Source organism: Streptomyces sp. GL_148, assembly GCF_057834205.1.
Genome location: NZ_CM174396.1, coordinates 1,814,325 through 2,040,464, shown reverse-complemented (window position 1 = coordinate 2,040,464; position 226,140 = coordinate 1,814,325). Strand labels below are relative to the sequence as shown.

200 protein-coding genes, 3 rRNA genes, 3 pseudogenes and 1 riboswitch (2 of these 207 running past the window's edge) are annotated in these 226,140 nt (G+C 71.7%); of the genes and pseudogenes, 132 read left to right on the top strand and 74 right to left on the bottom strand.

Annotated features, from left to right (window positions below; genetic code table 11):
- The 3 genes from AC3IYI_RS09345 to AC3IYI_RS09335 all read right to left on the bottom strand — a co-directional run.
- Positions 1-837: the 5' portion of an MFS transporter gene (locus AC3IYI_RS09345; RefSeq protein ID WP_489411483.1), read on the bottom strand. It extends 480 nt beyond the left edge of the window; 837 of the gene's 1,317 nt are visible here — the first part of the coding sequence; its start codon is at positions 835-837; the stop codon falls past the left edge of the window.
- Positions 838-1,040: 203 nt separating this feature from the next.
- Complete coding sequence (locus tag AC3IYI_RS09340; RefSeq protein WP_489409729.1) at positions 1,041-1,697, bottom strand: MBL fold metallo-hydrolase; 657 nt, start codon at positions 1,695-1,697, stop codon at positions 1,041-1,043.
- Between the two features lie 281 nt (positions 1,698-1,978).
- A complete protein-coding gene (locus AC3IYI_RS09335; protein WP_489409728.1) occupies positions 1,979-2,668 on the bottom strand; it encodes a maleylpyruvate isomerase family mycothiol-dependent enzyme in 690 nt (229 codons plus the stop codon).
- A 187-nt stretch (positions 2,669-2,855) separates the two neighbouring features.
- Here AC3IYI_RS09335 and uvrA point away from each other — a divergent pair, with 187 nt between their 5' ends.
- Positions 2,856-5,831 (top strand): excinuclease ABC subunit UvrA, encoded by a 2,976-nt coding sequence (gene uvrA / locus AC3IYI_RS09330; RefSeq protein ID WP_489409727.1) that lies wholly within the window; start codon positions 2,856-2,858, stop codon positions 5,829-5,831.
- 139 nt (positions 5,832-5,970) lie between these two features.
- On the opposite strand, the gene AC3IYI_RS09325 is transcribed toward uvrA, so the two are convergent.
- The gene (locus tag AC3IYI_RS09325; RefSeq protein WP_489409726.1) at positions 5,971-6,621 is read right to left on the bottom strand and encodes an NAD(P)-dependent oxidoreductase; all 651 of its coding nucleotides are present in this window, start codon (positions 6,619-6,621) and stop codon (positions 5,971-5,973) included.
- A gap of 115 nt (positions 6,622-6,736) precedes the next feature.
- On the opposite strand from AC3IYI_RS09325, the gene AC3IYI_RS09320 reads away from it, so the two are divergent.
- A complete protein-coding gene (locus AC3IYI_RS09320; RefSeq protein WP_489409725.1) occupies positions 6,737-7,342 on the top strand; it encodes a TetR/AcrR family transcriptional regulator in 606 nt (201 codons plus the stop codon).
- On the opposite strand, the gene AC3IYI_RS09315 is transcribed toward AC3IYI_RS09320, so the two are convergent.
- Positions 7,317-8,216, bottom strand: coding sequence for a carbohydrate kinase family protein (locus AC3IYI_RS09315; protein WP_489409724.1), 900 nt, complete (start codon positions 8,214-8,216; stop codon positions 7,317-7,319). The genes AC3IYI_RS09320 and AC3IYI_RS09315 overlap by 26 nt on opposite strands.
- Positions 8,217-8,331: 115 nt before the next feature.
- On the opposite strand from AC3IYI_RS09315, the gene AC3IYI_RS09310 reads away from it, so the two are divergent.
- Complete coding sequence (locus AC3IYI_RS09310) at positions 8,332-8,763, top strand: Rieske (2Fe-2S) protein (RefSeq protein WP_489409723.1); 432 nt, start codon at positions 8,332-8,334, stop codon at positions 8,761-8,763.
- 30 nt (positions 8,764-8,793) lie between these two features.
- Here the strand turns inward: AC3IYI_RS09310 and AC3IYI_RS09305 are convergent, their stop codons facing one another.
- Positions 8,794-9,747 (bottom strand): hypothetical protein, encoded by a 954-nt coding sequence (locus AC3IYI_RS09305; RefSeq protein ID WP_489409722.1) that lies wholly within the window; start codon positions 9,745-9,747, stop codon positions 8,794-8,796.
- Positions 9,748-9,986: 239 nt separating this feature from the next.
- Here AC3IYI_RS09305 and AC3IYI_RS09300 point away from each other — a divergent pair, with 239 nt between their 5' ends.
- From AC3IYI_RS09300 to pgi, 13 genes are all read left to right on the top strand, one after another.
- Positions 9,987-10,628, top strand: coding sequence for a papain-like cysteine protease family protein (locus AC3IYI_RS09300; protein ID WP_489409721.1), 642 nt, complete (start codon positions 9,987-9,989; stop codon positions 10,626-10,628).
- A 4-nt stretch (positions 10,629-10,632) separates the two neighbouring features.
- A complete protein-coding gene (locus AC3IYI_RS09295) occupies positions 10,633-11,451 on the top strand; it encodes a hypothetical protein (RefSeq protein ID WP_489409720.1) in 819 nt (272 codons plus the stop codon).
- Between the two features lie 94 nt (positions 11,452-11,545).
- On the top strand, positions 11,546-13,579 hold the full coding sequence (gene uvrC / locus AC3IYI_RS09290) for an excinuclease ABC subunit UvrC (RefSeq protein ID WP_489409719.1): 2,034 nt from the start codon (positions 11,546-11,548) through the stop codon (positions 13,577-13,579).
- Complete coding sequence (rapZ, locus tag AC3IYI_RS09285) at positions 13,576-14,571, top strand: RNase adapter RapZ (protein WP_489409718.1); 996 nt, start codon at positions 13,576-13,578, stop codon at positions 14,569-14,571. The genes uvrC and rapZ overlap by 4 nt, the downstream gene beginning before the upstream one ends.
- Positions 14,568-15,638: a gluconeogenesis factor YvcK family protein gene (locus AC3IYI_RS09280; RefSeq protein ID WP_489409717.1), complete on the top strand. Its 1,071-nt coding sequence runs from the start codon at positions 14,568-14,570 to the stop codon at positions 15,636-15,638. The genes rapZ and AC3IYI_RS09280 overlap by 4 nt, the downstream gene beginning before the upstream one ends.
- Positions 15,629-16,630, top strand: a complete 1,002-nt coding sequence (gene whiA / locus AC3IYI_RS09275) for a DNA-binding protein WhiA (protein ID WP_112449750.1) — start codon at positions 15,629-15,631, stop codon at positions 16,628-16,630. The genes AC3IYI_RS09280 and whiA overlap by 10 nt, the downstream gene beginning before the upstream one ends.
- A gap of 165 nt (positions 16,631-16,795) precedes the next feature.
- Positions 16,796-19,753 (top strand): M14 family metallopeptidase, encoded by a 2,958-nt coding sequence (locus AC3IYI_RS09270; RefSeq protein ID WP_489409716.1) that lies wholly within the window; start codon positions 16,796-16,798, stop codon positions 19,751-19,753.
- 208 nt (positions 19,754-19,961) lie between these two features.
- Positions 19,962-20,966 (top strand): type I glyceraldehyde-3-phosphate dehydrogenase, encoded by a 1,005-nt coding sequence (gene gap, locus AC3IYI_RS09265; RefSeq protein ID WP_243338363.1) that lies wholly within the window; start codon positions 19,962-19,964, stop codon positions 20,964-20,966.
- 140 nt (positions 20,967-21,106) lie between these two features.
- On the top strand, positions 21,107-22,318 hold the full coding sequence (locus tag AC3IYI_RS09260) for a phosphoglycerate kinase (RefSeq protein WP_489409715.1): 1,212 nt from the start codon (positions 21,107-21,109) through the stop codon (positions 22,316-22,318).
- A gap of 6 nt (positions 22,319-22,324) precedes the next feature.
- The gene (gene tpiA / locus AC3IYI_RS09255) at positions 22,325-23,113 is read left to right on the top strand and encodes a triose-phosphate isomerase (RefSeq protein WP_489409714.1); all 789 of its coding nucleotides are present in this window, start codon (positions 22,325-22,327) and stop codon (positions 23,111-23,113) included.
- Positions 23,114-23,262: 149 nt separating this feature from the next.
- A complete protein-coding gene (secG, locus tag AC3IYI_RS09250) occupies positions 23,263-23,493 on the top strand; it encodes a preprotein translocase subunit SecG (protein ID WP_327309495.1) in 231 nt (76 codons plus the stop codon).
- Positions 23,494-23,718: 225 nt separating this feature from the next.
- A complete protein-coding gene (locus tag AC3IYI_RS09245) occupies positions 23,719-24,006 on the top strand; it encodes an RNA polymerase-binding protein RbpA (protein WP_030197743.1) in 288 nt (95 codons plus the stop codon).
- Positions 24,007-24,161: 155 nt separating this feature from the next.
- Entirely contained in the window at positions 24,162-25,814 is a 1,653-nt protein-coding gene (gene pgi / locus AC3IYI_RS09240; protein WP_489411482.1) for a glucose-6-phosphate isomerase, read from the top strand.
- A gap of 77 nt (positions 25,815-25,891) precedes the next feature.
- Here the strand turns inward: pgi and pgl are convergent, their stop codons facing one another.
- The 5 genes from pgl to tkt all read right to left on the bottom strand — a co-directional run bounded on the left by pgl (position 25,892) and on the right by tkt (position 32,774).
- The gene (pgl, locus tag AC3IYI_RS09235; protein ID WP_489409713.1) at positions 25,892-26,674 is read right to left on the bottom strand and encodes a 6-phosphogluconolactonase; all 783 of its coding nucleotides are present in this window, start codon (positions 26,672-26,674) and stop codon (positions 25,892-25,894) included.
- A gap of 286 nt (positions 26,675-26,960) precedes the next feature.
- Positions 26,961-28,004 (bottom strand): glucose-6-phosphate dehydrogenase assembly protein OpcA, encoded by a 1,044-nt coding sequence (gene opcA, locus AC3IYI_RS09230; protein ID WP_489409712.1) that lies wholly within the window; start codon positions 28,002-28,004, stop codon positions 26,961-26,963.
- Positions 28,001-29,527 carry a glucose-6-phosphate dehydrogenase gene (zwf, locus tag AC3IYI_RS09225; protein WP_243338381.1) on the bottom strand — a complete coding sequence of 509 codons (1,527 nt, stop codon included), beginning with the start codon at positions 29,525-29,527 and terminating at the stop codon, positions 28,001-28,003. Before zwf ends, opcA begins: the two co-directional genes overlap by 4 nt.
- A gap of 5 nt (positions 29,528-29,532) precedes the next feature.
- A complete protein-coding gene (gene tal, locus AC3IYI_RS09220; protein WP_489409711.1) occupies positions 29,533-30,651 on the bottom strand; it encodes a transaldolase in 1,119 nt (372 codons plus the stop codon).
- Positions 30,652-30,686: 35 nt separating this feature from the next.
- Positions 30,687-32,774: a transketolase gene (gene tkt / locus AC3IYI_RS09215; protein ID WP_489409710.1), complete on the bottom strand. Its 2,088-nt coding sequence runs from the start codon at positions 32,772-32,774 to the stop codon at positions 30,687-30,689.
- Between the two features lie 238 nt (positions 32,775-33,012).
- Between tkt and AC3IYI_RS09210 the strand changes: the two genes are divergently transcribed.
- The 3 genes from AC3IYI_RS09210 to AC3IYI_RS09200 all read left to right on the top strand — a co-directional run bounded on the left by AC3IYI_RS09210 (position 33,013) and on the right by AC3IYI_RS09200 (position 35,682).
- Positions 33,013-33,960 (top strand): heme o synthase, encoded by a 948-nt coding sequence (locus AC3IYI_RS09210; RefSeq protein ID WP_489409709.1) that lies wholly within the window; start codon positions 33,013-33,015, stop codon positions 33,958-33,960.
- An 84-nt stretch (positions 33,961-34,044) separates the two neighbouring features.
- Positions 34,045-34,395 (top strand): hypothetical protein, encoded by a 351-nt coding sequence (locus AC3IYI_RS09205; protein ID WP_489409708.1) that lies wholly within the window; start codon positions 34,045-34,047, stop codon positions 34,393-34,395.
- Between the two features lie 141 nt (positions 34,396-34,536).
- On the top strand, positions 34,537-35,682 hold the full coding sequence (locus AC3IYI_RS09200) for an amidohydrolase family protein (protein ID WP_489409707.1): 1,146 nt from the start codon (positions 34,537-34,539) through the stop codon (positions 35,680-35,682).
- Positions 35,683-35,730: 48 nt separating this feature from the next.
- Here the strand turns inward: AC3IYI_RS09200 and AC3IYI_RS09195 are convergent, their stop codons facing one another.
- The 4 genes from AC3IYI_RS09195 to AC3IYI_RS09180 form a co-directional block, all read right to left on the bottom strand.
- Positions 35,731-36,723 (bottom strand): COX15/CtaA family protein, encoded by a 993-nt coding sequence (locus tag AC3IYI_RS09195; protein WP_489409706.1) that lies wholly within the window; start codon positions 36,721-36,723, stop codon positions 35,731-35,733.
- A gap of 4 nt (positions 36,724-36,727) precedes the next feature.
- Entirely contained in the window at positions 36,728-37,864 is a 1,137-nt protein-coding gene (locus AC3IYI_RS09190; RefSeq protein WP_489409705.1) for a hypothetical protein, read from the bottom strand.
- A 226-nt stretch (positions 37,865-38,090) separates the two neighbouring features.
- Entirely contained in the window at positions 38,091-38,858 is a 768-nt protein-coding gene (locus tag AC3IYI_RS09185) for an ABC transporter permease (RefSeq protein ID WP_489409704.1), read from the bottom strand.
- Positions 38,859-38,946: 88 nt separating this feature from the next.
- Positions 38,947-39,873 carry an ABC transporter ATP-binding protein gene (locus AC3IYI_RS09180; RefSeq protein WP_489409703.1) on the bottom strand — a complete coding sequence of 309 codons (927 nt, stop codon included), beginning with the start codon at positions 39,871-39,873 and terminating at the stop codon, positions 38,947-38,949.
- A 133-nt stretch (positions 39,874-40,006) separates the two neighbouring features.
- Between AC3IYI_RS09180 and AC3IYI_RS09175 the strand changes: the two genes are divergently transcribed.
- The 11 genes from AC3IYI_RS09175 (at position 40,007) to AC3IYI_RS09125 (ending at position 50,502) form a co-directional block, all read left to right on the top strand.
- Positions 40,007-40,798 carry a formate/nitrite transporter family protein gene (locus tag AC3IYI_RS09175; RefSeq protein ID WP_489409702.1) on the top strand — a complete coding sequence of 264 codons (792 nt, stop codon included), beginning with the start codon at positions 40,007-40,009 and terminating at the stop codon, positions 40,796-40,798.
- Between the two features lie 101 nt (positions 40,799-40,899).
- On the top strand, positions 40,900-41,679 hold the full coding sequence (locus AC3IYI_RS09170) for a helix-turn-helix transcriptional regulator (RefSeq protein WP_489409701.1): 780 nt from the start codon (positions 40,900-40,902) through the stop codon (positions 41,677-41,679).
- On the top strand, positions 41,676-43,091 hold the full coding sequence (gene sufB / locus AC3IYI_RS09165; RefSeq protein ID WP_243338403.1) for a Fe-S cluster assembly protein SufB: 1,416 nt from the start codon (positions 41,676-41,678) through the stop codon (positions 43,089-43,091). The genes AC3IYI_RS09170 and sufB overlap by 4 nt, the downstream gene beginning before the upstream one ends.
- Positions 43,092-43,150: 59 nt before the next feature.
- Positions 43,151-44,329, top strand: coding sequence for a Fe-S cluster assembly protein SufD (gene sufD, locus AC3IYI_RS09160; RefSeq protein WP_489409700.1), 1,179 nt, complete (start codon positions 43,151-43,153; stop codon positions 44,327-44,329).
- Positions 44,329-44,646 (top strand): bifunctional 3-phenylpropionate/cinnamic acid dioxygenase ferredoxin subunit, encoded by a 318-nt coding sequence (locus AC3IYI_RS09155; protein WP_243338406.1) that lies wholly within the window; start codon positions 44,329-44,331, stop codon positions 44,644-44,646. The genes sufD and AC3IYI_RS09155 overlap by 1 nt, the downstream gene beginning before the upstream one ends.
- 7 nt (positions 44,647-44,653) lie before the next feature.
- On the top strand, positions 44,654-45,421 hold the full coding sequence (sufC, locus tag AC3IYI_RS09150) for a Fe-S cluster assembly ATPase SufC (protein ID WP_489409699.1): 768 nt from the start codon (positions 44,654-44,656) through the stop codon (positions 45,419-45,421).
- Entirely contained in the window at positions 45,418-46,674 is a 1,257-nt protein-coding gene (locus AC3IYI_RS09145) for a cysteine desulfurase (protein WP_327252118.1), read from the top strand. The genes sufC and AC3IYI_RS09145 overlap by 4 nt, the downstream gene beginning before the upstream one ends.
- A gap of 29 nt (positions 46,675-46,703) precedes the next feature.
- Positions 46,704-47,165, top strand: coding sequence for a Fe-S cluster assembly sulfur transfer protein SufU (gene sufU, locus AC3IYI_RS09140; RefSeq protein ID WP_243338411.1), 462 nt, complete (start codon positions 46,704-46,706; stop codon positions 47,163-47,165).
- Complete coding sequence (locus AC3IYI_RS09135) at positions 47,162-47,506, top strand: metal-sulfur cluster assembly factor (RefSeq protein WP_073913993.1); 345 nt, start codon at positions 47,162-47,164, stop codon at positions 47,504-47,506. The genes sufU and AC3IYI_RS09135 overlap by 4 nt, the downstream gene beginning before the upstream one ends.
- A 183-nt stretch (positions 47,507-47,689) precedes the next feature.
- Positions 47,690-49,114, top strand: a complete 1,425-nt coding sequence (locus tag AC3IYI_RS09130) for a hypothetical protein (protein WP_489409698.1) — start codon at positions 47,690-47,692, stop codon at positions 49,112-49,114.
- Positions 49,111-50,502 (top strand): DUF3616 domain-containing protein, encoded by a 1,392-nt coding sequence (locus AC3IYI_RS09125; protein ID WP_489409697.1) that lies wholly within the window; start codon positions 49,111-49,113, stop codon positions 50,500-50,502. Before AC3IYI_RS09130 ends, AC3IYI_RS09125 begins: the two co-directional genes overlap by 4 nt.
- On the opposite strand, the gene AC3IYI_RS09120 is transcribed toward AC3IYI_RS09125, so the two are convergent.
- Positions 50,489-51,442 carry a hypothetical protein gene (locus tag AC3IYI_RS09120; RefSeq protein ID WP_489409696.1) on the bottom strand — a complete coding sequence of 318 codons (954 nt, stop codon included), beginning with the start codon at positions 51,440-51,442 and terminating at the stop codon, positions 50,489-50,491. The genes AC3IYI_RS09125 and AC3IYI_RS09120 overlap by 14 nt on opposite strands.
- A 130-nt stretch (positions 51,443-51,572) precedes the next feature.
- On the opposite strand from AC3IYI_RS09120, the gene AC3IYI_RS09115 reads away from it, so the two are divergent.
- Entirely contained in the window at positions 51,573-51,896 is a 324-nt protein-coding gene (locus AC3IYI_RS09115) for a DMT family transporter (RefSeq protein WP_489409695.1), read from the top strand.
- 169 nt (positions 51,897-52,065) lie between these two features.
- Complete coding sequence (locus AC3IYI_RS09110) at positions 52,066-52,614, top strand: TetR/AcrR family transcriptional regulator (protein WP_489409694.1); 549 nt, start codon at positions 52,066-52,068, stop codon at positions 52,612-52,614.
- 126 nt (positions 52,615-52,740) lie between these two features.
- Here the strand turns inward: AC3IYI_RS09110 and AC3IYI_RS09105 are convergent, their stop codons facing one another.
- The gene (locus AC3IYI_RS09105; protein ID WP_489409693.1) at positions 52,741-53,613 is read right to left on the bottom strand and encodes a winged helix-turn-helix transcriptional regulator; all 873 of its coding nucleotides are present in this window, start codon (positions 53,611-53,613) and stop codon (positions 52,741-52,743) included.
- Between the two features lie 70 nt (positions 53,614-53,683).
- Between AC3IYI_RS09105 and AC3IYI_RS09100 the strand changes: the two genes are divergently transcribed.
- Positions 53,684-54,946 carry an MFS transporter gene (locus tag AC3IYI_RS09100; protein WP_489409692.1) on the top strand — a complete coding sequence of 421 codons (1,263 nt, stop codon included), beginning with the start codon at positions 53,684-53,686 and terminating at the stop codon, positions 54,944-54,946.
- A 9-nt stretch (positions 54,947-54,955) separates the two neighbouring features.
- Positions 54,956-55,936, top strand: a complete 981-nt coding sequence (dapD, locus tag AC3IYI_RS09095) for a 2,3,4,5-tetrahydropyridine-2,6-dicarboxylate N-succinyltransferase (RefSeq protein ID WP_243338420.1) — start codon at positions 54,956-54,958, stop codon at positions 55,934-55,936.
- A 117-nt stretch (positions 55,937-56,053) separates the two neighbouring features.
- On the opposite strand, the gene AC3IYI_RS09090 is transcribed toward dapD, so the two are convergent.
- From AC3IYI_RS09090 to AC3IYI_RS09080, 3 genes are all read right to left on the bottom strand, one after another.
- Positions 56,054-56,308, bottom strand: coding sequence for a hypothetical protein (locus AC3IYI_RS09090; RefSeq protein WP_489409691.1), 255 nt, complete (start codon positions 56,306-56,308; stop codon positions 56,054-56,056).
- Positions 56,309-56,496: 188 nt separating this feature from the next.
- Positions 56,497-56,964 (bottom strand): GNAT family N-acetyltransferase, encoded by a 468-nt coding sequence (locus AC3IYI_RS09085; RefSeq protein WP_489409690.1) that lies wholly within the window; start codon positions 56,962-56,964, stop codon positions 56,497-56,499.
- Between the two features lie 59 nt (positions 56,965-57,023).
- Positions 57,024-58,868 carry a DUF8508 domain-containing protein gene (locus AC3IYI_RS09080; protein WP_489409689.1) on the bottom strand — a complete coding sequence of 615 codons (1,845 nt, stop codon included), beginning with the start codon at positions 58,866-58,868 and terminating at the stop codon, positions 57,024-57,026.
- Between the two features lie 216 nt (positions 58,869-59,084).
- Between AC3IYI_RS09080 and AC3IYI_RS09075 the strand changes: the two genes are divergently transcribed.
- Both AC3IYI_RS09075 and AC3IYI_RS09070 read left to right on the top strand, forming a co-directional pair.
- Positions 59,085-60,653 (top strand): hypothetical protein, encoded by a 1,569-nt coding sequence (locus tag AC3IYI_RS09075; RefSeq protein ID WP_489409688.1) that lies wholly within the window; start codon positions 59,085-59,087, stop codon positions 60,651-60,653.
- A gap of 166 nt (positions 60,654-60,819) precedes the next feature.
- The gene (locus tag AC3IYI_RS09070) at positions 60,820-62,283 is read left to right on the top strand and encodes an alkaline phosphatase PhoX (protein ID WP_489409687.1); all 1,464 of its coding nucleotides are present in this window, start codon (positions 60,820-60,822) and stop codon (positions 62,281-62,283) included.
- Positions 62,284-62,388: 105 nt separating this feature from the next.
- Here AC3IYI_RS09070 and AC3IYI_RS09065 read toward each other — a convergent pair whose 3' ends face one another.
- The 3 genes from AC3IYI_RS09065 to AC3IYI_RS09055 form a co-directional block, all read right to left on the bottom strand.
- Positions 62,389-62,556, bottom strand: coding sequence for a hypothetical protein (locus tag AC3IYI_RS09065; RefSeq protein ID WP_243338429.1), 168 nt, complete (start codon positions 62,554-62,556; stop codon positions 62,389-62,391).
- A gap of 102 nt (positions 62,557-62,658) precedes the next feature.
- Positions 62,659-63,927 carry a TerD family protein gene (locus AC3IYI_RS09060; RefSeq protein WP_489411481.1) on the bottom strand — a complete coding sequence of 423 codons (1,269 nt, stop codon included), beginning with the start codon at positions 63,925-63,927 and terminating at the stop codon, positions 62,659-62,661.
- Positions 63,928-64,020: 93 nt separating this feature from the next.
- Complete coding sequence (locus tag AC3IYI_RS09055) at positions 64,021-64,248, bottom strand: hypothetical protein (RefSeq protein ID WP_489409686.1); 228 nt, start codon at positions 64,246-64,248, stop codon at positions 64,021-64,023.
- 130 nt (positions 64,249-64,378) lie between these two features.
- Here AC3IYI_RS09055 and AC3IYI_RS09050 point away from each other — a divergent pair, with 130 nt between their 5' ends.
- A complete protein-coding gene (locus AC3IYI_RS09050; RefSeq protein WP_489409685.1) occupies positions 64,379-64,825 on the top strand; it encodes a DUF6325 family protein in 447 nt (148 codons plus the stop codon).
- Positions 64,826-64,837: 12 nt separating this feature from the next.
- Positions 64,838-65,194: an SHOCT domain-containing protein gene (locus AC3IYI_RS09045; RefSeq protein WP_489409684.1), complete on the top strand. Its 357-nt coding sequence runs from the start codon at positions 64,838-64,840 to the stop codon at positions 65,192-65,194.
- Positions 65,195-65,233: 39 nt separating this feature from the next.
- On the opposite strand, the gene AC3IYI_RS09040 is transcribed toward AC3IYI_RS09045, so the two are convergent.
- Positions 65,234-66,757 carry an aldehyde dehydrogenase (NADP(+)) gene (locus AC3IYI_RS09040; protein ID WP_489409683.1) on the bottom strand — a complete coding sequence of 508 codons (1,524 nt, stop codon included), beginning with the start codon at positions 66,755-66,757 and terminating at the stop codon, positions 65,234-65,236.
- Between the two features lie 156 nt (positions 66,758-66,913).
- Here AC3IYI_RS09040 and AC3IYI_RS09035 point away from each other — a divergent pair, with 156 nt between their 5' ends.
- The 8 genes from AC3IYI_RS09035 (at position 66,914) to AC3IYI_RS09000 (ending at position 75,007) form a co-directional block, all read left to right on the top strand.
- Positions 66,914-67,699 (top strand): IclR family transcriptional regulator, encoded by a 786-nt coding sequence (locus tag AC3IYI_RS09035; protein WP_489409682.1) that lies wholly within the window; start codon positions 66,914-66,916, stop codon positions 67,697-67,699.
- A gap of 103 nt (positions 67,700-67,802) precedes the next feature.
- Entirely contained in the window at positions 67,803-68,792 is a 990-nt protein-coding gene (locus AC3IYI_RS09030; protein WP_489409681.1) for a hypothetical protein, read from the top strand.
- A 101-nt stretch (positions 68,793-68,893) separates the two neighbouring features.
- Positions 68,894-70,207, top strand: coding sequence for a sensor histidine kinase (locus AC3IYI_RS09025; RefSeq protein WP_489409680.1), 1,314 nt, complete (start codon positions 68,894-68,896; stop codon positions 70,205-70,207).
- Positions 70,208-70,341: 134 nt separating this feature from the next.
- Entirely contained in the window at positions 70,342-70,965 is a 624-nt protein-coding gene (locus AC3IYI_RS09020) for a response regulator (RefSeq protein ID WP_489411480.1), read from the top strand.
- A 62-nt stretch (positions 70,966-71,027) separates the two neighbouring features.
- Positions 71,028-72,482: a peptidoglycan D,D-transpeptidase FtsI family protein gene (locus tag AC3IYI_RS09015; RefSeq protein ID WP_489409679.1), complete on the top strand. Its 1,455-nt coding sequence runs from the start codon at positions 71,028-71,030 to the stop codon at positions 72,480-72,482.
- Positions 72,483-72,544: 62 nt separating this feature from the next.
- Positions 72,545-73,096, top strand: coding sequence for a GNAT family N-acetyltransferase (locus AC3IYI_RS09010; protein ID WP_489409678.1), 552 nt, complete (start codon positions 72,545-72,547; stop codon positions 73,094-73,096).
- A 58-nt stretch (positions 73,097-73,154) separates the two neighbouring features.
- Entirely contained in the window at positions 73,155-73,865 is a 711-nt protein-coding gene (locus tag AC3IYI_RS09005) for a DsbA family oxidoreductase (protein ID WP_489409677.1), read from the top strand.
- 83 nt (positions 73,866-73,948) lie between these two features.
- Positions 73,949-75,007, top strand: a complete 1,059-nt coding sequence (locus AC3IYI_RS09000; protein WP_489409676.1) for an aminotransferase class V-fold PLP-dependent enzyme — start codon at positions 73,949-73,951, stop codon at positions 75,005-75,007.
- A gap of 5 nt (positions 75,008-75,012) precedes the next feature.
- Here AC3IYI_RS09000 and AC3IYI_RS08995 read toward each other — a convergent pair whose 3' ends face one another.
- Positions 75,013-76,104 carry a pyridoxal-phosphate-dependent aminotransferase family protein gene (locus AC3IYI_RS08995; RefSeq protein ID WP_489409675.1) on the bottom strand — a complete coding sequence of 364 codons (1,092 nt, stop codon included), beginning with the start codon at positions 76,102-76,104 and terminating at the stop codon, positions 75,013-75,015.
- Between the two features lie 135 nt (positions 76,105-76,239).
- Here AC3IYI_RS08995 and AC3IYI_RS08990 point away from each other — a divergent pair, with 135 nt between their 5' ends.
- Both AC3IYI_RS08990 and AC3IYI_RS08985 read left to right on the top strand, forming a co-directional pair.
- On the top strand, positions 76,240-77,376 hold the full coding sequence (locus tag AC3IYI_RS08990) for an amidohydrolase family protein (protein ID WP_489409674.1): 1,137 nt from the start codon (positions 76,240-76,242) through the stop codon (positions 77,374-77,376).
- Positions 77,377-77,703: 327 nt separating this feature from the next.
- On the top strand, positions 77,704-78,630 hold the full coding sequence (locus AC3IYI_RS08985) for an SCO1860 family LAETG-anchored protein (protein ID WP_489409673.1): 927 nt from the start codon (positions 77,704-77,706) through the stop codon (positions 78,628-78,630).
- Positions 78,631-78,684: 54 nt separating this feature from the next.
- Here the strand turns inward: AC3IYI_RS08985 and AC3IYI_RS08980 are convergent, their stop codons facing one another.
- Both AC3IYI_RS08980 and cobC read right to left on the bottom strand, forming a co-directional pair.
- Positions 78,685-79,941, bottom strand: a complete 1,257-nt coding sequence (locus AC3IYI_RS08980; RefSeq protein ID WP_489409672.1) for a CapA family protein — start codon at positions 79,939-79,941, stop codon at positions 78,685-78,687.
- 144 nt (positions 79,942-80,085) lie between these two features.
- Positions 80,086-81,522 (bottom strand): Rv2231c family histidinol phosphate aminotransferase CobC, encoded by a 1,437-nt coding sequence (cobC, locus tag AC3IYI_RS08975; RefSeq protein WP_489409671.1) that lies wholly within the window; start codon positions 81,520-81,522, stop codon positions 80,086-80,088.
- A gap of 33 nt (positions 81,523-81,555) precedes the next feature.
- Here cobC and AC3IYI_RS08970 point away from each other — a divergent pair, with 33 nt between their 5' ends.
- The gene (locus AC3IYI_RS08970; RefSeq protein WP_489409670.1) at positions 81,556-81,744 is read left to right on the top strand and encodes a hypothetical protein; all 189 of its coding nucleotides are present in this window, start codon (positions 81,556-81,558) and stop codon (positions 81,742-81,744) included.
- Complete coding sequence (locus AC3IYI_RS08965; protein WP_489409669.1) at positions 81,735-82,481, top strand: ZIP family metal transporter; 747 nt, start codon at positions 81,735-81,737, stop codon at positions 82,479-82,481. The genes AC3IYI_RS08970 and AC3IYI_RS08965 overlap by 10 nt, the downstream gene beginning before the upstream one ends.
- Before the next feature lie 26 nt (positions 82,482-82,507).
- On the opposite strand, the gene AC3IYI_RS08960 is transcribed toward AC3IYI_RS08965, so the two are convergent.
- The 7 genes and pseudogenes from AC3IYI_RS08960 to AC3IYI_RS08930 all read right to left on the bottom strand — a co-directional run bounded on the left by AC3IYI_RS08960 (position 82,508) and on the right by AC3IYI_RS08930 (position 91,382).
- Positions 82,508-83,983, bottom strand: coding sequence for a cobyrinic acid a,c-diamide synthase CobB (locus AC3IYI_RS08960; protein ID WP_489409668.1), 1,476 nt, complete (start codon positions 83,981-83,983; stop codon positions 82,508-82,510).
- A complete protein-coding gene (gene cobO / locus AC3IYI_RS08955) occupies positions 83,977-84,576 on the bottom strand; it encodes a cob(I)yrinic acid a,c-diamide adenosyltransferase (RefSeq protein ID WP_030829610.1) in 600 nt (199 codons plus the stop codon). The genes AC3IYI_RS08960 and cobO overlap by 7 nt, the downstream gene beginning before the upstream one ends.
- Positions 84,576-86,711, bottom strand: coding sequence for a putative cobaltochelatase (locus AC3IYI_RS08950; RefSeq protein ID WP_489409667.1), 2,136 nt, complete (start codon positions 86,709-86,711; stop codon positions 84,576-84,578). The genes cobO and AC3IYI_RS08950 overlap by 1 nt, the downstream gene beginning before the upstream one ends.
- A 218-nt stretch (positions 86,712-86,929) precedes the next feature.
- Positions 86,930-88,548: pseudogene (locus AC3IYI_RS08945) on the bottom strand (cobyric acid synthase); the annotation flags it as partial.
- On the bottom strand, positions 88,545-89,531 hold the full coding sequence (locus AC3IYI_RS08940) for a cobalamin biosynthesis protein (protein WP_489409666.1): 987 nt from the start codon (positions 89,529-89,531) through the stop codon (positions 88,545-88,547). The gene AC3IYI_RS08940 and the pseudogene AC3IYI_RS08945, both read right to left, overlap by 4 nt.
- A gap of 58 nt (positions 89,532-89,589) precedes the next feature.
- Positions 89,590-89,679: riboswitch (cobalamin riboswitch) on the bottom strand.
- A gap of 163 nt (positions 89,680-89,842) precedes the next feature.
- Positions 89,843-90,064 carry a hypothetical protein gene (locus tag AC3IYI_RS08935; protein WP_243338472.1) on the bottom strand — a complete coding sequence of 74 codons (222 nt, stop codon included), beginning with the start codon at positions 90,062-90,064 and terminating at the stop codon, positions 89,843-89,845.
- Positions 90,065-90,092: 28 nt separating this feature from the next.
- A complete protein-coding gene (locus AC3IYI_RS08930; RefSeq protein ID WP_489409665.1) occupies positions 90,093-91,382 on the bottom strand; it encodes an inorganic phosphate transporter in 1,290 nt (429 codons plus the stop codon).
- A gap of 322 nt (positions 91,383-91,704) precedes the next feature.
- Between AC3IYI_RS08930 and AC3IYI_RS08925 the strand changes: the two genes are divergently transcribed.
- Both AC3IYI_RS08925 and AC3IYI_RS08920 read left to right on the top strand, forming a co-directional pair.
- Complete coding sequence (locus tag AC3IYI_RS08925) at positions 91,705-92,856, top strand: alpha/beta hydrolase family protein (protein ID WP_489409664.1); 1,152 nt, start codon at positions 91,705-91,707, stop codon at positions 92,854-92,856.
- A 153-nt stretch (positions 92,857-93,009) separates the two neighbouring features.
- Positions 93,010-94,437: a hypothetical protein gene (locus AC3IYI_RS08920; RefSeq protein WP_489409663.1), complete on the top strand. Its 1,428-nt coding sequence runs from the start codon at positions 93,010-93,012 to the stop codon at positions 94,435-94,437.
- A 34-nt stretch (positions 94,438-94,471) separates the two neighbouring features.
- Here the strand turns inward: AC3IYI_RS08920 and AC3IYI_RS08915 are convergent, their stop codons facing one another.
- A complete protein-coding gene (locus tag AC3IYI_RS08915; RefSeq protein WP_489409662.1) occupies positions 94,472-94,867 on the bottom strand; it encodes a VOC family protein in 396 nt (131 codons plus the stop codon).
- Positions 94,868-94,952: 85 nt separating this feature from the next.
- The gene (gene ypfJ, locus AC3IYI_RS08910; RefSeq protein WP_489409661.1) at positions 94,953-95,843 is read right to left on the bottom strand and encodes a KPN_02809 family neutral zinc metallopeptidase; all 891 of its coding nucleotides are present in this window, start codon (positions 95,841-95,843) and stop codon (positions 94,953-94,955) included.
- Positions 95,844-96,130: 287 nt separating this feature from the next.
- Here ypfJ and AC3IYI_RS08905 point away from each other — a divergent pair, with 287 nt between their 5' ends.
- The 8 genes from AC3IYI_RS08905 to AC3IYI_RS08870 all read left to right on the top strand — a co-directional run bounded on the left by AC3IYI_RS08905 (position 96,131) and on the right by AC3IYI_RS08870 (position 101,592).
- Positions 96,131-97,729, top strand: coding sequence for an ABC-F family ATP-binding cassette domain-containing protein (locus AC3IYI_RS08905; protein ID WP_243338481.1), 1,599 nt, complete (start codon positions 96,131-96,133; stop codon positions 97,727-97,729).
- 354 nt (positions 97,730-98,083) lie between these two features.
- Positions 98,084-98,305 (top strand): helix-turn-helix domain-containing protein, encoded by a 222-nt coding sequence (locus AC3IYI_RS08900; RefSeq protein WP_204357858.1) that lies wholly within the window; start codon positions 98,084-98,086, stop codon positions 98,303-98,305.
- Between the two features lie 170 nt (positions 98,306-98,475).
- Positions 98,476-99,255 (top strand): enoyl-CoA hydratase/isomerase family protein, encoded by a 780-nt coding sequence (locus AC3IYI_RS08895; protein ID WP_489409660.1) that lies wholly within the window; start codon positions 98,476-98,478, stop codon positions 99,253-99,255.
- A gap of 233 nt (positions 99,256-99,488) precedes the next feature.
- Positions 99,489-99,929: an Asp23/Gls24 family envelope stress response protein gene (locus tag AC3IYI_RS08890; RefSeq protein ID WP_489409659.1), complete on the top strand. Its 441-nt coding sequence runs from the start codon at positions 99,489-99,491 to the stop codon at positions 99,927-99,929.
- Between the two features lie 10 nt (positions 99,930-99,939).
- Positions 99,940-100,161 (top strand): hypothetical protein, encoded by a 222-nt coding sequence (locus AC3IYI_RS08885; protein WP_489409658.1) that lies wholly within the window; start codon positions 99,940-99,942, stop codon positions 100,159-100,161.
- Positions 100,158-100,520 carry an Asp23/Gls24 family envelope stress response protein gene (locus AC3IYI_RS08880; RefSeq protein ID WP_489409657.1) on the top strand — a complete coding sequence of 121 codons (363 nt, stop codon included), beginning with the start codon at positions 100,158-100,160 and terminating at the stop codon, positions 100,518-100,520. The genes AC3IYI_RS08885 and AC3IYI_RS08880 overlap by 4 nt, the downstream gene beginning before the upstream one ends.
- Positions 100,517-101,047, top strand: a complete 531-nt coding sequence (locus AC3IYI_RS08875; protein WP_489409656.1) for a DUF6286 domain-containing protein — start codon at positions 100,517-100,519, stop codon at positions 101,045-101,047. Before AC3IYI_RS08880 ends, AC3IYI_RS08875 begins: the two co-directional genes overlap by 4 nt.
- Positions 101,044-101,592 carry an alkaline shock response membrane anchor protein AmaP gene (locus AC3IYI_RS08870; protein WP_489409655.1) on the top strand — a complete coding sequence of 183 codons (549 nt, stop codon included), beginning with the start codon at positions 101,044-101,046 and terminating at the stop codon, positions 101,590-101,592. Before AC3IYI_RS08875 ends, AC3IYI_RS08870 begins: the two co-directional genes overlap by 4 nt.
- A gap of 11 nt (positions 101,593-101,603) precedes the next feature.
- On the opposite strand, the gene AC3IYI_RS08865 is transcribed toward AC3IYI_RS08870, so the two are convergent.
- The 6 genes from AC3IYI_RS08865 to AC3IYI_RS08840 form a co-directional block, all read right to left on the bottom strand.
- The gene (locus tag AC3IYI_RS08865) at positions 101,604-102,359 is read right to left on the bottom strand and encodes an SDR family oxidoreductase (protein ID WP_489409654.1); all 756 of its coding nucleotides are present in this window, start codon (positions 102,357-102,359) and stop codon (positions 101,604-101,606) included.
- Positions 102,360-102,369: 10 nt separating this feature from the next.
- Entirely contained in the window at positions 102,370-103,167 is a 798-nt protein-coding gene (locus AC3IYI_RS08860; RefSeq protein WP_489409653.1) for an SURF1 family cytochrome oxidase biogenesis protein, read from the bottom strand.
- 130 nt (positions 103,168-103,297) lie between these two features.
- A complete protein-coding gene (locus AC3IYI_RS08855; protein WP_112453882.1) occupies positions 103,298-103,531 on the bottom strand; it encodes a hypothetical protein in 234 nt (77 codons plus the stop codon).
- A 190-nt stretch (positions 103,532-103,721) separates the two neighbouring features.
- Positions 103,722-104,711, bottom strand: a complete 990-nt coding sequence (locus AC3IYI_RS08850; RefSeq protein ID WP_489409652.1) for a DEDDh family exonuclease — start codon at positions 104,709-104,711, stop codon at positions 103,722-103,724.
- Between the two features lie 49 nt (positions 104,712-104,760).
- Positions 104,761-107,469, bottom strand: a complete 2,709-nt coding sequence (locus AC3IYI_RS08845) for an MXAN_6230/SCO0854 family RING domain-containing protein (RefSeq protein ID WP_489409651.1) — start codon at positions 107,467-107,469, stop codon at positions 104,761-104,763.
- Positions 107,470-107,609: 140 nt separating this feature from the next.
- Positions 107,610-108,236 carry a TetR/AcrR family transcriptional regulator gene (locus tag AC3IYI_RS08840; RefSeq protein ID WP_489409650.1) on the bottom strand — a complete coding sequence of 209 codons (627 nt, stop codon included), beginning with the start codon at positions 108,234-108,236 and terminating at the stop codon, positions 107,610-107,612.
- A gap of 141 nt (positions 108,237-108,377) precedes the next feature.
- Here AC3IYI_RS08840 and AC3IYI_RS08835 point away from each other — a divergent pair, with 141 nt between their 5' ends.
- From AC3IYI_RS08835 to AC3IYI_RS08820, 4 genes are read left to right on the top strand one after another with little or no spacing between them, the layout of a single operon-like run.
- A complete protein-coding gene (locus AC3IYI_RS08835) occupies positions 108,378-109,175 on the top strand; it encodes an acetoacetate decarboxylase family protein (protein WP_489409649.1) in 798 nt (265 codons plus the stop codon).
- On the top strand, positions 109,175-110,059 hold the full coding sequence (locus tag AC3IYI_RS08830) for an SDR family NAD(P)-dependent oxidoreductase (protein WP_489409648.1): 885 nt from the start codon (positions 109,175-109,177) through the stop codon (positions 110,057-110,059). The genes AC3IYI_RS08835 and AC3IYI_RS08830 overlap by 1 nt, the downstream gene beginning before the upstream one ends.
- Positions 110,060-110,071: 12 nt before the next feature.
- Positions 110,072-111,358 carry an amidohydrolase family protein gene (locus tag AC3IYI_RS08825; protein WP_489409647.1) on the top strand — a complete coding sequence of 429 codons (1,287 nt, stop codon included), beginning with the start codon at positions 110,072-110,074 and terminating at the stop codon, positions 111,356-111,358.
- Positions 111,355-112,578, top strand: coding sequence for an amidohydrolase family protein (locus AC3IYI_RS08820; protein ID WP_489409646.1), 1,224 nt, complete (start codon positions 111,355-111,357; stop codon positions 112,576-112,578). The genes AC3IYI_RS08825 and AC3IYI_RS08820 overlap by 4 nt, the downstream gene beginning before the upstream one ends.
- A 90-nt stretch (positions 112,579-112,668) precedes the next feature.
- Here AC3IYI_RS08820 and AC3IYI_RS08815 read toward each other — a convergent pair whose 3' ends face one another.
- Positions 112,669-115,755, bottom strand: a complete 3,087-nt coding sequence (locus AC3IYI_RS08815) for an NACHT domain-containing protein (protein ID WP_489409645.1) — start codon at positions 115,753-115,755, stop codon at positions 112,669-112,671.
- Positions 115,756-115,882: 127 nt separating this feature from the next.
- Here AC3IYI_RS08815 and AC3IYI_RS08810 point away from each other — a divergent pair, with 127 nt between their 5' ends.
- The 3 genes from AC3IYI_RS08810 to AC3IYI_RS08800 are packed head-to-tail and all read left to right on the top strand — an operon-like array spanning position 115,883 to position 118,602.
- A complete protein-coding gene (locus AC3IYI_RS08810) occupies positions 115,883-116,797 on the top strand; it encodes a sterol desaturase family protein (RefSeq protein WP_489409644.1) in 915 nt (304 codons plus the stop codon).
- Entirely contained in the window at positions 116,794-117,540 is a 747-nt protein-coding gene (locus tag AC3IYI_RS08805; protein ID WP_489409643.1) for a lysoplasmalogenase, read from the top strand. The genes AC3IYI_RS08810 and AC3IYI_RS08805 overlap by 4 nt, the downstream gene beginning before the upstream one ends.
- Before the next feature lie 18 nt (positions 117,541-117,558).
- The gene (locus AC3IYI_RS08800) at positions 117,559-118,602 is read left to right on the top strand and encodes a zinc-dependent alcohol dehydrogenase family protein (protein WP_489409642.1); all 1,044 of its coding nucleotides are present in this window, start codon (positions 117,559-117,561) and stop codon (positions 118,600-118,602) included.
- 81 nt (positions 118,603-118,683) lie between these two features.
- On the opposite strand, the gene AC3IYI_RS08795 is transcribed toward AC3IYI_RS08800, so the two are convergent.
- A complete protein-coding gene (locus AC3IYI_RS08795; protein ID WP_489409641.1) occupies positions 118,684-120,228 on the bottom strand; it encodes a S8 family serine peptidase in 1,545 nt (514 codons plus the stop codon).
- A 255-nt stretch (positions 120,229-120,483) separates the two neighbouring features.
- On the opposite strand from AC3IYI_RS08795, the gene AC3IYI_RS08790 reads away from it, so the two are divergent.
- From AC3IYI_RS08790 to moaA, 3 genes are all read left to right on the top strand, one after another.
- The gene (locus tag AC3IYI_RS08790; protein ID WP_489409640.1) at positions 120,484-120,855 is read left to right on the top strand and encodes a DUF485 domain-containing protein; all 372 of its coding nucleotides are present in this window, start codon (positions 120,484-120,486) and stop codon (positions 120,853-120,855) included.
- Positions 120,852-122,507 (top strand): solute symporter family protein, encoded by a 1,656-nt coding sequence (locus AC3IYI_RS08785; RefSeq protein WP_489409639.1) that lies wholly within the window; start codon positions 120,852-120,854, stop codon positions 122,505-122,507. The genes AC3IYI_RS08790 and AC3IYI_RS08785 overlap by 4 nt, the downstream gene beginning before the upstream one ends.
- A 211-nt stretch (positions 122,508-122,718) precedes the next feature.
- On the top strand, positions 122,719-123,708 hold the full coding sequence (moaA, locus tag AC3IYI_RS08780) for a GTP 3',8-cyclase MoaA (RefSeq protein WP_489409638.1): 990 nt from the start codon (positions 122,719-122,721) through the stop codon (positions 123,706-123,708).
- A gap of 49 nt (positions 123,709-123,757) precedes the next feature.
- Here moaA and AC3IYI_RS08775 read toward each other — a convergent pair whose 3' ends face one another.
- Both AC3IYI_RS08775 and AC3IYI_RS08770 read right to left on the bottom strand, forming a co-directional pair.
- Positions 123,758-124,012, bottom strand: a complete 255-nt coding sequence (locus AC3IYI_RS08775; protein WP_489411479.1) for a hypothetical protein — start codon at positions 124,010-124,012, stop codon at positions 123,758-123,760.
- 157 nt (positions 124,013-124,169) lie between these two features.
- Entirely contained in the window at positions 124,170-124,448 is a 279-nt protein-coding gene (locus AC3IYI_RS08770; protein WP_489409637.1) for a DUF3099 domain-containing protein, read from the bottom strand.
- A 232-nt stretch (positions 124,449-124,680) separates the two neighbouring features.
- Between AC3IYI_RS08770 and AC3IYI_RS08765 the strand changes: the two genes are divergently transcribed.
- Complete coding sequence (locus AC3IYI_RS08765; RefSeq protein WP_489409636.1) at positions 124,681-124,959, top strand: GlsB/YeaQ/YmgE family stress response membrane protein; 279 nt, start codon at positions 124,681-124,683, stop codon at positions 124,957-124,959.
- 95 nt (positions 124,960-125,054) lie between these two features.
- On the opposite strand, the gene tyrS is transcribed toward AC3IYI_RS08765, so the two are convergent.
- The 3 genes from tyrS to AC3IYI_RS08750 form a co-directional block, all read right to left on the bottom strand.
- Positions 125,055-126,320 (bottom strand): tyrosine--tRNA ligase, encoded by a 1,266-nt coding sequence (gene tyrS, locus AC3IYI_RS08760; protein WP_489409635.1) that lies wholly within the window; start codon positions 126,318-126,320, stop codon positions 125,055-125,057.
- Positions 126,321-126,442: 122 nt separating this feature from the next.
- Positions 126,443-127,843 carry a metallopeptidase TldD-related protein gene (locus AC3IYI_RS08755; RefSeq protein ID WP_489409634.1) on the bottom strand — a complete coding sequence of 467 codons (1,401 nt, stop codon included), beginning with the start codon at positions 127,841-127,843 and terminating at the stop codon, positions 126,443-126,445.
- Positions 127,840-129,402 carry a TldD/PmbA family protein gene (locus tag AC3IYI_RS08750; protein ID WP_489409633.1) on the bottom strand — a complete coding sequence of 521 codons (1,563 nt, stop codon included), beginning with the start codon at positions 129,400-129,402 and terminating at the stop codon, positions 127,840-127,842. Before AC3IYI_RS08750 ends, AC3IYI_RS08755 begins: the two co-directional genes overlap by 4 nt.
- Before the next feature lie 146 nt (positions 129,403-129,548).
- Here AC3IYI_RS08750 and fabG point away from each other — a divergent pair, with 146 nt between their 5' ends.
- The 3 genes from fabG (at position 129,549) to AC3IYI_RS08735 (ending at position 131,706) form a co-directional block, all read left to right on the top strand.
- Entirely contained in the window at positions 129,549-130,268 is a 720-nt protein-coding gene (fabG, locus tag AC3IYI_RS08745; RefSeq protein WP_243338548.1) for a 3-oxoacyl-[acyl-carrier-protein] reductase, read from the top strand.
- 5 nt (positions 130,269-130,273) lie between these two features.
- Positions 130,274-131,047 (top strand): enoyl-ACP reductase FabI, encoded by a 774-nt coding sequence (gene fabI / locus AC3IYI_RS08740; RefSeq protein ID WP_489409632.1) that lies wholly within the window; start codon positions 130,274-130,276, stop codon positions 131,045-131,047.
- A 224-nt stretch (positions 131,048-131,271) separates the two neighbouring features.
- A complete protein-coding gene (locus AC3IYI_RS08735; RefSeq protein ID WP_489409631.1) occupies positions 131,272-131,706 on the top strand; it encodes a hypothetical protein in 435 nt (144 codons plus the stop codon).
- Here AC3IYI_RS08735 and AC3IYI_RS08730 read toward each other — a convergent pair.
- Positions 131,687-132,391 (bottom strand): FadR/GntR family transcriptional regulator, encoded by a 705-nt coding sequence (locus tag AC3IYI_RS08730; protein WP_489409630.1) that lies wholly within the window; start codon positions 132,389-132,391, stop codon positions 131,687-131,689. The two genes, AC3IYI_RS08735 and AC3IYI_RS08730, sit on opposite strands and share 20 nt — an antisense overlap.
- Before the next feature lie 99 nt (positions 132,392-132,490).
- On the opposite strand from AC3IYI_RS08730, the gene AC3IYI_RS08725 reads away from it, so the two are divergent.
- The 4 genes from AC3IYI_RS08725 to AC3IYI_RS08710 all read left to right on the top strand — a co-directional run bounded on the left by AC3IYI_RS08725 (position 132,491) and on the right by AC3IYI_RS08710 (position 134,922).
- Positions 132,491-133,792, top strand: coding sequence for a CynX/NimT family MFS transporter (locus AC3IYI_RS08725; RefSeq protein ID WP_489409629.1), 1,302 nt, complete (start codon positions 132,491-132,493; stop codon positions 133,790-133,792).
- A 5-nt stretch (positions 133,793-133,797) separates the two neighbouring features.
- Positions 133,798-133,917 carry an SGM_5486 family transporter-associated protein gene (locus AC3IYI_RS08720; protein WP_266876817.1) on the top strand — a complete coding sequence of 40 codons (120 nt, stop codon included), beginning with the start codon at positions 133,798-133,800 and terminating at the stop codon, positions 133,915-133,917.
- Between the two features lie 139 nt (positions 133,918-134,056).
- The gene (locus AC3IYI_RS08715) at positions 134,057-134,272 is read left to right on the top strand and encodes a hypothetical protein (protein ID WP_489409628.1); all 216 of its coding nucleotides are present in this window, start codon (positions 134,057-134,059) and stop codon (positions 134,270-134,272) included.
- A gap of 131 nt (positions 134,273-134,403) precedes the next feature.
- Positions 134,404-134,922, top strand: a complete 519-nt coding sequence (locus tag AC3IYI_RS08710; protein WP_489409627.1) for a SixA phosphatase family protein — start codon at positions 134,404-134,406, stop codon at positions 134,920-134,922.
- A 103-nt stretch (positions 134,923-135,025) separates the two neighbouring features.
- Here AC3IYI_RS08710 and serB read toward each other — a convergent pair whose 3' ends face one another.
- The gene (gene serB, locus AC3IYI_RS08705) at positions 135,026-136,225 is read right to left on the bottom strand and encodes a phosphoserine phosphatase SerB (RefSeq protein ID WP_489409626.1); all 1,200 of its coding nucleotides are present in this window, start codon (positions 136,223-136,225) and stop codon (positions 135,026-135,028) included.
- A gap of 453 nt (positions 136,226-136,678) precedes the next feature.
- Here serB and AC3IYI_RS08700 point away from each other — a divergent pair, with 453 nt between their 5' ends.
- A complete protein-coding gene (locus AC3IYI_RS08700; protein WP_489409625.1) occupies positions 136,679-139,246 on the top strand; it encodes an ABC transporter ATP-binding protein/permease in 2,568 nt (855 codons plus the stop codon).
- Positions 139,247-139,365: 119 nt separating this feature from the next.
- On the opposite strand, the gene AC3IYI_RS08695 is transcribed toward AC3IYI_RS08700, so the two are convergent.
- Positions 139,366-140,067, bottom strand: coding sequence for a transglycosylase SLT domain-containing protein (locus tag AC3IYI_RS08695; protein ID WP_489409624.1), 702 nt, complete (start codon positions 140,065-140,067; stop codon positions 139,366-139,368).
- 586 nt (positions 140,068-140,653) lie between these two features.
- On the opposite strand from AC3IYI_RS08695, the gene AC3IYI_RS08690 reads away from it, so the two are divergent.
- The 3 genes from AC3IYI_RS08690 to AC3IYI_RS08680 all read left to right on the top strand — a co-directional run bounded on the left by AC3IYI_RS08690 (position 140,654) and on the right by AC3IYI_RS08680 (position 142,843).
- The gene (locus AC3IYI_RS08690; RefSeq protein ID WP_489409623.1) at positions 140,654-141,817 is read left to right on the top strand and encodes a GAF domain-containing sensor histidine kinase; all 1,164 of its coding nucleotides are present in this window, start codon (positions 140,654-140,656) and stop codon (positions 141,815-141,817) included.
- Positions 141,810-142,469 carry a response regulator gene (locus AC3IYI_RS08685; RefSeq protein ID WP_489409622.1) on the top strand — a complete coding sequence of 220 codons (660 nt, stop codon included), beginning with the start codon at positions 141,810-141,812 and terminating at the stop codon, positions 142,467-142,469. Before AC3IYI_RS08690 ends, AC3IYI_RS08685 begins: the two co-directional genes overlap by 8 nt.
- 128 nt (positions 142,470-142,597) lie before the next feature.
- Positions 142,598-142,843 (top strand): chaplin, encoded by a 246-nt coding sequence (locus AC3IYI_RS08680; protein WP_243338617.1) that lies wholly within the window; start codon positions 142,598-142,600, stop codon positions 142,841-142,843.
- A gap of 382 nt (positions 142,844-143,225) precedes the next feature.
- Here the strand turns inward: AC3IYI_RS08680 and AC3IYI_RS08675 are convergent, their stop codons facing one another.
- Positions 143,226-144,005 carry a hypothetical protein gene (locus tag AC3IYI_RS08675; protein WP_489409621.1) on the bottom strand — a complete coding sequence of 260 codons (780 nt, stop codon included), beginning with the start codon at positions 144,003-144,005 and terminating at the stop codon, positions 143,226-143,228.
- A 142-nt stretch (positions 144,006-144,147) separates the two neighbouring features.
- Here AC3IYI_RS08675 and AC3IYI_RS08670 point away from each other — a divergent pair, with 142 nt between their 5' ends.
- The 4 genes from AC3IYI_RS08670 to AC3IYI_RS08655 all read left to right on the top strand — a co-directional run bounded on the left by AC3IYI_RS08670 (position 144,148) and on the right by AC3IYI_RS08655 (position 147,468).
- Positions 144,148-144,942: an ABC transporter ATP-binding protein gene (locus tag AC3IYI_RS08670; protein ID WP_489409620.1), complete on the top strand. Its 795-nt coding sequence runs from the start codon at positions 144,148-144,150 to the stop codon at positions 144,940-144,942.
- A gap of 61 nt (positions 144,943-145,003) precedes the next feature.
- Complete coding sequence (locus AC3IYI_RS08665) at positions 145,004-145,435, top strand: NfeD family protein (protein ID WP_489409619.1); 432 nt, start codon at positions 145,004-145,006, stop codon at positions 145,433-145,435.
- Positions 145,436-145,565: 130 nt separating this feature from the next.
- A complete protein-coding gene (locus AC3IYI_RS08660) occupies positions 145,566-146,561 on the top strand; it encodes an SPFH domain-containing protein (protein WP_489409618.1) in 996 nt (331 codons plus the stop codon).
- A gap of 136 nt (positions 146,562-146,697) precedes the next feature.
- Positions 146,698-147,468, top strand: a complete 771-nt coding sequence (locus AC3IYI_RS08655) for a sulfite exporter TauE/SafE family protein (RefSeq protein WP_489409617.1) — start codon at positions 146,698-146,700, stop codon at positions 147,466-147,468.
- A gap of 90 nt (positions 147,469-147,558) precedes the next feature.
- Here the strand turns inward: AC3IYI_RS08655 and AC3IYI_RS08650 are convergent, their stop codons facing one another.
- The 3 genes from AC3IYI_RS08650 to AC3IYI_RS08640 form a co-directional block, all read right to left on the bottom strand.
- The gene (locus tag AC3IYI_RS08650; RefSeq protein ID WP_254387938.1) at positions 147,559-148,062 is read right to left on the bottom strand and encodes an HNH endonuclease; all 504 of its coding nucleotides are present in this window, start codon (positions 148,060-148,062) and stop codon (positions 147,559-147,561) included.
- A gap of 162 nt (positions 148,063-148,224) precedes the next feature.
- Entirely contained in the window at positions 148,225-148,758 is a 534-nt protein-coding gene (locus AC3IYI_RS08645; protein ID WP_489409616.1) for a YbhB/YbcL family Raf kinase inhibitor-like protein, read from the bottom strand.
- 92 nt (positions 148,759-148,850) lie between these two features.
- Complete coding sequence (locus AC3IYI_RS08640; RefSeq protein WP_243338578.1) at positions 148,851-149,633, bottom strand: sporulation protein; 783 nt, start codon at positions 149,631-149,633, stop codon at positions 148,851-148,853.
- Positions 149,634-149,780: 147 nt separating this feature from the next.
- On the opposite strand from AC3IYI_RS08640, the gene AC3IYI_RS08635 reads away from it, so the two are divergent.
- The 6 genes and pseudogenes from AC3IYI_RS08635 (at position 149,781) to AC3IYI_RS08610 (ending at position 158,887) form a co-directional block, all read left to right on the top strand.
- Complete coding sequence (locus AC3IYI_RS08635; protein ID WP_489409615.1) at positions 149,781-150,422, top strand: DNA-3-methyladenine glycosylase; 642 nt, start codon at positions 149,781-149,783, stop codon at positions 150,420-150,422.
- A 552-nt stretch (positions 150,423-150,974) separates the two neighbouring features.
- A 16S ribosomal RNA gene (locus tag AC3IYI_RS08630) occupies positions 150,975-152,499 on the top strand.
- Positions 152,500-152,785: 286 nt separating this feature from the next.
- Positions 152,786-155,909: ribosomal RNA gene (locus AC3IYI_RS08625) — 23S ribosomal RNA — on the top strand.
- A 107-nt stretch (positions 155,910-156,016) separates the two neighbouring features.
- A 5S ribosomal RNA gene (gene rrf, locus AC3IYI_RS08620) occupies positions 156,017-156,133 on the top strand.
- The 16S, 23S and 5S rRNA genes sit together here, the layout of an rRNA operon.
- 105 nt (positions 156,134-156,238) lie before the next feature.
- A pseudogene (locus AC3IYI_RS08615) lies at positions 156,239-157,900 on the top strand (hypothetical protein); the annotation flags it as partial.
- A 105-nt stretch (positions 157,901-158,005) separates the two neighbouring features.
- Positions 158,006-158,887 carry a tetratricopeptide repeat protein gene (locus tag AC3IYI_RS08610; protein ID WP_489411478.1) on the top strand — a complete coding sequence of 294 codons (882 nt, stop codon included), beginning with the start codon at positions 158,006-158,008 and terminating at the stop codon, positions 158,885-158,887.
- 64 nt (positions 158,888-158,951) lie between these two features.
- Here AC3IYI_RS08610 and AC3IYI_RS08605 read toward each other — a convergent pair whose 3' ends face one another.
- Entirely contained in the window at positions 158,952-160,223 is a 1,272-nt protein-coding gene (locus tag AC3IYI_RS08605; RefSeq protein ID WP_489409614.1) for a DUF1015 family protein, read from the bottom strand.
- A gap of 114 nt (positions 160,224-160,337) precedes the next feature.
- Here AC3IYI_RS08605 and AC3IYI_RS08600 point away from each other — a divergent pair, with 114 nt between their 5' ends.
- The 4 genes from AC3IYI_RS08600 (at position 160,338) to AC3IYI_RS08585 (ending at position 164,527) form a co-directional block, all read left to right on the top strand.
- A complete protein-coding gene (locus tag AC3IYI_RS08600) occupies positions 160,338-161,381 on the top strand; it encodes an HAD-IIA family hydrolase (RefSeq protein ID WP_489409613.1) in 1,044 nt (347 codons plus the stop codon).
- A 178-nt stretch (positions 161,382-161,559) separates the two neighbouring features.
- Positions 161,560-162,603 carry a FecCD family ABC transporter permease gene (locus AC3IYI_RS08595; RefSeq protein ID WP_489411477.1) on the top strand — a complete coding sequence of 348 codons (1,044 nt, stop codon included), beginning with the start codon at positions 161,560-161,562 and terminating at the stop codon, positions 162,601-162,603.
- On the top strand, positions 162,600-163,676 hold the full coding sequence (locus AC3IYI_RS08590) for a FecCD family ABC transporter permease (RefSeq protein WP_489409612.1): 1,077 nt from the start codon (positions 162,600-162,602) through the stop codon (positions 163,674-163,676). Before AC3IYI_RS08595 ends, AC3IYI_RS08590 begins: the two co-directional genes overlap by 4 nt.
- Positions 163,673-164,527: an ABC transporter ATP-binding protein gene (locus tag AC3IYI_RS08585; protein WP_489409611.1), complete on the top strand. Its 855-nt coding sequence runs from the start codon at positions 163,673-163,675 to the stop codon at positions 164,525-164,527. Before AC3IYI_RS08590 ends, AC3IYI_RS08585 begins: the two co-directional genes overlap by 4 nt.
- A 143-nt stretch (positions 164,528-164,670) precedes the next feature.
- On the opposite strand, the gene AC3IYI_RS08580 is transcribed toward AC3IYI_RS08585, so the two are convergent.
- A complete protein-coding gene (locus AC3IYI_RS08580) occupies positions 164,671-165,018 on the bottom strand; it encodes an SCP2 sterol-binding domain-containing protein (protein WP_489409610.1) in 348 nt (115 codons plus the stop codon).
- 66 nt (positions 165,019-165,084) lie between these two features.
- Between AC3IYI_RS08580 and AC3IYI_RS08575 the strand changes: the two genes are divergently transcribed.
- The 5 genes from AC3IYI_RS08575 to AC3IYI_RS08555 all read left to right on the top strand — a co-directional run bounded on the left by AC3IYI_RS08575 (position 165,085) and on the right by AC3IYI_RS08555 (position 170,355).
- The gene (locus AC3IYI_RS08575; RefSeq protein WP_489409609.1) at positions 165,085-165,345 is read left to right on the top strand and encodes a hypothetical protein; all 261 of its coding nucleotides are present in this window, start codon (positions 165,085-165,087) and stop codon (positions 165,343-165,345) included.
- A 7-nt stretch (positions 165,346-165,352) separates the two neighbouring features.
- The gene (locus tag AC3IYI_RS08570) at positions 165,353-166,168 is read left to right on the top strand and encodes a TlyA family RNA methyltransferase (RefSeq protein WP_489409608.1); all 816 of its coding nucleotides are present in this window, start codon (positions 165,353-165,355) and stop codon (positions 166,166-166,168) included.
- 92 nt (positions 166,169-166,260) lie between these two features.
- Entirely contained in the window at positions 166,261-167,142 is an 882-nt protein-coding gene (locus AC3IYI_RS08565; protein WP_489411476.1) for an NAD kinase, read from the top strand.
- 206 nt (positions 167,143-167,348) lie between these two features.
- Positions 167,349-169,076, top strand: a complete 1,728-nt coding sequence (recN, locus tag AC3IYI_RS08560; protein ID WP_489411475.1) for a DNA repair protein RecN — start codon at positions 167,349-167,351, stop codon at positions 169,074-169,076.
- 196 nt (positions 169,077-169,272) lie between these two features.
- The gene (locus AC3IYI_RS08555; protein ID WP_489409607.1) at positions 169,273-170,355 is read left to right on the top strand and encodes a glycosyltransferase family 4 protein; all 1,083 of its coding nucleotides are present in this window, start codon (positions 169,273-169,275) and stop codon (positions 170,353-170,355) included.
- Positions 170,356-170,990: 635 nt separating this feature from the next.
- Here AC3IYI_RS08555 and AC3IYI_RS08550 read toward each other — a convergent pair.
- Positions 170,991-172,613, bottom strand: a complete 1,623-nt coding sequence (locus AC3IYI_RS08550; RefSeq protein WP_489409606.1) for a PucR family transcriptional regulator — start codon at positions 172,611-172,613, stop codon at positions 170,991-170,993.
- 181 nt (positions 172,614-172,794) lie between these two features.
- Here AC3IYI_RS08550 and AC3IYI_RS08545 point away from each other — a divergent pair, with 181 nt between their 5' ends.
- Positions 172,795-174,327, top strand: a complete 1,533-nt coding sequence (locus tag AC3IYI_RS08545; RefSeq protein ID WP_489409605.1) for an APC family permease — start codon at positions 172,795-172,797, stop codon at positions 174,325-174,327.
- A gap of 15 nt (positions 174,328-174,342) precedes the next feature.
- The gene (locus AC3IYI_RS08540; protein WP_489409604.1) at positions 174,343-175,977 is read left to right on the top strand and encodes a flavin monoamine oxidase family protein; all 1,635 of its coding nucleotides are present in this window, start codon (positions 174,343-174,345) and stop codon (positions 175,975-175,977) included.
- Between the two features lie 3 nt (positions 175,978-175,980).
- Here the strand turns inward: AC3IYI_RS08540 and AC3IYI_RS08535 are convergent, their stop codons facing one another.
- Positions 175,981-177,363 (bottom strand): FAD-binding protein, encoded by a 1,383-nt coding sequence (locus AC3IYI_RS08535; protein WP_489409603.1) that lies wholly within the window; start codon positions 177,361-177,363, stop codon positions 175,981-175,983.
- 60 nt (positions 177,364-177,423) lie between these two features.
- Positions 177,424-179,229: a glycoside hydrolase family 15 protein gene (locus tag AC3IYI_RS08530; protein ID WP_489409602.1), complete on the bottom strand. Its 1,806-nt coding sequence runs from the start codon at positions 179,227-179,229 to the stop codon at positions 177,424-177,426.
- A gap of 211 nt (positions 179,230-179,440) precedes the next feature.
- Here AC3IYI_RS08530 and AC3IYI_RS08525 point away from each other — a divergent pair, with 211 nt between their 5' ends.
- From AC3IYI_RS08525 to AC3IYI_RS08460, 14 genes are all read left to right on the top strand, one after another.
- Complete coding sequence (locus AC3IYI_RS08525) at positions 179,441-179,575, top strand: hypothetical protein (RefSeq protein WP_489409601.1); 135 nt, start codon at positions 179,441-179,443, stop codon at positions 179,573-179,575.
- A 149-nt stretch (positions 179,576-179,724) separates the two neighbouring features.
- On the top strand, positions 179,725-181,377 hold the full coding sequence (gene pyrG, locus AC3IYI_RS08520; protein WP_489409600.1) for a CTP synthase: 1,653 nt from the start codon (positions 179,725-179,727) through the stop codon (positions 181,375-181,377).
- 79 nt (positions 181,378-181,456) lie between these two features.
- Positions 181,457-182,089, top strand: a complete 633-nt coding sequence (locus AC3IYI_RS08515; protein ID WP_489409599.1) for an NUDIX domain-containing protein — start codon at positions 181,457-181,459, stop codon at positions 182,087-182,089.
- Between the two features lie 673 nt (positions 182,090-182,762).
- A complete protein-coding gene (locus AC3IYI_RS08510) occupies positions 182,763-184,763 on the top strand; it encodes an AAA family ATPase (RefSeq protein WP_489409598.1) in 2,001 nt (666 codons plus the stop codon).
- A 152-nt stretch (positions 184,764-184,915) separates the two neighbouring features.
- Positions 184,916-186,031 carry an alanine dehydrogenase gene (gene ald / locus AC3IYI_RS08505; protein ID WP_243340997.1) on the top strand — a complete coding sequence of 372 codons (1,116 nt, stop codon included), beginning with the start codon at positions 184,916-184,918 and terminating at the stop codon, positions 186,029-186,031.
- A 449-nt stretch (positions 186,032-186,480) separates the two neighbouring features.
- Complete coding sequence (locus AC3IYI_RS08500) at positions 186,481-187,518, top strand: ParA family protein (protein ID WP_243340996.1); 1,038 nt, start codon at positions 186,481-186,483, stop codon at positions 187,516-187,518.
- The gene (locus AC3IYI_RS08495; RefSeq protein ID WP_489409597.1) at positions 187,503-187,994 is read left to right on the top strand and encodes a hypothetical protein; all 492 of its coding nucleotides are present in this window, start codon (positions 187,503-187,505) and stop codon (positions 187,992-187,994) included. The genes AC3IYI_RS08500 and AC3IYI_RS08495 overlap by 16 nt, the downstream gene beginning before the upstream one ends.
- 388 nt (positions 187,995-188,382) lie before the next feature.
- Positions 188,383-189,570 carry a segregation and condensation protein A gene (locus AC3IYI_RS08490; RefSeq protein ID WP_489409596.1) on the top strand — a complete coding sequence of 396 codons (1,188 nt, stop codon included), beginning with the start codon at positions 188,383-188,385 and terminating at the stop codon, positions 189,568-189,570.
- Positions 189,567-190,199 (top strand): SMC-Scp complex subunit ScpB, encoded by a 633-nt coding sequence (gene scpB / locus AC3IYI_RS08485; protein WP_489409595.1) that lies wholly within the window; start codon positions 189,567-189,569, stop codon positions 190,197-190,199. The genes AC3IYI_RS08490 and scpB overlap by 4 nt, the downstream gene beginning before the upstream one ends.
- Positions 190,199-191,773: a pseudouridine synthase gene (locus AC3IYI_RS08480; RefSeq protein ID WP_489409594.1), complete on the top strand. Its 1,575-nt coding sequence runs from the start codon at positions 190,199-190,201 to the stop codon at positions 191,771-191,773. Before scpB ends, AC3IYI_RS08480 begins: the two co-directional genes overlap by 1 nt.
- Before the next feature lie 123 nt (positions 191,774-191,896).
- Positions 191,897-192,517 carry a nicotinamide riboside transporter PnuC gene (gene pnuC / locus AC3IYI_RS08475; protein ID WP_489409593.1) on the top strand — a complete coding sequence of 207 codons (621 nt, stop codon included), beginning with the start codon at positions 191,897-191,899 and terminating at the stop codon, positions 192,515-192,517.
- On the top strand, positions 192,514-193,632 hold the full coding sequence (locus tag AC3IYI_RS08470) for an AAA family ATPase (RefSeq protein ID WP_489409592.1): 1,119 nt from the start codon (positions 192,514-192,516) through the stop codon (positions 193,630-193,632). The genes pnuC and AC3IYI_RS08470 overlap by 4 nt, the downstream gene beginning before the upstream one ends.
- Positions 193,629-194,417 (top strand): NUDIX hydrolase, encoded by a 789-nt coding sequence (locus AC3IYI_RS08465; protein WP_489409591.1) that lies wholly within the window; start codon positions 193,629-193,631, stop codon positions 194,415-194,417. Before AC3IYI_RS08470 ends, AC3IYI_RS08465 begins: the two co-directional genes overlap by 4 nt.
- 5 nt (positions 194,418-194,422) lie before the next feature.
- Positions 194,423-195,445 carry an ADP-ribosylglycohydrolase family protein gene (locus tag AC3IYI_RS08460; protein WP_489411474.1) on the top strand — a complete coding sequence of 341 codons (1,023 nt, stop codon included), beginning with the start codon at positions 194,423-194,425 and terminating at the stop codon, positions 195,443-195,445.
- On the opposite strand, the gene AC3IYI_RS08455 is transcribed toward AC3IYI_RS08460, so the two are convergent.
- The 3 genes from AC3IYI_RS08455 to AC3IYI_RS08445 form a co-directional block, all read right to left on the bottom strand.
- Complete coding sequence (locus tag AC3IYI_RS08455) at positions 195,442-196,155, bottom strand: nucleotidyltransferase domain-containing protein (protein WP_489409590.1); 714 nt, start codon at positions 196,153-196,155, stop codon at positions 195,442-195,444. The two genes, AC3IYI_RS08460 and AC3IYI_RS08455, sit on opposite strands and share 4 nt — an antisense overlap.
- A 28-nt stretch (positions 196,156-196,183) precedes the next feature.
- The gene (locus AC3IYI_RS08450; protein ID WP_489409589.1) at positions 196,184-196,654 is read right to left on the bottom strand and encodes a Rieske (2Fe-2S) protein; all 471 of its coding nucleotides are present in this window, start codon (positions 196,652-196,654) and stop codon (positions 196,184-196,186) included.
- Between the two features lie 82 nt (positions 196,655-196,736).
- Complete coding sequence (locus AC3IYI_RS08445; RefSeq protein WP_489409588.1) at positions 196,737-197,081, bottom strand: DUF952 domain-containing protein; 345 nt, start codon at positions 197,079-197,081, stop codon at positions 196,737-196,739.
- Positions 197,082-197,217: 136 nt separating this feature from the next.
- Between AC3IYI_RS08445 and AC3IYI_RS08440 the strand changes: the two genes are divergently transcribed.
- From AC3IYI_RS08440 to der, 5 genes are all read left to right on the top strand, one after another.
- Positions 197,218-197,664, top strand: coding sequence for a YidB family protein (locus AC3IYI_RS08440; protein WP_489409587.1), 447 nt, complete (start codon positions 197,218-197,220; stop codon positions 197,662-197,664).
- A 145-nt stretch (positions 197,665-197,809) separates the two neighbouring features.
- On the top strand, positions 197,810-198,898 hold the full coding sequence (locus tag AC3IYI_RS08435) for a prephenate dehydrogenase (protein ID WP_489409586.1): 1,089 nt from the start codon (positions 197,810-197,812) through the stop codon (positions 198,896-198,898).
- A 185-nt stretch (positions 198,899-199,083) separates the two neighbouring features.
- Entirely contained in the window at positions 199,084-199,788 is a 705-nt protein-coding gene (cmk, locus tag AC3IYI_RS08430) for a (d)CMP kinase (protein ID WP_489409585.1), read from the top strand.
- A 56-nt stretch (positions 199,789-199,844) separates the two neighbouring features.
- On the top strand, positions 199,845-200,432 hold the full coding sequence (locus AC3IYI_RS08425) for a lysophospholipid acyltransferase family protein (RefSeq protein ID WP_243341013.1): 588 nt from the start codon (positions 199,845-199,847) through the stop codon (positions 200,430-200,432).
- 75 nt (positions 200,433-200,507) lie between these two features.
- Positions 200,508-201,968 carry a ribosome biogenesis GTPase Der gene (gene der, locus AC3IYI_RS08420; protein WP_327252003.1) on the top strand — a complete coding sequence of 487 codons (1,461 nt, stop codon included), beginning with the start codon at positions 200,508-200,510 and terminating at the stop codon, positions 201,966-201,968.
- Positions 201,969-201,989: 21 nt separating this feature from the next.
- Here der and AC3IYI_RS08415 read toward each other — a convergent pair whose 3' ends face one another.
- A complete protein-coding gene (locus AC3IYI_RS08415) occupies positions 201,990-202,418 on the bottom strand; it encodes a hypothetical protein (protein WP_489409584.1) in 429 nt (142 codons plus the stop codon).
- Positions 202,419-202,671: 253 nt separating this feature from the next.
- The gene (locus AC3IYI_RS08410; RefSeq protein ID WP_266909936.1) at positions 202,672-203,469 is read right to left on the bottom strand and encodes a DUF8842 C-terminal domain-containing protein; all 798 of its coding nucleotides are present in this window, start codon (positions 203,467-203,469) and stop codon (positions 202,672-202,674) included.
- Positions 203,470-203,755: 286 nt separating this feature from the next.
- Here AC3IYI_RS08410 and AC3IYI_RS08405 point away from each other — a divergent pair, with 286 nt between their 5' ends.
- Positions 203,756-204,490 (top strand): transglycosylase family protein, encoded by a 735-nt coding sequence (locus tag AC3IYI_RS08405; protein WP_489409583.1) that lies wholly within the window; start codon positions 203,756-203,758, stop codon positions 204,488-204,490.
- A gap of 272 nt (positions 204,491-204,762) precedes the next feature.
- Here AC3IYI_RS08405 and AC3IYI_RS08400 read toward each other — a convergent pair whose 3' ends face one another.
- Positions 204,763-206,451: an MFS transporter gene (locus AC3IYI_RS08400; protein WP_489409582.1), complete on the bottom strand. Its 1,689-nt coding sequence runs from the start codon at positions 206,449-206,451 to the stop codon at positions 204,763-204,765.
- 241 nt (positions 206,452-206,692) lie between these two features.
- Here AC3IYI_RS08400 and AC3IYI_RS08395 point away from each other — a divergent pair, with 241 nt between their 5' ends.
- Both AC3IYI_RS08395 and AC3IYI_RS08390 read left to right on the top strand, forming a co-directional pair.
- Positions 206,693-207,808, top strand: a complete 1,116-nt coding sequence (locus AC3IYI_RS08395) for a glycosyltransferase family 39 protein (RefSeq protein WP_489409581.1) — start codon at positions 206,693-206,695, stop codon at positions 207,806-207,808.
- 260 nt (positions 207,809-208,068) lie between these two features.
- A complete protein-coding gene (locus AC3IYI_RS08390; protein ID WP_489409580.1) occupies positions 208,069-209,217 on the top strand; it encodes a phosphatase PAP2 family protein in 1,149 nt (382 codons plus the stop codon).
- A 327-nt stretch (positions 209,218-209,544) separates the two neighbouring features.
- Here AC3IYI_RS08390 and AC3IYI_RS08385 read toward each other — a convergent pair whose 3' ends face one another.
- The gene (locus tag AC3IYI_RS08385; protein WP_489409579.1) at positions 209,545-210,537 is read right to left on the bottom strand and encodes a helix-turn-helix transcriptional regulator; all 993 of its coding nucleotides are present in this window, start codon (positions 210,535-210,537) and stop codon (positions 209,545-209,547) included.
- A gap of 184 nt (positions 210,538-210,721) precedes the next feature.
- Here AC3IYI_RS08385 and AC3IYI_RS08380 point away from each other — a divergent pair, with 184 nt between their 5' ends.
- On the top strand, positions 210,722-211,891 hold the full coding sequence (locus AC3IYI_RS08380; protein ID WP_489409578.1) for an acyl-CoA dehydrogenase family protein: 1,170 nt from the start codon (positions 210,722-210,724) through the stop codon (positions 211,889-211,891).
- A 66-nt stretch (positions 211,892-211,957) separates the two neighbouring features.
- Here the strand turns inward: AC3IYI_RS08380 and AC3IYI_RS08375 are convergent, their stop codons facing one another.
- On the bottom strand, positions 211,958-212,410 hold the full coding sequence (locus tag AC3IYI_RS08375; RefSeq protein WP_243340959.1) for a cell division protein SepF: 453 nt from the start codon (positions 212,408-212,410) through the stop codon (positions 211,958-211,960).
- 283 nt (positions 212,411-212,693) lie between these two features.
- On the opposite strand from AC3IYI_RS08375, the gene AC3IYI_RS08370 reads away from it, so the two are divergent.
- The 4 genes and pseudogenes from AC3IYI_RS08370 to AC3IYI_RS08355 all read left to right on the top strand — a co-directional run bounded on the left by AC3IYI_RS08370 (position 212,694) and on the right by AC3IYI_RS08355 (position 216,666).
- On the top strand, positions 212,694-213,839 hold the full coding sequence (locus tag AC3IYI_RS08370) for a DUF5685 family protein (RefSeq protein WP_489409577.1): 1,146 nt from the start codon (positions 212,694-212,696) through the stop codon (positions 213,837-213,839).
- A gap of 378 nt (positions 213,840-214,217) precedes the next feature.
- Positions 214,218-215,102 (top strand): S1 family peptidase, encoded by an 885-nt coding sequence (locus AC3IYI_RS08365; RefSeq protein WP_489409576.1) that lies wholly within the window; start codon positions 214,218-214,220, stop codon positions 215,100-215,102.
- A gap of 325 nt (positions 215,103-215,427) precedes the next feature.
- A pseudogene (locus AC3IYI_RS08360) lies at positions 215,428-215,633 on the top strand (DUF1684 domain-containing protein); the annotation flags it as partial.
- A gap of 208 nt (positions 215,634-215,841) precedes the next feature.
- A complete protein-coding gene (locus tag AC3IYI_RS08355; RefSeq protein ID WP_489411473.1) occupies positions 215,842-216,666 on the top strand; it encodes a S1 family peptidase in 825 nt (274 codons plus the stop codon).
- 15 nt (positions 216,667-216,681) lie between these two features.
- Here AC3IYI_RS08355 and AC3IYI_RS08350 read toward each other — a convergent pair whose 3' ends face one another.
- Complete coding sequence (locus AC3IYI_RS08350; protein ID WP_489409575.1) at positions 216,682-217,818, bottom strand: hypothetical protein; 1,137 nt, start codon at positions 217,816-217,818, stop codon at positions 216,682-216,684.
- A gap of 335 nt (positions 217,819-218,153) precedes the next feature.
- Here AC3IYI_RS08350 and AC3IYI_RS08345 point away from each other — a divergent pair, with 335 nt between their 5' ends.
- Positions 218,154-218,306 (top strand): hypothetical protein, encoded by a 153-nt coding sequence (locus AC3IYI_RS08345; RefSeq protein ID WP_489409574.1) that lies wholly within the window; start codon positions 218,154-218,156, stop codon positions 218,304-218,306.
- 287 nt (positions 218,307-218,593) lie between these two features.
- Entirely contained in the window at positions 218,594-219,073 is a 480-nt protein-coding gene (locus AC3IYI_RS08340) for a hypothetical protein (protein WP_489409573.1), read from the top strand.
- A gap of 25 nt (positions 219,074-219,098) precedes the next feature.
- Here AC3IYI_RS08340 and AC3IYI_RS08335 read toward each other — a convergent pair whose 3' ends face one another.
- From AC3IYI_RS08335 to AC3IYI_RS08320, 4 genes are all read right to left on the bottom strand, one after another.
- Positions 219,099-219,995, bottom strand: a complete 897-nt coding sequence (locus AC3IYI_RS08335) for a DUF4231 domain-containing protein (RefSeq protein WP_489409572.1) — start codon at positions 219,993-219,995, stop codon at positions 219,099-219,101.
- A gap of 102 nt (positions 219,996-220,097) precedes the next feature.
- On the bottom strand, positions 220,098-224,117 hold the full coding sequence (gene fxsT, locus AC3IYI_RS08330) for an FxSxx-COOH system tetratricopeptide repeat protein (RefSeq protein WP_489409571.1): 4,020 nt from the start codon (positions 224,115-224,117) through the stop codon (positions 220,098-220,100).
- The gene (locus AC3IYI_RS08325) at positions 224,101-225,531 is read right to left on the bottom strand and encodes a TIR-like protein FxsC (RefSeq protein WP_489411472.1); all 1,431 of its coding nucleotides are present in this window, start codon (positions 225,529-225,531) and stop codon (positions 224,101-224,103) included. The genes fxsT and AC3IYI_RS08325 overlap by 17 nt, the downstream gene beginning before the upstream one ends.
- 43 nt (positions 225,532-225,574) lie before the next feature.
- Positions 225,575-226,140 carry the 3' portion of an AAC(3) family N-acetyltransferase gene (locus AC3IYI_RS08320; protein ID WP_489409570.1) on the bottom strand. It continues 181 nt past the right edge of the window, so only the last 566 of its 747 coding nucleotides appear in the window; its start codon lies beyond the right edge, outside the window; the stop codon is at positions 225,575-225,577.

Here is a 226,140-nt window from a genome sequence, read left to right as displayed (position 1 = left end):
CCCCTTGAGGGCGACGGCCACCATGATGCAGGCCAGCATGACGGAGCGGTGCACACCGAGGTGCTCGGTGGCGTACGCGAGGGACCAGGTGGTGACCGCGTAGAAGACGGCGTAGCCCACGGCCAGGGCCCCGCCGGTCAGCAGGAGCAGGCGCCAGTGGCCCCGTAGGACCTCGGCCAGGGGAGCGTCGGCCCGGTGGCCGGTCTCGGCCAGCGCACGGAACTGCGGGGTCTCCTCCACCGAGCGGCGCAGCCACAGCCCGGTCAGGGTCAGCAGCCCCGCCACCCAGAACGGCACCCGCCAGCCCCACGCGGCGAACTGCCCGTCGGACAGCGTGCTCGACAGGGTCAGCATCAGGCCGTTGGCCAGCAGGAACCCCACCGCCGGGCCCATCTGCGGGAAGCTCGACCACAGTCCGCGCCGCCCCTCGGGCGCGTGCTCCGAGGTCAGCAGCACCGCGCCGCCCCACTCACCGCCGAGGCCGAGGCCCTGGAGGAAGCGCAGCAGGACCAGCAGGACCGGCGCGGCCATCCCGATGGAGGCGTACGAGGGCACGCAGCCCACCGCCACCGTGGCCAGGCCGGTGAGCAGCAGCGAGGCCAGCAGCACCGGGCGGCGGCCGTACCGGTCGCCGATGTGGCCGAAGACGGCGGAGCCGAGGGGCCGGGCGAGGAAGCCGACGCCGAAGGTGCCGAAGGCGGCGAGGGTCCCGGCGAGCGGGGAGAAGGAGGGGAAGAAGAGCGGGCCGAGCACCAGGGCGGCGGCGGTGCCGTAGACGAAGAAGTCGTAGAACTCGATGGCGGTGCCGACGAGGGAGGCCGCGGCGAGCCGGAGCATCGAGGGGGAGGAGGGGGAAGGGGCCGGGGCGGCGTCGGCCGGAACGGCCTTGGCCTGGGGGAGGGGAGCGGGGGAGGGGTCCTGTTGCATGGTGCAGCAATTACCCCGCCCCGCCCCCTCAGGACGTGCGTTCGGCCATCAACGACCGGAAGGGAGTGCGGTCCGGCGTGAGGTTGACGGGCCGGCGCCCCCTTCGCCGCCCGCTACCAGCCGCGCTCGCGCCATTCGGCCAGGTGGGGGCGCTCGGCGCCGAGCGTGGTGTCGTTGCCGTGGCCGGGGTAGACCCAGGTCTCGTCCGGCAGCTGGTCGAAGAGCTTGTGCTCCACGTCGTCGACGAGCTGGGCGAAGGCCTTCGGGTCGCCCCAGGTGTTGCCGACGCCGCCGGGGAAGAGGCAGTCGCCGGTGAACACGTGCGGGTGGCCGTGCGGGTCGTCGTAGACCAGCGCGATCGAGCCGGGGGTGTGGCCGACCAGGTGGCGGGCGGTCAGCGTGACCCGGCCGACCGTGATCGTGTCGCCGTCCTCGACGGGCACGTCGGTCGGGACCGGGATGCCCTCCGCGTCGTAGCGGCCCGCGTACGTCCGCGCGCCGGTCGCCTGGACCACGTCCGCCAGCGCGCCCCAGTGGTCGCCGTGCTGGTGGGTGGTGACCACGGAGGCGATGCCGCCGTCGCCGATCAGGCTCAGCAGGGTCTGCGGCTCCGCGGCCGCGTCGATGAGCAGCTGCTCGTCGGTGGCCCGGCAGCGCAGCAGGTAGGCGTTGTTGTTCATGCCGCCCACCGCGACTTTGGAAATCATCAGGTCCGAGAGTTCGTGCACGTCGGCCGGACCGCCGACCTTGACCGCTCCGCTGTACGTCATGATTCGATCCTAGGCCTTCCGTATTTCCGGTACGCTCGCCAAGTCCCGCAAGGGGTAGGGCGAGAAGACGCCCTGTGGGAGTCAACCGCATCGTGTCCGTCCCCGGCTTGCCGGTACGGATCACGCGGCAGTACAGCGTCTGCGTTGTGCCTCTGCTCCCCGAATGCCGGACCAGCGCCCTGAGCGACCCCGGATGAGCCGCCCCCGGGCGACCACGCCGGACGGCCCAGGAACCGCCCCGGCTGCAATCCGCCATCCCCACGGGAATAACGGATCAAGTCTTAGAGCGGAGGGAGGGCGGGCAGTGGTTCGCCCTCGGTGGTCAGTGAGGCCCCCTTGTCGCCGCGGCCGGCCAGCCAGCCCAGCAGTGCGGCGGCGGTCCCGGTCACGGTGACGACCGGGGCGCCCGCCGAGCCGGTCCGCCAGTGGCGCCCGTCGGTGGCGGACAGGGTGGTGGGCGGCACCTCCGGGCGTCCCGACCAGCGGTCCGCCAGGAACTCGATCTCCCGGCCGGTGAACTCCTCGGGGAGGTCGGAGAGCTCGTACCCGATGTTCAGGTCGACGTGGTGCAGCTCGACCTCGATCAGGCGCCGGAAGGGGATGCGGGCGGCCGTGTCGGTGACCCCGTTGCGCAGTTCCACGGTGCGGGTCCAGTCCTGCGGGCGTTCGGCGACGGCCTGCCAGCGGTCCGCGGAATTCCGGACGTCCTCCAGCTGTTCCAGCAGAGGACGCCCCGCATCGCGCTCGATGTCGGAGTCCCGGGAGGTGGCGCTCTCGTACATCGGGCGGCCCTCGAAGACCTCGACCAGGGCGTCCGCGTTCCGGGCGAGGTGGGCCAGGACGTGCCCGCGGCTCCAGCCGGGGAGACGTGACTCGTCGGCCAGGGACGCGTTGTCCAGCTTCGCGGTCGCGGTCAGCAGCCGATCGGTGGCCTCACGTACGGAGCGCAGGTCGTGCGCATGATCAATCATGCGGCTGAGCCTAGTGGTTGAGGGGCCCTCGCCACACGATCGGGTGAAGAGGGCTGCGGAGTGCCGAAAATCGAATGCACGTGCTATACGCTCGGAGTCCACTCTCCCACTCCACCGCAGAGGCGCCCCCCAATACCCTGGGACGGGGGCCAGTGCCCCCGCTCTCTCAAGAAAGGTGCGGACCGGCGTGACCGACCGTCTCATCGTTCGTGGCGCTCGCGAGCACAACCTCAAGAACGTCTCTCTTGACCTGCCGCGCGACTCGCTCATCGTCTTCACCGGACTCTCCGGGTCGGGCAAGTCCTCCCTGGCCTTCGACACGATCTTCGCCGAGGGCCAGCGCCGCTACGTCGAGTCGCTCTCCTCGTACGCCCGCCAGTTCCTCGGGCAGATGGACAAGCCCGACGTCGACTTCATCGAGGGCCTCTCCCCGGCCGTCTCCATCGACCAGAAGTCCACCTCGCGAAACCCCCGCTCCACCGTCGGCACCATCACCGAGGTCTACGACTACCTCCGCCTGCTCTTCGCGCGCATCGGCAAGCCCCACTGCCCCGAGTGCCGTCGGCCGATCTCGCGGCAGTCGCCGCAGGCGATCGTCGACAAGGTGCTCGCGCTGCCCGAGGGCAGCCGCTTCCAGGTGCTCTCGCCGCTGGTTCGCGAGCGCAAGGGCGAGTTCGTCGACCTCTTCGCCGACCTCCAGACCAAGGGCTACAGCCGGGCCCGGGTGGACGGGGAGACGATCCAGCTCTCCGAACCGCCCACGCTGAAGAAGCAGGAGAAGCACACCATCGAGGTGGTCATCGACCGCCTCACCGTCAAGGACAGCGCCAAGCGCCGGCTGACGGACTCCGTGGAGACCGCCCTCGGGCTGTCGGGCGGCATGGTGATCCTGGACTTCGTCGACCTCGCCGAGGACGACCCCGAGCGTGAGCGGATGTACTCCGAGCACCTCTACTGCCCGTACGACGACCTCTCCTTCGAGGAGCTGGAGCCGCGCTCCTTCTCCTTCAACTCGCCCTTCGGCGCCTGCCCCGAGTGCACCGGCATCGGTACGCGCATGGAGGTGGACCCGGAGCTGATCGTCCCGGACGAGGACAAGTCCCTGGACGAGGGCGCGGTCTCGCCGTGGTCGCTCGGCCACACCAAGGACTACTTCCAGCGGCTGGTCGGCGCGCTCGCCGGGGAGCTCGGCTTCCGCACCGACATCGCGTGGGCCGGGCTGCCGCTGCGGGCGAAGAAGGCCCTGCTGTACGGCCACAAGACGCAGATCGAGGTCCGCTACCGCAACCGGTACGGGCGCGAGCGGGCCTACACCACGGCCTTCGAGGGCGCGGTGCCGTTCGTGAAGCGGCGCCACTCGGAGTCCGAGAGCGACGCCAGCCGCGAGCGCTTCGAGGGCTACATGCGCGAGGTGCCCTGTCCCACCTGCCAGGGCACCCGGCTCAAGCCGATCGTGCTCGCGGTGACGGTGATGGACCGCTCGATCGCGGATGTCGCCGCGATGTCGATCAGCGAGTGCGCGGACTTCCTCGGGCGCCTCAAGCTCGACGCCCGCGACAAGAAGATCGCCGAGCGGGTCCTCAAGGAGGTCAACGAGCGGCTGCGCTTCCTCGTCGACGTCGGCCTGGACTACCTCTCCCTCAACCGCGCCGCCGGCACCCTCTCGGGCGGCGAGGCCCAGCGCATCCGCCTCGCCACGCAGATCGGCTCCGGCCTGGTGGGCGTGCTGTACGTGCTGGACGAGCCCTCCATCGGCCTGCACCAGCGGGACAACCACCGTCTGATCGAGACCCTCGTCCGGCTGCGGGACATGGGCAACACGCTCATCGTCGTCGAGCACGACGAGGACACCATCAAGGTGGCCGACTGGGTCGTGGACATCGGCCCGGGCGCCGGCGAGCACGGCGGCAAGGTTGTGCACAGCGGCTCGCTGAAGGACCTGCTGAAGAACCCCGAGTCGATCACCGGCCAGTACCTGTCCGGCAAGCGGTCCATCCCGCTCCCGGACGTACGCCGTCCCGTGGACCCGTCGCGCAAGCTCACGGTCCACGGCGCCAAGGAGAACAACCTGCGGGACATCGATGTGTCCTTCCCGCTGGGCGTGCTCACCGCGGTGACGGGCGTATCGGGCTCCGGCAAGTCGACGCTGGTCAACGACATCCTGTACACGCACCTCGCCCGCGAGCTCAACGGCGCGCGTTCGGTGCCGGGGCGGCACACCCGGGTGGACGGCGACGACCTCGTCGACAAGGTCGTGCACGTGGACCAGTCGCCGATCGGCCGGACCCCCCGGTCCAACCCGGCCACCTACACCGGTGTCTTCGACCACGTCCGCAAGCTCTTCGCGGAGACGATGGAGGCGAAGGTGCGCGGCTATCTGCCGGGCCGCTTCTCCTTCAACGTGAAGGGCGGCCGGTGCGAGAACTGCTCCGGCGACGGCACGATCAAGATCGAGATGAACTTCCTGCCGGACGTGTACGTCCCGTGCGAGGTCTGCCACGGCGACCGGTACAACCGGGAGACGCTGGAGGTCCACTACAAGGGCAAGTCCATCGCCGAGGTCCTGAACATGCCGATCGAGGAGGCCGCGAGCTTCTTCGAGGCCGTCCCCACGATCTCGCGGCACCTGAAGACGCTGAACGAGGTGGGGCTCGGGTACGTCCGCCTCGGCCAGTCGGCGCCGACGCTGTCGGGCGGCGAGGCGCAGCGCGTGAAGCTGGCCTCGGAGCTCCAGAAGCGGTCGACGGGGCGGACGGTGTACGTCCTGGACGAGCCGACGACGGGTCTGCACTTCGAGGACATCTCGAAGCTGATCACGGTGCTGTCGGGGCTCGTCGACAAGGGCAACACGGTCATCGTCATCGAGCACAACCTCGACGTCGTCAAGACCGCGGACTGGGTCGTGGACATGGGCCCCGAGGGCGGGTACGGAGGCGGCCTGGTCGTCGCCGAGGGCACGCCGGAGCAGGTCGCCTCGGTGGGCGCGAGCCACACGGGCAAGTTCCTGCGGGACATCCTGGGCGCGGACCGCATCTCCGACGCGGCGTCCGAGCCGGCCCGGCCGGTGAAGAAGGCAGCCGCGCGGAAGAAGGCGGCGGCCCCGGCCAAGAAGGCGGCCGCCCCGGCCGCCGCGAAGAAGGCCACGCGGACCCGCAAGGCGTAGCCCTCCCGCCGGCGGGGCTGGATCCACGCCGATGTCGGCCGGGATCCAGCCCCGTCGGCGTGTGAGGCGCGGGGTCCGGGGGAGGGCGGAAGGGCGGGTAAGGGGACACGCCCCGCGCAGCGGCACGCCCGGCCGGGGGCTACGCGGCGACGCCGATGGCGTGGCCCGAGGTCGAGGGGTCGGACAGGGTGGTCAGGAGCGCGTCGGCGACGTCCGCCCGGCCGATCACCTTGCCGCCCGGAACGTTGGCGTCGACCGCCCGCCGGTACGTCCCCGTGAACGGCCGGTTCAGCAGCCTCGGCGGCCGGATCACCGTCCACTGCGTACGGCTGGCGGCGATCGCCTCCTCCATGACCGCAAGGTCCGCGTACAGGTCCCGCAGGGCCCTGCGCAGGATCGGGTAGACCAGCACCCGGACGAGCGCGCCGTCCTCCGGCCCGTCCGGGGCCACCGGCGCCGCACTGACCGCCGACAGGCGGCTCACGCCGGCCCGGTCCATCGCGGAGACGATCGACCGCAGGGCCGGGCCCGCGATCGGGGTCAGCCTGGCCTGCTTGTTGCTCGCCGCGCCAAGCGCGGAGACCACCGCCTCCTGCCCCTCCAGCACCGACATGAGCGCGTCCTCGTCGGACAGGTCCCGCACCACCGCCACCCGCAGCCGTCTCTGCGCCGCCACGTCCAGCCGCGCCGGGTCGCGGACGACCGCCGTCACCTGGTGACCTGCTGCGAGTGCCTGGCGGACCACCTCGTGGCCGACCCCGCCCGTGGCTCCGAACACCGTGAGTTTCATGTGGCTGTGCTCCCGTATTCATGTGACGCATGACGTATGGCGCATGACGTGTGGCGCATGACCGAAACAGGGTGGGTGAGTGCTCACTCACCCTCGCTTCCGTTATGGTGAGTGAATGCTCACCCCAAAGTCAAGCCGGTCCACCCCGGAACGCCTGCTCGATGCCGCCGAGACCCTGATGCGCACCACCGGACTGGCCAACGCCACCACGAAGGCCATCGCCCGGGAGGCGGGCTGCTCGGAGGCCGCGCTCTACAAGTACTTCGCGAACAAGGAAGAGCTGTTCGTCCGCGTGCTGATGGAGCGCCGCCCCAACGCCGGCGCGATGATGGCGGCGCTGACCGGCGACCCGGGGGACCAGCCGGTCGAGGAGCGGCTGACGGAGATCGCCCGGTACGCCTCGCTCTTCTACGCCGAAGCCATGCCCATGTCCGCCTCGCTCTTCGCCGACCCCGTCCTGCTCACCCGCCACCGCGAGGGCGTGCGGAGCATCGGCGCGGGTCCGCACGTGGTGCTGGAGGCCCTCACCGGCCATCTGTTCCGCGAGCTCGAACGCGGCAGGCTGCGCCCCGACGCCGACCCGGCCGCCGCCGCCGCGCTGCTGCTCGGCGCCTGCTTCCAGCGGGCCTTCTTCCTGCACTTCTCCGGGCCCGACACGATCGCGCCGGTCGAGGAGTTCGCCCCGGCGGTGGCCGCTACGGTGTGGGCCGCGCTCCGCTGAGCTCGCGGGCGTACGGAGGCTCCGCGCCCGCCCGGGTACAGGTCAGCGCGGCCGCCGCGGCGGCGTACGAGAGCACCTCGGGCCAGTCCACCGGGCCCGGGCCGCCCGCGCCGCCCGCGAGCCGGTGCAGCAGGGCCGCGTTCACGGTGTCGCCCGCGCCGATGGTGTCCACCACCGCGACCCGGCGTGCGGGCACCGAGTGCTCCGCTCCCTCCCGCGTCCACACCGTCAGGCCGCCGGCGCCCCGGGTGAGCACCACCGCCGACGGTCCCGCCGCCAGCCAGTCACCGGCGCGGCCGCCCAGCCACGCCGCGTCCTCCTCCGACAGCTTGAGCACGCCGACGTGCGGCAGCCAGGACAGGAAGCGGGCCCGGTAGGCCGCCGGGTCGGCGATCAGCGCCGGACGGATGTTGGGGTCGAGCAGGGTCAGCAGCCCGCGCCCGGACTCCCGGCGCAGCAGGGTCTCGTAGGCACTGGCCCCCGGCTCCAGCACCAGCGAGCAGGTGCCGAGCGCGAGGGCCCGTACCCCCTCGGGGAGCGCCGGCGGCAGCCGGAACAGCCGGTCGGCCGTGCCCTCGACGTAGAAGCCGTACGCCGCCGAGCCGTCCGGGGCCAGCGAGGGCACCGCCAGCGTGGTCGGCTCCGGGCCGCGCTGGACCAGGGAGAGGTCCACCCCGGCCGCGCGCAGCCCGTCGAGCAGTGAGGCGCCGAAGCCGTCCGTCGAGATCCGGGAACAGAAGGCGGTCCGCACGCCGAGCCGGCCCAGCGCGAGCGCGGTGTTGTACGGTCCGCCGCCCGGCCGCGGCAGCAGGGCCCCCGGCGGCTGCGCCACGGGCACCAGGTCGATCAGGGCTTCTCCACCGACGACGATCACGCGGGGGAAGGTATCCCATCGGGCGCGGGTATCGTCGGGTGGGCCCGCCCGGGCCCGGCCAGGCCGATCCCGGCCCGCCGCAGCCTCAACCCATCCTCACTTCCGGGAGAACCGCATGTCCGCCTCGCAGTCCGCCGCCCGTCGTACCGTCCTCAAGGGCGCCGCCGCGATCGTCGGAGCCGTCGGCGGCGGTGCTGCGCTCACGGCCTGCTCCACCGAGACCAACAGCGGCTACGGCTCTCCGGCGGTCCCCGCCGAGCCCGTCGAGCTGGGTGCGGCGGCCGAGGTGCCGGTCGGCGGCGCGAAGCTGTTCCGGGAGAAGAAGCTCGTGGTCAGCTGCGCGGAGGCGGGCCAGTACAAGGCCTTCAGTGCCCAGTGCACCCACCAGGGCTGCGTCCTGGACAAGATCGTCGAGGGCGAGGGCAACTGCCCCTGCCACGGCAGCCGGTTCGACGTGACCACCGGCAAGGTGCTGCGCGGCCCGGCCACCGCCCCGCTGCCGGAGGTCCCGGTGAAGGTCGAGGGCGGCAAGCTCGTCGCGGGCTGACCGCCACCGCGGCCACCGGCCGCCGCCCCCTCATTCCCAGTCCCACCCGATCCCCAGGATCCCGCGCCGCACCCCCTGCTCCACCAGGTGCACGGCCCGGTGCGGCCCGCTCGGGTTCAGGTCCGCGAGCCGCCCGCGCGGCGCGCCCGGCCCGCTGCGCGTGAAGCGGCGCCAGCGCACCGGCAGCGCGGCCTCGTCGAAGCGGACCTGGAGCACGTACTGGCCGCCGGTGTAGCTGAAGCCGCGCACGTACTCGCTGCTGCGGCCCGCGGTGCCGTCCTCGAAGCCGTAGCCGAAGACGTAGGTGTCCCCGGCGCGCAGCCGGGCGTCGAAGAGCAGCTCGGCGACGACCAGCTCCGCTTCGGGGTGGCGGCGGATCCGCCCGGTCCGGCAGTTCTCGTCGGCCCGGACCCGGATCCGCTCCGGATCGCAGCCGGGGTCGCCGTGGTGGACCGCGATGTACCGGTCGACCCCGTCGCGGTGGGCCCGTACGACGTGCTGTGATTCGCGGCCGAGCAGCTCCCCGGCGGGCCCGATCCGCACCCGCTCGTGCTGGCCGACCGTGTGCAGGCCGCCGTCGGCGGGCAGTCCCATGCCGGCCAGCAGCTCCTCCACGGCCGCGCCCACGCTGAACAGTGCCCGGTACGAACGCGAGGGCGGCCGGGCCGCGGCGGCCGGGGCGGGATCCGGCGCGGCCAGCAGCCGCAGCAGGGAGCCCTCGGGCAGTTCCAGGATCTGCTCCAGGGCCCGTACGGCCTTCAGGGACTCGGGGCGGCCCGGGCGCCGGGCGCCCTGCTGCCAGTAGCTGAGGCTGGTCACCCCGAGCTTGATGCCGCGGGCGGCGAGCCGGTGCTGCACCCGGTGCAGGGGCAGGCCGCGGGAGGTGAGGGCGGCGCGGAGCGCGAGGTGGAAGGGGCCGTCGCGCAGCAGGTGCGGCAGGTCCCGGGCGCTCTCCGAGGAGGTGCCGTTCACGCTCGACCGCATGGCGGCTCCTCCTGTGAACGTTCACGCGACGGGGTGCGGGCGGTCCGGCGGGTGACGCCCGGGGTCCCGGCGGGCCCAGGTGGGGTGACGGCGGACGTTCACACTCTGGCCCCACCGTTCACACCGCGATGTCACGCCGTATTGAAGCGTGTTGACCTGTTCCCGACAACACCCTGATGCTCCTCCACAGCGTCCGGACGCGCTCCTCCACCCCCACTCCCCCCATTGGGAGGAACGCGATGCGCCACAGAAGCCGGCGGCTCACCCTCGCCGCCGTCATCACCGCCCTGCTCCTCGCCCTGCCCACCGCTGCCGCCACCGCCGCCGATGCCGCCGCCGGTACGGGCACCACGACCGCCGCCTCCGCCATGGCCGCCGCACCCGCCGAGAGCGCGGCCCTGGCGTCCAAGCGGCTGAACATCACCATGCAGGCCCAGCAGAAGACCAACTGGTGCTGGGCCGCCGGCGGCAACACCATCGCCACCTGGTTCGGCCGCAGCTACACCCAGAACCAGTTCTGCAACGCGGCCTTCAACCGCCAGCAGGGCTACGACTGCCCCAACAACCAGGCCACCCTCGGCAATGTGCAGACCGCCCTGCGCTGGGCCGGCATCAACTCCGGCTCCTACGTGAACGGCTGGCTCCAGTACTCCACCGTGCAGACCGAGATCAACGCCAACCGCCCGGTCGAGACCCGCATCCAGTGGTCCAACGGCGGTGGCCACATGCACGTGATCTACGGCTACGACACCGCGAACAGCTGGGTGTACTGGGGAGACCCGTGGCCCTCCAGCGACCGCTACAACTGGGCCTCCCACGCCTGGTACGTGGACAACAGCACCTTCTCCTGGACCCACTCGCTCTACCGGATCGGGGCGTGACCTCATGGCTCCCCGCCTCATGAATGGCCGCCTCGCCGCCGCGGCCGTCGCCGCGACCGCCGTACTGGCCCTGGCCCCCACCCAGGCATCCGCTGCCCCCGTTCCCCAGCCCCAGAACGCCACCGCCGAAAACCTGGCCGCCGCGGGACGAAGGGCGGCGGCCCCCGACACCCTCGCCACCCTGTCCCGCTTCTTCGCCCGCGAGGGCAAGGTCTCCCTCGCCGCCGCGCAGCCCCGCATCGAGGGCGAGACGGTTCCCGTGCACCACCTCTCGCCGGAGTTCGTCGCCGGGAAGGCGGGCGCGAGCGTGGCCCGCCTGGAGTTCCTCGCCAGCAAGGCCGTCTCCTCGGACGGACAGCAGGCCGCCCTGTGGACCGCGCGGACCGAAGCGGGCTGGCAGGTGGTGAACATCGCCACCGGCGACGACGAGTTCCGCTACGCACGGCTCGGCGCGGCGAAACTCCCCGGCGGGACCGTGTTCCGCGAACCGCAGATCGACGCCTGGTACGTGGCCGGCGGCGAGCGGGTGCTGCCCCTGGACGAGGACGCGACGACGGCCGTGGGCGCGCAGGGCACGAGCCTGGCCGCCTACCGGACGCGGGTCGTGAAGGCCTACGGGGACAAGCTGCCGGGCTCCGCCTACGGCAAGTCCGGGAAGGCCGGTGGCTTCGCCCCCACGGAAACCACGGCCACGGCCACGGCCACGACCGGGTCCGCCTCCGCCGGACTCCCGATGGCCGCCGGAGCCGTGGCTCTGGCGCTGGGCGCGGCCGGCGCGGTGGCCGCCCGGCGCGCCCGCCGCCGGCGGGTGGTGCGGGCGTAGCCACCCGAGGGCCCGGCCGCCCGGCCGCCTGCCGGGCGGCCGGGCCCTGCGGCGCTGAGCCCGCTTGTCGGCGGGCGACAGTAGGGTGGTTGGCATGGCCGACCCTTCCAGCTACCGCCCCGAGCCGGGACAGATCCCGGACTCCCCGGGGGTCTACAAGTTCCGCGACGAGCACCGCCGGGTGATCTACGTCGGGAAGGCCAAGAGCCTGCGCCAACGGCTGGCCAGCTACTTCCAGGACCTCGCCGGGCTGCACCCCCGTACCGCCACCATGGTGACCACGGCCGCCTCCGTCGAGTGGACCGTGGTCTCCACCGAGGTCGAGGCGCTCCAGCTCGAATACTCCTGGATCAAGGAGTTCGACCCCCGGTTCAACGTCAAGTACCGGGACGACAAGAGCTACCCCTCCCTCGCCGTCACCATGAACGAGGAGTATCCGCGGGTCCAGGTCATGCGCGGACCCAAGAAGAAGGGCGTGCGCTACTTCGGCCCGTACGGGCACGCCTGGGCCATCCGCGAGACCGTCGACCTGATGCTCCGGGTCTTCCCCGTCCGCACCTGCTCCGCCGGGGTGTTCAAGCGGTCCGCCCAGATCGGCCGCCCCTGCCTGCTCGGCTACATCGGCAAGTGCTCGGCGCCCTGCGTCGGCCGGGTCACCCCCGAGGAGCACCGCGAACTCGCCGAGGACTTCTGCGACTTCATGGCCGGCCGCACCGGCACCTACCTCACCCGCCTCGAACAGCAGATGCACGAGGCCGCGGAGGAGATGGAGTACGAGAAGGCCGCCCGGCTGCGCGACGACATAGGGGCCCTGCGCCGCGCGATGGAGAAGAACGCCGTCGTGCTCGCCGACGCCACCGACGCCGACCTCTTCGCGGTCGCCGAGGACGAGCTCGAAGCGGCCGTGCAGATCTTCCACGTCCGCGGCGGCCGGGTCCGGGGCCAGCGCGGCTGGGTCACCGACAAGGTCGAGGCCGTCGACACCGCCGGGCTGGTCGAGCACGCGCTCCAGCAGCTGTACGGCGAGGAGAAGGGCGAGGCCGTCCCCAAGGAGGTGCTGGTCCCGGCCCTCCCCGAGGACACCCCGGCCCTGAGCCAGTGGCTCGCCGAGCGGCGCGGGTCGCAGGTGAGCCTGCGCATCCCGCAGCGCGGGGACAAGAAGGCGCTGATGGAGACCGTCCACCGCAACGCCCAGCAGTCCCTCGCCCTGCACAAGACCAAGCGCGCCGCCGACCTCACCACCCGCTCGCGGGCCCTGGAGGAGATCGCCGAGGCGCTGGAGCTGGACGGCGCGCCGCTGCGCATCGAGTGCTTCGACATCTCCCACCTGCAGGGCGACGACGTCGTGGCCTCGATGGTCGTCTTCGAGGACGGGCTGGCGCGCAAGGGCGAGTACCGGCGCTTCCAGATCAAGTCCTTCGAGGGGCAGGACGACGTCCGCTCCATGCACGAGGTCGTCTCCCGGCGCTTCCGCCGCTACCTCCAGGAGAAGCTGAAGACGGGGGAGTGGTCGCCCGAGTCCGCCGGGGCCGCCGCGGGCGGGGAAGTCGAACAGGACGCGCCCGAGGACGACGGACGCCCCAGGCGCTTCGCCTACCCGCCGCAGCTCGTCGTGGTCGACGGCGGGCAGCCCCAGGTGGCCGCCGCCAAGCGGGCCCTGGAGGAGCTGGGGATCGACGACGTCGCCGTGTGCGGCCTCGCCAAGCGCCTGGAGGAGGTCTGGCTGCCCGGGGAGGACGACCCGGTGGTGCTGCCCCGCAGCAGCGAGGGCCTGTACCTGCTCCAGCGGGTCCGTGACGAAGCCCACCGGTTCGCCATCCAGTACCAGCGCAACAAGCGCGGCAAACGCCTGAAGGCCGGCCCCCTCGACGAGGTCCCCGGGCTCGGCGAGAGCCGCAGGCTGGCCCTGATCAAGCACTTCGGTTCGGTGAAAAAGCTGAGACAGGCGACAATCGACCAGATCTGCGAGGTCCCGGGCATAGGCCGCAAGACGGCCGAGACCGTGGCCGTGGCCCTCGCACAGGCGGTTCCCGCCGGTCCCGCCGTCAATACGGCGACCGGGGAGATCATTGAGGATGAGACCCCCGCGTCCGCGGGAGCAGCATCCGATCGGGGGACCGAGCAATGACCGAGCGCGAAACCCGGCACGACCGAGGATCCGAGCAGGATCCCGGAAGTGGCATCGCATCCGAGTACGACCGAGACGGAGCACAGGTGAGTACGGGCACGACAGTGGAGCCCGGAGATACCGCCGAGGCGGCCATCCCCGAGCTGGTGATCATCTCCGGTATGTCCGGGGCCGGGCGCAGTACGGCGGCCAAGTGCCTCGAGGACCTCGGCTGGTTCGTCGTCGACAACCTCCCGCCCGCGCTGATCACCACCATGGTGGAACTCGGCGCCCGCTCGCAGGGCAACGTGGCGCGCATCGCCGTCGTCGTCGACGTCCGCGGCCGCCAGTTCTTCGACGCGCTGCGCGAATCCCTCGCCGACCTGGAGACCCGCGGGGTCACCCGGCGGATCGTCTTCCTGGAGTCCTCGGACGACGCCCTCGTCCGCCGCTTCGAGTCGGTCCGCCGCCCGCACCCGCTCCAGGGCGACGGCCGCATCGTCGACGGCATCGCCGCCGAGCGCGACCTGCTGCGCGAGCTGCGCGGCGACGCCGACCTGGTCATCGACACCTCCAGCCTGAACGTGCACGAGCTGCGCGCCAAGATGGACGCCCAGTTCGCCGGCGACGAGGAGCCCGAGCTGCGGGCCACCGTCATGTCCTTCGGCTACAAGTACGGGCTCCCCGTCGACGCCGACCTCGTCGTCGACTGCCGCTTCATCCCCAACCCGCACTGGGTCCCGGAGCTGCGCCCCTTCACCGGCCTGAACGAGGAGGTGTCGGGCTACGTCTTCAGCCAGCCCGGCGCCAAGGAGTTCCTCGACCGCTACACCGAGCTGCTCCAGCTCATCGCCACCGGCTACCGCCGCGAGGGCAAGCGGTACGTGACCATCGCGGTCGGCTGTACCGGCGGAAAGCACCGCAGCGTCGCCATGTCGGAGAAGCTCGCCGCCCGCCTCGCCTCCGAAGGAGTCGAGACCGTCGTCGTCCACAGGGACATGGGGCGCGAGTGACCGGACGTACCATGCGGCTCCGCCGCCTGCGCCGGCTCACCACCGGCAAGGGCGAGGACGGCGCGGGCCGCACGGGCCTGCGCCGGGGCGAGGCCCCCGAGGTGGTCTCGCCCAAGGTCGTGGCGCTCGGCGGCGGCATGGGCCTCTCGGCCTCGCTGACCGCCCTGCGCCGGATCACCGGCGAGCTGACCGCCGTCGTCACCGTCGCCGACGACGGCGGCTCCAGCGGCAGGCTGCGCGAGGAGCTCGGCGTCCTGCCGCCCGGCGACCTGCGCAAGGCGCTGGCCGCGCTGTGCGGTGACGACGACTGGGGCCAGACCTGGTCGCGGGTCATCCAGCACCGCTTCCAGTCCCAGGGCGACCTGCACGAGCACGCGGTCGGCAATCTGCTGATCGTCGCCCTGTGGGAACAGCTCGGCGACCCGGTCCAGGCCCTGGACCTCGTCGGCAAGTTGCTCGGCGCCCAGGGCCGGGTGCTGCCGATGTCGGCGGTCCCGCTGGAGCTCCAGGCCCTCGTCAAGGGCCACGATCCGGCCCGCCCCGAGGACGTGGACACCGTACGGGGCCAGGCCACCGTGGCGCTGACCCCCGGCGAGGTGCTCTCCGTGCAGGTGGTGCCGAGCGACCCGCCGGCGGTGCCGGAAGCGGTCGCCGCGGTGCTCGACGCGGACTGGGTCGTGCTCGGTCCGGGGTCCTGGTTCTCGTCCGTGATTCCGCACCTGCTGGTGCCCGAACTGCTCGATGCGCTGGTCGAGACGAAGGCGCGAAAGGTGCTCTCGCTGAACCTCGCACCACAACCCGGCGAAACAGAGGGCTTCTCTCCGCAGCGTCATTTGGAGGTTTTGGCCCGACACGCCCCTAAACTCGCCCTGGACGTGGTGCTGGCCGATCAGGCTGCCGTGCCCGATCGCGAGTCCCTCGCCGATGCCGCAAAACGGTTCGGCGCCGCGGTCGAGCTGGCGCCGGTTGCCAGGCAGGACGGCTCTCCGAAGCATGATCCGGAGCTGCTCGCCGCCGCGTACGACCGTATTTTTCGGATGCATGGAAGGATCGGCCCATGGCGATGACGCCCGCGGTGAAGGATGAGATCGCCCGCCTGCCTGTCACCCGCACCTGCTGCAGGAAGGCGGAGGTCTCGGCGATCCTTCGGTTCGCGGGCGGGTTGCACCTGGTGAGCGGCCGGATCGTCATCGAGGCGGAACTGGACGCGGGGATCGCGGCCCGCCGCCTGCGCAAGGACATCCTGGAGATCTTCGGACACTCCTCGGATCTGGTGATCATGGCCCCGGGCGGTCTGCGCCGGGGCAACCGGTACGTGGTCCGGGTGGTCGCCGGCGGCGACCAGCTCGCCCGTCAGACCGGCCTCGTGGACGGCCGCGGCCGTCCGATCCGGGGTCTGCCCCCGCAGGTGGTCTCCGGGGCCACCTGTGACGCCGAGGCGGCCTGGCGCGGGGCCTTCCTGGCCCACGGCTCGCTGACCGAGCCGGGACGCTCCTCGTCCCTGGAGGTCACCTGCCCCGGTCCGGAGGCCGCCCTGGCCCTGGTCGGCGCCGCCCGCCGGCTCTCCATCGCCGCGAAGGCCCGTGAGGTCCGCGGCGTGGACCGGGTCGTCGTACGGGACGGGGACGCCATCGGCGCCCTGTTGACCCGGCTCGGCGCCCACGACTCGGTGCTGGCCTGGGAGGAGCGGCGGATGCGGCGCGAGGTTCGCGCCACCGCGAACCGCCTCGCCAACTTCGACGACGCCAACCTGCGCCGCTCGGCGCGGGCCGCGGTGGCCGCCGGAGCCCGGGTCCAGCGGGCCCTGGAGATCCTCGCCGAGGAGGTCCCCGAGCACCTCGCCGCGGCCGGCCGGCTGCGCATGGAGCACAAGCAGGCCTCCCTGGAGGAGCTGGGCGCGCTCGCCGACCCGCCGCTGACCAAGGACGCGGTCGCGGGCCGGATCCGCCGCCTGCTGGCGATGGCCGACAAGCGGGCCCAGGACCTCGGGATCCCGGGCACCGAGTCGAACCTCGACCTCAGCGACAGCGAGGAGCTGGCCGACAACATGGCCGGCTGAGGTTTTGGCCGGCTGAGGATTACGGGAAAGAGGCCCGCACGAGTGATCGTGCGGGCCTCTTTCGGTAGGCCCCATTGACATGAGCATGGGCTGATCGTGAGCCTGTCGTCCGAAGCTTTCGTGGCAGACGGGAGCTTTCGTGGCAGACGACGCCCAGGGGGGCACATGAGGCACCGCGCGAGATCGATCCTCGCCGCAAGCGCATTCGTCTTTGGCACCACACTCGCCGCACTACCCGCAGCGGCCCAGGCCCATCCCGGTCCGGCGGACACGTCCGCCGCCGACGAGGTACGGGTCTACGAGGCCGACATCACCAAGGAGCAGGTCCCGCTGGTCCTGGCGGCCGGCCAGGACGCGCACGAGCTCTCCGAACGCGCCCCGGAGACCGGGACCGCCAAGGTCGAGCTCTTCCTCACCGGCGATCAGGCCAAGGAACTCGCGGCGCAGGGGATCAAGCTCGCCGAGCGCAAGGTCGCGGCCAAGGCCGCGGCGCGCACTCTGGCGGCCGGCGACGGGGTGTTCCGCCCGTACAGCGGCAAGGGCGGGCTCCAGGAGGAGATCCTGCGCACGGCCCAGGAGAACCCCGGCCTCACCAAGGTCGTCTCCATCGGCAAGACCGTGCAGGGCAAGGACATCCTCGCCCTGAAGGTCACCAAGAACGCCAAGAAGTCCAGGGACGGCGCCAAGCCCTCCACGCTGTTGATGTCGAACCAGCACGCCCGTGAGTGGATCACCCCCGAGATGACCCGGCGGCTGATGCACCACACCCTCGACAACTACGGCAAGGACCCGCGGATCACCAAGCTGGTGGACTCCACCGAGCTGTGGTTCCTGCTCTCCGCCAACCCCGACGGCTACGACTACACCTTCGCCCCCGACGGGCAGCGGCTGTGGCGCAAGAACCTGCGCGACAACAACGCCGACGGCAAGATCACCACGGGCGACGGCGTCGACCTCAACCGCAACTTCACCTACAAGTGGGGCTACGACAACGAGGGCTCCTCGCCCAACCCATCGAGCGAGACCTACCGCGGTGCCACGGCCTCCTCGGAGCCCGAGACCGTCGCCCTCGACACGTTCCAGAAGCGCATCGGCTTCGAATACGGCATCAACTACCACTCCGCGGCCGAACTGATCCTGTACGGCGTGGGCTGGCAGGTGGCCACCCCCACCCCCGACGACGTCGCCTACAAGGCGCTCGCCGGCACCCCGGAGAACCCCGCGGTCCCCGGCTACTACCCGCAGGTCTCCTCCGAGCTCTACACCACCAACGGCGAGGCCGACGGCCATGCCGCCAACGCCAACGGCATGATGATGTTCACGCCGGAGATGACCACCTGCCAGACGGCCTCCGCGATCGACCCGGACGACCAGTGGAAGCCCGAGGACTGCGCCTCCGGCTTCAACTTCCCGGACGACGAGAAGCTCATCCAGGCCGAGTTCGCCAAGAACATCAACTTCGCGCTCTCCGTGGCCGAGAGCGCCGCGCGTCCGGACCAGCCGAAGTCCTCCCTGGGCCTGACCGCCGCGGACTTCACCCTCGACCCCTTCACCACCTCCTACGCGGCCCGCGGCGAGGACCAGAAGGTCGCCGTCACGGCCCGCAAGGCGCTGAAGGACAAGGAGCTCAACTACCGGATCAACGGGGGCCGCACCCACGACGAGGACCTCGAAGCCTGGAAGGGCGGTGAGGTCTACGGCGGCAAGGACAACCACTGGTTCGACGAGTACCGGGCCGAGGTCGAGGGCACCAAGCCCGGCGACAAGGTCGAGGTCTGGTTCACCGGCCGCGACGGCGGCAAGCAGGTCTCCAGCGAGCACTTCACCTACACGGTGGCCCAGCGGCCCCGCGCCGACGTGCTGGTGATCGCCGAGGAGGGCGCCCCGGCGCAGCACGCGCAGACCTACGTCGACGCCCTGCGCGCCAACGGCAAGAGCGCGGCGGTCTGGGACGTGGCCGTCCAGGGCGCCCCGCACCACCTCGGAGCCCTCTCCCACTTCCGTACGGCCGTCCACTACACCGGGGCCAAGTCCCCGGGCGGCGACACCCAGCTGGCAGTGCGCGACTTCCTCAACGAGGGCGGCAAGCTGATCGAGGCCGGCGAGCTGGCGGGCGGCAACGCCCAGGTCGGCCGCGCCGTGACCAACGACTTCAGCCAGTACTACCTCGGCGCCTACGGCCGCGCCGGGGTCACCGGCCCCACCGGCTTCACCGGAGCCGGCTCCCTGACCGGGGCCAACGGCGCCCTCGGCGACGCCACGGGCAACCCGCTCGACCGCCCGGGCTCCTACACGGTCACCTCCGACACCCTGCCCGCGGCGCAGTTCCCGCAGTTCAAGAGCGCGCAGTCGGGCCAGTACGCCGGAGTCGTGAACCCGTACGCCCCCTACGCCGGCGCCTCGATGGCCTCGGCCACGCACGCGGACGACGACTGGAAGCGCCTCACCCGCACCATCGACCTCACCGGGGTCACCGCGGCCGACCAGCCGAAGCTCAAGATGGCGCTGAACTGGAACACCGAGGAGGGCTACGACCACGCGGTCCTGGAGTCCCGTACCGCGGGCGGCGACGACTGGACCACGCTGCCCGAGGCAAGCGGCCTGACCACCACCACCGTTCCGGAGGAGTGCGGGGCCGGGTTCTTCATCAACGGCCACCCGTTCCTGCGCCGCTACCTCACCCTCGACGCCGGCGGCTGCACCCCGCAGGGCACCAGCGGCATGTGGAACTCCTTCACCGCCTCCTCCGGCGGCTGGAAGCAGGTCTCCTTCGACCTGAGCGCCTACGCGGGCAAGACCGTCGAGGTCTCCCTCGCCTACATCACCGACCCGGGCTCGGGCGGCCGCGGAGTCTTCGCGGACGAGGCCCGCGTATCGATCGGCGGCGCCGACCAGGCGATCGAGGGCTTCGAGTCCTCGTTCGGCGTCTGGACCGCCCAGGGCGCACCTGCCGGAAGCCCCGATGTTCCGGGCGATTGGTCCCGGTCGGGCGAGCTGTTCAAGTCCTACGCCTCCGTCACTACGCGTGACACCGTGCTCCTGGGCTTCGGTCTGGAACACGTGCCGGCCGCGGCCGACCGCGCCGTACTCGTCGGTAAGGCACTCCGCTCGCTGAACCACTGATCAGAGGCCCCGACCGGGCTCACCGTGAGTGACCGGGCACAAAGTCCCCGAGGTCCCGTACTCGTCTTGGAGCGCGGGGCTTCGGGGCGTGTCACAGGATGGCCGATGTCACTCCGAAGCTCACGGAGAGGTAGTGTCGTAAGCGGTCGGGGACATCCCATACAGCTCGCTGGCGGACAGGCCGGCGCACCAACGAGGAGATCGGTTCGTGACGATCCGCGTAGGCATCAATGGTTTTGGCCGAATTGGCCGCAACTACTTTCGGGCGCTCCTGGAGCAGGGAGCGGACATCGAGATCGTCGGTGTCAACGACCTGACTGACAACGCAACCCTGGTTCACCTCCTCAAGTACGACACGATCCTGGGCCGTCTCAAGGCCGAGGTCAGCCACACCGACGACACCATCACCGTCGGCGGCAACACCTTCAAGACCTTTGCCGAGCGCGACCCCGCGAACCTCCCCTGGGGTGAGCTGGGCGCCGACATCGTCATCGAGTCGACCGGCATCTTCACGAAGAAGGCCGACGCCGCCAAGCACATCGCGGCCGGCGCGAAGAAGGTCCTCATCTCGGCTCCGGCCAAGGACGAGGACATCACGATCGTGATGGGCGTCAACCAGGAGAAGTACGACGCGGCCAACCACCACGTCATCTCCAACGCCTCCTGCACCACCAACTGCGTGGCGCCGATGGCCAAGGTCCTCCTGGAGAACTTCGGCATCGTCAAGGGCATGATGACGACGGTCCACGCGTACACGAACGACCAGCGGATCCTGGACTTCCCGCACTCGGACCTGCGCCGTGCGCGCGCCGCCGCCGAGAACATCATCCCGACCACCACGGGTGCCGCCAAGGCCACCGCGCTGGTCATCCCGGAGCTGGCGGGCAAGCTCGACGGCATCGCGATGCGCGTCCCGGTCCCCACCGGTTCCGTGACCGACCTCGTCATCGAGCTCGAGCGCGAAGTCACCAAGGACGAGGTCAACTCGGCCTTCCAGAAGGCCTCTCAGGGCCAGCTCAAGGGCATCCTGGACTACACCGAGGACGCGATCGTCTCTTCCGACATCGTGAACTGGCCGTACTCCTGCACCTTCGACTCCTCCCTGACGATGGTCCAGGGCAAGAGCGTCAAGGTCATCGGCTGGTACGACAACGAGTGGGGCTACTCCAACCGCCTCGTCGACCTGACCGTGTTCGTCGGCGGTCAGCTCTAAGCACCAAGGCAGGCACCACGATGTGAGCACCGGGGCTCGGGCAGCGCGATGAAGCGCTGTACGGGCCCTGTTGCTTGCCTCGTACCCCTCTCGTCCCGCACGGGTAAAGTCCTGGGCTGGGAAAAGGAGTAGAAAACAGCATGAAGACGATCGACGAACTTCTCGCCGAGGGCGTGTCCGGCAAGCGTGTCTTCGTACGCGCCGACCTGAACGTGCCGCTCTCGAACGGTGAGATCACCGACGACGGCCGCATCCGCGCCGTGCAGCCCACCATCGCGAAGCTCGCCGAGGCCGGCGCCCGCGTGGTCGTGGCCTCGCACCTGGGCCGCCCCAAGGGCGCCCCGGACCCGGCCTTCTCGCTGGCGCCCGCCGCCGCCCGCCTCGGCGAGCTGCTGGCCGTGGACGTCGCGTTCGCCACCGACACCGTGGGCGCCTCCGCCAAGGAGACCGTCGCGGCCCTCGCCGACGGCCAGGTCGCCGTCATCGAGAACCTGCGCTTCAACGCCGGTGAGACCGCCAAGGACGACGCCGAGCGCGGCGCCTTCGCGGACCAGCTCGCCGAGCTGGCCGACGTCTACGTCGGCGACGGCTTCGGCGCTGTCCACCGCAAGCACGCCTCGGTCTTCGACCTCCCCGCGCGCCTCCCGCACGCGGCCGGCTACCTCATCGCCACCGAGGTCGGCGTCCTGAAGAAGCTGACCGCCGAGGTCAAGCGCCCGTACGTGGTCATCCTCGGCGGCGCCAAGGTCTCCGACAAGCTCGCCGTCATCGACGAGCTGCTCGGCAAGGCCGACCGCCTGCTCATCGGCGGCGGCATGGCCTACACCTTCCTCTACGCCAAGGGCTACGAGGTCGGCATCTCCCTGCTCCAGAAGGACCAGGTGGACGTCGTCAAGGAGTACATGGAGCGCGCCGAGAAGAACGGTGTCGAGCTGGTCCTCCCCGTCGACATCCTCGCCTCCAAGGACTTCCCGGACCTGAAGACCAAGGCCCCGGCGGACTTCATCACCGTCGACGCGGACAAGATCCCCGCCGACCAGGAGGGTCTGGACATCGGTCCCAGGACCCGCGAGCTGTACGCCTCGAAGATCGCCGACGCCGAGACCGTCTTCTGGAACGGCCCCGTGGGCGTCTTCGAGCACCCCGACTACGCCGGCGGCACCCGCGCCATCGCGCAGGCCCTCGTCGACAGCAACGCCTTCACCGTCGTCGGCGGTGGCGACTCGGCCGCCGCCGTGCGCACGCTCGGCTTCGACGAGAACGCTTTCGGCCACATTTCGACCGGTGGCGGCGCCTCCCTCGAGTACCTCGAGGGCAAGACGCTCCCCGGCCTCGCCGCACTGGAGGTCTGAACCCTGATGACTGAGAACACCGCCGGCCGTACCCCGCTGATGGCGGGCAACTGGAAGATGAACCTCAACCACCTCGAGGCCATCGCCCACGTCCAGAAGCTCGCCTTCGCCCTGGCCGACAAGGACTACGACTTCGTCGAGGTCGCGGTCCTGCCGCCCTTCGTCGACCTCCGTTCGGTCCAGACCCTGGTCGACGGCGACAAGCTGAAGATCAAGTACGGCGCCCAGGACATCTCGGCGCACGACTCCGGTGCCTACACCGGCGAGATCTCCGGCCCGATGCTCTCGAAGCTGAAGTGCACGTTCGTGGCCGTCGGCCACAGCGAGCGCCGCCAGTACCACGGCGAGAACGACGAGATCTGCAACGCCAAGGTCAAGGCCGCCTACAAGCACGGGATCACCCCGATCCTGTGCGTCGGCGAGGGCCTGGACATCCGCAAGGCCGGCCAGCAGGTCCAGTACACGCTGAACCAGCTCGACGGCGGCCTCAAGGACATCCCGGCCGAGCAGGTCGAGTCCATCGTGATCGCGTACGAGCCCGTCTGGGCGATCGGGACCGGCGAGGTCGCCACCCCCGAGGACGCGCAGGAGGTCTGCGGCGCGATCCGCGGCCGTCTCGCGGAGCTGTACTCGCAGGAGCTGGCCGACAAGGTCCGCATCCAGTACGGCGGCTCGGTCAAGTCCGGCAACATCGCCGCGATCATGGCCCAGCCCGACGTCGACGGCGCCCTGATCGGCGGCGCGGCGCTGGACGCGGACGAGTTCGTGAAGATCGTCCGGTTCCGCGACCAGTGACGTTCATCGTGAGTATGCCGTAGGGCGGATCCGTCGTACCCTTGCGGGGGCCAGCAGGCTGAACCAGCTGCTGGCCCCCGTGCTCGTAATCGGCAATGCGGGAAAGCCGGAAAGCCAGTAAGCCCAGAAAGTAGGAATCAGCCGTGATTTTGGGGTTCGAGATCGCCTTGGTCGTCTTCAGCGCCCTGCTGATGCTGCTCGTGCTGATGCACAAGGGCAAGGGCGGCGGTCTTTCCGACATGTTCGGCGGCGGTATGCAGTCGTCGGTCGGCGGCTCCTCGGTCGCGGAGCGCAACCTCGACCGCATCACCGTGGTGATCGGTCTGCTTTGGTTCGCCTGCATCGTCGCGCTCGGCCTGCTCATGAAGACCAGCAGCTGAACCGTTCTGGCCATTCCGGCCGTCCGGTCGGCTCCCCCCGGCCTATCATGAGGTCCGGCGTTCTTGTCTGGAATGGGTAACTCCACTCCTGGACGGGCGCCCGCCTTACGTAGACTTGGGCGCCCGCGACGGAATCCACTCACGTTTCGCGGCACCATCACGCAGGGAGTTACGACCGTGGCAAGTGGCAACGCGATCCGTGGTAGTCGGGTCGGAGCGGGGCCGATGGGTGAGGCCGAGCGCGGCGAGTCCGCGCCCCGCCTGCGCATCTCCTTCTGGTGCTCGAACGGGCACGAGACGCAGCCGAGCTTCGCCAGCGACGCGCAGGTGCCGGATACCTGGGACTGCCCGCGCTGCGGGTTCCCGGCCGGCCAGGACCGGGACAACCCGCCCGCGCCGCCGCGCACGGAGCCGTACAAGACGCACCTGGCGTACGTGCGGGAGCGGCGGACGGACGCCGACGGCGAGGCGATCCTCGCCGAGGCGCTCGCCAAACTGCGCGGCGAGATCTGACGCGTCCCACCGAACAACCGACGTGGCATCAGGCCCGGCCCGCAGGAGTCTTCTCTCCTGCGGGCCGGGCCGCTTTGTGTCGGTTGTGCCGCTTCCCATCCCTTAGGTTGGAACCGGCGGGGCACGACAGGACAGGAAGTGGGTTGATGTCCGAGATGAACGCAGACAGCCGTACGAGGCTCAACCGGACGCCCGAGTGGCACGCACTCGGCAAGCACCGGGACGAGTTGGGGCAGACGCATCTGCGGGAGCTGTTCGAGGCGAATCCGGGCCGGGGCGCCGGCTACACCCTGCGGGTCGCAGACCTGCACATCGATTACTCGAAGCACCTCGTGACCGACGAGACGCTGACACTGCTGCGCGAACTGGCCGCGGCGACCGGCGTGGCCGGGCTGCGCGAGGCCATGTTCCGCGGCGAGAAGATCAACACGACCGAGGACCGGGCGGTCCTGCACACCGCGCTCCGCGCACCGGCCGACGCGGTCGTCGAAGTGGACGGGGAGAACGTCGTACCCGGCGTCCACGCGGTCCTCGACAAGATGGCCGCCTTCGCCGGCCGCATCCGGTCGGGGGAGTGGACCGGCTCCACCGGCAAGCGCATCAAGAACGTCGTCAACATCGGCATCGGCGGCTCCGACCTGGGACCGGCGATGGCGTACGAGGCGCTGCGCGCCTTCTCCGACCGGGGCCTGACCCTGCGTTTCGTGTCCAACGTGGACGGCGCCGACCTGCACGAGGCCGTGCGGGACCTGGACCCCCACGAGACGCTCTTCATCGTCGCCTCGAAGACCTTCACGACGATCGAGACCATCACCAACGCCACCTCGGCGCGCGCGTGGCTGCTCGCGGGCGTCGGCGGCGACCAGGCGGCCGTGGCACGGCACTTCGTGGCGCTCTCCACCAACGAGGAGAAGGTCTCCGAGTTCGGCATCGACACGGCCAACATGTTCGAGTTCTGGGACTGGGTCGGCGGGCGCTACTCCTTCGACTCCGCGATCGGGCTGTCCCTGATGATCGCGATCGGCCCGGACGCGTTCCGGGAACTGCTCGGCGGATTCCACACGATGGACGAGCACTTCCGCACGGCGCCCCCCGAGGAGAACGCCCCGCTGCTGCTGGGCCTGTTGGGGATCTGGTACGGGGCGTTCTTCGACGCCCAGTCCCACGCCGTGCTCCCGTACAGCCACTACCTCTCCCGGTTCACCGCGTACCTGCAGCAGTTGGACATGGAGTCCAACGGCAAGTCGGTGGACCGCGAGGGCAACCCGGTGGACTGGCAGACCGGACCGGTGGTGTGGGGCACGCCCGGCACCAACGGCCAGCACGCCTACTACCAGTTGCTCCACCAGGGCACCCGGGTGATCCCGGCGGACTTCATCGGCTTCGCGCGGCCGGTCGGCGAACTGCTCCCGGCGCTGGCGGCCCAGCACGACCTGCTGATGGCGAACTTCTTCGCGCAGACGCAGGCACTGGCCTTCGGCAAGACGGCGGACGAGGTCCGGGCGGAGGGCGTCGCCGAACCGCTGGTCCCGCACAAGACCTTCGCGGGCAACCACCCGACGACCACGATCCTGGCGACCGAGCTGACTCCGGCGGTGCTCGGACAGCTGATCGCCCTCTACGAGCACAAGGTGTTCGTCCAGGGCGCGGTGTGGAACATCGACTCCTTCGACCAGTGGGGCGTGGAGCTCGGGAAGGTGCTGGCCAAGCGGATCGAGCCGGCGCTCACCGAAGGCGCGGAGGTGCCCGGCCTGGACGCGTCGACGCGGGCGCTGGTGGCCACGTACCGCTCGCTGCGCGGTCGCTGACCCCGGATCACCCGACGCCGAAGGGCCCGCTCTCCGTGGGGAGGGCGGGCCCTTTCGCGTCGTACGGTCGTACGGGATCAGGCGGAGGCCGGGGGGTACATGGCCGGCGGGAGCTTCGCGGCCGCCGCTCGGTCGAGGAGCCACAGGGTGCGGGCGCGGCCGTACGCGGCGGCCGCCGGTGCCTGGACCTCGCCCGCTCCGCCCAGCGCGATCGCCACCGCTCCGGCCTTGTCCTCGCCGGCCGCGAGGAGCCAGACCTCGCGGGCCGCCCGGATCGCCGGGAGGGTGAGCGAGATGCGGGTCGGCGGCGGCTTCGGCGCGCCGTGGACGCCGACGACCGAGCGCTCGGTCTCGCGGGACGCCGGGTGCTCCGGGAACAGCGAGGCCACGTGCGTGTCCGGGCCGACGCCGAGCATCAGGACGTCGAAGCGGGGGACCGGGCCGTGGTCCTCGGGGCCGGAGGCCTTCTGGAGCTCCGCCGCGTAGGAGGCGGCCGCCGCGTCCACGTCGAGCCCGTACGGGCCGTCGGAGGCGGGCATGGCGTGGACCCGCGCGGGGTCCACCGGGACGGAGTCCAGCAGGGCCTCACGGGCCTGGACGTGGTTGCGCTCGGGGTCGTCGGCGGGCACGTAGCGCTCGTCGCCCCACCACAGGTCGATCCGGGACCAGTCGATGGCGTCCCGGGCCGGGGCCGCGGCCAGCGCGGCGAGCAGGCCGTTGCCGTTGCGGCCGCCGGTGAGGACCACGGACGCGGTGCCGCGGGCGGCCTGTGCGTCCACGATCTTCGTGATCAGCCGGGCGGCTGCGGCCTGGGCCATCAGCTCCTTGTCCCGGTGGACGACGACCTGGGGAGTCGTCATACCCATGTGCTGCCGCCTTGTCGGTAGTTCGGAGTCTTGTGGTGCGGGTACGGACGCCGCTGCGCGGAGCTGCTCCCCGCCCCGCCCTTTCACCGTTTCCCGGGGCTGTGCCCCGGCCCCCGTACGTGCGCTCCGCGCCCGTGCCCTCAAACGCCGGGCGGGCTGGATTTTGCCGTGCAGCGGCAAATCCAGCCCCGCCGGCGTTTGAGGGCACGGGGTCTGGGGCGGAGCCCCAGGGAACGGGCGAAGGGGGGAGGGGACTGCCCCGCGCAGCGGCCCGCGTGTACTACTTCGCCGCGGCCTTCTTGGCCGGCTTCGCCGGAGCCGGCTTCGAGGCCGGAGCCTCAGCCTTGGCCGGGGTCTCCGGCTTGGCGGGAGTCGGCTTCGCGGGCGCCGGCCCGGCCGTGGGGGACAGGCGGGACACGCCGAACTTCAGCGAGGCCTCGTAGGTGTTGTCCGGGTCCAGGCGGCGGAGTTCCTCCGCCAGGAGCTCGGCCGTGTCGCGGCGCTTCAGCGCCACCGCACGGTCGGGCTGCCCCGGCATGCACAGCGTGGCCAGTGCCCCGTCCGCCCGGTCCAGGACGATCTCGCCGTCCTTGGTCTCCAGGCGCACCGCGGTGAGCCCGGGGCCCGCCGAGGAGGTGCGCTTGACGGGGACCCCCAGCCGGTCCGCGAGCCACATCGCCAGCAGTTCGCAGCTCGGGTTGTCGTCCTCGCCGTCGACCGTCGCCGAGGACACCGAGTGGACCTGCTGGTCGAGCGCCGCCGCCAGCATGGAGCGCCACGGGGTGATCCGGGTCCAGGACAGGTCCGTGTCCCCGGGCGCGTAGGCCGCCGCCCGGCTGCCGAGGGCCTCGATCGGGTCCTCGGTGGAGTAGGTGTCCGTGATCCGGCGCTGGCCGAGCGCCCCCAGGGGGTCGCCCGCCAGGTCCTGCGGAGCGCCCTCCGGCCACCAGACGACGACGGGCGCGTCCGGGAGGAGCAGCGGGAGGACCACCGACTGGGCGTGGTCGACCAGTTCGCCGTGCAGGCGGAGCACGACCGTCTCGCCGGTGCCGGAGTCCGTCCCCACGCGGACTTCCGCGTCGAGACGGGCATCGCGGCGGCTGCGCGGCGAGCGGCTGACCCGCTTGATGACCACGACGATCCGCGAGGGGTGTTCGCGGGAGGCGTCGTTCGCCGACTTGAGCGCGTCGTACGCGTTCTCCTCGTCGGTCACGATCACCAGCGTGAGCACCATCCCGATGGCAGGCGTGCCGATGTCCCGGCGCGCCTGCACCAACGAGGCGTTGATCTTGCTGGAGTTGGTCTCCGTGAGATCGATCTTCATGGCCGGCGCCAGCTCCGTCCGTCTCGTGCGAGCATCTCGTCCGCCTCGACCGGTCCCCAGGTGCCCGACGGGTACTGGGCGGGCTTGCCGTGCGTGTCCCAGTACCGCTCGATCGGGTCGAGGATGTTCCAGGACAGCTCGACCTCCTGGTGGCGCGGGAACAGGTTCGCGTCACCCAGCAGCACGTCGAGGATCAGCCGCTCGTAGGCCTCGGGGCTCGACTCCGTGAAGGACTCGCCGTAGGCGAAGTCCATCGTCACGTCCCGGACCTCCATGGAGGTGCCCGGAACCTTGGAGCCGAAGCGCACCGTCACGCCCTCGTCCGGCTGGACCCGGATGACCAGGGCGTTCTGCCCCAGCTCCTCGGTCGCGCCCGATTCGAACGGCAGGTACGGGGCCCGCTTGAAGACGACCGCGATCTCGGTCACCCGGCGGCCCAGGCGCTTGCCCGTCCGCAGGTAGAACGGGACGCCCGCCCAGCGGCGGTTGTTGATCTCCAGGCGGATCGCCGCGTAGGTGTCGGTCTTCGACTTGGGGTCGATGCCGTCCTCTTCGAGGTACCCGACGACCTTCTCGCCGCCCTGCCACGCAGCCGAGTACTGGCCGCGCACGGTGTGCTTGCCCAGGTCCTCGGGCAGCTCCACGGCGGTCAGCACCTTGAGCTTCTCGGCCACCAGCGCCTTCGGGTGGAAGGAGCCGGGCTCCTCCATCGCCGTGAGCGCCAGCAGCTGGAGCAGGTGGTTCTGGATGACGTCGCGGGCCGCGCCGATGCCGTCGTAGTAGCCGGCCCGGCCGCCGATGCCGATGTCCTCGGCCATGGTGATCTGCACGTGGTCGACGTACGACCGGTTCCAGATCGGCTCGAACATCGTGTTCGCGAAGCGGAGCGCCAGGATGTTCTGGACGGTCTCCTTGCCCAGGTAGTGGTCGATCCGGAAGACCTCGTTGGGCGGGAAGACGTCGTGCACGAGCTGGTTGAGCTCCTGCGCACTGGTCAGGTCGTGCCCGAACGGCTTCTCGATGACCGCGCGCCGCCAGGAGCCTTCCTTCTGCGCCAGCCCGTGCTTCTTGAGCTGGGCGACGACCTTGGGGAAGAACTTCGGCGGGACGGACAGGTAGAAGGCGAAGTTGCCGCCGGTGCCCTGCGCCTTGTCCAGCTCCTCGATCGTCGACTTCAGCGTCTCGAACGCCTGGTCGTCGTCGAAGTCGCCCTGGACGAAGCGGCAGCCCTGGACGAGCTGCTGCCAGACCTCTTCACGGAAGGGGGTGCGCGCGTGCTGCTTGACCGCGTCGTGAACCTCCTGCGCGAAGTCCTCGTCCTGCCACTCGCGCCGGGCGAAGCCGATCAGGGAGAAGCCCGGCGGGAGCAGGCCGCGGTTGGCGAGGTCGTAGACGGCAGGCATCAGCTTCTTGCGCGACAGGTCACCCGTAACGCCGAAAATGACCAGGCCGGACGGCCCCGCGATGCGCGGGAGCCGCCGGTCCTGTGCGTCACGAAGCGGGTTCGCTCCGTTTACAGACAAAGTGTTCAGGCCTCCGTGGGGGCGAGGCGCTCAAGCTCCGCCTCGGTCGACTTCAGCAGGTCGTTCCAGGACACCGCGAACTTCTCGACGCCCTCTTCCTCGAGCAGCTGCACCACATCGTCGTACGAAATGCCCAGCTTCGCGACCGCGGTGAGCTCGGCGCGCGCCTGCTCGTACGTGCCGCGGATGGTGTCGCCCTCGACCACGCCGTGGTCGGCGGTGGCCTCGAGGGTGCCCTCGGGCATGGTGTTCACGGTGCCGGGGGCGACCAGGTCCACCACGTACAGGGTGTCCTTGTAGGCCGGGTCCTTGACGCCGGTCGAGGCCCAGAGCGGACGCTGCTTGTTGGCGTGCGCCTTGTCCAGGGCGGCCCAGCGCTCGGTGGAGAAGACCTCTTCGAAGGCCTCGTAGGCCAGACGGGCGTTCGCGAGCGCCGCCTTGCCCTTGAGGGCCTTCGCCTCGTCGGTGCCGACGCCGTCAAGGCGCTTGTCGATCTCGGAGTCCACGCGGGACACGAAGAAGGAGGCGACCGAGTGGATCTTGGAGAGGTCCAGGCCCGCGGCCTTCGCCTTCTCCAGGCCCGCCAGGTACGCGTCCATGACCTCGCGGTAACGCTCCAGCGAGAAGATCAGCGTGACGTTGACGCTGATGCCCTTGCCGATGACCTCGGTGATCGCCGGCAGGCCGGCCTTGGTCGCCGGGATCTTGATGAGCGTGTTCGGACGGTCCACCAGCCACGCGAGCTGCTTGGCCTCGGCGATGGTCGCCGCGGTGTTGTGGGCCAGACGGGGGTCGACCTCGATCGAGACCCGGCCGTCCTGGCCCTCGGTCGAGTCGTAGACCGGGCGCAGGATGTCGGCGGCGTCGCGGACGTCCGCCGTGGTGATCATGCGGATCGCCTCTTCGACGGTGACCTTGCGGGCGGCCAGGTCGGCGAGCTGCTGCCCGTACCCCTCGCCGCCGCTGATCGCCTTCTGGAAGATCGCCGGGTTGGTGGTGACACCCACCACGTGCTGCTGGTCGATGAGCTCGGCCAGGTTGCCGGACGTGATCCGCTTGCGGGACAGGTCGTCCAGCCAGATCGCCACGCCCTCGTCGGAAAGGCGCTTCAGTGCGTCTGTCATGGGAATTGCATCTCCTACTGGTCTGGGTGCGGGAGTCAGCGCGCGGCGGCGGCGAGCGAGTCGCGTGCGGCGGCGGTCACGGCTTCGGCCGTCAGGCCGAACTCGCGGTACAGCACGGCGCCGTCGGCCGAGGCGCCGAAGTGCTCCAGCGAGACGATCCGGCCCGCGTCGCCGACGTAGCGGTGCCAGGTCAGACCGATGCCGGCCTCGACCGCGACGCGCGCCTTGACCGAAGGCGGCAGGACGCTGTCCTTGTACTCCTGGGACTGCTCCTCGAACCACTCGACGGACGGCATCGAGACGACCCGCGCCGGGACGCCCTCGGCCTGCAGCGCCTCGCGCGCGGCCACGGCGAGCTGGACCTCGGAGCCGGTGCCGATGAGCACGACCTCGGCGGGACCGCCTTCGGCCTCGAAGAGCACGTATCCGCCCTTGGCGGCGTCCTCGTTGCGCTCGTAGGTCGGCACGCCCTGGCGGGTCAGCGCCAGTCCGTGCGGGGCGCCCTTGCCGAAGACCTTGGTGTGGCGCTTCAGGATCTCGCGCCAGGCGACGGCGGTCTCGTTCGCGTCGGCCGGACGGACCACGTTCAGGCCCGGGATGGCGCGCAGCGCGGCGACGTGCTCGACCGGCTGGTGCGTCGGGCCGTCCTCGCCGAGGCCGATGGAGTCGTGCGTCCACACGTAGGTGACCGGCACGTGCATCAGGGCGGAGAGGCGCACGGCGTTGCGCATGTAGTCGGAGAACACCAGGAAGGTGCCGCCGTAGATGCGGGTGTGGCCGTGCAGCGCGATGCCGTTCATGGCCGCGGCCATGGCGTGCTCGCGGATGCCGAAGTGGATGGTGCGGCCGTACGGGTCGGCCTCCGGCAGCGGGTTGCCCACCGGCAGGAACGAGGAGTTCTTGTCGATGGTGGTGTTGTTGGAGCCGGCCAGGTCGGCCGAGCCGCCCCACAGCTCCGGGATGACCGCGCCGAGCGCTTCGAGGACCTTGCCCGAGGCGGCGCGGGTGGCGACGCCCTTGCCGGCCTCGAAGACGGGGAGCTTGTCCTCCCAGCCCGCGGGCAGCTCGTTGGCGTTGATGCGGTCGAACTCGGCGGCGCGCTCCGGGTTGGCGGTGCGCCAGGCGGAGAACTCCTTCTCCCAGGCGGCGCGGGCCTCGCGGCCCCGGTCACCGAGGGAGCGGGTGTGCGCGATGACCTCGTCGGAGACCTCGAAGGTCTGCTCCGGGTCGAAGCCGAGCACGCGCTTGGTGGCGGCGACCTCGTCGTTGCCGAGGGCCGAGCCGTGCGAGGCCTCGGTGCCCTGGGCGTGCGGCGCCGGCCAGGCGATGATCGAGCGGGCCGCGATGAAGGAGGGGCGCTCCGTCTCGGCCTTGGCGGCCTGGAAGGCGGCGAACAGCGCCTTCGGGTCGAGGTCGCCGTTGGCCTGCGCGGCGACGCGCTGGACGTGCCAGCCGTACGCCTCGTAGCGCTTGAGGGTGTCCTCGGAGACGGCCGTCTCCGTGTCGCCCTCGATGGAGATGTGGTTGTCGTCCCACAGCAGCACCAGGTTGCCGAGCTTCTGGTGGCCCGCCAGCGCGGACGCCTCGTGGGAGATGCCCTCCTGGAGGCAGCCGTCGCCCGCGATCGCGTAGATCATGTGGTCGAACGGGGACGCGCCCACGGCGGCCTCGGGGTCGAACAGGCCGCGCTCGTAGCGGGCGGCCATGGCCATGCCCACCGCGTTGGCGATGCCCTGGCCCAGCGGGCCGGTGGTGGTCTCGACGGCCGCGGTGTGGCCGTACTCCGGGTGGCCCGGGGTCTTCGAACCCCAGGTGCGGAAGGCCTTCAGGTCGTCCAGCTCGAGCCCGAACCCGCCGAGGTACAGCTGGGTGTAGAGGGTCAGCGAGGAGTGACCCGCGGAGAGCACGAAACGGTCGCGACCGACCCACTCCGGGTCCGCCGGGTCGTGCCGCATCACCTTCTGGAAGAGGGTGTACGCGGCGGGGGCCAGGCTCATCGCCGTACCGGGGTGGCCGTTACCGACCTTCTGGACCGCGTCGGCGGCCAGGATCCGGGCGGTGTCGACAGCACGCTGGTCCAGTTCGGTCCAGTCGAGCTCTGTGGTCGTCGGCTTGGTGCTCAACGTGGGTCAGGGCTCCTCTCCACATGTCTAGTCCCGGTGACGAACGGTGCACCGGCGCGATTCCGAGCCTACCCCCGCAACGGCGTGCAGCTATTCGAGTGCCCACGGTCCGTCACCGGTTGTTCAGCTCCGTTCGGGCCAACACGACGCGACCCCCGCGCGGGGCGACGTAAGACCAACGTCTAGAGTGGCGTGGTACGTGCAAGCCTTACGGTGCTTGCTGGTTTCTCTCTCAGGGGTGCGTGTGACGGCCGTCGAATCCCGTCCAGCGGGGGTGCTCGGGACGAGCCCCGTTCACCGGCCGTTCGGGGCCCGGGTCATGGCTTTCGTGGCTTTGACCAAGCCGCGGATCATCGAACTTCTGCTGATCACCACAGTGCCGGTGATGTTCCTCGCCGAGCAGGGCGTGCCCTCGCTGTGGCTGGTCCTCGCCACCTGCTTCGGCGGTTACCTGTCCGCGGGCGGCGCCAACGCGCTGAACATGTACATCGACCGCGACATCGACGCGCTGATGGACCGGACCTCGGGACGCCCGCTGGTGACCGGCATGGTCAGCCCGCGCGAGTGCCTGGTCTTCGGCATCACCCTCGGGATCGCGTCCACCCTGTTCTTCGGGCTGCTGATCAACTGGCTCTCGGCCGCGCTCGCGCTCGGCGCGCTCCTCTTCTATGTCGTCGTCTACACGATGCTGTTGAAGCGGCGCACCTCGCAGAACATCGTCTGGGGCGGCATCGCGGGCTGCATGCCGGTGCTCATCGGCTGGTCGGCAGTGAAGAACGAGGTCTCCTGGGCCGCGGTCATCCTCTTCCTCGTCATCTTCTTCTGGACGCCGCCGCACTACTGGCCGCTGTCGATGAAGGTGAAGGACGACTACGCGCGGGTCGGCGTGCCGATGCTGCCGGTCGTGGCGGGCAACAAGGCCGTGGCCAAGCAGATCGTCCTCTACAGCTGGGTGATGGTGGCGGTCTCGCTGCTGCTGACCCCGCTGGGGTACACCGGCTGGTTCTACACCTCGGTCGCACTGGTGGCCGGCGGCTGGTGGCTGTGGGAGGCGCACGGGCTCAACGCGCGCGCCAAGTCGGGCGTGACGGGCGCGAAGCTCAAGGAGATGCGGCTGTTCCACTGGTCGATCACCTATGTGTCGCTGCTCTTCGTCGCCGTCGCCGTGGATCCCTTCCTCCGCTGACGCTTCCCCCGCCGGCGCTTCCTCCGGTCATGCACTCCTCGGTGATGCTTCCTTCCTTCATTACCCGCCGGTAGCATGCTGCCCATGGCAGACACCGAGGAGACCGCCGCCACGGCGGACAAGAAGCAGGACCGTACGGCCGCGAAGCTGGCCAAGCAGATCGGCGCGTTCGCCAAGCAGCACGGCGGCGCCGAGGGCCACCTCTCGCACATCGGCCAGGCGGGCACCCGGATCGTCCTCGTCGGCACCGACGGAGGCTGGGGCGACCTGGTGGCCCCGGCGTACGACACCGCGCGGCTCGCGGCCGAGAAGGCCGGGCTGACCCTCCACGAGGAGTTCGACGGCGAGTTCGCCGCGCGGGTGCGGACGGGGCCGTACGAGTGGTCCCGGATGGCCGGCATGCAGCTCGGCGGAACCGCGAATCCGGCGGCCTGACCCGGTTGATCTTGGCTTGATCATTGGCTTGATCGTTTCTGCGTCGCCCGCTCGGTCAACAGCGCGAGCAACACCTCACACCCCGCTCACCCGTTAGGACGTGTGGAAGCCCCTTCCTCACGTCCGCAACGGGATGCCCGGATGATCGAAACGCCGCCCCTGGTGGACCAGTACTGCCAGGGAGTGCTCCGCACGGAGCTCGGCCTCGCCACCTTCGAGGCCCAGCTCGTCCCCTCGGCCGGCCCGCCCGCCGCCGGCACCACCTTCTTCGACACCCAGACCGGCTTCGCGGTGCGCCGCTGGTGCCCGCCGCTGCTCGGGCTCGAACCGCACTGCGCCCCCGCCCGCTACCTCGCCCGGCGGCGCGAGCTGGGCGCCGCCGAGTCGGCCCGCCGACTGCTGCGCGGCTGCGGGGTCGGCGCCCGGCTCGTCGACACCGGGGCGCCCGGGGATCTGACGGGCCCCAAGGAACTGGCTCTGGCCGGCGAGGCGGAGGCCTTCGAGCTGGTGCGGCCCGAGCTGCTGGCCGAGCAGGCGGCGGACACCTCCGGGACCGTGGCCGCCTTCCTGGCCAACCTCTCGGGGGCGGTCCACCACGCCGCCGCCGGGGCCGTGGCCTTCACCTGCGGGGCCGGGGCCGAGGCCGGCGCCGGGGCCGGCGCCGGGGCGGGCCGTGCGGCCCGGGCCTGGGGAGCCGCCCTCGAAGCCGCGCCCGAGCCGCCCGGTCCGGGCGAGGTGCGGGGCGCGGCCGGGCGCTGGCTGGCCGCGCGGGCCAAGGGCGAAGCCGTACGGGATCCCGTACTCCTGCGGCACCTGGCGTGGAGCGCGGTGTCCGCCGGCCTGCCGCTCCAGCTGCACACGGGCGGGGAGTCGGGGGATCCGGAGCGGCTGACCGGGTTCCTGCGGGCGACCGAAGGCCCGGGGGCGCGGCTGGTGCTGCTCGGCGGGTACCCCCACCACCGGCAGGCCGCGCGGCTGACCGCGGCCTTTCCGCACGTACACGCCGACCTCGGCGCGGCGCTGGGGTCCACGGGAGCGCGGGCGGCCGCCGTACTGGCGGAGTGCCTGGAGACCGCGCCGTTCGGAAAGCTGATGTTCTCCGGCGGCGGACGCCGGCTGCCGGAACTGCACGCGGTGGGCGCGCTGGTCTTCCGGGAGGCGCTCGGCCGGGTGCTCGGCGGCTGGGTCGCCGACGGCTCCTGGTCCTGGCGGGACGCGGAGCGGGTGGCGGCGATGGTCGCGGCGGGCAACGCCCGCCGCGTCTACCGGCTGGACGAACGGGGCTGACGAGCGGGGCCGACGCGCGAGTCAGGCCCCCGGAGGGAACGCGGGCGGTCAGACCGCAGCGAGCCGGGCGTCGTCCTGGGCCGGGATCCCGGCCTGCTCGGACGACGGACGCTCGCGCAGGCTCAGCGCCACCCGGACCACCGAGATCCACACCAGGCAGGAGCCGAGCATGTGGGCCGCCACGAGGGCCTCGGGCACGTCGGTGAAGTACTGGACGTAGCCGATGGCGCCCTGGGAGAGCAGCACGATCAGCAGGTCACGGGCGCGCGCCCGGGTGTCCACGGGGGCATCGACCACGCGCAGCACCAGCCACATCGCGACGGCGAGCGCGCAGACCACCCACGCGGAGATCGCGTGGACGTGGGCGACGGCCGACCAGTCGAAGGGCATCCGCTTGATCTCGCTGCTGTCACCGGCGTGCGGGCCGGAACCGGTGACCACGGTGCCCGCCGCGATCAGTACGGCGGTGGCCGCGAGCAGCGCCCACGCGAGCTTGCTCACCGGAGCGGGCACGCGCGGCCGGGCCGGGCCGTCGCCCTCGCGGGTCCGCTGCCAGGTGATCACCGTCACGGTGATCAGCGAGGTGGCGAGCAGGAAGTGCCCGGCCACGCTGTAGGGATTGAGGCCGGTCAGGACGGTGATGCCGCCGAGGACCGCGTTGCCCATCACGATGGCGAACTGGAGCCAGCCGAGCCGGGTCAGCGAGCGGCGCCACGGCGTGGCGCAGCGGGCGGTGGTGATCGCCCAGCCAACGGCCGCGCTGAGCACGTACGTCAGCATGCGGTTGCCGAACTCGATGGCGCCGTGGAAGCCCTGTTCCTGGGTCACGATCAGGCTGTCGCTCGTGCACTTGGGCCAGGTGTCGCAGCCGAGACCGGATCCGGTCAGCCGCACCGCGCCGCCGGTGACGACGATGGCGACGCTCATGAGCACCGCTGCGAACGCGGCCCGCCGGACGGTCCGGGGTGACGGAGTCCAGCGGCTGGCGAGATATGCGAAGGGGGTCAACACGGCCCTTATCGTACGCGGACACTTGTGCAAAGTTTCACGAGGGGGTGGCGGTCGCGCCGTCAGGCCCGATGACCAGCCGGAACCGGGCCCCGGCGGGGTCGCCTTCCGCGTGCCACCACACACGGATCCGCCAATGCGCGCCCTCGCCCGGGTAGTCGGCCGAGGTCGCGAAGCCGCGTACCAATTCGGCTCCTACGTCCTCGGCTGTCCTATTCCTCACTTCCGCCCCGCTGTGCCAGGGATGTAACTGTACGTTCCACAGCCCGTCGGAGCCGCGGACCTCGACGCGCCACACCGCGACCCAGGGGGTCACCTCCAGCATCGTGTGGACCTGGTCGGCCTCCAGGCCCAGCCGGGCGGCGATCTCCGCCTCGGGGACGCCCTGGACGCGGGCGGCCACCACGGCCTGGGGCAGCAGTCGTTCGGGCAGCAGCCCGCGCGTGCGCAGGCCGGCCAGGGAGGCGAAGGACAGGAAGCGCAGCCGCAGTTCGAGCTGGCGGCCGATGTGGTCCAGGGCCTCCTCGGCACCCTGTGACTCCTCGGAGCCGGGATCGGCGAGCAGCAGCCGCCGGAAGGAGCCCTCCGCGTCGACGGCCCAGGCCACGGACTCCTCGGCCAGACCCAGCTCCGCGAGCCGGTCGCCCAGGAACACCTTCGCCTGCGCGAGGCCCCGCTGATTGACCGGATCCTCCTGGTCCAGCGCCGCCCAGACCTCCACCGCGCCGCGCGTCAGGTCCCGGGCCCGCTCCCCGGCGGCCCGTTCCATGGCGCTCGGGCCGCTCTCGGAGCCGGGGCCCAGCGGGTGCTTCGGCAGCCGCTCCCCGTCGCTGAGGGGCCAGGACAGCCAGACCCCCTGGTTGATCAGGCCCCGGGCGTACCAGCGGGCGTACTCGGCTGCGTGCCCGGCCGCCTGCTGCGAGAACCGCAGCCCCTCCTCGATGGCGGCCAGCGCCCCGGCCCGGTCCCCGCCGGCGAACCGGCGGGCCGCCAGGTCGCCGAGGCGCAGACCCAGCCGGGCCGCGCACTCGGCGTCGGTGCGGGCCGGCTCGCGCAGGGCTCCGATCAGCTCGGCCAGCAGGGCGTCGGCCTCCGCGGGCTCCGCGTGCGCCGCGCCCGACCGGATCCGTGCCCACTGCTCGTCCAGCCGCAGAACGGCCTCCTGCTGCGCCATGTCAGCCCCCCGGCTCCATGCGTGAAGGTGCCCATCCTCCTGGAAACGCCCGGCCGGCCGGGAGTGTTCCGATCAAACACCTAGGGGCATTCGAGTGATGGTACGGTGACACTGCGTAACCGGGCGGGTCTCAACCCGGCTGGCATTGATCGCGTAAGCCTTGCCCGTCCGCTGGACGGGCGAGCAGGGTGAGCCAGGAAGTTCCCCCGCCTGCGGGGGAGCGGGGTCAATCCCAGCGGAACAGGCGCGCAGCAGCGCCCAGGCCGAGTACGGCCCAGCAGGTAAGCACGGCCGCGTCGCCCCAGGGCAGCGCGGCCCCGTGCTGGAGCACCTCGCGCAGTCCGTCGGAGAGCGCCGAGATCGGGAGCAGGCCGAGGGCGGACTGCACCGCTCCGGGGAACTTGTCCAGCGGCACGATCACCCCGCCGCCGACCAGGAGCAGCAGGAAGACCAGGTTGGCGGCGGCCAGGGTGGCCTCCGCCTTGAGGGTGCCCGCCATCAGCAGGCCGAGCCCGGAGAAGGCGGCGGTGCCGAGCAGGATCAGCACGGCGACGGACAGCGGGTTGCCGTGCGGGGACCAGCCCAGGGCGAAGGCGATCACCGTCAGCAGCGCGATCTGCAGCACCTCGGTGACCAGCACGGACAGCGTCTTGGCCGCCATCAGGGCCCAGCGCGGCAGCGGGGAGGCCCCGAGCCGCTTGAGGACCCCGTAGCGCCGGTCGAAGCCGGTGGCGATGGCCTGGCCGGTGAAGGCGGTGGACATCACGGCCAGCGCCAGGATGCCGGGGGCGAGGAAGTCCACGGACTTGCCCGTGCCCACATCGATGATGTCGACCGCCGAGAACAGCACCAGCAGCAGCGCCGGGATGATCACGGTCAGCAGGAGCTGCTCGCCGTTGCGCAGCAGCATCCGGGTTTCCAGCGCGGTCTGCGCCAGGATCATGCGGGACACGGGCGCGGCCCCCGGGCGGGGGGTGAACGTACCGGCGCTCATGCGCGCAGCTCCTTACCGGTCAGTTCGAGGCTGTGTCTTCCCGGGGGACAACCCCCGGACCCCCGGCGAGGGTCGGTGGCGATCGGCGTCATGAACGCAGCTCCTTACCGGTGAGCTCCAGAAAAACGTCTTCGAGGGTGTGCCGCTCCACCGAGAGGCTGTCGGGCATCACCCCGTGCTGCGCGCACCAGGAGGCGACGGTGGCCAGCAGCTGGGGGTCCACGTCGCCGGTGACCCGGTAGACGCCGGGGAGGAGCTCGGCGGCCTGGGTGCCGTCGGGCAGCGCCTTCAGCAGGGATCCGACGTCGAGCGCGGGGCGGCCGGTGAAGCGCAGGGTGTTCTCGGCTCCGCCGCGGCACAGCGCGTCGGGGGTGCCGTGGGCGATGACCTTGCCGGCGTCGACGATGGCGACCTCGTCCGCGAGCTGCTCGGCCTCGTCCATGTGGTGCGTGGTGAGGACGACCGAGACCCCGTCGGCGCGCAGTTCCCGTACGAGTTCCCAGGTCGCGCGGCGGGCCTGCGGGTCGAGGCCGGCGGTCGGCTCGTCCAGGAAGACCAGCTCGGGGCGGCCGACGACGGCCATGGCGAGGGCCAGGCGCTGCTGCTGGCCGCCGGAGAGCCGGCGGTAGGCGGTGCGGCCGCAGCCGCCGAGGCCGAGGCGTTCCACCAGGGTGGGGACGTCCAGGGGGTCGGCGTAGAGCTTGGCCATGTGGCGCAGCATCTCGACGGCCCGGGCGCCGGAGTAGACGCCGCCGGACTGGAGCATCACGCCGATGCGCGGGCGCAGGGAGTCGGCCTGCGCGACGGGGTCGAGGCCGAGGACGCGGACGGATCCGGCGTCGGGGCGGCGGTAGCCCTCGCAGGTTTCCACAGTGGTCGTTTTGCCCGCGCCGTTGGGACCGAGGACTGCGGTGACCGAGGCCCTCCGGACGGTGAGGTCCAGGCCGTCCACCGCGGTTTTGGGGCCGTACCGCTTCACCAGTCCGCGGATTTCCACGGCGGGGTCGTTGCTCATGGGGAGTGAGTCTACGGAGCCGTGGGAGGTGACCGGGGTGGGGCCGTAGGTCCCGCCCTCCAAGGGTCACGGACCTGCGTATTCGTGACCTTATCGTCCGCCCGGGGATGCGGCCGGACCCTACCGTCGGAGGGTGAACAGCATCGCTCAGAACGTCGAAGCCACCTCGGGGCAGGCCGAGCACAAGGCCCATGACCTCGGGCACCCGCCGCGCTACTTCGTGTCGGCGATGCTCGCGGGCGCCTACATCGCCATCGGCGAGGTGCTGCTCCTGGTCGCGATCTCGCCGTTCGTGGCCAAGGGCTCGCCGGCCGTGAAGCTGCTGGAGGGCGCGGTCTTCCCGATCGCCCTGACCATCGTGATGTTCGCCGGCGCCCAGCTCTTCACCAGCAATGTGATGGTGATGCTGGTCGGCGCGCTGTCCGGGCGGACCGGGCCCAGGGACCTGATCCTGTCCTGGGTGCTCTCGCTGGCGGGGAACCTGGCCGGTGCCTTCGCCTTCGGCGCCATGGTGCACGCGTCGGGCGTGGTCTCCTCGGCCTCGGCGCGATCCATGCTCACCGAGATGGTGCACGGGAAGATGGCGCTGAGCGGCGGGCAGCTGTTCTGGCGCGCGGTGCTCTGCAACATGCTGGTCTGTCTGGCGATCTGGATGTTCACCCGGGCGCGCGGCGATGCCGCCAAGATTTTCGTCTTGTGGCTGCCGGTTGCTGTTTTTGTCGCCGTCGGATTCGAACACTGTGTAGCGAACATGGCTGTTTTCAGCCTCGCGATCCTGGATGGCTCAGCCGGGTTCGGTGATCTTTTCCGCAATTTGATGTTCACCGTGCCCGGGAACATCGTGGGCGGGGGATTGCTGGTGGGAGCCGTGTACTGGTTCACCGGCGGGGCCCTGCGGGAAGCCGGAGAGTCCACTTCCGCTTAACGCTCCGTAGATAGATAAGGTAACCCTTAGTGATGGAGGCCACCAGAGGTGGTCTCCATCACGGCTTGTCGGGGCCCGGCTAATTACGCAACAATGGCGTTGTGAAATACGGCGAACGGATGAGCGAGGCCCACCAGGGCGAACTCGTGACCGGGGAGCGGTCAACCCGCAACCGGGTCGCGCGGTCGATCCTGGACCACGGTCCCTCCACCGTCGCCGACCTCGCCCAGCGCCTCGGCCTCACCCAGGCCGCCGTTCGCCGCCACCTCGACACGCTCGTCGCCGACGACGTGGTCGAACCCCGTGAGCAGCGTGTGTACGGTGCGCGGACCCGAGGGCGGCCCGCCAAGGTCTTCGCGCTGACCGACTGCGGCCGGGACGCCTTCGACCAGTCCTACGACTCGCTCGCCGCCGACGCCATGCGCTGGATCGCGCAGGCCGCCGGGGGTGGGCAGCAGGGCGAGGCGGCCGTGGCCGCCTTCGCGAAGGCCAGGCTGACGGCGCAGGCGGAGACCTACCGCGAGGCCGTGGAAGCGGCCGACCCCGCGGAGCGCACCGAGGCCCTTGCCAAGGCGTTGACCGGAGACGGGTACGCTGCTACGGCGAAGAGCGCTCCCGGTCCGCACAGCGGTGAACAGCTCTGCCAGCACCACTGCCCGGTCGCACACGTCGCCGAGCAGTTCCCGCAGCTTTGCGAGGCGGAGACCGAGGTCTTCTCCCGCCTGCTCGGGACGCACGTGCAGCGTCTCGCCACGATCGCCCACGGCGACGGGGTGTGCACGACGTTCATTCCACGTAGTGGGAACGGCGTCGGTGCCACAGGCGCCACACAGACCGACACATCAGTATCTGCAAGTACGGCCGGGAGGAACCCCGCATGACCACGGAGACTGCTCACCCTGAGCTCGATGGCCTGGGCACCTACGAATACGGATGGGTCGACTCCGACGCGGCCGGTGCGGTCGCCAAGCGAGGCCTGTCCGAAGAGGTCGTCCGCGACATCTCGGCGAAGAAGTCCGAGCCGGAGTGGATGCTGAACCTCCGTCTCAAGGGCCTCAAGCTGTTCGGCAAGAAGCCCATGCCCAACTGGGGTTCCGACCTCTCGGGCATCGACTTCGACAACATCAAGTACTTCGTGCGCTCCACCGAGAAGCAGGCCGCTTCGTGGGAGGACCTGCCGGAGGACATCAAGAACACGTACGACAGGCTCGGCATCCCGGAGGCGGAGAAGCAGCGCCTCGTCGCCGGTGTCGCCGCCCAGTACGAGTCCGAGGTCGTCTACCACCAGATCCGTGAGGACCTGGAGGAGCAGGGCGTCATCTTCCTCGACACGGACACCGCGCTCAAGGAGCACCCGGAGCTCTTCCAGGAGTACTTCGGCACGGTCATCCCGGTCGGCGACAACAAGTTCGCCTCGCTGAACACCGCCGTGTGGTCGGGCGGCTCGTTCATCTACGTCCCCAAGGGCGTCAAGGTCGACATCCCGCTCCAGGCCTACTTCCGTATCAACACGGAGAACATGGGCCAGTTCGAGCGGACGCTGATCATCGTCGACGAGGACGCCTACGTCCACTACGTCGAGGGCTGCACCGCCCCGATCTACTCCTCGGACTCGCTGCACAGCGCCGTGGTCGAGATCATCGTGAAGAAGGGCGGCCGCTGCCGCTACACGACGATCCAGAACTGGTCGAACAACGTCTACAACCTGGTCACCAAGCGCGCCGTGGCGTACGAGGGCGCGACCATGGAGTGGATCGACGGCAACATCGGTTCCAAGGTCACCATGAAGTACCCGGCCGTCTACCTGATGGGCGAGCACGCCAAGGGCGAGACCCTCTCCATCGCCTTCGCGGGCGAGGGCCAGCACCAGGACGCCGGCTCCAAGATGGTCCACATGGCGCCGAACACCTCCTCCAACATCGTCTCGAAGTCGGTGGCCCGAGGCGGCGGCCGCACCTCGTACCGCGGTCTGGTCGAGATCGGCGAAGGCGCCCACGGCTCCAAGTCCAACGTGCTGTGCGACGCGCTCCTGGTCGACACCATCTCCCGCTCGGACACCTACCCCTACGTGGACGTCCGCGAGGACGACGTGTCCATGGGCCACGAGGCGACCGTCTCCAAGGTCTCCGACGACCAGCTCTTCTACCTGATGAGCCGCGGTCTGACGGAGTTCGAGGCCATGGCGATGATCGTGCGCGGCTTCGTCGAGCCGATCGCCCGTGAGCTGCCGATGGAGTACGCGCTGGAGCTGAACCGGCTGATCGAGCTGCAGATGGAAGGCTCGGTCGGTTAGTCCCGGCCCGCCCGACGTCCCGCAGCAGATTCTTTAAGGAAGAGAGCAACACGACAGCCATGGCTGAGGCTCAGAACATTCCGGCGGGTTCGACCACCGCCGGCGCGATCGCGGTGGCCGCCGAGTCCACCGTCGCCACCCGGATGAGTGCCCCCCCGTCCTTCGACGTGGCGGACTTCCCCGTGCCCAACGGCCGCGAGGAGGAGTGGCGCTTCACGCCGCTCGCCCGCCTCAAGGGTCTGCACGACGGCACCGCGGTCGCCAACGGCACCATGAAGGCCCAGATCGACGCGCCCGACGTGGTCACGATCGAGTCCGTGGAGCGCGGCGACGCGCGCATCGGCAAGGCCGGCACCCCGGTGGACCGGATCGCCGCGCAGGCGTTCTCGTCCTTCGCCAAGGCCACGGTCGTGACCGTGCCCAAGGAGGCGGTGCTCACCGAGCCCGTGCGCGTCTCGCTGCACGGCGAGGGCGGCACCACCTTCGGCCACACCGTCTTCGACGTGCAGGCCTTCGCCGAGGCCGTCATCGTCATCGACCACACCGGTGACGGCGTGCGCGCCGCCAACGTCGACTTCCTCGTCGGCGACGGCGCCAAGCTCACCGTCGTCTCCGTGCAGGACTGGGACGACACCGCCGTCCACTGCTCCCAGCACAACGCCCTGATCGGCCGCGACGCGACCTTCAAGTCGATCGTGGTCACCTTCGGCGGCGACGTCGTACGCCTGCACCCCCGCGTGAACTACGCGGGCCCCGGCGGCGAGGCCGAGCTCCTCGGCCTGTACTTCACGGACGCCGGCCAGCACCAGGAGCACCGCCTCCTGGTCGACCACAAGGCCCCGCACTGCAAGTCGCACGTGGTCTACAAGGGCGCGCTCCAGGGCCAGGACGCCCACGCCGTCTGGATCGGTGACGTGCTCATCGAGAAGACCGCCGAGGGCACCGACACCTACGAGATGAACCGCAACCTCGTCCTCACGGACGGCGCGCGGGTCGACTCGGTGCCGAACCTGGAGATCGAGACCGGCGAGATCGTCGGCGCCGGCCACGCCTCCGCGACCGGCCGCTTCGACGACGAGCAGCTCTTCTACCTCCAGTCCCGCGGCATCCCGGCCGACACGGCCCGCCGTCTGGTCGTGCGCGGCTTCTTCGCCGAGCTCGTGCAGCAGATCGGTGTCCCCGACATCGAAGAGCGGCTGCTCGCGAAGATCGAAACCGAGCTGCAGGCGTCCGTCTGATGACCTACGTCAAGGCCTGTGCGATGAGCGAGCTGGAGGAGAACACCCCCAAGCGGGTGGAACTCGACGGCACGCCGGTGTCCATCATCTCCACCGAGGGCGAGGTGTTCGCGATCAACGACATCTGCTCGCACGCGAACGTCTCCCTCTCGGAGGGCGAGGTCGAGGACTGCCAGATCGAGTGCTGGCTGCACGGGTCGGCCTTCGACCTGCGCACCGGCAAGCCCTCCGGTCTGCCCGCGACACGCCCCGTACCCGTATACCCCGTAAAGATCGAAGGGGACGACGTGCTCGTCTCCCTCACCCAGGAGTCCTGAGGTATCCATGGCAACGCTTGAAATCCACGACCTGCACGTCTCCGTCGAGGCCGAGAACGGCGCCCGCGAGATCCTCAAGGGCGTCGACCTCACCGTCAAGCAGGGTGAGACGCACGCCATCATGGGTCCGAACGGCTCCGGCAAGTCCACGCTGGCGTACTCGCTCGCCGGTCACCCGAAGTACACGATCACCGGTGGCACCGTCACCCTCGACGGCGAAGACGTCCTGGAGATGTCCGTCGACGAGCGCGCCCGCGCCGGCGTCTTCCTCGCCATGCAGTACCCGGTCGAGGTCCCCGGCGTCTCGGTCTCCAACTTCCTGCGCACCTCGGCCACCGCCATCCGCGGCGAGGCGCCGAAGCTGCGTACCTGGGTGAAGGAGGTCAAGGCCGCGATGGAGCAGCTCCAGATGGACCCGGCCTTCGCCGAGCGCAACGTCAACGAGGGCTTCTCCGGCGGTGAGAAGAAGCGCCACGAGATCCTGCAGCTGGAGCTCCTGAAGCCGAAGATCGCGATCCTCGACGAGACCGACTCCGGCCTGGACGTCGACGCCCTGCGTCAGGTCTCCGAAGGCGTCAACCGCGTCCGCGCGACCGGCGAGACCGGCACCCTGCTGATCACGCACTACACGCGGATCCTCCGCTACATCAAGCCCGACTTCGTCCACGTCTTCTCCGAGGGCCGCATCGCCGAGTCCGGCGGCGCCGAGCTCGCCGACAAGCTGGAGGCCGAAGGCTACGAGTCGTACAGCACGAAGGGTGGCGCGACCGCGTGACACAGCTGCCTGGCCTCCTCGACATCGAGGCGATCCGCAAGGACTTCCCCCTTCTGGATCGTGTGGTCCACGACGGGAAGAAGATCGTTTACCTGGACAACGCGGCGACTTCGCAGAAGCCGCGCCAGGTGCTCGACGCGCTGAACGAGTACTACGAGCAGCACAACGCCAACGTCCACCGCGGCGTGCACGTGCTCGCCGAGGAGGCCACGGCACTGTACGAGGGTGCTCGCGACAAGGTCGCCGCCTTCATCAACGCTCCGAGCCGCAACGAGGTGATCTTCACCAAGAACGCCTCGGAGTCGCTCAACCTGGTCGCGAACATGCTCGGCTGGGCGGACGAGCCCTACCGGGTCGACCGCGAGACCGAGATCGCCATCACGGAGATGGAGCACCACTCCAACATCGTGCCGTGGCAGCTGCTCTCGCAGCGCACCGGCGCGAAGCTGAAGTGGTTCGGCCTCACCGACGACGGCCGGCTCGACCTGTCCAACATCGAAGAGGTCATCACGGAGAAGACGAAGATCGTCTCCTTCACGCTGGTCTCCAACATCATGGGCACGGTCAACCCGACCGAGGCGATCGTCCGGCGCGCGCAGGAGGTCGGCGCGCTGGTGCTGATCGACGCGTCGCAGGCCGCTCCGCACATGCCGCTCGACGTGCAGGCGCTCGGCGCCGACTTCGTGGCCTTCACCGGTCACAAGATGTGCGGCCCGACCGGCATCGGCGTCCTCTGGGGCCGCCAGGAGCTGCTCGAGGACCTGCCGCCCTTCCTGGGCGGCGGCGAGATGATCGAAACCGTCTCGATGCACTCCTCGACGTACGCCCCGGCACCCCACAAATTCGAGGCCGGTACGCCCCCGATCGCCCAGGCCGTCGGCCTCGGTGCGGCCGTGGACTACCTGACCGCGATCGGCATGGACAAGATCGCCGCGCACGAGCACGCGATCACGGAGTACGCGATCAAGCGCCTCGCGGAGGTCCCGGACCTGCGCATCATCGGCCCGACCACGGCCGAGGACCGCGGCGCCGCGATTTCGTTCGTGCTCGGTGACATCCACCCGCACGACGTCGGCCAGGTACTGGACGAGCAGGGCATCGCGGTCCGCGTGGGACACCACTGCGCCCGCCCGGTCTGCCTCCGGTACGGAATTCCGGCGACGACGCGAGCGTCTTTCTATCTGTACTCCTCTCCGGCCGAGGTCGACGCACTGATCGACGGGCTGGAGCACGTACGGAACTTCTTCGGATAAGACGAAGCGACGAGGGCGACGAGGGCGCAGTGAAGCTGGAATCGATGTACCAGGAACTGATCCTGGACCACTACAAGCACCCGCGCGGGCGAGGCCTGCGCGACGGCGACGCCGAGGTGCACCACGTCAACCCGACGTGCGGTGACGAGATCACCCTGCGCGTGAAGTACGACGGCGAGACGCTCACCGACATCTCGTACGAGGGCCAGGGCTGCTCCATCAGCCAGGCCGGCGCGTCGATACTGAACGAGCTGCTCGTCGGCAAGGAGCTGGGCGAGGCGCGGAAGATCCAGGAAGTCTTCCTGGAGCTGATGCAGTCCAAGGGCAAGATCGAGCCCGACGAGGCCATGGAGGAGGTGCTGGAGGACGCGGTCGCGTTCGCCGGCGTCTCCAAGTACCCGGCCCGGGTGAAGTGTGCTCTGCTGAGCTGGATGGCCTGGAAGGACGCGACCGCCCAGGCACTGGGCGACGCCGAGAGGAAGACGGCATGACCGAGAACGCGACGCCCGAGGCGTCCATCAAGCCGGCCACCGAGGAAGAGGTCCGCGAGGCCCTCTACGACGTGGTCGACCCCGAGCTGGGCATCGACGTCGTCAACCTGGGCCTGATCTACGGCATCCACGTCGACGACGCGAACATCGCGACCCTCGACATGACCCTCACCTCGGCGGCCTGCCCGCTGACGGACGTCATCGAGGACCAGGCGAAGTCGGCTACGGACGGCATCGTCAGCGAACTGCGCATCAACTGGGTGTGGATGCCGCCGTGGGGCCCGGACAAGATCACGGACGACGGCCGCGAGCAGCTGCGCGCGCTCGGTTTCAACGTCTGACCGAGGCCCGGCCCGAGAACGACGGCCGTCCTACGGCCGAGTGAACAGACGACCCCCGGCACGGGTGTGCCGGGGGTCCGCTGTTTTCCCGGCGGACGGGCCGCGTGCACCGGGAGTTGGCCACGGTGGCCGAATCTTCTCGACGGCCGTCACGACGTGACGGCGCAGACGAGAGGACCTCCGTTGACCGTTCGCCCTTCGCCGGCACGCCGCCTCGGTGCCGTGGGAGCCGCCGGGGCCGCCGCCCTGCTCGCCGCCGGACTGACGGCGCCCGCCCACGCCGCCCAGGAAACCGCCGCCGAACCGACCATCGCGCTCTCCGCCGGGTACCTGTCCGGGGCAGTCGGCGCGGTCGGCGACCCGGGCGTCAGCGTGGACATCGCGCAGGAGGGGATACCCGCCGCCTTCCTCAAGGTCGACGTCCTCTCCTCCAGCAATCCGGCGGTCGCAGCACCCGGCGACGTGCGCATCGACCGGACCGGGCACGGCGACCGCGAGCTGACCGTCCGCCCGCAGGCCCAGGGCTACACCGACCTCACGCTCCGGGTGACCGGCCGCGGCGGCAAGACGGCCACGGCCACCCTCTCCTACGCCGCTTCGGCGCGGGTGGGCACCGGCGCCTTCTCCACCCGCTACCTCACGGGCTCCGCCGACTCCTCGGCCGCCGTGGACGTCGGCGACGGCTACGCGCTGGTGGCCGACGACGAGACCAACGTGCTGCGCCTGTACGACCGTTTCCGCTCGGGCGCCCCGGTGAAGACCTGGGACCTCGGCCCCGCGCTCGGCATCAAGAAGGAAGCCGACATCGAGGCGGCCGCCCGGGTCGGCGACACGGTGTACTGGACGGGCTCGCTCGGCAACAACAAGGACGGCAAGTACAAGGCCGAGCGCAACACCGTCTTCGCCACCCGGCTCACCGGGACGGGCGCCGACACCGAGATCGTCTTCGGCTCCGCGTACAAGGGCCTGCGCGAGGACCTGATCGCCTGGGACACGGCGAACGGGAACCGCTACGGCTTCGCGGCGGGCACGGCGGCCGGCAAGATCCCGAAGAGCATCGACGGCTTCAACGTGGAGGGCCTGGAGTTCGCCCCGGGTTCCACGACCACCGCCTACCTGGGCTTCCGCGCCCCGCTGGCGCCCGCCGTGCCCGGCGGCAAGGCACTGGTCGTGCCCGTCACCAACATCGACCAGGTCGTGGCCGGCGCGGCCAAGCCGGTCTTCGGAGAGCCGATCGAGATGGACCTCGGCGGGCTCGCGATCCGTGACATCCGCAAGAACGCCGCCGACCAGTACCTGCTCCTGGCCGGCTCCTGGGCGGCGGACGACAACTCCGACCCGTACGCCCTGTACCAGTGGGACGGCGTCCCGGGCCACGCCCCGGTCAAGCGGACCGACCTGCCGACCACCGACCCCGGCGGCTGGGAAGCCGTGGTCTGCGTACCCGACCTGCGGTTCCCCGGCGCCCGCGTCCAGCTGATCACCGACAGCGGCTCCGCCGACCTGTACGGGGACGGCACCGAAGCCAAGGACCTCGACCACCCGGAGTGGAAGAAGTCCCGGTCCGGATGGTTCACGCTCGGCCCGATGCGCGGAGACCACCGATGAAGACGCAGCATGGGAAGAAGGTGAAGACGACGTACCTCGGGGCCGCCGGCATCGCCGCACTGCTGCTGGCCGCCACGGCCATGCCCGCGCAGGCGGTGACCTACGGGACGCCCACCATCTCGCTGTCCGCCTCCTACCTGTCCGGGGCCGTCGGCGCGACGGGCGACCCGACGGTGAACGTGACCGTGGCGCAGAGCGGCGCGGACGTCTCCGCGCTCACCGTCAGTGCCTCGACGTCCAGCAAGGCCACAGTCGCCGGGACCGGCGACGTGAGCGTCACCGGGACCGGTGCGGTCCGCAAGCTGGCGGTCGCCGCGCGCGGCCGCGGCTACACGAACCTGACCGTCAAGGTGACGGGGCTGGGCGGCAAGACCGCCACCAAGACGCTGTACTTCGCCGCTTCCTCCGCGGTCCAGAACCCGGCCGACGCGCGCTACTTCACCGGCGCTTCGGACTCCTCGGCCGCCGTGGACGTCGGCGGCGGCTACACCGTCGTCGCCGACGACGAGAGCAACGTGCTGCGTCTGTACGACCGCGCCAACTCGGCGGCTCCGGTCAGGACCTGGGACTTCAGCTCGCAGCTCGGCGTCACCAAGGAGGTGGACATCGAGGGCGCGACCCTGATCGGCAACACCATCTGCTGGACGGGCTCGCTCGGCAACAACAAGGACGGCGAGTACAAGGCTCCCCGCAACACGGTGTTCACCACCACGCTGAGCGGCTCCGGATCCACCGCGCAGCTCGCGTACGGGCGCTCGTACAAGAAGCTCCGCGAGGACCTGGTCGGCTGGGACACGGCGAACGGGAACCGCTACGGCTTCGCGGCCGGTACGGCCGCCGGTGAGGCGCCGAAGCAGATCGACGGCTTCAACGTGGAGGGCCTGGAGTTCGCCCCGGGTTCGGCCACCACCGCCTACCTGGGCTTCCGTGCCCCGCTGGCCCCGGCGGTGATCGGCGGCAAGGCGCTGGTCGTGCCGGTGACCAACTTCGACGAGGTGCTCTCCAGCGGGATCAAGGCCACCTTCGGCGCGGGCATCGAGCTCGACCTCGGCGGGCTCGCGATCCGCGACATCCGCAAGAACGCCGCCGACCAGTACCTGATCCTGGCCGGCTCCTGGGCGGCGGACGACAACTCCGACCCGTACGCCCTGTACCAGTGGGACGGCGTCCCGGGCCACGCCCCGGTCAAGCGGACCGACCTGCCGACCACCGACCCCGGCGGCTGGGAGGCCATCGTGGCGGTTCCCGACCTGTCGGTCACGGGCGCGCGGGTGCAGCTGATCACCGACAGCGGCTCCGCGGACCTGTACGGGGACGGCATCGAGGCCAAGAGCCTCACGCACCCGGAGTGGAAGAAGTCCCGCGCGGCCTGGTTCACGCTGAACTGAGCTCCCCGGACTGCCTGGTGAGCTCCGTGACCAGGTCCTCGCGGCGGATCCGCCGGTCTGCGTAGAGCAGGCCGGCGGTGAGCTGCGGGAAGCAGAACAGCAGGGTCTGCGCGGCCATCCCGCCGAGTGCGGTGAGGACCGCGTGCACGAGGCCGCCGTCTACCGCCGGGATCAGGCCGAGCGCCCCGGCGAAGGCGAAGGGGTGCACGGCGTACGCCGCCAGGGCGGCGATCGCGGCGGCGAAGGCGGTGAGGCCGAGCGTGCGCCACCAGGCCCCGCGCACCAGGCGGGCCGAGCGGCGCAGGGCCCGGAGCGGGCCCAGACCCTCGCAGGCGGCGACCGTGGGCGCGAGCGCGAACAGGACCCCGAGTCCGAGTGCGGCCGGCAAGGTGGCCGCCGCCGTCAGTGGGGGCAGCCCGGCGGCCAGGACGGCGGCTCCCGGTCCGGCCACGGCGCCGAGGACCAGGAGCTGGGTGCCGAGGACGGCGGCGAAGCGGGGCCGGGCGGCGCGCAGCAGCGTACGGGCGGTGGCGGGGCGGCCGAGTACCGCCGGGCGGAGCACGGCTCCCGTCAGGGCGGAGGCCAGGGCGCAGGTCAGCAGGGTGGCCAGGGCCGCGGCGGGAACCAGGGCGGCGACCGGCCGGACGTCCAGCGCGAGCGCCGCCGCGGCGGCCGCGGCGACCAGCAGCAGTGCGCCGAGCTGGCCGGGCAGCATGGCGGTGGCGAGGCGGCCCCCGTACCGGGCGAGGGCGGCGAAGGCGCCGCCGAGTATCTCGCCGGGGGTGAGTGGCCGCAGGGATATCACGCCGGGCCGGGGAGGCTGCGGGGGAAGCCAGCCGCCGCCCCATGTCGTCCATGGCCCCGTCGACCGCCCTGCCGGCAGCCGGGTCCCGTGCTGCGTCCCGTGTCCCGTCTCGCGCCGCGTCCCGTGCTGGGCCATGCGGATCTCCCGTCCCCCGGTGCGCGTGCCTCGGTGCCGCGGCGCGGACACCGTAGCGGCCGGGGCCGGGAAAGTCCCGGGGACACGCGGATATGTACGGTCGTCCATAACGATGTGTACAGTCGTACGTATGCCCTACATACTGCTCGCCGCCGCCATCGCCGCAGAGGTCGCCGGTACCACTGCCATGAAGTTCAGCGAGGGCTTCACGAAGCTGTGGCCCTCGCTGATCACGCTGGTGGGCTACGTCATCGCCTTCACGCTGCTCGCGCAGACGCTGAAGTCGATGTCGGTCGGGACGGCGTACGCGATCTGGGCCGGCGTGGGTACGGCCGCGATCGCCGCGATCGGCATGATCTTCATGGGGGAGGCGGCGACGGCCGCGAAGATCGGCGGCATCGCGCTGGTGATCGCCGGTGTCGTGCTGCTGAACCTCGGGGGGACCACGCGCTGATGCCCCGCCGGGGCGGCGGTGGGCGCCGCCGCACGGCGGCGCGCGGCCGACCGTGCGCGGCCGTGTGTACTGTCGTACGCATGCCTTGTCAGTCGCCCGCTGCCGCCGCCGCTGCCGCCGCTGCCGCTGCCGCTGCCGCTGCCGCCGCCGTGACGGGAGCCGCCCGCTGATGGCCGGCTCGGTGCGCCGCTACGACCCGGACCGGCGGGACCGGATCATCGACGCGGCGATCCGGGTGGTGGGCGCCCGGGGCATCGCGGGGCTCAGCCACCGCAGCGTGGCCGCGGAGGCCGACGTACCGCTCGGCTCCACGACGTACCACTTCAAGAGCCTGGACGACCTGCTGATCGCGGCGCTGCGGCAGGCCAACGCGGGCTTCGCCCGGGCGGTGGCGGACTCGGCGGCGCTGGCCGATCCGGGCGCGGACCTGGCGGGCGCCCTGGCCGTGCTGCTGGGCGAGTTCCTGGGGGCGGACCGGGCGCGGGCGGAGCTGGAGTACGAGCTCTACCTGGCCGCCCTGCGCCGCCCCGCGCTGCGCCCGGTGGCGGCCGAATGGTGCGAGGCCGTCTCCGCGGCGCTGTCGGACCGGGTGGACCCGGCGACGGCGCGGGCGCTGGTGGCGGTGATGGACGGGATCAGCCTGCAGGTCCTGCTGACGGGGGCGGAGTACGACGAGGCGTACGCCTGCGAGATCCTGCGGCGGGTGCTGCGGGCCTGACGGCGGCCTTGACTGCGGCCTTGCCGGCGGCCGGGCCGGGGTGTGCCCCCCGGCCGTGCGGCCGGGAGGTGGCCCCGGCGGGCGGTCGGGCCAGGGGGTGAGGTCGCGGCGATCCGCGGCCGCACCCTACGCGCCGCGGACCGCCGCGAGGGCGGCGGCCACGCTCGCCTCGATGTCCCGGACCGGATAGAAGACCTCGCGGACGGTCCGGTCGCGGTCCACGACCAGCGTCAGGCGCTTCAGCCGGGTGATGCCCCCCGCCCGGAACGTCGGCAGCCGCAGCGCCGTCACGAGCCCGAGCTCCGCGTCGGAGAGCAGGGGGAAGCGGAGCCCCTCGGCCTCCGCGAACTCCCGCTGCTCGTCCGGCCGCTGGGTCGATACCCCGTGGACCGTCGCGCCCGCCGCCGTGAACTCCCCGAGCTGGTCCCGGTACGTGCACGATTCGAGGGTGCACCCCCGTGCCCCGGGGATCCCGGCCCACCCCGGCGGGTAGGACTCGGACCGGGCGAACGCGCCCGGGAAGCAGTACAGGACGGTGAACGGGGTGTCCGCCACCGGGTCGCGGAGCTCGCCGAAACGGTCCGGCAGCGACAGCTCCGGCAGCCGGGTGCCGCGCAGCGCGTGGACCCGTACGGCCTCGCGCGAGGTTTCGTGTGTCGTCGCCGTCATCTCTCCCTCTCCCAGAATCCAGGTGTCCCCCCAGTCCTGGAGGGCGACCAGCACCGGCAGCAGCCCGCGCCCGCGCGGGGTCAGCCGGTATGCGTAGCGCACCGGGCGGTCCTGGTACGGCTCGCGGGTCAGCACGTCCGCCTCGACCAGCAGTTTCAGCCGTTCCGTCAGGACCTTGCGGGACATGCCCAGTTCGCGCTGGAACTCGTCGAAGCGGTGCACGCCGCGTGCCGCGTCGCGCACGATCAGCAGCGTCCACCAGTCGCCCACGACGTCGAGGGCCTGGGCGATGGAGCAGTCCGCGTCGTCGAGGTGCGTGCGCTGGGCCATGGGCACTCCTTTGTCCGTTGACCCGAGGCTGTCATGATGGCATGGTGAGTTCCCAAAGGGAACTTACTGGATGACGCAACGGGAACGCGGGGGAAAAGGTGTGCTGCAGGGATTCAAGGACGTACCGAGGGTCGTGTGGCTGCTGGCTGCGGGGATCCTGGTCAACGCCGTCGTCAGCTTCACCTTCGTCTTCGTCTTCCTCTACCTGACCGGCCCGCGCGGCCTCGGCGCCGCCCAGGCGGGCCTGATCGTCGGCATCGGCGGCGTCGGACTGGTCGCCGGGAACTTCACCGGCGGCTGGTACGGCGACCGCTTCGGCCACCGCCGGGTGCTGCTCACCGCCTCCGCGCTCGGCGGGGTCGCCCTCGTCGTCCTGCCGACGGTCTCCACCGGCCTGCTGGCCCTCGTCCTGACGCTCGCGCAGTACGCCTCCGGGGTGATCCGCGCTGCCAACTCCGCGCTGGTCGCCGTCACCGTGCCGGAAGGCTCCCGGCGCCAGGCCTTCGCGCTCACCCGCTTCATGTCCAACGCCGGCTTCGCGGTGGGCTCACCGATCGGGGCCCTGATCGCGACCGGGCTCTCCTACGACTGGCTCTTCGTCGCGGACGGCCTCGGCACCCTCTTCTTCGCCCTCTGGACCGCCCGGGTCGTCCCGGCCCGGGCAGCCACCGCGCCTCCCGCGGCCCCGGACGGGGGTCGGGGCCGCGGGGGCCTGTGGCGGGAGCTGCGCGCGCGGCCCGCCGTGCTCGTCCTGCTCGGCGCGATCGTCGTCATCGACATCGTCTACAGGCAGCACTACACGACCTTCCCCGTCGTCCTCGCCGAGCACGGTCTGGACACCCGTGCCTACGGACTGCTCATCGCGGTCAACGGCGGTGTGATCATGCTCCTGGAGATCCCCGCCGCCCTCGCCCTGCGCCGGTGTTCCCCGCTGCACATCATCGGCACCGGGCTCGTACTGGTGGGCGGCGGCTACGCGATGCTGGCACTCGGAGTGGGCGCTGCGAGCGCCGTCGCGATGATGCTGCTGCTGACCCTCGGCGAGATCCTCTACAAGACCACCGCCACGGCGTACGTCGCGGACGAGTCGCCCGAGCACGCCATCGGCCGGTTCCAGAGCCTGTACGCGGGCGTCTCCGTCAGCGGTGTCGTCCTCGCCGCGCCCCTCGGCGGAGCCTTGTACGACGCCGCGCCCGGCCTGCTGTGGCCACTGTGCGCGATACTCGGCGCAGCCGCGGGCGGGACCGTCCTGGTCATGGGTTCGCGCGGGACGCGGCGACGCGAGCGCCCGGCACATGAGACCGGTTCGCGACCGCGGGCCGTCGCCGGTTAGGTTTCGGGCATGACTGCTACGCGTACCACCGGCGCCGTCGCCGCCGGACTTGCCACCATCACCGCCGACGGCACCGTCCTCGACACCTGGTTCCCCGCCCCCCAGCTGGTCGCCGAGCCCGGCCCGGCCGGCACCGAGCGCCTCACCGCCGAACAGGCCGTGGAGCTGCTGGGGGCCACCGCGCCCAAGGCGATCCGCCAGGACGCGGTCCGCGGCGTCGAGGTCGTAGCCGTCCGCACCGTGATCGCCTCCCTGGAGGACAAGCCGCTGGACGCGCACGACGCGTACCTGCGCCTGCACCTGCTCAGCCACCGCCTGGTCAAGCCGCACGGCCAGAACCTGGACGGCGTCTTCGGCCTGCTGGCCAACGTCGCCTGGACCTCGCTGGGCCCGGTCGCGATCGACCAGGTCGAGACGGTCCGCCTGAACGCGCGCGCCGAGGGCCTGCACCTCCAGGTCACCTCGATCGACAAGTTCCCGCGGATGACGGACTACGTCGCCCCCAAGGGCGTGCGCATCGCCGACGCGGACCGCGTCCGCCTCGGCGCGCACCTCGCCGAGGGCACCACCGTCATGCACGAGGGCTTCGTCAACTTCAACGCCGGCACCCTGGGCACCTCCATGGTCGAGGGCCGGATCTCCGCGGGCGTCGTGGTCGGCGACGGCTCCGACATCGGCGGCGGCGCGTCCACCATGGGCACCCTGTCGGGCGGCGGCAAGCAGATCATCTCGATCGGCGAGCGCACCCTGATCGGCGCCGAGGCGGGCGTCGGCATCGCGCTGGGCGACGAGTGCGTCGTCGAGGCGGGCCTGTACGTGACCGCGGGCACCCGCGTCACCCTGCCGGACGGCCAGATCGTCAAGGCCCTGGAGCTCTCGGGCGCCAACAACATCCTCTTCCGCCGCAACTCGGTCACCGGCGCCGTCGAGGCCCGCCCGTACAAGGCGGCCTGGGGCGGCCTGAACGAGGTCCTCCACAGCCACAACTGACCGACCCCGGTCCCGTCGTCACGTGCCGGTGCCCTCCCACCCCGTCGGGGTGGGAGGGCACCGTTCGTGGTGAGCCCCCTCCCGCCCCGAGCGGGGGAGGGGGCTCCACTGTGCGGGTCAGCGCAGGGGGATCGTGCGGACCAGGCCGGCGAACGCCTGCTGCTCCGCCTCGGTCAGTTCCACCGACTCCATCGGGTGGACGGAGATGCCGCGCTGGGCCGGGATGACCGAGAGGCCTTCGAAAGTCCCTGGTTCCGGGTGGTGGAAACGGCTGTCCCACAGCATGTGGCCGAGGCCGATCAGCCAGACGGCGGCGGCCACGAGCAGGACGGCGATGCCGATTTCCTGAGCGAGGGAGATGGAGGGGAACACGCGGTCCTCCAAAGGAGTGCTGGAGTGCGGTACAAGATCGGGCGTGGGGACACTCAACACCAGAACCGCCCGAATGGGTAGGGATGTGCCGAGCGTCACGCCAGGGCCAAAGGTCCCGTCCTTGGGTTCCGCCCGTCCCCACCGGCTGTCCCCGCCGCCCGCCGCCCGCCGCCCGCCGCCCGTCCCGGTCAGGCCAGCGGCAGCTTGAAGCCCTCGTGGCTCCGGGCGTAGCCCAGCCGCTCGTAGAAGCGGTGCGCGGCGGTGCGCCGCTTGTTGCTGGTGAGCTGCATCAGGCCGCAGCCGCGCTCGCGGGCCCGGTCCGCCGCCAGCTGCATCAGGCGGGCCCCGAGCCCCCCGCCCCGCCGGTCGGCGCGGATCCGTACCGCCTCCACGAGGGCCCGCTCCCGCCCGCCCTGGCCGAGACCCGGGATGTACGTCAGCTGCAGGCAGCCGACGAGGTCCCCGTCCTCCTCCAGGACCAGCATCTCGTTGCGCGGGTCCGCCTCGATCGCGGCGAAGGCCAGCTCGTGGGCCTCGGTGACCGGCTCGGGGGCCCCGGCCCCCACCCCGGCCTCGGCCCCGGCAGGGTCCTCGCCCTGGGCCAGCAGGGCGAGTACGGCGGGCAGGTCCTGACGCGTTGCGGTGCGGAAGATCATGCGGGGATCATGCCAAAGGGGCCGGGCGGCGGTGCGGCCCGGCCCCTTCGGCGGCGCCGCTACGGGCGGAAGCGCACGACCTGCGGGTCGTGGTCGCTGTTCTGGTCCGCGAACTCCGCGTTGATGTGCACGCTGTCGTACGTGAACTTCTTGATCCCCGGGCTCGTCAGGATCTGGTCCAGCACCTGTGCGTTGCCCTGGTAGACGTACGAGTACCGCTCCGACTTCGGCAGCGACTTGATCGCCGGGTACAGTGCCCCGCCGTCCGCCAGCGCGTTCGTCGTCGCCGAGAACTCGAAGTCGTTGATGTCACCGACGACGAGGACGTTCGCGTTCTTCTCGGCTGCCAGGATGTCCTTGACGAAGCCGTTCACCGCCTGCGCCTGGAGCAGCCGCTTCTCCTCCGACTTGCGCACCGGCGGCTGGTGGTGCGAGGTCAGGCCCTCGTCGCCACCCTTCGACCCGAAGTGGTTGGCGATCACGAAGACCGTCTTGCCGCGGAAGACGAACTCGCCGGCCAGCGGCTTGCGGCTGTCCGCCCACGCCGGGTTCGCCGGGTCGATCCGGCCGGGGGAGTGGGTCAGGGCGGCCTTGCCGTCCTCGTTCTTCACCACACCGGTCGCCGTCACGGCGTCGCCCGGGGCGCGCTCGGTGAAGGAGACCCGCTCCGGGTTGAAGAGGAAGACCTGGCGGATGTTGCCGCCGGGCTCGCCGCCGTCCTTCTTGTCCTCCGGGTTGATGGTCCGCCACTGGTAGGCCGGGCCGCCCGCGGCGGCGATCGCCGTGGTGAACTTCGTCAGCGTGGCATCGGCCGAGACCGTGCCGTCGTTCTTGGCGCCGTTGTCGTCCTGGATCTCCTCCAGGGCGAGGATGTCGGGGGAGGCGAGGTTCTCGACGACCGCCTTCGCCAGGTTGTCGAACTTCTCCTGCGGGTCGGACGGGTCGAGGTTCTCGACGTTGTACGTGGCCACCGCGAGCTCGCCCGCGGCCTGCGCCTTGGTCGTCTCCGGCGCGAGGGTGCCCGCCGTGACCGTGCCGAGCGTACGGGCCACCAGGGTGTAGCCGCCGAACTGGTTGAAGTCCAGCGGGCCTTCGGTGGGGCCGGTCAGCTTGTCGCCGACGTTGGCCACCGGGAACGGCTGCTGCGCGAGGGGCGCGAGCTGCTGGATCTGGAGGCGGCCGGTGTTCTGGGAGTCGTACGAACCGTAGACCGTGCCGCCGCGCCGGGCGGTGTTCTCCCAGCCCTTCACCGTCACCCACAGCTCCGCGTACGGGTCGGTGGCGCCGACCACGCGGGAGGTGCCGATCGCGATGTTCATGCCCTCCAGCGACTCGTAGTAGTCCAGGGCGTAGCGCGAGGGCTCCAGGGTCAGGCCGTTGATGCTGCCGGCGGCGGCCGGGTCGCCGTCCGGGGCGTACGCGCAGGGGACCGAGTACTCGTTGACGGCGGTGGCCGCGGGCACCGCGTTGCCGGAGGAGACCACGGTCACGACGGGCTTGGAGATCTGGGTGACCGACTGGTTGCCGGAGTTCAGGCCGCCGGGGATGTACTCGCCGACCAGGCCGGAGACCGTGACGGCGTCGCCGACCGCGACGGTCGGGACCGAGCCGGTGAAGACGAACACGCCCTCGCTGGTGGCGTCGTCGTCGTCCGTGTCGGGGTCCTGGATCCAGAAGCCGCGCGAACCGTACGTACGAACGCCCGTGACGACGCCCGCCACATCGGCGACCTGCTTGCCGACCAGCGGGGATATCCGAGTGGTGCCCTGGATGTCGTGGATGCGTATCGGATCGGCGGACACGGCGCCTTCGGCCGCGTCGGCGGTGCCCGCGAGCAGGCCGGTGGCCAGCGCGGTGGCGACGAGGGCCGCGACGGCGGCGGAACGGGGATGCGAGGAGCGCATGGGCGGGAACTCCGGTGTGTGGAGGAGGGAGCAGATATCTACGCGCGTCAATTTCCTTCGTGACCGGCAAAGTTGTCAAGCCCTACAGGGGATACACAGGTTGACTGTGGGATGAACCAAAGGAGAGGGGCCGTCGGGTGCGCCCGAAATGCGTCTACTCTGGGGCGCCGTACGACCCGTACCCGAACCACCCGTGCCCGCGAGGAGAACCGCCCCATGTCCGCAGACTCGCACCCCACGCTGCCGCCGGTACGGCTGCTCCCCGACGCGGAACTGGCCCGCGACGCCCTGGCCGCCCCGCTGTTCGCCCGCGCCGTGCGCCTCGCCCGCTGGGCCGGACCGGACACCCGCGTGGACACCGGGGGCGAGCTCGTCGCCGGGCAGCTGCCCGAGGCCGTGGCCCTGCTGGGCCTCGACCCCGCCGACGAGGACTCCGCCGCCCACGCGAGCCAGGCCTGGCGGGTGGCCGTCGACACCGGCCTCGTCGACGTCACCGAACCGGAGGAGGACGGCTCCGCCCTCGGGGAAGAGGCCGAGGAGGAGCGGGAGTTCGGCACCGCCGAGCCCGGCGAGGACCTGGCACTGGTGACCGGCGGAACCCCGGGCGACGTGCTCGACCTGTGGCTGGCCGCCCTGGACACCGTCCTCGCCGACGCGGCGGTGCCCGCCCTGGACGACCTCGTCGACGCCCTCGACGCGGGAGGCGAGATCGACTTCGACCAGCTCGACTGGAACCCGCGCCGCGCGGCCGACTTCCTCGACGGGGTCCTCGCCAACCTCTACCTGCTCGCGGTCACCGAAGGCGGCACGGCCGACGGCCCGGTGCCGCTCCCGGTGCTGGCCGCCTCGATGGTGGTGCCGGACGACATGGGTGATCCCACCGACGCCGTACTGGAGCAGGTGTCGGACGCGATGATGCGCCTCGACGACCAGTTCCGGCAGCTGGAGCCGATCGGGCTGGTCGAGTTCCGCCCCGTCGACGAGGACCTGATGGCGGAGGCCGAGGACGAGGAGTTCCTCGCGAGCGCGAGCGCGAGCTCGGGCGCCGCCCCCGACGAGGAGGACGTCGCCCGGTACGGGCTGGTACGGCTGACCCCGCTCGGGCTGTACGGGATCCGCGCCCGCATGCTGGAAGCGGGCGTCGAGGCCCCGGCCGTCGGCGAACTGGCGGGCAAGGGCGCGGACGTGCTGCTCGACGTGGTCTCCCACTACTCCGAGGCCGCCGCCCAGGCCGAGATCGAACAGTGGCTGGCCGGCCGCCCCGTACCCGAAGCCGCCACAGAACTGCTCGCCGCGGCGCGCGGCGCCGATGCCGGCGGCCCGCTGCGCCGGCTGCGCTGCCAGCAGGCCCTGGCGCCGGCCGGAGCGGAGGCCGAGCCGGCCGTCCGCGCGGTCCTGGACGACGCGGAGCTCGGCGGACTCGCCCGGGTCTGGCTGGCCGAGCGCGGGGTGGCCGACGTACCGGCGCCGGACCAGGAGATGGTGTTCTGGCTGACGATCGACACGATCGCGGCGCAGCTCGCCACGGGCGGCGGGAGCGGCGGAAGCGGCGGGAGCCGCGGGAGCCGCGGGGGAGCCGAGGGCGGGGAGGGCGTCGAGGAGGAGCTGCCGCTCCTGATCGAATCGCTGACCGCCCATCACGCCGGGTTCTTCGAGCAGGCCTGGCGGGTGGAGCACCCCGCGACGGCCCACGTGCTGGAGGCGATGGGGCGGCTGCACCCCGACAGGAAGGCCGCCAAGGAGGCCCGGAAGGCCGCGTTCAAGGCGCGTTCCCGCGGCGTATGAGGCGGTGGTAACCAGCCGTTCCCGAAAGGGACTCGGCCAACGCGGACACCGGTCAAGGGGTCGCTTCATTTTACCGGGTAGTTCAGTCGGCGTTCACGTGCGGGCGGGAGCGTGTGCGCCGACGACCGCACGACAGGCGCACCACCTCCCCACCCCTGGAGACCCGATGCCGCTCAGCCGCAGAGATTTCACCACCCGCACCGCACTCGCGGGTGCCGGAGTCGCGCTCACCGGAACGGTCGGCGCCCTCGCCACCGCCCCCGGGGCCCTCGCCGCGGACGACGGCGCGCTGCAGGACGCGGGCCGCGAAGAGGGGCAGGGCGACCACGGCCACGGTCATGGCCACGGCTACGGCCCGCTCGTGCCCGACCCGGCCGGCATCCTGGCCCTCCCCGCCGGATTCGCGTACCGCGTGATCACGCACAGCGGTGTCACCCTGCTCGAATCGGGCGAGAGCACCCCGTCCAACCACGACGGCACGGCCGCCTTCGAGGGCCACCGGGGAGTCACCCTCCTCGTCAACAACCACGAGCTGAAGGGCCCGCGCACGAACTGGACGCACCCCGTCCCGCTCACCGAGGGCCTCGTCTACGACCCGGCCGCGGCCGGTGGCTGCACGGTCGTCGAGGTCCGGCGCGGCGGCGAGGTCGCCGAATGGGTGGGCATCTCCGGTACGTCCACCAACTGCGCGGGCGGCTCCACCCCCTGGAACACCTGGCTGACCTGCGAGGAGAATTCGGACCTCGCCGGCAAGAACGGGATGACCAAGGACCACGGCTACGTCTTCGAGGTCGACCCGCACGACCGCCGCGCCAACCTCGACCCGAAGCCGGTCAAGGCGTTCGGGCGCTATGACCACGAGGCCGTGGTCATCGACCCGCGCCAGGGCCACGCCTACCTCACCGAGGACGCCTCCAACCCCAACGGGCTGCTCTTCCGCTGGACCCCGCCGAGCGGCTTTTGCCACGGGCGCGGCAAGCTCCGTACCCTCGCCGACGACGCCGGTGTGCTGGCGGCCGCCAAGTGCTTCGACAGTGCGGGGCTGTTCGTCGACGACCTCTCGCGGGCGACGAAGATCGGGACCACCTACGGGGTGGACTGGGTGCCGGTCCCGGACCGCGACGGGCGCACCGTGGCGGTGCGCAAGCAGTTCGGCGAGGCGGCCGTGACCCGCGCGCGCAAGCTGGAGGGCATGTGGTGGGCCGACGGCGGCGCGTACTTCGTCTCCTCCTACGCCCGTGCGGAGAGCCCGGGCGCGGCGCACGACGGCCAGGTGTGGTTCTACGACCCCAAGCGGCGCACGGTGCGGCTGCAGGTCCTGCTCGGGGTGAACGCCGACCCGTCGGTGGACGGCGGGTACGACGGCCCGGACAACATCACGGTTTCCCCGTACGGCGGTCTGATCATCGCCGAGGACGGCTCTGGGCTGCAGCACCTGTTCGGGGCGACCGAGTCGGGGCGCACGTACCCGCTGGCCCGCAACGAGATGAACTTGGGGACGGCCGAGGAGCCGGAGTACTCGGAGTTCACGGGCGTCTGCTTCTCGCCGGACGGGCGGACGCTGTTCGCCAACATCCAGGACCCGGGCATCATGCTGGCCGTCACGGGGCCGTGGCGGCGCGGGCGCTGACCCGCCGGCCGCGGACATGAGCGGCGGACATGAGAAGAGCCGCCGGGCCTTCGGGCCCGGCGGCTCTTCTCGTTGTCTCACCTGTTCGTCTGTTCGTCTGTTCGTTTACTGAGCTTCGGCGCGGCTGGCCGCGGCCCACTCTTCGAGGAGGAACTCGTACGCCTCGGAGGGCCACTCGCCGTCCACCCGGCTCTCGACGAGCTGCCGGATCGCCTCGTTCGCCTCGGCGGCGGACGGGCGCGCGGGGCCCGCGGGCTGGAGTGTCTGGTGCATGGTTCCAAGGCTACGGGCGGGCACTGACAGCCACCTCCGTATTAAGGGTGGAACAGATCACCCGGGGAGGGCGTCCGTCGCTCCATGTGCCCGCTCACCTGCTCAGAGTGCCTGCGCGGCCGGTTTGACCATGCCCCGCACTGTGCGCGACTTCACAAACTCGCCCATGGCCGTCATCTCCCATTCGCCGGAGAACTGCTTGATCAGCTTGGCCATCATCACGCCGGTCTGCGGCTCGGCGCTGGTGAGGTCGAAGCGGACCAGCTCCTCGTTGGTCGCGGCGTCGATGAGGCGGCAGTAGGCCTTCGCCACCTCGGTGAACTTCTGGCCGGAGAAGGAGTTGACCGTGAAGACGAGGCCCGTCGCGTCCGCGGGGAGCCGGCCGAGGTCCACGACGATCACCTCGTCGTCGCCCGCGCCCTCGCCGGTGAGGTTGTCGCCCGAGTGCTTGACCGACCCGCCCAGGATGGACAGCTTGCCGAAGTAGCAGCTGTCGATGTGGTTGCGCTGAGGGCCGTACGCGATGACCGAGGCGTCCAGGTCGATGTCCCGGCCGCGGAACGCGGGCTCCCAGCCGAGGCCCATCTTGACCTGGGAGAGCAGCGGGCGGCCGCCCTTGACCAGCGACACGGTCTGGTTCTTCTGGAGGCTGACCCGGCCCTTGTCGAGGTTGATCTTCCCGGCGCCGGGGGCGGCAGCCGCGACCGGTGCGGGGGCGACCGGCGCGGGGGTGACCGGTGCGGGCGCCGGGGTCGCCCCGGGTGCGCCGCTGGTGAGCCAGGGCGAGGCCGCGTACGTGGGCGGCGCCGGGGGAGCCGGGGGCGCGGGAGGCGCGGGCGGGGCGACGGGGGCCGGGGCGGCGGCCACCGGAGCCGGCTCCTCCTCCACCGAGACGCCGAAGTCGGTCGCGATGCCGGCGAGGCCGTTCGCGTACCCCTGGCCGACCGCGCGCACCTTCCACACGCCGCCGCGCTGGTAGACCTCGACGACCACCAGGGCGGTCTCCGTGCCGAGCTGCGGCGGCGTGAAGGCGGAGATCACCGCTCCGCTGCCGGCGTCCCGGACGGTGGCGGTGGGCTCGATGCCCTGGAAGGTCTGGCCCGCGGCGTCCGGGCTGGCGGTGATGACGATCCGCTCGATGCCGGGCGGGACCGAACCGGTGTCCACGGTGATCGAGTCCGGTGCCGTGCCGCCGCCCGAGCGGTAGGTGACGCCGGGGCCGGACGGCTGGTTGAAGAAGATGAAATCGGCGTCGGAACGCACCTTGCCGTCGGCGGCGAGGAGCAGTGCGGACACGTCGAGCCGCACCGGGGCAGCCACGTCGACCGTCACGCGGACGGCATTGAGCGGCAGGTTGGAACCAGGGGTCATAGCGGTCATGCCGGGAGAACGACCGAGGTGGCTTTGCCGTTCCCTTACTTTCACCCGGTTTCCCGCTTCTTCACTCTCGCCCCGCCCGCGCCGTCAGACGCGGCCCCGGTTGCGGGGGTGGTTCCTGGCGGTCCGCTCGTTGCCGAACTTGTAGGAGCCGGTCCAGCGCGCCATGACGAGCTGGGCGTCACCGCCTTCGACCTCGGCCAGGAACGCGGCGGCCCGCCCGCCCCGGAGAGTGGCCGCGGACCGGCCCTGGTGGTTTATGACGACACTCTGATCGCCGCGCTGTTCGTACGAGAATCCGTGAGGTTTCGGCATGGGCCGAGGGTGCCGTCCCCGGTCGGCGGCCTGCAACGCAATTCCTCGACCCGCCTCGCGATGCGGGGTCAGCCCTGCCGAGTGAGATCCCTTTTGCGGTGATTTCATGCGCTACGGAAGAGGTTTGCTCATGCCTGCTGGTGCAGCTCTTACGGCGGAATCGATCGGCCCGGTGGACGTCGCCGTGGTCACCTTCGACGGCAACCGGTTCAACGGCGATGTCGCCCCGGCCCTGCGCGAACTCCAGGAGAGCGGAGTGGTGCGCATCCTCGACCTCACGTTCGTCCGCAAGGAGCGGGACGGCGCGGTGTCCGTGGTGGAGCTCGCCGACTCCGAGGTGGCCGATCAGTTCGAGCGGGTCCTCGGCGAGGAGTTCGACCTGCTGAGCGACGAGGATCTGGAGACCATGGCGCTGGGCCTCGCCCCGGAGTCCTCCGCGCTGGTGGTGGTGTGGGAGAACGCCTGGGCCACGCGCCTGGCCTCGGCGGTACGGGAGTCCAACGGGCAGGTGCTCTTCATGGAACGCATTCCGCGGGACGGCGTCGAACGAGCCGTCGCCGCACTGACCGAGAAGTAGGGGAGGAGAGACATGCGTCGACGCATGGGGCGCCCGGGACTGCTGGGAGCGATGGCCCGCACCGCGGTGGTGGCGGGTACGGCCACCGCGGTCTCCGGCCGGATGCAGCGCGGCCAGGCCGAGCGCAGCGCGCAGCAGCAGGCCGCGGCGGACGTCGAGCAGCAGGCCCTCGTCAACCAGGCGGCGGCCCAGGCGGCCGCGCAGCAGCAGGCCTGGCAGCAGACGCAGCAGGCCCAGCAGTCGGCCGCCGCGCCGGCTCCCGCGGTCGACCGGGTCGGCCAGCTCACCGCGCTGGCCGAACTGAAGGCCCAGGGCCTGCTCACCGGCGAGGAGTTCGCGGCGGAGAAGGCCCGGGTCCTGAGCGCCTGACCCCGCCGCGCCTGCTCGGCAAGATCCGAAAGAGACGGCCTAGCCTCCCGTGACCCGTCGCGGGAGGTTCAGGGGGTTGGCCTCGCGGAGTTCCGCCGGGAGCAGGGCGTCCGGCACCGACTGGTAGGCCACCGGGCGCAGCCAGCGCTCGATCGCGGTGCCGCCGACCGAGGTGGAGTGGGAGGTCGCCGCCGGGTAGGGGCCGCCGTGGTGCTGGGCCGGGGCCACCGCGACACCGGTCGGCCAGCCGTTGACCACGACCCGGCCCGCCAGCGTCGTGACCTGGGAGATCAGCTCCGCCGCCGGACCCGGGCCGCCGTCCGCCTCGGCGGCCGACAGCTGCAGGGTCGCGGTGAGGTTCCCGGGGAGCCGCCCGAGCAGGGCGGCGGCCTCGTCCTGGCCGGCGTACCGGGCCACCACGGTGACGGGGCCGAAGCACTCCTCCAGGAGCACCTCGTAGGGCCCGCCCTCCAGCAGGGTCCGCGCGGGCACGCTCAGGAAGCCCGCGCCGACGGTGTGCTCTCCGCCCGCGCCGGGGGTGACGGGCGCGTCGACCCCGGGCAGCGCGGCGCGTTCGCGGACCCCGGCGACGAAGTTCTCCCGCATCCGGTGGTCGAGGAGCACCCCGGGCTCGGTCTCGCCGAGCGCCTTGGTCAGCGCACCCGCGAGCCGGTCCCCGTCCGCGCCCTCGGGTACGAGGACCAGGCCGGGCTTGACGCAGAACTGGCCGACGCCGAGCGTGACCGAGCCGGCCAGCCCGCCGCCGATCTCCTCGGCGCGTTCGGCGGCGGCCGCCGGGGTGACCACGACCGGGTTCAGGGAACCGAGCTCCCCGTGGAAGGGGATCGGTACGGGCCGTGCGGCGGCGGCGTCGAACAGGGCCCGCCCGCCCCGGATGGACCCGGTGAACCCGGCGGCGCTGACCAGCGGGTGCCGGATCAGCTCCAGGCCCGCGTCGAAGCCGTGGACCACGGCGACGACCTCGGCCGGCAGCCCGGCGGCGACGGCGGCCCGGCGCAGCAGCGAGGCGCACAGCTCGGAGGTGGCCGGGTGGTCGGGGTGCGCCTTGACCACGACCGGGCAGCCCGCGGCCAGCGCACTGGCGGTGTCGCCGCCGGGCACAGAGAAGGCGAGGGGGAAGTTGGAGGCGGCGTAGACCGCGACCACGCCCAGCGGCACCTTGTAGCGGCGCAGCTCGGGGCGGGGCGGAGCGGTGGTGGGATCGGCGCGGTCGATGCGGACGTCGAGGTAGGAGCCCTCGTCCACGGCGTCGGCGAAGGCGCGGAACTGGCCCGTGGTGCGGGCGAGCTCGCCGGTGAGCCGGCCGGGGCCGAGCGCCGTCTCGGCGTCGGCGGCCTCGATGACGTGGGCGGCCGCCTCGTCGAGCAGATCGGCGGCGGCACGCAGGAAGGCCGCGCGCCGCGCGGCGTCGGCCAGCGAGCCGCGGGCGGCGTGGGCCGCGCGCACGGCTTCGTCCACCTCCCGGGGTGTGGCCTCCACCGCAACCTGCTCGCGGTGCTTCCCGGTGCGGGGGTCCACACTCCAGACTGGTGTTGCTGCCATGGCGAACTGCCTCCTGGATCTACGCTGACCCGCGCGGATGCGTTCAGTATTGTGAACGCTGTTCCGTTGGATGAATGATCACATCCACCGTGGACTCTATTTCCGTGTCTTCCGGGTTGACAAGTGACAGCAAGAGACAGAGGGGCACGAAGGCGGATGACCACCACAGCTGAGTCGGGGGGCTCGGGAGCGCCGGCGGCCGTCAAGTCGGCGGTACGCACGGTCCAGTTGCTGGAGCACTTCGCCTCCCGGCCGGGGCTGCACAGCCTGGCCGACATCCAGAGCGACCTCTCCCTGCCCAAATCCAGCCTCTACATGCTGCTGCGCACCCTGGTGAACCTGGGCTGGGTGGAGACGGACGCGACAGGCACGAGGTACGGCATCGGCGTACGGGCGCTGCTCGTCGGCAGCTCGTACATCGACGGGGACGAGGTGGTCGCCGCGGCGCGGCCCACGCTGGACCGGCTCTCCGACGACACGACGGAGACGATCCACCTGGCCCGCATGGACGGGACGAGCGTGGTCTACCTGGCGACCCGGCAGTCCCAGCACTACCTGCGGCCCTTCACCCGCGTCGGGCGGCGGCTCCCCGTGCACTCGACGGCGCTCGGCAAGGCGCTGCTGGCCACGCACACGGACGCAGAGGTACGCGCACTGCTGCCGCGGCGGCTCGAAGCCGTCACCGAGCACACCATCACCGACCGGGAGCGGCTCATCGAGGACCTGGCACTGGTGCGGGAGCAGGGGTACGCGGTGGACCGGGAGGAGAACACGCTCGGACTGCGCTGCTTCGGGGTGGCGGTGCCGTACCGGACGCCGGCGCGGGACGCGGTGAGCTGTTCGGTGCCGGTGGCGCGGCTGACGCCTGGGCACGAACGGGACATCAAGGCGGCGCTGTTCGCGGCGCGCGACCGGCTGTCCGTGGTGACGCGGCGGATGTAGCCGCGGGCGGTGTGGTGGAGGGTGCGGTTCCTCCCCCGGGTGGGGGAGACGGTTCCCCTTCAAGGGGGAGGTGGCGGGGGCGCGGAACGGGGACCGTTGAGCCATGACCACACGAGCGGCTCATCGGAGTGATACGGCGGACGACGCGAAGTCGTCGGTCCCCGCACTGGGGACCGGACGGCAGATCCTGCGGGCAGTGGCCCTGGCCTCCACCGTCCCGTACCTGACCCTGAAGGGCGCCTGGCTGGGCGGGAGCAGGATCGGCATACCGGACGGCAGCGCGCTCCTCGACGGCGGGCTGTTCCTCACCGTGGCGAATGCGGTCTCGGTGGTCCTGGACGCCACCGTGATCGTGCTCGTGCTGGTGCTCACCCGACCCTGGGGCATGCGGGTGCCGTCCTGGCTGCTGGTCGTCCCCGTGTTCGTCGCGACCGGGCTGCTGACACCGATCCTCACTGCGTTCCCCGGCCAGATACTCGTCAAGGCGCTGGGCATGGGGGCGGGTGAAGCGGAGCGGGCGGCCCAGGAACCCTTCCTCGACCCCTGGGTGTTCAACGTCGTCTACGGCGGCTTCATGCTCCAAGGGCTCGCCCTGGCCGGGCTGTTCGTGCCCTATGCGCGCAAGCGCTGGGGCACGCGCTGGCAGGGCGTGCTGGGGAAGGCGCTCCCGTCACCCACGGGGGTGGTGGCGGGAGCCTCGGCGGCGCTGGCCCTGGTGGTGGCCGCGGTCCACCTGTACTGGGCTTTCGGAGGTGCGGCCGGGCTGGATGCGGGGCAGACCGCGGTGCACTCCGCGGAGACGGGCGTGGTCAACCTGGTCCACGCGATGTGCGCGCTCGCAGGCGCCGCCGGGGCGGTGCTGCTGGCCCGGGGCGGACAGCGCCCGGCGCGGTGGCCGCTGGCTCTCGCCTGGATCGGGTCGGCGGCGGCGATGAGCTGGGGGGCGTGGCTCCTGATAGCCGCGCTGGCCCCGGACTCCGTGTTCGAACGGCCTTCCGCGATGATCTACCTGGCCTACGCTGGCCAGATGCTCACCGGAATACTCGGCGCGGTCGTCCTCACCCGGTTCCTCGCCTCCCGCCGTACGGCCTAAGGCGGGTGGGGTTGCAGGTGGGGGCGGAGGCGGAGGCGGAGGTGCGGGTGAGGGCGAGGGGCAGGTCCGGTCTGGGCCGGGTGCCGGGGGTGCGGGCCAGGATGCGCTGGGTCCATCTGATCCTCGGCGGGGCCCTGCTGATGCCGTACTTCCTGCTCGCGGAGGTGGCGGTCGGCGTCCTCGCCGGTGGGAGGGACGCGGGAGCCTCGCTGCCGCTCAGCCTCGCCGCCTACGCCGCCGCCCTGCCGCTCGTCGCCGTGACCGGGCTCCTGCGACTGGTCCGGCCGATGTCGGTGACCGCCGCCCGGGCCCTGTGCGGGGTGCGGGGGGAGCGGTTCGCCGAGGGGCCGGCCCGGAGCTGGGCGGCCCGGGGGCGGGCCTCGGCCTGGTGGACCCTGCACCTGGGGGTCGGGGCGCTGGTCAGCGGGATGAGCCTGGCGGTGCCGCCGATGGCGGTGGTGCTGCTCGCCCTGCCGTTCGTGAGCGCGCTGCGGGAGTTCCCGGTCGGGATCGGCCCGTTCGACGCACAGGCCGAGCCGTACGTGGCGCCCCTGCTCGGGATCGTGCTGCTGGCCGGGCTCGTGCTGTGCGCAGCCGGGGCGGGGGCACTGCTGGCCCGGCTGGCGCCCGTACTGCTCGGGCCGACGGCGGCGGACCGGCTGGCTGCCGCCGAGGAGCGCGCCGCGGATCTGGCGGTCCGCAACCGGCTGGCCCGGGAACTGCACGACGCCGTCGGGCACGCCCTGAGCGCGGTGACCCTCCAGGCGAGCGCCGCCCGGCGAGTGCTCGACAGCGACCCCGGCTTCGTACGGGAGGCGCTGGCCGCGATCGAGGACACCACCCGGCGCACGGTGGGCGAACTGGACGCCGTGCTCGGGCTGCTGCGCGAGGGCGACGGAGCGGGCGCCGGGGGGACCGGCCTGCCGGCCGCTCCGACGCTCGCCGCCGACCTCGACGGGCTGCTGGCCCGCAGCCGGGCCTCCGGGACCTTGATCACCGCCCGCCAGGACCCGGGAGCGGCCGGTGACTGGGGATGGCTTCCGGCGATCGCCTCCCGCGAGGCGTACCGGATCGTGCAGGAGGGGCTGAGCAACGCGCTGCGGCACGGGACGGGCCCGGTCGATCTGCGGATCCTCGTACGGGTGCGCGGCGGACACGGGAAATCCGGTGGACGGGGGAATTCCGGTGGACAGGGGGAATTCGGTGGGCACAAGGAGCACGGTGGATACGAGGAACTGGAGATCACCATGACGAACGATCCGGCGGCCGCTCCGGGGGCCCGCACCACCGGGGGCCGGGGGCTGCACGGCGCCGCCGAGCGGGCTTCGCTCCTCGGCGGGCGGGTCGAGGCCGGGCCGCACGAGGGCCGGTGGCGACTGCGGGCCGTCCTCCCGCTCGGCGAGGGCACCCGATGACACAGCCGCCGGCCCCGCCGCACACCGCGCCGCCGGCCCCGCAGACGTCGCCGCCGGCAGCCGCGCCCGCTGTCCCGGAGACGACCGTGCCGGACCGCCCGCCGCTGCGCCTGGTCGTGGCCGACGACGAGCGGATGGTCCGTACCGCCCTGCGGGTCATCCTCGACGCCGAGCCCGACCTGGAAGTCGTCGGGGAGGCGGCCACCGGAGCCGAGGCCGTGGCCGTGGTGCGGGCGCTCGCCCCCGACGTGGTGCTGATGGATGTGCGGATGCCGGAGATCGACGGCATCCGGGCAACCGAGCGGATCCTCGCCACCATGGCCGAGCCGCCCCGGATCGTGGTGGTCACCACCTTCGAGAACGACGCCTACGTGTACGACGCGCTGCGCGCGGGAGCCGCCGGGTTCCTCCTCAAGCGGGCCGCCCCCGACGAGCTGACCGCCGCGGTCCGGCTCGTGGCGCGAGGGGACTCGCTGCTCTTCCCGGCGGCCGTCCGCTCCCTGGCCGCCGCCCACACCGCGCCCGGGGCCGGCCCGGCCGCCTCGCCCTGGGTCGCCCGGCTCACGGACCGGGAGGCCGACGTACTGCGGCTGATGGCCAACGGGCTCTCCAACCACGAGGTGAGCGAGCGGCTCGGAGTCGGCCCGCAGACGGTCAAGACGCACGTGGCCGCGGTCCTGGCCAAGACCGGCTCCCGGGACCGGACCCAGGCGGTCATCGCGGCGTACGAGGGGGGCTTCCTCATGAAGAAAGGCTGAGAACTCCGCCACAATCGGGGCAGAGCGGAACGGCTGGGGTGGGCGGGACGTCCTTCTGGGGGATGAACAAGACGATCAGGCGTGCGTCGGTCTTCTGTCTGCTTCTGGTGCTGGCCCTTTTGGTGCGGGTCACCTGGGTGCAGGCGTACCAAGGCCAGGCCCTCGCAGACGACACCAACAACCGGCGCAACCTCATCGGGAAGTACGAGAACCCGTTGGGGAACATCATCGTGGGCGGGGAGGCGATCACCGGTTCCAAGGACACGGGCGGCAAGGACTTCCGGTACAAGCGGACCTACACCGACGGACCGCTGTACGCGCCGATCACCGGCTACAGTTCCCAGGCCTTCGGGTCGAGCATGCTGGAGGGCGTCTACAAGAACATCCTCAACGGCACGGACAACCGGCTCAAGACGATCATGGACACGCTCACCAACAAGCGGGCCGCCCCGGGCAACGTGCTGACCACGATCGACAAGGACGTCCAGAAGGCGGGCTGGGACGCGCTCCAGGGCAAGCAGGGCTCGGCCGTCGCGATCGACCCGGCGACGGGGGAGATCCTGGCCGTCGTGAACAACCCCTCCTTCGACCCCGGCAGCATCGCCGGCGCCGGTGACGCGGAGCAGAAGGCGTGGGACGCACTCAGCGCCGACAAGGGCAAGGCCATGGAGAACACGGCCCTGCGCAAGCCGCAGGCGCCCGGATCCACCTTCAAGCTGGTCACCCTGGCGGCGGCCATCGAGAACGGCCTGGTCACCGACATCGATACGCCGACCGGGACCCCCGGCGACTACACGATCCCCGGGACGCGGACCAAGCTGCGCAGCGAGGTCGACGACTCGCGCTGCAACAACGTTTCCCCCCGGACCGCGCTGAAGCTGTCCTGCAACAACGTCTTCGCGGAGTTCGCCCACAAGCTCGGCCAGGACAAGATGCGCGCCATGGCGGAGAAGCTCGGCTTCAACGTGGTGCAGAAGACGCCCGTCTGGACCACCCCGTCCAGCAAGTACCCGACGAAGAAGATGTCGGTCGACCAGGTCGCCCAGACCGGTATCGGCCAGTTCGACGTCCAGGCCACCCCGCTCCAGATGGCCATGGTGACGGCCGCGATCGAGAACGGCGGCAAGCTGGTCTCCCCGCACGAGGTCTCCGAGGTCACCGACTCCAACGGCAACGTGCTGGAGAGCTTCAAGAACCCGAAGTCCGAGCAGGTGATGAGCGCGAAGACCGCCTCGATGGTCCAGGACGCCATGCGGACGGTCGCCACCGAAGGCGGCGGCAAGAACGTTCAGATCCCGGGCGTCGAGTCGGGCGCCAAGACCGGTACCGCCCAGCGCGGCGTGAACAACAGCCTGCCGCCGCTGGCCTGGTACACCACGTACGGAAAGTCGAACGGCAAGCAGATCGTGGTCACCGTGGTGATCGAGAACTCGGACACCGACCGTTCCGAGATCGGCGGCGGCAAGCTGGCCGCCCCGGTGGCGCAGAAGATGATGCAGGCCTGGCTGAAGAAGTAACCCCAGTAGCCCGCGTAGCCCGCGCCGGGAACCGGCAGGATTCCCGGCGCGTTCTCCTTCCCATGATCAGGACCGCGCAGCCCGAAGACCTCGACGCCATCGCCGCCCTCCACACCCGGGCCCGCGCCACCTACTACCGGGGCCGGATGGCGGAGGAGGCCTACGGCGGCGCCGCCGAACTGGCGCGCACCCGCGAGGGCTGGTCCCGGGCCGTGGCCCGGGCCGCGGCCGACGGCAGGGTGCTCTGCGCCGAGAGCGGCGGCGAGCTCACCGGGGTGGCGGCCTTCCGCACCGCAGACGGCGAGACCACCCTCACCCAGCTGCACGTGGACCCCGTCCACTGGCGCCGCGGCACCGGGGCGGCCCTGCACGCCGCCTGCCTCGACGCCTGGCGCCGCGCGGGCGTCCGCAGGGTCCGCCTGGAGGTCTACGAGCACAACCTCCGCGCCCAGGCCTTCTACGCCGCCCACGGCTGGCTCCCGGACCCCGTCGGCGCCCGGGCCGCGGGCTCCCACCGCATCCTGTGGCTCACGGTGGACACGGCCGGGGGCCCGTCCGGCGAGTGGCCCGTCCCGCGAGTGGCCCGTCCCGGGAGTGACCCGTCCGGGGAATGAGACGCACGGGCAGATGGTTGAAGACGGAACAGTTGATTCCGTGGAGGGAAGAGGGAACATGCGCGTCGAGATCTGGAGCGACATCGCCTGCCCGTGGTGCTACATCGGCAAGGCCCGGTTCGCCAAGGGGCTGGCCGGCTTCGCGCACCGCGAGGAGGTCGAGGTGGTCTACCGCTCCTTCGAGCTCGACCCGAACGGCCCCAAGGGCCAGGTGGCCCCGGTCGTGGAGATGCTGGCCAAGAAGTACGGCCGCACCCTCGAGGAGGCCCGCGGGATGGAGGAGCACGTCGCCGCGAGCGCCCGCGCCGAGGGGCTGACGTACCGCACCGAGGGCCGTGACCACGGCAACACCTTCGACATCCACCGCCTGCTGCACCTGGCCGCCGACCGCGGCCGCCAGGAAGAGCTGCTCGACCTCGCCTACCGCGCCAACTTCGGCGAGGAGCGCTCCGTCTTCGCACCCGAGGTCCTCGTCGCGCTCGCCGTCGAGGCCGGACTGGACGAGGCGGAGGCCCGCGCGGTGCTGGCCGACGAATCCGCCTACGCCGCCGAGGTGCGGGCCGACGAGCGCGAAGCGTCCGAGCTGGGCGCGAACGCCGTACCGTTCTTCGTGCTCGACCGCCGCTTCGGGATCTCCGGGGGCCAGCCCGCCGAGGTGTTCACGCAGGCGCTGGAGCAGGCCTGGGCGGGCCGTGAAGTCCTCGCGCCCGCCGCCCCCGAGGGCGAGGCGTGCGAGCCCGACGGCGCGTGCGCGGTGCCGCGCCCGTAAGGCTCCCTCATAAGTAATTCTTTGGTGTGGTGCGTGAAACGCGCCAATGGACTGTGGGATGGTCCTGGCGCAGAGTGACGGGCATGGACTTCTCTGCGCCCGAAGCCGTCCGCGACGAGTTCGCGCACTCCACCACCTATCTCAACACCGCCAACTGCGGGATCCTCCCGCGAGCCGCCGTCGCCGAGGTGCGGCGGCTCGCCGAGGCGGCCGGGGCCGGACTCCCGGCCGGCTTCGGCGACTTCGGCCGCGTCGAACGGGTCCGGGAGGCGTTCGCCCGCCTCGTCGGGGTCCAGGCGGACCGCGTGGCCGTCGGCTCGGCCGTCTCCACCCACGTCGGCCTGGTCTCCGCCTCCCTCCCGGCCGGATCGGAAGTCCTGTGCCCGGAGGGTGAGTTCGCCTCGGTCATCAACCCCTTCGTGGTGCGTGACGACCTCAAGGTCCGCTTCGCCCCGCTGGAGTCCCTCGCCGAAGCCGTCGGCCCGGACACCGCACTGGTCTCGCTGAGCGCCGTACAGTCCGCCGACGGGCGTACGGCGGACCTGGCGGCCGTACGCGCCGCGACCACCGCGCACGGGGCGCGGATGCTGGTCGACGCCTCGCAGGCGGCGGGCTGGCTGCCCTTCGATGCGAGCCCCTACGACTACACGGTCACCGCCGGGTACAAGTGGCTGCTCGCCGCGCGCGGGGTCTCGTGCCTCACGGTCTCTGAGGAGGCCCAGGAGACCCTGACGCCGCTGCACGCCGGCTGGGTGGCGCTCGCCGACATGTGGGACGCCATCTACGGCCCGCTGCGGGAACTGGCCCACGGAGCACGGCGCTTCGACGAGTCCCCGGCCTTCCTGGCCTACCACGCCGCCGAGTCCTCGCTGGCCCTGCTGGAGCGGATCGGCATCGACGCCGTCCACGCCCACGACACCGCCCTGGCCGCCCGCTACCGCGCGGGCCTCGCCCGCCTGGGCCACGAGCCCGTCCCGGGCGGATCCCCGATCGTCTCGGTGCCGGGCCTGGCCGACCGTCAGGCCTCCCTGCTCGCCGCCGGTGTGGTCACGTCCGCCCGCGCGGGCCATCTGCGGGCCTCCTTCCACCTCTACAACACCGAGGCGGAAGTGGACCGGCTGCTGAACCTCCTGGAGGGCTGACCGGATCAGGCGGTGGGCGGGGCCGCCGCCGACCAGGCGGAGCCCGCCGCCGCGAGAGCCCCGGCCGGGTCCACCGACAGGGCCGCGGCCAGGGCCGTCAGGCAGGCGCCGACGGTGTCCAGGGAGGCCGCCGTGCCGTAGTGGTTGACCCGGACCATCTCCCGGGCCAGCGCGCCGCCGCCCGCCGCGAGGGGGGCCGCCGGATCCGCCGCCAGGGCCTTCGCCACCACCAGGGAGGCCTCCGGGACCCGCAGGGTGGTGGCCACCGGGGCCGCCGCCGCGTCCCGGCCGACGTACAGGGCGATGCCCAGGGCCACCGCGCCCGCGCGGGTCGCCGCCGCCGCGGCAGCGTGGCGGGCCGTCACCGCAGGCAGCCCCTCGGCCGCGATCCGGTCCAGGCAGGCCTCCAGCGCCAGCATCTCCAACTGCGCCGGCGCGTGCGGCAGGACCTTGCGCCCGCCGTCGATCCAGCGCTCCTTCCAGTCCAGCAGGGAGAGGTACGAGCGGCGCGGCGCCGAGGCGTTCTCCGCGAAGCGGGCCCACGCGCGGTCGGAGACCGACACCGCGGAGACGCCCGCCGGTCCGCCCATCGCCTTCTGCGCGCCGATCACGCACAGGTCCACGCCCCACGCGTCCGGCAACAGCGGCTCCGCGCCCACCGAGGCCACCGCGTCCAGCATGAACAGCGCCCCGTGGGCCCGTACGGCCTCGCCGATCTCCGCCACCGGGTTGGTGTTCCCGGTGGCCGCCTCCGCGTGGACCAGGGAGACGAAGTCGATCTCCGGGTGCTCCGACAGGGCCCGGTCCACCTGAGCCGCCGACACGGCCGTGTCGAAGGGGACCTCCAGGTCCACGACGCTCGCCCCGCAGTCGCGCAGCCAGGTGCCGAAGGTGGTGCCGTAGGGGCCGGTGACCACGTTCAGCGCGGTCGAACCGGGCCGCGCGCCCGACCGGATGCACCCCTCCAGCGGCAGCAGGGCCTCGCCCTGGGTGATCACCACGTCGGCCCGGGTCCCGAGCAGCTCCGCGACCCCCCGCTCGATCGACGCGAAGCGTGCGGCGGTCAGGGGCGGAAGGTCCAGGAGGGGGTGGGTCACGGCGCCGCTCTCTTCGTTCTCTCGGTCTGGGGTCGTGCTCCGGGGTCCTGGACCGCTCGTGCGGTCCTGGGCCGTTCGTCCGGAAAGTCCGGACCGGCCTGGAGAGCCTACCGAGCCCGCGCATAGAGTGCCGCCATGAGCGACGAGGTCAACGGTGACAGCGCGAGTCCGGTGCTGCCGCACGTCACAGGGCGGGTACTGCACGTCAAGGGGCGGGTACTGGTCGGGCCCGAGGAGGTCCAGGACGAGCTCTGGGTGGTGGGCGGCCGGATCTCCTACGAGCGTCCGCGCGGTGCCCGGGAGGTCACCGAGGTCACCGGGTGGGTGCTGCCCGGCCTGGTCGACGCGCACTGCCACGTGGGGCTCGACGCCCACGGGCCGGTGGACGCGGACACCGCCGAACAGCAGGCCCTGACCGACCGGGACGCCGGCACCCTCCTCATCCGCGATGCCGGATCCCCGTCCGACACGCGCTGGATCGACGGCCGCGAGGACCTGCCGAAGATCATCCGGGCGGGCCGGCACATCGCCCGCACCCGCCGCTACATCCGCAACTTCGCCCACGAGATCGAGCCCGCCGACCTCGTCGAGTACGTCGGCCGCGAGGCGCGGCGCGGCGACGGCTGGGTCAAGCTGGTCGGGGACTGGATCGACCGCGAGGCCGGGGACCTGACGGCCTGCTGGCCGCGCGCCGAGGTCGAAGCCGCCATCGCCGAGGCCCACCGCCTCGGGGCGCGCGTCACCGCGCACTGCTTCGCCGAGGACTCCCTGCGGGACCTGGTCGAGGCGGGCATCGACTGCATCGAGCACGCCACGGGGCTGACGGAGGACACCATCCCGCTGTTCGCGGAGCGCGGGGTGGCCATCGTGCCGACCCTCGTGAACATCGCGACCTTCCCGAAGATGGCCGCGGGCGGCGAGGCGAAGTTCCCGCGGTGGTCGGCGCACATGCGCCGGCTGCACGAGCGGCGCTACGACACCGTCCGCTCCGCCTACGACGCCGGCGTCGGGGTCTACGTCGGGACGGACGCGGGGGGTTCCCTGCCGCACGGCCTGGTCGCGGCCGAGGTCGGCGAGCTCGTCAAGGCCGGGATCCCGCCGCTGCAGGCCCTCTCGGCGACGGCCTGGGGCGCGCGCGAGTGGCTCGGCAGGCCCGGCCTGACCGAGGGTGCGCCGGCCGACCTGGTCGTCTACGAGGCCGATCCGCGGGCCGACGTACGGGCGCTGGCGGAGCCGCTGCGGGTGGTGGTGAACGGCACGGTGGTGGCCTGAGGGCCGCGGGGTCGATGGGTCGCGGGGCCGATGGGGCGCGAGGGTGCCGGAGTTGACGGGGCGTGACGTCGGCGGCCGCGCGGTCGTTGTGTACGCCCGGCGCGGGTCTCCGCAGCCGGGAATCCCGGGACGAGAGGGAACTCCCGTTCCGGGTGAGGCGTATTGATTCGAACCTATGCCTGGAAACCACCCTTTGGGGTGAACTCACGCCGGGTTCACCCCCGTTCACTCTCAGTGCGTAAAGATTCCGGGGTCGAGGCCGTCGGCGCGCGCAATGTCCCCCATTGGCGGCGCGACGGCTCCCATCTCCCTGGGGGTTCCACCACCTTGAACAGCAACACCTTCCGCATGCCCGTGGCCGCGCTCGTCGCCACGGGAGCGGTAGCCCTGCTCGCCGCCCCGCCCGCCTTCGCCACCGGCTCCGCCGGTTCCACCGGATCCCACCCGGGCGAAGGCAAGGCCAGCGCCGTCGTCCTGCGCACCACGCTGGACGTGGGCCTGCTCAACAAGACCGTGCACGTCCCGCTGAAGGCGACCCTCAACGAGGTCAGCGCCCCGGCGGACGCCGAGAAGACGGCGCTGACCGTCACCCTCGACGGGGTCGAGGGAGGGAGGCCGGTGACCATCCTGCGCGCCGACGTCGCCACCTCCAAGGCCACCACCGACTCCCACCGGGCCGCGGCGGAGGCCAACCTCGCCAAGGCCCGGGTCCACGTACCGGGCCTGCCCCTGCTGTCCCTGATCCAGGTGGAGAAGGTCAGCTCCAAGGCCGTCTGCGAGGCGGGCAAGAAGCCGGTCGCCGCCTCCAACGTCCTGGGCGCCGTGACCGTCCTGGGCAAGAAGGTCACCCTCTCGGCGGGCGGCCCCACCAAGGTCGAGGTCCCCAAGGTCGGCCTGGTCAGCCTGGAGCTCTCCGCCGCCGAGACCACCTCCACCACGGCCGCCGCGGCCGCGCTGCGGCTCAAGGTCTCGGTGAACCCCCTCGATCTGAACGTCGCCGAGGTCGAGGGCGAGATCGTGCTCGCCGAGGCCCGCTGCGAGTCCCCGGCCGCCCCCGCCCCCAGCGCCAGTGCTTCGAAGCTGCCCGGAAACATCAAGCCCCAGACGGGGACCGCGGGTGGCTCCGGGTCCCAGGCGGGCCTCGCCGAGACCGGAGGCGGCTCGCTCACCCCGTTCGTGACGGGCGGTGCGCTGCTCCTGCTCGGCTTCGGCGCCGCCGCGCTGGTCGTGACCCGGCGGGGCAGGGCCTCGTAGGCCGGGGGAGTGTCCTTCGGGGCGAGCCGGGCCCGCACCGCCCGCCGCCGGGCCCTACTTCGTCGCGCGCGTCAGTCCCTGCTCCCCGGCGCCGCGTGACATCACGGCCTTCGTGACCTCGCGGTCGGCGGCGGCGTACGTGCCGTCGGCGGAGGCGGCGGCGGCCTCGCAGGAGGTGCAGACGACGCGGAACGGCGGCCGCATGTCCGAGAACTGGGTGAGGTACTCGGCCTTCACCACCTCCCAGCGGCCCGGATGCGCGGCCGCCGGGGCGAAGGTGAAGCGGGGGACCGAGGACATGTTGCCGCGGGCCTTCTCGGCCTCGTAGAAGCTGGCCACCTGGTCGCCCATGCCGTACACCACCCAGGTGCCGTTGACCTTCTCGTACGGCTGCGGCACGTGGTTGTGGGTGCCGAGGATCAGGTCGATGTCGGGGAGGCCGTCCGCCCCGCGCGAGGCGGTCAGTGCCCGGGCCAGGTCCAGTTGCTGCTGGTCCGGGGCGGTCTGCCACTCGGAGCCCCAGTGGACGCTGAGGACGACGACGTTCGCGCCGGCCGCGCGCGCGGCGCGGGCGTCGGCGATGATCCGCGCCGGGTCGATCAGGTTCACGGCCCAGGGCTTGCCGTCGGGGAGCGGGATGCCGTTCGTCCCGTACGTGTAGTCCAGTTGCGCGACCTTGGCCCCGCCGGCTTCGAGCCGGGCCGGGGCCTTGGCCTCCTCGGCGCCGCGGGCCGAGCCGACGTGGCGGATGCCGACGCGGTCGAGGTGGTCGAGGACGCGGACGAGGCCGTCGTACCCGTCGTCCAGGGTGTGGTTCGAGGCGGTCGAGCAGCTGTCGTAGCCGGTGTCCTTGAGGGCGTCGGCCAGTTGGTGCGGGGCCTTGAAGAGGGGGTATCCGGTGTAGGGGCCGCCGGGCCGGCCGTACGGTATCTCGTGGTGGCATATCGCCAGGTCGGCGGCGGAGACGATGGGCTTGACCCCGGCGAGTATCTTCCGGAAGTCGTATCCGCCCTTCTCCGCGGAGTCGTCGGCGGCCCGCTGGATGATCGACGGGTACGGGATGATGTCGCCGGTGCCGACGAGGGTGAACGGCTTCCCGTCGGGCACTGCCGTGGCCGTGGCTCCGGCTGTGGCCGTGGCTCCGGCCGCGGCGTCGCGGCCCGGACTGGCCGCGGCCCCCGGCTTCGCCCCCAGACGCTGTTCGGCCGACCCGCCGCCGTCCTGGCCGGCCAGGTACGTCACGCCGTAGGCGGCGCCTCCCACCACGGCCAGTGCGGCCACGGCCGCACCTATCTTGCCGACTGTCTTCATCCCCGTACCCCCGGTGTCGCGCGGTCACTGCCTGCGGAAATAGTCGCGCACTGGTGGGGGCGTCCCCGTGCGCGACTCACGCAAACGCACCATCGGGGTGAAGCCCGCGCGGGCGAGGGCGGGGCCCACCCCGGTGGTGTGCCTTCAGCGCGTGGTCAGCGTGCCCGCGAGGGCCAGGTCGAGGGCCTGGAGGAGGCGGCCCGTCGTCGCGCGGTCGCGGACCGCCAGCCGCAGCCAGGACCGGTCCAGGCCCGGGAAGGTGTCCCCGCGGCGCACGGCGAAGCCCAGCGCGCGCAGGCGGGTGCGGATCTCCGCCGCGCCCTCGACCCGGATCAGCACGAACGGCCCCGTCGCCGTCCCCGCCACGGATATCTCCTCGAACTCCGCGAGCCCCGCGAGCAGATGCTCCCGGTCCACCGCGATCTGCCGGGCCGCGGCCTCCGCCTCGGCCAGCGCCGCGGGGGCCACGCACGCCTCGGCCGCCACCAGTGCGGGCGTGGACACCGGCCACAGCGGTTGCGCCGCCGCCAGCTTCGCGATCACCCCGGGCTCGGCCAGGACGTAGCCGATGCGCAGCCCGGCCAGGCCCCAGGTCTTGGTCAGGCTCCGCAGCACCACCAGGCCCGGTACGTCCGTCCGCCCGGCCAGCGCCTCGCGTTCGCCGGGGACCGCGTCCATGAAGGCCTCGTCGACCACCAGGATCCGCCCGGGCCGGGCCAGCGCCGCCAGGGTCGCCGCCGGGTGCAGCACCGAGGTCGGGTTGGTCGGGTTCCCGACCACCACGAGGTCGGCCTCCTCCGGTACCGCCGCCGGGTCCAGCCGGAAGCCGTCCGCGGCCCGCAGCACCACCCGCTCCACCCGGTGCCCCGCGTCGCGCAGGGCCGCCTCCGGCTCGGTGAACTGCGGATGCACCACCACGGGCCGTACGGCGCCCAGCGCCCGCGCGATCAGGACGAACGCCTCCGCGGCGCCCGCGGTCAGCAGCACCCGCTCGACCGGCAGCCCGTGGCGAAGGGCCACGGCCGCGCGGGCGGGTCGGCCGTCGGGGTACGCGGACAGGACGTCGAGCGAAGCTGCGATCCGGTCCTTCAGCCACTGCGGCGGGGTGTGGGACCGTACGTTCACCGCGAGATCGACGAGCCCCGCGCCCCCGTCCGAGACCTCCGCGTCCCCGTGGTGGCGCAGGTCGTGGGTGTGGGCCGTGGCGACGGCGCAGGTCGCCGCCACCGACCGGCGCTTGGGTACGAGGAGTTCCCCGCCGCCGGCGAGCGCGGCGGCCTCCGCCACCGACGCGGTGCCGGCGGCCTCGCGGGCGGCGTCCGAGGGGTGCGGCACCGGGATCGCGGCCAGCCGCTCGGCGGGGTAGCTCAGCAGGGGCACGCCGAAACGTTCCGCCGCACCCGCGATCCCCGCCTCCAGCACCTTCCCCTCCACCGTGGCCAGGGCCGTCACCGACTCCGACGTCAGCCCGGCGCCGCGCAGGGTCTCCTCCACCAGCGCGCACACCTCCGCCACGGACACGCCCGCGCGGCCGCCGACCCCGACGACCAGTTGCGTCGCGTACTCGCCCAACAGGTTCACCCGTTCTCCGTCGTCGTGTTCGTGGTGCTGCTCGTGCTTGCGCTCGTGCTCGTGCTCGTGGACCGCGTGCCCGGGTACGTCGTGCCCGGGTACGTCGTGCGCAGGTACGCCGTGGGCGGGGACACCGCGTACGGCCGGCCCGTCAACCCTCCGTGGTCCGCCACCCGGGCGCGGAAGTGCGCGGGCGGCGCGGAGTCGGTATGCAGGGGCACATGGCCGTGATCGTGGCGCTGGGTGCGTTCCTGATGACCCTGGCAGGCGGATGGACGGCGCAGCGCGTCACCGACCGCCGCCACCTCGTGCTGGGCGTGGCCGGCGGGCTGATGCTCGGCGTCGTGGGCCTCGACCTGCTCCCGGAGGCCATGCACGCGGCCGGCGACGAACTGTTCGGAGTCCCGCTCGCCCTGCTGCTCTTCGTCGGCGGGTTCCTCGCCGCGCACTGCGTGGAACGCCTCCTGGCCGTCCGCCAGGCCTCCCACGGGGCCACGAACGGCGACGGGCACCCGGACCACGGCAAGAGGGTCCCCCAGGTCGGCCTGACGGCCGCCGCCGCCATGGTCGCCCACAGCCTCGCCGACGGGGTGGCCCTCGGCGCCGCGTTCCAGGTCGGCGGGGGGATGGGCGTGGCCGTGGCGCTGGCCGTCATCACCCATGACTTCGCCGACGGGTTCAACACGTACACCCTCACCCGGCTGTACGGGAACGCCCGCCGCAAGGCCCTGCTCATGCTCTTCGCGGACGCGGTGGCCCCCGTCGTGGGCGCCGCGTCCACTCTGCTGTTCACCCTTCCGGAGGAACCGCTCGGGGCCTACCTCGGCTTCTTCGGCGGCGTCCTGCTGTACTTGGCCGCCGCCGAGATCCTGCCCGAGGCCCACCACAAGCACCCCGCGCTGTCCACCCTGATGTGCACCGTGGGCGGGGTGGCGGGGATCTGGCTGGTCGTGGGCCTGGCGGAGTGACCGGGCCGGCCCCGGGCGTCTGCGGTTCACCGATGCGCTGCCGCGGCCTCGGCGAACCGCAGGGCCACGGAGGGCTCCGCCGCCCAGTGCGTGTGCAGGTAGCTGGCGTGTACCCCGCCCGCCACGAATCCCTCGACCCGGCGCTCCGGATGCGTGAACCCCCACGCCGGTGCGGCGCCGGCGCCCGGCTCGATCACCGTCCGGTGGAACTCGTGCCCGCGCAGCCGGGTCCCGGCCGGTGCGAGGACGCTGTCGGAGACGGCGACCGCCTCGCGGTAGCCGAGCGTGAGCCGCTCCGACATCCGCGCGTCGGCGTCGAGCACCCCGCACATGGGCTTCCCGTCCAGCGAACGGGCCAGGTACAGCAGCCCCGCGCACTCCGCGGCCAACGGACCGCCGGCCGCAGCGAACGCGGCGACGGCCTTGCGGAGCGGCTCGTTGGCGGACAGCTCCGGGGCGTACACCTCGGGGAACCCGCCGCCGATCACCAGGCCGGTGGTGCGGTCGGGGAGCTTCTCGTCCCGGAGCGGGTCGAAGGTGACCACCTCCGCGCCAGCGGCGGTGAGCAGCTCTGCGTGCTCGGCGTAGGAAAAGGTGAACGCGGCTCCGCCCGCGACGGCAATGACGGGTCCCCCACCCCGCCCCTTCCCGAAACCGGGCTCCACCCGGACCCGGTCCTCAAACGCCGGACGGGCTGGAAAATCCAGCCCCGCCGGCGTTTGAGGCGCGGGGTTCGGGGCGGAGCCCCGAGTACCCGCCAGGGCACGCTCCGGAGCCCAGGCTTCGCAGGCCAGCGGCGGGGCCGTGCGGGCCAGGGCCATCAGGGCCTCCAGGTCGCAGCCCGCCCGGACCTGCTCGGCCAGCGCGGCCACGGACGACACCGCATCCGCCCGCCGCTCGGCGACGGGCACCAGCCCCAGGTGCCGCGAGGGCGCGGCCACCTGGGGAGCGCGCCGCAGGACGCCGAGCACCGGCATCCCCGCTTCCTCCAGCGCCTCCCGCAGCATCACCTCGTGCCGGTCGGAGCCGACCTTGTTCAGGATCACGCCGCCGAGGCGCACCTGCGGGTCGAAGGAGGCGAAGCCGTGCACCAGCGCGGCCACCGACCGCGACTGCGAGGACGCGTCGACGACCAGCACCACCGGCGCCCGGAGCAGCTTCGCGACCTGCGCCGTCGACGCCAGTTCGCCCCGCCCCGCGGCCCCGTCGTAGAGCCCCATCACGCCTTCGATGACGGCCAGATCGCATCCGGCGGCCCCGTGCGCGAACAGCGGGGCCACCAGATCCGGCCCGCACATGAAGGCGTCCAGGTTGCGCCCCGGCCGGCCGGTGGCCAGCGCGTGGTAGCCCGGGTCGATGTAGTCGGGCCCGGCCTTGTGCGGGGACACGGCGAGGCCGCGCTCCGAGAAGGCCGCCATCAGGCCCGTCGCGACGGTGGTCTTGCCGCTGCCGGAGGACGGCGCGGCGATGACCAGTCTCGGTACGTTGAACGAGGTCACCACTCGATGCCCTTCTGGCCCTTCTGGCCGGCGTCCATCGGGTGCTTCACCTTGGTCATCTCGGTGACGAGGTCCGCGAACTCCACCAGCTTCTCCGGCGCGTTGCGTCCGGTGATCACCACGTGCTGGGTGCCGGGACGGCTGCGCAGCACCTCGATGACCTCGTCGACGTCGATCCAGCCCCAGTGCATCGGGTACGCGAACTCGTCCAGCACGTACAGCTTGTGCGTCTCGGCGGCCAGATCGCGCTTGACCTGCTCCCAGCCCTCCTTGGCCGCCTGCTCGTTGTCGAGCTGCGCGTCGCGCTGGACCCAGGACCAGCCCTCGCCCATCTTGTGCCAGACGACGGAGCCGCCCTCGCCGGAGGCGCCGAGCACCTTCAGCGCGTTCTCCTCGCCGACCTTCCACTTCGCCGACTTGACGAACTGGAACACTCCGATCGGCCAGCCTTGGTTCCAGGCGCGCAGCGCCAGGCCGAAGGCCGCCGTCGACTTGCCCTTGCCCGGCCCCGTGTGGACGAAGACGAGCGGGCGGTTGCGGCGCTGACGCGTCGTGAGTCCGTCGTCCGGAACGACGGACGGCTGTCCCTGCGGCATTACGCGGCCCTCCTGAGGGTCGGGGATGGGGTACGTACGCTTTTTACGAGCCCGGCCAGCGAATCGGCCCGCAGCCCGTCGAGGGTGACGGCCGGGCCGCCCAGATCGGCGGCCAGTACGCCGGCCAGCCCGAGCCGGACCGGCCCCGACTCGCAGTCCACGACCACGGAGGCGACCCCGCCGGCCGCCAGCAGCCGGGCGCTGCGCGCCGACAGCTCGCGCGGCGTGTCATGGTGCGGGCCGCCGACGGCGCCGGCCGAGGTGGCCCGTCCGTCGGTGACGACCACGAGCAGCGGGCGCCGGCTCGGGTCCCGCAGCCGTTCGATCCGCAACACCTCGTGGGCCTTGAGCAGCCCGGCGGCGAGCGGGGTGCGGCCGCCGGTCGGCAGCTTCTCCAGCCGGGCCGCGGCGGCGTCGACGGAGGAGGTGGGCGGCAGGGCCAGTTCGGCCGTGGAGCCCCGGAAGGTGATCAGGCCGACCTTGTCCCGGCGCTGGTAGGCGTCGAGCAGCAGGGACAGCACGGCCCCCTTGACCGCGCTCATGCGCTGCCGGGCGGCCATCGAGCCGGAGGCGTCGACGAGGAACAGGACGAGGTTGCCCTCGCGGCCCTCGCGGGTCGCCTGCCGCAGATCGTCCTTGCGGACGACCAGCCCGCGCCCCGTGCGCCCGCGCGCCTTCTGGTGCGGGGCCGCGGCGTGGACGGTCGCCGACAGGTGCAGTTTGGTCAGCTGGCCGCGGGGGCGCTGGGCGCCGGTGGTGCGGCCGTGCGCGGTGCGGGCCCGCGAACGCCGGCCGGACGCGCCCTCGCCGAGACCCGGGACGCTGAGCATCTTGGTGCGGAACGGCTCGGCCGCCCGTACGGGCGCCTGCTCGGCCGGACCGGCCGCCGCCTCGTTCTCCTGGGCGGAGGGCTGCGTCTCGGGCTGCTGCTCGGGCTGTTGCTCGGGCGCGTCCGGGGCCTCCGCTTCGGCTTCGGGCGCGTCCGGCCCGGATCCCTGCGGGGGTACGCCGCCCCCGCCGTCGGGGCCGCCACCGTCCGGGCCGTCGTCCTGCGGACCCTCACCCGGCCCTTCCGGCTCCGGCTCCGGCTCCGGCTCCGGCTCGGGCTCGGGCTCCGGCTCGTCGTCGGGGAACCCGTCCAGGATCCGGTCCAGCTTCTCCTCGTCGAGACCGGGCGCGTCGAAGGGGTTGCGGCGGCGCCGGTGGGGGAGCGCCAGCAGGGCGGCCTGCCGCACGTCCTCCTTGTGCACCTCGGTCCGCCCGGCCCAGGCGGCGAGCGCGGTCGCGGTACGGGCCATCACGATGTCGGCGCGCATGCCGTCGACCTCGAAACCGGCGCAGGTCGCCGCGATCTGCAGCAGCGAGGTGTCACCGAGGCGCACCTGCGGGAGCAGCGCCCGCGCGGCCACCACCCGGGCGCGCACCTCTTCCTCGTCCCCGGACCAGCGGCCCGCGAAGCCCGCGGGGTCGTCCTCGTAGGCGAGGCGGCGACGCACCACCTCGACCCGCTGGAGGGGCTCCCGGGAGGCGGCGACCTCGACGGTCAGCCCGAACCGGTCGAGCAACTGCGGGCGGAGCTCGCCCTCCTCGGGGTTCATCGTGCCGACGAGGAGGAAGCGGGCGGCGTGCCGTACGGACACGCCCTCGCGCTCGACGTAGGAGGCGCCCATCGCGGCGGCGTCGAGGAGCAGGTCGATGAGGTGGTCGTGAAGCAGGTTGACCTCGTCGACGTACAGGATCCCGCGGTGCGCGTCGGCCAGCAGGCCGGGCTCGAAGGCCTTCACGCCCTCGGCGAGGGCGCGTTCGATGTCGAGGGCGCCGACGAGCCGGTCCTCGGAGGCACCGACGGGCAGCTCCACCATGCGGGCGGGCCGTGCGGCCGCCGGTCCCGGCTCGTGGGGGCCGTCGGGGCAGGCGGGGTCCGGGGCGGTGGGCGCGCAGCTGAACCGGCAGCCGGGCACCACGTCCACCTGCGGCAGCAGGGTGGACAGGGCGCGGACGGCGGTGGACTTGGCGGTCCCCTTCTCGCCGCGCACGAGGACACCGCCGACCGCGGGGCTCACCGCGTTGAGCAGCAGCGCGAGGCGCAGGTCGCTCTGGCCGACCAGTGCGGTGAACGGGTAGGGCGTGCTCATGCGGTGGCCCCTTCTTGTATGCGGGTACGGATACGCGTGCGCGGGCGGGTGTGGACGGCGGGGCGGGGCTGCGGGTGTGCCGCTGCGCGGGGCGGAGTTCCCCTACCCGCCCTTTGCCCATCCCCCAGACTCCGTCCGGGGGGACCCCCAGCCGGGGCTGCGCCCCAGACCCCGCGCCTCAAACGCCGGCGAGGCTGGATGATGCCGCACAGCGGCAATTCCAGCCCGTCCGGCGTTTGAGGACCGGGTCCGGGCAGAGCCCGGGGAACGGAGGAAGGGCGGGTAGGGGACTGGCCCCGCAGGGCTGCGCCGCTCACGGCGCGCCCGGGGGGAGGAAGGGGAGGCCCGACGGGGCTCCGATCTCGATCAGGCGGAGCAGGGCGTCCGTGTCCGCGTGCTCCTCGATCAGGTCGCCGAGCAGGTCGAGCTGCTCCTCCCGCAGGGAGGAGAACGAGGTGTCCGGGGAAGGGACGAAACGGCGGCCGGCCGCGGCCGCGACCTCGCGGAGGAACGCCCGGCGGAAGCCGTCCGACTCCAGCGAGCCGTGCCAGTGCGTGCCCCACACCTCCCCGACCCGGCACCCGTCCAGGAAGGGGGTCCCGCCCAGGACTTCGGCCACGCCGTGGTGGATCTCGTACCCCTCCACCGGCTCGCCCAGCGCCGAACCCACCGGCCGCGCCAGGGTCTTCTCCCGCTCGAAGCGGACCCGTACGGGAAGCAGCCCGAGCCCGGGCACGGAGCCGGCCTTCGACTCGACCTCGTCCTCGATGTGTTCGCCCAGGAGCTGGAACCCGCCGCAGATGCCCAGGACCGGCCGGCCCTCGGCGGCCCGCCGGGCCAGCGCGTCCGCCAGGCCCCGCTCGCGCAGCCAGGCCAGCGCCTTGACCGTGCCACGGGTGCCGGGGACGACGACCAGGTCCGCGTCGGCCAGTTCCTCGGCCCGGTCCACGAACCGCACCACCACGCCCGGCTCCGCCGCCAGCGCGTCGACGTCCGTGAAGTTGGACATCAGCGGCACCGCGCAGACCGCGACCCGCAGCACGTCCTCGCCGACGGGCGGGGCGACCGCGGATTCCCGTCCCGCGCCCCGCAGGGAGACCCGCAGGCCGTCCTCCTCGTCGATGCCCAGCCCGTGCTGGAAGGGGAGCACGCCGTAGGTAGCGCGCCCGGTGAGGCCGCGCAGCATCTCCATGCCCGGTTCCAGCAGGGTGACGTCGCCGCGGAACTTGTTGACCAGGTAGCCCGCGATCAGCGACTGGTCCTCGGGAGAGAGCAGGGCCGTCGTACCGAAGAAGGACGCGAAGACGCCGCCCCGGTCGATGTCGCCGACGACGACCACCGGGAACCGCGCGGCCCGCGCGATGCCCATGTTCACGATGTCGGTCCGGCGCAGGTTGATCTCGGCCGGGCTGCCCGCCCCCTCGCAGATCACGGCGTCATACGTGCCCCGCAACTGCTCCAGACAGTCCGTGACGATGCCGAGCAACTGCTCCTGACGCCCCCCGTGGTAGCCGCGCGCGCTCATCTCGCCCACCGGCTTGCCCAGCAGCACCACCTGGCTGCTCCGGTCGCTGCCGGGCTTCAGCAGCACGGGGTTCATCAGCGCGGTCGGCTCCACGCGGGCAGCCTGGGCCTGCATGGCCTGCGCACGGCCGATCTCGGCGCCCTCCCTCGTCACGAAGGAGTTCAGCGACATGTTCTGCGCCTTGAACGGGGCCACCTTCACGCCCTGCCGGGCCAGCCACCGGCAGATGCCCGCCGTGACCACGCTCTTGCCCGCGTCCGAGGTCGTACCGGCGACGAGGAGACCCCCGCCGCGCTTCGCGCCGCCGCTCATGCGGGCCGCCCCTTCTTCTTCGTGTGCGCCATACGGGAGACCAGCGTCCGGGCGACCAGCGTCCGGGCGGCCACACAGGCCCCCAGCGCCACCCACGTCACCTGGCGCGACAGCCGCACCGCCCGTTCGATGTCGGCGACCTCCACGGGCCGCCCGGCCGCACCGTTGAGCACGGCCCGGTGCTCGACCCTGCCCGCGTACGCCAGCGTCCCGCCCAGCCGTACGCCCAGCGCCCCGGCGAAGGAGGACTCCACGGGCCCCGCGTTGGGGCTCGGGTGCTTGGCGGCGTCCGCGCGCCAGGCCCGTACGGCTCCCCGCCGGTCGGGCCCGGCCAGTACGGCGGCCAGGGCCGTCAGCCGGGCGCCCGGCCAGCCGGCCACGTCGTCGAGCCGGGCGGAGGCCCAGCCGTAGCGCAGGTGGCGGGGGGACTTGTGGCCGACCATCGCGTCCAGGGTGTTCACGGCGCGGAAGGCGAGCAGCCCGGGGACGCCCGCGACGGCGCCCCACACGAGGGCGCTGACCACGGCGTCGGAGGTGTTCTCGGCGACCGATTCGACGACCGCGCGGGCCATCTGCTGCTCGTCCAGCGCCTGCGGGTCGCGCCCGCAGAGGTGGGGCAGCCGCTCGCGGGCCACTTCGGCGTCCCCGGCGGCGAGCGCCCCGCCGATGGCACGGGCCTCCCGTCCCAGCGAGGTGCCGCCGACGACGGCCCAAGTGGCGGCGGCGGTGAGCGCGATACGGGCGGCCGCGGGCCCGGAGCGCACGGCGCGGGCGCCCAGCGCGCCGACGGCGGCCGCGCCTCCGGCGCACAGCAGGGTGTGCAGGGCGCCCCGCGCGCGGTCGTCGCGCCACAGGGCGCGTTCGACGGCGGCGGCGGCTCGTCCGAAGGCGGCCACGGGGTGCCCTCGGCGAGGATCCCCGAGGATCCGGTCGCCGATCAGGCCCGCCGTGACGCCGTACGCGAAGACGCGATCGGCACGCATGGTGGCAGGTATGTCCTCACTCAGGGTCCGCGCCCTGGTTCGACGTGTCCGGCGGCGAGAGTTCCTGGCTCCCGGCCGCACACGGCCAGAGGTCCGCGTGCGCCGGTGACAGTGGCGGGACCGCGCCGGATTCGCACCGGACTTCCTCTCCATGCCGCCGTAATGGCTCGGGCAGTCCACCACGCAGCGCGAAGGCCCGTCAACTCGCCGTTGACCTGCGATGGGGTGGCGGGGGGAGGAGGGGCCAGGGCATGCGAAAGCTCCCTCCGGTACGAACCCGGAGGGAGCCTTCGTACGTGCCGTCCCGCGCCTCAGGCGACGATCAGGTAGATCCCGTAGGCCACGGCCGCCGCGCAGAGCGCGAAGCAGGCGTACGCACCGCTACGGGCCAGGGTGGCGGCGCCGCCCTGTTCGGTGGCGGCCTCGTGCTTGGAGAGCCCCATCAGACCCAGGGTGAACAGGGTCACCAGGACGACGGTGGCGGAGAGGCTGACCCCGAAGACGGAGCCGAGTGCTTCCCAGTCGATCTTCATACCGCTGAATCCTCTGTCGTTCTCGGGGTCAGACGGCCGCGGCCGGAGACTGCGGACTTGTCGGGGCGGCCGTCACGGCCGGGATGGTGGCCTTGAGTTCCTCGTCCGTCACCGCGGCGGTGCTGCCGACGGCGGCGACTGCCGCGAGATCGGGCTGCGGGACGCTGACGGCCGCGATGGCCGTGGTGACGACACCCGGCTCCTCGGCGGCGGCCGTCTCGACCTCGTTGACGTTGGTGTGGTCGACGACCTGGCGGCGGGAGATCAGCCAGATGGCGACGCAGGAACCGATCAGGAAGACCGTGACGCCGGCGATGCCGATGTCCCCGGTGCGCATGACCAGCTCGGCGCCGGCGGCCACCAGGGCCGCGGCCGGGAGGGTCAGGCCCCAGGCGATGAACATGCGGGTGGCGGTGGACCAGCGGACCACGCCGCCCTTGCGTCCCAGACCCGAACCCATGACGGCGCCGGAGCACGCGTGGGTGGTGGAGAGGGAGAAGCCGATGGAGGAGGAGGCCAGGATGACGCTGGCGGCCGAGGTCTGGGCGGCGAAGCCCTGCTGCGGCTGCAGGTCGGTCAGGCCCTTGCCCATGGTGCGGATGATGCGCCAGCCGCCCAGGTAGGTGCCCATCGCGATGGCCATGCCGGCGGAGACGATGACCCAGACCGGCGGGTTGGACCCGGGCGCGAGGGCGCCGCCGGCGACGAGCGCCAGGGTGATGATGCCCATCGTCTTCTGCGCGTCGTTGGTGCCGTGCGCCAGCGAGACGAGACTCGCGGAAGCGATCTGGCCCGCGCGGTAGCCCTTGGCCGAGGTCTTCTCGCCCATCCCCTTGCCGACCTTGTACGTGACCTTCGTGGCCAGGTACGCGGCGAAGCCGGCGACCAGCGGCGCGGCGATCGCGGGGATCAGCACCTTGGTGACGACGACGCTGCCGTTGACGGCGCCCATGCCGGCGGAGGCCACGGCCGCACCGATCAGGCCGCCCATCAGGGCGTGCGAGGAGCTGGAGGGCAGTCCGACCAGCCAGGTGACGAGGTTCCAGAGGATCGCGCCGACCAAGGCGGCGAAGATGACCTCCGGCTGGATGCCTTCCTCGTTGACCAGTCCCTTGGAGATCGTCTTGGCGACCTCCACGGACATGAAGGCGCCGACGAGGTTGAGCACGGCGGACATCGCCACCGCGGTCTTGGGCTTGAGGGCGCCGGTCGAGATGGTGGTGGCCATCGCGTTGGCCGTGTCGTGAAAACCGTTCGTGAAATCGAACACGAGAGCGGTGATGATCACGATCCCGAGGAGAAGCGTTATGTGCTCCATTTACCCAGGCTTCTGTTTGACGTCAGTGGTTCGTGGACCGTAGATAACCTGGATGAACGGAAGGTGAACTGACAGGGTTCATGCGGTGTATCGGTACGGCACTCGATCGGGACCTTCGTCCCGAGAAGTGCGTTGATATGTCGATTAATGCACGTCACGGCAGGGGTGTACGCACGGTTCGGGGCAGGACTTCCGGTAGCCCGCCCGCACGCCCGGGACCCCCGAAGAGACCTAGATCACCCTCCGTGCCACCCCTCCGGGGTGCCGGCCGGAGCCGTTCCCTCCGGTGGCCCGCCGAACCGTCCGCCTCGACACTGGAACGGTGCGTACCGCTACAGCGACGGCAGCGGCCGTCACCACGACCCTGCTCGGCGCCGGCGCGGCCGCCGTCACCGCCGTCACCGCCGCCGCGCTCGCCGGCCGGTACGCCGCCGACGCGGCCCTGCGGACCGAGCCCGGCCGTCCGCTCCCCGGCAGCCCCCGGCTCAGCGTCCACTCCGCCGCGGACGGCCGGGTCGAGCTGACCCGCTCGCTCGCCTCCCTGCGACCCGGGACCTACGGGCTCACCGCGCCCGGGGTGCACGCCGTGGTCGGGCCCGTCCTCCCCGACGCCCCGCACGACCCCGACACCGTGGTGCGCCGGCTCCTCGCCGTCACCCACGGCAGCCTCGACCCCGGAACCCGCGTCACCCTCACCCCGCAGGTCCACCTGGGCAACCCGCGCACGGCCCTCGGACTGGACCACGCCGACGTGGACGTCCCCGGGGAGCTCGGGGCGCTGCCCGCCTGGTTCGTGCCCGCGGCCCGCGACACCTGGGTGATCACCGTGCACGGGCTCGGCGCCACCCGCGAGCACCCGATGGTGGTCATGCCCTTCCTCCACCGCAACAAGCTCCCCGTCCTGGACCTCGGGTACCGGGGCGACCTCGGAGCCCCCGAGTCACCGGACGGCCTCGGCCACCTCGGCGAGTCCGAATGGCGCGATCTCGACGCCGCCATCCGCTACGCCCTGCGCTACGGCGCCCGCCGTGTGATCCTGCACGGCTGGTCGACCGGCGCCGCCATGGCCCTGCACGCCGCCCGGCGCTCGGCGCTGGCCGACCGGATCTCCGGACTGGTCCTCGACTCGCCCGTACTGGACTGGCACGCCACCCTGCGCGCCCTCGCCGCCGCGCGCCGCACCCCGGCCCCGCTCCTCCCGTTCGCGGTCAAGGCCGCGGAGGGCCGTGCGGGGCTGCGCGCCGACCGGCGGGCCCCGGGGTCGGATCCGGCCGCGCTGAAGGTGCCCGTACTGATCTTCCACGGCCCCGACGACGCGCTCGCCCCCTGGGAGCCCTCCCGCCGGCTCGCCGCGGCCCGCCCCGACCTCGTCACCCTGCACTCCGTTTCCGACGCCGCCCACGGGGCGATGTGGAACGCCGATCCCGCCGCGTACGAAGAGGCGCTGCGCCGCTTCCTGACCCCTTTGATGTGACGGGCCGGGTGACGGACCGTCGGACGAGTTGTCCGAAGACTGCGGGGCGGACGGGACGGGGAGGGAGGATTGTCCCGTTCTGTACCAGCGGGGCCTTGTGACAATGGCTGGTTCCGTTTGGGCTTTCGGCCAGTGACGGGCGAGACTGCTCACGTGACGTCCCGAAAGCCTGATGAGCAGTTGGCTCGCGACTCCAGACTCCGACTCGTCGCCCCGCGGTCCGTGGCCACGGCCCGCAAGGCGGTGACCGACCGGCGCACCCGGACCGCCCCGCGGCCTCCGGCGGGCACACCTGCCACGGCCGACCTGGCGAACAGGGCCCGAGCCTCCCTCGCCGACGCGGTACGGCTCGCCCGCTGGGCCGAACTGCACCTAGGCGGCGCGGACGGCGCCGGGCCCGCCCCGGCGGGCGCCCTGCCCGCCGCCGAAACCGAACGCGCCGCAGCCCAGCTGAGCCTGACGCCGGGCCAGATCCGGGTCGGCTGGGACCGCGCCCGGCTCGCCGGCCTGATCGAGATGCACGGCGGGCACGCCCGCCCGGGCTGGCGCCTGCGCGCCTGGAACCGTGACGACACCGCCGTCCTGCGCGGCTGGGTCGCCCTCTTCGACGCCTGGTCACTGGTCCACCCGGCCCCCGCCGACATCGCCCCCGCGGCCGTCGCCGAGGTGGTCGAGGCCATGCCCCAGCTGCTCTCCCTGCTCCAGCTCTCCGCCGGTCCCGTGACCGTCCCCGATCTGCTGGACCTGCTCGGACAGCGCGTCGACGAACTGCGCGACGAGCGGTGCGAGGTCCCCTACGAGTCCACGGCGCAGGCCGTCGGGACCCCGCAGGCCGGTCCCGCGCCGGCCGCAGCGCCCGTCCCGCTCGCCCGGCTGCTGCGCTGGGCGCTGGGCGGGCTCGCCGCCGTGGATGCCGTCACCCTCGGCCCCGCCCGGGCCACCCTCACCCCGCTCGGGAGCTGGGCCGTCTGGGTCAAGCTGGAGCAGATCTGCGTCGCCGCGCAGAGCCCCGCCGGGAACATCGAACAGTCCGCCGCCGCCATGCTGCACGGCTGCGCGCGGCTCACCCCCGGCCCGGCCCGCGCCGAATACCAGGCCTGGCTCGCCGCCCGGCCCGTCGGCCACGCGGTCTCCGAACTGCTGCACGCGGCCCGCGGCGAGGACGCCCTGTTGCGCGGGCTCGCCTTCGAAGCCCTGCGCGTCGTCGGAGCCCCGGCCGAACCCGACGTGCGGGCGGCCTCCCGGGAGCCCGCGCTGCGCCCCTACGCCCTGCTCTGGCTCGCCGAGCACGACGGGGTCGACCCCGACGAGGCGCAGGACGTGCTCACCGCCGAGGAGCAGACCTGGCTCTGGGTGGACACCGCGGCCGCCATCGCCGACCACGGCGAGGCCGAACTGCTGGCCCGCCACCTGGACTCGGCGGTGCGGACCACGGTTCCGCGGCTGCTGGACGAGGTCCGCGCGGTCGGGCACCCGCGCACGGTGCAGGTGCTGGTCGCGCTGGCCGCCGCCCATCCCGATCCCGCCCTGGCCAAGGCGGTGCGCCGGGCCGCCTTCCAGGTGCACACCGGCGGCGCGTAGCGCCCGTAGCGCAAGCGCGTACGCGCGGCAGGTCCTAGACCTGCGGCGCGTACGTCCCGAAGCTCCACACGTTGCCCTCGGCGTCGCGGGCCATGTAGTCCCGCGAGCCGTAGTCCTGGTCGGTCGGCTCCATCAGGATCTCCACACCGTGCTCGACGGCCCGGCGGTGGTGGGCGTCCACGTCGTCGACGCGCACGTAGACCCCGGCCGGGCCGGCCGTCTCCATCGCCTTGTCGAAGGCACCGCCGGTGCCCTTGCTGCCCAGCATCACCATGCCGTTCCCGTAGGACAGCTCGGCGTGCGCCACCGCGCCGTCCTCGCCCTCGTACGCCGCGACCTGGGTGAAGCCGAAGGCTTCCGTGAGCAGCTGGATGGCGGCCTTGGCGTCGGTGTACAGCAGCGTCGGACAGATGGACGGAACGCCTGCCATGACGATCACTCCCTCTCGTACCGTGGGTGGACAGTCCGTGGATGGACAGTGAGCCACGTCACAGCATGGCAGGCGCCGCGAGAAGTCAGCGGAAGGTGTTGCACTGGGCCATGTCGCCCGTGCGGTAGCCCTGGTAGAACCACTGCTGGCGCTGTTCGGCCGAGCCGTGCGTCCAGGACTCCGGGGTCACCCGGCCCTGGAACTTCTCCTGGATCCGGTCGTCGCCGACCGCCGCCGCCGCGTCCAGGCCGTCCTTGATGTCCTCGTCGGTGAGGCTGGTGATCAGGGGCTTGCCCGTGGACTCGTCCGGGGTCTTCGTCGCGTTGTGGGCCCAGACCCCGGCGTAGCAGTCGGCCTGCAGCTCGACCCGTACCGCGTTGCTGGTCGCGCCCTGCCGGCCGTCCTGGGCCTTCTGCAGGGTGCCGGTCAGGTTCTGGATGTGGTGGCCGTACTCGTGGGCCACCACGTACGCCTGGGCGAAGGGGCCGCCGCTCGCGCCGAACTTGGTGCGGAGCTCGTTGAAGAAGCCCAGGTCCAGATAGACCTGCCGGTCACCGGGGCAGTAGAAGGGGCCGACCGCCGAGGTGGCCGCCCCGCAGGCGGTGCCCACCTTGCCGGTGAAGAACACCGTCTGCGCCGGGCTGTACTGGGCGCCGCGCCTGGCGAACTCCTGCTTCCAGAAGTCCTGGGTGCTGTTGATCACCGCCACCAGCCGGCAGTCCTCCTTGGTGTTCGCGTCCGCGCCGGTCTTGCAGCTCTGCTGCACCTGGGCGGCGGAGGAGGCGGTCGACGCGGGCTCGGGGCTTGCGTCGGACAGGCCCAGCTGTTCCGGGCCCACCCCGAACAGCAGGCCCATGATCAGTGCGATGAGTCCGATGATGCCGCCGCCGACCGTGGCCTTTCCGCCCGGGATGCGGCTGCCGCGCACGTCCTTGACCTCGGAAGTGTCCAGATTGGCGTTGTCGTCGAACTGCATCCCGCACCGCCCTCCATTCCTGCCAAGGGGGGTACGAGTACACCCCTGCGGTGAGTATCAACCCGTTCATCCTCATACGCCCCCTGGTGAGGAGGCGTGCTCCCTGGGCCGAACGGGGGACACGGGGGCGGGGGTGGCGCCGGTCCCGCCAGGGGCGGGCGGGCCCGAAAGTAGTTGCGGACCCCCGGTAGAATGACTCCCATGGCAAATCTCCTCGCGGATTAGCGGCGTCGAAGCATCGCGTCCTGCCCCCCTTCCGCCGTCCCGACCCGCCCTGGAGTATTTCCGTGATCACCGCCACCGGCATCGAGCTGCGCGCCGGCGCCCGCATCCTCATCGAGAACGCCTCCTTCCGCATCGCCAAGGGCGACCGCATCGGCCTCGTCGGCCGCAACGGAGCCGGCAAGACCACCCTCACCAAGTGCCTCGCGGGCGAGGGAACGCCGGCCGGCGGCAGCATCGCCCGCTCGGGCGAGGTCGGCTACCTCCCGCAGGACCCGCGCACCGGCGACCTCGACGTGCTGGCCAGCGACCGGATCCTGTCCGCCCGCGGACTCGACGTGCTGCTCAAGAAGATGCGGATGAACGAGGAGCGCATCTCCTCCGGCTCCGGCGCCACCCGCGAGAAGGCGATGCGCCAGTACGAGCGCCAGGAGACCGAGTTCCTCACCAAGGGCGGTTACGCCGCCGAGTCCGAGGCCGCGACCATCTCCGCCGCCCTCGGCCTGCCCGACCGGGTGCTCGGCCAGCCGCTGCACACCCTCTCCGGTGGTCAGCGCCGCCGCGTCGAGCTCGCGCGGATCCTCTTCTCGGACGCCGACACCCTCCTCCTCGACGAGCCGACCAACCACCTCGACGCCGACTCGATCGTGTGGCTGCGCGACTACCTGAAGACCTACCGCGGCGGCTTCATCGTCATCTCCCACGACGTGGACCTGGTCGAGACGGTCGTCAACAAGGTGTTCTACCTGGACGCCAACCGCTCCCAGATCGACGTCTACAACATGGGCTGGAAGCTCTACCAGCAGCAGCGCGAGGCCGACGAGAAGCGCCGCAAGCGCGAGCGCCAGAACGCCGAGAAGAAGGCCGCGGCGCTGAACTCGCAGGCCGACAAGATGCGCGCGAAGGCCACCAAGACCGTCGCCGCCCAGAACATGGCCAAGCGCGCCGACCGGCTGCTCGCGGGCCTGGACGCCGTCCGCGTCTCCGACAAGGTCGCCAAGCTGCGCTTCCCGGACCCGGCGCCCTGCGGCAAGACCCCGCTGACCGCCGAGGGCCTGTCGAAGTCCTACGGCTCGCTGGAGATCTTCACCGACGTCGACCTGGCCATCGACAAGGGCTCCCGCGTGGTCATCCTCGGCCTCAACGGCGCCGGCAAGACCACGCTCCTGCGCCTGCTGTCGGGCACCGAGAAGCCCGACACCGGCACGGTCGTCCCCGGCCACGGCCTCAAGCTCGGCTACTACGCCCAGGAGCACGAGACCCTGGACCCGGAGCGCTCGGTCCTGGAGAACATGCGCTCCTCGGCGCCGGACCTGGACCTGGTCTCCGTGCGCAAGACGCTCGGCTCCTTCCTCTTCTCCGGCGACGACGTGGACAAGCCCGCGGGCGTCCTGTCCGGCGGTGAGAAGACCCGCCTCGCCCTGGCGACGCTGGTCGTCTCCTCGGCCAACGTGCTGCTGCTCGACGAGCCCACCAACAACCTCGACCCGGCCAGCCGCGAGGAGATCCTGGGCGCCCTGCGCACGTACAAGGGCGCCGTCATCCTCGTCACCCACGACGAGGGCGCGGTCGAGGCGCTCGAGCCGGAGCGGATCATCCTGCTCCCGGACGGCGTCGAGGACCTCTGGGGTCCGGACTACCGGGACCTGGTGTCGCTCGCCTGAGGCCCTTCCGCTTCCGTGATCCTTTGCTTATGGATCATTCGGCTCAGACGTGATCCATCATCTGAGTGAGACGGTCTCATACCGCTCCGTGCCCGACGAAGGCCCCGGCCGCACCTCCCAGGAGGTGCGGCCGGGGCCCTTCCGTTTTTCCGCTCCGGCCCCTGACCTGGCCATTCATGCCGGGGGAGCGGAAATGTGACGGAGGTTATGCAGCGGAAGAGAAGATTCCGTTCTGCTCGTGCGTCCATGCCTGAAGAAATGCCGCCGTACCGACCTTGCTGAATGGGTGGCCAGGAAGCCGGGGAGGGGTGATCATGAGAAGTCCAGAGCGCACTTCCCATAGAGGAGGCACGGGTGGCCGAAACTCTGAAGAAGGGCAGCCGGGTAACCGGCGCCGCGCGTGACAAGCTCGCGGCAGACCTGAAGAAACAGTACGACTCCGGTGCGAGTATCCGGGCGCTGGCCGAATCGACTGGCCGGTCCTACGGATTCGTCCATCGGATGCTCAGCGAGTCCGGAGTGACGCTGCGTGGTCGCGGTGGCGCGACGCGTGGCAAGAAGGCGGCTACGGCCTGACCATTTGGTTCCCCTTGGTTCCAACGGTTTTCCGTATTCAGCTTCACGGTTCCAGTTCCACCGTCCTTCGGTGACCCCCGGTCGGCTCCATGGCCGGCCGGGTGGTTACTGTGCAGTCACTTAGGCCGAGATCGCGGCCGAACGACGGCACAACCACCGGAGGCACACAGATGGCTCTGCTCGACAAGGACGGCGTACGGCTCACCGTCGACGACACGGTCGCCACGGTGACACTGACCAATCCAGCCAAGCGAAACGCTCAATCCCCCGCGCTCTGGCGGGCGTTGACGGAGGCTGGAAGGTCGTTGCCGGGCACCGTCCGGGTCGTCGTGCTGCGCGGCGAAGGGCAGTCCTTCTCCGCAGGGCTCGACCGGCAGGCGTTCACCCCCGAAGGCTTCGAGGGCGAGCCGTCCTTCCTTGACCTGGCGCGCGGTTCGGAGGAACTGCTCGACTCCACCATCGCCGAGTACCAGGAGGCGTTCACCTGGTGGCGGCGCAACGACATCATCTCCGTCGCCGCCGTTCAGGGGCACGCGATCGGTGCCGGTTTCCAGCTTGCCCTCGCGTGCGATCTGCGCGTCGTCGCGGACGACGTGCAGTTCGCCATGCGCGAGACCGGGCTGGGCCTGGTGCCCGACCTCGGCGGCACGCAGCCGCTGACCTCGGCGGTCGGCTATGCCCGCGCGCTCGAAATCTGCGCGACGGGACGCTTCGTCCACGCCGAGGAGGCGGAACGGATCGGCCTCGCGAACCTGGTCGTCCCCGCGGGCGAACTCGACGCGGCCGTCCAGGACCTCACCACCGCGCTGCTGGCTCCGCCGCGGGATGCGGTGGTCGAGACGAAGGCGCTGCTGCGGGGCGCTGGGTCGCGCCCCTACGACGACCAGCGCGCCGCCGAGCGCGCCGCCCAGGCCCGCCGCCTGCGGGACCTGGCGGGCCTCTCCGACTAGCCGCGGCGCCGTTCCCGGGGACCAGCCCCCGGACCCCCGCTCCTCAAACGCCGGAGGGGCTGGATTTGCCCGGCGTTCGAGGATCGGGGTCCGGGCAGCGCCCGGGGAACGGTGGAAGGCCGGGGCGGGGACTTTGCCCCGCAGGGCCGATCACCCGCAGCCGCGTCGGGACGGGCAGCGGAGCCGGTCCCGACTTACGGTGGTCGGGAGCCCACCGTGCGAAGGGATCACCCATGACCGAATCCGCCGCCACAGGCGGCAGCAACACCGCCAAGCCCCCCGCCGACCGCGGGAAGACGAGCATCGCCGACGGCGTGGTCGAGAAGATCGCCGGCCTGGCCGCCCGCGAGGTGGTCGGCGTCCACGCCATGGGCAGCGGCAGCGGCCTCTCCCGTACCTTCGGCGCCGTCCGCGACCGCGTCCCCGGCGGGGCCAAGTCCACCGTCAGCCGGGGCGTGAAGGCGGAGGTCGGCGAGGTGCAGACCGCCCTCGACCTGGAGATCGTCGTGGATTACGGCGTGTCGATCAGGGACGTGGCCCGGGCCGTCCGTGAGAACGTCGTCTCGGCGGTGGAGCGGATGACCGGCCTCGAGGTCGTGGAGGTCAACATCGCGGTCAGCGACGTCAAGCTGCCGGACGAGGACGACGAGGAGCCGGAGTCCCGACTGCAGTAGAGGAGTCCGCATGAGCATGGCGGTCGTCGGCCTGGTGGCCGGCATGGCACTGGGGTTCGCCGGGTACTTCGGCGGCTTCGGGGCCTTCCTGCTGGTGGCCGCGCTCGGCGCCATCGGCTTCGTCGTGGGCCGGTTCCTCGACGGGGACCTGGAACCGGGGGACTTCTTCCGTCCCCGGGGCCGCCCCGGGGACCGTGATCGCGATCAGGACCGGGGGGACCGGGACCGATGAGCACGCCCCGTCCCACCCCGCCCCGGGTGCCCGCCGCCGAGCGGGGAGCCACCCGGATCGCCGACCGGGTCGTGGCGAAGATCGCCGCCCAGGCCGCCCGGGAGGCGCTGACCCGGCCCGCTCCGGACGCGGCCCCGCCGCACGCCACCGTCACCGTGCACCACGACATCGCCCGCGTACGGGTGGTCCTGGAGCTCCCCTACCCCTCGGACCTCGCCGCCCAGTGCGCAGCCGTACGCCGCCACGTCGCCCTGCGCGTCGAGGAGTGCGCGGACATGGCCGTACCCGAGGTGGACGTGGACATCGAGCACCTGCGCCCCGCGCGGCCCGCCGCCGGGCGGGACCGGCGGGTCCGGTGAGCGCCCGCTTCCGGTCGCCCCGGCGGTTGCCGGCGGCCGTCGGGGCGTTCGCCGTCCTCGGGGTGGCGGGGCTGTTCCTGTACGACCTGGCGGCGGTACGGGCCCACCGCCCGGGGATGCGCTGGCGCGACGAGCTCTCCCGGGCGCTGGAGCGGCACACCCCGGCCGACCCCGGCGTGCTGATCGGCGGCGGAGTCCTGGCCGCGGCCGGGGCCGCGCTGCTGCTGTACGCACTCACCCCGGGCCTGCGCGGGATCCTCCCGATGACCTCGGGGCACCCGGAGGTCCGCGGCGGACTGGAACGCAAGGCCGCCGCGCAGGTGCTGCGCGACCGGGTCATGGAGGTGGCCGGGGTCCGGTCGGTGCGGGTCAGCGTGGGCCGCGCCCGCATCGGTGTCCGGGCCGTGTCCCACTTCCGCGAACTGGACGACGTACGGGCCGATCTGGACGCGGTGCTGGCCGTCGGCCTCGACGAGCTGGGCCTGGCCCACGCGCTGCGGCCGAGGGTACGGGTGAACCGCCGGTGACCCTCGGGACGGTGAACCGGGTCCTGCTCGCCCTGATCGGACTGCTCCTGCTGGCGGCGGGGGCGTCGGTGCTGACCGCGTCCGGCCCGTTCGAGGGCCGCCACGAACCGCTGCTGGCGCCGCACGGGCGGGGCTGGCCGGCGCCCTGGTGGGTGCTGCTCGCCGCACTCGGGGTCTGCGTCCTGCTGGCGCTGTGGTGGCTGCTGTCCCAACTGCGGCGGGCCCGGCTCGCGGAGGTGCTCGTGGACACCGGGGACGGGGCGTTCGCGGTGCTGCGCGGGCGGGCGCTGGAGGAGGCCGTCGAGGCCGACGTCCAGGAGGCCGTGGAGGGCGTGGCCCGGTGCCGGGTCACGCTGCGGGGGCGGCGCGGGGCCCCGGCCCTGCGGGTCGCCCTGGAGCTGGAGCCGCACGCGGTGCCGGCCGACGTGCTGGCGGCCCTCGCCGGCCCGGTGCTGGGCCGGGCCCGCGCCTCGGCGGCGCTCCCGGCCCTCCCGACGGAGGCCCGCCTCCACGTCACCCCCCGCCGGGCGCGACGGGTGACCTAGTGCTGTGACCGTCAGAAGCCGTGCCGGGAGCCGCCGTCCACCGGGAGCATGACGCCGGTCAGGTAGGAAGCTGCCGGGGAGAGCAGGAACGCCGCCGAGCGGCCGAACTCCTCCGGGGTGCCGTACCGCCGCAGCGGGATCCCCGCCTCGTTGCGGGTGCGGGCGAGGTCCGCGTCCCCGGACAGGGCGTCGAGCTCGCGGACCCGGTCGGTGTCGATGCGGGCGGGCAGCAGGCCGACCACCCGGATGCCGCGCGGGCCGAGCTCCACGGAGAGGGACTTCGCGAAGCCGGCCAGCCCGGGGCGCAGGCCGTTGGAAATGGTGAGGCCCGGGATCGGCTCGTGCACGGAGCCCGACAGGACGAAGCCGATGACCCCGCCGTCGGAGAGCTCGGCGGCCGCCGCCCGCGCGAGGCGGACCGCGCCCAGGAAGACCGACTCGAAGGCCGCCGTCCACTGCTCGTCGGAGTTGTCCGCCGCCGAACCGGGCGCGGGGCCGCCGACGCTGATGAGGATGCCGTCGAGGCGGCCGAAGTGCTCGCGGGCCGCGGCGACGAGCCGGGAGGCGGCCGCGGGGTCGGAGTTGTCGGCGGCCACACCGACCGCGTTCGGGCCCAGCGCCTTGGCCGCGGCCTCGGCGCGCCCCGCGTCCCGGCCGGTCAGCACCACCTTGGCGCCGTCGGCGGTCAGTTCGCGGGCGGAAGCGTAGCCGAGGCCCCTGGTGGCGCCGGTGACGACGTAGACACGGTCCTTCAGTCCAAGATCCATGCCCGACACGCTACGCGGTCGCCACCGGCTCCCGCTCGGAGGCGGCGGCCGAGGCGGCGGCGGCCGCCTCGCGGTCGCGCTTCTCGCGCCGTACGAGCACGGTCCAGCCCACCGGCACCGCGAAGGTGAACAGCCACCACTGCACGGCGTACGCCATGTGCGGCCCGATCGAGTCGTGGTCGGGCTCGGCGATCACCTCGGGCTTGCCGTCGGCCGGGACCGGCGCGGTGAGTTCCAGGTAGCCGCCGAGGACGGGCTTGCCCACGTACTGCGCCTGCCGGGCGCTGTTGATCAGCATCACCTGGCGGTCCGGCAGGCCCTTGCGGTCCTTGATGCCGCTGCCGCCGCTGGTCTCGTCGGCCTTCAGCCGCCCGGTGACCGTGACCTCGCCGGTGGGCGCGGCCGGCACCGGCGGGTAGGCGCGCGGGTCGTCGCCGCCCGCGACCCAGCCGCGGTTGACGAGTACGACCCGGCCGTCGGCCAGGACCAGCGGGGTGAGGACGTGGAAGCCGACCTTGTCGTCGTTGTCGGTGCGCATGCGCACGACGACCTCGTGCGCGGAGTCGTACGTCCCGGTGGCGGTCACGGCCCGCCAGTAGTCGGCGCGCGGGACCACATGGCCGGGGGAGGTGACCTCGGTCATGGGGACCGGCTTCGCCCGCAGGTTCGCGTCGATCAGCTCGTTCTGCGCGATCCGGTGCTCGTGACGATGGAACTGCCAGAACCCCAGCTTGATCATCGCGGGGATCAGGGCGAGGCCGATGAGGGTGAGGCACACCCACTGCCGGGTCAGCACAAAGCGGTACACGCCCACGACGGTACCCCCAGCGGCGAGGACCCCGGCGGCCGGGTGGCCGTCCGGGGTCGTGGCGCAGGAGAGGGGAGAGGAGAGGAGAGGGAAGGGGAAGGGGAAAGGGGCCGTGGGGACGGGACGGGAGTCAGACGCGGTCGGTGATGCCCACCTTCCCCTCCGCGCGGGCGCAGTGCCCTCCGCAGAACCACTGTCCCTCGACCTCGACGCCCTGCCCGATGATCTGGACCCGGCAGTGCTCGCAGATGGGCGCCATGCGGTGAATGGCGCAGGAGAAGCAGTCGAAGACGTGCACAGCACCCTGTGCGTGTACTTCGAAGGACATGCCGTAATCGTTCCCGCAGACTTCGCAACGTGCCATGCGCGGCATGCTGCGCAGGGCGGACCGCCGGAACAAGATCCACCGGGGTGAGTCGCCGAGCCTGCACCCGGCCGGCCCAACGGCCGGCCCAACGGCCGGCCCAACGGCCGGCCCAACGGCCGGCCCAACGGCCGGCCCAACGGCCGGCCCAACGGCCGGCCCAACGGCCGGCCCCCGGACCTCCCCGCGGTCAGTCCTGCGCCGGAGCCACGTCCCGCAGCAGCTGGGTGAAGGCCGCCTCGTCGACGACGGGGGTTCCGAAGGACTTCGCCTTCACCGTCTTGGAGGTCGAGGAGTCCGGGTCGTTCGTCACGAGCAGGCTCGTGAGCCGGGACAGGCTCGTCGCGATGTGCAGGCCCGCCTCCACAGCGCGGTCCTCCAGCAGCTCCCGGTCCACCGAGGTGTCGCCGGAGAACGCGATCCGCATGCCCTGCTTGAGCGGGGTGCCGTCCGCCCACCGGCCCGGGTTCGGGTACGGGCACGGCGGCCGCTTGCGCGAGGCCCGCCAGCTCGACCCGGCATTCCCGCCGCCCGCCCCATACGAGGCCTGGTACCCGACGCGCGGGGCGGCGGGGGTGTCCGACCACTCCGTCAGCGGCCGGCATTCCAGCAGGGGCAGCCGTACGTTGTCCCGCGCGGCCGCGTGCAGGGACGGACGGAACGCCTCCGCGAGGACCCGGGCGTCGTCGAGCGCGTGGTGGGCGCGCTGCTGGACCACGCCGAAGTGCGCGGCGAGCGACTCCAGCTTGTGGTTGGGCAGCGGGAGGTTCAGTTCCTTCGACAGGGCGATGGTGCACAGCCGCTGACGCACAGGGGCGGTGGCCTCGGCCCGCGCGTACTCACGGGCGATCATCTGCCAGTCGAAGATCGCGTTGTGCGCGACCAGCACCCGGTCGGCGAGCCGGCCCGCGAACTCCTCGGCGATGTCCTTGAAGAGCGGCGCGTCCTGAAGCATGTCGCTGGTCAGACCGTGGATCCACACGGGCCCGGGGTCCCGGAGCGGGTTGACCAGCGTGTACCAGTGGTCCTCGACGTTGCCCTGAGCGTCGAGCCGGTAGACGGCGGCGGAGATTATCCGGTCGTCGCGAGCGAGCCCGGTGGTCTCCACGTCGACGACCGCGTACCCCTGTGGGTACGCGGTCGGCCACATCGTCTCTGCGGTCGTACGGTCGGCGAGCATGGTCACAGAGGATATCGGCCCGCGCCGACACTCGAAGCCCTACGGCCCTTCAGCCCAGCTCCGTCACGAGGTCCCCGGCCGTCACCCGGGCGAAGGACCCGGGTACTTCGGCGGGCCCGGGGAAGAGCAGGCAGGCCGTTCCCGAACCGCCTTCCAGGGCCACGCCCGCACGGGTCAGCGCCAGGAACGCGCGCTTCCCCGCGGCCAGTTCGGTGGCCTGCGCCTCCGCGTCCGCGCGGGTCCGGCGCTCCTCGGGCGGCTCCAGGGCGGCGATCCGCGCGGCGAAGGAGGCCGGTTCCTCGCCGGCCGCGGCCCGGTACAGCCACACCTCGTCGGAGACCGAACTCTCGTCGGCCCGCCGGATCACCGCCACCTCCCGGGTGCGGGCCGCCGCCCGCCACACGGTGAGGTCCCACAGGGTGGTGCGCGCACCGGAGGTGAAGTGCGCCCACACGTCCGAGGCCACGGCCGCGACCCGGTCGCCGCGCGGGGTGACGCTCTCGAAGGGGTCCGAGGGCGGCAGGCGAAGGTCCGCCCACAGCGCCCGCCGTGCGGCCAGGTCCACGACCATCGCCGCCCGGGCCCGCGTCGCGGGGCCGCTCAGGTCGAAGCGCCGCCCGGTCGTGCGCGGGCCACCCGGGGGCAGGCGCGGGCCGTCCGCCGGCCGGGCCGTGAACCCGGTGAAGGCCCGTGCCAGCTCCTCGAACGGCACCCCGCTGTAGCCGGACACCAGTGGCACCGCGTACGCGTCCCCGTGCCCGGCGAGCCTCGCCAGGTCCAGGTCGACGTACTCCGTGTCCCCCTCACCTGCCGGTACCGGTGCCGGTGCCCAGCCGTGGCCGCCCGAGTGCACGGCGCCGGCCGCGGACTTCCCGTACACCGGGCGGTCGCGGTCGCACAGGCCGGTGAACTTCCAGTCGGCGTTGAAGAAGGCCACTGCCAGGTCCAGGTGCGCCACCTGGTTCCGGGCCCCGGTCCAGTGGAGGAACAGCCGCAGCGCCTCGCCCGCGGGCAGCGCCAGGAAGCTACCCCGGGGCACCGCGGCCGCGGACCCGGCGCGGGCCTGCTCCCCGGAGGGCGCGGGCAGTTCCGCGAGCCCGGAGTCCAGGACGGCCAGCTCGTACGGTTCCCCCTCGGCGAGGGCGAACCGGCGCAGCACCTCCGCCTCCAGCAGGGCCGTTGCCGCCGCGACGAGCGGGCCCGGAAGCGGCGGGCGGTCCTCCGGCACGGACCGGATGTGGCCGTCCGCGCCCTTGGGGAAGAACACGCGCCGCGAGCCCGTCAGGTCCGAGGTGCGCCCGCGCAGGGCCCCGAGGGCGGCCAGCAGCGGGCCCGCGCCGACGGCGGGCAGTCCGCGGGCCAGCTCCCGGGCCAGCTCCGGGACCAGGCGGTCGCCGGTGTGCAGGCGCAGCAGGTGGTCGAGGCGCAGGACGAGCTCCCCGGGGCGCTCCCCGGCCACCGTCGAGGCGGCCCCGGGGTCTGCCTCGGCCAGGGCCTGCTCCAGTCGCCCGGTCCAGGTCACGGGCCGGACCCGGTTCCCCTCCACGCGTACGGCGTCCGGATGCGCGGCGGCGCTCTCCCGCAGGGCCGCGCCCAGGGCGCCGGACAGGACGGTGCCCCGCAGCGCGGCGAAGGCCAGGGCTGCCCGGGGATGGCGGGCGTACCCCTCGAAGGGGTGCAGGGTCTCGGCGGCCCGCTTCCAGGCCGTCGGATGCCGCAGCAGATCCTCGACGAGGCCGGGGGCGGGCAGCGCGTCGAGTACGCCGAGCAGTGCGCGGCGCAGCGGCCGGGCGGGGGAGCGGAACCGGGACGGCCCGGGCGCGAGCAGCCCCGGATCCCCGCCGGACAGCGCGGTGAGGAGCCGCAGCACGTCGGTGGCGCTGGTCAATAGCCCGGGGAGCAGCGGCCGTACGGCGTCCCACGGGGCGGGGCCGGTCAGCAGACGGGCCAGGACCAGCGCGAGGGTCTGCGGTACGGGGATCCGCGCGGGCAGCCAGTCGGGCCCGGCCGGGGCCAGCCGAAGCAGCAGCGACAGGTCGGCGTGGTCCTCGGGGGACAGCGGGGCCGGCCGGGCGAGCATCGGGGTCAGCACCCGGGCGGCGTCGGCCGCGGGGTCGGTGCCGAGCCGCAGCAGCCGGAGCGGGCCGGGCGGGATCCCGCTCTCGTCGCTGTCGGGCGCGCGGTGCTCCGTAACAGGGCGGTCCTCGCCGGAAGGACGGACCTCCGCGGAAGCGGAAACGGAAGCGGAAGCGGAAACGGAGAGGAAGGGCCCGGCCGGGTCGAGGGGGCGCAGGCAGACGGGGCAGCCGGTGTGGTCGGCGCCCTCCCAGCAGGCGCCGCAGACGAGGTGGGCGCACGGGGAGAGGGGACGCACCGGACGGGTCTCGGCGCAGAGCGCGCACGGCCGGGCCGGGTCCCGGCGCAGCAGGGCCAGGACGCGGTCGGTGTACCAGCGCTCGGTGTCGCGCGGGATGGAGAAGGGGAAGCGGCGGAAGGCCGGTCGGCGCCCCCGGTCGGCGCTCGCGAGCCCGTCGGCCAGGTCCAGCAGGTGTGAGCGCTCCTCGGCGAGGTCGGTCGGTGCGAGGACGGCCAGGGCGGCGTACAACTCCCGGCTCAGGGCGTGGCCGCGTTCCAGGAGTTCGCCCTCCAGCGGGCGGACCCCCTCGGTGCCGGGCGAAGCGGCGGCCGACGGGCGGTCGACGTAGACGGTCTGGAGCCGGCGCAGCATGAGCTCTTCGACGGATCGGGTGACGGGCACGGTCCTGATTTCCCTCCGCGAACGAAAAACGGGGGCGGAGAGAGGGCGCGCGGACTTTCCGTGAAAGGGAGAGGATGCACGCCGGGGAGCCGCCCCCGTGGAGCAGATCCCATCACGGGCGGCCGCGCGGCGGCAAGCCGCTACCCGGCCGATGGCGCCAGCAGGGCCTTCACCAGGGCCCTCAGGGACAGTTGGAACAGCCGTTCCGGATCCACCGGTCGTGCCAGCGCACGGGCCAGTGCCGGGTCGTGCGGGGCGTCGGCCGGGTCCCAGAGCTCGCTCTCGGCGGGGGACTGGGCGGGGGAGCGTTCGCGATTGCGCTCGACCAGCACGAAGCCGATGATCTGGAACTGGATCGCGCGCACCGCGTCCGCGGCCCGGGTCCCGCGTAGACCTGCCGCGTGCACCTCGTGGACCAGGGCCTGCTGGGCGGGCAGGAACATCCGGTCGGTGAGGCCGCGCTCGTGGACCATCGCGATCAGGTGCGGCCGCTCGCGCAGCTCCCGGCGCAGTATCCGGGCGACCGAGAGGATGCGGTCGCCGGGGTTGCGGCCGGCCGGCCGGATGGCGCCCACTTCCTCCACGGTCCGCTCCACGAGGGCGTCGAGCAGTGATTCGCGGTTGCCGACGTGCCAGTAGATGGAGGTCACCGCGGTGCCCAGCTCGGCGGCGAGCTTGCGCATGGTGAGGGCGGCCGGGCCGTGCTGCTTGACCAGGGACGCGGCGGCGTCCAGTACCTCCGCGCGGGTCAGCGTGGTTCTGGCCATCGTGTCCGTCCCAACTTTCTGTCGATCCGTCAGATCGGTTACGTGCAAGGGTCTTTACCCTTCATCGGTGGCGGTGTAACTGTGTTACAGAACCGACTGCCTCAGAACCGACTGCGTCCTAGACGAAGGATGGTGCGATAGATGGCACGCGTACGGTACGGAGCGCGCACCGAGGCCGAGATCGCCGCTTCGCGCGAGAAGAGTTCCAAGCTCCCCGACATCTGGTCCACCGGTGTGGTGGCCGTCTGGGAGACCGACCCGGACGTGGTGGCGGCGGTCCTCCCGCCGCCACTGAAGCCCACGGAGCGGCCCCTGGTGCGGGCCAACATCAGCAAGGTGGACCTGCCCGGCTACCCGCTCGGCGCCGGGTCGGTGGCCGTCGCCGCCCAGCACGACGGGGTCGAGGGCTGGTACCCGCTGGTCATGCCGATGAGCATGGAGCGCGCCCTGATCGGAGGCCGCGAGGTCTTCGGCGAGCCGAAGAAGCTCGGCGAGATCACCGTCGAGCGCGACGGCCTGGTCGTCCGGGCCTCCCTCGCCCGGCACGGGATCGCCTTCGTGGAGGTGCGCGGGGCGGTGGACCGCGAGCTGCCGCTGCCCGAGCCCACCGTGAAGACCGACTTCTACTTCAAGTTCCTCCCCGCGGTGGACGGTTCGGGCTTCGACGCCGATCCGGTGCTGGTGCACTGCACCCGCAACGAGAAGGTCCGCAAGCTGGAGCACCTCACCGGCGACGTGGTGCTCCGCGAGTCGATGTTCGACCCGGTGGCCGACCTGCCCGTACGCCGCCTCGTCGAGCTCACCATCGGCGAGAAGACCACCGACCAGCGTGGCCGGGTCGTCGAGCGGGTCAGCGCGCAGGCCCTGCTCCCGTACATCCACCAGCGCTACGACGACCCGATGCAGATCCTCGACGGACCGCCCGAGGGGAGCGTCTGATGCGACTCGAACCGGGACAGGTGGCCGTGGTCACCGGAGCCGCCAGCGGCATCGGCCTCGCCATGGCCCGCCGCTTCGCCGCCGAGGGGCTGAAGGTGGTCCTCGCCGACGTGGAGGAGGGCGCCCTGCGCAAGGCCGCCGACGAACTCGCCGCCGACGGCGCCGAGGTGCTCGCCAAGATCGTCGACGTCAGCGACCGCGACTCCGTGGTCTCGCTGGCCGAAGCGGCGTACGAGACCTTCGGCGCCGTGCACGTGCTCTGCAACAACGCGGGCGTCGGCTCCGGCGCCGAGGGCCGGATGTGGGAGCACGAGCCCAACGACTGGAAGTGGGCCTTCTCCGTCAACGTCTGGGGCGTCTTCCACGGCATCCAGGCCTTCGTCCCCCGCATGATCGCGGCCGGCGGCCCCGGGCACATCGTCAACACCTCCTCCGGAGACGGCGGCATCGCCCCGCTGCCCACGGCCTCCGTCTACGCGGTCACCAAGGCGGCCGTGGTCACCATGACCGAGTCGCTCTACGCCCACCTCAAGGCGGAGGGCGCGGCCATCGGCGCCTCCGTGCTCTTCCCCGGACCGCACATGCTGCGCACCGGCCTGTGGGAGTCGCACCGCAACCGGCCCGACCGGTACGCCAAGGAGCGCCCGCGCAAGTCCCCGTACCGCAGCCTCGACCAGTACGAGGCCGCCATGAAGCAGGCCGGCCACGAGGTGAACTTCACCCCGGTCGAGGACGTCGCGGACCACGTCGTGGACGGCATCCGCGCCGACCGCTTCTGGATGCTGCCCGACAGCGAGCACAGCGACCGGCAGATCCGCGCCCGGTCGCAGTCGATGCTCGACCGCGCCAACCCCGCTTACCTGGAAAGCTTCATCCTCGACTGAGGAGCCTCAATCGTGAGTGCGTACGAAGACCCGTACCTGATCATCTCCTCCGACTGCCACGCGGGGCTGCCCACCGAGCAGTACCGCCCCTATCTTGACAGTGCCTTCCACCCGCAGTTCGATGAGTTCCTCGGCGAGCGCGACGCCCGCCGCGCCGAGGCCACCAAGCTGGGCGTGCGCAACGAGGCCTTCGCCGAGAAGTGGTTCCACGACCACGAGGAAGGCCTCAAGGGCGGCTGGGACGTCACGCAGCGGCTGAAGGAACTCGACGGCGACGGCGTGGCCGCCGAAGTCGTCTTCCCCGACGCCGACGCCGTGGACAGCCAGACCGCCGCCCCCTTCGGGGTGGGCCTCGGCCTCTCCGGCGACCAGGACCCCGAGCTCGGCATGGCCGGCGCCCAGGCGCACAACCGCTGGCTCGCCGAGTTCGTCTCGGAGCACCCCGAACGGCACTGCGGGGTCGCCCTGCTGCCCATCACCGGCGATCCGGACAAGGTCGTCGCCGAGATATACCGCGCCAAGGCATCCGGGCTCGGCGCCCTGATGATCCCGGCCATGTGGGTGGACAAGGCCCCGTACCACGACCGCCGTTACGACCCGGTGTGGGCGGCGGCGGCCGAGACGCAGATGCCGATCGTCACCCACTCGGGGTCTTCGCCGCGCCACGAGTACGGGGACCACCTGGGCATCTTCGTCTCCGAGGTCACCTGGTGGCCGGCCCGCCCGCTGTGGTTCCTGCTCTGGTCCGGGGTCTTCGAGCGGCACCCGGGGCTCAAGTTCGGCGTCGCCGAATCGGGCTGCTGGTGGCTGCCGAACCAGCTCTGGTTCATGGACCGGCTCTACCTCGGCGCACACGGCGGCAAGAAGCTCTCGCCGTTCGAGGAGCTGAAGCGGCCGCCGAGCGAGTACCTGGACCGGCAGGTGTTCATCTGCGCCACCAACACCAAGCGGCGCGAGCTGGCCCAGCGCTACGAGATCGGCGTGGACAACATCCTGTGGGGCTCGGACTTCCCGCACCCCGAGGGGACCTGGCCGAACACCCGGAACTGGCTGAAGAACACCTTCCACGACATCCCCGTCGAGGAGACCCGCCGGATGCTGGGCCTGGCCGCGGCGGAGGTCTTCGGCTTCGACACCGGGAAGCTGGCGCCGATCGCCCGCCGCATCGGCCCCACCCCGGCCGAGCTCGGACAGAGCCGGGACCAGGAGGCCGTCGAAGCCTCCTGGTCGCGCTCGCGCGACGTGGGCCGGCACTGGCTGACCGACAACGACTTCCCGGTGCTGGGGGTGAACCCGTGAGCTCCGAGGACCGTTACACGGTCATCTCCGCCGACTGTCACGCGGGCGCCGACCTGCTGGACTACAAGCCGTACCTGGAGAAGCGGTACCACGAGGAGTTCGACGCCTGGGCCGCCGGCTACGTGAACCCGTACGAGGACCTCCTCGCGGACACGGCCGACCGGAACTGGAACTCCCAGCGCCGGCTGGCGGAGCTGGAGGCCGACGGGATCGTCGCGGAGGTGCTCTTCCCGAACACCATCCCGCCGTTCTTCCCCAAGGCCTCGCTGATGGCACAGCCCCCGACGGCGGCCGAGTACGAGATGCGCTGGGCCGGGCTCCAGGCCCACAACCGGTGGCTGGCGGACTTCTGCGCGGACGCGCCGGGCCGTCGGGCGGGCGTGGTCCAGATCCTCCTGAACGACGTGGACGCGGCAGTCGCGGAGATCCGCCGCACCCGCAACGCGGGCCTGACCGGCGGCATCCTGCTGCCCGGCGTCCCGCCCGGCTCCACCGTTCCCGAGCTCTACTCGCAGGTCTACGACCCGATCTGGGCCGTCTGCGACGAGCTGGACGTGCCGGTCAACCACCACGGCGGCTCCGCCTCGCCGCCGCTGGGCGACGAGCCGGCGGCGCGGGCCGTCTTCATGGTGGAGACCACCTGGTTCTCCCACCGGGCCCTGTGGCACCTCATCTTCGGCGGGGCCTTCCGCCGCAACCCCGGGCTGAAACTGGTCCTCACGGAGCAGGGCTCCGGCTGGATCCCGGGCGTGATCGAGATGCTGGACTACTACCACGGCCGCCTGGTCGCGGCCTCGGCCACCGCCGAGGCCAAGTTCGGGGCGGGGCTGGCGGAGTCCATGGGCAAGGGGCCGGGCGAGGTCTGGCGGGACAACTGCTTCGTGGGAGCGAGCTTCATGCGCCCCCACGAGGTCCCGCTGCGGGACCGGATCGGCCTCGACAAGATCATGTGGGGCAGCGACTACCCGCACGACGAGGGCACGACCCCCTACTCCCGCGAGGGACTGCGCATCGCCTACGCGGGCCTGCCCCGCGAGGAGGTCGCCGCCATGGTCGGCGGCAACGCCGCCCGGGTGTACGGCTTCGACCTCGCCCTCCTCGACGCGGTGGCCGCCAAGCACGGCCCCCTCGTCTCGGAGGTCGCGCAGCCCCTGACGGAGGTCCCGGCGGGAGCCACCAGCCCGGCCTTCGCCCGCGGGGGCTCGGTCCGGGTCTGGTGACGCGGAGCGCGCAGACGCCCCGTAGCCGCGCGGCCGCCTGACCCGGCGGCCGGCGGCTCCGGGCGGCCGCGCCGGTCCCGCTCGAGCGGCTCAGTCCCTGCGGACGAGCCGCTCCGGCGGGATCAGCTCCGCCCCGGTGACGTGCGTGCCCTGGCGCAGCTCGATCACCAGGTCCTCCAGAGGGGCCAGCGGCGACAGGTCCACGGTCCCGAGGCATTCGCTCAGCACCAGCCGGCGCAGCGCCGGGAGATCGCGCAGCGCCTCCAGGCCGCCCTCCAGTGCGCACCGGATCAGCACGAGCCGGCCGAGGCGCTCGTACGGCAGGAGCGCCCCGGCCGATACGGGCGCGGCGTGCCGGATCTGCAGGGCGGTCAGCCCCCTGAGGGGCAGCGAGCGCACCAGCTGCCGGTACTGGCCGCTCCCGGCGACCGTCAGCTTCTCCACCCGCGGCCAGCGCTCGATCCCGTCGAGCGTCATCCGGCGGGCGCCCTGCCACAAGTGCAGTGCGGTCAGCGAGTCCGCGGCGGGGACGTCCCCGATCCGCCGCTGCTCCGGCTCGAACCCGATGACCAGCGAGCGCAGGCCGGCCGCGCCCGCCAGCGGGGCGAGCGAGAGGTCGTCCCGCAGGTAGCCGAAGGCGAGGCTGTCCGCCCGGAGTTCGCGGACCACCTCGATGCCGGTGACCTTCGGACAGTCCAGCACGCCCAGGTGCCGCAGCTCCGTCCGCCCGGCCAGCGGGGACAGGTCGGCCAGCCGCGCGTTGCGGTGCAGGATCAGTGACTCCAGGTCCCGCCGCCCGGAGATCTCCCGCGGCACCGGCCCGTCCCAGGTGACGTGCAGCCGGTGGATGTGCGGGAGCCGGTCCAGGGCCCGCAGCTGTCCGGCGGTGCGCACGTGCAGGTGGGCCGCGCGCATGGGGGCGTCCGCGAGCACCGTGTCCACGTAGGCGTCCACGGGGAACCGCCCCCAGGCGTCGGACAGTTCGCGGCCCACCTCGTAGCGGTCGTCGGTCCGGAAGCCCGCGATCACCTGGAGGGCGCGGTCGCCGCCGACCAGCGCCGCGGTACGGATGGTCGCGGCGGCCTCGTCCTCGGTGAGCCCGGCCGGCTCCGGCAGCAGCTCCAGGACCAGCTCGCCGGCCTTGGCCAGCTCCCCGGCCTGGCTCGGGGAGCGCGGCGGCAGCAGCCGGGCCGTACGGGCCTCCACCTCGCGCCAGACCTCCGGGTCCAGCTCCGGCGCGTGCTCCAGGCAGGCGGCCGCGAGCAGCACCAGGCGGCTGCGGTCGGCTTCGACCTGGTCGGCGCGGTGCAGCAACTGCCGTAGCAGCGAGGCGCGTTCGTCGGGGCGGGCGTGGCCCACGGCCATCCGGACCACGTTGTCCCAGGTGTCCTCGTGGGCGTTGCGGACCAAAACGCCGAAGTCCCGTGCCTCCACGGCCGCCTTGGCGCCGAGGTAGTCCTGGAAGGTGCGGTGGACGAACAGCACCGAGCCCGGTACCGGCTCCCGGAGCAGCCCGCTGCGGATCAGCAGGTGCCGGAACACCGTCTGCGCGCTGCCCTGCGCCTTGACCTGTGGCATGGCGTCGAGCGATTCGGCGATCATCCTGACCGCTTCCTCGGCGGAGGCCTCCACCTGCCCGTTGCGGATCAGCCAGTACGCGAGCCGCTGGAGCAGCAGGGTCTGCTCGTCCCGGCTGAGGTAGACGCCCTCGACCCCGGAGATGTCCCGCTCGCTGTCGCGGCGGATCAGCAGCATGTCCAGCGCCGCGTCGTAGAGCTCCTTGCGGGCCCGGGGCAGGTGCATCCGGCGGTCCCGGTTCAGGGCGCAGAGCAGGGCGCACATCAGGGGGTTCGTCGCGAGCCGGCCCAGGTCCCGGCGGGTGGCGACGGCCTGCAGGAGCGCCTTCTCGTACCGGTCGAGCAGCTCGCGCTCCCGCTCCCGGCCGACGCCCTCGCCGTCGGCCTCCGCGCGGGCGGAGTCGTGCCAGTGCGTGATGAAGGCGCCGACGTCGTCGCGTTCCATCGGCAGCAGGGCGAGGGAGGAGAAGCCCTGGGCGGTGAGCCAGTCCTCCGGTACGGCCGAGGGGCGGGTGGTGACCACGAAACGCGCCGCCGGGTACGCGGTGAGCAGCTCCCGGAGCCAGGACTCGGTCCGGCTGCGCAGGCGCGGCGGCACTTCGTCGACCCCGTCGACCAGCACCAGCGCCCGCCCGGCGGCGAGGAGCTGCTCGACCCAGCCCTCCGGGGCCGTCAGCGGGACCCCGGTCGCGGTCAGCCAGTCCCCGGGCCGCGGGAGCCCGGCGGGGGAGTTGAAGGAGCGCAGCGGCAGGACGAAGGGGACCAGGGTGTTCCAGTCGCGCAGCTGGGGGCCGAAGCTGCTGCGGGCGGCGTTCAGGGCCAGCCACTGGACGAGGGTGCTCTTGCCCGAGCCGGCCGGGCCGCGCAGCAGGACCCGCTCCGCGGCGTTCAGGGCCACCTCGGCCTTGACCGGGGTCTGCGGGCCGGGCTCCTCCAGGAGCTGCGCGCCGCTGACGGCGAGGCTGATGTAGGCGAGGTCCAGGGGCCAGTCCTGGCGGTCCTGGCTGAAGGTCAGCCCGAACAGCTGGACCCGCGCCTGGGCCCGGGCCACGTGGTGCGCGTACTCCTCCTCGAACCGCGCCGCCCGGTCGGCCGCGCCCCCGCTTCCGCCGGCCGCGCCCTCGCCGGCTGCGCTCCCGCTTCCCGCGCTTCCGCTTCCCGCGCTTCCGCTCCCGCCCGCCTGGTCCTGCGTCCCGTTCCCGCCCGCCGCGCGGCACAGGGCGAACAGCTCCCGGTAGGCGGCCGCCGCGGCACGGCTCAGGGAGGCGTTCGCCGGGGGATCGTCCGCGAGCTCCGGGCCGGGGTCCGCCGCGAAGAGGGCCCGGGCCTCCCTGGGGGCCAGCGCGGCGAACACCTCGCCGACGGCGGTCACCGCCGCCAGCCGGTCGGGCTCGGTGAGTTCCGCGAGTCCCGCGGGCTCGGCGAGCGCCGCGGCCAGCCGGCCCGCCAGCTCGTGCGCGAGGCGTCGTACCGCGGGATCGCCCGGCTTCGCCGGCCTGAGCCGGCGCGCCGGCCCCGGCCGGGACCTCGCCAGGGCCAGCGCCACCGCCTCGGCGGTCCTTAAGACCGCCGTCCCGAAACCCGCCCCTGAGTCCGTCATCCCCATGCCCTCCCCTTGCCCGGACACCCTCACCCGGAAGCATCCCGTGAACCGTCGGTAACACCGATGGATACCGATCGGTAACAACCTCTAGCCGAGCCCCCGAACCCGCCTCTATGGTGCGGACATGTCGAACCTGCCCGATGTCGTGCTGTGGTCCATACCCGCCTTCGTCCTGCTCACCGTCGTAGAGCTCGTGAGCTACCGCATCCACCCCGACGAGGACGCCGCCGGGTACGAGACCAAGGACGCCGTCACCAGCCTCGGCATGGGGATCGGCAGCCTCGGCTTCGACTTCCTCTGGAAGATCCCGATCCTCGCGATCTACACCGCGGTCTACGAGCTCACCCCGCTCCGCGTCCCCGTCCTGTGGTGGACGATCCCGCTGATGCTGCTCGCCCAGGACTTCCTCTACTACTGGCAGCACCGCGGCCACCACGTCATCCGGATCCTGTGGGCCTGCCACGTCGTCCACCACAGCAGCCGCAAGTTCAACCTCACCACCGCCCTGCGCCAGCCCTGGACCAGCGCCACCTCCTGGCCGTTCTACCTCCCGATGATCGCGCTGGGCGTGCACCCGGCCGCCATCGCCTTCTGCTACTCGGTCAACCTCGTCTACCAGTTCTGGATCCACACCGAGCGCATCGACAAGCTGCCCCGGCCGGTCGAGTACGTCTTCAACTCGCCCTCCCACCACCGCGTCCACCACGCCTCCCAAGGCGGCTACCTGGACCGGAACTTCGGCGGCATCCTGATCGTCTGGGACCGGATGTTCGGCTCCTGGGTCGGTGAGACCGACAAGCCCGTGTTCGGCCTCACCAAGAACATCGAGACCTACAACCCGCTGCGCGTCGCCACCCACGAGTACGCCTCCATCGCCCGGGACGTACGCGGGGCCACCACCTGGCGCGAGCGCGCCGGACGCGTGTTCCGCGGCCCCGGCTGGCAGCCCGCGCAGGCATCGCAGGCCGCACAGGCCGCACAGCCCGCGCAGGCCGCCCCGGCCGAGACGCCGTCGCCCGCCCCGGAGCACGCCGCGTGAGCGCCACCGGATCCACCGAGCGCGCGTGGTCCCGTACGCCGGCCTGGGCGCGCCCCGCCGTCCCCCCGGGCTCCGGCCCCGCCACCAGGGCGCTGCTCGTCGCCTTCGCCGCTGCCACCGCCCTGGACCTCGGGTCGCTGCTGGCGGGCTGGCACACCGGGCACCTCATCGCCAAGCCGCTGCTGATGCCACTGCTCGTCGCCTACGTCGTCACCCTGCGCGCCCCCCGGCTGCTGATCGCGGCCCTGCTGTTCGGCTGGGGCGGCGACCTGGCCCTACTCTTCGACGCCGATGTCGCCTTCCTGATCGGCATGGGCTCCTTCGCCGCCGGGCACGTCTGTTACCTCACGCTTTTCACCAGGCACAGCCTGTTCGGCCGCCGCCGCACGGGCCCCGCGCTCGGGGCCGCGTACGCCGCCGCGCTGCTGTCCACCGTCACGCTGCTCTGGAGCGACCTGCCCGCGGAACTGCGGATCCCGGTCGCCGGGTACAGCCTGCTGCTCACCGCCATGGCCTACCGCTCCAGCGCCCTGGGGTGGCGGGCCGGGCTCGGCGGGGCGCTGTTCCTGCTCTCCGACACGCTCATCGCCACCGGGGTCGCCGAGTGGCCCCAGCTGCCCCGCGCGGACTTCTGGGTCATGGCCACCTACGTGGCGGCCCAGTACCTGCTGGCCACGGGAGCACTCGCGTCGCAGCGGGCGTACGGTAGGGAGGCTGCCCCACAGGGCTCCACCACTTCCTAACCGGAGGACTGCACCACCATGCGCGCCACCGTCATCCACGCCCCGCACGACATCCGCGTGGAGGAGGTGCCCGACGCTGCGATCCAGCGCCCCGAGGACGCCGTCGTCCGCGTCCTGCGTGCCTGCATCTGCGGCAGCGACCTCTGGGCCTACCGCGGCGAGGCCAAGCGCCAGCCGGGCCAGCGGATCGGCCACGAGTTCCTCGGCGTCGTCGAGGAGACCGGCTCCGCCGTCTCGGACCTGCGCGCCGGAGACCTCGTCGTCGCCCCCTTCATGTGGTCCGACGGCACCTGCGCCTACTGCTCCGAGGGCCTCTACACCTCCTGCGAGCACGGCGGCTTCTGGGGCTCGGTCGGCCACGACGGCGGCCAGGGCGAGGCCGTCCGGGTCCCGCACGCCGACGGCACGCTGGTGAAGCTGCCCGCCGACGCGGTCTCCGACGACCACCTGCTGACCGCGCTGCTCGCGCTGTCCGACGTCATGGGGACCGGCCACCACGCCGCGCTCGGCGCGGGGGTCCGCAAGGGCTCCACGGTCGCCGTCGTCGGCGACGGCGCGGTCGGCCTGTGCGGGGTCCTCGCGGCCAAGCGCCTGGGCGCCGACCGGATCATCGCACTGGGCCGGCACGCCGTCCGTACGGACATCGCCAAGCTCTTCGGGGCCACCGACGTGGTCGCCGAGCGCGGCGAGGCCGCAGAGGCGGCCGTGCGCGAGCTCACCGGCGGCCAGGGCGCCCACTCGGTCATCGAGGCGGTCGGCACCGAACAGTCCATGCGCACCGCCGTCAACATCGCCCGCGACGGCGGGGCCATCGGCTACGTCGGCGTCCCGCACGGCAGCGGCACCGGCCTCGACCTCGGGGTCATGTTCGACCGCAACCTCACCCTGCGCGGCGGGGTCGCGCCGGTCCGCGCGTACATCCCCGAGCTGCTCGCGGACGTGCTCAGCGGTGCGATCGACCCGTCGCCGGTCTTCGACCGGGCCGTCACCCTGGACGAGGTCCCGGCCGGCTACCGGGCGATGGACGACCGCAGCGCGCTGAAGGTCATGATCAAGCCCTGACCGCAGGGCCGCAGCACCGTAGGAACGCAAGGAAGGGCCGGGCGGGATGTTCCCCGCCCGGCCCTTCCCCGTATCAGCCGGTTACTTGACGGCCTTCAGCGCGTCGACCACGCCGTAGCCGTAGTAGCCCGTCTGGCCCCAGCCGCTCTCGCAGGTGGTGGCGTCGATCAGGGTGCCCGCAGCATTGAAGATCTGCGACGGGCAGGCCGTCTTGGTGGCCTGGCCCTTGAGCATCGCCTGGATCATCGCGGGCGAGGCGTACGGGTGGGCGCTCTTGAGGAGCGCCGCGACACCGGCGACGTGCGGGGCGGCCATCGAGGTGCCCTGCTTGTAGCCGTAGCCGCCGCCCGGGACCGTCGACAGCACGCGGCCGTTGGCGTCCGGGGTGGCCGGGATCTGCCACTTGTCGCCGCCGGGGGCGGCGACGTCCACGACTCCGAGGCCGTAGCTGGAGTAGTACGAGCGCAGGCCCTGGTCACCGGTCGCCGACACGGTGACCACGCCCGGGAGCTGGGTGGGCAGGTCGAAGCAGACGCTCGGGTCGATGGTGCGCGGCACCGGGGTGGTGTCGTTCGGGCTGGTGTCGTCGAGGATCGAGTCGCCGGCCAGGTCGTGGTTGGAGTTGCCGGCCGAGGCCACGTGCAGCGTGCCCTTGCGCTCGGCGTACTTGGTGGCCCGGCCGATGGCCTCCACCAGCGCCTTCTGGTCGTCGTCCGCCTTGCAGTTGTAGAGCCAGGGGTCGACGTAGTAGCTGTTGTTGGTCACCTCGATCCCCTTCTCGGCGGCGAACATGAAGCCGCAGACGACCGCCTCGGTGTAGAAGAGGCTGGTGCCGGGCTCGCTCACCTTGATGCCGGCGACCTTGACGCCCGGCGCGACACCGCTGATGCCGAGGCCGTTGCGCGGGGCCGCGATGGTGCCGGCCACGTGCGTGCCGTGGTCGCTGCCGTCCGCGTACGGACGCCAGGCGCCCTCGCTGGTGTCCGCGACGCCGCCGACACAGTTGGCCGACTGCTCCTTGGAGAAGTTCGGCGCGATGTCGGGGTGAGTGTCGTCGACACCCGTGTCGATGACGCCCACAGTGACGTCCTGGCTGCCATCGTTGATCTTGTGAGCCTGATCGGCCTTGATCGTCCGCAGGTCCCACTGGTTGGACTCCAGCGGTTCCTGACCCTCCTGGGCCGCCGCTGCGGCCTTGGCGGCGTCCGCCGCGCTCAGCTGCTGCGTCGCGCCCTCGTCGGTGGTCTGCACCGGCGAGAGGGGGGCCGTACGGGTGGCGCCGACCGAGTCGAACAGGGCGCGGTTGGCGCGCAGCTGCTTGGCGAAGTCCGGGTTCTGCGAGTGTGCGACGACGACCCCGATCTGCTCATAGGCCGTCACCACCGTTCCACCGGCCCGCTCGATGGCCTTCTTCGCCGCCGTCACCGTGGCATAGGTCTTCAGGTTCGCCACGTACGACAGCTTCGGGCCGGTCATCTCGGCCGTAGAGGTCGTAGCCGCGTCCGCCGTGCCGCTCAGCGGTGCGGCTGAGGCCGCGACCGAGGGCAGGAAGGCGAGCGAGGCGGTGAGCGCCAGGCCGACCGGTATGGCGAGGGCACGCCGGCGGCCGGATCCCAGATGAGCCATGGGTTCTCCAGATCATCTTTGAAAAGCCGTCCGGGCGCGGTCGCGACGGACGGGTTCATGACAGGCGAACTTAGCGTTTCTGTTCCCCTCTACGCCATTAGTTCGAGGAATCAGTTCCCAAAGAAACAAACAGGTGTTGAACCACCCCGACGCGCCGGACGTGCCGTTGACAGGGGGATCGGCACCACCGTCCCCCACACGGAGGTTGTTTTGTCCGTCACCCCCACCGCACCCGCGTCACAAGGAGAGTCCCCCGTGACCACCGAAGCAGCGCCGCCCCCGGGCAGCGCGGGAACGCCGCCGGCCCCGGCGCCCCCCGGGCCCCAAGAGTTCGTACGCGTCCAGCAGAGCGAGGAATTCGCCGAACTGCGCCGCGCCCACCGCTCCTTCGCCTTCCCGCTCACCGTGGCGTTCATCGCCTGGTACCTGCTCTACGTCTTGCTCTCCAACTACGCGGGCGGCTTCATGGGGACGAAGCTCTTCGGCAACATCAACGTGGCCCTCGTCCTGGGCCTCGGCCAGTTCGCGACGACCTTCCTCATCGCCTGGCTGTACTCGCGCCACGCGGCGGCCCAGCTCGACCCCAAGGCCTCGGCCATCAAGGCAAGGATGGAGGCGGGCGAATGAGCGCCCCGCTCTACGTCGCGGTCGCCGGGGCGGCCACGGCGGGTACGACCACCGCCGCCGGCGCCTCCGAGCACCGCCCGCTGATCATCACCCTGTTCGGGCTGTTCGTCGTCGCCACCCTGGCCATCACGGTCTGGGCCGGGCGCCAGACCAAGGACGCCGCCGACTTCTACGCGGGCGGCCGCCAGTTCACCGGATTCCAGAACGGCCTGGCCATCTCCGGCGACTACATGTCCGCCGCGTCCTTCCTCGGCATCGCCGGAGCCATCGCGCTCTTCGGCTACGACGGCTTCCTCTACTCGATCGGCTTCCTCGTCGCCTGGCTGGTGGCCCTGCTCCTGGTCGCCGAGCCGCTGCGCAACTCCGGCCGCTACACGATGGGCGACGTGCTCGCGTACCGGATGCGCCAGCGCCCCGTACGGACCGCCGCCGGCACCTCCACCATCGTGGTCTCGATCTTCTACCTGCTCGCCCAGATGGCCGGCGCCGGCGTGCTCGTCTCGCTGCTCCTCGGCATCACCAGCGACTTCGGCAAGGTCGTGATCGTCTCGCTGGTCGGCATCCTGATGATCCTCTACGTCACCATCGGCGGGATGAAGGGCACCACCTGGGTGCAGATGATCAAGGCCGTGCTGCTGATCGCGGGCACGCTGCTGATCACCTTCCTGGTGCTGCTCAAGTTCAACTTCAACATCTCGGACCTGCTGGGCCAGGCCGCCGACAACAGCGGCCAGGGGGTGAAGTTCCTGGAGCCGGGCCTGAAGTACGGCAAGGACTCGCTCTCGAAGCTGGACTTCCTCTCGCTGGGCCTCGCCCTGGTGCTGGGCACCGCCGGCCTGCCGCACATCCTGATCCGCTTCTACACGGTCCCCACGGCCAAGGCCGCCCGTAAGTCGGTCAACTGGGCCATCGGCATCATCGGCGCCTTCTACCTGATGACGATCGTCCTCGGCTTCGGCGCCGCGGCCCTGCTCAAGCGGGCCGACATCATCGCCTCCAACAAGGCCGGCACCACCGCGGCCCCGCTGCTCGCCCAGGAGATCGGCGGCGGCTCGGGCTCCACCGGCGGCGCCGTCCTGCTCGCCGTGATCTCGGCGGTGGCCTTCGCCACGATCCTCGCGGTCGTCGCGGGCCTGACCCTGGCCTCCTCCTCGTCCTTCGCCCACGACATCTACGTGAACGTGATCCGCAAGGGCAAGGCCACCGAGAAGGAAGAGGTACGGGCGGCCCGCTGGTCCACCGTGGTCATCGGAGCCGTGGCCATCGGTCTCGGCGCCCTGGCCCGCGACCTCAACGTGGCCGGTCTCGTCGCCCTCGCCTTCGCGGTCGCCGCCTCCGCCAACCTGCCGACGATCCTCTACAGCCTCTTCTGGAAGCGCTTCACCACCCAGGGCGCCCTGTGGTCCATCTACGGCGGCCTGGTCTCCTCGGTCGTCCTGGTGCTCTTCTCCCCGGTGGTCTCGGGCAAGCCCACCTCGATGTTCAAGGGCGCCGACTTCTACTGGTTCCCCCTGGAGAACCCCGGCATCATCTCCATCCCCCTCGGCTTCCTGCTGGGGTGGCTGGGAACCGTCCTCTCCAAGGAGAAGGCAGACCCGCAGAAGTTCGCCGAGCTCGAAGTCCGGTCGCTCACCGGCACCGGCGCGCACTGAGACCCTGCACCTCAGCGCCAGTACACCTGAAGCGAGCGTCCGAACACCCAGCGTGGCCGTGTCGTATTTCCCTACGACACGGCCACGCCTCGTCTCGTTCATTCGGGCACCCCTACAAATCACGGGTGTCGCGTAGGCTCGTTGATAGCGCTCGTAGTCTCATCCATCACGGCGCAAACCTCTACAAACCGGACAGGGGAGGGGGCTTACAGTGCTTCTCGACACCTACGGCCGCGTAGCCACTGACCTGCGCGTCTCACTCACCGACCGGTGCAATCTGCGCTGTACGTACTGCATGCCCGAGGAGGGTCTGCAGTGGCTCGGCAAATCGGATCTGCTCAGTGACGACGAGATCGTCCGGCTGATCCGCATCGCGGTCACCCAGCTCGGGATCAAGGAAGTCCGCTTCACGGGCGGCGAGCCGCTGCTGCGCCCCGGCCTCGTCGGGATCGTCGAGCAGTGCGCGGCCCTGGAGCCCCGCCCCAAGATGTCGCTGACCACCAACGGCATCGGCCTCAAGCGCACCGCGCAGGCCCTCAAGGCCGCCGGCCTGGACCGGGTGAACGTTTCCCTGGACACGCTGCGGCCCGAGGTCTTCAAGACCCTGACCCGGCGCGACCGCCACAAGGACGTCATCGAGGGCATGGCCGCCGCCCGCGACGCCGGCCTCACCCCCGTCAAGGTCAACGCGGTCCTGATGCCCGGACTCAACGACGACGAGGCCCCCGACCTGCTGGCCTGGGCCGTGGAGAACGAGTACGAGCTCCGCTTCATCGAGCAGATGCCGCTCGACGCCCAGCACGGCTGGAAGCGCGACGGCATGATCACCGCCGGTGACATCCTGGAATCCCTGCGCACCCGCTTCACGCTCACCGAGGAAGGGTCCGAGGAGCGCGGCTCCGCCCCGGCCGAGCGCTGGGTCGTCGACGGCGGCTCGGCCACCGTCGGCGTCATCGCCTCGGTCACCCGCCCGTTCTGCGGCGCCTGCGACCGTACGCGCCTCACGGCCGACGGCCAGATCCGTACCTGCCTCTTCGCCACCGAGGAGTCCGACCTGCGCGCCGCCCTGCGCTCGGGCGCCCCGGACGAGGAGATCGCCCGCCTGTGGAAGGTGGCGATGTGGGGCAAGAAGGCCGGGTCCGGCCTCGACGACCCGACCTTCCTGCAGCCCGACCGCCCGATGTCGGCGATCGGCGGCTGACCTCCGCGCGTCGGCGACGGTACGGAGCGACCCCGAGGGCTCGCAGTGGCTACGGCCGCTGCGAGCCCTCGGGCGCTTCCCACTCGTCGAGCTTCACGACGTCCTTGAGGAAACCGCGGACCCCCAGGAACTGGGACAGGTGCTCGCGGTGCTCCTCGCACGCCAGCCAGGTCTTGCGGCGCTCGGGGGTGTGCAGCTTCGGGTTGTTCCACGCCAGGACCCAGGCGGCCGCCGCGCGGCAGCCCTTGGCGGAGCAGGTGGGTGCGTCGGCGGACGGTGCGTCGTCACCGGAAGCGTCGTTCAGAGGTGCGTCTAGGGGAGTCACGGCTCAACCCTAAGACGGAATGGCGACGCCGAGCAGCCACGGGGGGAGCTGCCCGGCGTCGGTCCGTCGCTCCGACGGGGGATGCGGAGCGCGTAGGCAGTATGTCACGCAGGACCCGGTGCGGTGCACTGGAACTTCATGATTGATCTGAGGTTTTCTTGAGGTTTCCCTCACCCAGGGCGGGGGGCACGGGCGCCGGCATGAAGTGGGACGGCAGGGACGGCGTCGATTCGCGTCCCGCGTTGGCGATGACCACCGCGATGTACGGCAGCAGCGCCCCCGCGGCGAGCGTCACGATGGCCACGGGCCGCTGCACGTTCCACAGGACGACCGTCGCGACGACCGACAGGGTTCTGATCAGCATCGAGATCACGTACCGGCGCTGGCGTCCCCGTACGTCCTCGGCGAGGCTCATGCGCGCTCCCGTGATCCGGAAGACCTCGGACCCGTTCCGCTTCGTCCGCTCCACAACCCACCACCCGATCGACCGCCGGACACTCCCCGGCCCGGACGTCTCCACGGTACGCCGCCCGCCCGGAGCCGGGCAGAGGGGGTGTCCCCCGAATGGCTCCGCCCGAAATGCGCGGTAGGCCGGACGGGTCGAGACTGGGCCCACATGCGCACAACGCGCCAGGAGGAGGCTCGACATGGGTTGGTTGTGGGCGATCATCGTCGGCTTTGTACTGGGACTGATAGCCCGGGCGATCCTGCCGGGCAAGCAGCACCAGCCCCTTTGGCTGACCACGGTCTTCGGCATCATCGGCGCCGTCCTCGGCAACGCCGTGGCCTCGTGGATCGGTGTCGAGGAAACGCGCGGCATCGACTGGATCCGGCACTTGCTGCAGCTTGCCGGAGCCGTCGTGGTCGTCGGTCTCGGTGACCTGGTCTACAGCTCCTTCCGCGGCGGCAAGAAGCAGATGACCTGAGGGCTCCGGCCCGCCCCACGGCGGAGCACGACGCAGGGGCCGGCCCGGACAGTGCGTCCGGACCGGCCCCTGCGTCGTGCTCCCGAGGCGACGGCCTAGCCGGTGACCTCGACCGCCGCCAGGTTCTTCTTGCCGCGGCGCAGCACCAGCCAGCGCCCGTGCAGCAGGTCCTCCTTGGCGGGGACCGCGTCCTCGGAGGCGACCTTCACGTTGTTCACGTAGGCGCCGCCCTCCTTCACGGTCCGGCGCGCGGCCGACTTGCTGGCCACCAGCCCGGTCTCCGCCAGCAGGTCTACGACCAGGCCCGGCTCCGCCACCTTCGCGTGCGGCAGCTCGGACAGGGCCGCGGCCAGCGTGGCCTCGTCCAGGTCCGCCAGCTCGCCCTGGCCGAACAGCGCCTTGGACGCCGCGATCACGGCGGCGCACTGGTCGGCGCCGTGCACCAGCGTGGTCAGCTCCTGCGCCAGCGCCCGCTGGGCGGCACGCGCCTGCGGCCGCTCGGCGGTCTGCGCCTCCAGCGCTTCCAGCTCCTCACGGGTCTGGAAGGACAGGATGCGCATGTAGGTGGAGACGTCCCGGTCGTCCACGTTCAGCCAGAACTGGTAGAACGCGTACGGGGTGGTCATCTCCGGGTCGAGCCAGACGGCGCCGCTCTCGGACTTGCCGAACTTGGTGCCGTCGGCCTTGACCATCAGCGGGGTCGCGATGGCGTGGACGTGCGCGTCCGGCTCCACCCGGTGGATCAGGTCGAGACCGGCCGTCAGGTTGCCCCACTGGTCGGACCCGCCCTGCTGGAGCACGCAGCCGTGCCGGCGGTACAGCTCCAGGAAGTCCATGCCCTGGAGCAGCTGGTAGCTGAACTCCGTGTAGCTGATGCCCTGGTCGGACTCCAGCCGCTTGGCGACCGAGTCCTTCGTCAGCATCTTGTTGACGCGGAAGTGCTTGCCGATGTCCCGGAGGAACTCGATGGCGGACATGCCCGCCGTCCAGTCCAGGTTGTTGACCATGACCGCCGCGTTCTCGCCCTCGAAGGACAGGAACGGCTCGATCTGGGTGCGCAGGCGCGTCACCCAGTTCGCGACGGTCTCCGGGTCGTTCAGGGTGCGCTCGGCGGTCGGCCGCGGGTCGCCGATCTGACCCGTGGCCCCGCCGACCAGCGCCAGCGGACGGTGGCCCGCCTGCTGGAGCCGGCGCACGGTGAGGACCTGCACCAGGTGACCCACGTGCAGCGAGGCCGCCGTCGGGTCGAAGCCGCAATAGAACGTGACGGGACCGTCCGCGAACGCCTTGCGCAGCGCTTCTTCGTCGGTGGACTGGGCGAAGAGCCCGCGCCACTTCAGTTCGTCGACGATGTCCGTCACGGTTCTGGGTCTCCTTGGACGAGGTGGAACAGAGAGCTGGGGGATTCCCCGCCAGTCTAGGCGGGGAAGGCCCGCACCTCTGACGCTTTGTTGATCAGACGCCGCTGATCAGACGCCGTCGATCAGACGCCCTTGCTGACCGAGCTCATGTTGAAGTCCGGGATGCGCAGCGCCGGCATCGCGGTCCTGGTGAACCAGTCGTTCCATTCGCGCGGCAGGGTCTTCTCGGTCCGGCCGGCCTCCGAGGCCCGCGACAGCAGGTCCACGGGGGACTCGTTGAACCGGAAGTTGTTGACCTCGCCGACGACCTGGCCGTCCTCCACCAGGTAGACGCCGTCCCGGGTCAGCCCGGTGAGCAGCAGTGTCGCCGGGTCCACCTCGCGGATGTACCAGAGGCAGGTCAGCAGCAGTCCGCGCTCGGTGGCGGCGACCATCTCCTCCAGGGACTTCTCGCCGCCCGCGTCCAGGATCAGGTTCCCGAACGAGGGGGAGACCGGCAGGCCGGTCAGCTCGGCGGTGTGCCGGGTCGTGGTCAGCCGGGCCAGCTCGCCGTCCTTGATCCACTCGGTCGCCGGGACCGGCAGGCCGTTGTCGAAGACGGAGGCGTCGTCGCCGGAGCTGTGCGCGATCACGAACGGCGCGGACTCCAGGCCCGGTGCGTTCGGGTCGCTGCGCAGGTTCAGCGGCAGCGGGGAGAGCCGCTCGCCGAGCCGGGTGCCGCCGCCGGGCTTGGAGAAGACGGTCCGGCCCTCCACCGCGTCCCGGGCCGCCGCCGACCACATCTGGTAGATCACCAGGTCGGCCACCGCCGTGGGGGGCAGCAGCGTCTCGTACCGCCCGGCCGGAAGGTCGATCTTCCGCTCCGCCCAGCCGAGCCGGACGGCCAGCTCCGCGTCCAGGGCGGTCGGGTCCACGTCCTTGAAGTCCCGGGTCGCGCGGCCGGCCCAGGCCGAGCGCTGGCGGTCCGGGGACTTGGCGTTGACCTCCAGGGTGCCCTTGGGCTGGTCGTGGCGCAGGCGCAGCCCCGTAGAGGTGCCCACGTACGTGGAGACCAGCTCGTGGTTGGCGAAGCCGTACAGCTCGCGCCCGCCCGCGCGGGCCCGGGCGAAGGCCTCGCCGAGGGCCGGGGCGAAGTCCGCGAACACCGCCGAGGTGGTCTCGGCCGGGGCGTCGGCGAAGTCCGGCGAGGACGGGGTGCCGGTGACCAGCGGCCGCGCGTCCTCCGCCGGTCCTGCGCCGCGGGCGGCCGCCTCGGCGGCCCGGACCAGCGGCTCCAGCTCCGCGGCCGTGACGGCGGAGCGCGAGACGACCCCCGAGGCCGTGCCCTCCTTGCCGTCGACGGTGGCGATGACCGTGAGGGTCCGGCCGCGGGTGACCCCGTTGGTGGTCAGGGCGTTGCCCGCCCAGCGCAGGTTCGCGCTCGACTCCTCGTCGGCGATGACGACGCAGCCGTCGGCGGTGGACAGCTCCAGCGCCCGCTCGACGATCTCGTGGGGCTTGGTGGTGCGACTCGACGAGGTCATCGTCCGGCCTCCTGCGTGGTGTTCAAGATGTTCACGTCGCGGAACAGCGCGGACGGGCAGCCGTGCGAGACCGCGGCGACCTGGCCCGGCTGGGCCTTGCCGCAGTTGAAGGCGCCGCCCAGGACGTAGGTCTGCGGGCCGCCGACCTTCTCCATCGAGCCCCAGAACTCCGTGGTCGTGGCCTGGTAGGCGACGTCGCGGAGCTGTCCGGCGAGCTGTCCGTTCTCGATGCGGAAGAAGCGCTGCCCGGTGAACTGGAAGTTGTAGCGCTGCATGTCGATGGACCAGGAGCGGTCGCCGACCACGTAGATCCCGCGTTCCACCCCGCCGATCAGGTCCTCGGTGGAGAGCCCGCCCGGATCCGGCTGGAGCGAGACGTTGGCCATGCGCTGGACGGGCACGTGCCCGGGGGAGTCGGCGTAGGCGCAGCCGTTGGAGCGGCCGAGGCCGGTCAGCTTCGCGATCCGCCGGTCCGTCTGGTAGCCGGCCAGGGTGCCGTCCTTGACCAGGTCCCAGCTCTGGGCCTCGACGCCCTCGTCGTCGTACCCGATGGTGGCCAGCCCGTGCTCGGCCGTCCGGTCGCCCGTCACGTTCATGACCGGGGAGCCGTAGGCGAGCTTGCCGAGCTGGTCGAAGGTGGCGAAGGAAGTCCCGGCGTACGCGGCCTCGTAGCCCAGCGCCCGGTCCAGCTCGGTGGCGTGGCCGATGGACTCGTGGATGGTGAGCCACAGGTTGGAGGGGTCCACGACCAGGTCGTAGCGTCCGGCCTCGACGCTCGGCGCCCGCATCTTGTCGGCGAGCAGCCCGGGGATCGCCTCCAGCTCGGCGTTCCAGTCCCAGCCGGTGCCGGTCAGGTACTCCCAGCCGCGCCCGGCCGGCGGGGCGATGGTGCGCATCGAGTCGAACTCGCCGGTGGCGCCGTTCACGGCGACGGCGGTGAGCTGCGGGTGGATCCGCACCCGCTGCTGGGTGGTGGAGGTGCCCGCGGTGTCGGCGTAGAACTTGTTCTCGTGGACCGCGAGCAGCGAGGCGTCCACGTGGGCCACCCCGTCGGCCGCCAGGAGGCGCGCGCTGAAGTCGGCGAGCAGCGCGGCCTTCTCGGTGTCCGGCACCTCGAAGGGGTTCACGTCGTAGGCGGAGATCCAGGTCTTGTCGGCGTGGACCGGCTCGTCGGCGAGCTCGACCCGCTCGTCCGATCCGGCCGCCCTGATGATCTGGGCGGACAGCTTCGCCATGGCCACGGCCTGCGAGGCCACCTTGGCGGCGGCGTCCATGGTCAGGTCCACACCGGAGGCGAAGCCCCAGCTGCCTCCGTGCACCACGCGGACCGCGTAGCCGAGGTCGGTGGTGTCGGACCCGCCGGAGGGCTTGGCGTCACGCAGCCGCCAGGAGGCGCTGCGGATCCGTTCCAGTCGGAAATCGGCATGATCGGCGCCCAGCGCGCGGGCCCGCGCGAGCGCCGCGTCGGCGAGCGCCCGCAAGGGCAGCGCGGTGAAGGCCGCGTCGATGGAATGGGGCACGGAGGTCCTCCCGGGGGTCTGGGCAGCTGGCACGATCATGTCGCGTCGCGGCTCGCCGTGCCTACATCTTTCTGTAGGGACTCGACAGAGCCCGCACCGAGGCCCTGTCGGAGCCGGATTCTCCGGATGGGGTAGTTGACCTATAGGTTTTTGGTATTCAGACCGCTAGTCGAAAGGGTGATCCGTTGAGCCGCTCGGTTCTCGTCACCGGAGGTAACCGGGGCATCGGCCTCGCCATCGCCCGAGCTTTCGCGGAAGCGGGGGACAAGGTCGCGATCACGTTCCGGTCGGGCGAGCCCCCGGCTGAGCTCACGGCCCTGGGCGTGCTGGCGGTCCGCTGCGACATCACCGACTCCGACCAGGTCGACCTGGCGTACAAGCAGGTCGAAGACGCCCACGGCGCGGTCGAGGTCCTCGTGGCCAATGCGGGCATCACCAAGGACACGCTGCTGATGCGCATGTCCGAGGACGATTTCGCCTCGGTCGTCGACACCAACCTCACCGGCACCTTCCGGGTCGTCAAGCGCGCGAACCGCGGCATGCTCCGTGCCAAGAAGGGCCGCGTCGTCCTGATCTCCTCGGTCGTCGGCCTGCTCGGTTCGGCCGGCCAGGCCAACTACGCCGCCTCCAAGGCGGCGCTGGTCGGCTTCGCCCGCTCGCTCGCCCGTGAGCTGGGCTCCCGCAACATCACCTTCAACGTCGTCGCCCCGGGCTTCGTGGACACCGACATGACGAAGGTGCTCACGGACGAGCAGCGGGCCGGCATCGTCGGCCAGGTGCCCCTGGGCCGCTACGCGCAGCCCGAGGAGATCGCGGCCGCGGTCAGCTTCCTGGCGTCCGACAACGCCGCGTACATCACTGGTGCCGTCATTCCCGTTGACGGCGGATTGGGCATGGGTCACTGATCACCATGAGCGGAATTCTCGACGGCAAGCGCCTCCTCGTCTCCGGGGTGCTGATGGAGTCCTCCATCGCCTTCCACGTCGCCAAGCTGGCCCAGGAGCAGGGCGCCGAGGTCATCCTCACCGCCTTCCCGCGGCCGACGCTGACCGAGCGCATCGCCCGCAAGCTGCCCAAGCCCGTCAAGGTGATCGAGCTCGACGTCACGAACGACGAGCACCTGGCGCGCGTGGAGGAGCTCGTCCGCGCGGAGCTCGGCGGCCTCGACGGCGTCGTCCACTCCATCGGCTTCGCGCCGCAGGACGCGCTCGGCGGCAACTTCCTGAACACCCCGTTCGAGTCGGTCGCCACCGCCATGCACGTCTCGGCGTTCTCGCTGAAGTCGCTGACCATGGCCTGCAAGCCGCTCTTCCCGGAGAACGAGGGTGCCTCGGTCGTCGGCCTCACCTTCGACGCGCAGTTCGCGTGGCCGCAGTACGACTGGATGGGCCCGGCCAAGGCCGCGCTGGAGGCCACCAGCCGCTACCTCGCCCGTGACCTGGGCAAGGAGAAGATCCGCTGCAACCTGATCTCCGCCGGTCCGCTCGGCTCGATGGCCGCGAAGTCCATCCCGGGCTTCTCCGACCTGGCGGACGTCTGGAACCACCGCTCCCCGATGGAGTGGGACATGTCGAACCCGGAGCCCGCCGCCAAGGGCGTCGTCGCCCTGCTGTCGGACTGGTTCCCCAGCACCACCGGCGAGATCATCCACGTCGACGGCGGCCTGCACGCGATGGGTGCCTGACCTCACCGGCCCCGACCCCGTTCCATCCGTACGGCGGCGGCCGCGTCTTCCCTTCCGGGAGGCGCGGCCGCCGCCGTTTCGGTGCGCGCCGTGAGGACCGTACGGGGCGGCTCGATCAGATGTCCGCCCTCGGGCCGGATCTTCCCGAGTCGAAAATCGGGACATTTGCCTGCAAACTGGGCCCGTCGGGATCTTCCCGGCTCCTGCGGGGAGGAGGTACGGGAGTGCGCGCGAGGCGGAGCCGAGCGGTATCCCTGCTGATCACCTCCGTGATCCTGACCGGATTCCTGCTCCCGGGGGCCGTCGCGCAGGACGAGGAGGGGCCCGCCCCGGCACCCGGTACGGACGTCCAGGCCCCGGCCGTGGTCGACCTGGCCCAGATCCCCGCCGAACCGCCCCTGCAGCCCGCGCGGCCCGCCGCCCGGGAGCTCTTCGGGGCCGACTGCGACACCGAGATCAACGGCTCGCAGGTGGTGGCCTTCTGCCACAACAGCTACCCGCAGACCGACCTGGTCCGCCTGCACGTGGAGTGCGACCGCTGGTGGGACGTGGACGGGGACGGCGCCGCCGTGGCCGTCGGCCCGGCCGGCCGGGTGGAGCTCTCCGGCCGCTGCTGGAAGGAAGTCCGCTCCGCCTGGGTCAGCCACCAGCGGCAGTGAACCCCGCGGAGCGCCCTTCCTCGGCCAGGCAGACGAACGGATAGCCGGCCGCCTCCGAGGCCGCCGCGTCCCCGTCCCCGCGCCGGATCGCCTCGATCAGCCGGGCGTGGTCCAGGTGTGAGGCGGGATCGAGCTCCGTGCCCACGTCGGTGCGCAGCCAGTCGGCCACCAGATCGCCGAGGTCCGCGTACAGCTCGATGAGCACGTCGTTGTGCGAGGCCGCCACCACCGCCATGTGCAGGGCCACGTCCGCCGCGACGAACGGCTCCGCGTCCCCGGCCGACCACGCCTCCTCGCGCCGCGCCAGCAGCGCGTCCAGCTGTACGAGGTCCCGCGCCGTGCGCCGCTCCGCCGCGAGGCGGGCAGCCGAGGACTCCAGCGTCGAGCGCAGCTCCGCGATGTGCCGCGGGTCGGCGCCGGCGAAGCGGCGGTGCATGACCCCGGCCAGCTCGCTGGTGGCGATGACGTAGGTCCCCGAGCCCTGGCGGATGTCGAGGAGGCCGTTGTGCGCGAGGGCCCGGACGGCCTCCCGCACGGTGTTGCGGGCGACGCCCATCAGCTCCACGAGCTCCGGCTCGGTGGGGATGCGGGCGCCCACGGGCCATTCGCCGGTGGTGATCTGGTTCCTGAGCTGGGCGATCACCTGGTCGACGAGCGCGGATCGCCGGGGCGAGGTCAGCGGCATGCGGTCGGGGTTCCTCTCGGGGCGGGCGCGATGGGGGTGACGCGAACGATACGGCTGCGGGGTGGACAACCAATCATCCCATGATTCTATGATGCTGGAATGTCCGACGACGAAGTCCAGATCCTGAACCGGCCCCGGGCCGCGAGCACGGCATCCCCGCAACCCCTTCCCGCCCCCGCCGCCACCCCGCAGCCGGCGTGGCTCGGACCCGTGCTCCTCGTCGGCATCGTGCTGGCCGCCCTCAACCTGCGGCCCGCCATCACCAGCCTCGGCGCCCTGTTCGAGGAGACCCGCGAGGGCCTCGGCATGAGCGGGACCGTCGCCGGACTCATCACCTCCGTACCCGCCCTCTGCTTCGCCGTCTTCGGCGTCACCGCGCCCCGGCTCTCCCGCCGCTTCGGCCCGGCCGCGGTCGTCTGCGCCGGCATGGCCGCCGTTGCCGCGGGCCTGGTGATCCGGCCCTTCGCCACCAACGCCGCCGGGTTCCTCGCGGCCAGCGCCCTGACCCTGGCGGGCATAGCCCTGACCAACGTGCTGCTGCCGGTGATCGTCAAGCGCTGGTTCCCCGACCGGGTCGGCACGATGACGGGGCTCTACTCCATGGCCCTGGCCGCGGGCACCTCACTGGCCGCGGCGGCGACGGTCCCGATGACCCGGGCCCTCGGGGGCAGCTGGCGCACCGGCCTGCTGATCTGGGCCTTCCTCGCCGTGGCGGCCGTGCTGCCCTGGCTGGCCATCGCGGCGGCGGCCCGCAAGGAGAGGGCCGCGGCCGCGGCCGGGGCGGCACCGGCCACCACCCCCGACGCAGGGCCCAGCGTCGTGCGCAGCCGCACCGCGTGGGCCCTCGCCTGCTACTTCGGACTCCAGGCCACGGGCGCGTACATCACCATGGGCTGGCTCCCGCAGATCTTCCGCGACGCCGGGGTCTCCGCCTCCACCGCGGGGGTCCTGCTCGCCGTCACCATGGTCATGGGCGTCCCGCTCGCCTTCATCATCCCCGGCCTGGCGGGCCGGATGAAGAACCAGGGCCCCATCGCGGTGGTCCTCGGCCTCTTCGGCCTCGCCGGCTACCTCGGCCTCTCCTTCGCCCCCGCCGCCGGGGCCTGGGTCTGGGTCCTGATGCTCGGCGTCTCCAACTGCGCCTTCCCGCTCGTCATCACGTTGATCGGACTGCGCGCCAAGTCCCCGGCGGGCGTGGTCAAGCTCTCCGCCTTCGCCCAGAGCACCGGGTACCTCATCTCCATCCCCGGACCGCTCGTCGTCGGGGTCCTCTATCAGCACAGCGGCGGCTGGGACCTGCCCCTCGCTCTGATGGCCGCTCTGCTCGTTCCGCAGATCGTGCTCGGCGTGCTGGCGGGCCGGGACCGCACGATCGAGGACGAATGCGGCATGCGAGACTGATCGGCATGTCGCCCGTACTTGAACCGAACCCCCAGAACGGCCACCGGAAGCTCGGCCTCGTGCTGGGCGCGATGCTGCTGGTGACCGTGGTCATCGCCGTCGTCGCGACCCTCGCCTCGCCGTAAGGGGTGGGGTTAACCCCCCACCCCCTAGGGGGTCAGGCTCAGGGACATCTGGGGTGCGTCCCGGATGGGAACCGCCTGCTCGAATCCTTAGATTCGAAGAGCAAGAGCGAGCCCGTCCGACCACCCCACGGAGGCGGCCATGTCGGCCCCCACACACCTGGCCCCCGGCCGCCCGTCCGCTCCCCGCGCCGCCGGGGCCGACGCCCGGCTGCCGTGGTGGGCGCTCGCCCTGCCCGCCCTCGCCTTCGGTCTCCTGCTCATACTCCTCGCCGGATCCGGCCAGGCCCACGCCGCCTCGGGCGACGGCTCCACCCTCGTCCACGTCACCGAACGGCTGCTGAGCGCCGTCGGCTGACGAAGCGCCAGCCACCAGGAGCCCACCCGCGCCGCCGTGCGCCCGGGCGCGCCCCACACCCCCACACCTGGGGGTGATGACGGCCCCAACAGCCTGCGCCCCGTGGCTCGATTCATGCGAAGCTGGGAGCCATGAGCGCCGACACACCCCGCAGGATCGTCCTCCTCCGGCACGCCAAGGCCGAATGGTCGGACGGCACGGACCACGACCGCCCCCTGGCGGAGCGCGGCCGGCACGACGCCCCGGCCGCGGGCCAGAAACTGGCCCAGACCGGCATCACCTTCGACCTGGCCCTCTGCTCCAGCGCGGCCCGGACCAGGGAGACCTGGAAGCTGGCCGTCCAGGAGCTGCCGCACCGGCCGAAGACCACGTACGAGGAACGGCTCTACGAGGCCTCGCTGGGCGAGCTCATCGCCCTGGTCAACGAGACCTCCGACGAAGTGAAGAACCTCCTGGTCATCGGCCACAACCCCGGCATGCACGCCCTGGCCGACGCCCTCGCGGGCAGCGCGCAGGGCGACGTGCTCACCCGGATGAACCGCAGCGGCTTCCCGACCTCCGGGATCGCCGTCGTCTCCTTCACCGGCCCGTGGAAGTCCGTGGAGCACGGCGTGGGCAGCCTGCTGGACTTCTGGACCCCGCACAGCTGACGCGCACACCCCGACGACTACGCCGACGGAGCGGGCCCCGACACTTCCATCGTGCCGGGGCCCGCTCCGTCGTCGTAGGGGCGTCGTGGTGCAGACGGGTCCGTCAGGCCAGGTCGGCGGCCTCGACCTCTTCGCGGGTGATTCCGAGCAGGTACAGCACGGCGTCCAGGAAGGGCACGTTCACGGCGGTGTGCGCGGCCTGGCGGACGACCGGCTTGGCGCAGAAGGCCACGCCCAGCCCGGCCGCGTTCAGCATGTCCAGGTCGTTGGCGCCGTCACCGATGGCCACGGTCTGGGCCAGCGGTACGCCGGCCTCCGCGGCGAAGCGGCGCAGCAGCCGGGCCTTGCCCGCCCGGTCCACGATCTCGCCGGTGACCTTGCCCGTCAGCTTGCCGTCGACGATCTCCAGGGTGTTGGCGGAGGCGAAGTCCAGCCCGAGCCGCTCCCGCAGATCGTCCGTCACCTGCGTGAACCCGCCGGAGACCACGCCCACCTGGTACCCGAGCCGCTTGAGGGTGCGGATCAGGGTCCGGGCGCCCGGGGTGAGGCGCACCTCGGAGCGGACCTTGTCCACCACGGAGGCGTCCAGCCCGGCCAGCAGCGCGACCCGGGCGTGCAGCGACTGCTCGAAGTCCAGTTCCCCGCGCATGGCCCGCTCGGTCACCTCGGCGACCTCGGCCTCACAGCCGGCGTGCGCGGCGAAGAGCTCGATGACCTCGTCCTGGATCAGGGTCGAGTCCACGTCCATGACGACGAGGCGCTGGGCCCGCCGGTGCAGCCCGGCCGAGACCACGGCCACGTCGACGCCGATCTGGGCGGCGGCGGTGGCCAGCGCGGTGCGCAGGGGCTCGGTCGGGGTGCCGGAGACGGCGAACTCCACGGCCGTCACCGGATACTTCGCCAGCCGGAAGATGCGGTCGATGTTGCCGCCGGTCGCGGTGATCCGCGCGGCGATGGCAGCCGTGGACTCGGCGGTGAGCGGATGCCCGAGCACGGTGACGTGCGAACGGCCACTGCCGCGCGGCCGGTTGTCACCGGTGCCGGAGAGGATCTCGGCCTGCAGCTTGAGGGACTCGGCCCAGCTGTGGACGGTGGCCCGCAGCTCGCCCTCGGTGCCGGCGGTCGGGTGGGTGACGAGGGCGCACAGGACGATGCGGCCTCGGGTGACGACCTGCTCGATGTCGACGACGTCGACGGAGTAGGCCGCGAGGGTGTCGAACAGCCCGGCGGTGATCCCGGGACGGTCCTTGCCGAAGATCTTGACGAGGAGGGTGGGGACGTCGGAGGTCTGCGAAGCGCTCATGGTGCCTTCACCGTATCTCCCCGGCCTGCGCGCACGGAGCCCCGTCCCACCTGGCGGAACCGTTTCGCTCCGTACGGACGTGCGGGGGCCATGCGGCGGACGTGTGGAGGTCGTGCGGTGGCCATGGGCGGGCCATGGAGCGGGCGCGTGGAGATCCGGCGACGGGGTGCGCCGGACGGCCGGAGGCCGCGCGCGGAACGGGGGGCGAGGGCGGGGTGCACGCCCGCCCGACGGGACGAAGCGACGCCCCGGCCCAGCCGGAGGGATGCCGGAGCGTCCCGAAACGCACCTTCCAGTCCCCTTTCGACCCCCTCGGCGGGCCCCTCCCGGACGCCGCCGAGTGGCCCGGATTCCCCTTGTGGCCCTGCGCCTGAAATAGTTCCCCCGGATGTTCGCCATCCCTAGACTCCCTGACGTCATGGGGGATTCTCGGGGGACTTAAGTGGGGCTGGAGTGCCGGAACTCGTACTGGAATTGAATGGAAGGACCTGGACGCTCGATCCGTCCAGGTCGTACTCGCTGGGGCGCGACCCCCAGGGAGACGTGGTGATCGATGACGCCCGGGTGTCGTGGCGGCACGCCACCATCGCCTGGAACGGGCGAGGTTGGGGAATCGAGGACCACGGCAGCACCAACGGCACCTACGTGCGCGGGGCGAGGGTCCAGCAGGCCGAGCTCGTACCCGGTACGCCGGTGCACCTGGGCAACGCCACCGACGGGCCGCGGCTGAATCCCGTCGCCGGCGCGGCCGCGGCCGCCCCGGCGCCGCAGCCGGCCGTGGCGCAGCAGGCGCCCGCACAGGCGTACGCGCAGCAGCCGCAGGCACAGCCTCAGCCGCAGGCACCGCAGCAGCCCTGGGAACAGCAGGTCCAGCAGGCCCCGCCGTTCCCGCAGCAGCAGGCCCAGCAGCCGCACCAGGCGCAGCCTTTCCCGCAGCAGCAGCAGCAGCACCAGCTGCAGCAGCACCAGCAGCAGCCGGGCGGCGGCGGTACCCCGGGCTACGGCGACCACCGCAGCCCGACGACGTTCCACCAGCTCGCGCTGGGCCACGTCATGCGCATCGGCCGTGCGCTGGAGAACGAGCTGGTGGTCTCCGACCTCCAGGTCTCCCGCCATCACGCGGAATTCCACTCGATGCCGGGCGGCCGCTTCGAGATCCGCGACCTCGGCAGCCACAACGGCACCTACGTCAACGGCCAGCCGCTGGCGAAGTCGGGCACCGCGCTGCTCGGCCCGAACGACATCGTCGGCGTCGGCCACTCGACCTTCCGGATCGTCGGCGACCGCCTCGAAGAGTTCGTCGACACCGGTGACGTGTCCTTCTCGGCCCGCCACCTCACGGTCACGGTCGACGGCGGCAAGCAGATCCTCAAGGACGTCACCTTCGGTGTCCCGGAGAAGTCGCTGATCGGTGTCATCGGCCCCTCCGGCTCCGGCAAGTCGACGCTCCTCAAGGCGCTGACCGGCTACCGCCCGGCCAACGAGGGCGATGTCCTCTACGACAACCGCAACCTGTACAAGCAGTTCGCGGAGCTCCGCCAGCGCATCGGCCTGGTCCCGCAGGACGACATCCTGCACAAGGAGCTGCGGGTCCGCACGGCTCTGAAGTACGCGGCCAAGCTCCGCTTCCCGGGCGACACCGCGGAGTCCGAGCGCGCCGCCCGCATCGACGAGGTGCTGCGCGAGCTCAAGCTCGACATCCACAAGGACAAGAAGATCACCGCGCTCTCGGGCGGTCAGCGCAAGCGCGTGTCCGTGGCCCTGGAGCTGCTGACCAAGCCCTCGCTGATCTTCCTGGACGAGCCCACCTCGGGCCTCGACCCGGGGATGGACCGCGATGTCATGCAGCTGCTGCGCGGCCTCGCCGACGACGGCCGCACGGTCCTCGTCGTCACGCACTCGGTCGCCGAGCTGGCCATCTGCGACAAGCTGCTGGTCATGGCCCCGGGCGGCTCGGTCGCGTACTTCGGCCCGCCGGACGAGGCGCTGAACTTCTTCGGCTACACCACCTGGGCCGACGTGTTCTCCGCCTTCGAGAGCTACCGCGACTACGACTGGGCCGGCCGCTGGAAGGGCTCGCAGCACTACCAGCTCTACGCCGCCGACATCGACGCGGTCGCCCCGCAGTCGGTGCAGCCCGCCGTGCAGCAGACCCGGCCGCCGAAGCCGCAGGGCTGGGGCTCCCAGCTCTGGACGCTGATGCGCCGCTACATGTCGGTCATCGCGTCCGACAAGGGCTTCATCGGGCTGATGCTGATCCTCCCGGCGGTCCTCGGCGTGGTCTCCGTCGTCATCCCCGCGAAGTTCGGACTCGCGCCGCCCGTGGCGCCGTCCCGCTTCAACGGCGACGCCGGCACGATCATGCTGATCCTCGCGGTCGGCATGTGCTTCTCCGGCGCGGCGAACTCGGTCCGCGAGCTGATCAAGGAACGCGTGATCTACGAGCGCGAGCGCGCGACCGGCCTGTCCCGGTCGGCGTACCTCGCGTCGAAGGTGATCGTCCTCGGGTTCATCACGGCCATTCAGGGCGTGATCATCTGCGCGATCGGCTTCTACCCGCGCGACCTGCCCGCCGAGGGCCTGCTGATGCCGCCGGCCGTGGAGATCTGCCTGTCGGTCATCGCGCTCGGCTTCACCTCCATGATGTTCGGCCTGGTGATCTCCTCGCTGGTGAAGACCGCCGAGAAGACCATGCCGCTGCTCGTCATGTTCGCGATCGTCCAGGTCGTCTTCACCGGCATCCTCTTCCAGGTCTACGACTCTCCGGGCCTGGAGCAGTTCGCCTGGCTGATGCCGTCCCGCTGGGCGATCGCCGCCGCCGGCACCACGCTGAACCTCGGCGTGCTCATGCCGCCGTGGGACGCGGAGAACCCGACCAACACCGACCCGCTCTGGGACGCCACGGCCGGCCAGTGGAGCCTGAACATCACGATCCTGCTGCTCCTCGGCGTCGCGTGCGGCTTCGCCGTGCAGCGCCTGCTGCGCCGCCACGAGCCCGAGGTCATGCGCGCGGGCAAGTAGCGGGCGAGCAAGCACCAGGGCCGCGTACGCCCGCGGACCACGCACGAACGCCTCAGGGCGGCTCCGGAACACCGGGGCCGCCCTGAGGCGCATGGGGGGACTGGGAGGACGCCAGAGGCCTAGTAGGCGCTGTTGACGTTGTCCATGGAGCCGTACCGGTCGGCCGCGTAGTTGCAGGCCGCGACGATGTTGGCGACCGGGTCGTACTGGTCGAACTTGGTGCCCTTGACGTGGTACGCCTTGAAGGTCGGGGCGATGACCTGGAGCAGGCCCTTGCTGGGGATGCCGTTCTGGGCGTTGATGTCCCAGTTGTTGATCGCCATCGGGTTGCCGCTGGACTCGCGCATGATGTTCTTGTGGATCCCGGCGTACGTGCCCGGAATGCCCTCCCTCTTCATGATGAAGAGGGCTTCCTTGATCCAGCCGTCCAGGTTGTTCGCGAAGACCGGCACGCGGTTCGCGGAACGGCTGGCGGCCGCCTTCTGCTCGCGGTCCTTCTTCGCGTCCGCCGCGGCCTTGGCCTTGGCGGCCGCGTCCTTGGCGTCCTTCGCGACCTTGGCGTCCTTCGCGACCTTGGCCTGCTGGTCCGCGACGACCTGCTGAACGGTGAGGTGCTGCTGCACGGCCTGCGTCTGCGCGCCGTCGACGACCTTCGACCAGGCGACGGGCGCCGTGGCGACGGCCGTCTGCGTCTCGCCGGCACCGGCCGGGACGAGGGAGAAGGCGAGGGCGGCAGCGCCCAGGGTGGCTACACCGGCGACGGAAAGCTTGTAGGCCTTCGTCAGACGACGACTGTGGCCGGGAGTGTTGGTCTCGGACATGCGTAGCAACCTCTTCGAATAGCGGGGGCCGCAGGAAAGCGCCTGCCGGATCCGGGATCCGCGGCGCTGTGCGGCGAGAGCAATTCTTAGCGGTGGCAAAATCCTGTGGCAAAGGTGTGACGTACGATCCCGCTTAGTGGATCAGGGGCCGGGGCCGAGCCCGAAATTCGGGGCTCAGCGCCCGCGAGCCAGCGTTAACAGCGCCCTTATCCGTCCACTAGGGAGCTTCGTAAGTGATGTGCGTCCTATGTGCGGGCTCACATCGGCCAGGTATCAATCTCACCAACCGTTGCGGCAGCAATCCACTCAGTGACCGTTCTCATCCTTGAGTAGCAGGAGAACGTCCCCGTAGTCATGCCAAAGGCACAGCTTCGCTACGGCCGAGCGGTACCCGCGCGGTACGCCCTCCCCTGCGCGGCGGGAGCCCGGGCCGCAAGACCCGGCGGAATGTCCCTTATATACAGTCCTTTCTTCCGTACCCCCCGAGCACCCTCCAGCCCCCGGCCCGAGACCTACGCCGCACCTGCGCGAGGCCTACGCCCCCGGCCCGATCCGCCTGCCCCGCCGCCGCGAGTACCGTGAGGCCATGCCCACCGGACCCCGAAGCCCCCGCGGCGGCGGCCTGGCCGCTGTGAGCACCGCCCTGCTCGCCATGAGCCGCCGGCTGGAGGTCCGCGACGTGCTGCGCACGATCGTCGTCTCGGCCCGCGAGCTGCTCGACGCCGAGTACGCGGCCCTGGGCGTCCCGGACGATCACGGCGGCTTCGCCCGGTTCGTCGTGGACGGCATCAGCGAGGAGCAGTGGCGGGCGATCGGCCCGCTGCCCCGCCAGCACGGCATCCTCGCCGCGATGCTCCACCAGGACGGCCCCGAGCGGCTGGCCGACGTACGCGAGGACCCCCGCTTCGAGGGCTGGCCCGCCGCCCACCCCGACATGTCCGACTTCCTCGGGCTGCCCATCCGGGACGGAGAGGAGACCCTCGGCGCCCTCTTCCTCGCGAACAAGCGGAGCGTCCCGGGTGACAAGCAGGGCTTCACCGACGAGGACGAGGAGCTCCTCTCCCTCCTCGCCCAGCACGCGGCGATCGCCCTCACCAACGCCCGCCTCTACGAGCGCAGCCGCGAGCTGACCATCGCCGAGGAGCGCTCCCGCCTGGCCCACGAGCTGCACGACGCGGTCAGCCAGAAGCTCTTCTCGCTCCGCCTGACCGCGCAGGCCGCCGCCGCCCTGGTCGACCGGGACCCGGCCCGCGCCAAGGATGAGCTCCAGCAGGTCGCCGTCCTCGCGGCCGAGGCCGCCGACGAACTGCGCGCGGCCGTCACCGAACTCCGCCCCGCCGCCCTGGACGAGGACGGCCTGGTCGCCACCCTGCGCAACCAGGTCCGTGTCCTGGACCGGGCCCACGCCGCGCACGTCACCTTCACCTGCGACGGCGTACGGGCCCTGCCCGCGGCCCAGGAGGAGGCGGTCCTGCGCGTGGCCCAGGAGGCCCTGCACAACGCCCTGCGCCACTCGGCGGGCGACCGGATCGAGGTCACCCTGACCCGCCGGGAGACCGGGGGAGCCCTTCTCCGGGTGACCGACGACGGAACCGGCTTCTCCCCTCCCACCGTCCGCCGGGCCGGCCGGCACCTCGGCCTGGTCTCCATGCGGGACCGCGCCGCCGGCGTCGGCGGCCGGCTGACCGTGCGCTCCGAGCCCGGCACCGGCACGGGCACCACGATCGAACTGGAGGTACCCGGTGGCTGACACGCCGGGCCGTAGCGGCCGCGTCAGGGTCTTGCTCGTGGACGACCACCAGGTGGTCCGGCGGGGTCTGCGCACCTTCCTGGAGGTCCAGGACGACATCGAGGTGGTCGGCGAGGCCTCCGACGGCGAGGAGGGCATCGACCGCGCCGAGGAACTGCGCCCCGACGTCATCCTGATGGACATCAAGATGCCGGGCACCGACGGCATCGAGGCACTGCGCAGGCTGCGCACGCTCGCGAACCCCGCGCGCGTGCTGATCGTCACGAGCTTCACCGAGCAGCGCACGGTGGTCCCCGCCCTGCGCGCGGGCGCGGCCGGCTACGTGTACAAGGACATCGACCCCGACGCCCTCGCCGCCGCCATCCGCTCGGTGCACGCGGGCCACGTCCTCCTCCAGCCCGAGGTCGCCGGAGCCCTGCTCACTGAGGAGGGCCCCGCCCCGTCATCCGGCCGCGGCGGCAACCTGACGGACCGCGAGCGCGAGGTGCTGCACCACATAGCGGACGGGCGTTCGAACCGGGAGATCGCCCGCGCGCTGGTCCTCTCTGAAAAGACGGTCAAAACGCACGTCTCGAACATCCTGATGAAGCTGGACGTCGCCGACCGCACGCAGGCGGCGCTGTGGGCGGTCAGACACGGCATCGCGCAGTGACGGATACGGGCAGTGATTCACACGGTCGGGTGCATGTAGCCCACATGGCGCATCCCGTTCGTCGGATGAGCGTTCTTCATGACGTGCCGCGGCGGCTGGCCGCGGCAGACGTACTGGAGGACGAGAACGTGAAGAACTTCAAGAAGGCCACTGCCGTCACCATGATCGCGGGCGGCCTCCTCGCCGCCGGCGCGGGTGTCTCGTCGGCGCACGGTGGTGCGTCGGCGGAGGGCGAGGCCCTGAACTCGCCCGGCGTGGCCGCGGGGAACCAGCTCCAGCTCCCCGTCCACATCCCCGCGAACGTGGTGGGCAACTCGGTCAACGTGATCGGCCTGCTGAACGGCGCCTGGGGCAACACGGGCGTGAACAACTAGCCCCACCCAAGCCTTCTCAAGGCGGCGCTCGCACTGCTCCGCAGGCTTCGCCCCGCTGCGCCGGCCTCCGACCGGCGGCGCAGTCGGGCCGCCGCAGCGGCCAAGCACTTCGGCCCCGCTTCCCCCCTCTCCCTGGGAAGCGGGGCCGAGCCGTTCTCCGGCGCGGCACGGGCACTCCTCCGCGGGCTCCGCCCCGCAGGGGCTGTCGGTCCCGCACCCTCGATGAGCCGGGCACGCTTGCCCGCGCAGCGTCGGCCCGGTGGCGCAGCCGTCCAAATCCAGCCTCGCCGGCGTTTGAGGGGTCCGGGGCGGCGCCCCGGAAAGCCCGGCGCAGCCGGGGACGCTCGCGGGGCGGCGCCGCACGGGTCCCCGCACCCCGCGGCTAGCGGTACCGCTCCTCAACGGCCGAGTTGTACGCCGCGACCAGCGCCCGCCGAGCGACCCGCTCCACCGGCCGCAAAGCCTCCGCCCGCGCGGCCATCTCCGACGCGGCCACCGCCGCCCCGTGCCCCCGCTCGGTCGCCAGCGACACCATCAGGTCCACCCGCTGCGCCAGCGACAGGACCCGTACCGCCCGCGCCGGATACCCCGGCGCCAGCGCGTCCCGCCCGGCCTCCGTCCGCGCCCGGTACGCGGACAGCGCCGCCTCCGCGACCGGCCCGGATCCCGCCACGTCCAGCCGGGTCAGCACCACCGTGGCCTCGATCAGCGCCTCCGCCAGTTCCCGCTCCGCCTCACTCAGCGACGGCACGTCCGCCGGCGGGGCCTCCCGTACCGGCAGGCAGTGCCAGGTCACCGACACGTGCACATCACCCGCGGGCCCGGCCTCGTGCACCTCCGGCACCAGCCCGACCGCCGCGCCCACCGCGACGACCGCCTCCTCGGCGTCCAGCGCCCTCGCGTTGAACTCCGCCGGCCCGCTCAGCCCCAGCGGATGCCCCGGCGCCGGGAGCGCGATCCGCAGCCCGGTCACCCCCAGCACCCGCAGCCGGCCCAGCGCCAGGGTGAGCCCCACCGGGCCGGATTCCCCGGGCAGTCCCTCCACCCGGTGCACGGAGTCCTCGCCCACGATCGACAACACGGCCTCGTCGGGCGAGACGAGACCGGCCAGCAGAGCGTTCCCCCAGGCGGCCAGCCGCCCGGAACGCGGTTCGAAAAGCATCCCCCTACTTTACGGACGGCCCCCCGGACCCGGGCCCGCGCCCGGAGCCCTCTCCGAGTGGCGTAGGTTTTCCCCTGGGGCTGCGCCCACGGACGGGGCGGCGCACAGACGAACCAAGACTGCAAGGGGAGACAACACGCTCATGAGCGATGTTCTGGAGCTGGTGGACGTATCCGTGGTCCGCGAGGGCCGGGCTCTGGTGGACCAGGTCTCCTGGTCGGTCAAGGAGGGGGAGCGCTGGGTGATCCTCGGCCCCAACGGCGCCGGCAAGACCACGCTGCTGAACCTCGCCTCCAGCTACCTCTTCCCCACCAAGGGCTCCGCCACCATCCTCGGCAGCACCCTCGGCAAGGTGGACGTCTTCGAGCTGCGGCCCCGCATCGGCATGGCCGGCATCGCGATGGCCGACAAGCTGCCCAGGCGCCAGAGCGTCCTGGAGACCGTCCTCACCGCCGCGTACGGGATGACGGCCACCTGGCAGGAGGAGTACGAGGAGATCGACGAGCAGCGCGCCCGCGCCTTCCTCGACCGCCTCGGCATGACGCCCTACCTCGACCGGAAGTTCGGCACGCTCTCCGAGGGCGAGCGCAAGCGCACCCTGATCGCCCGCGCGCTGATGACCGACCCCGAGCTGCTGCTGCTCGACGAGCCCGCCGCGGGTCTCGACCTCGGCGGCCGCGAGGACCTCGTACGCCGCCTCGGCCGCCTCGCCCGCGATCCGCTCGCCCCGTCGATGATCATGGTCACGCACCACGTCGAGGAGATCGCACCCGGCTTCACCCACGTCCTGATGATCCGTCAGGGCAAGGTGGTCGCGGCCGGCCCCATCGAGCTCGAACTGACCTCCCGCAACCTCTCCCTCTGCTTCGGCCTGCCGCTCGTCGTCGAGCGCAACGAGAGCGACCGCTGGACCGCCCAGGGCCTGCCCCTGCGGTAGGCCGCGCTCCGGGCCCCCCGCACCCTGTCCGGACCGCGCCCACCCGACCTACCATGACCACGTGGACATCGACGCGTGGGTGTGGTGGCTCATCGGCGCGGTCGGACTGGGCATCCCCCTGGTCCTGACCGCGATGCCCGAGTTCGGCATGTTCGCCGCCGGAGCGGTGGCGGCCGCCGTGACGGCGGCCCTCGGCGGGGGAGTGGTCGCCCAAGTCCTGGTCTTCGTGATCGTGTCGGTCGCGCTCATCGCCGTCGTCCGCCCGATCGCCAACCGGCACCGCAACCAGAAACCCCAACACCGCAGCGGAATCGACGCGTTGAGGGGCCGCAGCGCCGTGGTCCTGGAACGCGTGGACGCGGGCGGCGGGGGCAGGATCAAGCTCGCCGGCGAGATCTGGTCGGCGCGCTCCCTGGACGCGGACATCACCTTCGAACCGGGCCAGTCCGTCGACGTGGTGGAGATCGACGGGGCGACCGCCGTCGTCATGTGACGGACCAGCCGTTAAACAACTCACCTGTGTGCGAGCCACATGTGGGCAAGCAGCCGACCCGCGGCCCCGGGGTCTGCGAGACTCCGCTGAACGGGGCAGCACAGACAGCCGGAAGGGCACGGGGAACCGCATGCAACCGATCATCATCGTTCTGATCATTCTGGTGGTTCTGGTCTTCATCGCACTGGTCAAGACGATCCAGGTGATCCCGCAGGCCAGCGCCGCCATCGTCGAGCGATTCGGCCGCTACACCCGCACCCTCAACGCGGGCCTCAACATCGTCGTCCCGTTCATCGACTCGATCCGCAACCGGATCGACCTCCGCGAGCAGGTCGTCCCCTTCCCGCCGCAGCCCGTCATCACCCAGGACAACCTCGTCGTCAACATCGACACGGTCATCTACTACCAGGTGACCGACGCCCGCGCCGCGACGTACGAGGTGGCCAGCTACATCCAGGCCATCGAGCAGCTCACCGTCACCACGCTCCGCAACATCATCGGCGGCATGGACCTGGAGCGGACCCTGACCTCCCGCGAGGAGATCAACGCGGCCCTGCGCGGGGTCCTCGACGAGGCCACCGGCAAGTGGGGCATCCGCGTCAACCGCGTCGAGCTCAAGGCCATCGAGCCGCCGACCTCCATCCAGGACTCGATGGAGAAGCAGATGCGTGCCGACCGCGACAAGCGCGCCGCGATCCTCCAGGCCGAAGGTGTCCGCCAGTCCGAGATCCTGCGCGCCGAAGGCGAGAAGCAGTCCTCCATCCTGCGCGCCGAAGGTGACGCCAAGGCCGCGGCCCTGCGCGCCGAGGGCGAGGCGCAGGCCATCCGTACGGTCTTCGAGTCCATCCACGCCGGCGACGCCGACCAGAAGCTCCTCGCCTACCAGTACCTCCAGATGCTCCCGAAGCTCGCCGAAGGCGACGCCAACAAGCTCTGGATCGTCCCGAGCGAGATCGGCGACGCCCTCAAGGGCCTCTCCGGAGCGATGGGCAACTTCGGCCCGATGGGCGCCGCCTCCGGCTTCAACCCGCAGAACGCCGGCAAGGACGTGGGCAGCGGCGGCGGCATCCCCGCCGCCCGCGACAAGGACGCCGCGGAACGCCGCGAACAGCCCCCCATCGACTGAACGAACTGATCGAACCGAACGGACAGAAACGGGCTGAACGGCCCGTCCCCTGCTGCATGATCAGTGAGGCCCCTCGACCTTCATGGCGGGGAGGCGACTCACTCACGCAAAGGGGACGGCTTTGTCTGCCTTCTCGATGTCTCTCTGGGAATCCCTGGCGGTCTTCGCCGCCGGGATCGGCGCCGGCACCATCAACACCATCGTCGGGTCCGGCACCCTGATCACCTTCCCGGTGCTGCTGGCCACGGGGCTGCCGCCGGTCACGGCCAACGTCTCCAACACCCTCGGCCTCGTGCCCGGTTCCATCAGCGGAGCCATCGGCTACCGCAAGGAGCTCCAGGGCCAGCGCGCCCGCATCATCCGGCTCGGCGCCGTCTCCCTGGTCGGCGGACTCGCCGGCGCGGTCCTGCTCCTCACCCTGCCGTCGGACTCCTTCGACACGATCGTGCCCGTCCTGATCGGCCTGGCCCTCGTCCTCGTCGTCTTCCAGCCCCGGCTCGCCGCGGTCCTGCGCCGACGCCAGGAGGCCGCGGGAGGAGACACCGGCCACCCCGACGGCGGCCCGCTCCTGTTGTCGGGCATGCTGCTCTCCAGCGTGTACGGGGGCTACTTCGGCGCCGCCCAGGGCGTGCTCTACCTCGGCCTCATGGGCCTGCTGCTCCGCGAGGACCTCCAGCGGATCAACGCGGTGAAGAACGTGGTCGCGGCGATAGTCAACGGCATCGCGGCCGCCTTCTTCCTCTTCGTCGCCGAGTTCGACTGGACGGCCGTCCTGCTCATCGCCGTCGGCTCCACCATCGGCGGCCAGATCGGCGCCAAGGTCGGCCGCCGCCTGCCACCCACCGTGCTGCGCGCCGTCATCGTGACCGTCGGGATCATCGCGATCGTCCAGCTGCTGATCCGCTGAGCGACGTAGAAGAACTACGTCGCCCAGCGCATCCGGCTACCCGACAGGACGAGCTTGCCCTACGTGCTGGCCTCGCGGTGAGTCCGCGACCTAGGCGGAACGCTCCAGCCACTCCGGCAGCGCCTCCCGCCCGCCCACCCCCAGCGCGAGCAGCATGGCGTCCGCCGGTGAGGGAACGAAGGGCTTGCGCAGGAGCGGCATCCCCGCCTCCTCCGGTGTCCGCGCCGCCTTGCGGTGGTTGTCCTCGGAGCAGGAGGCCACCGTGTTCAGCCAGGTGTCCCCACCCCCCTGCGCCCGCGGAAGCACGTGGTCCACGGTCGTCGCGCGCTTCCCGCAGTACGCGCACCGGTGTTGGTCCCGGATCAACACCCCCCTCCGTGACCAGGGAGCATGTCTCCGGAAGGGCACCCGCACGTACCTGCAGAGTCTGATCACCCGCGGCAGCGGAAGCTCCATCGTCGCCGCGCGCACACGGAACTCGGGATGCGCCTGTTCGACCACGGCCTTGTCCTGGAGCACCAGGACCACAGCCCGGTTCATCGTCACCGTCGACAGCGGCTCGAAGCTCGCGTTCAGCACCAGCGTGTCCCGCATCTCGCCCACCTCCCGTGTGCAGGCCCGCGACCACCCTGGCGGCGAGGCCCGCGACCCACTCTGGTCGCGCGCGCCACGCGGGACAACGCAATAAAAATGCCCGGTCCTGGCCTTCTTTAGACCAGGACCGGGCAAACGCTCGGAGAACGAAGAGCGGAACGCTCAGCCCGCGGGAGCCTCGTACTCACCGACGAGCTGCGCACGCCCCAGCGTGTGGAACCGCAGATTGAACCCGACGACGGCCGGGGAAACGTCCGCGCCGGGACCGAGCTTCTCCTTGTCCACCGCGTACACGGTGAACACGTAACGGTGCCGCTCCCCGGCCGGGGGAGCCGCCCCGCCGAAGTCCTGGGTGCCGTAGTCGTTGCGCACGTGCACGGCTCCGGCGGGCAGCCCCTCGAACGTGGCCGAGCCCGCCCCCGCCGGCAGCTCGGTGACCGAGACCGGCAGATCGAAGAGCACCCAGTGCCAGAACCCGCTCCCCGTCGGCGCGTCCGGGTCGAAGCAGGTCACGGCGAAGCTCTTCGTCCCCTCCGGGAACCCCTCCCACCGCAGGTGCGGCGACACGTTCCCACCGGACAGCACCTGGTCGGGCCCCAGATCGGCCCCGGGCTCCAGGTCCGCACTGCTCACGGTGAATTCGTGCACCGGGGGATGGAAATCGTGGGGGAGCGGCGCCCTGCTCTGCTCGGCCACTGCGGAACCTCCTGCTGGGTTGAGTCGACGCTGACAGGTACCGGTGCCGGCACCGGTACCTGTACCTGTACCGGCACCGAGCCTAGATCCGCTCAGAGCCAGTTGCGCTGCGAACCCACCGACGAGATCCACTGGTTCAGGTAGGCAGCCCAGTCGGTGTCCTGGTAGGACTGCAGCCCCACCTGGAAGCACCGGAAGGTGTCGCTGCCCTCGCTGAACAGACCCGGCTTCTTGTCCATCTCCAGGACGACGTCCATCTCGCGCCCGTCGGAGACGAAGGTCAGCTCGACCTGGTTCAGCCCCCGGTACTGCGACGGCGGCAGGAACTCGATCTCCTGGTAGAACGGCAGCGTCTGCCGCGTCCCCCGGATGTGCCCGCGCTCCATGTCCGCACTGCGGAAGGAGAAGCCCAGCTGGGTGAAGGCGTCGAGGATCGCCTGCTGCGCCGGCACCGGGTGCACGTTGATCGCGTCGAGGTCGCCGGCGTCCACCGCGCGCGCGATCTCCAGCTCGGTGCTGACCCCGATGTTCATCCCGTGCAGCTGACGCCCGCCGAAGTGGGTGATCGGCGTCTCCCAGGGGATCTCCAGCCCGAACGGAACCACGTGCAGAGCGCCCGCCTGGACCTGGAAGGCACCGCCGAGACGCTGCTTGCTGAAGACCACGTCCTGCTTGTACTCCTGGTCGTTGCCCTCGACCTCCACCCGCGCCTGGAGCCCGACGGACAGCCCCTCGATCTGCTGCTCCACGGACCCGCCCTGGATCCGGACCTCGCCCTGGACGATCCCGCCCGGCACGACGTTCGGCTCGGTGATGACGGTGTCGACCGAAGCACCACCGGCACCCAGGCTCGCGAACAGCTTCCTGAACCCCATGCTCTGACTCCCCTTATACGACGTGCTCGAAAATGTTCTGCTCGACAAGACCCGCGCGACCACGCGGGCACTACCTCTGCATACCTCTACAAACGCGGAACCTTAGGCCCCGGTTGCAGGAGTGCGCAGTCCACTACGCTCGACTGGATGAGCGCGCGCCCCGACCGTACGCCCCTGCCCCGGTCCTTCTTCGACCGCCCGGTCCTCACCGTGGCCCCGGACCTCCTCGGCCGCACCCTGGTCCGCCGCACCCCGGACGGCCCCATGGAAATGCGCATCACGGAGGTGGAGGCGTACGAGGGGGAAGCCGACCCGGGCTCCCACGCCTACCGCGGCCGGACGGCGCGCAACGCGTCGATGTTCGGTCCACCCGGACACGCGTACGTCTACTTCATCTACGGCATGTGGTTCAGCCTCAACTTGGTCTGCGGCCCGCCGGGCCACGCGAGCGGCGTCTTGCTCCGGGCCGGGGAGATCACCGTGGGTGCGGATCTTGCCCGCAAACGCCGAGTTTCAGCCAGAACCGACCGAGAACTGGCCAAAGGCCCGGCCCGCCTGGCCACCGCCCTGGCTGTGGACCGTTCCCTCGACGGCACGGACCTCTGCGGGGGCCCGGATTCCCCCTTGTCCCTACTGGCGGGCACCCCCACCTCGCCGGATCTGCGGAGCCATGGCCCCCGCACCGGGGTGGGCGGCGCCGGCGCGGCCCACCCGTACCGCTACTGGCTCACCCACGACCCGACGGTGAGCCCGTACCGAGCCCACGCGCCACGCCGCCGCTCAACTTGACTCGGCCCCGGCGGACGCCTAACGTAGCCCGAGCCGCTTGAACGGGGCACTGCTATCAGCAGACCCCCAGAGCGGCCAACCCACTACCTACGACTTACCCCTGGCGGGGTCCTATTCGGCATGTCCGAATTCGATTCCGAACGGCCGATTATGAGCCACACGGGATAAGCGCTAATGTGGTGGAGCGCCGAAAGGCACAGACCCCCAACGGTCACCGAATTCAAATCCAAACCGACTGCGACTTTCGAGAAGCAGGGCGCGGAAATGATCTGGTAGAGTTGGAAACGAAGGAAGCGCCCGGAGGGCCTGGAAACAGGAACAAAGGAAGCGTCCGTTCCTTGAGAACTCAACAGCGTGCCAAAAATCAACGCCAAAAAGTTGATACCCCGTCCATTTCGGTGGATGAGGTTCCTTTGAAAAAGACCTGTGAGGTCGCGGCTTCGGCCCTGACACTTGCAGGCAATTACACAGCGAGGACGCAGTGGACGGTCGGTCTTATTCCGACATGACTGTCCCGCTCTAAGTGCGTGTGCACCGGATAACCGGTAAACATTCATGGAGAGTTTGATCCTGGCTCAGGACGAACGCTGGCGGCGTGCTTAACACATGCAAGTCGAACGATGAAGCCCTTCGGGGTGGATTAGTGGCGAACGGGTGAGTAACACGTGGGCAATCTGCCCTTCACTCTGGGACAAGCCCTGGAAACGGGGTCTAATACCGGATAACACTCCTGCCTGCATGGGCGGGGGTTAAAAGCTCCGGCGGTGAAGGATGAGCCCGCGGCCTATCAGCTTGTTGGTGGGGTAATGGCCCACCAAGGCGACGACGGGTAGCCGGCCTGAGAGGGCGACCGGCCACACTGGGACTGAGACACGGCCCAGACTCCTACGGGAGGCAGCAGTGGGGAATATTGCACAATGGGCGAAAGCCTGATGCAGCGACGCCGCGTGAGGGATGACGGCCTTCGGGTTGTAAACCTCTTTCAGCAGGGAAGAAGCGAAAGTGACGGTACCTGCAGAAGAAGCGCCGGCTAACTACGTGCCAGCAGCCGCGGTAATACGTAGGGCGCAAGCGTTGTCCGGAATTATTGGGCGTAAAGAGCTCGTAGGCGGCTTGTCACGTCGGATGTGAAAGCCCGAGGCTTAACCTCGGGTCTGCATTCGATACGGGCTAGCTAGAGTGTGGTAGGGGAGATCGGAATTCCTGGTGTAGCGGTGAAATGCGCAGATATCAGGAGGAACACCGGTGGCGAAGGCGGATCTCTGGGCCATTACTGACGCTGAGGAGCGAAAGCGTGGGGAGCGAACAGGATTAGATACCCTGGTAGTCCACGCCGTAAACGTTGGGAACTAGGTGTTGGCGACATTCCACGTCGTCGGTGCCGCAGCTAACGCATTAAGTTCCCCGCCTGGGGAGTACGGCCGCAAGGCTAAAACTCAAAGGAATTGACGGGGGCCCGCACAAGCAGCGGAGCATGTGGCTTAATTCGACGCAACGCGAAGAACCTTACCAAGGCTTGACATATACCGGAAAGCATTAGAGATAGTGCCCCCCTTGTGGTCGGTATACAGGTGGTGCATGGCTGTCGTCAGCTCGTGTCGTGAGATGTTGGGTTAAGTCCCGCAACGAGCGCAACCCTTGTCCTGTGTTGCCAGCATGCCCTTCGGGGTGATGGGGACTCACAGGAGACCGCCGGGGTCAACTCGGAGGAAGGTGGGGACGACGTCAAGTCATCATGCCCCTTATGTCTTGGGCTGCACACGTGCTACAATGGCCGGTACAATGAGCTGCGATACCGTGAGGTGGAGCGAATCTCAAAAAGCCGGTCTCAGTTCGGATTGGGGTCTGCAACTCGACCCCATGAAGTCGGAGTTGCTAGTAATCGCAGATCAGCATTGCTGCGGTGAATACGTTCCCGGGCCTTGTACACACCGCCCGTCACGTCACGAAAGTCGGTAACACCCGAAGCCGGTGGCCCAACCCGTAAGGGAGGGAGCTGTCGAAGGTGGGACTGGCGATTGGGACGAAGTCGTAACAAGGTAGCCGTACCGGAAGGTGCGGCTGGATCACCTCCTTTCTAAGGAGCACAGTACCGATTGCAGACAAACGTTCTGCACGGTCAGCTCAGGGTGGAACGTTGATTAGTTGGCACGGTTTCCTGGATGGATCACAAGTACTGCTTCGGCGTGGAAAGTGACTCACTGACGGGGGATCGTGCTTGGCACGTTGTTGGGTATCTGAGGGTACGGCCGTAAGGCTTTATCTTCGTGATGCCGGCCCCAGTGAACTCGCCAGCTTGTCTGGTGGGGTGATGGGTGGCTGGTCGTTGCTTGAGAACTACACAGTGGACGCGAGCATCTGTAGGCCAAGTTTTTAAGGGCGCACGGTGGATGCCTTGGCACCAGGAACCGATGAAGGACGTGAGAGGCCGCGATAGGCCCCGGGGAGCTGCCAACTGAGCTTTGATCCGGGGGTGTCCGAATGGGGAAACCCGGCAGTCGTCATGGGCTGTCACCCACTGCTGAACACATAGGCAGTGTGGAGGGAACGCGGGGAAGTGAAACATCTCAGTACCCGCAGGAAGAGAAAACAACCGTGATTCCGGGAGTAGTGGCGAGCGAAACCGGATGAGGCCAAACCGTATGCGTGTGATACCCGGCAGGGGTTGCGCATGCGGGGTTGTGGGAATTCTTTTGATCGGTCTGCCGGCCGGTCGGCGAGTCAGAAACCGTTGATGTAGTCGAAGGACATGCGAAAGGTCCGGCGTAGAGGGTAAGACCCCCGTAGACGAAACATCAGCGGCTTGCTTAAGAATCTCCCAAGTAGCACGGGGCCCGAGAAATCCCGTGTGAATCTGGCGGGACCACCCGCTAAGCCTAAATATTCCCTGGTGACCGATAGCGGATAGTACCGTGAGGGAATGGTGAAAAGTACCGCGGGAGCGGAGTGAAATAGTACCTGAAACCGTGTGCCTACAAGCCGTGGGAGCGTCGCCGTTATTCTTCGGAATAACGGTCGTGACTGCGTGCCTTTTGAAGAATGAGCCTGCGAGTTAGCGGTGTGTAGCGAGGTTAACCCGTGTGGGGAAGCCGTAGCGAAAGCGAGTCCGAATAGGGCGATTGAGTTGCACGCTCTAGACCCGAAGCGGAGTGATCTAGCCATGGGCAGGTTGAAGCGGAGGTAAGACTTCGTGGAGGACCGAACCCACCAGGGTTGAAAACCTGGGGGATGACCTGTGGTTAGGGGTGAAAGGCCAATCAAACTCCGTGATAGCTGGTTCTCCCCGAAATGCATTTAGGTGCAGCGTCACGTGTTTCTTGCCGGAGGTAGAGCACTGGATAGGCGATGGGCCCTACCGGGTTACTGACCTTAGCCAAACTCCGAATGCCGGTAAGTGAGAGCGTGGCAGTGAGACTGTGGGGGATAAGCTCCATGGTCGAGAGGGAAACAGCCCAGAGCATCGACTAAGGCCCCTAAGCGTACGCTAAGTGGGAAAGGATGTGGAGTCGCAGAGACAACCAGGAGGTTGGCTTAGAAGCAGCCACCCTTGAAAGAGTGCGTAATAGCTCACTGGTCAAGTGATTCCGCGCCGACAATGTAGCGGGGCTCAAGCGTACCGCCGAAGTCGTGTCATTGCAGCAATAGGGCCAACGCCCGCTGTGATGGGTAGGGGAGCGTCGTGTGCCGGGTGAAGCAGCAGCGGAAGCTAGTTGTGGACGGTTCACGAGTGAGAATGCAGGCATGAGTAGCGATACACACGTGAGAAACGTGTGCGCCGATTGACTAAGGGTTCCTGGGTCAAGCTGATCTGCCCAGGGTAAGTCGGGACCTAAGGCGAGGCCGACAGGCGTAGTCGATGGACAACCGGTTGATATTCCGGTACCCGCTTTGAAACGCCCAATATCGAATCAGGCGATGCTAAGCCCGTGAAGCCGTTCCGGACCCTTCGGGGAAAGGAAAGTGGTGGAGCCGGTGACCCAGACTTGTAGTAGGTAAGCGATGGGGTGACGCAGGAAGGTAGTCCAGCCCGGGCGGTGGTAGTCCCGGGGTAAGGGTGTAGGCCGAGGGGTAGGCAAATCCGTCCCTCATATAAGGCTGAGACCTGATGCCGAGCCGATTGTGGTGAAGTGGATGATCCTATGCTGTCGAGAAAAGCCTCTAGCGAGTTTCATGGCGGCCCGTACCCTAAACCGACTCAGGTGGTCAGGTAGAGAATACCGAGGCGTTCGGGTGAACTATGGTTAAGGAACTCGGCAAAATGCCCCCGTAACTTCGGGAGAAGGGGGGCCATCACTGGTGATCGGATTTACTCCGTGAGCTGGGGGTGGCCGCAGAGACCAGCGAGAAGCGACTGTTTACTAAAAACACAGGTCCGTGCGAAGCCGTAAGGCGATGTATACGGACTGACGCCTGCCCGGTGCTGGAACGTTAAGGGGACCGGTTAGTCACATTTCGGTGTGGCGAAGCTGAGAACTTAAGCGCCAGTAAACGGCGGTGGTAACTATAACCATCCTAAGGTAGCGAAATTCCTTGTCGGGTAAGTTCCGACCTGCACGAATGGCGTAACGACTTCTCGACTGTCTCAACCATAGGCCCGGTGAAATTGCACTACGAGTAAAGATGCTCGTTTCGCGCAGCAGGACGGAAAGACCCCGGGACCTTTACTATAGTTTGATATTGGTGTTCGGTTCGGCTTGTGTAGGATAGGTGGGAGACTTTGAAGCGGCCACGCCAGTGGTTGTGGAGTCGTCGTTGAAATACCACTCTGGTCGTGCTGGATGTCTAACCTCGGTCCGTGATCCGGATCAGGGACAGTGTCTGATGGGTAGTTTAACTGGGGCGGTTGCCTCCCAAAAAGTAACGGAGGCGCCCAAAGGTTCCCTCAGCCTGGTTGGCAATCAGGTGTTGAGTGTAAGTGCACAAGGGAGCTTGACTGTGAGACCGACGGGTCGAGCAGGGACGAAAGTCGGGACTAGTGATCCGGCGGTGGCTTGTGGAAGCGCCGTCGCTCAACGGATAAAAGGTACCCCGGGGATAACAGGCTGATCTTCCCCAAGAGTCCATATCGACGGGATGGTTTGGCACCTCGATGTCGGCTCGTCGCATCCTGGGGCTGGAGTCGGTCCCAAGGGTTGGGCTGTTCGCCCATTAAAGCGGTACGCGAGCTGGGTTTAGAACGTCGTGAGACAGTTCGGTCCCTATCCGCTGTGCGCGTAGGAATATTGAGAAGGGCTGTCCCTAGTACGAGAGGACCGGGACGGACGAACCTCTGGTGTGCCAGTTGTCCTGCCAAGGGCATGGCTGGTTGGCTACGTTCGGGAGGGATAACCGCTGAAAGCATCTAAGCGGGAAGCCTGCTTCAAGATGAGTATTCCCACCTCCTTGAGAGGGTAAGGCTCCCAGTAGACGACTGGGTTGATAGGCCAGATGTGGAAGCCCGGTAACGGGTGGAGCTGACTGGTACTAATAGGCCGAGGGCTTGTCCTCAGTTGCTCGCGTCCACTGTGTTAGTTCTGAAGCAACGAACGGTTGCTGGTTTCTAGAGCTAGAACATAACTACAAAGTGTGCTTGTTCGCTCGAAACCGATTAGGGTTTCGGTGGTCATAGCGTTAGGGAAACGCCCGGTTACATTCCGAACCCGGAAGCTAAGCCTTTCAGCGCCGATGGTACTGCAGGGGGGACCCTGTGGGAGAGTAGGACACCGCCGAACAATTTTTCAAAGGACCCCTGGTCCAGCGTTCAACGCTGGAGCAGGGGTCTTTTTTGTTTTCCAGATCTTTACGCCGAAGCGCGGCCATGGGTTGGTTGCGCGAGAATGACTAGCGGTACCCCGAAGACAGGAGTCACACCCATGTCCAACTCTCCCGACGATCGTCCGGAGCGCGAGCCTCGGCGCAACGACGGCGGTGACAGGGGCGGCTACCGTGGGGGCCGTGACGACCGTGGCGGCGAGCGTCCGCCGTTCCGTCGCGATGACCGTCCCTCCGGTGGTGGCGACCGTCCCTCCGGTGGTGGCTTCCGCCGTGACGACCGTGGCGGCCGTCCGGCCGGCGGCGGCGACCGTCCGTCCTACCCGCGTCGCGATGACCGTGGTGGGGACCGCCCCTCCGGTGGCGGCGACCGTCCCTCCGGTGGTGGCTTCCGCCGTGACGACCGTGGCGGCCGTCCGGCCGGCGGCGGCGACCGTCCGTCCTACCCGCGTCGCGATGACCGTGGTGGGGACCGCCCCTCCGGTGGCGGCGACCGTCCCTCCGGTGGTGGCTTCCGCCGTGACGACCGTGGCGGCCGTCCGGCCGGCGGCGGCGACCGTCCGTCCTTCCCGCGCCGCGACGACCGTGGTGGGGACCGTCCCTCCGGTGGCGGTTTCCGTGGCAACGACCGCGGTGACCGTCCCTCCGGTGGCGGTTTCCGCCGTGACGACCGCCCCTCCGGTGGCGACCGTCCGTCCTACCCGCGTCGCGATGACGACCGTGGTGGCTTCCGTGGCGGTCGTGACGACCGTGGCGGCGACCGTCCCTCCTTCCCGCGTCGCGACGACCGTGGTGGGGACCGTCCCTCCGGTGGCGGTTTCCGTGGCAACGACCGGGGTGACCGTCCCTCGTACCCGCGTCGTGACGACCGACCCTCCGGTGGCGACCGTCCGTCCTACCCCCGTCGGGACGACGACCGTGGTGGCTTCCGTGGCGGTCGTGACGACCGTGGCGGCGACCGTCCCTCCTTCCCGCGCCGCGACGACCGTGGTGGCGACCGTCCCTCGTACCCGCGTCGCGACGACCGCCCCTCTGGTGGCGACCGTCCCTCGTACCCGCGTCGCGACGACCGCCCCTCCGGTGGCGGTTTCCGTGGCAACGACCGCGGTGACCGTCCCTCCGGTGGTGGCTTCCGCCGTGACGACCGCCCCTCCGGTGGCGACCGTCCGTCCTACCCCCGTCGGGACGATGACCGTGGTGGCTTCCGTGGCGGTCGTGACGACCGTGGCGGCGACCGTCCCTCCTTCCCGCGCCGCGACGACCGTGGTGGGGACCGCCCCTCCGGCGGCGGCTTCCGTGGCAACGACCGCGGCGACCGTCCCTCGTACCCGCGTCGTGACGACCGCCCCTCCGGTGGCGACCGTCCGTCCTACCCCCGTCGCGACGACGACCGTGGTGGATTCCGCGGGAACGACCGCGGCGACCGTCCTTCGTACCCGCGTCGTGACGACCGTCCCTCCGGTGGCGACCGTCCGTCCTACCCGCGTCGGGATGACGACCGTGGTGGATTCCGTGGCGGTCGTGACGACCGTGGCGGCGACCGTCCTTCGTACCCGCGTCGTGACGACCGTCCCTCCGGTGGCGACCGTCCGTCGTACCCGCGTCGCGATGACGACCGTGGTGGCTTCCGCGGCGGTCGTGACGACCGTGGCGGCGACCGTCCCTCGTACCCGCGTCGCGATGACCGGGGTGGCGACCGCGGTGGGTTCCGCGGTCGTGACGACCGGGGTGGCGACCGTGACTTCCGTGCGGACCGGGACCCGGTCAAGCGACTTCCGATCGACGACGACGTCACCGGTTTCGAGATCGACTCCGACGTTCGCCAGGAGCTGCTGAGCCTGCCCAAGGGGCTGGCCGAGGAAGTCTCCAAGAACCTGGTCATGGTGGCCCGGCTGATCGACGAGGACCCGGAGCAGGCGTACGCGTACTCGCGCATCGCCCTGCGTCTGGCCTCCCGTGTCGCCGCCGTGCGCGAGGCCGCCGGCTTCGCCGCGTACGCCAACCAGAAGTACGCCGAGGCGATCGCGGAGTTCCGCGCCGCCAAGCGGATGACCGGTTCGGTGGAGCTGTGGCCCGTCATCGCCGACTGCGAGCGCGGCCTCGGCCGTCCGGAGCGGGCGCTGACCATGGCCGGCGAGCCCGAGGTGCAGAAGCTGGACAAGGCCGGACAGGTCGAGATGCGTCTCGTCGCGGCCGGTGCCCGCCGGGACATGGACCAGCTCGACGCCGCCATCGTGACCCTGCAGAGCCCGGAGCTGGCCTCCAGCTCGGTGCAGCCGTGGACCGCGCGCCTGCGGTATGCCTACGCCGACGCCCTGCTGGCGGCCGGTCGTGAGGACGAGGCACGCGAGTGGTTCGCCAAGACCCTTGAGGCCGACAAGGACGGGGCCACGGACGCCTCGGACCGTCTCGCCGAGCTGGACGGTGTCGAGTTCGTCGACGCCTCCGCCGACGACTCGGACGACGTGGATGTCGAGGTCGAGGACGACTTCGACGACGAGGACGAGGACGAGGACGACGACGACCCGGAGGTCGCGGCGGCCGAGCGTGCCTCCGACCAGGCCGAGTACTACGACGAGGACGACGACGAGTACGAAGGCGAGGCCGACGCGGATGTTGACGACGTCGACGTCACCGACGAGATCGTCGTTCTCGACGAGGACGAGGACGACGACGACGAGCGTCGTGACGCCGGAGTCCGCGACGAGGGCTGAGTGAGCTGAGAAAGGGCGGTACCCCCGATGGGGGTACCGCCCTTTTTTCGTTGGTCGGGGTCCGTCAGTCCACGCTGCGCAGGACCAGGCCGGTGGCCGGCTTCGGGCCGAAGGAGGTGGACTTGCGGGGCATCGTCACGCCCTGGCGGGCCAGTTCCCGTACGACCGACTCGCGTACCGGGTGCAGCAGGACGGCCGTGCCGCCGAGGCGCTCCGCCATCTCGACGGTGGCCTCGGTGTCGTGGATGTACGAGATCTGGTCGGGGGCGTCGGGAACGGCCCAGAGGGTGTCCAGCAGGGTCGCGTGGAGGACCGTGGCGTCCAGTCGGCGCCAGGCCTCGGGGCGGTCGCCGCGGACCGTGCGCTCGATCAGTGCCGGCTCGGGGTCGGTGACCAGATGGAAGGTGCCGTCGCCGGTGAGCAGGAAGGCGTTGCCGAGCTCCGCGGCCTCGGCCAGGGCGGCCATGGCGGCCGACAGCGGTCCGTCGACGGTGCGGACCTGGAAGCGGCCGTCGAGGGCGGCCAGGGCGTCGGCGGGGGGCAGGCGCCGGAGCAGCCGGTGGATCGCGCGGACCTGGAGCGGATAGCGGGCGGTGTCGACGAGGAGGACCAGGCCGAAGTCCCAGGGGGTGGGGGAGCCGTGCTCCTCCTGGAGGCGCAGGTACGTCGCCCAGCGGTGGTGGCCGTCGGCGATGAGGGCCTGACGGTCGCCCAGATCGGCGGTGATCGCCGCCAGGTCGGCGGGGGCCGTGATGGCCCACAGCCGGTGCTGGAAGCCGTCCTCCGTGGTGGTGGAGAACAGCGGGGTGGAGTGGGCGGTGCGCTCGACGACCGCTGCCGCGCCCGCGGCCGGATCGTCGCCCAGGTAGGTCAGGAGGAGCGGTTCGAGGTTGGCCGAAGTGGCGCGCATCAGGCCGGCGCGGTCGGTGACCACGTGGGGCATGACGTCCTCGTGGGGGAGGACGATCCCCTCGTCGGCGGTGGAGAGGGCGAGGGCCCCGATGACCCCGCGCTGGAGCAGCTCGCCCCTGCGCTGCTCGTAGACGTAGAGCGCGGGCACCGGGTCGGCGCTGAGGATGCCGTCCGCGAGCCAGTCGCGCAGCGTGTGCGCGGCCTGCTGGTTGCGGGCGGCGGGGGTGTCGGCCTGCGGGAGGATCAGGCGGACGATGTTGTGGGGGTCGGCGGACTCCAGGTGGTTGAGTCCGTCGGGGCGCACGACCACGTCGTACGGCGGCGAGGTGACGGCGGCCAGGCTGCCGACACGCTCCGGGACATAGCGCAGGCCGTGGAACGGGATCAGGCGCAGTCCATGGTCCGCGGTGCCAGATGTGGTCATTGGAGAATCGTAAGACCCGTCTCGCCATGCGGGATGATCGGGGGAGTACGGAAACCGGACAAGATCGATCTCCCCCAGCCGCCGCTGGGAGGGGCCCCAGGAGGAGCGGACACCATGACCCGGCAGAGCAGGACCCTTCCCGCGGGCAGTGAGCGGAGTCTGCACCAGGCGTACGACACGGCCCTGCTGGACCTTGACGGCGTGGTGTACGCGGGCGGGGAGGCCATCGTGCACGCCGTGGACTCGCTCGCCGCGGCGCGGGCCGACGGGATGCACCTGGCGTACGTGACGAACAACGCGCTGCGCACCCCGGACGCGGTCGCCGAGCACCTGAGCGAGCTGGGGATCCCGACGGAGGCCGGCGAGGTGATCACCTCCGCGCAGGCGGTGGCCCGTCTCATCGCCGAGCAGGTGGAGCCCGGCTCGAAGGTGCTGGTGATCGGCGGCGAGGGCCTGCGGGTCGCGCTGCGCGAACGCGGGCTGGTGCCGGTGGACTCCGCCGAGGAGGAGGGGCTCGTCGCCGTGGTCCAGGGGTACGGGGGACCCGATCTGCCGTGGGGGCGGTTCGCGGAGGCCTCGTACGCGATCAACCGCGGGGTGCCGTGGTACGCCTCGAACACCGACCTGACGATTCCGGGGGCGCGGGGGATCGCGCCGGGCAACGGGGCCGCCGTGGAGGTCGTACGGATCGCCACGGGCGCCGAACCCCAGGTGGCGGGCAAGCCGCTGCCCCCGATGCACCGCGAGACCGTGCTGCGGACCGGGGCGAAGCGGCCGCTGGTGGTCGGGGACCGGCTGGACACCGACATCGAGGGCGCCTTCAACGGGGACGTGGACTCGCTGCTCGTGCTGACCGGGGTGACGGACGGGGCGCAGCTGCTGCGGGCCGAGCCGAAGTACCGGCCGACGTACGTGGACCGGGACCTGCGCGGGCTGTTGACCGGGCAGCCGGAGGTGGTGGCGGCCGACGGGGGCGGGTTCCGCTGTGGGAGCTGGACGGCGGTGGCGCTGGACGGCGTACTGGAGCTGCGCGGTGAGGACGGCGGACCGGCCGGCGCCGACGGGCTGCGGGCGCTGTGCGCGGCGGCCTGGACCCAGGCGGGCGACGGCTCGTGCGGGCTGGACGCGGGCAAGGCACTGGCCAGGCTGGGGCTGTAAGGGCTGCAAGGGGCTGTGATCTGTACCGGCCGCACGCGCCGGCGGAGCCGGGCCGCCGGTGCGGGTTTCGCCGGGTCCTGGCAGGTCAGGGCCGGTCGGGGCCTGGTCCGAGGACCCGGCGGGAGGGCCGTTCGGGGGACCCGGGCAAGGGGGAAGGTAGGTTAGCCTAACTTTCGTGTTGGTCGAGAGTCCCCCCGAACCGAGCGCGGCGCCGGCCGCTGCCACCCGCTCGCGCCACGGTGCGCGAGCCGCCGGTCTGCTCGCCGCCTTCGGCGTGCTCGCGCTGATCGTGGTGGCGAGCATCGCCGTCGGCGCCAAGCAGATGCCCCTCCACGAGGTCTGGCACGGCCTGTTCCACTACTCGGGGACGACCTCCGACGTCGTCGTGCGGGACCTGCGGGTCCCGCGCACCCTCCTCGGCGTCCTCGTCGGCCTCGGCCTCGGACTGTCCGGCGCCGTGATGCAGGCCCTGACCCGCAACCCGCTGGCCGAGCCGGGCAACCTCGGCGTCAACGCGGGAGCCGCGGCGGCCGTCGTATCGGCCATCAGCTTCTTCGGGGCGTCCTCGCTCAGCGAGTTCGTGTGGTGGGCCTTCCTGGGCGCCGCCGTCGTCTCCGTGGCCGTGTACGTGCTCGGCGGCAGCCGCAGCGCCACGCCCGTGCGCTTGGCCCTCGCCGGTACGGCGGCCACCGCCGCCCTCGTCGGGTACATCAACGCCGTGCAGCTGATGGACAGCAAGGCGCTGGACAAGCTCCGCTTCTGGACGGTGGGCTCGCTGGCCTCCGCGAACATGGAGACCGTCCGGCAAGTGGCACCCTTCCTGCTGGTCGGCGCCGTCCTCGCGCTCAGCCTGGGCCGGCCGCTCAACGCCATGGCCATGGGTGACGACACCGCGCGGGCGCTCGGCGCGCACCTGACGCGGACCCGGATCGGCGCGATGATCGCCATCACCCTGCTGTGCGGGGCCGCGACCGCCGCCTGCGGGCCGATCGTCTTCGTCGGCCTGATGATCCCGCACCTCGTGCGGTTCTTCACCGGCCCGGACATGCGCTGGGTGCTCGCGTACTCGGCCGTCTTCTCGCCCGTCCTGCTGCTCGGCGCCGACGTCATCGGCCGGGTCGTCACCCGGCCCGCCGAACTCCAGGTCGGCATCGTCACGGCGCTCATCGGCGGACCCGTCTTCATCTACCTCGTCCGGCGCAAGAGGATGGCCCAGCTGTGACAGTGACCGACGCACGCGGCAAGGCGCGCGGGGGCCGGACCGGGCCCCGGCCGGTGCACCTGCCCGGCGGGATATCGCTGCGGGTGGAGCGGCGCGCGCTCGGCGTGGGGGCGCTGCTCCTCGTGCTCACGCTGGCGATGGCCGTCCTGCTCATCGGCACCGGCGACTTCGACATCGCCCCCTGGGACGTCGTACAGACCCTGCTGGGCAACGGCACGCCCGCGCACGAGTTCATCGTCAACGACCTGCGGCTGCCGCGGGTCCTGGTCGGCGTCCTGGTGGGCGCCGCCCTCGGGATGGCCGGAGCCGTCTTCCAGTCCGTCTCGCGCAACCCGCTCGGCTCGCCGGACGTGCTCGGCTTCGGCTATGGATCGGCCGTCGGCGCGCTGCTGGTCATCGTGCTGTTCCACGGCGGCGCCGGCGAGGTGGCCGTCGGGGCCCTCGTGGGCGGGCTGGTGGCCGGAATCGCCGTGTACCTGCTCGCGTACAAGCAGGGCGTCCACGGCTACCGGCTGGTCCTCGTCGGCATCGGCGCCTCCGCGATGCTCACCGCCGTCATCCAGTACCTGCTGACGAAGGCGCAGCTCGTCGAGGCCACGCGCGCGATGGTCTGGCTGACCGGCTCGCTGGCCGGCCGGGACTGGGCGCAGGTCTGGCCGCTGCTCGCGACCTGCGCGGTGCTGTTTCCGCTGGTCCTCGGCCAGAGCCGGGCCCTGCGGATGATCGAGATGGGCGACGACGCGGCGTACGCCGTCGGGGTGCGGGTGGAGCGGACCCGGCTGCTGCTGATGGTGGCGGCGATCCTGCTCACCACCGCGGCCAGCGCCGGGGCCGGACCGATCAGCTTCGTCGCGCTGGCCGCGCCGCAGCTCGCGCGCCGGCTGACCCGCTCGCCCGGGGCGAGCCTGCTGACCGGCGCGCTGATGGGCGCCCTCCTCCTGCTGGTGTCCGACTGGGCCTCGCAGCGGGCCTTCGGCGCCGACCAGTTGCCGGTGGGGGTGGTGACCGGCCTGGTCGGCGGCTGCTACGTGCTCTGGCTGCTCGTCACCGAGCGCAAGGCGGGCCGCATATGAGGAACCAGAGGGGCCAGAGGGGCATGAGTAACCAGAGGAGCAGGCAAGTGCAGCGGCTGACCGCGGAGAACGTGACCCTCGGCTACGACCAGCGGGTCATCGCCGAGAACCTGTCGGTGGAGATCCCCGACCACTCCTTCACCGTGATCGTCGGGCCGAATGCCTGCGGCAAGTCCACGCTGCTGCGGGCCCTTTCGCGGATGCTGAAGCCGACGGTGGGGCGGGTGCTGCTGGACGGGCAGGCCATCGGGTCGATGCCGGCGAAGAAGGTCGCCAAGACACTGGGGCTGCTGCCGCAGTCCTCGATCGCCCCGGACGGGATCACGGTGTCGGACCTGGTTTCCCGGGGCCGCTATCCGCACCAGGGGCTGCTGCGGCAGTGGTCGGGCGAGGACGAGCGGATCGTGGGGGAGTCGATGGCCTCCACCGGGGTTGCCGAGCTCGCGGACCGGGCGGTGGACGAGCTCTCGGGCGGGCAGCGCCAGCGGGTGTGGATCGCGATGGCGCTGGCGCAGCAGACGCCGCTGCTGCTGCTGGACGAGCCGACGACCTACCTGGACATCCAGCACCAGATAGAGGTGCTGAACCTCTGCGCGGAGCTCCACGAGGAGCAGGGGCGGACGCTGGTCGCGGTGCTGCACGATCTGAACCACGCGGCGCGCTACGCCACCCACCTGATCGCGATGCGGGACGGGAAGGTCGTGGCGGAGGGGCCGCCGGCCGAGGTGGTCACGGCGGAGCTGGTGGAGCGGGTGTTCGGGCTGCGGTGCCAAGTCATTTCGGACCCGGAGACGGGGACGCCGCTGGTGATTCCCGCGGCGCGAGCCCGTTCGGTGGCTCGCGCCGAGTAGTCGCGGATGCGGCCGCGTTGCCGGGGGCCAGCCCCCGGACCCCTGCTCCTCAAACGCCGGAGGGGCTGAAAGATCGGGGCTCCGCCCCGGACCCCGCGCCTCAAACGCCGGCGGGGCTGATTTTGGCTGAGGGCCGGATTCCGCTAGAGCAGGCTCTTGAGGCGGAGGAGGTCGCGGAAGCCTGCTTCCAGGCGGATGCGGCCCGAGGCCCAGGCCTTGGGGAACTTCAGGTCGCCGGCGACCAGGGCGAGCAGATCGTCGCCGGTCATCGCGAGCCGGATCTCGGCCTTGGCGGACGGCGGGCCGGGGGCCACCGCGTCCACGCGGATCCGGCCTCCGTCGAGGCGGCCCGTGAAGGTCCGCTCCAGGTCGGTGATGTGGCAGCTCAGCGAGCGGTCGAGCGCGGTCGCACCGCGCACGTCGCCTTCTGCCCGCGCCAGGTTGTCGGAGAGTTGGTCGAGTGCCGCACGGCACTCCTCGATCGTAGCCATCGTGGTCCCGACCGTACCGCAGAGCCGTGCGTGGTCACGGGCGCCCTACGCGGTAGCGTCGGGGGCATGAGCGAAGAAGTGCCCGACGCGGCCCAGGAACCGCACGAAGCCCCGGCCGCGCCCGCCGGGCCGGCCGCGCTGGGCGTCGTACGCACCCCCACCGGGCACGCCGGAGCGGACGCCGCGCTGGAGCGGCTGGCGGACGTGGACCACCTCCCGGCGGACGGACACGTCGAGGTGTACGAGGATGTGCACAGGGGGCTGCGCTCCGCGCTGACCGCGCTGGACGCGACCGAAGGCCCCCGTCCGCACGAAAACAGGAGCTGAACCGATCGTGGCAGGAGTGGCACGCCGCCGCCTGGACGCCGAACTGGTACGCCGCAGCATGGCCCGCTCGCGCGAGCACGCCGCGCAGCTGATCGCCGCCGGCCGGGTGACCGTGGGCGGCAACACGGCGACGAAGCCGGCCACCCAGGTCGAGACCAGCGCGGCCCTCGTCGTCCTCAAGGACGACAGCGACCCCGACTACGTCTCCCGGGGCGGACACAAGCTGGCGGGGGCCCTCGCGGCCTTCCAGCCCCAGGGGCTGCGGGTGGAGGGCCGCCGGGCGCTGGACGCGGGCGCCTCGACCGGCGGGTTCACCGACGTGCTGCTGCGCGCCGGGGTGGACCACGTGATGGCCGTCGACGTCGGCTACGGGCAGCTCGCCTGGTCCCTGCAGAGCGACGACCGGGTCACCGTGAAGGACCGCACCAACGTGCGCGAACTGACGGTGGAGCTGATCGACGGGGTGCCCGTGGACCTGGTCGTCGGTGATCTGTCCTTCATCTCCATCGGGCTGGTGCTGCCCGCGCTCGTACGCTGCTGCGCGCCCGACGCGGATCTGGTGCTGATGGTCAAGCCGCAGTTCGAGGTCGGCAAGGACCGGCTCGGCAGTGGTGGCGTGGTGCGCAGTACGGAGCTGCGCGCCGAGGCCGTGCGGGACGTCGCGGCGCAGGCGTGGAAGCTGGGCCTGGGCGTGCTCGGGGTGACCGCGAGCCCGCTCCCGGGCCCCTCGGGCAACGTCGAGTATTTTCTGTGGCTGAGGGCGGGGGCACCGGTACTCGACCCGGCGGATGTTGACCGTGCAGTGGCGGAGGGGCCGCAGTGAGTGATCTTTCGGGGGACCCGGCACAGCCGGGGAAGTCAGGGACGTCAGGAAACTCAGGAAACTCGGGGAAGCCGGGGAAGCGGACCGTCTTCCTGCTCGCGCACACCGGGCGGCCGGCGGCCATCCGCAGCGCCGAGCTGGTGGTGCAGGGTCTGCTGCGCAGCGGGCTGGGCGTACGGGTGCTGCGGCACGAGGCGGTGGACCTGCCGCTGCCTCCCGAGGTGGAGTTGGTGGCCGAGTCCGAGTGCACCCCGGAGGTGCTCGACGGGTGCGAGCTGCTGATCGTGCTGGGCGGCGACGGGACGCTGCTGCGCGGCGCGGAGTTCGCGCGCGGCTCGGGGGTGCCGATGCTCGGCGTCAACCTGGGCCGGGTCGGCTTCCTCGCGGAGGCGGAACGGGACGACCTGGACAAGGTCGTGGACCGGGTCGTGACGCGGGATTACGAGGTCGAGGAGCGGATGACCCTCGATGTGATCGTGCGGACCAACGGGGACGTGGTGCACCGGGACTGGGCGCTGAACGAGGCGGCCGTCCAGAAGGTGTCCCCGGAGCGGATGCTGGAGGTGGTCCTGGAGATCGACGGACGCCCGGTGTCCGGCTTCGGCTGCGACGGGATCGTCTGCGCGACGCCGACGGGCTCGACGGCGTACGCCTTCTCGGCCGGCGGGCCGGTGGTCTGGCCGGAGGTGGAGGCGCTGCTGATGGTGCCGATCAGCGCGCACGCGCTGTTCGCGAAGCCGCTGGTGACCTCGCCGGACTCGGTGCTGGCCGTGGAGGTGCAGACCGGGACCCCGCACGGGGTGCTGTGGTGCGACGGGCGGCGGACGGTGGAGCTGCCGTCCGGGGCCCGCGTGGAGGTCCGGCGGGGGGCGGTGCCGGTGCGGCTCGCCCGGCTGCACCACGCGTCGTTCACCGACCGGCTCGTCGCGAAGTTCGCGCTGCCGGTTTCGGGATGGCGCGGGGCACCGCACTAGGGCCTGTCGTCAAACTCCTGTCGTCGCCCGAGGCAGACAGGAGTTTGACGACAGGCCCTAGGCCGCGGGTGGGGGCGCAGTACCGGCTCCGTACGGGTTCTGTGCACCGCGCGTACGTAAATAGCATGATTGTTCGAGCCGGTTCGGGCGGGTGACGTCACATGGCACCCATGAAACCTCGGTATCGTCGTCCCGTGCTTGAGGAGATGCGGATACGGTCGCTCGGGGTCATCGACGACGCTGTGGTCGAGCTGTCACCCGGTTTCACCGCGGTGACCGGCGAGACCGGCGCGGGCAAGACCATGGTCGTCACCAGCCTCGGGCTGTTGCTCGGCGGGCGCGCCGACCCCGCCCTGGTGCGGATCGGGGCCAAGGCGGCGGTCGTCGAAGGGCGCATCGTCATGCGCCCCGACGCCCCCGCGGCGCTGCGCGCCGAGGAGGCCGGCGCCGAGCTCGACGACGGCGCGCTGCTGATCAGCCGGACCGTTTCCGCCGAGGGGCGCTCGCGCGCCCACGTCGGCGGCCGCTCCGTGCCCGTCGGCCTGCTCGCCGAACTCGCCGACGACCTCGTCGCCGTCCACGGCCAGACCGACCAGCAGGGACTGCTCCGGCCCGCCCGGCAGCGCCAGGCCCTCGACCGGTACGCGGGCGACGCCGTCGCCGTCCCGCTGGAGAAGTACGCCGCCGCCCACCGCAGGCTGCGCGCCGTCGCCGGAGAGCTGGAGGAGATCACCACCCGGGCCCGGGAACGCGCCCAGGAGGCCGATCTGCTGCGCTTCGGGCTCGACGAGATCGCCGCCGTGGAACCGCTCTCGGGCGAGGACACCGAGCTGGCGGCGGAGGCGGAGCGCCTCGGGCACGCCGAATCCCTGTCCTCGGCCGCCCAGGTCGCGCACGCGGCCCTCGCCGGCAACGTCGAGGACCCGGAGGGCGTCGACGCGGGCGCGCTCGTCGCCGGGGCGCACCGCGCACTGGAATCCGTACGCTCCCACGACCCGGCGCTCGCCGCGCTCGCCGAGCGGATCGGGGAACTGGGCATCCTGCTCGGGGACGTGGCCGGGGAACTCGCCGGGTACGCGGACGACTTGGACGCCGATCCGCTGCGGCTGGCGGCCGTGGAGGAGCGGCGGGCGGCGCTGACCCAGCTGATCCGGAAGTACGGATCCACCGAGAACGGCGTGGACTCCGTCCTGGAGTGGGCCGAACGGGGCTCCGTACGGCTGCTGGAGCTGGACGGCGACGACGAGCGGATCGACGAGCTGACCGCCGAGCGTGACGGGCTGCGGCTGGAACTCTCCGCACTGGCCCAGGCGTTGACCGACGCACGGAACGAGGCGGCGACCCGCTTCGCGTCCGCGGTCACCGAAGAGCTGGCTTCCCTGGCGATGCCGCACGCGCGGGTCACCATCGACGTCCGGCAGACCGAGGACCCCGAGGGGGTCGAGGTCGGCGGCCGGCTCGTCGCGTACGGCCCCTCGGGCGTCGACGAGGTCGAACTGCTGCTGGCCCCGCACCCCGGCGCCCAGCCGCGGCCGATCGCCAAGGGCGCCTCGGGCGGTGAGCTGTCCCGGGTGATGCTCGCCGTCGAGGTCGTCTTCGCGGGCTCCGACCCGGTGCCCACGTACCTCTTCGACGAGGTCGACGCGGGCGTCGGCGGCAAGGCGGCCGTGGAGGTCGGACGGCGGCTCGCGAAGCTGGCCAAGTCGGCGCAGGTGGTGGTCGTGACGCACCTGCCGCAGGTGGCGGCCTTCGCGGACCGGCAGCTGCTGGTCGAGAAGACCAGCGACGGGTCCGTGACCCGCAGTGGCGTCACCGTCCTGGAGGGCGAGGCCCGGATCCGCGAGCTGTCGCGGATGCTGGCCGGCCACGAGGACTCGGCGTCGGCGCGGGCGCACGCGGAGGAGCTGCTCGCGGCGGCCCGGAGCCCGGAGTAGGGCTGCTTCCCGCTGTCTTCGGTGTCGGCAGGGTCATCGGGCTGACGTCCGGCTAGCCCGTGTGGGTGAGGATCGGGGGGTCCGGGCGGTAACTCACACGGGATCCGCACCCGTATGGTCCCGGAACGCGCGTGCGGACTGGCATTCTGGGCGACGTCCCTGCCTTCCTCCCTCCCTCACCCAGGAGCTTCGGCCCGTGAGCAGCTCCCCGGTCCCGGTCCCCGTCCTTCGCACCGTCCAAGTACTCGGCGGCGCCGGCGGTGGTGCGCACGTGCGGTCGCTGGCCACCGGGCTCGCCGCGCGCGGCGTACGGGTCACCGTGTGCGCGCCCGTCGAGGCGGAGGGGGAGTACGACTTCACCGGCGCCGGCGCGCGGTTCACCCCGGACGCGGTGAGCGCGCTGCGCGCCGCCTGCGTCGAGGCCGACGTGGTGCACGCGCACGGCGTACGGGCCGGCATGCGCGCGGCGCTGGCCCTGCGCGGGCGGCGGGTCCCCCTGGTCGTGAGCTGGCACGGCGGCGGCCCCGGCAGCGGCCGCCTGAGCCTGCTGCTCGAACGGCACGTCGCGCGGGCCGCGGCGATCGTCCTCGGCGCCTCCTCGGCGCAGGTGGACCTGGCCCGGCTGCGGGGGGCGCGGGACGCGCGGCTGGCGGCGGTGGCGGTGCCTTCGGGGACCTCCGGGCCGTCCGGTGCTTCGGATGCTCCGGACCCGGGGAAGGTGCGGGCGGAACTCGGCGCGGTCGAGCGGCCGTTGCTGATCGCGGTCGGGAGTCTGGTGCCGCGGCGCGGGTACTCCGTCCTGCTGGACGCGGCGCGGGAGTGGCGGACGCTGGACCCGGTGCCGCTGCTGGTGATCGCGGGCGAGGGCCCGATGCGGGCGGAGCTCGCGCGGCGCATCCAGGCGGAGCAGCTGCCGGTACGGCTGCTCGGGCGGCGGCGGGATGCCGCGCGGCTGCTGGCGGCGGCCGATGTCGCGGTGCTGCCGAGCCGGTGGGAGGCGCGGTCGCCACTCGCGCAGGAGGCTCTGCGGATGGGCGTGCCGTTGGTGGCGACGGCGGTGGGCGGGGTGCCGGAGCTGGTGGGGTCGGCGGGCGTGCTGGTGCCCTACGGGGAGGCGGGGGCGCTGGCCGCTGCCGTAGCCGGGCTGCTGGCCGATCCCGCGCGGCGCGGCGCGCTCGCGGCGGCCGGGCGGGCTCAGGCCCTGACGTGGCCGTCGGAGGACGACACCGTGGCACAGGTCCTGTCGGTCTACGACGAACTGACGTCGCGCCGACGGTAGCCCTGGCCAGGCGCGGAGCCCGTGTCGGTTGCGGCGGCGTGCCGCCGAGCGTGCCGCTGCGCGGCGCCGAGTCCCCTACCCGCCCTTCGCCCGTTCCCCGGAGCTCCGCCCCGGACCCGTTGCCACGTGCGGCGCCGTTGCCGGGGACCAGTCCCCGGACCCCTGCGCCTCAAACGCCGGCGGGGCTGGATTGGTCGGCGTCGGCCTGCCTGTGCGGCGCCGTTGCCGGGGACCAGTTCCCGGACCCCTGCGCCTCAAACGCCGGCGGGGCTGGATTTTGGCCGGCGTCGGCCTGGTCGCCGTGCGGCGAATCCCAGCCTCGCCGGCGTTTGAGGCGCGGGGTCTGGGGCGGAGCCCCCTGGGGGTCCCCCCGGACGGAGTCTGGGGGATGGGTCCGGGCGGAGCCCGGCTGGGGGTCGCCCCGGACGGAGTCTGGGGGATGGTGGAAGGGCGGCTAGGGGACTTCGCCCCGCAGGGCCGACCACCTGCACCCGCCCGCCGGGCCCGCGCAGGGACGGCGGTGGCGAGCACCCCGACCGGCCACCGACGGACGGAGTCCGGCGCAGCGGCGCGAAGCCCGGGAGGCCCGCCAGGGCCGAGTGGTGCGAGGGGTGCGTCAGGGAAGGTGCCGCGCGTTAAGAAGGTGTGGTGTGGCGGCGGGCGCGGAGGGCCAGGCTCAGGGAGAGGACGGTTTCCGGGTCGTCCAGGTCCGCGCCCAGGAGCTCGGAGATGCGGGCCAGGCGGTTGTACAGGGTCTGGCGGTTCAGGTGGAGCTCGCGCGCGGTCTCCGCCTTGCGGCCCGCGTGGGCCAGGTACGTCTCCAGGGTGGGCAGGAGCGGCGGGCGGGACTGGGTGTCGTGGACGCGCAGGGCGCCGATCGCGCGGTCCACGAAGGCCGCCAGGTCGGGGTGTTCGCGAAGGCGCCACAGGAGCAGGTCGATGTCGAGGCGACGGGCGTCGTACCAGGGCCGGGAGGGCAGCCCGGCCGCGGCGGTGGCCGTCTCCGCCGCGTGGCGCAGGCCCGCCGAGGCCGCCGCCCAGCTTCCGCAGACGCCGACGACCACCGCGGGCGCGGCCCCCGCACGGTCCAGGCCCGCCCGCTCCACGCCGGCCCGCAGCGCCGCCGCGACCCGGTCGGCGACCGTCGTGCGCTCGGCGTCGGAGCGGAGGGAGACGAGGAGGGGGACCCGGCCCTCGACCGGGCGGACGCCGAGGAGCACCGGGACGCCCACCGAGGCGAGTTCCTCCAGGACGGCCCGGGCCAGGACCGCCCAGTTCCCTGACGGGGCCAGGTCCGATGACAGCCGCATGACGATGGGCAGGAGCGGCCCGGCGCCCGGTTTGAAGCCCAGGACGCGGGCCTGGGCGGGGGCGTCCTCCGCGGAGATCCGCCCCTCCGCCAGGTCGGTGAGGAAGTCGCCGCGGCCGCGCGCCGCCAGCTCGTCCTCCTGCCGGGCCTGCATCAGCACGACGGCCAGTACGCCGGCCGTCCGTTCCGCCGCCATCCGGTGCACGGGCAGCAGGGGGGCGGACACCCCCAGCAGGACCAGTCGGGCCCGCACCGAGCCCGTGCCGCGGCCGCCGCCCGGGACGTCGACGACCACGGCGTTGCCGGACGGCTCGGCCGGGCGCTGGCCCCGTAGGCCCTCCCAGACCTGGAGCGGGTCCGCCGCGGCCTCCCCGGCGACCGGGCCCGCCGCGTACAGCAACTGGCCGTCGGGGGTTTCCAGGAAGACCGGGTTCGCCGTGAAGTCCGCCAGGATGTGGAGGACTTGGGGGATCCCGCCGCCGTCGAGCAGGGCTTCCGTGCAGCGCCGGTGGACTTCCTCGGCTCGCTGGAGCAGGGCGTAGTGCCCGTTGACGATCTCGGTGTGGACCTCCTCCGTGACCGTCACGAAGGGGACCTCCCGGTGCAGCTGGACCAGGGGGAGGCCGACCGCCCGCGCCGTCTCCACCAGGGTCGCCGGGAGCCGGGTGAAGCGGGGCCCCAGTTCGACGACCAGGGCGGCGATGCCGCGGTCCGCGAGGCGGCGTACGAAGGCGCGCTGCTCGGCGGGGCGGGTGCCGAGGCCGAGGCCGGTGGTCAGCAGCAGTTCGCCGCCCTTGAGCAGGGAGGCGATGTTGGGGACCTCGCCGGCGTGCACCCAGCGCACGGTCCGGCCGAGCCGGTCGGCGCAGGCCATCACCTCCGGGAGCCCGCCGCGCAGCCCCGGCAGCTCAAGTGCCCGCTGAACCGTGATCCCGCCCTGATTGTCCATATGGCGGACGCTACCGGGGCTCTTGTTCCGTGCACATCACCGAGCGGTTACGGGGTCCCATCTACCCCCGTCCGGCCCGACAACTCGTCGCCCCGTGAAGGAGATTATCGGACTGCATGCCGATTGTGGCGTACGTCACGCGGGGAGAGAGTGAGCGCCCTCACGACAGGAACGAGGAGCCATGAGCACGGATAGCAGCACCGGCGGCGGCGCACCCCAGGTCCAACGGCTGAAAGCCAATTCGGTGGGCCTGGTCGGTGTCGTCTTCATGGCCGTCGCCACCGCCGCCCCCATCACCGCGATGACCGGCAACCTTCCCATCGCCGTCGGCTTCGGAAACGGCATCGGCGCTCCCGCCGGATACCTGTTCGCGACCGCCGTCCTGACCGTCTTCGCCGTCGGCTACGTGGCCATGGCCAAGCGGATCACCGCCGCCGGAGCCTTCTACGGATACATCTCGCACGGCCTCGGCCGGATCGCCGGCATGGCCTCCGGCATGCTCGCGGTCCTCGCCTACATCGTCTTCGAGGCCTCGATCGTCGGCGTCTTCTCCTACTTCACCAAGACCACCGTCCACGACCAGCTCGGCATCGACCTGCCCTGGATCGTCTACGCGGTCGCCATGCTCGCGATCACCGCCGCCCTCGCGCACTTCGACATCAACCTCACGGCCAAGGCCCTGGGCGTGATGCTCATCGCCGAGATCGCCGTGCTCTTCGCCGTCGCCACCGCCGTACTGATCGCGGGCGGCGGCCCCGACGGCATCCCGGTCGAACCCCTGAACCCCAAGAACGCCTTCACCGGCACCTCCGCCGGACTCGGCCTCTTCTTCGCCTTCTGGTCCTGGGTCGGCTTCGAGTCCACCGCCATGTACGGGGAGGAGTCCAAGAACCCGAAGAAGGTCATCCCCAAGGCCACCCTGATCTCCGTCGTCGGCGTCGGCCTCTTCTACATCTACGTCTCCTGGATGACCATCGCGGGCAACGGACTCACCAAGTCCGTGGAGCTCTCCGCCTCCGCCAGCCCGCTCGACCTGTTCTTCGCCCCCACCCAGACCTTCATCGGCGCCTGGGCCGTCGACGCCTTCCAGTGGCTGCTGCTCACCGGCTCCTTCGCCTGCGGCATGGCCTTCCACCAGTGCGCCGCCCGCTACCTCTACGCCATCGGCCGCGAGGGCTTCCTGCACCCGGCCCTGGGCCGTACGCACGCCAAGCACGGCTCCCCGTACATCTCCTCCATGGTGCAGACGGCCATCGCCACCGGCCTGGTCGCGCTGTTCTGGCTGACCGGGCAGGACCCGTACATCCACCTGTACACGCTGCTCGCGATCCTCGGCACCATGGCGATCCTCATCGTCCAGACCCTGTGCTCCTTCGCGGTGATCGGCTACTTCCGCAAGAACCACCCCGAGGACCGGCACTGGTTCCGCACCTTCACGGCCCCGCTGATCGGCGGCATCGCCATGGCCGCCGTGGTCGTCCTGCTGCTGGTCAACATGAAGACGGCGGCCGGGCTGGCCGCCGACTCGTTCTTCTTCACCCTGATCCCGTGGATCGTCGGGGTCGTCTTCTTCGGCGGGCTCGGCCTCGGCCTGTGGCTGAAGTTCAAGGCCCCCGCCCGCTACGAGATCATCGGCCGCGTCGTCCTGGAGGACGCCGCCGAGCGCACCGACGAGTCCACCGATGAGCCCTCCCCGTCCGCCGCGAACGTCTGAGAAGGAGCCACCGCCATGGCCCGTACGCCACTGATGCACGCGCTCCGTCAGTTCGCCGAGGAACACGCCGCCGCCCGCCGGCTCGGCCTGCCCGTCGCCGAGGTCCGCGGCTCCTCCCGCCGCCAGCTCCTGGCACGCGCCGCCGCGCTCGGACTCGGCACCGCCGTCGCCTCGGCCGCCGCCCCGGCGCTCGCCCACGCCGTGGAGACCACCCCCGACAAGAAGCCGGTCACCCCCGCCCGCGTCGCCATCGTCGGCGCCGGCATCTCGGGGCTGACCGCCGCCCTCACCCTCAAGGACGCGGGGGTCCCCTTCACCCTCTACGAGGCCAACCCGAGCCGCGTAGGCGGCCGGATGTGGACCCAGCGCTCCCTGTGGGCCTACGGGCAGACCTCCGAGATCGGCGGCGAGCTGATCGACACCAGCCACAAGAAGATCCTCGAGCTCTGCCGCCGCTTCAACCTCCCCGTCGAGGACTTCCTCGGCGGCGGCCCCAACGGGGCGGAGGAGGTCCTCTGGTTCAACGGGACCTACTACCCGCGCGAGCACGCCGACGAGGACTTCAACGCCGTCTACCAGGCGCTGCACCGCGACCTCCAGGAGTCCGGCGAGGTCGCGTGGAACTCCTCGACCCCGGCCGGCACGGCCCTCGACAACATGACCATCCACGAGTGGATCGAGACCAGGATCCCCGGCGGACACGGCTCCCAGCTCGGCCGCTTCATCGACGTGGCGTACAACGTCGAGTACGGGGCCGACACCGATCAGCAGTCCGCCCTCGCGCTGGTCCTGCTGATGGGCTACCAGCCCAACCCGGGCAACTTCAACGTCTGGGGCCTGTCCAACGAGCGCTACCACATCACCGGCGGCAACGACCAGCTGCCGAACGCCATCGCCCAGGCCCTGCCCGCCGGTTCGCTTCTCATGGGCCGCGAGCTGGTCGCCGTACGCGTCTCCGCCGACGGCACCCAGACGCTGACCTTCAACGACGCGGGAGCCACCCGGACGGTCGTCGCCGACCACACGATCCTGTGCCTGCCGCTGCCGATCCTCCAGCGGATCGACATCACCGGCGCCGGCTTCGACCCGCTGATGACGAACCTCCTGCGCGACGCCCGCATGGGCTACTGCACCAAGCTCAACATGCAGTTCACCAGCCGCCCCTGGCGCGGCACCGGCCCCTGGCCGGGGGTCTCCGCCGGGGACTGCTTCACCGACAGCGAGGTCCAGCAGACCTGGGACACCACCAAGGTCCAGCCGGGCAACGGCGGCATCCTGCTCCAGTACGGCGGCGGCACCCTGGCCGCCGCGATCACCCCGGCGACCCCCTTCGCCACCGACTCCGACCCCTACGTACGCGCCCTCGCGGGCCGGATGCTCACCGGGATCGACGCCTTCTTCCCCGGCACCAAGGCGGCCTGGAACGGCAAGGCGCAGATATCGGCCTGGCACCGCAACCCGTACGCGCTCGGCGCGTACTCGTACTGGCCGACCGGCTACCTGCACAAGTACGCCAAGTACGAGGGCACCGCACAGGGCCGGATCCACATCGGCGGAGAGCACTGCAGCTACGACTTCCAGGGCTTCATGGAAGGCGGGGCGACCGAGGGGGAGCGGGCGGCGAAGGAGGTGATCACCGCCCTGACGTAAGCCTCAGGCGGGCGTGATGTTGTGGTTGAAGCGGAAGACGTTGTCCGGGTCGTACTCCCGCTTCAACCGGCCCAGCCGCCGCATGTTCTCGGGGCCGAGACCGGCCACCACCCGGTCTCCGCCTTCGTCACCGGTGAAGTTGAGGTAGACCGCGCCCGTGCTCCACGGCTGGACGTCGGCGCGGACGTCCTTGACCCACTGGCGGCAGCGGTCGTCGTCGGCCGGGTCCTCCCAGGCGCCGAACGGGTGCACCGCCCAGGGCGCGTCGCGGAACGACACCGGGTAGTCGGCCGGGCCCTCGGCGATCGCGCCGCCCTGGGGCCACAGCACGTGCTGGGTGCCGCTCGGCACCGGCATCGAGTCCGCGCGGGCGCAGAACACGTCCACCAACGCGTCGGGCACCCCGGTCAGATACTCCGCCGACCAGTAGTTCCGCATGCCCGGCGGATCGTCGAGCATGCACTGGAGGTCCGGGTAGGGGATGGCGGTCACCATCTCCACCTCGTGCGGGATCGCCAGCAGCGGCGCCACGAGCCTGCGCAGCGCCTCCTCGGGGCCCGCATAGGTGACCAGCGCGCCCGCCAGCAGCGCGCCCACCAGGTGCGGCGGGACGAACTCCTCGGGCGGGCCGGTCAGGTAGATGGCGCCGCCGCCGGCCTCGCGCGGCCCGTCCTCCATGAGGTCCCGGTACGCACGGACCATCTCGGGCCCGTGCTCCGGCAGGTACAGCAGCAACGCGAGGGACATGACCGGCAGCTCGTGGAGCCGCAGGGTCAGCGAGGTCGCGATGCCGAAGTTGCCGCCGCCGCCGTGCAGCCCCCAGAACAGCTCGGGGTGGTCCTCCGCGGTCGCCGTCACCATCTCCCCGTCGGCCGTCACCAGGTCCACGGCGAGCAGGTTGTCCACCGCCAGGCCGAACTTGCGGTCCAGCCACCCGGTGCCGCCGCCCAGCACGAAGCCGCCCACCCCGGTGGTGGAGACGCGGCCGCCGGTGGTCGCCAGTGCGTACCGCTCGCAGGCCCGGTCCAGATGGCTCATCGTGGCGCCGCCCTCGACGCGGACGGACGAGGCCCGGGGATGGACCGTCACCTCCTGCATGCGGCGCAGGTCCACGACCACGCCGCCGTCGTTCAGGGACATCCCGGCCACGCTGTGGCCGCCGCCGCGCACCGCGATCGGCAGGTCGAGCCGCCGTGCGAAACGCACGGCGGTCACCACGTCCACCGGACTCTCGCACTGCGCGATGACGGCCGGCCGGCGGTCGATCATCCCGTTGTAGAGGCTGCGGGCCTCGTCGTACCCCGGATCGTCCGGGACCAGGACGGCGCCGGACAGGTCCTCGCGGAGCTCGGCAAGCGCCGTGCCCGCCTTCGAGAGGGGAGCCATGGCTACCCCCTTCCGGGAGAGGCGGAAGGTGCGGAAGGGCGAACGCCCCCTCCAGGTTAGTCAGCCTCCGTACGCCCCGCTCGCCGTCAGCCGCAGGGCCGTGTCGATCAGGGGGACGTGGCTGAAGGCCTGGGGGAAGTTCCCGACCTGGCGCTGGAGCTTCGGATCCCATTCCTCCGCCAGCAGGCCCAGGTCGTTGCGGAGCGCGAGCAGCTTCTCGAAGAGGCGGCGGGCCTCGTCGACCCGGCCGATCATCGCCAGGTCGTCCGCCATCCAGAACGAGCACGCCAGGAAGGCCCCCTCGTCGCCCTCCAGACCGTCCACGCCCGCCTCCTCACCCGACGTCGGGTAGCGCAGGATGAAGCCGTCCGGGGTCGACAGCTCGCGCTGGATCGCCTCGATCGTGCCGATCACCCGCTTGTCGTCCGGCGGCAGGAAGCCCATCTGCGGGATCAGCAGGAGGGACGCGTCCAGCTCCTTGGACCCGTAGGACTGCGTGAAGGTGTTGCGTTCCTTGTCGTAGCCCTTCTCGCAGACGTCCTGGTGGATCTCGTCGCGCAGCTCCCGCCACCGCTCCAGCGGCCCGTCCGCGTCCCCGCTCTCGATCAGCTTGATCGTGCGGTCCACGGCCACCCACGCCATCACCTTCGAGTGCACGAAGTGCCGGCGCGGGCCGCGCACCTCCCAGATGCCCTCGTCGGGCTGGTCCCAGTGGGTCTCCAGGTAGCGGATCAGCTTGAGCTGGAGCAGCGAGGCGTAGTCGTTGCGCGCCAGGCCGGTCATGTGGCCCAGGTGCAGGGCCTCGGTGACCTCCCCGTACACGTCGAGCTGCAGCTGGCCCGCGGCGCCGTTGCCGACCCGGACCGGCCGGGAGTTCTCGTACCCGGGCAGCCAGTCGAGCTCGGTCTCGCCGAGCTCCCGCTCGCCCGCGATCCCGTACATGATCTGCAGGTTCTCCGGGTCGCCGGCCACCGCCCGCAGCAGCCACTCGCGCCAGGCGCGGGCCTCCTCGCGGTACCCGGTGCGCAGCAGCGAGGACAGGGTGATGGCGGCGTCGCGGAGCCAGGTGTAGCGGTAGTCCCAGTTGCGGACCCCGCCGATCTCCTCCGGGAGGGAGGTGGTGGGCGCGGCGACGATCCCGCCCGTGGGGGCGTAGGTGAGCGCCTTGAGGGTGATCAGGGAGCGGATCACCGCCTCCCGGTAGGGGCCGTGGTACGTGCACTGCTCGACCCAGTCGCGCCAGAAGTCGGTGGTGGCCTCCAGGGCCTCCTCGGCCTCGGGCGGCTGCGGCGGCTCCTTGTGCGAGGGCTGCCAGCTGATGCAGAAGGCCATCCGGTCGCCCGGCCCGACGGTGAAGTCGGAGTACGTGGTCAGGTCCTTGCCGTAGGTCTGGGCCTCGGTGTCCAGCCAGACGGAGTCGGGGCCCGCGACGGCCACGGTCCGGTCGTCGACCCGGTGCACCCAGGGCACCACCCGGCCGTAGCTGAAGCGCATGCGCAGCGCGGAGCGCATGGGGACGCGCCCGCTGATGCCCTCCACGATGCGGATGAGCTGCGGTGCGTGGTCCTCGCGGGGCGGCATGAAGTCGATCACGCGGACCGTGCCGCGCGGGGTGTCCCACTCGGATTCCAGGACCAGCGAGTCGCCGCGGTAGCGGCGCCGGGTGGCACGCGGGGCCTCGCCGTCGGCCGGGAACGCCGGGCCGATCCGCCAGAACCCGTGTTCCTCGGTGCCGAGAATGCTCGCGAAGACGGCATGGGAATCGAAACGTGGCAGGCACAGCCAGTCCACCGCCCCGTCCCGGCAGACCAAAGCCGCGGTCTGCATGTCGCCGATCAGTGCGTAATCCTCGATGCGCCCGGACACGTTGCATCTCCAGTCGAACAGCCACGTCCGCCCCGAAGGGCGCTTGCATTGCGCGATGCCGCGGATTCTCCGGTGATGTGGATGGCCGCGTCCAGCCCATGATTCCGGAACCGGACGGGTTACGCCGTTCGCGGGGCCGCTCGGCGGGGATGTGATCGAGATCCGAGCAGGACAAGACGGCACCCTAGTGATCCCCGTCAGCTTGGGGACAATGAGTTCGGCCGAACGGGTGAGCGGCGGCGATACCGCCGTGACCGACCCCGCGGACGCCCCGGCGGACGCCCCGGCGGAGGCCCCGGCGGAGGCCCCCGCCGCGTGGCCGGAGGCGGACCGGCCCGGGCGCTGATAGGCTGGTATCCCGTGGACCGGTGGTCTGCCTGTGCGAATCAGGAGCCCCGAAACCGCAGCTTCGGCGCCCCCTGAGACCTTCCGGTTCGATGGTGGCCGGCGCCGAACGCACCTCACCTTCGCGACCACGGGAGCCCCCTCTTGGCGATGCCGCCCAAATCCATGACGACCAAGCACATCTTCGTCACCGGGGGTGTCGCTTCCTCCCTCGGCAAGGGCCTGACGGCCTCCAGCCTGGGTGCGCTGCTGAAGGCGCGCGGTCTTCGGGTCACGATGCAGAAGCTCGACCCGTACCTGAACGTCGACCCCGGCACGATGAACCCGTTCCAGCACGGCGAGGTGTTCGTCACCAACGACGGCGCCGAGACCGACCTGGACATCGGTCACTACGAGCGCTTCCTCGACGTCGACCTCGACGGCTCGGCCAACGTCACCACCGGCCAGGTCTACTCGCAGGTCATCGCCAAGGAGCGGCGCGGCGAGTACCTCGGTGACACCGTGCAGGTCATCCCGCACATCACCAACGAGATCAAGCACCGCATCCGGCGCATGGCGACCGACGACGTCGACGTCGTCATCACCGAGGTCGGCGGCACCGTCGGAGACATCGAGTCGCTTCCGTTCCTGGAGACCGTCCGCCAGGTCCGCCACGAGGTCGGCCGCGACAACGTCTTCGTCGTGCACATCTCGCTGCTGCCCTACATCGGCCCCTCCGGCGAGCTGAAGACCAAGCCGACCCAGCACTCGGTCGCGGCGCTGCGCAACATCGGCATCCAGCCCGACGCCATCGTGCTGCGCGCCGACCGCGAGGTCCCGACCTCCATCAAGCGCAAGATCTCGCTGATGTGCGACGTCGACGAGGAGGCCGTGGTCGCCGCGATCGACGCCAAGTCGATCTACGACATCCCCAAGGTGCTGCACACCGAGGGCCTGGACGCGTACGTCGTGCGCAAGCTCGACCTGCCCTTCCGCGACGTCAACTGGACCGTCTGGGAGGACCTGCTGGACCGGGTCCACAACCCCGACCACGAGGTCAAGGTCGCGCTCGTCGGCAAGTACATCGACCTGCCGGACGCCTACCTGTCGGTGACCGAGGCGCTGCGCGCCGGCGGCTTCGCCAACAAGGCCCGCGTCGAGATCAAGTGGGTCACCTCCGACGACTGCAAGACCCCGGCCGGTGCCGCTGCGGTGCTCGGCGACGTGGACGCGATCTGCGTCCCCGGCGGCTTCGGCGACCGCGGTGTCAACGGCAAGGTCGGCGCTATCACCTACGCCCGCGAGAACAAGATCCCGCTGCTCGGTCTGTGCCTGGGTCTGCAGTGCGTGGTCATCGAGGCCGCGCGCAACCTGGCGGGCATCGAGGACGCGAACTCCACCGAGTTCGACGCCTCCACCCCGAACCCGGTGATCTCCACGATGGAGGAGCAGCTGGCCTTCGTCGAGGGCGCGGGCGACCTGGGCGGCACCATGCGCCTGGGCATGTACCCGGCGAAGCTCGCCGAGGGATCCATCGTGCGCGAGGTCTACGGCGACCAGGCGTACGTGGACGAGCGCCACCGCCACCGCTACGAGGTCAACAACGCCTACCGCGGCGAGCTGGAGAAGAAGGCCGGTCTGGTCTTCTCCGGCACCTCCCCGGACAACAAGCTCGTCGAGTACGTCGAGTACCCGCGCGAGGTCCACCCCTACCTGGTGGCCACCCAGGCCCACCCGGAGCTGCGCTCGCGCCCGACGCGCCCGCACCCGCTGTTCGCGGGTCTGGTCAAGGCGGCCGTGGAGCGGCAGCAGGCCGCGAAGTAGCCGCACGACCGCATAACGTTGGCAGCCGGGGTACGGAGATCCGTACCCCGGCTGTCGCGCGTTGTGGAGGGCTTCGGGCATGGAGATCAAGGACACGGCGGAATCCTGGGAGACGGTGTCGGCACAGCGGCCGTTCCAGGGCGCGAAGACGGCGGTGGCCTCCGACGAGGTGCGGATGCCGGACGGGACCGTGGCCCGCCGCGACTACCAGGTGCACCCCGGGTCGGTGTGCGTGCTCGCCCTGGACGACGAGGGACGGGTGCTGGTGCTGAGCCAGTACCGCCACCCGGTGCGGCGGCGGCTGTGGGAGCTTCCGGCGGGCCTGCTGGACATCGTGGGGGAGAACCCGTTGCACGGGGCGCAGCGGGAACTGCAGGAGGAGGCGCACGTCAAGGCCGAGGACTGGCGGGTGCTGGCCGACTTCTACGCGTCCCCCGGCGGCTCGGACGAGGCGATCCGGATCTTCCTGGCCCGGGGGGTCGCCGTCGCGGACGGCGAACGCTATGCGGAGTCCGGCTCGGAGGAGGCGGACATGGAGCTGGCCTGGGTGCCGCTGCCCGAGCTGGTACGGGGCGTCCTGGCGGGCGAGCTGGGCAATCCCGGGCTCGTGACGGGAGTCCTGGCGTTGTCGGCCGCCCTCGCCGCCGACCCGTCCCTGTCCTCGCTCCGCCCGGCGGACGCCTCCTGGCAGGCCCGGCCGTACGAGGCGTAGCCCTGGCGTGTCCGTGTCCGCCGTGCGGCGCCGTTGCCGGGGACCAGTCCCCGGGCCCCTGCGCCTCAAACGCCGGCGGGGCTGGGTTTTGGCTGGCGTCGTGGCTGGCTGCGGGGGCCGGTGCCGGGGGCGGGGTGGGGTGTCGGCCTGGACTGCATGATTTAGGCGCCCTGGCCTGTGCCTTCGACAGTGATGCCGCGTAGTGCGCCACAAATCACGCTTTACGTCCCGGCCAACACCCCACCCCGCCCCCGTCCCCGGCCCGGCGCCCACGTCCCGACCCCGGCCGGGGCTTGGTCCTTCCGGCGCGCCCGCGCCATTTCAGCCGTCCGGCGTTTGAGGACCGGGGTCCGGGCAGAGCCCGGGGAACGGTGGAAGGGCGGGTAGGGGACCCCGCCCCGCAGGGCCGGACCAGCCGCACCCGCCCACCGGGCCCCACGCCGGGACGGCGGTGGCGAGCACCCCGCCCGGCCACCGCCGGACGGAGTCCGGCGCAGCGGCGCGAAGCCGGGGAGGCCCGCCAGGGCCGAGCCGTGCGAGCGGCGCGTCAAGAAGGAGTGTAAGTGTGCCCATCCGCTGATCCGATCGGGCGATTTGTCCGCCGCGCTCCACCCTGTCCGTCGCTCTGCGTGAACTACGCTCGCAATCCGAAGGCAGCGAGAGGAGCGGATCCGTGACGGATTTCGTCGGGCGGCGGCGTGAGCTCAAGGAGCTCCGCGAGGACATCGCGCGAACCGGGCTCGACACCCTCTCCGGCCGCAAGGCCAAGTCCCCGCGCGCCCGGGTGCTCCTCGTCGCGGGGCGACCCGGCTCCGGCCGGACCGCCCTCGCCGAAGCGCTGGTCCGCGAGATCGCCGACGACTATCCCGACGGGGTGCTGAGGGTCCGTCTCACCGCTCCCACGGGCGAGACCGTCGCCACCGAGCGTGCCGTCCGCACCCTCCTGGAGGGACTCGGGCAGCCCACCCCGCCCGGCGCCGCCGAGGACGATCTCAGTTCGGCCCTGCGCACGGCCCTGACCGGCCGCCGCATGGTCCTCCTCGTCGACGACGCGTCCGATCCGCACCAGGTCGACGCCCTGCTGCCGGACACCCCCGAGTGCCTGGTCGTCGTCACCGCCGAGGGCCCCCTGACCGGGATTCCGGATGTCCGCCCCTGCACCCTCGGCGGCCTCGACACCCCCTCGGCCGTCCGCATGCTCGTCCACCGCATCGGCGACATCCGCGTCGCCAACGACCCGCGCGCCGCCGAAGCCCTCGCCGAGGAGTGCGGCGGCCAGCCCGCCGCGCTCGCCCTGGCCGGCGGCTGGCTCGCCGCGCGCCCCAAAGCCTCGGTGGCGGACGTGGGCAAGCAGCTGCACGACATGCCCGCCGGTGTCGGCGGACCGCTGGCCAAGGCCTTCAGGCTCGTCTACGAATCCCTCCCGCAGCCCGCCCAGCGGACCCTGCGGCTGCTTCCGCTTGCCCCTGCCGGTCTCGTCGACTCCCACGTCGCCTCCGCCCTCGCCGGCTGCTCCGTGGCCGCCGCGCAGTCGACCCTGGAGGATTTCGCCGCGCTGGGCCTGCTGAGGTCGGCCCACGACGGGCTGTTCCTGCTGCCCGGCTGCCTCGCGCCGCTGCTCCAGGCCCTGTTGGAGGCCAAGGAGCGGCCCGCCGAGGTCCAGCTCGCGCGGGCCCGGATGCTGGAGCGCACCGTACGGCTGCTGCTCTCCTGCCGGGCCATGGCGGAGCCGTACGAAGACGGACTCGGCGGACTCGACGGGCCGGGCGGGGCCGTCGGGGTGCCGGAGAAGCTCGACGGGGTGCCGCGCGCGCTGCGCTTCGCCGACCGGCGGGCGGCGCAGACCTGGCTGGACACCCGGCTGCCCGCGCTGCTGGCCGCCGCCTCGCTGGCCGTGGCCGACGGGGAGCTGGACACCCTGGCGCGCAGGTTCGTAGCGGCGCTGGCGCGGGCCCTGTCCGAGCACCGCGGCACCGCCGGGGCCGCGCCCGAGCTGTACGGGCTGCACCGGCTCGTCCTGGACGTGGCCGAGCGGCGCGATCTGCACCGGGAACAGGCGGCCGCGCTGCTGAACCTGGCCGATCTGGACGCCGAGACCGGCCGGACGCGGGAGGCGCTGGACCGGTACCGGGCCGCGCTGGACGCGGGAAAGGCGGCAAACGACCCGTACGCGTCGGGCCGCGCGATGGAATCCGTAGGTGGCGCGCACCAGGAGCTGGGCGACTGGCACCGGGCCTCCGACTGGTTCGGCCGGGCCCTGTCCCACGCCCTCGCGCGGGGGGAGCGTGCGGACGAGGCGCGGCTCTACGGGCGGCTGGGGAACGTGCACACGTACGCGGGCCGGTACGGGGACGCGCTGCGGAGCTGGCGGGCGGCCTCGGCCGGCTACCGCAAGCTGGCCGATGTCCCGGGCCAGGCGAAGGCGTTGAGCGAGATGGCGCGGATCCAGGAGTACGCGGGGCGGCCCGAGGAATCGCTGCACACCTGCCGGGAGGCGGTCGAGCTCGCGCGGAAGGCCGGGGACCTGCGGCTTCAGGCCGCGCTCCAGGTGCGGCTGGCCGACACGCTCGACCGGCTCGGCGATCCCGCGGCTGCCAGGCTGCACAGGTCCGCGGCCGACAGATTGCTGGGAGATGACCCCGCAGCCTGCGAAATCCGCAGCGTTTCCGACTGAGATTATTGCTTTGCAAGGCTAGACAGCCGCTCATCCTTCATTAGACTGGCTTCACCAGGTCATCCTCTGGTGCATCCCGTTGCGCGTTCTTGTGGACGGGTTTGTATTGAAGTAGCCCGAAACATCCCCTGAGCCAAGGACCGTGAGCCACGATGAAGGTCGGCATCCCCCGCGAGGTCAAGAACAACGAGTTCCGGGTCGCCATCACGCCTGCCGGTGTGCATGAGCTGGTCCGTAACGGCCACCAGGTCTTCATCGAGCAGAACGCCGGTGTGGGCTCCTCGATCACGGACGCGGAGTACGTGTCCGCCGGCGCCGAGATCCTCGGCACCGCCGACGAGGTCTGGGCGACCGCCGACCTGCTGCTGAAGGTCAAGGAGCCCATCGCCGAGGAGTACCACCGCCTCCGCAAGGACCAGACCCTCTTCACCTACCTGCACCTCGCGGCCTCCCGCGAGTGCACGGACGCCCTGCTGGAGTCCGGCACCACGGCCATTGCGTACGAGACGGTCGAGACGGCGAACCGCGCCCTCCCGCTGCTCGCCCCGATGTCCGAGGTCGCGGGCCGCCTGGCCCCGCAGGTCGGCGCCTACCACCTGATGCGCTCGGTCGGCGGCCGCGGCGTGCTCCCCGGCGGCGTCCCCGGCACCCACGCCGGCGAGTGCGTGGTCATCGGTGGCGGCGTCTCCGGCTGGAACGCCGTGCAGATCGCCGTCGGCATGGGCTTCCACGTGACCCTGCTGGACCGCGACATCAACAAGCTCCGCGAGGCCGACAAGATCTTCGGCACGAAGATCAAGACGATCGTCTCCAACGCCTTCGAGCTGGAGAAGGCCGTCGTCGAGGCCGACCTCGTCATCGGCGCGGTGCTGATCCCGGGTGCGAAGGCCCCGAAGCTGGTCACCAACGAGCTCGTCGCCAAGATGAAGCCCGGAAGTGTCCTTGTCGACATTGCGATCGACCAGGGCGGCTGCTTCGAGGACTCCCGCGCGACCACTCACGCCGAGCCGACCTTCCAGGTCCACAACTCGGTCTTCTACTGCGTCGCCAACATGCCGGGCGCGGTGCCGAACACCTCCACGTACGCGCTGACCAACGCCACGCTGCCCTACATCGTGCAGCTCGCGAACCTCGGCTGGGTCGAGGCGCTGCGTCGTGACCCCGCGCTCGCGCTGGGCCTCAACACCCATGATGGCCAGGTCGTTTACCGTGAGGTCGCCGAGGCCCACGGTCTCGAGACCCTCGAGCTGAGCACGCTGCTCGGCTGAGTCGTCAACGACTGACGTCAATCTCACGTATCCGGCCGGACCTTGCTCGCGAGGTCCGGCCGGAGGCGTTCTCGGGGTCGTCGCAGGGGCCGCTCAACTCGCCTCGAACGTAACCCTTTAACCCTTTCGCACACCCGCGAAACTTCCCGGCGACAGCTCGTACGCCCTTGACAGAGTGGTGTTCGGTTGCCGACACATCGCGGTGGGTCCGGCGGATTGTGTTGCCGCTGAGTGGTGACACGCCATAGAGTCGCCAACCGTCGGCATGGTGCCACGCTGACCTATCGATAAGTGTCCTGGTCACGTCCGAGGAGGTAAGACGACTTGTGAATGAGTCGACATTTGCTCCTGGAGGTGGTCGAGCAGGAGGGCCTGCGCGGGGCCAGGGTCCTGCCGGAATCGAAGCCGTGGGATCCGTAGCGGTCCGCACCTTCGCAAACCACCAGCACATGACGACGCCCCAAAAGAGCATGGACGGCCTAGACGTGAACTCCAGGGCCGGCGACCCGAGCGGCGACAAGCCCGTGGGTTTCGCCGACTACGAACAGGTGCCCGAGGGGCATTTCTACGACCCGGACGCGGAGTACGAGCCCGACCCCGAGTACGCGGCCACTCTCGCCCCCGACGCTGCCCGCCAGCGCCGTGAGCGGATCGGCCCGACCGGACGGCCGCTGCCGTACTTCCCGATCCCGGGTCCGCTGACCGATCACGGTCCGGCGACCATCATCGCGATGTGCAACCAGAAGGGCGGCGTGGGCAAGACCACGTCGACCATCAACCTGGGTGCGGCGCTCGCGGAGTACGGACGCCGGGTGCTGCTCGTCGACTTCGACCCGCAGGGCGCGCTGTCGGTCGGCCTCGGGGTCAACCCGATGGAACTCGACCTGACGGTCTACAACCTGCTCATGGAGCGGGGCATGTCGGCCGACGAGGTGCTGCTGAAGACGGCGGTCCCCAACATGGACCTGCTGCCGAGCAACATCGACCTGTCGGCCGCCGAAGTGCAGTTGGTCAGCGAGGTCGCGCGCGAGTCGACGCTGCAGCGGGCCCTGAAGCCCCTGCTGCCCGACTACGACTACATCGTGATCGACTGTCAGCCCTCGCTCGGTCTGCTGACCGTGAACGCCCTGACGGCGGCTCACAAGGTCATCGTGCCGCTCGAGTGCGAGTTCTTCGCGCTCCGTGGTGTGGCGCTGCTGACCGAGACCATCGAGAAGGTGCAGGAGCGGCTCAACCCGGAGTTGGAGCTCGACGGCATCCTCGCCACGATGTACGACTCCCGTACGGTGCACAGCCGTGAGGTGCTGGCGCGTGTGGTCGAGGCCTTCGACGACCACGTCTACCACACGGTCATCGGCCGTACGGTGCGGTTCCCGGAGACCACGGTCGCCGGCGAGCCGATCACCACGTACGCCTCCAACTCCGTCGGCGCCGCCGCCTATCGCCAGCTGGCCAGGGAGGTGCTCGCCCGGTGTCCCGCCGAGTGAGTCTGCCCGGAGCCGACGAACTGTTCCGTACGACCGGGGGGATGGCGCTGACGTCCTCCTCGCCGAACTCGGCGCGGGGCGTGGAGCACGCGGCCGCGGCCGCGGAGGGCACGGCGGGAGAAGGCCGCAGCCGGGAGGCTGGGGCCGGCACGGAGCCGGGCGTCGGCCCGCAGCGGCGGCCGCAGGAAGGTTCCGGTAACGCCGTCCCCGCCCCCACCCCCGGTCGGGGCAAGGGGCAGGGCCGCGGCGCGAACCGGAGGCCCAGCGGGCGCGAGCGGCACGACGAGAAGATCACGGTCTACGTCTCCGCCGAGGAGCTCATGGACCTGGAACACGCGCGGCTGGTGCTGCGCGGGGAGCACGGTCTGGCCGTCGACCGCGGCCGGATCGTGCGCGAGGCCGTCGCGGTGGTCCTGGCGGACCTGGAGTCCCGCGGCGACGCGAGCATCCTGGTCCGGCGGCTCCGGGGGCGCTGACCCCCTGTGGGGGGCTGGGGTGGGGTCGTCCGTCGCCCCCCCCGTGCGGTGCGGGCCCCCCGGGGCGGGGCCGGAGGTCGTTGGCGCGCCGCCTGCGCGGGGGCGTGGTTCCCCTACCCGCCCTTCGCCGTTCCCCGGGCTCTGCCCGGACCCGGTCCTCAAGCGCCGGACGGCTGGATGGTCCTGGGCTCTGCCCCTTACCCGGGTTCGTGGATGCCGGTCGGCCGGATGGTCATGGGGCTCCGCCCCGGACCCCGATCCGTAGACGTCGAACGGCCGGATTTGCCCGGGTCCCCGCTGCTCTCGTGTGGTGGCGCGTGGGAGCCTTGGGCACCGGGCCCCGGCCCGATCCGCCGCTCTCTCCGTACCCGTACCACCCTGGACCGCGATGCCCTCTCCCGCCGAACCCGGCCCCCCGCCCCGCCGCTCGCTGGGCCGCGGCCCGGGTGCCTCCGTGCCGGTGGAGGAGGAGTTCCCCGATCCCGCCCCTTCCCGAAACCGGGGGGAGACCCCCGGACCCCCTGCTGCGGCCGTACCGGCCCCGGAGGAGCCAGAGGCCCCAGAGCTCCAGGGCGGGGCCCAGAGGGCCGTACCGGCCCTGCAGGGCCCTGGTGGCGCTCAGGGGGCGGCAGCGGCTCCGCAGGGGCCTGGTGGCGCTCAGGGGGCGGCAGCGGTCCCGCAGGGCCCTGGTGGCGCTCAGAGGGCGGTAGCGGCTCCGCAGGGGCCTGGTGGCGCGCAGGGGGCGGTAGCGGCTCTGCCGGCCTCGGGCGAGGGGGTGGGGGACGGGCGGTTCACCGTGCGGCTCGTGAACTTCGAGGGGCCCTTCGATCTGCTGCTGCAGTTGATCTCCCGGCACAAGATGGACGTCACCGAGGTCGCGCTGTCGGAGGTCACCAACGAGTTCATGGCGTACATCCGTGCCATGGGGCCAGACTGGGACCTCGACCAGACGACCGAGTTCCTCGTCGTCGCCGCCACCCTGCTCGACCTGAAGGCGGCCCGGCTGCTGCCCGTCGCCGAGGTCGAGGACGAGGCGGACCTCGCGCTGCTGGAGGCCCGGGACCTGCTGTTCGCGCGGCTGCTGCAGTACCGGGCGTACAAACGGATCGCCGAGATCTTCCAGGACCGCGCCGAGATCGAGGGCAAGCGCTACCCGCGCACCGTGGGGCTGGAACCCCACCTCGCCGAGCTGCTCCCCGAGGTGGTCATCAGCATCGGCGGCGAGGGGCTGGCGAGGCTCGCGGTCAAGGCCATGCAGCCCCGGGCGAAGCCGCAGGTGTACGTGGACCACATCCACGCGCCCCTGGTGAGCGTCCGGGAGCAGGCCGGGCTGGTCGTGGCGCTGCTCAAGGCGCGGGGCGAGGCCACCTTCCAGGAGCTCACCGAGGACGCCGCCGACACCCTGACCGTCGTGGCGCGCTTCCTGGCCCTCCTGGAGCTCTACCGGGAGAAGGCGGTGGTCCTGGACCAGGAGGAGGCCCTGCAGACGCTCACCGTGCGCTGGAGCGGCGGGGACGGGGACGGGATGCCGACGGTGACGGACGAGTTCGACCAGATCGTGGAGGTCAAGGAATGAGTGACGTGACGACCCCCGTGGCCGGGCTGGCGCTGAAGCCTGCCCTGGAGGCCGTCCTCATGGTCGTGGACGAGCCGGCGACCGAGGCGCACCTGGCCAAGGTGCTGGAGCGGACCCCCCGCGAGGTCGCGCAGGCGCTGCGCGAGCTGGTGGACGAGTACGAGGTCCAGGGCCGCGGATTCGAATTGCGGCTCGTCGCCGGGGGCTGGCGGTTCTACAGCCGGGCGGACTACGCGCCGGCGGTGGAGGCCTTCGTCCTGGACGGCCAGCAGGCCCGCCTCACCCAGGCGGCGCTGGAGACGATGGCCGTCGTGGCGTACCGCCAGCCGGTCAGCCGCTCGCGGGTCTCGGCGGTCCGTGGAGTCAACTGCGACGGGGTCATGCGGACCCTCCTCCAGCGGGGTCTGGTGGAGGAGGCGGGGACGGAACCCGAAACAGGTGCGATCCTGTACAGGACGACGAACTACTTTCTGGAGCGGATGGGCCTGCGTGGCCTGGACGAGCTCCCGGAGCTCGCGCCCTTCCTCCCCGAGGCGGACGCGATCGAAGCCGAGACGCAAGAGGGTGTTCCGTCGTTCGATCCGGACTCTCCGGATACCGATGAAGACGACAAGACGACGGAACTTTGATGCGAAGCAGCGGCAACGGCAACGGTGGCGGCAACAGGAACAGCGGCGGCGGTGGCGGCGGGCGCGGTAGCGCCCCCCGCGGCGGCTCCGGCGGTGGTGGTGGCTCCCGCGGTGGCAGCTCGGGCGGCGGCTACCAGGGTGGTGGCTCCCGCGGCGGCTCCTCCGGTGGCGGCTACCAGGGCGGCGGCAGCTCCGGCGGCGGCTCCCGCGGCGGCAGCTCTGGTGGTGGCTACCAGGGTGGTGGCAGCTCGGGCGGCTCCCGCGGTGGCTCCTCCGGTGGTGGCTACCAGGGCGGCGGCAGCTCCGGCGGCGGCTCCCGTGGCGGCAGCTCTGGTGGTGGCTACCAGGGGGGTGGCTCCCGTGGCGGCAGCTCCGGCGGCGGCTACCAGGGTGGCGGCGCCCGCGGTGGCAGCTCCTCCGGCGGCTACCGCAGCGGCGGCAGCTCCAGCGGTGGCGGCTACCAGGGCGGCGGCTCCGACCGCGACCGCGACCGCGAGCAGGCCCCCCGCATCCGCAACCCCCGCCCCGAGGAGCGTCGCTACGACGTGGGCCCCGAGGGTGAGCGCAACGGCCGTGGCGGCGCCAAGGCGGGCGGCGGCGGTGCCCGCGGCGCGGCCGACGGCAACCGCGGTGGCGGTGCACGCGGTGCTGCGGCCCGCGGTGGCGCCAAGGGCGGCCCGAAGGTCTCCAGGACCCCCGGCATCGGCGGCGCGGGCGGCCCGCGCATCGGCCCCGGCAGCCGCAGCGGCCAGTCCAAGCCGCGCGAGCTGGAGGCGCGGATCGAGGAGCGCGTGCGCGACCGGTACGCCGACAAGCCCGTGATCAAGACCCCGAAGACCTTCCCGGGCGCCGAGGAGGAGGGTGAGCGTCTGCAGAAGGTGCTCGCCCGTGCCGGCATGGGTTCGCGCCGTGCGTGCGAGGAGCTCATCGAGCAGGCGCGCGTCGAGGTCAACGGCGAGATCGTCCTCGAGCAGGGCAAGCGCGTGAAGCCCTCGGACGAGATCAAGGTGGACGGCCTGACCGTCGCCACCCAGTCGCACCTGTTCTTCGCGCTGAACAAGCCGGCCGGCGTCGTCTCCACCATGGAGGACCCGGACGGCCGCCAGTGCCTCGGCGACTACGTCACCAACCGTGAGACGCGTCTCTTCCACGTCGGCCGGCTCGACACCGAGACCGAGGGCATCATCCTGCTCACCAACCACGGTGAGCTGGCCCACCGCCTCACGCACCCGAAGTACGGCGTGAAGAAGACCTACGTCGCCGCGATCACCGGTCCGCTGCCGCGCGACATCGGCAAGCGCCTCAAGGACGGCATCGAGCTGGAGGACGGCTACGCCCGCGCCGACCACTTCCGCGTCGTCGACCAGCTCGGCAAGAACTACCTGGTCGAGGTGACCCTCCACGAGGGCCGCAAGCACATCGTCCGCCGCATGCTGGCCGAGGCCGGCTTCCCGGTCGAGAAGCTCGTGCGGACCTCCTTCGGCCCGATCGAGCTCGGCGACCAGAAGTCCGGCTGGCTGCGCCGCCTGACCAACACCGAGGTCGGCATGCTCATGCGCGAGGTCGGTCTGTAGGACCCCCGGCCTCCCGTAGGCCTCCAGAACCCGCGGCGCCCTTGGGCGCCGCGGGTTTTTTGGTTGTGCGGAGCCCCGGACCCTGTTTATAGTCAACCTGACTATAAACAGATGGGGGGCGTCATGGGATGGCAGACGAGCTGGACCGAGATCCTCGGTTTCGTCACGGGGGCCGTGTGCGTCTGGCTGGTCGCCCGGCAGCACATCGCCAACTGGCCGATCGGCATCGCCAACAACGTCTTCTTCATCGTGCTCTTCGCCCAGGCGGGCCTTTACGCCGACGCCGGGCTGCAGATCGTCTTCATCGCCCTCGCCGCGTACGGCTGGTGGTCCTGGACCCACGGGGGTGGACCAGGGACGGCCGATGCCCTCCCGGCACGGCTGCCGGTGCGCCGCACCACGGCCGCCGAGTGGGCCGTGCTGGCCGCGGCGGGAGCGGTGGGGGTGCTCGGCCTGACCCTCCTGCTGAGCCGGGTCACCGACTCCACCGTCCCGTTCTGGGACGCGGCTACGACCGGGCTCTCGCTCGCGGCCACCTACGGGCAGTGCCGCAAGCTCGTCGAGTCCTGGTGGCTGTGGATCGCCGCCGACCTCGTGTACATCCCGCTGTACGCGTACAAGGGGCTGTACCTGACCTCCCTGCTCTACGCCGGCTTCCTCGCCCTGTGCGTGGCCGGGCTGCTCGGCTGGCGCCGGGCGCTCCCGGCCCGCGAGGCGCCTGCGGTGACGGCGGTGACGGCGTGAAGCGCCACGGCCACGGGCTGGTCCTCGGCAAGTTCTATCCGCCGCACGCCGGCCACCACCACCTGGTGCGCACCGCGCAGGACCAGTGCGAGCGGCTGACCGTACTGGTCTGCGCGGCCTCGGTGGAGTCGGTACCGCTCGCCGACCGGGTCGCCTGGATGCGCGAGGCGCACCCGGGGGCCGAGGTGGTCGGCGCGGTCGACGACATCCCGGTCGACCTCCAGGACCCGGCGATCTGGGAGGCGCACATGGCGGTCTTCCGGGGTGCGGTGGGCCGCCCGGTCGACGCCGTCTTCACCTCCGAGGCCTACGGGGCCGAGCTCGCGCGGCGGTTCGGGGCCGAGGAGGTCTGCGTGGACCGGGACCGCACCCTGTTCCCGGTGTCCGGCACGGCCGTACGGGCCGACCCCGTCGGGAACTGGGAGTTCCTGGGGCCCGCCGTACGGGCGGCGCTGACCCGGCGGATCGTCGTACTCGGCGCCGAGTCCACCGGTACGACCACGCTGTCCCGGGCCCTGGCCGAGCACTGGCGGGGCCGCGGCGGGGTGTGGGCGAAGACGGGCTGGGTGGCGGAGTACGGCCGCCGCTACAGCGAGGAGCGGCTCGCGGCGGCGCGCACCGCGGACCCGGCGGCGACCTGGGCCGGGGTGAGCTTCGCCTCGGCGGAGTTCCCGGTGATCGCGCGGCGGCAGGACGCGGAGGAGGAGCGGGCGGCCCGGCTGGGATCACCGGTGCTCTTCTGCGATACCGACTCCTTCGCCACCGGGATCTGGCACGAGCGGTACACGGGCGCACGCAGTGCGGAGGTCGAGCGGATCGCCGCCGGGACGCGGCGGGACCTGTACCTGCTCACCGACCACGAAGGCGTGCCCTTCGAGGACGACGGGCTGCGCGACGGAGCGGAGCTCCGGCCGTGGATGACCGGGCGGTTCCTGGAGGAGCTGGAACGGACCGGGAAGCGCTTCCTGGTGGTCCGCGGGGACCGCGGGGCGCGGCTGGCGGCCGCGGTGGCGGCCGTCGACGGACTCCTGGCGGAGGGCTGGCAGTTCGCGGATCCGCTGCCGGAGCGGGTGGCCGGGCGGGTGGCCGAGCGGACGGGGGAGCGGAGCCGATGAGTGACAACGGACGCGGACCCGGACCCGGACCCGGACCCGGGCACGGGTACGGGTACGACCCGCACGCCTTCGCACCCTTCGCGGTGACCGTCGACCTCGCCGTCTTCACCGTGCGCGGCGGGACCCTGCACGTGCTGCTGATCCGGCGCGGGCAGGAACCGTACGCGGGAGCCTGGGCGCTGCCCGGCGGCTTCCTGCTGCCCCGGGAATCCGCGGAGACGGCGGCCCGGCGCGAACTGGCCGAGGAGACCGGCCTGTCGGCGCAGGTGATCGACGCCCTGCACCTGGACCAGTTGCGCACCTACAGCGAACCGGACCGCGACCCCCGCATGCGGGTGGTCTCGGTGGCCTTCACCGCGCTCGTCCCCGATCTGCCGGAACCGGTGGCCGGGGGCGGCACAGACGCGGACCGCGCCCGCTGGGTGCCGGTGGGGGAGGCCTGCGAGCCGGCCTTCGGACTGGCCTTCGACCACGCGGAGATCCTCGCGGACGCCAGGTCCCGTGTCGGCTCGAAGCTCGAGTACAGCTGCCTGGCCACCGCCTTCTGCCCGCCCGAGTTCACCCTCGGCGAGCTCCAGGCCGTCTACGAGACCGTCTGGGACACCGCCCTGGACCGCCCCAACTTCCGCCGCAAGGTCCTGGCCACGCCCGGCTTCGTCGAGGCCGTGCCGGGAGCCGCCCGGCTCACCGGCGGCCGCGGCAAACCGGCGGCGCTCTACCGGCCCGGACCCGCGAACACCCTGCACCCGCCCCTGCTGCGCCCCTCGGAAGGACACACACGATGACGACGATGACGACGCCGCCGACGCACACGAAGCGGGCCGCCACGGGCTCCCTGATCGGACTGGCCCTGGGAGACGCCCTCGGCTTCCCGACGGAGTTCAACGACGTGCCCCGGATCCTGGCGAAGACCGGCCCGTGGCGGCAGATGGACCTGCCCCGGCCGGCGATCGTCACGGACGACACCCAGATGACGCTGGCCCTCGCCCGGGGCATGCGGACGGCGATGGACCGCCGGGTCGGCCCGCTGCGCCTCGCCCGCCCGGTCCGGGAGGAGTTCGTCGACTGGTACCACTCCCCGGAGAACAACCGGGCCCCGGGCAACACCTGCCTGAAGGCCTGCAGCCTCCTGAACCTGCCCGAGCGGGACTGGCGCGATGCCAGCCAGCTCGGCTCCAAGGGCTGCGGGGCGAACATGCGGGTGGCTCCCGTGGGGCTGGTACCGGGCTGGACGCAGGAGGAGCGGGCCGGCGCGGCCCAGCTCCAGTCGGCCCTCACCCACGGCCACCCGACGGCACTGGCCGCCTCCGACCTCACGGCGCGGGCGGTGTTCCTGCTGGCGCAGGGCACGGAGGTAACCGGTCTGGTCGGGCAGCTGCGCTCGTACGCCCTGGAGAACCGCACCCGCTACCACGAGCGCTGGCTCGGCGACCTCTGGACGCGGACGCCGTCCGACGCCTCCGCCGAGTCCTTCATGGCGCGCGGCTGGGACGAGTGCCTGGAGGTCCTGGACCGCCTCGCGGCGGCCCTGCGCACCCCGTCCCCGGAAACGGACCCCTGCCTCACGACCGGCGAAGGCTGGATCGCCGAGGAGGCCCTGGCCACCGCCCTCCAGTGCTTCCTGCTCTTCCCGGAGGAACCGCTCCTGGCCCTGCGCCGCGCGGCCTGCACGGCGGGCGACTCCGACTCCATCGCCTGCCTGGCCGGCGCCTTCGCGGGCGCCCACCTCGGCGCCGACGCCTGGCCCCGCGACTGGGAGGGCCGCATCGAATACCGCGCCGAACTCCTGTCCTTCGGCGCCCTCTGGGACTAGGCCGACGCCCGGCGGGTGCGCAGGAGGAAGTCCTCTACGCGGGGGAGGTCCGGGGATTCGGGGAGGGGGGTCGTCGCGAGGGCGGCTTCGGTTTCCTCGGTCAGGAGGGTCATCCAGGCGTCGACCTCCTCCCAGGTGAGCTCGCCGCGGCGGACCGCGAGGAGGCGGTCGCGGTAGGGGGTCGCGTCGATGACCAGGCGGCCCGTGCGCAGCAGGTCGCGGCAGGACAGGAGCAGGCGCAGCAGGTGCATGGCGTGCTTCCAGCGCGGGGCTCCGTGGTTGCGGAGGTCGCCGAGGAGTTTGCCGCGCTGGGAGACGGCGTACCGGCTGAAGCTGGTGTGGGCCCGGCGGGAGAGGAACGCCTCGCGGAGCGAGAGCAGTTCCTCGCCGACCGGGGTGAGGTCCTCCACGAGGGGGGAGTGGAGGACCTCCAGGATGTTCGGGTTGGCGCGCAGGGCGAGTTCGCACGTGCGCTCCAGCTCCCACGAGAACTCCTCGTCCCGGGGCCCGTCCACATGTGTCGGCGGCTTCTCGAAGCGCCAGAACAGCGGCGTAGGGGCGAGGTAGACACCGCGCCGGTCGGTGTCGCTCGCCTCCGTCGCCAGGCCGAACGCCCTCGAACCGATCACGCAGGAGTAGACCGTGTGGTCCCTGACCAGCGTGAGTTCGAGCGGCTCGGGCGTCGGTTCGTTCTCGTTGGCCTCGTTCATCCGGCGAGGCTAGTGCCGGGGTCTGCGGCTAGGCGAGCGAGATTTCGCCCGCCGGGGAGACGGTGATCTTCTTCTCCGCCAGCGGCTTGGTGGCCGGGCCCTTGGCCACCGCGCCGTCCGCGACCTTGAACTTGCTGCCGTGGCACGGGCAGTCGATGGTGCCGGCCTCCACCTTGGTCACGAGGCAGCCCTGGTGGGTGCAGACCGCCGTGAAGCAGCGGAAGGAGCCCGCCGTCGGCTGGGTGACGACCAGCTTCTCGTCCTTGAGGACCGTGCCGCCGCCGACCGGCACCTCCGAGGACTTGAGCAGGGCCTTGGTGTTGCCGGGCGGAGTGGAGGACGAGGCGGACGCGGAGTCCGCCGCCGTGGGGGCGCTGCCGCCCTCGGACGACGGCTTCGTGTCGTCGGCTCCGCCGCAGGCGGTCAGCACGCCGCCTGCCAGGACGCTCGCGCCGGCCGCCAGTACCGTGCGCCGTGCGGCGCGGGTGGGGTCGCTCATGACTTCTCCTCGGTGATCGCCGGGATGGCGAGAGGCATCCTGGCGTGTGACGGGCCCCGGCAACACCCCGCCACGCCTTGACTCAGCCTTCCGTCGGCCAGGGAACGAGCTCCGCCGGCGCACCGGGGGCGCGTACCACCTCCCACACGCGTACCACCGCGTCCCGGTTCAGCGGTCCGTGGACGTGCGGGAAACGGAGGCCTCCGGGTTCACCCTCCCGGCGGACCTCGGAGGTGAGGGCGCGCTCGTCGAGTTCCACGGCGAGCAGGGTTCCCGGTACGCCGCCGTAGTGCGAGGCGGCGATCGCCAGCGCCGTCTCGGGATCCGCCGAACAGTGCACGAAACCCTCGGAGTCGAGGGAGGGCGGGGCGTACGGGCGTGCGGGATCGGCGGTCCAGTCGGCGAGCGGTGCGAGGTGGAAGATCATGCCGATCGTTCTACCGCAGTCGGTGCGCGGCTCTGCGCCAAGTGGCAGACGCGCCCGGGTTGGGTGACATTGTCCGTATCTCGAAGCCGGGTACGCCGATTTCCGCGTGCCCGGTCCCTCTTCGAAAGGCATCACCATGGCGGGCAACGACCTCGGCTCCCTTCTCGGCGGCCTTCTCGGCGGCGGCAGCGGCGGACAGGGCGGCAGTGGCGGCGGCAACATCCTGGGCTCCCTCCTCGGCGCCCTCATGGGCGGTGGCGGTGCCGGCGGCGCCCAGGCGGCCGGAGGCGCGGGGAACAACCCGCTCGGCGGGCTGCTGGACATGCTGACCAAGTCGGGCCTCGTCGACCAGGCCCAGTCCTGGGTCGGCACCGGCGAGAACCAGCCGGTCAGCGGCGCGGAGATCGCCAAGGCCCTGCCGGACGAGACCCTGGCCAAGGTCGCCGCGCAGGCGGGCGTCACCCCCGAGGCCGCCGCCGACCAGATCGCGCAGGAGCTCCCGCAGGCCGTGGACAAGCTGACCCCCGAGGGCTCGATCCCGAGCGGCTCGCTGGAGGACATCATCAGGCGGCAGAACCTCTGACCGGCCCCGGTCCTTGCGAGGACGGTTCCCGAGGGCCCGGCGTCCCGTCCCAACGGACGGGACGCCGGGCCCTCGCGCCGTTCCCGCTGGCTACCCTGAGGCAGGCACCCGCCGTCACATCCCCTGTACACCTGGAGAGCACCCCGTGAGAACCGCCGTCGTCATCGGAACCGGACTGATCGGCACCTCCGCGGCGCTCGCCCTCGCCGCCCGCGGCATCGCCGTCCACCTGTCCGACCGCGACCAGGGGCAGGCCCGTACGGCCGCCGCGCTGGGCGCCGGCACGGAGGAGCCCTACCAGGGCAAGGCCGACCTCGCGGTCATCGCCGTACCGCCCGCCCACGTGGCCGCCACCCTCGCCGACGCCATAGGCCGCGACCTGGCCCGCGCCTACGTGGACGTGGCCAGCGTCAAGGGCGGCCCGCGCCGGGAGCTGGACGCGCTGGGCGTGGACACCACGGCGTACATCGGCACCCACCCGATGGCGGGCAAGGAGCAGTCCGGACCGCTCGCCGCCTCCGCCGACCTCTTCGAGGGCCGCCCCTGGGTGCTCACGCCGACCCGGGAGACCGACCACGAGGTGCTGAACCTCGCACTGGAACTGGTGGCCCTGTGCCGGGCCGTCCCGGTGGTCATGGACGCCGACGCGCACGACCGGGCCGTCGCACTCGTCTCCCACACCCCGCAGCTCGTCTCCAGCATGGTCGCGGCCCGGCTGGAGGAGGCCGACGAAACCGCGGTGCGGCTGTGCGGACAGGGCATCCGCGACGTGACCCGGATCGCCGCCTCCGACCCCCGGATGTGGGTGGAGATCCTCTCCGCCAACCCGGGACCCGTGGCGGACGTGCTCTCCGGGATCGCCGCCGACCTGGAGGAGACCGTGGAAGCCCTACGGGGCCTGCAGTCGGCCGACGAGGACAAGCGCCGCGACGGGGCGGCCGGCATCGAGGACGTGCTGCGCCGCGGCAACGCGGGCCGGGTCCGGGTGCCGGGCAAGCACGGCGCCGCGCCGACCGTCTACGAGACGGTGGCCGTCCTCATCTCCGACCAGCCGGGCGAGCTCGCCCGGATCTTCGCCGACGCCGGCCGGGCCGGGGTCAACATCGAGGACGTGCGGATCGAGCACGCGACGGGGCAGCAGGCGGGCCTGGTCCAGCTGATGGTCGAACCCCGGGCCGTGGCCGGCCTCCAGGCCGAGCTGCGCGAACGCGGCTGGGCCCTGCGCCAGCCGTAGGCGAGGCCCCCGCCTCCAGGGCCGGGCCGAGGCCGGGCCGAGGCCTGCCGGGGGCAGGCCCCGGGCCCACCCCGCCGCCGCCCGCCGACGCCCCGGCGGGCGGCGGCGAAAAGCCCGGTAACCTGGAGGAGGGGCGCTATTGGCGCGCCCGGACACGTACGCGCAACCAGGAAGGTGCCCGCACCGTGGAAACCGCAGCTCCGACCGCCGTGATCGTCGCCATCGACGGTCCCTCCGGCACGGGCAAGTCCAGCACTTCCAAGGCCGTGGCCGCCAAACTCGGGCTGCGCTACCTGGACACCGGTGCCCAGTACCGGGCCATCACCTGGTGGATGATCACCAACGGCATCGACATCGAGGACCCGCAGGCGATCGCCCTCGCGGCGGGCAAGCCCGTGATCGTGTCCGGCACCGATCCGTCCGCCCCCACCATCACCGTCGACGGCCAGGACGCCTCCGGCCCGATCCGGACCCAGGAGGTCACCTCGAAGGTCAGCGCCGTGAGCGCCGTCCCCGAGGTGCGCACCCTGATCACCGATCTCCAGCGGTCCATCACCGCAGAGGCGCTCGAAGAGGCCGAGGGCATCGTCGTCGAGGGCCGGGACATCGGCACCACCGTCCTGCCCGGCGCCGACCTGAAGGTCTTCCTCACGGCCTCCCCCGAGGCCCGCGCGGCCCGCCGCAGCGGTGAGCTCCGCGGCAAGGAGGCCGCGGACCTCGCGGCCACCAAGGAGGCGTTGATCAAGCGCGACAACGCCGACTCCGGCCGCCACACCTCCCCGCTGGCCAAGGCCGGCGACGCGGTCGAGGTGGACACCACCGAGCTCACGCTCGACCAGGTCATCGAGTGTGTCGTGACCTTGGTGGAAGAGAAGCGGGGCCGCGCGTGAGCGATACGCCCTCCCTCAAGGGTGCGGCGGTCGGCCGGAGGATCGGCATCGGGCTCATGTACGGCCTCTGGAAGCCGCGCGTGCTGGGGGCCTGGAAGGTCCCCGCCACCGGCCCCGTCATCCTGGCCGTGAACCACTCGCACATCATCGACGGTCCCATGCTCATGGGCACCGCGCCCCGGCCGCTGCACTTCCTGATCAAGAAGGAGGCGTACGTCGGTCCGCTCGGCCCCTTCCTCGAAGGGATCGGGCAGGTCAAGGTGGACCGCTCCGGCACCGACCGGAGCGCCGTCAGCCGTGCGCTGGGCGTCCTGGAGAACGGCGGGGCCCTGGGGATCTTCCCCGAGGGCACCCGGGGCGAAGGTGACTTCGCCTCGCTGCGCGCGGGCCTCGCGTACTTCGCGGTCCGTGCCGGCGCGCCCATCGTGCCGGTCGCCGTCTTCGCGAGCACCGAGCGGCGCAGCAGGGTCGTCAAGGCGCTGCCGCCGCTGAAGAGCAGGGTCGACATCGTCTTCGGCGATGCCTTCGACGCCGGGGACGGCAGTGGCCGCCGGACCCGTACCGCGCTGGACCTGGCCACCGTACGCATCCAGGACCGGCTGACCGCCCACCTGGCCGACGCCAAGCGCCTCACCGGGCGCTGAGCGAGACTTGACCTAGTAGTGGAACCGCGCTGCGCGGGCCCCACCGATCACCACGAACGACGAGGAACGGACTTCATGAACGACCAGCAAGACCACGGAGCACTTGGCGATGCCGAGTACGCGGAGTTCATGGAGCTCGCCGCGGAAGAGGGCTTCGACATCGAGGACGTCGAGGGCGCGCTCCAGGAAGCCGGCCACGGCCCGCTCCCGGTCCTCGCCGTCGTCGGCCGCCCGAACGTCGGCAAGTCGACCCTGGTGAACCGGATCATCGGCCGCCGCGAGGCGGTCGTCGAGGACAAGCCCGGCGTCACCCGCGACCGCGTCACCTACGAGGCCGAGTGGGCCGGCCGCCGCTTCAAGGTCGTCGACACCGGCGGCTGGGAGCAGGACGTCCTCGGCATCGACGCCTCCGTCGCCGCCCAGGCCGAGTACGCCATCGAGGCCTGCGACGCGGTCGTCTTCGTCGTGGACGCCAAGGTCGGCGCCACCGACACCGACGAGGCCGTCGTCCGCCTGCTGCGCAAGGCCGGCAAGCCCGTCGTCCTGTGCGCCAACAAGGTCGACGGCCAGAGCGGCGAGTCCGACGCGGCCTCGCTGTGGTCGCTGGGCCTCGGCTACCCGCACCCGGTCTCCTCCCTGCACGGCCGCGGCACCGGCGACATGCTCGACGCCGTCCTGGAGGCCCTGCCCGAGGCCCCCGAGCAGACCTTCGGCACCGCCGTCGGTGGTCCGCGCCGGATCGCGCTCATCGGCCGCCCGAACGTCGGCAAGTCCTCCCTCCTGAACAAGGTCGCGAAGGAGGACCGCGTCGTCGTCAACGAGATGGCCGGCACCACCCGCGACCCGGTCGACGAGCTGATCCAGCTCGGCGGGGTCACCTGGAAGTTCATCGACACCGCGGGCATCCGCAAGAAGGTCCACCTCCAGCAGGGCGCGGACTACTACGCCTCGCTGCGCACGGCCGCCGCCGTGGAGAAGGCGGAGGTCGCGGTCATCCTGATCGACACGACCGAGCAGATCTCCGTCCAGGACCAGCGCATCATCACCATGGCCGTCGAGGCCGGCCGCGCGATCGTGATCGCGTACAACAAGTGGGACGACCTCGACGAGGAGCGCCGCTACTACCTCGAGCGCGAGATCGAGACCGAGATGCAGCAGGTCGCCTGGGCGCCCCGGGTGAACGTCTCCGCGCTCACCGGCCGCCACATGGAGAAGCTGGTCCCGGCCATCGAGGCCGCGCTGGCGGGCTGGGAGACGCGCATCCCGACCGGCCGTCTGAACGCCTTCCTCGGCGAGGTCGTCGCCGCCCACCCGCACCCGATCCGTGGCGGCAAGCAGCCGCGCATCCTGTTCGGTACGCAGGCGGGCAGCAAGCCGCCGCGGTTCGTCCTGTTCGCCTCGGGCTTCCTCGAGCACGGCTACCGCCGCTTCATCGAGCGCCGCCTGCGCGAGGAGTTCGGCTTCGAGGGGACCCCGATCCACATCTCGGTCCGCGTCCGCGAGAAGCGCGGTGCGCAGCACAAGCGCAAGATGTAGCGGAAGCGGAACTCCGCCGGGCTAGTAGCCCCGGCGCGGAGCGGGCGGCAGGGCCGCCGGGATGTGCTGCATCCCGGTCTGGTGCTGCTGCCCGTTCGCGTATCCGGCGCCGGCGTACGAGTACTGCGGCTGTGGAGCGGGGGAGGGCTGCCAGGCGTCCGCATGCCGTGCCGCGTGCTGTCCCGTCGGCTGCCATGCGGAACCGTTCCAGCCGCTCCCGTAGGAACTCGTGGAGCCCGCGGCGGACCCGCTGCTGTACGTGCCCGCGCCGTTGCCGTACGCGCTGCTGTAGGGGCCCCCGTACGAGAACGCCGTGAAGCCGAGGTCCTCCTCGCCCGTGCGGTCGCCGGGCAGGGCACGGAAGGCGCGCAGGTACTCCGAGTACAGCGTGTCGTAGATGGGGGTGTGCGAGGCGGCCGGAGAGCTCCCCAGCTCCCGTACGGGGCGCATCGGGGGGACGCTGCTCGGATAGGACGGGGCGCGGGAGACATCGTAGGAATGCACGTATCAGCCAACGAAACCGGCGGCCCGCGGATGCGGGGTGGCGGGGCGGAAAACGCAGATCGCCGGGGGTGCGCGGGACGGACCGCGCACCCCCGGCGCACGCCGCCCGCCCCCCTGGGCGGGGGTCGGACGGCCGTTTCGGGGATGGAAGGCAGAGCGGCGAGCGGGAGCCCGGGCAGGTCCCGGGAGCCGGGGCGCCTCAGGCGCCCGGGGTACCCGCCAGCGGCATCGAGGCGGCGACCAGCTTGCCGTTGCGGGCGGCCTTGTCCAGGGCGTCGCGCAGCAGGTCCTCGCGGGGCTGCTGGCCGATGGTGCCGACGGGGGCGGCGTACACCAGGACGCGCTGCGTCTTGTTGACGGCGGCCCTCCAGCCGTCGGTGACCGACAGCGGCCGGTGCGCCTGCCACCAGGCGATCTGACCGGGCTGGAGCACCGAGTGCAGCTGGCCCGCGGCGAGCAGGATCGACCAGCCGGTCAGGGCCTGCGGGACCTCCTCGGTGTCGGTCATGGGGATGAAGCCCTGCTCGATGAGGAGCGGGAGGAAGTCGTCGCCGGGACCGGTGGTGCCGGGGCGCGCGATGGGCGCGGTCGGCTCCACCACGAGGGCGGGGTGCAGCTCCCCGTTGATCAGGATCAGGCCGCTGGTGATGCCGAGGACGGCCTGGCCGCCGGGCACGGACTGCGGCACGTCGCCGGCGGGGGAGGCCGCCGGCGCGGGGCTGTCGCCCGTGATGGAGCGGACGGCGCCCTGGAGGTCCGCCTCGGGGACGGAGACGACCTGCGAGGGGATGCAGCCGGCGTGGGCGAAGGCCAGGACGGCCGTCTCGTCGCCGACGAACAGCACCGTGCTCGTCTGCTCGCGCTCGGAGTCGCCGGGGGTGCGGCAGGAAGTGCAGTCGTAGCTGCCCGGGGATCCGTCACCTGCGAGCAGCCGCTCGGCCTCCTCGTCGCCGATCTCGGCACGTACCTCATCACTGACTTCGAGCATGCGCGGCACGGGGTGGCTCCTCGGACTAGGCGTGCGGGGCCGGGGGGTTCCGGCTCGCCGGGCTCAACGGGGGAGTGGCGGCCGGGGTCACGCCGTTGGAGGGAACGGAATCGAACCGGACCCCCGAAGGAGTGAACGGTCCGACCGGGCCGTTGTTTTCGTTCCAACTCTTTTTTGGTTGTGCGCAGTTGATGGTCGGTGCTGGCCGTTTGGGCCGTGGGCCGAGCGGGTGGGGGCGCGCGGGGCGCGGTGTGGCGCGCGCGGGGGGCGGTACGGGGCTGCGTAGCGTGACGCGATGCGCAACTTCGGGGTTCCGGGTGGGGTGGGCGCGGTGGCGCTGCTGCTCCTCGTGCTCGCGTCGGCGTCGGCGTCGGCGTCGTCGGGGGCGGGGGCGGCGGCGACGGTCGCGGCGCCGCCCCCGCCCCGGCCGGGGGCGCCCGGCCGGTCGGTGGACTGCGGGCCCGACGGGCAGTGGCCCTGGGACTGCGTGGCCGACTGCGAGAGCGGGGGCCGCTGGTCGGTGAACACGGGGAACGGTTTCTACGGCGGACTGCAGTTCTGGCAGCCGACGTGGGAGGAGAACGGGGGGCTGGCCTTCGCGCCGCGGGCGGACCTCGCCACGCGGGAGCAGCAGATCCGGGTGGGAGAGCAGTTGCTGGGGAGCCAGGGCTGGGAGGCGTGGCCCGTGTGCGCGAAGCGGTACGGGCTGGCGGGCCGGATGCACGTGGTGCGGCGGGGGGACACGCTGGTGGCGATCGCGCGCAGGCATCGGGTGCGGGGTGGCTGGCCGGCGCTCTACGCGGCGAACCGGGCGGTGATCGGGCCGCGGCCGGAGGTGCTGCGGATCGGCACGATGCTGACGCTGCCGCCGGCGGGTCGGGAGGCTCCCGCACCCGCGACACCGCCGGTCTCGCCGGCCCCGGCCGTACCGCCCCCGGCCGTGCCGGCCGTACCGCCCCCGGGACCATCGGCTGCGCCGACCCGGCCGGAGCCGTCCGCGAGTCCGGGCCCGGTGGGATCGCGGGCGTAGGGGGCCGGGCGCCGGTGCGCTGCCCTGCGGGGCGGAGTTCCCCTACCCGCCCTTCGCCCGTTCCCCGGGCCAGCCCGGACCCGGTCCTCAAACGCCGGACGGGCTGGGAAGGGGTACCGGGCTGCACCCGGACCCCCTGGGGCTCCGCCCCAGACCCCGGTCCTCAAGTGCCGGACGGGCTGGAAGAAGCCGCGCTGCGGCAAAAAACCAGCCTCGCCGGCGTTTGAGGCGCGGGGGTCCGGGGGCTGGCACCTGGCAACGGACCTACGGGGTCAGGCCGGGTGGCCGAGGGCCGGGTCGTGGTCGGGGGTGGGTTGGGACGGGATGCGGGCTGTGGTCGGGGTCGGCCCGGGGCCCGGCTGGGCGGGGAGGCGGACCTGGGACGGCTCGGAGTCCGCGCACTCCATCGTGCGCGGGAGCTTCAGGGCCATCGCCGCGCCCGCCAGCAGCAGCGCCGCGCTCACCAGCAGCGTGACGTGCAGTCCGTGGACGAAGGAGTGCCGGGCGGCCGAGAACAGGGACTCGCCCGCCGGTCCGCCGAGCCGCGCCGCGATCTGGTAGGCCTCGCCCAGCGAGTGCGAGGCGCCGGCGGAGTCGGCCGCCGACACCCCCGGAACCACCGCCAGGCCGGGCGCGTAGGCCGCGTTCATCACGCTGCCCAGCAGGGCGATGCCCATCCCCGCGCCGAGCTGGTAGGAGGTCTCCCCGATCGAGGCGGCGCCGCCGGCCGTCGCGGCCGGAGCCTCGCTCAGCATGGACTCGTAGGCCGCGAAGAGGGTGGTCTGGAGGCCGAAGCCGAGCAGGACGAAGCCGACCGTCAGCAGGACCGGCCGGTCGTGCTGTCCCATGAAGGTCAGCAGCAGCACCGCGCCGGCGGTCAGTACGAAGCCCAGCGAGACCATCCTGCGCGGCCCGGTCCGGGCCAGCGTGTAGGAGCCGGTTGCGCCCGCCGCCATCGCGGCGAAGGTGAGCGGCAGCAGGCGCAGCCCGGTCTCGAGCGGGCTCAGGTGCAGCACGAGCTGGAGGTACTGGACGGCGATCAGTTCGAGTCCGACCAGCGCCAGCATGGCCAGCACGATGCAGCCCACGGAGGTGGTGAAGGCCGGCCGCGAGAACATCCGCATGTCGATCAGCGGGTGCGCGCGGCGCTTCTGACGCCGTACGAAGAGCACCAGCAGCCCGGCCCCGATCAGGAGCGGGACCAGTGCCTGCGGGTCGGCGAGATGGCGCTCCGCGCCCAGCCGCTTGACCCCGAGGACCGCGCCGAGCACGCCGCCGGCGGCCATGAGCGCGCCGAGCACGTCCCAGGGGCCGCCGGAGGTGCCCTTCGACTCGGGCAGCAGCCACCGGCCCAGCGGCAGGATCATGATCATGAGCGGGATGTTGATGAGGAAGACCGAGCCCCACCAGAAGTGCTGGACCAGGAAACCGCCGAGCACCGGACCACTGGCCGCGCCGATGGCGGCCACGGCGGTCCAGATGCCGATGGCGAGGGCCCGCTCGCGCCGGTCGGGGAAGACCTGGCGCAGGATCGACAGGGTGGCCGGCATGATCATCGCGCCGCCGACGCCCAGCAGGGCGCGGGCCGCGATCAGGACCTGGGCGTTGTCGGCGAGGGCGGCCAGGGCCGAGGCCGCGCCGAAGAGCCCGTAGCCCAGGAGCAGGACGCGGCGGCGGCCCACGCGGTCACCGAGGGTGCCGAAGAGGATGAGGAGGGCGGCGCACACGAGCGGGTAGGCGTCGACGATCCACAGCAGCTCCATCGGACCGGGCCGCAGGTCTTCGGTGACGGAGGGAACGGCGACGTGCAGGATCGTCGCGTCGAGCGCGACGAGCACCAGGCTCACGCAGAGGACCGCGAGCACGGCCCAGCGGTTGGCCCCGCCGCAGGCCGCGCCGAGTCGCCGCAGTCGCTGCCAGGGGGAAGGGTTCCTGTCGCCGGTCACGTTCGTCCCCGACATGCATGTACCTCCCAGGTGATCCCTCGCACTCGGCGGACCAGCGTCTTTCGGGGCCACGGATGGGGAGGGTGGCGTCCTACGGGGTCCGGCGTCGACATGCGAGTGAAGAGTCAGCGTACGCGAGTTCGGCCGTCCGACACGTGGTCAAGCTCTCATCCCGCCGCCGGCTGCGCTGTGGTGTGCGCCACTCGCCCACCTCGGCCCTCCTCTCCGGGCGGGGCCGCCCCGGACCTCGATAATCATGCCCGTGAAGGATCTTGGATTTCGTCGGGCCGCGCCCGCTCTGGCCGTGTTCGTGGCGGTGCGGCTGCTGGGGCTGACCGTGCTCGCGGTGTGGGGGGCGGTGGCGGGCAGCAGCGCGCACACCCTGCTCTCGGCCCGCTGGGACTCCCTCTGGTACGCCCGGATCGCCGCCGAGGGGTACGGGTACGAGGTGGCGCTCCCGAACGGCGACGTCCACTCCAACCTGGCCTTCTTCCCGCTGCTGCCCTGGCTGGAGCGGCTGGTCTCGGCCGTCACCGGGCTCGGCCACGGATCCGCGGGCCTGGTGGTGTCGGCGCTCGCCGGGCTCGCCGCGGCCTGGGGGATCTTCGCGGTCGCCGAGTTCCTGCACGGCCGCCGGGCCGGGGTGTTCGCCGTCGCGGTCTGGGCCGCGCTGCCCGTCGGGATCGTCCAGTCCATGGCGTACAGCGAGTCGCTGTTCACCGCGCTGGCCGCCTGGAGCCTCTACGGGGTCCTGCGCGGGCACTGGCTCACCGCCGGCCTGCTCGCGGCCGGGGCGGGGCTGACCCGCCCGGTCGGAGCCGCCGTGGTCGCGGCGGTGTGGGTGGCCGCCGCCCTGGCCCTGCGCGGCCGGGAGCGTTCCTGGCGGCCGGTGGCGGGGGCGCTGTTGGCCCCGCTCGGCGCCGCGGCGTACGTGCTGTGGGTGGGCGCGCGCACCGGCGGCGGCCCGACCGGGTACCTCGACGTGCAGGGCGGCTGGGGCAACGGCTTCGACGGCGGCCGGGCGTTCGCCCGGTTCATCGGGGAGCGGCTGGCCTCGCCGGCCTTCCCCGCGGGGATCGGGCTGATCGCCGGGGTCGCGCTGGTGCTGTGGCTGTACGCGCTCTGCGTGCGGCGGCGCCAGCCCCTGCCGCTGCTGGTGTACGCCGGGATCGTGGTGGCGCTGGCCCTGTGCGCCTCCGGGTACTTCGGCTCCAAGCCCCGGCTGTTGCTGCCCGCCTTCCCGCTCGTGTTCCCGCCGGCGGTGGCGCTGGCCCGGTGGCGGACGGGCCGGGCGGCCGCGGTCCTGGGCGCGGCGGCCGCCGCCTCGGCCGCGTACGGGGCCTTCTGGCTGAACGGTTCGGGGCCGCCGTAGGCCGCCCGGGGACGGTCCCGGTGGCCCGAGATCACGGAATGGAGCGTTCCACTCCATCTTTGGGCAAAGCAATTGGCCGGGGCCGATAAATGCGGCATAAGTGTGCAAGAAATAAGCCGGAGGAAGGGATCTCCTCCGCTCCAACCAAAGGCTGAATGTCGGGAATTAAGTCCCGCGTGAGACCAACTCCACATCACATGGTCATCACAAAGCGTGCGATTCGACCGGGCGGCCCATCGGCGCGCGGTAACGTCGATTGAGTGCGTACCGACCAAATCCTGCCCAGACTGGAGCGGGTGTTCGCCCGGCTGGACCGGGAACCAGAGCGACCGGCTCATCTGCAAACACCGGGGATGAGCCGGCACCGCGTCGTGCTCCTCGGCGCGAGCCTCGCCTTCTACCTGGTGATCGTCGTCGCGGTCCTGACCACGTCCTGGCTCGTCCGCCTCGACTGGCAGATCATGTTCTTCCGGCCGTACGAGCAGTGGCCGCAGCTCCACGCCTTCCTCGACTACCTCGTCGTCCTGGGCCAGCGCGGCCCCACCGCGGTCATGGTCGCCGCCTGGCTCGGCTGGCGGTCCTGGCGGCAGCACACCCTCCGCCCGCTGATCACCCTCGGCGTCGCGCTGCTGCTGCTCAACATCACCGTGGGCGCCGTCAAACTCGGCCTGGGCAGGCTCGGTCCGCACTACGCCACCGAGATCGGCTCCGCCGAGCTCTTCGCCGGCGGCGATATATTTCCTTCCGGCCACACCGCCAACGCCGTGGTGACCTGGGGAATCCTGGCCTACCTGGCGTCCACGGTGGTCACCCGACGGGTGCTCTCCCTGGTCTCCGCCGTGGTCTCCCTGAGCGTCGGCGCCACCACCGTCTACCTCGGCACCCACTGGGTCAGCGACGTCCTGCTCGGCTGGCTCGCCGGCCTGCTCGTGCTGCTGGCGCTGCCGTGGTTCGAGCCGTTCATCGCCTGGGTCGAGGCCTACGTCTTCGACGTGCGCGCACGGCTGCGCAGCCTCGTGGAGGCCGGGCAGGTGCCCGAGGCCCTCACCGGGCCGCTCGTGCCGCTGCTCTCGGCCGGAGGCAAGTGGCAGCTCCAACGGACCGCCGCCGAGCCGTCCGAGCGGCCGACGGTGCAGCCCGTGCCGTCCGTGCAGCCCGTGGTCGTCCTGCGGCGGCCCGAGCCCGCCGAGCCCGCGCAGGTCCCGGTCCCGGCGTCGGCTTCCGCCTCCGCTTCCGCCCAGGCCGTGGGGCACCAGCCGGCCGCCCGGCCCGCCGTCCACCTCTCGGGCCGTCCGCACCTGATCCGTTCCGAGCGGACCCCGCTCACCCCGGGGGGCAGTCGCCGCCCGGCCCACGCCGACCGCGCCCCGGGGCGCGGCGCGGCGCCCCACCCGGCCACCGGCGGCTGAGCCGGACGGTACGCACCCCTTCGGCTCGCGCACACCACGGCGGGCCCCGGTCGACGACCGGGGCCCGCCGTGGTGTTTCGGGGTCCGCCGCCGGGCGTCCCGGCCGGAGGCGGTCACGGAAGGGCCCGCAACGTCAGCGGCGCGCCCGGACGTTCCTCCATACCGGGTCACGCTTGTGTCACGGATTGTCGACAGTCTCCCACGGGGGAGTTTGTCTGGACCTTTTATTTCCCGTCCCGCGACACGCCCGGGGGGAATTCTGTTTCGAATTCCTCCGGAACTCCCCGGAATTGTGGCCGGAGTGCGCTCCGGCCCCCCTCCGCTTCCTTACAAATCCTTCACTTCTCCGGCTGGTTCACGCGGTTCCAGGGACCTGTCGAGCCGATCTCGAGCGGCCCGGATCCGGTCCGTCAGTTCAGCCGGTTCGACGACCTCGAACTCACACCCGATCAGCATGATGTGAATGACCATGACATCGAGGTTGACCGCCCCGGTGCGCAGGATGCAGCTCTGCTCGTCGAGCGGCTCCAGGGTCCCGTCGGCCGGTCCGACGATCCGCGCCGCCTCCTGCGCGGGCACCCGCAGCCGGACGACCGCGCGCGCCGCGTACACCCGTTGGGAGATGCCCCGGGAGACGTACGCGGCGAGGTCCTCGGCGGGCGGCGGGCGCGGGGTGAAGCGCGGACCGTGCGGGGGCCTGGGCTCGATCCGGTCCACCCTGAAGGTCCGCCAGTCCTCCTTGTCCAGATCCCAGGCGACGAGGTACCAGCGGCGCTCGCTGCACACCAGCCGGTGCGGCTCGACGGTCCTGCGGGTGACGGTGCCCCCGTGGTCCCGGTACCCGAAGCGCAGCCGCTCGGCGTCGCGGCAGACGCCGGCCAGTTCGGTGAGCACGGAGGAGTCGACCGTGGACGCTCCCGCACCGCGGAGCATGGGCACGGTGAACCGGTTCAGCGCGGACACCCGGGCCCGCAGCCGCGACGGCAGCACCTGTTCCAGCTTCGCCAGCGCCCGTACCGAGGCCTCGCCGATGCCCTCCACGCCGTTCCCGGCGGCGGTGCGCAGCCCCACGGCCACGGCGACGGCCTCGTCGTCGTCGAGCAGGAGCGGCGGCAGTTCGGCACCGGCCCCCAACTGGTACCCGCCGCCGGTGCCCGGACTGGCGTTCACCGGGTAACCGAGCTCCCGCAGCCGGTCCACGTCCCGGCGCACGGTCCGCGGCGTGACGCCGAGCCGGCCGGCCAGGTCGGCCCCGGTCCATTCCCGGTGGGCCTGCAACAGGGACAACAGGCGCAGCAGTCGCGCGGAAGTATCAAGCATGTCCGCAGTCTGCCCCGCGGGACCGGGACGGCAGGACCCGCACCCGGGACGGCAGGACCCGGGACCGGGGCCACAGGACCGCGGCCACAGGACCGGGGTCACACCCGAAGCGGGTGGACCGCGGACCGGCGGGGCGACAAACTTGCGGCGCTAGGTTTTGAGATCCGGCCTGCCAGGAGGCGCAGTGTCCTTCGTTCCCACCGACCCGCTCGGGCTCGACGAACTCCTCACGCCCGAGGACCTCGCGATCCGGGACACCGTCCGCGGCTGGGCCGCCGACCGGGTCCTGCCGCACATCGCCGAGTGGTACGAGAACGGCGAACTGCCCGGGATCCGGGAGATCGCCAAGGAGCTCGGCGCCCTCGGGGCGCTCGGCATGTCGCTCGAGGGGTACGGCTGCGCGGGCGCGAGCGCCGTCCAGTACGGGCTCGCCTGCCTGGAACTGGAGGCCGCCGACTCCGGAATCCGCTCGCTGGTCTCCGTACAGGGCTCCCTCGCGATGTACGCGATCTGGAAGTACGGCTCCGAGGAGCAGAAGCAGCGGTGGCTGCCCGGCATGGCCGCAGGAGAGCTCATCGGCTGCTTCGGGCTGACCGAGCCGGACGTCGGGTCGGATCCCGGCGCGATGCGCACCCACGCCAAGCGGGACGGCTCCGACTGGGTGCTCAGCGGCCGCAAGATGTGGATCACCAACGGCTCGGTGGCCGCCGTGGCCGTCGTCTGGGCGCAGACCGAGGAGGGGATCCGCGGGTTCGCCGTCCCCACGGACAGCGCAGGCTTCTCCGCCCCGGAGATCAAGCACAAGTGGTCCCTGCGCGCCTCGGTGACCAGCGAGCTGATCCTGGACGACGTACGGCTGCCCGCCGACTCGGTGCTTCCGGGCGTCACCGGGCTCAAGGGGCCGCTCGGCTGTCTCAGCCACGCGCGGTACGGGATCGTCTGGGGATCCATGGGCGCGGCGCGCGCCAGCTTCGAGTCGGCGCTGGACTACTCGAAGACGCGCGAGCAGTTCGGCAGGCCCATCGGCGGCTTCCAGCTCACGCAGGCCAAGCTCGCGGACATGGCGCTGGAGCTCCACAAGGGGATCCTGCTCGCCCACCACCTGGGCCGCCGGATGGACGCGGGGACCCTGCGGCCGGAGCAGATCAGCTTCGGCAAGCTCAACAACGTCCGCGAGGCCATCGAGATCTGTCGCACCGCGCGGACCATCCTCGGTGCCAACGGGATCTCTCTCGAATACCCCGTCATGCGGCACGCCACCAACCTCGAATCGGTCCTCACCTACGAGGGCACCGTCGAGATGCACCAACTCGTGCTGGGCAAGGCGCTCACCGGGCTCGACGCCTTCCGCTAGGCCGGGTGCGGCCACAGGATGCCGGGAGGGCCGGAAGGAACCGGAGGCGGCCGGTGAAGGCCTTGCTCAGCTCTGGTTGAAGAAGTCGCGCGAGCGGCCGCCGGGCTCGCCGCTCACGATCTGGGTGTCGGCCGGGGTCAGCAGGAAGACCCTGGTCGCCACCCGCTCGATCGAGCCGCGCAGACCGAAGGTCAGACCGGCCGCGAAGTCGACCACGCGCTTCGCGTCGCCCGGGTCCATCGAGGACAGGTTCACGATGACCGGGACACCGTCGCGGAACAGCTCGCCGATGCCGCGGGCGTCGCGGAAACCGTCCGGGGTGACCGTCGCGATGCGGCGGCCCTGATCGACGGCGGACTCCGACGCCACCTTGACGCGCGGGTCCGTGACCCACTGCTCGCCGGGGCCGACCACCGAACCCCCCTGCGGGGCCTCCGCGTAGTCGTCGTCGTAGTAACGCTCGTCGTCGCTGTCCTCTACGAGACCCAGCCAGGCACTCGCCTTGCGCACCGAACCCATGGACGCCTCCTTTCATCGCGGTCAGTTCTGTCTTCTCTTCCGCGTCCCTATCGTCGTCCATGATGCTGACAACGCGCCAAGTGGATAGTCGCCGCGCAGGGGTTTCGTGACGGTACTGGTGCAGAACATCCGTTGCACGGTCAAGGATCCCGGCGGGTACCGCTGCTGACTGAGTGAAAATACGACCAGTGCGGCCGTACGGGTGAGCGATGAGGGCGTACGGGTGACGCGCGGTCTCGCTACGATGCCCGTCGAGCACGCGCAAGCACACGGGGGAATCGTTTTGTTCGGCATCGTCAGACCCTGCACGCACCGCCTCGGGGAACGGTTCAAGGCGGAGTGGATGGCCCATCTCTGCGGACTGTGCCTGGCACTTCGGGGGGATCACGGCCAGTTCGCGAGGATCGTGACCAACTATGACGGGCTGCTCGTCTCCGTCCTGACGGAGGCTCAGTCCGGACCCGCCCCGGGCTCCCGGCGCACTGCCGGACCCTGTCCACTGCGCGGGATGCGTACCGCCGCCGTGGCCAACGGCGAGGGGGCGCGGCTCGCGGCCGCCGTGTCGCTCGTCCTGGCCTCCGCGAAGGTGCGCGACCACGTGGCCGACCGGGACGGCCTGTTGGCCCGCGCGCCGATCGCCCTCGCGGCGCGCCGGGTGGCCCGGGGCTGGGACCGGGCGGGCGCCCGTACCGGGGCCTCGCTCGGCTTCGACACGGCCGTGCTCGTCGACGCCGTGGACCGGCAGGCGGGCATCGAGACCCTGGCCGGAGCCGGCACTCCGGTGCTCGTGGTGACCGAGCCGACCGAGACCGCCACGGCCGCCGCCTTCGCCCATACCGCGACCCTCGCCGGGCGGCCAGGCAACGCTCCCGCGCTCGCCGAGGCGGGACGCTACTTCGGGCGGCTCGCGCACCTGCTGGACGCCGTCGAGGACCAGGCGGCGGACGCGGCGGCGGGTGCCTGGAACCCGCTGACCGCCACCGGGACCCCCCGGACCGAGGCGCGCAGGCTGTGCGACGACGCCCTGCGGGGCATCCGGCTGGCGCTGCGGGAGGTGGAGTTCGCCGACGCGGGGCTCGCCCACCGGCTGCTCGTGCACGAGCTGCGCACCTCGGTGGACCGGGCCTTCGGGACGGCAGGCTGCGCCCACACGGCGACGGGCCCGGCCCCCGAGGGCTCCTTCGGCCCGCCCCCGGTGGACTTCGGCCCGCCGCCGCCCCCGCTCAAGCCCCGCCGCGGCCTGCTCGCGGGCTGCGCCGTGGCCGTCGGGCTGTTCTGCACCTGCCAGCTGTGCTGCACGGACCACGAGGGTCCGTGGTCCCGCAAGAAGAGGGACGCGTGGTGCGACAACTGTGACTGCGGTCCGAACTGCAACTGTGACTGCGGCGGGTGCGGCGACTGCTGCTGCTGTCCCTGCGACGGCTGCTGAGGACGTGCGGGCTCCGCTTCGGCTCCGGCTTGGCCGCGACTTGGTTCCGGGTTGGTCCGGGCTTGGCCCGACCCTTCGCACCGACGATCCGGCAGGGTGATTTCCAGCCGTTCCGGGAATCGGTGCGCAACGGGTGACGGCATGGCTTGGGCTGCGGCAAGGGAGTGCCTCGGCCGCGCCGGTCGATCATGAGCGGACAGTGGCTGGAAATTGCCCTTGCCCCGCGTGTCTGGCGATGGAAATCCTTCGATAGCATTTACGGGGTTTGTCAGGGGCACGGCGAACGACGATCTTGTCGGCCGTGGTTCCTGGTGACTGCACAAGCTCGGGCATCGCACCATCTGCACCGGGCTTCGATTCCCTTCGGGAGGACAATAAGTGACGAACAAGCGCAACTTCCGTTCCCGGCTCATCGCCGTGGCCGCCGGTCTGACCGCCGTGGCCACCATCGCGGTTCCCGCGTCGGCGTCCGAGGCCCCGAGCGGCGGCAGCGTCAACGCCGAGCGCCTCGCGGCGGTGGAGGCCTCGCTCCTGCGGGCCGACGTCGCCGGCACCGCCTGGGGCACGGACCCGGCCACGGGGGCCCTCGTGGTCACCGCGGACTCCACCGTCTCGGACGCGAACATAGAGAAGATCAAGAAGGAGGCCGGGGCGAACGCCTCGGCGGTGCGCATCGAGCGGACCCACGGCAAGCTGTCGAAGCTGATCACCGGCGGCAGCGGCATCTGGACCTCCCAGTGGCGCTGCTCCGCGGGCTTCAACGTGCGCAACGGCAGCACGTACTACATCGTGACCGCGGGCCACTGCACCGAGGGCAGCACCAACTGGTACGCCAACGCGACGAGGTCGACCTGGATCGGCCCGAAGCGTGGCTCCAGCTTCCCGGTCAACGACTACGGTCTGGTCCGTTACGACAACAAGGGCCTCTCGCACCCCGGCCGTGTGGGCAGCCAGGACATCACCAGTGCCGCCAGCGCCACCGTCGGCATGTACGCCAAGCGTCGCGGCAACACCACCGGTACCCACAGCGGCAAGGTGACCGGCCTGAACTACACCGTGAACTACGGCAACGGTGAGGTCGTCTACGGTCTGATCCGGACCAACATCTGCGCCGAGCCCGGCGACAGCGGCGGCCCGCTGTACTCGGGCACCCGCGCCCTCGGCCTCACCTCCGGCGGCAACGGCAACTGCACCACGGGCGGTACCACCTACTTCCAGCCCGTCAAGGAAGCCCTCAGCCGCTATGGCGTGAGCGTCTACTAGGCCCTAAGCCCTAGGCTCACATGGCGTGAGCGTCTGCTGAACCGACGCGCACACCGCTGCATCCCTGGACCTCCTCCCGCTCGCCGGGGGGAGGTCCTTTGCGTCCGGGTGTGCGTGCGTTCGTGGTGCTTCGTGAGCCTTCCGGTTTCGGGCCGGGCCGGTGTGGAAGGGTTGAGCGGCATGAGCGCAGAAGATCCGGCCACGGCCTGGAAGCAATGGCGCGAGCGTCGGGTGGCCACCGTGTCCGCCCCCTACGGGCCGCTCGCGCTGGACGGCACTTCCTCTGGCCGGCCGACCACCCGGAAGGTCGAATTCCGGCCGTTCCTCCCCGGCCGCCGACGGCTCCGTCGCCGTGGACCTCAACCGGTCCAGCTCCCGCGGTGCGCCTTCGCGGACCACTTCCTCTGCCCCTTCCCGCCTCCGCCGGACGGAGTCCGGCGCAGCGGCGCGAAGCCCGGGATGCCCGCCAGGGCCGAGTGGTGCGAGTGCCGCGTCAATAAGGGAGCGGCGGCTGAAAGGCGCCCTTGCTAGCGGTATCCGACACCAGGAGACTCCCGTCAGCGTCTCTCGGGGCTTGTCAGGGGCACGTCGAACGGTATCCCGTTCCGCCGTGCCCCAGGCCGCCCTCCACGGGCTCCGGCACCACCCACCTCGCCGGGCCTCCGAACCCCACTCGGGAGGACGACAAGTGACGATCAAGAGCATCATCCGTTCCAGGCTCTTCGCCGTGGCCACCGGCATGGCCGCGGTGGCCGCCCTCGCGGCGCCCACCGCCGCGCACGCCGACGGCGGCTTCAGCGCCGACCGGCTCGCCTCCGCCGGCGCCTCGGTCCTGCGCGCCGACGTCGCCGGTACCGCCTGGCACACCGACCCCGCCACCGGCACCCTCGTGGTCACCGCCGACTCCACGGTCTCGGCGGCCTCGATCGCCAAGATCCGCAGCGAGGCCGGAGCGAACGCGGCCGCCCTGCGCATCGAACGCACACCGGGCAAGCTCACGAAGCTGGTTTCCGGAGGCGACGCCATCTACGCCACCGGCTGGCGCTGTTCCGCCGGCTTCAACGTGCGCAGCGGAACCACCTACTACATCCTCACCGCCGGACACTGCACCGACGGCGCGGGCACCTGGTGGACCAACTCCGCCCGCACCACCGTCATCGGCCCGACCGTGGGCTCCAGCTTCCCGAACAACGACTACGGCCTGATCCGCTACGACAACACCTCCCTCAGCCACCCCGGCACCGTCGGCAGCCAGGACATCACCAGCGCCGTCAACGCCACCACCGGCATGTCCGTCACCCGGCGCGGCTCCACCACCGGCATCCACAGCGGCTCGGTGACCGGGCTCAACGCCACCGTGAACTACGGCGGCGGCGACATCGTCTACGGCATGATCCGGACCAACGTCTGCGCCGAGCCCGGTGACAGCGGCGGTCCGCTCTACTCGGGCACCCGCGCGGTCGGCCTCACCTCCGGCGGCAGCGGCAACTGCTCCTCGGGCGGCACCACGTTCTTCCAGCCCGTCGTCGAGGCGCTCAACGCGTACGGCGTGAGCGTGTACTAAGACTTGATCCGCAGTTCACCCGAGGGTGAGCTGCGGGTTGCGGCCGGGGCGGTGTCCGGGCTTTCCGGCGTGGTCACGCACGGGGCGTGGCTCATCCGGGGTTGCTCGGGACCGCCGTCCGGCGGTTCGGGGAGCAGAGGTCCCACGGCGTTGCCGTGGGACTGCCGCATGACCAGCACCACGAGGCGTGGTGGTCTGGCTCGGTGCGGTTGACTCCCGCAGGGCTTCTTCCAGCCCATCTGCGAAGGTGATCTGTGCGTTCCGGGACGCCGTGGTGTCCAGGTACGCGGTCTTGGGGTCGTCCACATCGGTGAAGCGGACGAAGGAGGCCAGGGCGGCGGATAAGAGGTCTCGCTTTCCGGCGAGTCCGCACGCGATGCACTTGTGCTCGCGGTCCCGCAGGGTCTTGGTCACACGCTTGCCGCACAGACAGTGCTGTGACAGCGCGGTGGACCAGCTGGAGGCCCGCACGAGGCGGCCGCCCGCAGCATGGCACTCACCCTCAAGGGCCGTGATGAGCAGGCCGGGGGTGGTCTGGGACAGGCGCTTGCCCCACAGCCGGTACCAGGTGCGGATGTCGCAGTCCTCCACCACCAGCGTGGGGCCGTGGGCTGCGATGATCTGCCGGGCGACCTGGCGGGCACGGAAGCGGCGGTGCTCTGCCATCGAGGCGGCGTGTTCGGTGAGGCGGGCACGCTGTTCCCGGTAGTTCACCGACAGCCGGTCGCGGCGGAACGCTTGCTTCGGCACCCCATCGACGCGGGCAGCGCGGGCACCGCCGGGAACGGTGACGGTCTTGGGCGTCAGGCCCTTGGACGCCCGGCGCTCGGCGTGTCGGGCCTGCTTCTTCGACAGTCCGTACTGTGCCGTGTTGGTGGCCCGGCGGGAGCGCTCCAAAGCCCGGGCACGACCGCGCCGCTTCTTCGCTTCCCGCTCCAGCAGCGCTCGTTCCTCGGGGGTGAGGGTGATCTCGATGGAGGCCGGGGCGCCGTCGGCGGGGTCAAGACTGGCAGGGAAAGAGGCGACGGAGACGTTGGAGACGTTGCCGTCCACGCCGCCGATCCGGCCCAGTGCGGCCGCCTGCTCGCGCATGGCTCGTACGGCGGGGGCGGTGTAGCCGGGGCCGAGGATCATCAGGTGCGCTTCGTACACCCAGCCACCCGGCGCAGTGGCTTTGCGGCGTCGTACGGGTGCAGTCGTGCCAGCGGCCCGTCTTGGGGCGGCCGAAGCGGTGGCCGGTGGCGTCGGGGAACAGGTGGCGCTGGACGCCGTTCCACACCTCATCAGCCATGTGCATGGCCAGGGCCTTCGAGGCGTGATGCTTCAAGTGCCCAGACGCTTCGAGATGCTTGTACGCGCACCTTTCCAGGGCCTCACGGGACAGGCCGAGGCGCTGCCGTACGGCCTTCGCGCCGTCGCGGTCGCGCTTGTGCTTCGCGGCCCAGTAGGCATCGACCTTGGCGCGGGCATCGCGTTGGGCGGCGCGCTTGATCGACCACATTGCCCCGAACAGCTTCTCCAGCCGGGCGAGGTCGCCGGGGTCGGTGACGGCCAGCGGCAGCACCATCACCGACACCTGCCCGTCGTCGGGCTTCTTCCACTTCGGGGCCTTGTTCTTCCCCCGGAACCTGCGCGTCTGAGCAGCCCACACCTCTGTCACCCCCCGTCACAGATTTGCCGACTGTCGGCACGCTACGCGACTACTGGCTAACTCCTTGTAGAGCACTGCGAGCCCTGGGTGCTCATGCTCGCCCGCCGCGTACTCCTCGCGGCCATCACTTGGCGCACCAGCCTGACTCACCGACAGTTCGCCTGAATTACGGAACAAGTCCCGGACCCGTGCGCCCCCACCGAACCCCTGGACGTCCTCCCGCCTTCTGGGAGGATGTCCAGGGCGTTCGTGTCCACGGGGGGAGCGGGTTTCCGCATGAAGCGAATCGGCGTGACCGGGCACCGGTCGATTCCGGACGAGCTGCTCGGCCATGTGGAGGACGGCCTGCGGGCCGTACTCGGGGGCCACGAGGGGCCGTTGGAGGCCCTCTCCAGCCTCGCCGAGGGAGCGGACCAGCTCTTCGCCGCCATCGCGCTGGAATACGGCGCGGACCTCACCGTGGTCATCCCCAGCGGGGACTACGAGGAGGGCTTCGAGGACACCGGATCGCTGGACCGGTACCTGGGGCTCAAGCGCCGGGCCTTCCAGGAGGTCCGGATGGACTTCGCCCGCTCCACCGACGAGGCCTACTACGCGGCCGGCACCTACATCGCCGACTCCTGCGACCGGCTCGTCGCCGTCTGGGACGGCCTGCCCGCCCGCGGGCACGGCGGCACCGCCGAGATCGTCGCCTACGCCCGCGCGCTCGGGAAGCCCGTCACCGTGATCTGGCGCGAGGGCGTGGCCCGGGACTGAATCCGGGCCGCGCCCTCGCCGGCCGTCAACTGCTGTGCCGGGCCAGCCAGTCCGTGTGCTGCGGGGACACGTACCGCTCGGTCTCGTAGACCGAGGTCGGCCACTGCGTCTCGGTGATCGTGGTCTGCATCACGACCATCATCGCGGAGAGGTCCTGCTCGATCAGGGTGTGCGCCTCGATCAGCGGGTGGTGGCGCCGCACCTCGTTCCAGGCGATGCCGGCCGTCGCCGCCGCGCTCAGCAGCCCGGTCAGCGCCGGCCCCGGCCCCGAACCGAACGCCCCGAAGAGGGCGAACAGAAGCGCCAGCAGGGTCAGCAGCACGATCGACCACGACCACAGGGCCGTCGCGCGCCGGGACACCTCCGTCTTGCGCTGGTACCAGTTGCGCTGCTCGATCAGCCGGTCACGGACGTACGTCTCCCTGCGGACCTGGTAGTCCAGCCCCCGCAGCCGGAACATCGCACCGGTGATCTCCCCGCCCTCCGGCACCAGCCCGGCGGTCCGCGGATCCTCCCAGCCCATCTTCCGCAGCTCGTTCAGCCCCGCCTCCAGCCGGGTCCGGTACGCCTCCTCGACGCCCGGGACATCGCTGCCGAAGGGAGCGCCGTGGACGGCGTACCGCCAGGCCAGCGACTTGATGAACTCCGCGGCGCTGCGGTTCAGCTGCCACTGCGGGCGGGCCCGGCGCCGGGTGGCCCGTAGGCCCACGCCCAGCACCCCGGCGTAGGCCAGCACGCTGAGGAGCCCGGACAGGTACGCGGAGCCGAGCTTCGGCCCCTCGGGCAGGGCGGCGATCACGGCGGCCACGACGAGCAGCATCAGCTGGACGCGGGTGGCCTGGGTGGACTCCCGCTGCCGGGAGATCGCCGCCTGGTCGGTGTGGTGGAAGAGGGCCGGCAGGTCCTCGTTGCGAAAGGTCATGCTGTCACTCACAGCGAACCCCCCAGTCTGCTGGTTCAGCGTTCTGCGTCTATCGGGAGGGGAGGTGCGGGGGCGGCTCCCGGCGGGAGCCGCCCCCGCGGATCACACCGCCAGCGGCTCCAGGTCCCGGTGGACCCGGCGCTCGTCGCGGGCGTACCGCGTCAGCCCGTGGTCCTCGCCGAGGAGCCGGGTCAGCTCGGCCACCGACTCGGCCCGTACCCGGTTCGCCTCCTCCTTGCGGCCCATCATGTCCAGGCTGACCGCCATGTTGGAGGAGCTCGCCAGGGTCTCCGGGTGGTGTACGCCCAGCGCCTCGCGCAGCCGCATCACCGCGAGCCGCTCCAGCTCCAGGGCGCCCTCCGGATCGCCCAGGTCGGCCCGGGCGTTGGCCAGGTTGAGGTTGGCGAAGATGGTGTGCGGGTGGTTGTCGCCCAGCACCTCGCGCATGTGGTGGATGGTCTGGCGCAGCATCGGATCGGCGGTCTCCGCCGCCCCCGTGCCCCAGTGGAACACCGCGAGGTTGTTGACCGCGGCCAGGGTGTAGGGGTGCCGCTCGCCCGGCACCTTCACGTACTCGTCGACCACCTCCTGGGCCAGGTCCCGCGCCCCGCCCGGGTCCCCGGTCGCGAACAGGTCCGCGGCCAGGTTCAGTTCGCAGGCCAGGAGGTCCGGGTTGACCGAGGTGTACTTGGCCCGGTACCGGTTGCGGGTCGCCGTCGTCAGCCGCAGCGCGTCCTCCACGTCGCCCGCCCTGCGCAGCGAGACCGCCAGGTTCTTGGCCGCCGACAGGGTGCCGGGGAAGGCCCGGCCCAGGGTCCGCTTGTAGATCTCGTACGTCCGGCTCAGCAGCTGCACCGAGTCGTCGTACCGGCCCACCTCGCGCAGGTCGCGCGCCAGGTTCTGCGCCGAGGACAGGGTGTACGGGTGGTCCGTGCCCAGCACCTCGGTGCGCCGGTCGAAGACCTCCTGGTCGATCTCCCTGGCCCGCGCGTACTGCCCGATCATGCGCAGGTTCAGCGCGAGGTTGTTCGCGGCGGCCAGGGTCCGCGGGTGGGCCTCGTGGAAGATCTGCCCGAAGCCCTCGTGCGCGGCGTTGGCCAGCTCCATCGCCTCCCCGTAGCGGCCGAGCGCGCCCAGGTCCATCGCCAGACCACTGGTGGTCATGTACGTGTGCGGGTGCGAGACGCCCAGCGCCGCCTGCTGGCGCTCCAGCGTGCCCTCGTCCAGTTCCATCGCCTCCACGAACCGGCCCTGCGAGCGCAGGATGTTGGAGAGGTGGAAGCGCAGGTACAGGTACTGCAGGTCGTCGCCGCCCAGCGTCTCGCGCCAGGTTTCGCGCAGCTCCTCGCCCAGTGCGTACGCGGCCTTGAAGTCGCCGCGCTTCCAGAGGTACCGCACGCGGTCGATCAGCAGCCGGCGGGTCTCCGGCTCCTTGCAGAAACGGGCCTCGGAGGGGGTCAGGTGCGGCCAGATGGTGTTGAACCGCGGCCAGGTCTCCGGGTTGTCTATCGGCTCGTCGTCGTCCGGCCGGGCGCCCGCCAGGATCCGGTGCACCGCGTGCCGGGCCTCGCGCTGCTCCTCCTCGGAGAGCTGCGCCCGGATCACGGCCTGCACCAGGCGGTGCACCTGGATGCTGTTGCTGACCTGGTCGACCTTGGCGAGCGCGAACCGGCCGATCTCCCGGATCACGCGGCCCAGGACGAGCTTCTCCTGGAGGGAGGAGTCGTACGGCTTGAGGGCGTCGATCATCTCCTTGCTGTACAGCAGGTTCGCCGAGATCGGCTCGGGCGCGAAGAAGGCGCACAGCTGGAGCAGCCGCACCGCCGCGGGGGAGCGGGACTGGAGCCGCTCTATGGAGACGTTCCAGGTGGCGGCCACCGGCTCCGGGTAGCCGGGCGGCTGGTTCAGGGCCAGTACGCGGGCGGCCTGCTGGGCCAGCTGCTCGATGTACGCGGACACCGGGGTCGCGGTCTCCGCGATCCAGGCGCCCGCCTGCTCGACGGCCAGCGGCAGGTCGCCGACCGCGACGGCCACCTGCTCGGCGTCCTCCTTGCTCAGCCCGGGGGCCCGGCGCTGGAGGTGCTCGATGGACTCCTCGCGCAGGAACACGTCCACCGGGAGGGCGTCGCCGTACTGGGACCAGGACTGGTTGCGGGAGGTGACCAGCACGTGCCCCGGGCCGCCCGGCGGGAAGTACCGCTTGAGCGTCTCGGGATCGTCGGCGTTGTCGAAGACCAGCAGCCAGCGCGAGGAGGGAACCCCGCGCCGCAGCAGGTCGATCGCCTCCTGGGAGGCGGCCGACATGTCCTCGCCGGTCTGCGCGCCCAGGCGTACGGCCAGTTCCGCGAGGGCGGCGACCACGTCGTCGGTCTGCTCCGCGGAGATCCACCACACCAGGTCGTAGTCGGCCATGAACCGGTGCACGTACTCCAGCGCCACCTGGGTCTTGCCGACGCCGCCGAGCCCGAACAGGGTCTGGGGCTGCGGCAGCACCACGGATATGCCGCCGCCGAGCTGGTCGCGCATCCGCTCCAGCACGATGGAGCGGCCGGTGAAACCGGGGTTGCGGGGCGGCGCGTTCCAGATCTTCGGGACCGTCCCCGGGAAGCGGGGGCCGGGCGCGGAGGCGCTGGCCACGGTGTCGGGCAGGGCCATCGGCCGTTCCACCGCGCGCAGCAGCGCGGTCGTGGCGTGCACCTCGTCGAGGCGGAACAGGTCCACCGGATTGCGGTCGATGTACGGGGTGGACAGGCGTACGTCGCCCACCCGCAGCGGCACCAGCTGGCGCCGGCCCCCGGTCGGGTCCTCGGCGGCGGCCCGCTCCCACACGTCCACCGCGCGGGCGGACTTGAGGTAGGCGCTGGAGAGCAGCACCACGGTCCGGGCGGCGGTGTCGACGCTGATCCCCGTACCGCCAAGCGTGTCCCCGCCGGCGGCGGCCGGGGTCCGTTCGGCGGAGACGTCCCGGGGGACGACCCGGAAGCCGGCCCGGGTGAGCACCGATTCGATCCAGTCGGCCCACATGCGGTTCTCGGCGACGTAGGAGAGGAAGAGGTCCGCGGGCAGGGCGGGACGGCGCCGGGTGAAGGCGTCCCGGATGCGCAGGCGCACCTCCTCGCCGATGGCGGGCATCGAGGTGACGTCGCCCTCGGTGACGACCGTGGTGAGCCGTTCGAAGGCGGAGAGCAGGGAGTTGGTGAGCCCTGCCTCGTCCCCGAAGGTGGCCAGGGTCTCCTCGTAGGCATAGTAGGGGCGGTACGGGATCTCCACCGCGCCCCAGTACGAGGTGAGGTCGTCCCCGATCAGCCCGTTGGGGAAGCGGTCGAACTTGATCCGGGCCAGGGCGCGGCCGGCGTCGGCCTTCTCCTTCTCTCCCTCGTCGATGCGCATCGGGACGGGGTAGATCTTGATGCCGCGGTCGTTGAAGCGCTCGTCGATCTGCCGGGCCACGGAGGCCGCGCCGTCGATGGACTGGTCGGACAGGGTGAAGCAGTCGACCAGGACGTCGGGCAGGTGGACCGTGCAGATGTCGGCTATGTCGGAGAGGCCGGTGCGGCTGTCGATCAGGACGTAGTCGTAGTTCCGCTTCATGTCCGCCCGTAAGGCGTCGAAGAAGAGCCCGCCGCCGAGGCGGTCGTAGAAGTTGTCCCAGTCGAAGGTGGAGACGGTCGCGGAGTACTCGCGGTTCTGCCGGCCCGCCGAGACGAAGTCGAGGGTCCCGCCGTCGGGGAACTCCCAGCCGAGGTTCTCGGGGGTGAGCGAGACGGCGTGCGGCTGGATCCGCGCGTAGTCCTTGTGCCAGTCGTCGGCGCGCTGCACCGGGCTGGTGGCCGCCCACGCGTACTCGCTGATCAGGTCGATGACACCGGTGGTGGCGCCGAGGGTGGAGGGGTCCAGGAACGGGTGGAAGAAGCGGTGCAGGCCGGGAGCCTCCAGGTCCCAGTCCACGGCGAGGACCCGCTTGCCGTTGGCCGCGAGGATCCAGGCGGTGTTGGCCAGCGCCATCGTGCGGCCCGTGCCGCCCTTGTACGAGTAGAAGGTGACGATGCGCCCCTCGCGGTGCTCGTCACGGCTGTGGAGCTGGTTGCTGTCACGACTCTGGCTGTCACGACTCGATGTCATCCGCGTCCCCCCGGTCGTTGTCGGTGTTGTTTTCGGGCCTGCCGGGCCTGCCGGGCCCGGTGTACCCGTCGCCCGTATCGCCCACGGTGGGCGGGAAGGGGGCGGGCGGTGGTCCCGGCGGTCCGTTCATCCCCATGGGACCGAGCAGCCGGGGCCGTTCGGCGCCGGCCACGGGGCTGCCGGCCGGGGGGTAGACCTGGGCGTGTCTGAGGAACTGCTGGGCGGCGGCCTCCACCACCTGCGGCAGGATCTGCCCGAGCGTCTCCATGTTGGCCACGCCGTTGGCGGCGGCCCGGCAGGCGGCCCGGCCCTGGCTCATCTTGACGGGCATGGTGTCCTCGAGCCGGTGGGCCAACTCGCTCTCCTTCGCGCGGCTCTGGTGGTCGTACCGGTTCCACGGCACGACCACGTTGATCCACGGCCGGGACTCCTGGTCGAAGGCGGCCAGGCGCTGGCGGCGCTGCTCGTCCTCGACCGCCCACCGGTCCACGATGAGGATCTCGGGCCGGGTCGGCGGCTGTTTGGAGTCGAAGTGCCCGGCCTCGTCGTCGAACGACCCCACCGTCGTCTGGTAGTTGAGGTTGCGGACCAGGTCCTCGGCCACGTAGGCGATGGGCCGCTGGGAGACCGGGTGGTACGGGTTCCAGTCCAGCGCGCTGTCCCCGTAGTACTCGGGGCTGCGGCCCTCGGGCAGATCGTGCCGGGAGGCGGCGGCCACGGTGACGTGCAGCGTGCGGGCCGTGCTGCTGTGGGCGCCGCCCGGGGAACCGAAGGCGCTGGGCACCAGTCGGTAGTCGAGGGGCCGGATCGGATCGAGCCGGACGGTCTCGGCGACCCGGACGATCCTTTTGGCGAGTTCGTACACGGCGCTCTCGTACTGCTCGGCGTAGCCCCGCAGTTTGATCAGTCCGTAGAGCCCGTCGGTGACGTACCGCTCGCCGAAGGTGTTGTGGTTGAACTGCAACCGCTCGGCCGGAAGCGGTAGTTGGGAGGGCGGCACCGGTACCCATAACGCGGGCACGATGGCATCGGCCGGCTGGTTGCTGAGCGCCACGTGGTGGATGGTGCGCTGCGCGAAGGCGAACCACTCCTTGCCGCACATTTCGCTGGCGAAGTAGCGCGGCGAGAACAGGGGGACGAAGACCCGGCAGGTGGCGAGCGCCGCCCCGAGCCGTTCCGACCAGCCCTCACCGCTGCGTATCTCCCGGTCCATGAAGCCGGCCTCGGCTCCCGCGGGCAGATTCGTCAGCGCCATGACATGGCTGCAGAGATCGCGGAAAAGCCGCTCCACCCACATGTCCGGGTCCGGTCCTCCCGCCCCGAACCTCGGTGTATGCGCATAACTGAGAAAAAAGTACGGCTGCACTGATGCGGGCACACGACCCCCGTCCCGAAGATGCGAGCGAAGAAACATCATTCCGGAGCTGCTCCGCCACATCCCCTCATCGTTCAGTCAATCAGCGTCTGTTTTCGGTCATCCATTCAAGCGCGTGATCGACGGCATGCGGAAGGGCGAAGAGCATGGTCGATGCCCCGCCGATCCTCCCCCGGCGTATCCGGTCTTCCGGGAACGCCCTGCCGATCTCGGCGAAATCGCTGTCATCCAGCGCGATGTCCTCGTACGCGGTCCACCCTTCCCCCTCGGGCCTCGCGGGCTGCCGCCCCGGAAGGCCCGGATGCTTCACCTTCACCACACACTCGTACATGCGCAAGGGGGGCTTCGGAATTCGATACTCCGCGAGATGAAAAGCGGTACAGACGGAGAATCCCACATTGATCATGAGTACCTCCCATCCCTTGCCGCACATCTTTCCCAGGGGTGATTCCTCGCCCAAATGGCTGGTCAGCGGATGTTCCGCACACAGTTCCCGGGCCCCTGCGCCGACCGCGGCGAAAGAGGTCTGCGGATGCCCGCTGCGCACCGCTCCCGGGGCGGTGCGCACCGCCTCGGCGAGGACCCCCATGCCGTGGCTCGGGGTGCACGCCGGGTCGAAGGCGGGCATCCGCGCGCGGAAGTCCCGTA

Excerpts from the sequence above, each read along its gene's own strand:
- AC3IYI_RS09340 (WP_489409729.1), bottom strand. The coding sequence starts at position 1,697 with ATGACGTACAGCGGAGCGGTCAAGGTCGGCGGTCCGGCCGACGTGCAC.
- AC3IYI_RS09335 (WP_489409728.1), bottom strand. The coding sequence starts at position 2,668 with ATGATTGATCATGCGCACGACCTGCGCTCCGTACGTGAGGCCACCGAT.
- AC3IYI_RS09325 (WP_489409726.1), bottom strand. The coding sequence starts at position 6,621 with ATGAAACTCACGGTGTTCGGAGCCACGGGCGGGGTCGGCCACGAGGTG.
- AC3IYI_RS09320 (WP_489409725.1), top strand. The coding sequence starts at position 6,737 with ATGCTCACCCCAAAGTCAAGCCGGTCCACCCCGGAACGCCTGCTCGAT.
- AC3IYI_RS09310 (WP_489409723.1), top strand. The coding sequence starts at position 8,332 with ATGTCCGCCTCGCAGTCCGCCGCCCGTCGTACCGTCCTCAAGGGCGCC.
- AC3IYI_RS09305 (WP_489409722.1), bottom strand. The coding sequence starts at position 9,747 with ATGCGGTCGAGCGTGAACGGCACCTCCTCGGAGAGCGCCCGGGACCTG.
- AC3IYI_RS09300 (WP_489409721.1), top strand. The coding sequence starts at position 9,987 with ATGCGCCACAGAAGCCGGCGGCTCACCCTCGCCGCCGTCATCACCGCC.
- AC3IYI_RS09295 (WP_489409720.1), top strand. The coding sequence starts at position 10,633 with ATGGCTCCCCGCCTCATGAATGGCCGCCTCGCCGCCGCGGCCGTCGCC.
- uvrC (WP_489409719.1), top strand. The coding sequence starts at position 11,546 with ATGGCCGACCCTTCCAGCTACCGCCCCGAGCCGGGACAGATCCCGGAC.
- rapZ (WP_489409718.1), top strand. The coding sequence starts at position 13,576 with ATGACCGAGCGCGAAACCCGGCACGACCGAGGATCCGAGCAGGATCCC.
- whiA (WP_112449750.1), top strand. The coding sequence starts at position 15,629 with ATGGCGATGACGCCCGCGGTGAAGGATGAGATCGCCCGCCTGCCTGTC.
- AC3IYI_RS09270 (WP_489409716.1), top strand. The coding sequence starts at position 16,796 with ATGAGGCACCGCGCGAGATCGATCCTCGCCGCAAGCGCATTCGTCTTT.
- AC3IYI_RS09260 (WP_489409715.1), top strand. The coding sequence starts at position 21,107 with ATGAAGACGATCGACGAACTTCTCGCCGAGGGCGTGTCCGGCAAGCGT.
- tpiA (WP_489409714.1), top strand. The coding sequence starts at position 22,325 with ATGACTGAGAACACCGCCGGCCGTACCCCGCTGATGGCGGGCAACTGG.
- AC3IYI_RS09245 (WP_030197743.1), top strand. The coding sequence starts at position 23,719 with ATGGGTGAGGCCGAGCGCGGCGAGTCCGCGCCCCGCCTGCGCATCTCC.
- pgi (WP_489411482.1), top strand. The coding sequence starts at position 24,162 with ATGAACGCAGACAGCCGTACGAGGCTCAACCGGACGCCCGAGTGGCAC.
- pgl (WP_489409713.1), bottom strand. The coding sequence starts at position 26,674 with ATGACGACTCCCCAGGTCGTCGTCCACCGGGACAAGGAGCTGATGGCC.
- opcA (WP_489409712.1), bottom strand. The coding sequence starts at position 28,004 with ATGAAGATCGATCTCACGGAGACCAACTCCAGCAAGATCAACGCCTCG.
- tal (WP_489409711.1), bottom strand. The coding sequence starts at position 30,651 with ATGACAGACGCACTGAAGCGCCTTTCCGACGAGGGCGTGGCGATCTGG.
- AC3IYI_RS09205 (WP_489409708.1), top strand. The coding sequence starts at position 34,045 with ATGGCAGACACCGAGGAGACCGCCGCCACGGCGGACAAGAAGCAGGAC.
- AC3IYI_RS09200 (WP_489409707.1), top strand. The coding sequence starts at position 34,537 with ATGATCGAAACGCCGCCCCTGGTGGACCAGTACTGCCAGGGAGTGCTC.
- AC3IYI_RS09190 (WP_489409705.1), bottom strand. The coding sequence starts at position 37,864 with ATGGCGCAGCAGGAGGCCGTTCTGCGGCTGGACGAGCAGTGGGCACGG.
- AC3IYI_RS09185 (WP_489409704.1), bottom strand. The coding sequence starts at position 38,858 with ATGAGCGCCGGTACGTTCACCCCCCGCCCGGGGGCCGCGCCCGTGTCC.
- AC3IYI_RS09180 (WP_489409703.1), bottom strand. The coding sequence starts at position 39,873 with ATGAGCAACGACCCCGCCGTGGAAATCCGCGGACTGGTGAAGCGGTAC.
- sufB (WP_243338403.1), top strand. The coding sequence starts at position 41,676 with ATGACCACGGAGACTGCTCACCCTGAGCTCGATGGCCTGGGCACCTAC.
- sufD (WP_489409700.1), top strand. The coding sequence starts at position 43,151 with ATGGCTGAGGCTCAGAACATTCCGGCGGGTTCGACCACCGCCGGCGCG.
- AC3IYI_RS09155 (WP_243338406.1), top strand. The coding sequence starts at position 44,329 with ATGACCTACGTCAAGGCCTGTGCGATGAGCGAGCTGGAGGAGAACACC.
- sufC (WP_489409699.1), top strand. The coding sequence starts at position 44,654 with ATGGCAACGCTTGAAATCCACGACCTGCACGTCTCCGTCGAGGCCGAG.
- AC3IYI_RS09135 (WP_073913993.1), top strand. The coding sequence starts at position 47,162 with ATGACCGAGAACGCGACGCCCGAGGCGTCCATCAAGCCGGCCACCGAG.
- AC3IYI_RS09125 (WP_489409697.1), top strand. The coding sequence starts at position 49,111 with ATGAAGACGCAGCATGGGAAGAAGGTGAAGACGACGTACCTCGGGGCC.
- AC3IYI_RS09120 (WP_489409696.1), bottom strand. The coding sequence starts at position 51,442 with ATGGCCCAGCACGGGACGCGGCGCGAGACGGGACACGGGACGCAGCAC.
- AC3IYI_RS09115 (WP_489409695.1), top strand. The coding sequence starts at position 51,573 with ATGCCCTACATACTGCTCGCCGCCGCCATCGCCGCAGAGGTCGCCGGT.
- AC3IYI_RS09110 (WP_489409694.1), top strand. The coding sequence starts at position 52,066 with ATGGCCGGCTCGGTGCGCCGCTACGACCCGGACCGGCGGGACCGGATC.
- AC3IYI_RS09105 (WP_489409693.1), bottom strand. The coding sequence starts at position 53,613 with ATGGCCCAGCGCACGCACCTCGACGACGCGGACTGCTCCATCGCCCAG.
- AC3IYI_RS09100 (WP_489409692.1), top strand. The coding sequence starts at position 53,684 with ATGACGCAACGGGAACGCGGGGGAAAAGGTGTGCTGCAGGGATTCAAG.
- dapD (WP_243338420.1), top strand. The coding sequence starts at position 54,956 with ATGACTGCTACGCGTACCACCGGCGCCGTCGCCGCCGGACTTGCCACC.
- AC3IYI_RS09085 (WP_489409690.1), bottom strand. The coding sequence starts at position 56,964 with ATGATCTTCCGCACCGCAACGCGTCAGGACCTGCCCGCCGTACTCGCC.
- AC3IYI_RS09080 (WP_489409689.1), bottom strand. The coding sequence starts at position 58,868 with ATGCGCTCCTCGCATCCCCGTTCCGCCGCCGTCGCGGCCCTCGTCGCC.
- AC3IYI_RS09075 (WP_489409688.1), top strand. The coding sequence starts at position 59,085 with ATGTCCGCAGACTCGCACCCCACGCTGCCGCCGGTACGGCTGCTCCCC.
- AC3IYI_RS09070 (WP_489409687.1), top strand. The coding sequence starts at position 60,820 with ATGCCGCTCAGCCGCAGAGATTTCACCACCCGCACCGCACTCGCGGGT.
- AC3IYI_RS09065 (WP_243338429.1), bottom strand. The coding sequence starts at position 62,556 with ATGCACCAGACACTCCAGCCCGCGGGCCCCGCGCGCCCGTCCGCCGCC.
- AC3IYI_RS09060 (WP_489411481.1), bottom strand. The coding sequence starts at position 63,927 with ATGACCCCTGGTTCCAACCTGCCGCTCAATGCCGTCCGCGTGACGGTC.
- AC3IYI_RS09055 (WP_489409686.1), bottom strand. The coding sequence starts at position 64,248 with ATGCCGAAACCTCACGGATTCTCGTACGAACAGCGCGGCGATCAGAGT.
- AC3IYI_RS09050 (WP_489409685.1), top strand. The coding sequence starts at position 64,379 with ATGCCTGCTGGTGCAGCTCTTACGGCGGAATCGATCGGCCCGGTGGAC.
- AC3IYI_RS09045 (WP_489409684.1), top strand. The coding sequence starts at position 64,838 with ATGCGTCGACGCATGGGGCGCCCGGGACTGCTGGGAGCGATGGCCCGC.
- AC3IYI_RS09040 (WP_489409683.1), bottom strand. The coding sequence starts at position 66,757 with ATGGCAGCAACACCAGTCTGGAGTGTGGACCCCCGCACCGGGAAGCAC.
- AC3IYI_RS09035 (WP_489409682.1), top strand. The coding sequence starts at position 66,914 with ATGACCACCACAGCTGAGTCGGGGGGCTCGGGAGCGCCGGCGGCCGTC.
- AC3IYI_RS09030 (WP_489409681.1), top strand. The coding sequence starts at position 67,803 with ATGACCACACGAGCGGCTCATCGGAGTGATACGGCGGACGACGCGAAG.
- AC3IYI_RS09025 (WP_489409680.1), top strand. The coding sequence starts at position 68,894 with ATGCGCTGGGTCCATCTGATCCTCGGCGGGGCCCTGCTGATGCCGTAC.
- AC3IYI_RS09020 (WP_489411480.1), top strand. The coding sequence starts at position 70,342 with ATGGTCCGTACCGCCCTGCGGGTCATCCTCGACGCCGAGCCCGACCTG.
- AC3IYI_RS09015 (WP_489409679.1), top strand. The coding sequence starts at position 71,028 with ATGAACAAGACGATCAGGCGTGCGTCGGTCTTCTGTCTGCTTCTGGTG.
- AC3IYI_RS09010 (WP_489409678.1), top strand. The coding sequence starts at position 72,545 with ATGATCAGGACCGCGCAGCCCGAAGACCTCGACGCCATCGCCGCCCTC.
- AC3IYI_RS09005 (WP_489409677.1), top strand. The coding sequence starts at position 73,155 with ATGCGCGTCGAGATCTGGAGCGACATCGCCTGCCCGTGGTGCTACATC.
- AC3IYI_RS09000 (WP_489409676.1), top strand. The coding sequence starts at position 73,949 with ATGGACTTCTCTGCGCCCGAAGCCGTCCGCGACGAGTTCGCGCACTCC.
- AC3IYI_RS08990 (WP_489409674.1), top strand. The coding sequence starts at position 76,240 with ATGAGCGACGAGGTCAACGGTGACAGCGCGAGTCCGGTGCTGCCGCAC.
- AC3IYI_RS08980 (WP_489409672.1), bottom strand. The coding sequence starts at position 79,941 with ATGAAGACAGTCGGCAAGATAGGTGCGGCCGTGGCCGCACTGGCCGTG.
- AC3IYI_RS08965 (WP_489409669.1), top strand. The coding sequence starts at position 81,735 with ATGGCCGTGATCGTGGCGCTGGGTGCGTTCCTGATGACCCTGGCAGGC.
- cobO (WP_030829610.1), bottom strand. The coding sequence starts at position 84,576 with ATGCCGCAGGGACAGCCGTCCGTCGTTCCGGACGACGGACTCACGACG.
- AC3IYI_RS08950 (WP_489409667.1), bottom strand. The coding sequence starts at position 86,711 with ATGAGCACGCCCTACCCGTTCACCGCACTGGTCGGCCAGAGCGACCTG.
- AC3IYI_RS08940 (WP_489409666.1), bottom strand. The coding sequence starts at position 89,531 with ATGCGTGCCGATCGCGTCTTCGCGTACGGCGTCACGGCGGGCCTGATC.
- AC3IYI_RS08935 (WP_243338472.1), bottom strand. The coding sequence starts at position 90,064 with ATGAAGATCGACTGGGAAGCACTCGGCTCCGTCTTCGGGGTCAGCCTC.
- AC3IYI_RS08930 (WP_489409665.1), bottom strand. The coding sequence starts at position 91,382 with ATGGAGCACATAACGCTTCTCCTCGGGATCGTGATCATCACCGCTCTC.
- AC3IYI_RS08915 (WP_489409662.1), bottom strand. The coding sequence starts at position 94,867 with ATGGCAGGCGTTCCGTCCATCTGTCCGACGCTGCTGTACACCGACGCC.
- ypfJ (WP_489409661.1), bottom strand. The coding sequence starts at position 95,843 with ATGCAGTTCGACGACAACGCCAATCTGGACACTTCCGAGGTCAAGGAC.
- AC3IYI_RS08895 (WP_489409660.1), top strand. The coding sequence starts at position 98,476 with ATGGCTCTGCTCGACAAGGACGGCGTACGGCTCACCGTCGACGACACG.
- AC3IYI_RS08890 (WP_489409659.1), top strand. The coding sequence starts at position 99,489 with ATGACCGAATCCGCCGCCACAGGCGGCAGCAACACCGCCAAGCCCCCC.
- AC3IYI_RS08885 (WP_489409658.1), top strand. The coding sequence starts at position 99,940 with ATGAGCATGGCGGTCGTCGGCCTGGTGGCCGGCATGGCACTGGGGTTC.
- AC3IYI_RS08880 (WP_489409657.1), top strand. The coding sequence starts at position 100,158 with ATGAGCACGCCCCGTCCCACCCCGCCCCGGGTGCCCGCCGCCGAGCGG.
- AC3IYI_RS08865 (WP_489409654.1), bottom strand. The coding sequence starts at position 102,359 with ATGGATCTTGGACTGAAGGACCGTGTCTACGTCGTCACCGGCGCCACC.
- AC3IYI_RS08855 (WP_112453882.1), bottom strand. The coding sequence starts at position 103,531 with ATGGCACGTTGCGAAGTCTGCGGGAACGATTACGGCATGTCCTTCGAA.
- AC3IYI_RS08850 (WP_489409652.1), bottom strand. The coding sequence starts at position 104,711 with ATGCTCGCCGACCGTACGACCGCAGAGACGATGTGGCCGACCGCGTAC.
- AC3IYI_RS08840 (WP_489409650.1), bottom strand. The coding sequence starts at position 108,236 with ATGGCCAGAACCACGCTGACCCGCGCGGAGGTACTGGACGCCGCCGCG.
- AC3IYI_RS08835 (WP_489409649.1), top strand. The coding sequence starts at position 108,378 with ATGGCACGCGTACGGTACGGAGCGCGCACCGAGGCCGAGATCGCCGCT.
- AC3IYI_RS08830 (WP_489409648.1), top strand. The coding sequence starts at position 109,175 with ATGCGACTCGAACCGGGACAGGTGGCCGTGGTCACCGGAGCCGCCAGC.
- AC3IYI_RS08815 (WP_489409645.1), bottom strand. The coding sequence starts at position 115,755 with ATGACGGACTCAGGGGCGGGTTTCGGGACGGCGGTCTTAAGGACCGCC.
- AC3IYI_RS08810 (WP_489409644.1), top strand. The coding sequence starts at position 115,883 with ATGTCGAACCTGCCCGATGTCGTGCTGTGGTCCATACCCGCCTTCGTC.
- AC3IYI_RS08800 (WP_489409642.1), top strand. The coding sequence starts at position 117,559 with ATGCGCGCCACCGTCATCCACGCCCCGCACGACATCCGCGTGGAGGAG.
- AC3IYI_RS08795 (WP_489409641.1), bottom strand. The coding sequence starts at position 120,228 with ATGGCTCATCTGGGATCCGGCCGCCGGCGTGCCCTCGCCATACCGGTC.
- AC3IYI_RS08785 (WP_489409639.1), top strand. The coding sequence starts at position 120,852 with ATGAGCGCCCCGCTCTACGTCGCGGTCGCCGGGGCGGCCACGGCGGGT.
- AC3IYI_RS08770 (WP_489409637.1), bottom strand. The coding sequence starts at position 124,448 with ATGAGCCTCGCCGAGGACGTACGGGGACGCCAGCGCCGGTACGTGATC.
- AC3IYI_RS08765 (WP_489409636.1), top strand. The coding sequence starts at position 124,681 with ATGGGTTGGTTGTGGGCGATCATCGTCGGCTTTGTACTGGGACTGATA.
- AC3IYI_RS08755 (WP_489409634.1), bottom strand. The coding sequence starts at position 127,843 with ATGACCTCGTCGAGTCGCACCACCAAGCCCCACGAGATCGTCGAGCGG.
- AC3IYI_RS08750 (WP_489409633.1), bottom strand. The coding sequence starts at position 129,402 with ATGATCGTGCCAGCTGCCCAGACCCCCGGGAGGACCTCCGTGCCCCAT.
- fabI (WP_489409632.1), top strand. The coding sequence starts at position 130,274 with ATGAGCGGAATTCTCGACGGCAAGCGCCTCCTCGTCTCCGGGGTGCTG.
- AC3IYI_RS08730 (WP_489409630.1), bottom strand. The coding sequence starts at position 132,391 with ATGCCGCTGACCTCGCCCCGGCGATCCGCGCTCGTCGACCAGGTGATC.
- AC3IYI_RS08725 (WP_489409629.1), top strand. The coding sequence starts at position 132,491 with ATGTCCGACGACGAAGTCCAGATCCTGAACCGGCCCCGGGCCGCGAGC.
- AC3IYI_RS08720 (WP_266876817.1), top strand. The coding sequence starts at position 133,798 with ATGTCGCCCGTACTTGAACCGAACCCCCAGAACGGCCACCGGAAGCTC.
- AC3IYI_RS08715 (WP_489409628.1), top strand. The coding sequence starts at position 134,057 with ATGTCGGCCCCCACACACCTGGCCCCCGGCCGCCCGTCCGCTCCCCGC.
- AC3IYI_RS08710 (WP_489409627.1), top strand. The coding sequence starts at position 134,404 with ATGAGCGCCGACACACCCCGCAGGATCGTCCTCCTCCGGCACGCCAAG.
- serB (WP_489409626.1), bottom strand. The coding sequence starts at position 136,225 with ATGAGCGCTTCGCAGACCTCCGACGTCCCCACCCTCCTCGTCAAGATC.
- AC3IYI_RS08695 (WP_489409624.1), bottom strand. The coding sequence starts at position 140,067 with ATGTCCGAGACCAACACTCCCGGCCACAGTCGTCGTCTGACGAAGGCC.
- AC3IYI_RS08690 (WP_489409623.1), top strand. The coding sequence starts at position 140,654 with ATGCCCACCGGACCCCGAAGCCCCCGCGGCGGCGGCCTGGCCGCTGTG.
- AC3IYI_RS08675 (WP_489409621.1), bottom strand. The coding sequence starts at position 144,005 with ATGCTTTTCGAACCGCGTTCCGGGCGGCTGGCCGCCTGGGGGAACGCT.
- AC3IYI_RS08670 (WP_489409620.1), top strand. The coding sequence starts at position 144,148 with ATGAGCGATGTTCTGGAGCTGGTGGACGTATCCGTGGTCCGCGAGGGC.
- AC3IYI_RS08660 (WP_489409618.1), top strand. The coding sequence starts at position 145,566 with ATGCAACCGATCATCATCGTTCTGATCATTCTGGTGGTTCTGGTCTTC.
- AC3IYI_RS08655 (WP_489409617.1), top strand. The coding sequence starts at position 146,698 with ATGTCTCTCTGGGAATCCCTGGCGGTCTTCGCCGCCGGGATCGGCGCC.
- AC3IYI_RS08650 (WP_254387938.1), bottom strand. The coding sequence starts at position 148,062 with ATGCGGGACACGCTGGTGCTGAACGCGAGCTTCGAGCCGCTGTCGACG.
- AC3IYI_RS08640 (WP_243338578.1), bottom strand. The coding sequence starts at position 149,633 with ATGGGGTTCAGGAAGCTGTTCGCGAGCCTGGGTGCCGGTGGTGCTTCG.
- AC3IYI_RS08635 (WP_489409615.1), top strand. The coding sequence starts at position 149,781 with ATGAGCGCGCGCCCCGACCGTACGCCCCTGCCCCGGTCCTTCTTCGAC.
- AC3IYI_RS08605 (WP_489409614.1), bottom strand. The coding sequence starts at position 160,223 with ATGACCACATCTGGCACCGCGGACCATGGACTGCGCCTGATCCCGTTC.
- AC3IYI_RS08600 (WP_489409613.1), top strand. The coding sequence starts at position 160,338 with ATGACCCGGCAGAGCAGGACCCTTCCCGCGGGCAGTGAGCGGAGTCTG.
- AC3IYI_RS08585 (WP_489409611.1), top strand. The coding sequence starts at position 163,673 with ATGAGGAACCAGAGGGGCCAGAGGGGCATGAGTAACCAGAGGAGCAGG.
- AC3IYI_RS08580 (WP_489409610.1), bottom strand. The coding sequence starts at position 165,018 with ATGGCTACGATCGAGGAGTGCCGTGCGGCACTCGACCAACTCTCCGAC.
- AC3IYI_RS08575 (WP_489409609.1), top strand. The coding sequence starts at position 165,085 with ATGAGCGAAGAAGTGCCCGACGCGGCCCAGGAACCGCACGAAGCCCCG.
- recN (WP_489411475.1), top strand. The coding sequence starts at position 167,349 with ATGCGGATACGGTCGCTCGGGGTCATCGACGACGCTGTGGTCGAGCTG.
- AC3IYI_RS08550 (WP_489409606.1), bottom strand. The coding sequence starts at position 172,613 with ATGGACAATCAGGGCGGGATCACGGTTCAGCGGGCACTTGAGCTGCCG.
- AC3IYI_RS08545 (WP_489409605.1), top strand. The coding sequence starts at position 172,795 with ATGAGCACGGATAGCAGCACCGGCGGCGGCGCACCCCAGGTCCAACGG.
- AC3IYI_RS08540 (WP_489409604.1), top strand. The coding sequence starts at position 174,343 with ATGGCCCGTACGCCACTGATGCACGCGCTCCGTCAGTTCGCCGAGGAA.
- AC3IYI_RS08535 (WP_489409603.1), bottom strand. The coding sequence starts at position 177,363 with ATGGCTCCCCTCTCGAAGGCGGGCACGGCGCTTGCCGAGCTCCGCGAG.
- AC3IYI_RS08525 (WP_489409601.1), top strand. The coding sequence starts at position 179,441 with ATGAGTTCGGCCGAACGGGTGAGCGGCGGCGATACCGCCGTGACCGAC.
- pyrG (WP_489409600.1), top strand. The coding sequence starts at position 179,725 with ATGCCGCCCAAATCCATGACGACCAAGCACATCTTCGTCACCGGGGGT.
- AC3IYI_RS08515 (WP_489409599.1), top strand. The coding sequence starts at position 181,457 with ATGGAGATCAAGGACACGGCGGAATCCTGGGAGACGGTGTCGGCACAG.
- ald (WP_243340997.1), top strand. The coding sequence starts at position 184,916 with ATGAAGGTCGGCATCCCCCGCGAGGTCAAGAACAACGAGTTCCGGGTC.
- AC3IYI_RS08500 (WP_243340996.1), top strand. The coding sequence starts at position 186,481 with ATGACGACGCCCCAAAAGAGCATGGACGGCCTAGACGTGAACTCCAGG.
- AC3IYI_RS08490 (WP_489409596.1), top strand. The coding sequence starts at position 188,383 with ATGCCCTCTCCCGCCGAACCCGGCCCCCCGCCCCGCCGCTCGCTGGGC.
- scpB (WP_489409595.1), top strand. The coding sequence starts at position 189,567 with ATGAGTGACGTGACGACCCCCGTGGCCGGGCTGGCGCTGAAGCCTGCC.
- AC3IYI_RS08480 (WP_489409594.1), top strand. The coding sequence starts at position 190,199 with ATGCGAAGCAGCGGCAACGGCAACGGTGGCGGCAACAGGAACAGCGGC.
- pnuC (WP_489409593.1), top strand. The coding sequence starts at position 191,897 with ATGGGATGGCAGACGAGCTGGACCGAGATCCTCGGTTTCGTCACGGGG.
- AC3IYI_RS08465 (WP_489409591.1), top strand. The coding sequence starts at position 193,629 with ATGAGTGACAACGGACGCGGACCCGGACCCGGACCCGGACCCGGGCAC.
- AC3IYI_RS08460 (WP_489411474.1), top strand. The coding sequence starts at position 194,423 with ATGACGACGCCGCCGACGCACACGAAGCGGGCCGCCACGGGCTCCCTG.
- AC3IYI_RS08455 (WP_489409590.1), bottom strand. The coding sequence starts at position 196,155 with ATGAACGAGGCCAACGAGAACGAACCGACGCCCGAGCCGCTCGAACTC.
- AC3IYI_RS08450 (WP_489409589.1), bottom strand. The coding sequence starts at position 196,654 with ATGAGCGACCCCACCCGCGCCGCACGGCGCACGGTACTGGCGGCCGGC.
- AC3IYI_RS08445 (WP_489409588.1), bottom strand. The coding sequence starts at position 197,081 with ATGATCTTCCACCTCGCACCGCTCGCCGACTGGACCGCCGATCCCGCA.
- AC3IYI_RS08440 (WP_489409587.1), top strand. The coding sequence starts at position 197,218 with ATGGCGGGCAACGACCTCGGCTCCCTTCTCGGCGGCCTTCTCGGCGGC.
- AC3IYI_RS08425 (WP_243341013.1), top strand. The coding sequence starts at position 199,845 with ATGTACGGCCTCTGGAAGCCGCGCGTGCTGGGGGCCTGGAAGGTCCCC.
- der (WP_327252003.1), top strand. The coding sequence starts at position 200,508 with ATGAACGACCAGCAAGACCACGGAGCACTTGGCGATGCCGAGTACGCG.
- AC3IYI_RS08415 (WP_489409584.1), bottom strand. The coding sequence starts at position 202,418 with ATGCGCCCCGTACGGGAGCTGGGGAGCTCTCCGGCCGCCTCGCACACC.
- AC3IYI_RS08405 (WP_489409583.1), top strand. The coding sequence starts at position 203,756 with ATGCGCAACTTCGGGGTTCCGGGTGGGGTGGGCGCGGTGGCGCTGCTG.
- AC3IYI_RS08400 (WP_489409582.1), bottom strand. The coding sequence starts at position 206,451 with ATGTCGGGGACGAACGTGACCGGCGACAGGAACCCTTCCCCCTGGCAG.
- AC3IYI_RS08395 (WP_489409581.1), top strand. The coding sequence starts at position 206,693 with ATGCCCGTGAAGGATCTTGGATTTCGTCGGGCCGCGCCCGCTCTGGCC.
- AC3IYI_RS08385 (WP_489409579.1), bottom strand. The coding sequence starts at position 210,537 with ATGCTTGATACTTCCGCGCGACTGCTGCGCCTGTTGTCCCTGTTGCAG.
- AC3IYI_RS08375 (WP_243340959.1), bottom strand. The coding sequence starts at position 212,410 with ATGGGTTCGGTGCGCAAGGCGAGTGCCTGGCTGGGTCTCGTAGAGGAC.
- AC3IYI_RS08355 (WP_489411473.1), top strand. The coding sequence starts at position 215,842 with ATGGCCGCGGTGGCCGCCCTCGCGGCGCCCACCGCCGCGCACGCCGAC.
- AC3IYI_RS08340 (WP_489409573.1), top strand. The coding sequence starts at position 218,594 with ATGAAGCGAATCGGCGTGACCGGGCACCGGTCGATTCCGGACGAGCTG.
- AC3IYI_RS08335 (WP_489409572.1), bottom strand. The coding sequence starts at position 219,995 with ATGACCTTTCGCAACGAGGACCTGCCGGCCCTCTTCCACCACACCGAC.
- fxsT (WP_489409571.1), bottom strand. The coding sequence starts at position 224,117 with ATGACATCGAGTCGTGACAGCCAGAGTCGTGACAGCAACCAGCTCCAC.
- AC3IYI_RS08325 (WP_489411472.1), bottom strand. The coding sequence starts at position 225,531 with ATGTTTCTTCGCTCGCATCTTCGGGACGGGGGTCGTGTGCCCGCATCA.